This window comes from Mycoplasma sp. 1578d (genome assembly GCF_024582695.1).
In the GTDB taxonomy this organism is placed as follows: domain Bacteria; phylum Bacillota_I; class Bacilli_A; order Mycoplasmatales; family Metamycoplasmataceae; genus Mycoplasmopsis.
Genome location: NZ_CP102081.1, coordinates 576,714 through 807,399 on the forward strand (window position 1 = coordinate 576,714; position 230,686 = coordinate 807,399).

Annotated in this window: 170 protein-coding genes, 5 tRNA genes, 2 rRNA genes and 1 other RNA gene (1 of these 178 running past the window's edge); 41 read left to right on the plus strand and 137 right to left on the minus strand. The window is 29.7% G+C overall.

Going from position 1 to position 230,686, the window contains the following annotated elements:
• From dnaE to topA, 6 genes are all read right to left on the minus strand, one after another.
• Positions 1-229, minus strand: the 5' end (the start) of a protein-coding gene (gene dnaE, locus NPA11_RS02295) for a DNA polymerase III subunit alpha (protein WP_257043240.1). The gene continues 2,711 nt to the left of window position 1, outside the view; only the first 229 of its 2,940 coding nucleotides appear in the window; it begins with the start codon at positions 227-229; its stop codon lies beyond the left edge, outside the window.
• Positions 230-315: 86 nt separating this feature from the next.
• On the minus strand, positions 316-1,716 hold the full coding sequence (locus tag NPA11_RS02300; protein ID WP_373457157.1) for an MHO_4530 family protein: 1,401 nt from the start codon (positions 1,714-1,716) through the stop codon (positions 316-318).
• Between the two features lie 217 nt (positions 1,717-1,933).
• Positions 1,934-4,105 (minus strand): ATP-dependent helicase, encoded by a 2,172-nt coding sequence (locus NPA11_RS02305; protein ID WP_257043243.1) that lies wholly within the window; start codon positions 4,103-4,105, stop codon positions 1,934-1,936.
• Positions 4,086-4,748: an RDD family protein gene (locus NPA11_RS02310; RefSeq protein WP_257043245.1), complete on the minus strand. Its 663-nt coding sequence runs from the start codon at positions 4,746-4,748 to the stop codon at positions 4,086-4,088. The genes NPA11_RS02305 and NPA11_RS02310 overlap by 20 nt, the downstream gene beginning before the upstream one ends.
• Before the next feature lies 1 nt (position 4,749).
• Positions 4,750-5,769 carry a glycosyltransferase gene (locus tag NPA11_RS02315; RefSeq protein ID WP_257043247.1) on the minus strand — a complete coding sequence of 340 codons (1,020 nt, stop codon included), beginning with the start codon at positions 5,767-5,769 and terminating at the stop codon, positions 4,750-4,752.
• Positions 5,770-5,850: 81 nt separating this feature from the next.
• Positions 5,851-7,731: a type I DNA topoisomerase gene (gene topA / locus NPA11_RS02320; protein ID WP_257043249.1), complete on the minus strand. Its 1,881-nt coding sequence runs from the start codon at positions 7,729-7,731 to the stop codon at positions 5,851-5,853.
• A gap of 238 nt (positions 7,732-7,969) precedes the next feature.
• On the opposite strand from topA, the gene rpsF reads away from it, so the two are divergent.
• The 6 genes from rpsF to dhaM all read left to right on the plus strand — a co-directional run bounded on the left by rpsF (position 7,970) and on the right by dhaM (position 11,371).
• Positions 7,970-8,392 (plus strand): 30S ribosomal protein S6, encoded by a 423-nt coding sequence (rpsF, locus tag NPA11_RS02325; protein ID WP_257043251.1) that lies wholly within the window; start codon positions 7,970-7,972, stop codon positions 8,390-8,392.
• A gap of 14 nt (positions 8,393-8,406) precedes the next feature.
• Positions 8,407-8,907, plus strand: a complete 501-nt coding sequence (locus NPA11_RS02330) for a single-stranded DNA-binding protein (RefSeq protein ID WP_257043253.1) — start codon at positions 8,407-8,409, stop codon at positions 8,905-8,907.
• 8 nt (positions 8,908-8,915) lie between these two features.
• Positions 8,916-9,182: a 30S ribosomal protein S18 gene (gene rpsR / locus NPA11_RS02335; RefSeq protein ID WP_257043255.1), complete on the plus strand. Its 267-nt coding sequence runs from the start codon at positions 8,916-8,918 to the stop codon at positions 9,180-9,182.
• Positions 9,183-9,525: 343 nt separating this feature from the next.
• Complete coding sequence (gene dhaK, locus NPA11_RS02340; protein ID WP_373457103.1) at positions 9,526-10,365, plus strand: dihydroxyacetone kinase subunit DhaK; 840 nt, start codon at positions 9,526-9,528, stop codon at positions 10,363-10,365.
• 12 nt (positions 10,366-10,377) lie between these two features.
• Positions 10,378-10,983, plus strand: coding sequence for a dihydroxyacetone kinase subunit DhaL (gene dhaL, locus NPA11_RS02345; RefSeq protein WP_257043257.1), 606 nt, complete (start codon positions 10,378-10,380; stop codon positions 10,981-10,983).
• Complete coding sequence (gene dhaM, locus NPA11_RS02350) at positions 10,976-11,371, plus strand: dihydroxyacetone kinase phosphoryl donor subunit DhaM (RefSeq protein WP_257043259.1); 396 nt, start codon at positions 10,976-10,978, stop codon at positions 11,369-11,371. Before dhaL ends, dhaM begins: the two co-directional genes overlap by 8 nt.
• Positions 11,372-11,425: 54 nt before the next feature.
• Here dhaM and NPA11_RS02355 read toward each other — a convergent pair whose 3' ends face one another.
• From NPA11_RS02355 to glpO, 6 genes are all read right to left on the minus strand, one after another.
• Positions 11,426-12,220 (minus strand): MIP/aquaporin family protein, encoded by a 795-nt coding sequence (locus tag NPA11_RS02355; RefSeq protein ID WP_257043261.1) that lies wholly within the window; start codon positions 12,218-12,220, stop codon positions 11,426-11,428.
• Positions 12,220-13,746, minus strand: coding sequence for a glycerol kinase GlpK (gene glpK, locus NPA11_RS02360; RefSeq protein WP_257043263.1), 1,527 nt, complete (start codon positions 13,744-13,746; stop codon positions 12,220-12,222). The genes NPA11_RS02355 and glpK overlap by 1 nt, the downstream gene beginning before the upstream one ends.
• Before the next feature lie 146 nt (positions 13,747-13,892).
• Positions 13,893-14,618 (minus strand): glycerophosphodiester phosphodiesterase family protein, encoded by a 726-nt coding sequence (locus tag NPA11_RS02365; protein WP_257043265.1) that lies wholly within the window; start codon positions 14,616-14,618, stop codon positions 13,893-13,895.
• The gene (locus NPA11_RS02370) at positions 14,611-16,050 is read right to left on the minus strand and encodes an MFS transporter (protein ID WP_257043267.1); all 1,440 of its coding nucleotides are present in this window, start codon (positions 16,048-16,050) and stop codon (positions 14,611-14,613) included. Before NPA11_RS02370 ends, NPA11_RS02365 begins: the two co-directional genes overlap by 8 nt.
• Before the next feature lie 233 nt (positions 16,051-16,283).
• Positions 16,284-17,723, minus strand: a complete 1,440-nt coding sequence (locus NPA11_RS02375; protein WP_257043268.1) for an MFS transporter — start codon at positions 17,721-17,723, stop codon at positions 16,284-16,286.
• Between the two features lie 37 nt (positions 17,724-17,760).
• Complete coding sequence (gene glpO, locus NPA11_RS02380) at positions 17,761-18,909, minus strand: type 2 glycerol-3-phosphate oxidase (RefSeq protein WP_257043269.1); 1,149 nt, start codon at positions 18,907-18,909, stop codon at positions 17,761-17,763.
• 253 nt (positions 18,910-19,162) lie between these two features.
• Between glpO and NPA11_RS02385 the strand changes: the two genes are divergently transcribed.
• Positions 19,163-19,573 carry a hypothetical protein gene (locus NPA11_RS02385; protein WP_257043270.1) on the plus strand — a complete coding sequence of 137 codons (411 nt, stop codon included), beginning with the start codon at positions 19,163-19,165 and terminating at the stop codon, positions 19,571-19,573.
• A gap of 146 nt (positions 19,574-19,719) precedes the next feature.
• Entirely contained in the window at positions 19,720-20,880 is a 1,161-nt protein-coding gene (locus tag NPA11_RS02390) for a hypothetical protein (protein WP_257043271.1), read from the plus strand.
• A 102-nt stretch (positions 20,881-20,982) separates the two neighbouring features.
• Here the strand turns inward: NPA11_RS02390 and rplL are convergent, their stop codons facing one another.
• The 15 genes from rplL to NPA11_RS02465 all read right to left on the minus strand — a co-directional run bounded on the left by rplL (position 20,983) and on the right by NPA11_RS02465 (position 44,524).
• Complete coding sequence (gene rplL / locus NPA11_RS02395; RefSeq protein WP_257043272.1) at positions 20,983-21,354, minus strand: 50S ribosomal protein L7/L12; 372 nt, start codon at positions 21,352-21,354, stop codon at positions 20,983-20,985.
• A 33-nt stretch (positions 21,355-21,387) separates the two neighbouring features.
• On the minus strand, positions 21,388-21,885 hold the full coding sequence (gene rplJ / locus NPA11_RS02400) for a 50S ribosomal protein L10 (RefSeq protein WP_257043273.1): 498 nt from the start codon (positions 21,883-21,885) through the stop codon (positions 21,388-21,390).
• Positions 21,886-22,112: 227 nt separating this feature from the next.
• The gene (locus NPA11_RS02405) at positions 22,113-23,072 is read right to left on the minus strand and encodes a hypothetical protein (protein WP_257043274.1); all 960 of its coding nucleotides are present in this window, start codon (positions 23,070-23,072) and stop codon (positions 22,113-22,115) included.
• A 221-nt stretch (positions 23,073-23,293) separates the two neighbouring features.
• A complete protein-coding gene (glyA, locus tag NPA11_RS02410) occupies positions 23,294-24,565 on the minus strand; it encodes a serine hydroxymethyltransferase (RefSeq protein WP_257043275.1) in 1,272 nt (423 codons plus the stop codon).
• A gap of 5 nt (positions 24,566-24,570) precedes the next feature.
• Positions 24,571-26,727 carry a phenylalanine--tRNA ligase subunit beta gene (locus tag NPA11_RS02415; RefSeq protein WP_257043276.1) on the minus strand — a complete coding sequence of 719 codons (2,157 nt, stop codon included), beginning with the start codon at positions 26,725-26,727 and terminating at the stop codon, positions 24,571-24,573.
• 2 nt (positions 26,728-26,729) lie between these two features.
• Complete coding sequence (locus NPA11_RS02420) at positions 26,730-27,392, minus strand: uracil-DNA glycosylase (RefSeq protein WP_257043277.1); 663 nt, start codon at positions 27,390-27,392, stop codon at positions 26,730-26,732.
• Positions 27,382-28,335: a phenylalanine--tRNA ligase subunit alpha gene (pheS, locus tag NPA11_RS02425; protein WP_257043278.1), complete on the minus strand. Its 954-nt coding sequence runs from the start codon at positions 28,333-28,335 to the stop codon at positions 27,382-27,384. The genes NPA11_RS02420 and pheS overlap by 11 nt, the downstream gene beginning before the upstream one ends.
• A 3-nt stretch (positions 28,336-28,338) precedes the next feature.
• Positions 28,339-29,550, minus strand: coding sequence for a replication-associated recombination protein A (locus NPA11_RS02430; protein WP_257043279.1), 1,212 nt, complete (start codon positions 29,548-29,550; stop codon positions 28,339-28,341).
• A gap of 89 nt (positions 29,551-29,639) precedes the next feature.
• Positions 29,640-30,695, minus strand: a complete 1,056-nt coding sequence (locus tag NPA11_RS02435) for a hypothetical protein (protein ID WP_257043281.1) — start codon at positions 30,693-30,695, stop codon at positions 29,640-29,642.
• A 7-nt stretch (positions 30,696-30,702) separates the two neighbouring features.
• On the minus strand, positions 30,703-31,932 hold the full coding sequence (locus tag NPA11_RS02440) for an ABC transporter ATP-binding protein (protein ID WP_373457104.1): 1,230 nt from the start codon (positions 31,930-31,932) through the stop codon (positions 30,703-30,705).
• A gap of 161 nt (positions 31,933-32,093) precedes the next feature.
• Positions 32,094-33,503, minus strand: a complete 1,410-nt coding sequence (locus NPA11_RS02445; RefSeq protein WP_373457089.1) for an ABC transporter ATP-binding protein — start codon at positions 33,501-33,503, stop codon at positions 32,094-32,096.
• A gap of 7 nt (positions 33,504-33,510) precedes the next feature.
• Entirely contained in the window at positions 33,511-34,551 is a 1,041-nt protein-coding gene (locus NPA11_RS02450) for an ABC transporter permease (protein WP_257043282.1), read from the minus strand.
• Positions 34,551-35,612: an ABC transporter permease gene (locus tag NPA11_RS02455; RefSeq protein ID WP_257043283.1), complete on the minus strand. Its 1,062-nt coding sequence runs from the start codon at positions 35,610-35,612 to the stop codon at positions 34,551-34,553. Before NPA11_RS02455 ends, NPA11_RS02450 begins: the two co-directional genes overlap by 1 nt.
• On the minus strand, positions 35,613-39,101 hold the full coding sequence (locus NPA11_RS02460; RefSeq protein WP_257043284.1) for an ABC transporter substrate-binding protein: 3,489 nt from the start codon (positions 39,099-39,101) through the stop codon (positions 35,613-35,615).
• Between the two features lie 14 nt (positions 39,102-39,115).
• Positions 39,116-44,524 carry a PDxFFG protein gene (locus NPA11_RS02465; RefSeq protein ID WP_257043285.1) on the minus strand — a complete coding sequence of 1,803 codons (5,409 nt, stop codon included), beginning with the start codon at positions 44,522-44,524 and terminating at the stop codon, positions 39,116-39,118.
• 172 nt (positions 44,525-44,696) lie between these two features.
• Here NPA11_RS02465 and NPA11_RS02470 point away from each other — a divergent pair, with 172 nt between their 5' ends.
• Positions 44,697-45,362, plus strand: coding sequence for a hypothetical protein (locus NPA11_RS02470; protein ID WP_257043286.1), 666 nt, complete (start codon positions 44,697-44,699; stop codon positions 45,360-45,362).
• 226 nt (positions 45,363-45,588) lie between these two features.
• Positions 45,589-45,930: a hypothetical protein gene (locus tag NPA11_RS02475; RefSeq protein ID WP_257043288.1), complete on the plus strand. Its 342-nt coding sequence runs from the start codon at positions 45,589-45,591 to the stop codon at positions 45,928-45,930.
• A 90-nt stretch (positions 45,931-46,020) separates the two neighbouring features.
• Here the strand turns inward: NPA11_RS02475 and tsf are convergent, their stop codons facing one another.
• The 6 genes from tsf to secG form a co-directional block, all read right to left on the minus strand.
• Positions 46,021-46,905, minus strand: coding sequence for a translation elongation factor Ts (gene tsf / locus NPA11_RS02480; RefSeq protein ID WP_257043290.1), 885 nt, complete (start codon positions 46,903-46,905; stop codon positions 46,021-46,023).
• Positions 46,906-46,937: 32 nt separating this feature from the next.
• Complete coding sequence (gene rpsB, locus NPA11_RS02485; RefSeq protein ID WP_257043292.1) at positions 46,938-47,768, minus strand: 30S ribosomal protein S2; 831 nt, start codon at positions 47,766-47,768, stop codon at positions 46,938-46,940.
• 228 nt (positions 47,769-47,996) lie between these two features.
• The gene (gene metG / locus NPA11_RS02490; RefSeq protein WP_257043294.1) at positions 47,997-49,541 is read right to left on the minus strand and encodes a methionine--tRNA ligase; all 1,545 of its coding nucleotides are present in this window, start codon (positions 49,539-49,541) and stop codon (positions 47,997-47,999) included.
• A gap of 8 nt (positions 49,542-49,549) precedes the next feature.
• On the minus strand, positions 49,550-50,344 hold the full coding sequence (locus NPA11_RS02495) for a tRNA1(Val) (adenine(37)-N6)-methyltransferase (protein ID WP_257043296.1): 795 nt from the start codon (positions 50,342-50,344) through the stop codon (positions 49,550-49,552).
• Between the two features lie 8 nt (positions 50,345-50,352).
• Complete coding sequence (gene rnr, locus NPA11_RS02500; protein ID WP_257043297.1) at positions 50,353-52,512, minus strand: ribonuclease R; 2,160 nt, start codon at positions 52,510-52,512, stop codon at positions 50,353-50,355.
• On the minus strand, positions 52,512-52,748 hold the full coding sequence (gene secG, locus NPA11_RS02505) for a preprotein translocase subunit SecG (protein ID WP_257043298.1): 237 nt from the start codon (positions 52,746-52,748) through the stop codon (positions 52,512-52,514). Before secG ends, rnr begins: the two co-directional genes overlap by 1 nt.
• A gap of 153 nt (positions 52,749-52,901) precedes the next feature.
• Between secG and NPA11_RS02510 the strand changes: the two genes are divergently transcribed.
• The 5 genes from NPA11_RS02510 to NPA11_RS02530 all read left to right on the plus strand — a co-directional run bounded on the left by NPA11_RS02510 (position 52,902) and on the right by NPA11_RS02530 (position 58,086).
• Positions 52,902-53,171 carry an HPr family phosphocarrier protein gene (locus tag NPA11_RS02510; protein WP_257043300.1) on the plus strand — a complete coding sequence of 90 codons (270 nt, stop codon included), beginning with the start codon at positions 52,902-52,904 and terminating at the stop codon, positions 53,169-53,171.
• Positions 53,172-53,208: 37 nt separating this feature from the next.
• On the plus strand, positions 53,209-54,138 hold the full coding sequence (locus NPA11_RS02515) for an ABC transporter permease (protein WP_257043302.1): 930 nt from the start codon (positions 53,209-53,211) through the stop codon (positions 54,136-54,138).
• Entirely contained in the window at positions 54,131-55,198 is a 1,068-nt protein-coding gene (locus NPA11_RS02520; protein ID WP_257043304.1) for an ABC transporter permease, read from the plus strand. Before NPA11_RS02515 ends, NPA11_RS02520 begins: the two co-directional genes overlap by 8 nt.
• A 6-nt stretch (positions 55,199-55,204) precedes the next feature.
• On the plus strand, positions 55,205-57,223 hold the full coding sequence (locus tag NPA11_RS02525) for an OppA family ABC transporter substrate-binding lipoprotein (RefSeq protein WP_257043306.1): 2,019 nt from the start codon (positions 55,205-55,207) through the stop codon (positions 57,221-57,223).
• A 74-nt stretch (positions 57,224-57,297) separates the two neighbouring features.
• Complete coding sequence (locus NPA11_RS02530; RefSeq protein ID WP_257043308.1) at positions 57,298-58,086, plus strand: MAG0110 family membrane protein; 789 nt, start codon at positions 57,298-57,300, stop codon at positions 58,084-58,086.
• Between the two features lie 34 nt (positions 58,087-58,120).
• Here the strand turns inward: NPA11_RS02530 and NPA11_RS02535 are convergent, their stop codons facing one another.
• Entirely contained in the window at positions 58,121-59,494 is a 1,374-nt protein-coding gene (locus tag NPA11_RS02535; RefSeq protein ID WP_257043310.1) for an MnuA family membrane nuclease, read from the minus strand.
• Between the two features lie 190 nt (positions 59,495-59,684).
• Here NPA11_RS02535 and hisS point away from each other — a divergent pair, with 190 nt between their 5' ends.
• The 7 genes from hisS (at position 59,685) to obgE (ending at position 68,622) form a co-directional block, all read left to right on the plus strand.
• The gene (gene hisS / locus NPA11_RS02540; protein WP_257043311.1) at positions 59,685-61,025 is read left to right on the plus strand and encodes a histidine--tRNA ligase; all 1,341 of its coding nucleotides are present in this window, start codon (positions 59,685-59,687) and stop codon (positions 61,023-61,025) included.
• A 9-nt stretch (positions 61,026-61,034) separates the two neighbouring features.
• Entirely contained in the window at positions 61,035-62,732 is a 1,698-nt protein-coding gene (aspS, locus tag NPA11_RS02545; RefSeq protein ID WP_257043312.1) for an aspartate--tRNA ligase, read from the plus strand.
• An 84-nt stretch (positions 62,733-62,816) separates the two neighbouring features.
• Positions 62,817-63,017, plus strand: coding sequence for a 50S ribosomal protein L32 (rpmF, locus tag NPA11_RS02550; RefSeq protein ID WP_257043314.1), 201 nt, complete (start codon positions 62,817-62,819; stop codon positions 63,015-63,017).
• An 88-nt stretch (positions 63,018-63,105) separates the two neighbouring features.
• Positions 63,106-63,705: a Holliday junction branch migration protein RuvA gene (gene ruvA, locus NPA11_RS02555; RefSeq protein ID WP_257043315.1), complete on the plus strand. Its 600-nt coding sequence runs from the start codon at positions 63,106-63,108 to the stop codon at positions 63,703-63,705.
• Positions 63,644-64,636, plus strand: coding sequence for a Holliday junction branch migration DNA helicase RuvB (ruvB, locus tag NPA11_RS02560; RefSeq protein WP_373457154.1), 993 nt, complete (start codon positions 63,644-63,646; stop codon positions 64,634-64,636). Before ruvA ends, ruvB begins: the two co-directional genes overlap by 62 nt.
• 44 nt (positions 64,637-64,680) lie before the next feature.
• Positions 64,681-67,266, plus strand: a complete 2,586-nt coding sequence (gene secDF / locus NPA11_RS02565) for a protein translocase subunit SecDF (protein WP_257043316.1) — start codon at positions 64,681-64,683, stop codon at positions 67,264-67,266.
• A 90-nt stretch (positions 67,267-67,356) separates the two neighbouring features.
• On the plus strand, positions 67,357-68,622 hold the full coding sequence (obgE, locus tag NPA11_RS02570; protein WP_257043317.1) for a GTPase ObgE: 1,266 nt from the start codon (positions 67,357-67,359) through the stop codon (positions 68,620-68,622).
• 78 nt (positions 68,623-68,700) lie between these two features.
• Here obgE and NPA11_RS02575 read toward each other — a convergent pair.
• The 12 genes from NPA11_RS02575 to mnmA all read right to left on the minus strand — a co-directional run bounded on the left by NPA11_RS02575 (position 68,701) and on the right by mnmA (position 79,631).
• Positions 68,701-68,784: transfer RNA gene (locus tag NPA11_RS02575), tRNA-Leu, on the minus strand.
• 27 nt (positions 68,785-68,811) lie between these two features.
• Entirely contained in the window at positions 68,812-69,309 is a 498-nt protein-coding gene (locus NPA11_RS02580; RefSeq protein WP_257043318.1) for a dUTP diphosphatase, read from the minus strand.
• A 44-nt stretch (positions 69,310-69,353) separates the two neighbouring features.
• Positions 69,354-70,103 (minus strand): class I SAM-dependent methyltransferase, encoded by a 750-nt coding sequence (locus tag NPA11_RS02585; RefSeq protein ID WP_257043320.1) that lies wholly within the window; start codon positions 70,101-70,103, stop codon positions 69,354-69,356.
• Between the two features lie 15 nt (positions 70,104-70,118).
• Positions 70,119-71,873 carry a restriction endonuclease subunit S gene (locus tag NPA11_RS02590; RefSeq protein ID WP_257043322.1) on the minus strand — a complete coding sequence of 585 codons (1,755 nt, stop codon included), beginning with the start codon at positions 71,871-71,873 and terminating at the stop codon, positions 70,119-70,121.
• Between the two features lie 21 nt (positions 71,874-71,894).
• Positions 71,895-72,983, minus strand: coding sequence for a M42 family metallopeptidase (locus NPA11_RS02595; RefSeq protein ID WP_257043323.1), 1,089 nt, complete (start codon positions 72,981-72,983; stop codon positions 71,895-71,897).
• A gap of 32 nt (positions 72,984-73,015) precedes the next feature.
• A complete protein-coding gene (gene hpt / locus NPA11_RS02600) occupies positions 73,016-73,573 on the minus strand; it encodes a hypoxanthine phosphoribosyltransferase (RefSeq protein WP_257043324.1) in 558 nt (185 codons plus the stop codon).
• Positions 73,566-74,240: a deoxynucleoside kinase gene (locus NPA11_RS02605; protein ID WP_257043325.1), complete on the minus strand. Its 675-nt coding sequence runs from the start codon at positions 74,238-74,240 to the stop codon at positions 73,566-73,568. Before NPA11_RS02605 ends, hpt begins: the two co-directional genes overlap by 8 nt.
• A 44-nt stretch (positions 74,241-74,284) precedes the next feature.
• Positions 74,285-74,764: a transcription elongation factor GreA gene (gene greA / locus NPA11_RS02610; protein ID WP_257043327.1), complete on the minus strand. Its 480-nt coding sequence runs from the start codon at positions 74,762-74,764 to the stop codon at positions 74,285-74,287.
• Between the two features lie 41 nt (positions 74,765-74,805).
• Positions 74,806-75,465, minus strand: a complete 660-nt coding sequence (locus NPA11_RS02615; protein ID WP_257043328.1) for a BC85_0335 family putative methyltransferase — start codon at positions 75,463-75,465, stop codon at positions 74,806-74,808.
• Positions 75,458-75,895, minus strand: a complete 438-nt coding sequence (gene ruvX, locus NPA11_RS02620) for a Holliday junction resolvase RuvX (RefSeq protein ID WP_257043329.1) — start codon at positions 75,893-75,895, stop codon at positions 75,458-75,460. Before ruvX ends, NPA11_RS02615 begins: the two co-directional genes overlap by 8 nt.
• Positions 75,883-78,510, minus strand: coding sequence for an alanine--tRNA ligase (gene alaS, locus NPA11_RS02625; RefSeq protein WP_257043330.1), 2,628 nt, complete (start codon positions 78,508-78,510; stop codon positions 75,883-75,885). Before alaS ends, ruvX begins: the two co-directional genes overlap by 13 nt.
• 8 nt (positions 78,511-78,518) lie before the next feature.
• Complete coding sequence (mnmA, locus tag NPA11_RS02630) at positions 78,519-79,631, minus strand: tRNA 2-thiouridine(34) synthase MnmA (protein ID WP_373457091.1); 1,113 nt, start codon at positions 79,629-79,631, stop codon at positions 78,519-78,521.
• A gap of 133 nt (positions 79,632-79,764) precedes the next feature.
• On the opposite strand from mnmA, the gene ftsY reads away from it, so the two are divergent.
• Entirely contained in the window at positions 79,765-80,784 is a 1,020-nt protein-coding gene (ftsY, locus tag NPA11_RS02635; RefSeq protein ID WP_257043332.1) for a signal recognition particle-docking protein FtsY, read from the plus strand.
• Positions 80,777-81,013, plus strand: coding sequence for a sigma factor-like helix-turn-helix DNA-binding protein (locus NPA11_RS02640; protein WP_257043333.1), 237 nt, complete (start codon positions 80,777-80,779; stop codon positions 81,011-81,013). Before ftsY ends, NPA11_RS02640 begins: the two co-directional genes overlap by 8 nt.
• A 49-nt stretch (positions 81,014-81,062) precedes the next feature.
• Here the strand turns inward: NPA11_RS02640 and NPA11_RS02645 are convergent, their stop codons facing one another.
• The 27 genes from NPA11_RS02645 to mip all read right to left on the minus strand — a co-directional run bounded on the left by NPA11_RS02645 (position 81,063) and on the right by mip (position 114,149).
• A complete protein-coding gene (locus NPA11_RS02645; RefSeq protein ID WP_257043335.1) occupies positions 81,063-82,628 on the minus strand; it encodes a hypothetical protein in 1,566 nt (521 codons plus the stop codon).
• Between the two features lie 174 nt (positions 82,629-82,802).
• Positions 82,803-82,879, minus strand: a tRNA-Ile gene (locus NPA11_RS02650).
• Between the two features lie 57 nt (positions 82,880-82,936).
• Positions 82,937-83,335 carry a 30S ribosomal protein S9 gene (gene rpsI / locus NPA11_RS02655; RefSeq protein WP_257043956.1) on the minus strand — a complete coding sequence of 133 codons (399 nt, stop codon included), beginning with the start codon at positions 83,333-83,335 and terminating at the stop codon, positions 82,937-82,939.
• A gap of 2 nt (positions 83,336-83,337) precedes the next feature.
• On the minus strand, positions 83,338-83,772 hold the full coding sequence (gene rplM, locus NPA11_RS02660) for a 50S ribosomal protein L13 (RefSeq protein ID WP_257043337.1): 435 nt from the start codon (positions 83,770-83,772) through the stop codon (positions 83,338-83,340).
• A 179-nt stretch (positions 83,773-83,951) separates the two neighbouring features.
• A complete protein-coding gene (locus tag NPA11_RS02665; RefSeq protein WP_257043339.1) occupies positions 83,952-88,349 on the minus strand; it encodes a DNA-directed RNA polymerase subunit beta' in 4,398 nt (1,465 codons plus the stop codon).
• On the minus strand, positions 88,342-91,944 hold the full coding sequence (locus NPA11_RS02670; protein ID WP_257043341.1) for a DNA-directed RNA polymerase subunit beta: 3,603 nt from the start codon (positions 91,942-91,944) through the stop codon (positions 88,342-88,344). The genes NPA11_RS02665 and NPA11_RS02670 overlap by 8 nt, the downstream gene beginning before the upstream one ends.
• A gap of 140 nt (positions 91,945-92,084) precedes the next feature.
• Complete coding sequence (locus NPA11_RS02675) at positions 92,085-93,086, minus strand: NAD(P)H-dependent glycerol-3-phosphate dehydrogenase (RefSeq protein ID WP_257043342.1); 1,002 nt, start codon at positions 93,084-93,086, stop codon at positions 92,085-92,087.
• A gap of 50 nt (positions 93,087-93,136) precedes the next feature.
• Positions 93,137-93,211, minus strand: a tRNA-Trp gene (locus NPA11_RS02680).
• Between the two features lie 23 nt (positions 93,212-93,234).
• Positions 93,235-93,462 carry an acyl carrier protein gene (locus NPA11_RS02685; protein WP_257043343.1) on the minus strand — a complete coding sequence of 76 codons (228 nt, stop codon included), beginning with the start codon at positions 93,460-93,462 and terminating at the stop codon, positions 93,235-93,237.
• Positions 93,463-93,485: 23 nt separating this feature from the next.
• Positions 93,486-93,893, minus strand: a complete 408-nt coding sequence (locus NPA11_RS02690; protein WP_257043345.1) for an MHO_1590 family protein — start codon at positions 93,891-93,893, stop codon at positions 93,486-93,488.
• Positions 93,886-94,992 carry an MHO_1580 family protein gene (locus tag NPA11_RS02695; protein WP_257043347.1) on the minus strand — a complete coding sequence of 369 codons (1,107 nt, stop codon included), beginning with the start codon at positions 94,990-94,992 and terminating at the stop codon, positions 93,886-93,888. Before NPA11_RS02695 ends, NPA11_RS02690 begins: the two co-directional genes overlap by 8 nt.
• Positions 94,976-95,299: an MG284/MPN403 family protein gene (locus NPA11_RS02700; RefSeq protein WP_257043348.1), complete on the minus strand. Its 324-nt coding sequence runs from the start codon at positions 95,297-95,299 to the stop codon at positions 94,976-94,978. Before NPA11_RS02700 ends, NPA11_RS02695 begins: the two co-directional genes overlap by 17 nt.
• Positions 95,300-95,368: 69 nt before the next feature.
• A complete protein-coding gene (gene proS / locus NPA11_RS02705; protein WP_257043350.1) occupies positions 95,369-96,805 on the minus strand; it encodes a proline--tRNA ligase in 1,437 nt (478 codons plus the stop codon).
• A gap of 72 nt (positions 96,806-96,877) precedes the next feature.
• A tRNA-Gln gene (locus NPA11_RS02710) sits at positions 96,878-96,952 on the minus strand.
• Positions 96,953-96,956: 4 nt separating this feature from the next.
• A tRNA-Tyr gene (locus NPA11_RS02715) sits at positions 96,957-97,040 on the minus strand.
• A gap of 104 nt (positions 97,041-97,144) precedes the next feature.
• Positions 97,145-99,868, minus strand: a complete 2,724-nt coding sequence (locus NPA11_RS02720; RefSeq protein ID WP_257043351.1) for a cation-translocating P-type ATPase — start codon at positions 99,866-99,868, stop codon at positions 97,145-97,147.
• Positions 99,869-100,001: 133 nt separating this feature from the next.
• A complete protein-coding gene (gene eno, locus NPA11_RS02725) occupies positions 100,002-101,363 on the minus strand; it encodes a phosphopyruvate hydratase (RefSeq protein ID WP_257043352.1) in 1,362 nt (453 codons plus the stop codon).
• Positions 101,364-101,498: 135 nt separating this feature from the next.
• Positions 101,499-102,866, minus strand: a complete 1,368-nt coding sequence (locus tag NPA11_RS02730; RefSeq protein ID WP_257043353.1) for an MSC_0618 family F1-like ATPase beta subunit — start codon at positions 102,864-102,866, stop codon at positions 101,499-101,501.
• Positions 102,866-104,398, minus strand: coding sequence for an MSC_0619 family F1-like ATPase alpha subunit (locus NPA11_RS02735; protein ID WP_257043355.1), 1,533 nt, complete (start codon positions 104,396-104,398; stop codon positions 102,866-102,868). The genes NPA11_RS02730 and NPA11_RS02735 overlap by 1 nt, the downstream gene beginning before the upstream one ends.
• Positions 104,388-106,415, minus strand: coding sequence for an MSC_0620 family F1-like ATPase-associated subunit (locus NPA11_RS02740; RefSeq protein ID WP_257043358.1), 2,028 nt, complete (start codon positions 106,413-106,415; stop codon positions 104,388-104,390). The genes NPA11_RS02735 and NPA11_RS02740 overlap by 11 nt, the downstream gene beginning before the upstream one ends.
• Positions 106,406-106,864, minus strand: a complete 459-nt coding sequence (locus NPA11_RS02745; RefSeq protein WP_257043360.1) for an MSC_0621 family F1-like ATPase epsilon subunit — start codon at positions 106,862-106,864, stop codon at positions 106,406-106,408. Before NPA11_RS02745 ends, NPA11_RS02740 begins: the two co-directional genes overlap by 10 nt.
• Positions 106,857-107,552 (minus strand): MSC_0622 family F1-like ATPase gamma subunit, encoded by a 696-nt coding sequence (locus NPA11_RS02750; protein ID WP_373457158.1) that lies wholly within the window; start codon positions 107,550-107,552, stop codon positions 106,857-106,859. The genes NPA11_RS02745 and NPA11_RS02750 overlap by 8 nt, the downstream gene beginning before the upstream one ends.
• A complete protein-coding gene (locus tag NPA11_RS02755; protein ID WP_257043364.1) occupies positions 107,549-107,746 on the minus strand; it encodes a hypothetical protein in 198 nt (65 codons plus the stop codon). The genes NPA11_RS02750 and NPA11_RS02755 overlap by 4 nt, the downstream gene beginning before the upstream one ends.
• Positions 107,727-108,236: a DUF2714 domain-containing protein gene (locus NPA11_RS02760; RefSeq protein WP_257043365.1), complete on the minus strand. Its 510-nt coding sequence runs from the start codon at positions 108,234-108,236 to the stop codon at positions 107,727-107,729. Before NPA11_RS02760 ends, NPA11_RS02755 begins: the two co-directional genes overlap by 20 nt.
• Before the next feature lie 2 nt (positions 108,237-108,238).
• Positions 108,239-109,675 carry an MSC_0624 family F1-like ATPase-associated membrane protein gene (locus NPA11_RS02765; protein ID WP_257043367.1) on the minus strand — a complete coding sequence of 479 codons (1,437 nt, stop codon included), beginning with the start codon at positions 109,673-109,675 and terminating at the stop codon, positions 108,239-108,241.
• Positions 109,656-111,767 (minus strand): putative immunoglobulin-blocking virulence protein, encoded by a 2,112-nt coding sequence (locus NPA11_RS02770; protein ID WP_257043369.1) that lies wholly within the window; start codon positions 111,765-111,767, stop codon positions 109,656-109,658. Before NPA11_RS02770 ends, NPA11_RS02765 begins: the two co-directional genes overlap by 20 nt.
• A 12-nt stretch (positions 111,768-111,779) precedes the next feature.
• Positions 111,780-114,149: an Ig-specific serine endopeptidase MIP gene (mip, locus tag NPA11_RS02775; RefSeq protein ID WP_257043370.1), complete on the minus strand. Its 2,370-nt coding sequence runs from the start codon at positions 114,147-114,149 to the stop codon at positions 111,780-111,782.
• A gap of 144 nt (positions 114,150-114,293) precedes the next feature.
• Between mip and prfA the strand changes: the two genes are divergently transcribed.
• A complete protein-coding gene (prfA, locus tag NPA11_RS02780; protein ID WP_257043371.1) occupies positions 114,294-115,370 on the plus strand; it encodes a peptide chain release factor 1 in 1,077 nt (358 codons plus the stop codon).
• Positions 115,371-115,372: 2 nt separating this feature from the next.
• Positions 115,373-116,098, plus strand: a complete 726-nt coding sequence (gene prmC / locus NPA11_RS02785) for a peptide chain release factor N(5)-glutamine methyltransferase (protein WP_257043372.1) — start codon at positions 115,373-115,375, stop codon at positions 116,096-116,098.
• A gap of 22 nt (positions 116,099-116,120) precedes the next feature.
• Here the strand turns inward: prmC and NPA11_RS02790 are convergent, their stop codons facing one another.
• The 3 genes from NPA11_RS02790 to NPA11_RS02800 all read right to left on the minus strand — a co-directional run bounded on the left by NPA11_RS02790 (position 116,121) and on the right by NPA11_RS02800 (position 118,303).
• Positions 116,121-117,482, minus strand: a complete 1,362-nt coding sequence (locus tag NPA11_RS02790) for a hypothetical protein (protein ID WP_257043374.1) — start codon at positions 117,480-117,482, stop codon at positions 116,121-116,123.
• Positions 117,483-117,627: 145 nt separating this feature from the next.
• Positions 117,628-117,909, minus strand: coding sequence for a hypothetical protein (locus tag NPA11_RS02795; RefSeq protein ID WP_257043376.1), 282 nt, complete (start codon positions 117,907-117,909; stop codon positions 117,628-117,630).
• 229 nt (positions 117,910-118,138) lie between these two features.
• Entirely contained in the window at positions 118,139-118,303 is a 165-nt protein-coding gene (locus NPA11_RS02800) for a hypothetical protein (protein WP_257043377.1), read from the minus strand.
• 478 nt (positions 118,304-118,781) lie between these two features.
• Between NPA11_RS02800 and NPA11_RS02805 the strand changes: the two genes are divergently transcribed.
• Positions 118,782-118,940, plus strand: coding sequence for a hypothetical protein (locus NPA11_RS02805; protein WP_257043378.1), 159 nt, complete (start codon positions 118,782-118,784; stop codon positions 118,938-118,940).
• 92 nt (positions 118,941-119,032) lie between these two features.
• On the opposite strand, the gene NPA11_RS02810 is transcribed toward NPA11_RS02805, so the two are convergent.
• The 4 genes from NPA11_RS02810 to NPA11_RS02825 all read right to left on the minus strand — a co-directional run bounded on the left by NPA11_RS02810 (position 119,033) and on the right by NPA11_RS02825 (position 135,038).
• Complete coding sequence (locus tag NPA11_RS02810) at positions 119,033-120,439, minus strand: hypothetical protein (RefSeq protein WP_257043379.1); 1,407 nt, start codon at positions 120,437-120,439, stop codon at positions 119,033-119,035.
• Between the two features lie 168 nt (positions 120,440-120,607).
• Positions 120,608-121,162 (minus strand): hypothetical protein, encoded by a 555-nt coding sequence (locus tag NPA11_RS02815; protein ID WP_257043380.1) that lies wholly within the window; start codon positions 121,160-121,162, stop codon positions 120,608-120,610.
• A gap of 229 nt (positions 121,163-121,391) precedes the next feature.
• Complete coding sequence (locus NPA11_RS02820; protein ID WP_257043381.1) at positions 121,392-122,696, minus strand: hypothetical protein; 1,305 nt, start codon at positions 122,694-122,696, stop codon at positions 121,392-121,394.
• Positions 122,697-122,804: 108 nt separating this feature from the next.
• The gene (locus NPA11_RS02825) at positions 122,805-135,038 is read right to left on the minus strand and encodes an SGNH/GDSL hydrolase family protein (protein WP_257043382.1); all 12,234 of its coding nucleotides are present in this window, start codon (positions 135,036-135,038) and stop codon (positions 122,805-122,807) included.
• A 267-nt stretch (positions 135,039-135,305) separates the two neighbouring features.
• On the opposite strand from NPA11_RS02825, the gene trpS reads away from it, so the two are divergent.
• From trpS to NPA11_RS02860, 7 genes are all read left to right on the plus strand, one after another.
• Positions 135,306-136,316, plus strand: coding sequence for a tryptophan--tRNA ligase (gene trpS / locus NPA11_RS02830; protein ID WP_257043383.1), 1,011 nt, complete (start codon positions 135,306-135,308; stop codon positions 136,314-136,316).
• Positions 136,303-138,045 (plus strand): threonine--tRNA ligase, encoded by a 1,743-nt coding sequence (gene thrS / locus NPA11_RS02835; protein WP_257043384.1) that lies wholly within the window; start codon positions 136,303-136,305, stop codon positions 138,043-138,045. Before trpS ends, thrS begins: the two co-directional genes overlap by 14 nt.
• Complete coding sequence (locus NPA11_RS02840) at positions 138,038-138,463, plus strand: hypothetical protein (RefSeq protein ID WP_257043385.1); 426 nt, start codon at positions 138,038-138,040, stop codon at positions 138,461-138,463. Before thrS ends, NPA11_RS02840 begins: the two co-directional genes overlap by 8 nt.
• Positions 138,464-138,505: 42 nt before the next feature.
• Positions 138,506-138,979 carry a Bsp6I family type II restriction endonuclease gene (locus NPA11_RS02845; protein ID WP_257043386.1) on the plus strand — a complete coding sequence of 158 codons (474 nt, stop codon included), beginning with the start codon at positions 138,506-138,508 and terminating at the stop codon, positions 138,977-138,979.
• Positions 138,980-139,002: 23 nt separating this feature from the next.
• Positions 139,003-139,953, plus strand: a complete 951-nt coding sequence (locus tag NPA11_RS02850; protein ID WP_257043388.1) for a DNA cytosine methyltransferase — start codon at positions 139,003-139,005, stop codon at positions 139,951-139,953.
• A 156-nt stretch (positions 139,954-140,109) separates the two neighbouring features.
• Positions 140,110-148,551 (plus strand): hypothetical protein, encoded by an 8,442-nt coding sequence (locus tag NPA11_RS02855; protein ID WP_257043391.1) that lies wholly within the window; start codon positions 140,110-140,112, stop codon positions 148,549-148,551.
• 21 nt (positions 148,552-148,572) lie between these two features.
• Positions 148,573-157,119 carry a hypothetical protein gene (locus NPA11_RS02860; RefSeq protein ID WP_257043393.1) on the plus strand — a complete coding sequence of 2,849 codons (8,547 nt, stop codon included), beginning with the start codon at positions 148,573-148,575 and terminating at the stop codon, positions 157,117-157,119.
• Positions 157,120-157,209: 90 nt separating this feature from the next.
• On the opposite strand, the gene NPA11_RS02865 is transcribed toward NPA11_RS02860, so the two are convergent.
• The 10 genes from NPA11_RS02865 to truB form a co-directional block, all read right to left on the minus strand.
• Complete coding sequence (locus NPA11_RS02865) at positions 157,210-157,794, minus strand: hypothetical protein (RefSeq protein ID WP_257043395.1); 585 nt, start codon at positions 157,792-157,794, stop codon at positions 157,210-157,212.
• 69 nt (positions 157,795-157,863) lie between these two features.
• Positions 157,864-158,961, minus strand: a complete 1,098-nt coding sequence (locus NPA11_RS02870) for a site-specific DNA-methyltransferase (RefSeq protein WP_257043397.1) — start codon at positions 158,959-158,961, stop codon at positions 157,864-157,866.
• A gap of 13 nt (positions 158,962-158,974) precedes the next feature.
• Positions 158,975-159,805 carry an HpyAIV family type II restriction enzyme gene (locus NPA11_RS02875; RefSeq protein ID WP_257043399.1) on the minus strand — a complete coding sequence of 277 codons (831 nt, stop codon included), beginning with the start codon at positions 159,803-159,805 and terminating at the stop codon, positions 158,975-158,977.
• Between the two features lie 207 nt (positions 159,806-160,012).
• Positions 160,013-160,378, minus strand: a transfer-messenger RNA (tmRNA) gene (gene ssrA / locus NPA11_RS02880).
• 2 nt (positions 160,379-160,380) lie between these two features.
• Positions 160,381-160,818: an SsrA-binding protein gene (gene smpB, locus NPA11_RS02885; RefSeq protein ID WP_257043401.1), complete on the minus strand. Its 438-nt coding sequence runs from the start codon at positions 160,816-160,818 to the stop codon at positions 160,381-160,383.
• Positions 160,819-160,875: 57 nt separating this feature from the next.
• Complete coding sequence (gene recA, locus NPA11_RS02890) at positions 160,876-161,841, minus strand: recombinase RecA (protein ID WP_257043403.1); 966 nt, start codon at positions 161,839-161,841, stop codon at positions 160,876-160,878.
• A gap of 119 nt (positions 161,842-161,960) precedes the next feature.
• Positions 161,961-162,227: a 30S ribosomal protein S15 gene (gene rpsO / locus NPA11_RS02895; RefSeq protein WP_257043406.1), complete on the minus strand. Its 267-nt coding sequence runs from the start codon at positions 162,225-162,227 to the stop codon at positions 161,961-161,963.
• Positions 162,228-162,313: 86 nt separating this feature from the next.
• Positions 162,314-163,150 (minus strand): FAD synthase, encoded by an 837-nt coding sequence (locus NPA11_RS02900; protein ID WP_257043408.1) that lies wholly within the window; start codon positions 163,148-163,150, stop codon positions 162,314-162,316.
• Between the two features lie 3 nt (positions 163,151-163,153).
• Entirely contained in the window at positions 163,154-163,966 is an 813-nt protein-coding gene (locus tag NPA11_RS02905) for a YcsE-related riboflavin metabolism phosphatase (protein WP_257043410.1), read from the minus strand.
• On the minus strand, positions 163,967-164,800 hold the full coding sequence (gene truB, locus NPA11_RS02910) for a tRNA pseudouridine(55) synthase TruB (RefSeq protein ID WP_257043412.1): 834 nt from the start codon (positions 164,798-164,800) through the stop codon (positions 163,967-163,969). It lies immediately after the preceding gene.
• Positions 164,801-164,902: 102 nt separating this feature from the next.
• Here truB and gmk point away from each other — a divergent pair, with 102 nt between their 5' ends.
• The 5 genes from gmk to NPA11_RS02935 are packed head-to-tail and all read left to right on the plus strand — an operon-like array spanning position 164,903 to position 168,750.
• Entirely contained in the window at positions 164,903-165,511 is a 609-nt protein-coding gene (gene gmk, locus NPA11_RS02915; protein ID WP_257043414.1) for a guanylate kinase, read from the plus strand.
• The gene (locus tag NPA11_RS02920; RefSeq protein WP_257043416.1) at positions 165,495-166,253 is read left to right on the plus strand and encodes a PP2C family serine/threonine-protein phosphatase; all 759 of its coding nucleotides are present in this window, start codon (positions 165,495-165,497) and stop codon (positions 166,251-166,253) included. Before gmk ends, NPA11_RS02920 begins: the two co-directional genes overlap by 17 nt.
• Complete coding sequence (locus NPA11_RS02925; protein WP_257043417.1) at positions 166,243-167,223, plus strand: serine/threonine-protein kinase; 981 nt, start codon at positions 166,243-166,245, stop codon at positions 167,221-167,223. Before NPA11_RS02920 ends, NPA11_RS02925 begins: the two co-directional genes overlap by 11 nt.
• Before the next feature lie 7 nt (positions 167,224-167,230).
• Positions 167,231-168,073: a ribosome small subunit-dependent GTPase A gene (gene rsgA, locus NPA11_RS02930; protein WP_257043418.1), complete on the plus strand. Its 843-nt coding sequence runs from the start codon at positions 167,231-167,233 to the stop codon at positions 168,071-168,073.
• Positions 168,073-168,750 carry a ribulose-phosphate 3-epimerase gene (locus NPA11_RS02935; protein ID WP_257043419.1) on the plus strand — a complete coding sequence of 226 codons (678 nt, stop codon included), beginning with the start codon at positions 168,073-168,075 and terminating at the stop codon, positions 168,748-168,750. The genes rsgA and NPA11_RS02935 overlap by 1 nt, the downstream gene beginning before the upstream one ends.
• Here the strand turns inward: NPA11_RS02935 and NPA11_RS02940 are convergent.
• The 12 genes from NPA11_RS02940 to NPA11_RS02995 form a co-directional block, all read right to left on the minus strand.
• Positions 168,747-169,556, minus strand: a complete 810-nt coding sequence (locus tag NPA11_RS02940; RefSeq protein WP_257043421.1) for a hypothetical protein — start codon at positions 169,554-169,556, stop codon at positions 168,747-168,749. The genes NPA11_RS02935 and NPA11_RS02940 overlap by 4 nt on opposite strands.
• A 9-nt stretch (positions 169,557-169,565) precedes the next feature.
• Positions 169,566-170,246 (minus strand): CDP-diacylglycerol--glycerol-3-phosphate 3-phosphatidyltransferase, encoded by a 681-nt coding sequence (gene pgsA, locus NPA11_RS02945; protein WP_257043425.1) that lies wholly within the window; start codon positions 170,244-170,246, stop codon positions 169,566-169,568.
• A gap of 3 nt (positions 170,247-170,249) precedes the next feature.
• Complete coding sequence (locus NPA11_RS02950) at positions 170,250-170,783, minus strand: MHJ_0274 family protein (protein WP_257043426.1); 534 nt, start codon at positions 170,781-170,783, stop codon at positions 170,250-170,252.
• A 7-nt stretch (positions 170,784-170,790) separates the two neighbouring features.
• Complete coding sequence (locus NPA11_RS02955; protein ID WP_257043427.1) at positions 170,791-171,111, minus strand: hypothetical protein; 321 nt, start codon at positions 171,109-171,111, stop codon at positions 170,791-170,793.
• Positions 171,112-171,161: 50 nt separating this feature from the next.
• Positions 171,162-172,655 (minus strand): magnesium transporter, encoded by a 1,494-nt coding sequence (gene mgtE, locus NPA11_RS02960; RefSeq protein ID WP_257043428.1) that lies wholly within the window; start codon positions 172,653-172,655, stop codon positions 171,162-171,164.
• Between the two features lie 23 nt (positions 172,656-172,678).
• Positions 172,679-173,263, minus strand: coding sequence for a diadenylate cyclase (locus NPA11_RS02965; protein WP_373457092.1), 585 nt, complete (start codon positions 173,261-173,263; stop codon positions 172,679-172,681).
• Position 173,264: 1 nt separating this feature from the next.
• Positions 173,265-173,558, minus strand: coding sequence for a hypothetical protein (locus NPA11_RS02970; protein ID WP_257043430.1), 294 nt, complete (start codon positions 173,556-173,558; stop codon positions 173,265-173,267).
• Positions 173,559-173,664: 106 nt separating this feature from the next.
• The gene (locus NPA11_RS02975; protein ID WP_257043431.1) at positions 173,665-174,900 is read right to left on the minus strand and encodes a CNNM domain-containing protein; all 1,236 of its coding nucleotides are present in this window, start codon (positions 174,898-174,900) and stop codon (positions 173,665-173,667) included.
• Positions 174,901-174,960: 60 nt separating this feature from the next.
• The gene (locus tag NPA11_RS02980; protein ID WP_257043432.1) at positions 174,961-176,433 is read right to left on the minus strand and encodes a DnaB-like helicase C-terminal domain-containing protein; all 1,473 of its coding nucleotides are present in this window, start codon (positions 176,431-176,433) and stop codon (positions 174,961-174,963) included.
• Positions 176,420-176,878 carry a 50S ribosomal protein L9 gene (gene rplI / locus NPA11_RS02985; RefSeq protein WP_257043433.1) on the minus strand — a complete coding sequence of 153 codons (459 nt, stop codon included), beginning with the start codon at positions 176,876-176,878 and terminating at the stop codon, positions 176,420-176,422. Before rplI ends, NPA11_RS02980 begins: the two co-directional genes overlap by 14 nt.
• A complete protein-coding gene (locus NPA11_RS02990) occupies positions 176,859-178,862 on the minus strand; it encodes a DHH family phosphoesterase (RefSeq protein WP_373457155.1) in 2,004 nt (667 codons plus the stop codon). The genes rplI and NPA11_RS02990 overlap by 20 nt, the downstream gene beginning before the upstream one ends.
• Before the next feature lie 173 nt (positions 178,863-179,035).
• Positions 179,036-183,631, minus strand: coding sequence for a hypothetical protein (locus NPA11_RS02995; protein ID WP_257043436.1), 4,596 nt, complete (start codon positions 183,629-183,631; stop codon positions 179,036-179,038).
• Positions 183,632-184,779: 1,148 nt separating this feature from the next.
• On the opposite strand from NPA11_RS02995, the gene NPA11_RS03000 reads away from it, so the two are divergent.
• Positions 184,780-185,274, plus strand: coding sequence for a redoxin domain-containing protein (locus tag NPA11_RS03000; protein WP_257043437.1), 495 nt, complete (start codon positions 184,780-184,782; stop codon positions 185,272-185,274).
• Between the two features lie 52 nt (positions 185,275-185,326).
• Here the strand turns inward: NPA11_RS03000 and rsmI are convergent, their stop codons facing one another.
• The 32 genes from rsmI to NPA11_RS03160 form a co-directional block, all read right to left on the minus strand.
• Positions 185,327-186,046 (minus strand): 16S rRNA (cytidine(1402)-2'-O)-methyltransferase, encoded by a 720-nt coding sequence (gene rsmI, locus NPA11_RS03005; RefSeq protein ID WP_257043438.1) that lies wholly within the window; start codon positions 186,044-186,046, stop codon positions 185,327-185,329.
• The gene (locus tag NPA11_RS03010; protein WP_257043439.1) at positions 186,039-186,956 is read right to left on the minus strand and encodes a hypothetical protein; all 918 of its coding nucleotides are present in this window, start codon (positions 186,954-186,956) and stop codon (positions 186,039-186,041) included. The genes rsmI and NPA11_RS03010 overlap by 8 nt, the downstream gene beginning before the upstream one ends.
• The gene (tmk, locus tag NPA11_RS03015; protein ID WP_257043440.1) at positions 186,946-187,599 is read right to left on the minus strand and encodes a dTMP kinase; all 654 of its coding nucleotides are present in this window, start codon (positions 187,597-187,599) and stop codon (positions 186,946-186,948) included. Before tmk ends, NPA11_RS03010 begins: the two co-directional genes overlap by 11 nt.
• An 11-nt stretch (positions 187,600-187,610) precedes the next feature.
• A complete protein-coding gene (locus NPA11_RS03020) occupies positions 187,611-188,195 on the minus strand; it encodes a toprim domain-containing protein (RefSeq protein WP_257043441.1) in 585 nt (194 codons plus the stop codon).
• The gene (locus tag NPA11_RS03025; RefSeq protein ID WP_257043442.1) at positions 188,195-188,482 is read right to left on the minus strand and encodes a YbaB/EbfC family nucleoid-associated protein; all 288 of its coding nucleotides are present in this window, start codon (positions 188,480-188,482) and stop codon (positions 188,195-188,197) included. The genes NPA11_RS03020 and NPA11_RS03025 overlap by 1 nt, the downstream gene beginning before the upstream one ends.
• Positions 188,475-190,430, minus strand: coding sequence for a DNA polymerase III subunit gamma/tau (dnaX, locus tag NPA11_RS03030; protein ID WP_257043443.1), 1,956 nt, complete (start codon positions 190,428-190,430; stop codon positions 188,475-188,477). The genes NPA11_RS03025 and dnaX overlap by 8 nt, the downstream gene beginning before the upstream one ends.
• A gap of 104 nt (positions 190,431-190,534) precedes the next feature.
• A complete protein-coding gene (gene dnaK / locus NPA11_RS03035; protein WP_257043444.1) occupies positions 190,535-192,325 on the minus strand; it encodes a molecular chaperone DnaK in 1,791 nt (596 codons plus the stop codon).
• 102 nt (positions 192,326-192,427) lie between these two features.
• On the minus strand, positions 192,428-193,258 hold the full coding sequence (locus NPA11_RS03040; protein WP_257043445.1) for a nucleotide exchange factor GrpE: 831 nt from the start codon (positions 193,256-193,258) through the stop codon (positions 192,428-192,430).
• Positions 193,251-194,240, minus strand: coding sequence for a heat-inducible transcriptional repressor HrcA (locus NPA11_RS03045; protein WP_257043446.1), 990 nt, complete (start codon positions 194,238-194,240; stop codon positions 193,251-193,253). Before NPA11_RS03045 ends, NPA11_RS03040 begins: the two co-directional genes overlap by 8 nt.
• Positions 194,241-194,433: 193 nt before the next feature.
• Complete coding sequence (locus tag NPA11_RS03050; RefSeq protein WP_257043447.1) at positions 194,434-195,267, minus strand: deoxyribonuclease IV; 834 nt, start codon at positions 195,265-195,267, stop codon at positions 194,434-194,436.
• On the minus strand, positions 195,260-196,234 hold the full coding sequence (locus tag NPA11_RS03055; protein ID WP_257043448.1) for a potassium channel family protein: 975 nt from the start codon (positions 196,232-196,234) through the stop codon (positions 195,260-195,262). Before NPA11_RS03055 ends, NPA11_RS03050 begins: the two co-directional genes overlap by 8 nt.
• A gap of 56 nt (positions 196,235-196,290) precedes the next feature.
• Positions 196,291-196,794, minus strand: a complete 504-nt coding sequence (locus NPA11_RS03060; protein ID WP_257043449.1) for a potassium channel family protein — start codon at positions 196,792-196,794, stop codon at positions 196,291-196,293.
• A gap of 574 nt (positions 196,795-197,368) precedes the next feature.
• The gene (gene rplQ / locus NPA11_RS03065; protein ID WP_257043957.1) at positions 197,369-197,731 is read right to left on the minus strand and encodes a 50S ribosomal protein L17; all 363 of its coding nucleotides are present in this window, start codon (positions 197,729-197,731) and stop codon (positions 197,369-197,371) included.
• A 1-nt stretch (position 197,732) separates the two neighbouring features.
• A complete protein-coding gene (locus NPA11_RS03070; RefSeq protein WP_257043450.1) occupies positions 197,733-198,731 on the minus strand; it encodes a DNA-directed RNA polymerase subunit alpha in 999 nt (332 codons plus the stop codon).
• A gap of 18 nt (positions 198,732-198,749) precedes the next feature.
• Complete coding sequence (gene rpsK / locus NPA11_RS03075; protein ID WP_257043451.1) at positions 198,750-199,139, minus strand: 30S ribosomal protein S11; 390 nt, start codon at positions 199,137-199,139, stop codon at positions 198,750-198,752.
• Between the two features lie 3 nt (positions 199,140-199,142).
• The gene (rpsM, locus tag NPA11_RS03080; RefSeq protein WP_257043452.1) at positions 199,143-199,511 is read right to left on the minus strand and encodes a 30S ribosomal protein S13; all 369 of its coding nucleotides are present in this window, start codon (positions 199,509-199,511) and stop codon (positions 199,143-199,145) included.
• An 18-nt stretch (positions 199,512-199,529) separates the two neighbouring features.
• Positions 199,530-199,643: a 50S ribosomal protein L36 gene (gene rpmJ / locus NPA11_RS03085; protein ID WP_257043453.1), complete on the minus strand. Its 114-nt coding sequence runs from the start codon at positions 199,641-199,643 to the stop codon at positions 199,530-199,532.
• Positions 199,644-199,654: 11 nt separating this feature from the next.
• The gene (gene infA, locus NPA11_RS03090) at positions 199,655-199,849 is read right to left on the minus strand and encodes a translation initiation factor IF-1 (RefSeq protein ID WP_373457106.1); all 195 of its coding nucleotides are present in this window, start codon (positions 199,847-199,849) and stop codon (positions 199,655-199,657) included.
• Between the two features lie 22 nt (positions 199,850-199,871).
• Positions 199,872-200,624 (minus strand): type I methionyl aminopeptidase, encoded by a 753-nt coding sequence (map, locus tag NPA11_RS03095; RefSeq protein ID WP_257043456.1) that lies wholly within the window; start codon positions 200,622-200,624, stop codon positions 199,872-199,874.
• Positions 200,625-200,666: 42 nt separating this feature from the next.
• Positions 200,667-201,308 (minus strand): nucleoside monophosphate kinase, encoded by a 642-nt coding sequence (locus NPA11_RS03100; protein WP_257043457.1) that lies wholly within the window; start codon positions 201,306-201,308, stop codon positions 200,667-200,669.
• Entirely contained in the window at positions 201,302-202,723 is a 1,422-nt protein-coding gene (gene secY / locus NPA11_RS03105; protein ID WP_257043458.1) for a preprotein translocase subunit SecY, read from the minus strand. Before secY ends, NPA11_RS03100 begins: the two co-directional genes overlap by 7 nt.
• Before the next feature lie 472 nt (positions 202,724-203,195).
• Positions 203,196-205,913 carry a hypothetical protein gene (locus tag NPA11_RS03110; protein WP_257043459.1) on the minus strand — a complete coding sequence of 906 codons (2,718 nt, stop codon included), beginning with the start codon at positions 205,911-205,913 and terminating at the stop codon, positions 203,196-203,198.
• Positions 205,914-206,222: 309 nt separating this feature from the next.
• A 23S ribosomal RNA gene (locus tag NPA11_RS03115) occupies positions 206,223-209,110 on the minus strand.
• A gap of 286 nt (positions 209,111-209,396) precedes the next feature.
• Positions 209,397-210,902: ribosomal RNA gene (locus tag NPA11_RS03120) — 16S ribosomal RNA — on the minus strand.
• The 16S and 23S rRNA genes sit together here, the layout of an rRNA operon.
• Positions 210,903-211,053: 151 nt before the next feature.
• On the minus strand, positions 211,054-211,728 hold the full coding sequence (gene recO, locus NPA11_RS03125; RefSeq protein WP_257043460.1) for a DNA repair protein RecO: 675 nt from the start codon (positions 211,726-211,728) through the stop codon (positions 211,054-211,056).
• 32 nt (positions 211,729-211,760) lie between these two features.
• Positions 211,761-212,909, minus strand: coding sequence for a YitT family protein (locus tag NPA11_RS03130; protein WP_257043461.1), 1,149 nt, complete (start codon positions 212,907-212,909; stop codon positions 211,761-211,763).
• A gap of 53 nt (positions 212,910-212,962) precedes the next feature.
• Positions 212,963-213,640, minus strand: coding sequence for a beta-phosphoglucomutase (gene pgmB / locus NPA11_RS03135; RefSeq protein WP_257043464.1), 678 nt, complete (start codon positions 213,638-213,640; stop codon positions 212,963-212,965).
• A gap of 5 nt (positions 213,641-213,645) precedes the next feature.
• Positions 213,646-216,030 (minus strand): glycosyl hydrolase family 65 protein, encoded by a 2,385-nt coding sequence (locus NPA11_RS03140; protein ID WP_257043465.1) that lies wholly within the window; start codon positions 216,028-216,030, stop codon positions 213,646-213,648.
• Positions 216,031-216,056: 26 nt separating this feature from the next.
• Positions 216,057-217,691, minus strand: coding sequence for an alpha-amylase family glycosyl hydrolase (locus NPA11_RS03145; protein ID WP_257043466.1), 1,635 nt, complete (start codon positions 217,689-217,691; stop codon positions 216,057-216,059).
• Positions 217,692-217,924: 233 nt separating this feature from the next.
• Positions 217,925-219,328 (minus strand): transglutaminase-like domain-containing protein, encoded by a 1,404-nt coding sequence (locus NPA11_RS03150; protein WP_257043468.1) that lies wholly within the window; start codon positions 219,326-219,328, stop codon positions 217,925-217,927.
• A complete protein-coding gene (locus NPA11_RS03155) occupies positions 219,250-220,026 on the minus strand; it encodes a hypothetical protein (RefSeq protein ID WP_257043469.1) in 777 nt (258 codons plus the stop codon). The genes NPA11_RS03150 and NPA11_RS03155 overlap by 79 nt, the downstream gene beginning before the upstream one ends.
• Positions 220,019-223,114 carry a hypothetical protein gene (locus tag NPA11_RS03160; RefSeq protein ID WP_257043470.1) on the minus strand — a complete coding sequence of 1,032 codons (3,096 nt, stop codon included), beginning with the start codon at positions 223,112-223,114 and terminating at the stop codon, positions 220,019-220,021. Before NPA11_RS03160 ends, NPA11_RS03155 begins: the two co-directional genes overlap by 8 nt.
• A 647-nt stretch (positions 223,115-223,761) precedes the next feature.
• Here NPA11_RS03160 and NPA11_RS03165 point away from each other — a divergent pair.
• Complete coding sequence (locus tag NPA11_RS03165) at positions 223,762-225,762, plus strand: alpha-amylase family glycosyl hydrolase (protein WP_257043471.1); 2,001 nt, start codon at positions 223,762-223,764, stop codon at positions 225,760-225,762.
• Between the two features lie 44 nt (positions 225,763-225,806).
• On the opposite strand, the gene NPA11_RS03170 is transcribed toward NPA11_RS03165, so the two are convergent.
• From NPA11_RS03170 to NPA11_RS03180, 3 genes are all read right to left on the minus strand, one after another.
• Complete coding sequence (locus tag NPA11_RS03170) at positions 225,807-227,354, minus strand: amidohydrolase (protein WP_257043472.1); 1,548 nt, start codon at positions 227,352-227,354, stop codon at positions 225,807-225,809.
• Positions 227,355-227,513: 159 nt separating this feature from the next.
• Entirely contained in the window at positions 227,514-228,647 is a 1,134-nt protein-coding gene (locus NPA11_RS03175) for a restriction endonuclease subunit S (RefSeq protein ID WP_257043473.1), read from the minus strand.
• Between the two features lie 17 nt (positions 228,648-228,664).
• Complete coding sequence (locus NPA11_RS03180; RefSeq protein WP_257043474.1) at positions 228,665-230,587, minus strand: class I SAM-dependent DNA methyltransferase; 1,923 nt, start codon at positions 230,585-230,587, stop codon at positions 228,665-228,667.
• Positions 230,588-230,686: the final 99 nt, after the last annotated feature.

The following is a 230,686-nucleotide window of genomic DNA, read 5'->3' on the forward strand; positions in this document are numbered from 1 at the left end:
AAATGTTCTTATCATTTTCTAAAGTTAATTCAATTCCTGCAATGAGTTTGAGATTGTGTTTTTGAGCAAAATCTAAAAACATGGGTAATGCAAAGAAATTTTCTTTATCAGTCAGGGTTAAGTATGGACTTTTGTTTTGTAAAATAAGCTCAAAAAGTTCATTAATCTTAATAGTTGATGATAAAAAAGAATATTCAGTATTAGTGTGCAAAATAATTGGATGTTTCATAATTGATATTTTACAAGTTTCTTAATATTTAATGTTGATAAAGCGTGATTAATTGTAAAAATAATAAACTCAAAACAGTGAGTTTATTATTTGTAATATGCTTTAATTTGAGCTTTATCCACAATTAATGGATCTAAATTTAATTGTGGGCTTTCATAAACTATTTTAATTCCGTTTTTTTGAGCCAAATAAACAACATTAATGCAATCATAAAAAATATCAGTTTCATTTAATCGAGATGAAATTTCTTCACTAATGACAATCACTTTAAGTTTAGTGTAATTAATAACATTAAATAAAGGTTTATCAATACGATTAACATATAAAGCTGTCGGAATGTTGAATTGATAGTTTGATTTGATTTTTTTTCTTAATTTTTCATAGTCAAATAAATTTTTATATGCATACACTAAGTATGTTGGTGAAGTGGCCGAATCCACAATTGGTGATTTTAGAAAAACTTCTTGCGAAATTTTAACCATATTAGAGCTAATTGCAATTCTAGGATTACTTTCGTTTAGTGTGTTTTTAATATTTTGATATCACGAATTTTCAAACATATAGTTTAAATAAGGAACTTTTCGAAAAATTTGTAAATATTTATTATTAAAATCATCAAAATCAACTTCTTTCACTGATAAAATTGAATCACGTTGACTTTTGTATACCTTAATTTTGTATTCTTTGATTTTAAACTCTTCGTTAGTATTAAGTTTAATATACTCATTATAATGAAAAATAAAATCCTTAAATTCATCGGTTAAAAAGACTGAAGGATTTAAATCAACATAATTTGAAGCATTTTCGTGATCATTAAGAATGTTAAAAAGCGAATAACGAATTTTATTTAATAAATCAATATTACTACTTTGAGGATTGTAAGCTTGTTCGATAATAAATAAGGTTGCACCAAGAAAATATTTAGTGGCTAAAAAGTTTTTGTTTAACTGCTTTACACTCTTTAAAAGTGATAAATATGATGAATGGCTCTTTTTGTTAAAGACAAAGTAAATAAATCCATCTTGAATATTAATATAAGATTTTTTGTAAGGAATTCCAAAATGCTTATAAATAGAAATAATTTCAAGTGGCTGGATTTCGTTAATATAAAAATATGGTTTTAAAGCAAAAGCTAAAATTATTTTCTTTTGTATAATGTTATTAATCTTTTTTTGATTATTAATTAATTGAGTAGCATTTTTTCGTTTATAAACACGATTCCGGTTTCAGATAATTGAGCAACGAAAAAATCCGTCATTTTTAGCAGTAATTTTAAGTGAATAAACTGTTTTATAGTTAAAAAATTTATCTAAACGCAGAACTAATTTTTCAAATAAAGTTAAATCAAGAGCATTAATCATTTCTTGATTTTGATCAAATTGAATAATTAAATCGTTTTGAAATTCAGGACTTAAATTTAAATAAGTTTGCAATTCATTAGCAGCTTTTTTGTTTAAAAAATCTAAAAAGTTTGAATTGAAATATATTTAAAAGTGGTGAATTCACTTTTTTTTGCATCAAAAATTGTCGAGATAAATAAATATTTTTCTGAAAAACGTAATACTCTTTTGTTAATGTTATCAATACGAAAAAGAATTACTCCAGAAAATGATCTAAAGTAATATAGGATTAAAATGAAGAATGAAAGCAATCCTAGAATAAAAAAGATTAAAAATGAAAAAACTAGAATTAAAATAAGTCCCATTATGATGAAATAACTTGAATTGCAGGGTGATCTTTATTGAGTGTTTTTTGTTTTTTATCTTTAATAAAACGCACTACAATTTCAGAGCCCTTAACTTCAAGCACTTCTCCCTCCCCGAAAGTAACATGTGAAATAATATCTCCGACAATGACTTTATTTTGCTTTTTCTTGTCTGATTCAGAATTCAAATAATTAATATCAAAATTCTTGTGCAAAATAATTTCATCTAAATTAATTCCCATTTCTTTAATGAAACGAGAAGGAGACTTGGGGGTATCGCTCCCGACTAAATGTCCACGTGAATCACTAATAAACAAGTTTTTTCTAGCTCGGGTGATGGCAACATAAGCTAAACGTCTTTCTTCTTCAATTGGTGAATCCTCACTGTTAAGATAGCTAATAGCTTTTTCTTGATTATTAATTACCTTAATACTTGGGAAAATTCCTTCAGTAAGTCCAACCACAAAAACATTGTCAAACTCAAGACCTTTGGCTGAGTGAATAGTCATCAAAGAAACATAATTATTGCTATTATCTCCTTCATCAGCAGCTGATAAAAGCGAAACCATGTTTAAATAATCTCCTAATGTGCCTTGCGGATTGTTTTGTTCTCAGTTTTTAATTGACTCGATTAGTTCATTAACATTATCTAGCGCTGATCCGCGAATGTTTTTATTGTTTTCAATATGTTCATAGTATTTAATTTCACTTAAAAATCAATTAATTGTTTCACTAATTTTTCTGAGATTTATTTTCTTTTGTGCTGTTAAAATGAGCTTAAAGAATGGAAAGAGTTTATTTTTAATAATTTTCCCCGGAATTGGAAGATGTTTGATATCTTTAACAATAATGTTAAACATTGACTCGCCTCGTTCAAGAGCATATTCCTTAATTTTGCTCAATGTAGTATCGCCAATGCCACGAACCGGAACATTAATAATTCTCTCAAGAGCTATATCTGAACCATCAAAAATAACTCTTAAAAAGGCTATAACATCTTTAATTTCACTTCGTTGGAAGAATTTGACTCCATTAAAAATTTTGTGATTAATATTTTCTTGAATTAATGCTTCTTCAAATGGTCTTGAATAATAATTAGCACGATATAAAATAGCTATATTTTTAAGTTGATTCTTTTGTTTTTTAAGCTCATTAATTTTTTGTACTACTCAGCGAGCTTCGGCTTCAACACTAAATCCATGATAAAACTCAATATCATCTCCATCGGTATTTTGTGTAATTAAGTTTTTATTGTACCGAATTTGGTTGTGTTGAATCAGTTTATTGGCTGCGTCAAGAATTTTTTTAGTTGAACGATAATTAAGATCTAAAACAACGGTTTTGCTATTTGGATATTCTTTTTCAAAGTCTAAAATTAAATTAACTTCAGCGCCACGTCAGTTATAAATAGTTTGATCGGGATCACCAACAATTGTTAAATGAGTTCCGTCTCCAACAATTTTTTTAATAATGTCATATTGCATTTTTGAAGTATCTTGAAACTCATCAATTAGAATATATGAAAATTGTTTTTTATAAAATTGAGCTACATCTGAATGATTAGTTAGCAATTTGTGGGCTTGAATAATTAAATCATCAAAATCTAAGGCTCCCTTAAGGGCTAATTCATCTAAATATCCTTGATAAACCTTAACAATAGGGTCATCAAGTTTTAAATTTAAAATTTCAGCAAATTGATAAATATCATAATTTTTGTTTTTAGCCCACGAAATGTATTGAATCATATTTTTATAACTCACTACTTGAGTAGTAATTTCAAACCGTTTATATAAAGAGACTAAAATTTGATTTTTATCAACTTCATCAAGAATTAAAAAGTTGTTGTTATAACCGAGTAAGTGGATAAATTTACGCAAAATATTGCTACATAATGAATGAAAAGTGTAAATTTTTAAATCTGAATCATTATAAAGATACTTACTAATTCTTTCTTTCATTTCATTGCAAGCTTTATTGGTAAAGGTCACAGCTAAAATATTGCTTGACGAAATTCCAAGATCATTAATTAGATAAGTTACTTTACGAGTTAAAACCTTAGTTTTACCACTTCCGGCACCAGCAATAATTCTTAAGTTTGTATCAAAATACTCAACGGCTTCACGTTGAAAATCATTTAAATCGGCTAATACATTATTTCTCTTTAAATTCATGTTCTTCCCTTTCATGATCGTTAAAGTATTCAAAATGTGGTAACTCTGAATAATAAGGAATTAATTTGAGTTCTTCATTTTTGATAATATTTTTATATTTATTAATTACTACTCGCGTGTGGGTAATTTTATCAATAATGCTTAGACGACTTTTATTTAAAATTATCGAAATATTGGCAATAAATTGGAGTAAAAATCAATAGCTAATTAAAATTGCAATAAGGTTTTTTTTAATGTCATTTCAAAATCCTGATTTTAAATTAGTTAAATCTTGATTGTTAAAATCAGATAGCTTAATTAAGCTAATAAAAAGCACTAAAATAACAATTCAAAAGGCACCATTAAATAAATTTTTAATAATAAAAGTTTTAAAATTAATCTTTTTGCCTGATTGATCGAGCGTTTTCAGATTAAATAATTTTTGAAATAAAGTTTGCTTATTAAAGATTATGGGAACAAGTATAAAATAAATCATTATCCACAAAATACAGAGAGAAAAGCTTCCGTAATAATAAGTGTTATTGTAAAAATTTTCTTTTGTAGGAATTAAAAAATAAAAAATAACAAAAATAACTACTGCTGAAATTAAAAAATCAAACAAGTTACAAATAAATCTTCTTCAAAAACCAGAGTTTTCATACATTTTATTCTAGCTCACTCAATATTTTAGTTTTAATTTGTTTTAACTTGCGTATTGAAGTTTTAAGCATTTGTGTTTCAATTGAAGATTTAAGCATGTAGGTGTTTTCTTTTTCAAATTCTTTAAATTCAGTGCTATTTTCTAATTTAGTTAGTTCTTGTTCGTGTTTTTGAACAATTAATGAACTTCGAGTTTGTTGAATTTGTTCTTTGGACTTAAAGTTACGATATGCAAAAGTAGTTGCATTTAAAAGTCCATACATAATAATTTTTAAATAATAAAATTGAGCATAAATTAATTCAAGTTCAAGATTAAGTTGTTTTTCTTGAGCAAAAGAACGAATTTGTTTAAAACTTTTGATCTCATTTTTTGTGCTTAATAAAATATTCGCACCATAATATTCTTTTAAAATCCGCTGATCAATGTAAATATAAGTGCTTGCACTTAACATCAAAATATAGTTAATTTCTACACACAATTTGGAATCACTTTTGCTAATTGATTGATAATTGAGAATTTTTTGAACTAAAGTTCTTTTAAAGATCTTATTAAAAATAAAAGGGAACGAATAAGTAAGAGCATATTTATTGCTTGTAATATGAACAATTTCATCAGTCTTAAATCTAGCTTGTGGTTTTCATAAAACAGAACCAATAATTCGAGGTTTAAGTTCAATTACGTCTGCGTTGTGGAGTTCAATTTGTTCTATTAAACGATCAATATAATGACGTTTCAATGGTCCATCAGAGTTAATAACACACGCGTAATCTCCACTTAAAACCCCAAATGCTTTAAGTAGGTTAAACTGATACGATTTAGTTTTGCTGTTAAAAAGGACAATAATACGATTTTTAAAAAAATTTTGGTATTTCTGAATGACATCAAAAATTTGTTTGCTTTTTGATTTTTTATTAATACACAAAATTACTTCAAAATCCTGTTTTTCTTGCAGAGTTAATGCACGTAAAAACGAATCAACATCTTTTGGTGTTTCGCTCACAAGCGAGATAATTGATAATCTCATTGCACCCCTTTTATTTGTTAAATACTTACACTAAATTTTACCATATTATCAAGGCTACTTGATAAAGCAAACAAAAAGCAACTATTCAGTTGCTTCTTTTTTAGTGCTAAACTTTCCCCTACGAGAGAATTTGAATGTTTTTTGACTGGGTATACTTCGAGTGTAGCGACATTGAGGGAAGTTTTTACATCCAATGAACTTTTGACCTTGCTTATTTCTTCGTTCAATTAAAATTCCTTGATCATCAGGACAAGGTTCATCAAGTTCAACTTGTTCAATTTTTGAAGTTTGCATACTTTGTTGAGCTTGTTCAAGTTCTTCGGTAAATCGATCTCAAAAATCTTGCATGACATTATTTTTTTCAAGCTTATCTTCAGCAATTTGATCAAGTTGTTCCTCAACGCTAGCAGTATATGATTCGTTAATGATTTTAGGGAATGAACTGATTAATTTATCAAGGACAATTATTCCGAATTCAGTTGGTTTTAGTGTGTTTTCAAACACTTCCACATATTCACGGTCCTTAATGACTTTTACTGTTGAAGCAAAGGTGGAAGGTCTTCCAACCTTAATATTATCAAGCTTTTCAATTAAAGAACCTTCATTATAACGTGGAGCTGGATTAGTTTGATGATCTTCGAACATGAATTCTCGAATCGAAATAATTTGATCTTTGACATACTCAGGATCTATATCACTTTGAGGGGGTTCTTGATCGATAATGTAATATCCATCAAAAACAACTTTGGAAAAGTAGTTTTTGAAAACATATTCACCATTTAAATAAGTATAAGAAGTAATTTTTCGTACTGGTGGTGTCATCAAACTACGTAAAGTAATTTCATAAATGAGTTGGTAAATTTTTAGTTCTTGTTCACTCATTTGAGGATAAAGAGTTTGTGCTTGAGCTGGAGTGATTCTAACATCAGTTGGGCGAATCGCTTCATGGGCATCTTGATCTCCACTAAATCCTTTAATTTCGGTAGCGACATATTCTTGACCATATTTAGAATTAATATACGATTGAGCAACATTAACAAAGGTAGCACTTAAACGGGTTGAATCGGTTCTTGGATAACTAATAAGTCCACCTTCTCCGTATCCTTCGTATAATTTTTGACATACAGCTTGGGTTACTTGAGCAGAATAAGGGCTCTTTTTATATAAAACTGATTGTTTTAATGGTTCGACTTTAGTAAGCTTGCGTTGGCTTTGTTTAACTTCGGAAACAATTAAAGTTTTGGGTGCACTTTCAAAGTATTTTTTAATATTTTCAAGCTCTTCTTTGAAAATTCATTCACGTTTTTCGGCAGGATTTTTTAAATTAACATAATTAGCTTCATTAACATTATCAGCAAAAAAGGCACGTAATTTGCTGTAATATTCAGGAATAAAACTTTCGATTTCGCGTTCACGGTCGACAACTAATTTAAGTGCGATTGATTGTACTCTTCCTGCACTTGGATTAGTTGGTGAGTTAAAAATTTTATTTTTCATCAATGAACTAAGACGAAAACCAATGATCCGATCCATCATTCGACGAGCTTTTTGAGCTTGAACTAAAGGTTGATTAAGTTTTTCAGGATGCTCAAAAGCTTTTAAAATTGCATCTCGTGTAATCTCATTATATTTAACTCGATAATAGTTATCTTGTAATTTAAAATAATTGACAAGATGTTCGCCGATAGCTTCTCCTTCTCGATCTGGGTCAGTTGCAATATAAACTGTATTAGATTTCTTGATTGATTCTTTGAGTTTTTTAGCAACTTCACGTTTAGTTGAATCCAGAGAATATTCAGGTTCTCAACTTTGTAAATCAATCCCAAGTGAATATGGCCCAGATGTTTTTAACTTTAAAATATGTCCCACACTAGCAACTACTTCATAATTATCTCCAAGATATTTTTTAATAGTGTTAACTTTGTTTGGTGACTCGACAATAACTAAATTATTTTTTTCCATTGATAAAATATTACATTAATTTTTTAACTTATTCAAAAATAAAAAACCACATTTTGTGAGAACAAACGGAAATATGACTTAATAAGTGTGATTAGTTTTGATCAAAAATAGCTTAATTGTAAAGGAAATGCAAAAGCTTGTTAAAAGGCTTTTTTTCTAGAATAAAAATGATAAAATAAATAAGAGTATTTATATATACTCCTTGGCTGTTTAGCCCAGAAGACCATAAGGAGATAACATGACAAAATATGAAATTATGATGATTGTTGATCCCAAAGCTAATTTAGAAATTGCTCAAAAACTTCTTGTAGATGTTTTTGAAAAAAAAGTAACTAAAGTGGAAAAACTTGAACGTACTGAATTAGCATATAAAATCAACAACGCTCAAAATGCTCAATACTTACTTGCTCAGATTGAATGTGAATCTACATTAGTTTCTGAATTTACCCGTAAGGCTAACATTGTCAAAGAAATTTGAAGATACTTAGTTTTAAACCTTGATACCGAAAGAGGTTTTAACAAAGAATTTAAAAATGTTGGTAAGAAAAAAGTAGATCCTCGTGTTAAAAGAGAAAGAACTGATCGTAGCGAAAATTCTTCAAACGAAGAAAACAAAAAACGCACTCCAAGACCAGTTCGTGCACCAAAACCTCAAGAATAATTAAAGGATTTAATATGTATAACAAAGTTATTTTAATTGGAAGAATTGCCAATATTAAGGAATTAAAACAAGCACAAAGCGGAAGCAACTTTGTTTCATTCAGTGTGGCAGTGAATAAAAACACTAAAAGTACACCAAATGATAAAGCTAACTTTATTCCTTGTGTTGCTTTTAAAGGAAATGCTGATTTTATCAACAAGTATCTTACTAAAGGTTCGCTTGTAATGATTGATGGTTCAATTAGTATGAGTGATTATCAAGATCGAAACGGAAATCGTAACACAAGTTTTGATGTAATTGTTAACTTAATCACTCCACTTGAATCTAAATCGCGTCGTGAAGAATTGTCTCAAAAAAATATCAATAATACTCAATTTTCAAGTAGAAACGAAATTCCAGTTCAAACACCTGAACAATATCTCCAATTAAATAAAAATAACGATTATGTATTAGACCAAATATCAGATCAGCCAGCTTCTTCAGTAATGTTTGACAATGAAGAAGATTGAGAATAGGAGAGAAAATGGCATTTATTAACAAACGTAAAAAAGGATTTACACCAAGAAGAAAATTCTGTGAATTTTGTTCAGAAAAAATGGCATATTTAGATTATAAAAATGTTGAATTATTATCTAGATATATTTCAGCAAACGGGCAAATTAAATCAAAAGCTAATACCGGTGCTTGTGCTAAACACCAACGTAAATTAGCTACTGCAATTAAAAGAGCAAGATTTATGGCTTTAATGCCTTACAGCATTGTCAGAGTAAGAATGCAAAAGACTGCTTAATAAATTCGAACAATGTTGAATTTTATTTACATAACTTACCTTAGGGTAAGTATTTTTATTTTATGACAAAACATTCATAATTAAATTGAGCAGATTGATTTTTCTTTTTTTAAAAGACAATTTTTGCGGAAATTTTTCCATAAATAACATTTTTACGATATTAAAAAATATAATTGTATTAATAAATAAATTCAAGGAGATCTAGTGAAAAAAGTTTTAAATAATCCTAATGATGTTGTATCAGAAATGATTCAAGGAATCACATATGCAAACTCAAATGTTTATAAGGTAAAAAAATTACAATGTTATTGCACGAAAATCAAACACATCAAAAGTTGTATTAATCTCAGGCGGGGGAAGCGGTCATGAACCTGCACACGCAGGATTTGTAGGGTTTGGTATGCTTGATGGTGCTGTTTTAGGAGAGGTTTTTACTTCTCCATCAGTTGACCAAGTTTACGGAGCTATTAAAGCAATCGATCAAGGACAAGGAGTGTTGTTAATTATCAAAAACTACACAGGTGATGTACTAAATTTTGAAATGGCAGCTGAAATGTCCAGATCAGAAGGAATAAACGTTAAGACAGTAATTGTTAATGATGACATTGCTGTAGAAAATAGCTTATACACTGCTGGAAGGAGAGGGGTTGCTGGAACAGTATTTGTTCATAAAATTGCTGGTAGTGCAGCTGAAAATCATAACGATTTAGAATCAGTATATAAGTTGGCTCAAAAAGTAGTGGCAAACACCAAAACCTTAGGAATGAGTCTTGGTGGAGCCACCATTCCTGCAAGCGGTAAGAAAAGTTTTGAACTTGCTGATGATGAAATTGAAATGGGGCTTGGAATTCACGGAGAACCCGGAACACATAAAGAAAAACTCTCAAGTGCTCATGAGCATGTGAAAAAAATGCTTGATTCTTTACTTAACGAAATTAATATTAAAAATGAACATGTTGCTGTGCTGGTTAATGGGCTAGGATCAACCACGCTAATGGAACTTTATATTATTAACAAAGAAGTTAACGAACAATTGCAAAGTAAAGGAATTAAAGTACATAAATCACTAGTTGGAAATTATATGACTTCGCTTGAAATGCCTGGGTTTTCAATTAGTTTAATTAAATTAGATGAACAAATGAAAAAATACTTAGACTTTGAAATTAAAAGTAATTTATTTTAGGTTAAATCAAACATGAATACTCAATTAATTATTAAAATTATTAAACAAATCGCACAAATGATTGAACAAAAAGCCGATATACTGACTGAATTAGATCGTTTAATTGGTGATGGTGATCACGGAATTAATCTCAAAAGAGGGTTTGATGCAGTCATGGTTAACATAAACGAATTTAAGCAAAAATCAAGTAAAGAGCTCTTAAATTATGTAGCCATGACTCTTATGAGTAAAGTTGGCGGATCAAGCGGACCGTTTCTTGGGACAATCTTTTTAAAACTTGCTCAAAGTGATAATTTTGCACAAGGAATTTTACAAGCAGCTGATGCTGTTCAAATGCGTGGAAAAGCAAATGTTGGCGATAAAACAATGGTGGATATTTTAACTCCTTTTGCAAGTACTTATAATCAATTATTAACTCAAGGAGTAAATCAAAACCAAGCTCTTGATCGAGCCATAGAAAAAGCAAAAGAACATTTAGACGAATCGAAAAATCTAATAGCTAGAAAAGGAAGAGCTTCATATTTAGGAGAAAGAAGTTTAGGTGTCACTGATCCAGGAAGTCAAAGCACTTACTATATGCTCGAAATTGTTGTCAAGGAATTAAAACAGAATGATTAATTTTGTGGTCGTGTCACATAGTCGAGCTTTAGCTGATGAAGCTATAAAATTAGCTAGTATGATGAAGCACGCTGATTTTCAAATTATTAACGCCGCTGGAATTCCTCAAAGTGATGAATTTGGGACAGATGTATCTTATATTATTGATGCAATTAATCAAGCTAATCAAGATGATGGAGTGATTGTATTTTGTGAAATTGGTTCTTCGTTAATGAGTTCACAAATGGCAATTGAAATGATAGCTCATCCTAATGTGATCTTGGCTGATGCTCCTTTTATTGAAGGTCTTTGTCTAGCTGTTTCATTCAATTTTAAACAAGCAACACTTGCTCAGATCAAAGAACAATTAGAACAAGTGAAAAATTTTTCCAAACAAATCACTCAGTAAAATGTACAAAAAAGTAGCAATAATGCTACTTTTTTATGTTTGTGAATTTATATTTTAGAACGCTGATGCTATAGCTCCAACAAAAATGGCACCAAGAATTGGTGAAAGGACTGGAACTAATAAACCATATTTAAAGTCAGGTGAAACGATTTCTCCGCTCATTTTTTTGGCTAGTAATTTAGTAGTTACATAATAAACAAACCGAGGAGCTAAATCACGAGCTGGGTTTATGGCGTATCCAGTTACACTACCAAGTGAAAGCCCAATTCCCATTACAGCAAGCGATACAATTCAACCACCTTCCATTTTGGCAAGTGATCCAGCACCAAATACAACCGATAAAAGCACCACGGTACCAACAATTTCATATGACATGCTATGTAATCATGATTCACGGTGAGTTGACCCTGTACAGCTCGAATCTTTGAGTAATCCTGAAGGATTTTCGATAATGTGTTTATAGTTAATAAAATTAAGAATAGTTTGTCCAAGAGCTGCACCAAGAAGTTGAGCAATAATATACACAATTGCCAACCCAAAGTGAGACCCAGTAATTTGTGAACCACTTTTCAAGAAAACAGCAATAGTAACTGCAGGATTTAAATGTGCAGCACCAAGTAAAGGATTGATATTTTCAGGTGTCATTGCTTTAAAGAGAGCTGATGAAACAACAACACCAACTAGAACAGCAAGTCCTCAACCCATGATAATGGCTACTCAATTCCCACCGACATTTTTAGCATACATTTTGGGATAATTAAGTGAAGCACAAACTCCATTACCAAGTAAAATTAAGAACATAGTCCCGATTAATTCACTAACAAAACCTGCTCCGAACTGAACATCCATTATTGTACCTCGGTTTCTTTAACTCAATTGAATGTTCTTTTAATAGCAACATCTCATCCATGAGTCAGTTTTTTAACTTCTTGCTCTGATAATTGTGGAGTAAATTCCTTATCTACTTCAAGTGATTGTTCAATTTCGATGAGAGATTTTCAATATCCAGTAGCTAGTCCGGCTAAAAAGGTTGCTCCAAGAGCTGTGGTTTCTACATTTTTAGGACGGATAACTTTAACTCCTGAAATTGATGATTGGAATTGCATTAAATAATTGGAATTACTTGCGCCACCATCAACTTTGAGCACTTCGATTTTTTTGTTCACATCATTTGACATAGCTTTAATTAAATCATTGCTTTGAAAGGCAATTGATTCAAGAGTTGCTTTAATAATGTGTTCTTTTTTAGTTCCACGTTCAAGTCCAAAAATAGCTCCCCGTGAATATGAATCTCAATAAGGGGCTCCAAGACCTGTAAATGAAGGAACAAGATAAATTTGGTGAGTGTTATCTTTGCTTGCTAAATTAGCATAAAAATCTGATTCAGCAGCATTATAAATTAATCTAAGTCCATCTCTGATTCATTGAATTGCAGCTCCAGCAATAAACACAGATCCTTCAAGAGCATAAATTGGTTTTTCGTTTCCAAGTTGTCATGCAACTGTGGTAAGTAGTTTATTTTTAGATAAAATTGGATTTTCACCAATGTTCATTAAGGTAAAGCAACCTGTTCCGTAGGTATTTTTAACCATTCCAACTTTAGTACATAATTGACCGAATAAAGCTGATTGTTGGTCTCCGACTACTCCAGCAATTGGAACTTGTCCGACCGCTTTAAGTGATCAGTGGTGCGGATTGATTGTTCCATAAATTTCTGAAGATGATTTCACTTGAGGAAGGATTGAACTTGGGATTTCAAATAAATCAAGTAATTCTTGATCTCAAGACATTGTGTTAATATTGAACAATAAAGTTCTTGAAGCATTTGAAACATCAGTAGCGTGTACTTGTCCATTGGTTAATTTTCAAATTAATCAAGTGTCAATAGTTCCAGCTAAAAGGTTTCCTTCCTGGAATACTTTTTGAGCTAAAGGTACATTTTTTAGTATCCAGCGAATTTTAGTTCCTGAAAAATATGGGTTAATAATTAGACCGGTTTTCTCGCGTACTTTTTCAACGTGCTCACTAAGTGTTTCGCAGTATTCGCTTGTGCGACGATCTTGCCACACAATTGCGTTATAAACTGGAAGACCAGTTGACTTATCTCATAAAACCACTGTTTCACGTTGGTTGGTAATTCCAACTGCTTGGACATCAGTAGATTTAATTCCAGCTTTATGTTTAGCAGTTTGCATAGTTGAAAGTTGGGTATTCCAAATCTCAAGGGCATCATGCTCTACTCAACCAGATTGTGGATAATATTGAGTAAATTCAGATTGAGAGGTAGCAACAATTCTTGCTTTATGGTCAAAAACAATAGTACGGCAAGATGTTGTTCCTTCATCTAATGTGATAATATATTTATTTGAGTTCATTTTTTCTTTCTTTAACTAATGTTAGAATGGATAAATTTAATATTTATAGTTGTATTTGGTATTTCTAAATTTAGTTTAAAAATATTAGTTTATTACACCTTAAAAGTTATAAGATAAATAACTTTTAAGGTGTAATAACAAAGAACTTATTTTTTGTATTTTAAATTACTAATTTGTGCAGCAACTTGATCGTCTTGTAAGTATTCTTTATATTTTTTGTCTGTTTTTAAGGTTCAAAGCATGAATGGTAAACCTAGTTTCTTATATTCATCTTTATATTTGTCATATAAATTAGTTCAAGGGTTTAAATACTGACAAACTCGCTTAATTCTTTGAGATGAAATTTTCTTAAATTCAGTTTTTTTTCACCACAAGAAAGCTAGCTTGTACCTTGAATCTAATTCGTACATTCTTTCAAGTGTTTGGAAATTAAACGATGAATAAACCACTTTATCAAAAATTTGTGGATAAACGTTTTTTAACTCATCAAGTTTTTCTTCAATTCCAGGGTAAATTTTTACATCAGTTTTAATTTCAACGTTAATCACTTTAAACTTGTCTAAAAATTCTTCGAAAAACTCTTCAAGAGTCAAAATGGTTTGTTTAGGAACATCAAAATGGAAAAAGCTTGCATGATTATGTTTTTTCAATTGCTCTAAAGTTGATTTTTCAATATCTTTTTTTACTAAAGCTGTTCTTTCGGTAGTTTCGTCATGAATAATAACTAAACGTTTATCTTTAGTCATGTGAACATCAAGTTCAACTCCATCAAAACCATATTCATAAGCTAGTGTAAAAGCCATGCGAGTGTTTTCAGGGGCAATTCCTGAATAACCACGATGAGCTAAAAGTAATTGTTTTTTTCTAGTCATTATGTAAGTCCCTTCAACGATAATCGGTTTTTCCGAGTCTTTTTAGTTCGGCTCTATTTGATAAAAATACTATTAATCCAGCAATTAATCCGACAAAAGCAAAACCAATGGTTATTAAAATAATTATTTGATATCCAGTTACTGAAGTGTTGGTTGCTCTTTCTGGAGTGTAAATTGATCCAATGTAACCAGAAAGTTCATAGAATCATGCATCTGGCGAAAAAGCAATAAAGCTAATTAAACCAATTGAAGAAGCATAGGCTTTTTTCTCAATATGAACTTCAGAAATTTGGGTAAATCTAAGTGTTACAATGGTTCATGTAACAATACCACCCAATACAAAACAAAGTGATAGGATAATTAAGAAAATGACTTTTAATGCCGATGTTTCTTTAAAGTCTCCTCCAAACGAAGGTAAAATTGTAAAAACAATTAAGGTTCCCATTCCAACTGCTAATGCAAATATTAAAAGCAGAACATAAGATTTAAACTTATCAGCAAAACGACCAACAAATCCTGAAACTAACATTCTTAAACCATATGTTCTAAGACCAGCCAAAATAGATACTAAAATAACAGGAGCTATAAAGACATTTTCCATCATATTAATAATATAGTACGCAAGAACTGATTGGAAAATATATGATCCCATGACAAAAATCGACATAGCTCAAAGTTTTCAATTTCCCATAGCTTTAAAAATGCTAATTACATTAGTTTTTAACTTTTGCTCAAGGTTAGCAAAAGTAATCTTTTCAGTACTTTTTTCATACTTTTCTTTAACAAAGAACAATACCATAAAGCTAACTGCAACTAAAAATGCAGAAAGTAAGAACGAATATACAGCAAATGGTGTTTTATCATTTTTAGAAACAGCTGGGATTCATACATATGTCACAATTACACCAATTACATAAACAAAAAATAGACCGATAAATCCATTGGCAGTACCTTGGATTCCATAAGCAAAGGCTTGGTTTTCTTTTTTTCCTTGTTGAGAAACAAGTTTTCAAAGTGGAGTTCAGAAAATGAGAGTTGAGCTAATTCCTCAAAGACCTCAAATTGCTTTGTAAGTATTAACTAAAGCATCCCTTTCAAAACTTTGTTGTTCTAAGACAGTAATTCCAAATCAAAAGCCAATTAATCCTGTTGATAATACAGCGATAAAAAGCAATCACCGCGAAGGAAATTTGTTTGCTAAAAACCCTCCTGGAAGTTGTGTTGCTAATGTTACTCAACCAATAACTGCTGTTATTTTAGCAACATCATCCTCACGTACACCTAGATATAAGTGTAAATTCGGAACAATGTTCTTGATGTAATATGGTGCAGCAATAACAAAAACATCAGCTGCAGCTAAAATAATTAAGGCAAAAATTTGGTTAGTAGTAAAACCTTTGGATGTTATTTTAGCGGTGAGCTTTTTAAACATACATCTCCTTTCCAAATGTCTTATTTAAACTAAAATAAGCTAAATAAATTAATTAAGTTTAGGATTGTAATCTTTGGAACTCAAATTTAATTAAAGGAGTATTTTTGTTTGTTCAAGCATTTTATTTTAAATGACTTAATAATAGAATTTAGAAGTTATTCTCTATTATTAACTAAGTTTAAAAGTGAATTAACTTGTTTTTTATTTAAAAATGAACGTATTTTTTAATATTTTTAATCGTTTTGTAACTCTCTTCAACGATAATCAGTTTTTCCTAGTCTTTTTAGTTCGGCTCTGTTTGATAAAAATACTATTAATCCAGCGATTAACCCAACAAAAGCAAAAGCAATTGCGATTAAAATAATGATTTGATACCCCAAAACAGAAGTGTTAGATGCTCCATTTTCTGTATAAGCTTTTCCTATCGAACCACCAACTTCAAAAAATCAAGCATCTGGCGAAAAGGCAATAAAGCTAATAATTCCAACTGAAGAAGCGTATGCTTTTTTCTCGATATGAACTTCAGAAATTTGAGTAAATCTCACTGTCACTATTGTTCAAATTGCAATTCCACCTAAAATAAAACAAATAGAAAGAATAATTAAGAAAATAACTTTTAAGACTGAATTATGTGAAAAATCAATTCCGAATATTGGGAAGATAATAAATAAAACCAAACAACCCATTCCGATCATTAATGCAAAAATGAGTAATAAGACATAAGATTTAAATTTATCAGCAAAACGACCAACGTATCCTGAAACCAGCATTCTTAAGCCATATGTTTTAAATCCAGCTAAAATCGAAACTAAAAGAACCGGAGCAAAAAAGACATTTTCCATCATATTAACAATGTAAAATGAAAGAACACTTTGGAAAATATATGTTCCCATGACAAAAATAGCTAAAGCTCAAAGTTTTCAGTTTTGCATAGCTTTTAAAATGCTAATTACATTAGTTTTAAGTTTTTGCTCTAAATTAGCAAAGGTGATTTTTTCATTACTTTTTTCGTGTTTTTCTTTGACAAAGAAAAGTACCATAAAACTTACTATAACTAAGAAAGATGAGAGTAAAAAAGCATAAACAGCAAAAGGTGTTTTATCACTTTCAGCGACCGAAGGAATTCATACATAAGTAACAATTACCCCGATTAAATAAACAAAAAATAACCCCATAAATCCATTAGCTGCTCCTTCAATACCATATGCAAGAGCTTGGTTTTCTTTTTTTCCTTGTTGAGAAACAAGTTTTCAAAGTGGAGTTCAGAAAATGAGAGTTGAGCTAATTCCTCAAAGACCTCAAATTGCTTTGTAAGTATTAACTAAAGCATCTCTTTCAAAACTTTGTTGTTCTAAGACAGTGATTCCAAATCAAAAGCCAATTAATCCTGTTGATAATACAGCGATAAAAAGCAATCACCGCGAAGGAAATTTGTTTGCTAAAAATCCCCCTGGAAGTTGAGTTGCTAATGAAACTCAACCAATAAGAGCAGTTATTTTAGAAACGTCATCCTCACGTACACCTAGATATAAGTGTAAATTCGGAACAATGTTTTTAATGTAATATGGTGCTGCAATGACAAAAACATCAGCTGCACCTAAAATTATTAAGGCAATAATTTGACTAGCAGTAAAACCTTTAGACGTTAACTTAGAGGTTAGTTTTTTAATCATACATACTTCTTTCTAAAAATTTCTATCAATTAAAAAGTTAAAACACATCAATTGAGTATTTTGGGTTAAAGTTTTTTCTCGGTTTTAAATCCAATTCAAGTAATTTAACAATTTCTTCAGCAATTGCTGGCGCTGAAGAAAGAGCTGGTGATTGCATCCCACCAGCTATGATAAAATGCTTATTATTTTTTGATTGACGAACTACAAAATCATTAGTTTCAATGTCAATTGGTCTTGATCCTGAAATAGTCATCATAGTTCGTTCAAGTTTTAAACTTGGAATAATTTGCTTTCCAATTTCTCCGATATAATCATATTTTTCTCTAGTTACTAAACGTGTATCTTCTTTAGCAACATCTTCTTGCGCAGTTGGTCCAACTAAATATTTACCATCTAAAGTTGGAGCAATAATCACTCCTTTCCCGTGAATTGTGGGAACTTTGAATAAGACTGATGAAATTAAATGAGGATCATAATTGTCAATAATCCGATATTCGCCACGACGGGTTTTTTGTTTAAAATCATCAAACCCATTTTCATTTGCAAGTACATCAGCATAATGTCCGGCAGCATCAACTACTTTAGATGCATAAATCTTCTCTGAATCATTGACCAAAATTTCAAATAAATTATCTTTGTATTGAATTTTAGATACCTTGGAATTAACTCTTAGTGTTGTTCCGTTTTGTTTTGATGCTCCAATTAAAGCTCTTGTTGCTTCAACAGGATGAATTGCTGAAGACGAAGTACATAATAATGCTCCGCAAACACTTGGATTAACGTTTGGTTCACGTTGTAAAACTTCCTCTCTAGTTAAAATTTTTAAATCCTTAGGATCAAGTTTATTTTCAATTCCGCGTTGATAAAGCATTTTGACATGATCTATTTCAGTTTCGTTATCAAACGCTAAAATCATTGAATCGATTTTAACTCTTGGAAAAATTAGATCCTTAAACCACTTGTTATGTCATTTTCGGTTACCTAAAAGATTTAACTTAGCTTCAAGTTTATGTGGTTCAGGATCAAATCCGCCGTGGACTATTCCTGAATTCCCAAGTGAAGTTTCATTAGCTACTTTTGGATTGCGTTCTAAAATGATCACATCCAAGTCGTATTGCGCTAATTCATACGCTATTGAAGCCCCGATAATTCCGGCTCCAATTATTGCGACATCATACTTTTTCATTACTCCTCCAAAGATTACTATCCTACTCTAAATATAAGGGAAATAAGTCTATAAATAGATAAATATGAAAACAAAAAAGCGTTAACAAAAAAGCGTTAACAAAAAAGCTCAAAATTTTTTATTGCTAAAAATGTGGATATTCATCAAAATATTTTTCTGTAAATATTTCCTGTTTTATAATGCTAAATAAAAAAATAAAAATTTTTTACATTTGAAGAGAAAAAAATTATTACTCAAATGTGGAGGAAAAAATATGGAAAATAAAACATTTAATATCTTCAAAATAAACAAGGAGCACACTAAAAAAATCAAGTTTCTCTTGACCTTATTTGAAATTGATAATCGAATCTTTTTTATTGAATTGGTTGATGATCTAAGTAAGCTTGCCGATAAAAATTATGAAGATGCCATTCCAATCTATACTAAAGATAAACAAAACGATTTTTATTGCAATTTAGAAGCAATTTATATGTGCTCAATTAAAGAATTTGAGCAGTTTGCTGATAATGTAACTACTCAATTTATCAATGGGCGTATTGATGATTTCTTTAGATTAAGAGTTTTAAATTTAATTAATGAAAATATTACGCAAAATAATGAAAGAATTAATTTGATTTATTTAAACGATAATACAAATAATCAAAATAGTAATATTACTAATTAATAAATGATATAATTATAATTATTAAATTACAGCAGAATTTAAACCTTAATAAACGGGGAAATGAACATTCATTTTTCTCAAAAAAGACTTTTTTATCAAGTGTTGCAAGTGGTGTAGCATTATTTATTAGTTTAATTAGTTTAATTATGTACATTCAATTAAGTCAAATAGACTTGCAAACACGAGTAATATTTTTAATCATTTCAATGGTTGCTTTATTATCGTCCTTCCTTGTTCTTTGGAAAGATGCATACTTTTATGCCCGAAATATAGCATTAAAAAATATTTATTTGCGTGAAAAAACTAAATATGTTTATTATTGATTATTCTTGAGCGGATTGTTTTCGCCACTTTATTATTTCTTTGTCCATAAAAACATCATAGTTAATTTAGAACTAGGAAATGCTTATTATCTTAAAGAAAAAGATCAATTTATTAATTTAACTGGAGTTTCAAAATACAGAGTTAAAAAAATTTCAAGTTTTAAAGAGTTTTTTAAACTCGATATTATTGATATAGCAATTAGTGGATTATTACTAGGACTTTATCTAATCGTTAACACAACTATTGGAAGAGCTGGATTAACATTTGAGTTTCTATTTTATATTGTGGTTTCATATTTTTTGAGATATTTTAAAGCAGCATTAGTTGGTGTATTAGCTGATGTTTTGGGATTGTTAATTTCAGGAAATATTGCACAATGACATTGAGCTTATGGAGTGGTGCCAATTATTTCAACCTTTATCATGTCAATGTTTTTTGATTTATTTGAGAAAAACAAAAAAATAGCTGTGATATTATCTAATGTTTTTTTATGGATGGTTTTAGCCTCAATGTTTTTTGTTTTTTGATGACAAATCAGTGCTCAAAAAATTGATTCAATTAAAATTTCACCAACATTTGGGTTTAAACAAATTTCAATTACAACTTTTGTTGTTATGGCGATTTTTTCAACAATCATCGCTGGAATAATGAGTTATTTGAGTTTTAAATATTTATTTACTAAAAAAGAAACGCTTGCTAAAAATAACCTTTTAATTGTGCTTATGTCATTTGCATCAGTGGTTATTATTATTGTTATTTTTAGATGAATTTGAGGTCCATTTGCATATATTCGCTGAAGAACTTGACTAAGCCCAAAATCTAAATTGACCTTACAAAAAAGTTATGTCATTATAATGCTTCCAATTTTATTTAGATCAGTAATTAGCATTCCAATTTATACTTTAGTATTGGCTTCGTTAATGATTCCGCTACTTCATTTAAGAAAGAAATATATCGAAAAGAAAATTATTGGTAAATATTAAAAAGCACAAATCTAATTTGTGCTTTTTGTTTATGGAAAAAGTGGATAAAGTGCAAAAATAAAAGTGTCTAAAATAGACACTTTAAATTATTATAAAGTGAAATTATTCAACTGAAACTTCAGCACCTGCTTCAACAAGAGTAGCTTTAATTTGTTCTGCTTCTTCAGGTTTGATGTTTTCTTTAATAACAGCAGGAAGATTGTCAACGATTTTTTTCGCTTCCATAAGTGAGTTTCCAAGTAAATCTTTAACAGCTTTAATGATTTGAACTTTTTTACCATTGTCAGCTTTAATAATAACTTTAACGCTTGATTTAGCTTCTTCTCCACCTTCGGCAGGAGCTGCAGCTACTGCAACAGCAGCACTTGGATCAATTCCAAACTCTTCTTTCATTGCGTCAACAAGTTCCATAACTTCTTTAATTGACATTTCTTTAAGTGATTCGATAAATGTTTCTTTTGTTAATTTAGCCATGTTATGCCTTTCTATGTAATGTATAAAATTTAATTATTCTGATTTTTGTTCACTTACTAATTTAAGTGATAATGAAATTTGTTGTAATGGTGCCATAAGTGAACGTGCAAGAATTCCAAGTGCTTCTTCGTGTGTTGGAAGTGATGCAACTTGTTTAACACCACTTGCATCGATAACTTGTCCTTCGTATGTTCCGGCTTTAATAACCATTAGTTTGTGAGTTTTAGCAAATTTAACCAGTAATTTTGCCGCAGACATATCATCTTGTTTTGAAAATGCAAAAATGTTTGGTCCTACTAAATGCTCAGCAAGGTTTTCAAATCCTGTTTTTGCTGCTGCTAATTTAAAAAGTCTATTTTTATAAACTTTAATTTCAACTCCAAATTGTTTTGCTTGGATTCTTAATTCTTTAAGATCAGCAACTGAAAGACCACGATATTCAGCAAAAGCAATGGCTTTTGATTCTTGAACTTTTTGAACAATTTCATTAACTGTGTTTCTTTTTGCTATTTTGAAATTTGATTCAGACACTGTTATGCCTCCTTTCAAAAATAATGCAATACAAACTAACTTCAGAGAGATACACTCGGCAACATAATTAAGCTTAACGCCGTTGCTGTCTTTATGTATTGCTTTTTTTATTTTACCAAATAAAGATAATTTTGCAAATAAAAAAGACCAAATGATCTTAATTTTTATCTTGTTTGAAAATTATGTTTTATTGTGAAATATAACCTAGAAAAATTAAAGATATCTTACTAAAAATTAAATAATAATTTAGTATAAATATTAAAATTCATCGATGTAAAAGTTCCAGAATTATTATCTGATGGCAAAGTAATAAAATCTGGATGATATTGAGAGTAATACTTAATTAAGTGATAAGAGAAATATAAGTTATGAAATCTCTCTGTTGCAGAATTACTTCAATCTTCGCTCGGAGTGTGTATTCAAAATTGAAGAATATTGTTAAACTCTTTATTATTACTTAATTTTTGAGACAACTTTGAAAATTCAAAAATATTTTTGGTATTAAATACTTCTTCTATTTCAGATCTAGATTGATAATTGTTGTTATAGGTGTTATTTGGATATTCTGCATTGGGAATAATAGGAGTACGAGAGGGATTATTGGGGGTTTTTTCTTCTGAAACTTCTTGATGTAAGTAAATAAAATAGTCTCAAATATTTTGGAATAGGTGATATCCTAAATCGTTTGATTTAAAATTTCAAAATTCTGAAGGACTTCGACTAATTTCGTAAGATCCATATTGTCCATTACTCATTTTTGATTTGATAAAAAGTTTATTAAAAGCGATATGAAGTGCATTGGCATTACTTTTTTCTAATTCATCGGTATCAGAAAAATCTTTAAAGGGTGATTTTTTAAGAATTTCCTCTCAATTGATAATATCATTATTTTCTTTTTGTGTTTCATTAAGAATGGTGCCTAAATCATTAAGTAAACCTTTATATTGACTCATTTTTTTAACTTTATCTAAATATGTGGTTTTAGTAATTCCAAAAATGTCTTTAAGTGTTTTACTAAGATTATCAATAAAAATGGACCAAACATTTCGATGTTGTAAAAACTGTATTCGTTTGTCAAAATTGTTAAATACTTTATTTTCTTCTTGAGTAGATGAGCACGAAACCAAAGCTAATGATAGTGTGCTAGTTGATACTAAGGTAGTGGTAAGCCATTTTCATTTTTTCATATATTATTCCTTTCTTAAAATAAAGTTATCATTATTAGTATAAGTTAAAAAAAGAGTTTGTTAATAAAAAATGAAAATATTTTCTGTTTTATCTTAATAATGCTTATGTTTTAAAATTTTGACAATAACCTTTTATGGGTACAATTTAATTTTGTGGTTTGAAATAATTATTGATAGTAAAAAACATCTCCTATAGTTAAGACAGCTAAGGAGATATTTTGTTAATCTAAATATGATTTTTTAATTGGGAATTCTTTGGTTCAAGTTTTGATTTGAGATAAAATTTGAGATTTTGCTTGTTTTGTTTCTTGGGTATTTGATTTGTAAAATTCGTAATTTCGCAAAACTTGATCAATTAAACGAGCTAATTCTTTTCACTTAGTAAATCCGCGACTAGTCATAGCGGCTGTTCCAAGTCTAATTCCGCTGGTAACCATTGGTGAAAGAATATCAAATGGAATTGAATTTTTATTAATAGTAATATTAAATTGCTCTAATAAAGTTTCAGCTTGTTTCCCAGTGATTTTATATGTATCATGGACATTAACCATAAATAAATGATTGTCAGTTCCGCCTGAAATAATATTAGCCCCTAACTTTTTAAATTCATTGGCAAATTCTTGTGCGTTTTTAACAATATTTTTAGCATATTGCTTAAACTGCGGTTGAAGTACTTCATAAAAAGCAACTGCTTTTCCAGCAATAGCGTGAAATAATGGTCCACCTTGATAACCCGGAAAAACTCAGCGATCAACTTTTTTTGCAATTTGTTCATCATTGGTCATAATTACTCCACCACGACCTCCACGAAGTGTTTTGTGAGTAGTCGAAGTGATAATATCTGCATACCCTACTGGTGAAGGGTGTACACCTCCAGCGATTAATCCAGCAATATGAGCAATATCAGCCAGCAATTTAGCTCCACATTTATCAGCAATTTCACGAAAACGTTTAAAATCGATAATACGAGGATACGCTGAATATCCACAAATTATCAGGTCAGGTTTTTCTCTCATTGCAATTTGTTCGATTTGATCATAATCCAAATATCCATCTGGACCAACATCATAAGTAATTGAATTGTAAAAAATTCCACTAAAAGAAATTTTATATCCGTGAGTTAAATGCCCCCCTGAAGAAAGACTAAGCCCCATTACTTTTCCTTTTTCAGGAACTACCGAAGCAATGGCAGCAGCATTAGCTACAGACCCTGAATACGATTGTACGTTTGCATATTTAACCTTAAATATTTCTTTTAAACGTTCAATCGCTGCACTTTCAACTACATCAACATTTTCACAACTTCCGTAATATCTTTTTCCAGGGTATCCTTCACCATATTTGTTAGTTAAAACACTTCCTTGTGCTTTGAGTACTTGTTCTGAAACATAATTTTCTGATGCAATTAATTCAATGTGATCTTTTTGACGTTGCAATTCTTTATTAATTGCTTGCTGAACAATTTTATCTTGTAAAGTTATTTTTTTGTACATGTGACCTACTTATTAAAATGATTATCAATGATTTGAATTTGTTCTGAATCTCCAATAATTCTTAAAGTTACAAAATGAGTATTAGTTTCTTTTTTATAAAAATCATCAATTTGCTTAATCTCAAACACTTCAGATAGTTGATGAATTTGCTCAATTTTCGAACCAATATGTTCATTAAGTTTAAGTTCAAAAGTTAAATCTAAACTTTTATATGGTTCAAATGAAATTGAAGTAAATTTTGCTCGTGAACTAAATGTGTTATCTAAAAATTCAGCATATAAAGCATTTGTGCTATCAAATTTAGGATGTAATTTTCCAATTCATCCAATCATTTTTCCTTCATGCATAATTTTAGCGCTTGTATTGTAGTGAATTTGTTCATTATCGCTAAAAGGAACTAATTGAGCTGGGTGGTTAATAATATCTAGTACATCGCTAGAAAATTGCTCAAACATTTTAGTTGTACTTGCCATTCCAATTACCGAAATGTTCTCATTAATCATCCCTTGCTCAAAAATATTAAGATGATTTAATTTTCTTTTTTGATTATATTCAACTACTTCACTAAGCGAACTAATAATTGAATTTCGAATCACTTCTCTTTCCTTGGAAACAAAAGTCATTAATGAAATATTTTGCTCAAAATTAAAAGGATTAAATGAAGCTTTTTCTTGTGAAACTAGTGTGAATGTTCTTGCTTCATCATACCCTTTAAAGGCAAGAATATTTTTTATATTATCTCTTGCTTGAGTTTTAATTGGCACGTTTTTAAACTTAGTTTCTTTAAAATTATCATATGAATAAAAACGGAATAATTCTTCAATAATATCAGCAAAAATAGTGACATCATAACGATAATTTGGAACTTTAATTATTTCATTACTAAATTCAAATCCTAATAAAATTAATTGTTTTTTTGCTGGTTCAAAAATAGATAAATCACTCATTCCACTGTAAAGTTGAAGCATTTTGTCATCATTTACAATTTGTAATTTTTCAAGCTTATTAATTTCGTTAACAATATTTGAATAACTTAAACCTTTGCATTTTCTTTGTAAATATTGCATTCCTCTTAATGCAATTTCTTTGCTAATTTTCCGTGATCCTTGGTTAGCTGAATTAGATAAAATCTTTACTTCTTTTGCGCCATGACGGATTAATTGAGGATTAAAAACTCCTATTTCAAAAACAAACTGTTCATCCTCTTGGTTTACTTTGTAATTTTCTAATCCCATTACACTAGCAAAAGAAATTGGTTGATGATCATCAAAAATAGTTAGAACATTTTCAACATTAATTTCTTTATTCCCTAAGATTACTTGTTTCCCAGTGTATAAACTTGCTTTCAAGTTTCCTTTGAGCTTATTACGTGGATATACGTGTGCAGGAACTCCTGTTTCAAGTAAGCAAAGATTGGTTAAATTTATAGCTCAATTGAATTTAGAATCCATTCCGTGTTTAGCAAGTAGTAGTTTTTCTTGTAAGCTGGTTTGCTTTTTACCTAAAACTTCCAAAAACATCAACTCATCAGCTTGGTCTTTATTTACTATTAATTTTGAGCTAAATGATGGATTTATTTGTTCATCAGGTAAACTTAATTTTGTTCGATAAAAGGCGGCTAATTCACTGGCAATTGTAAAGTATGAGTTAGCATCATTGCGATTTGCTGTTGGACTAATTTCAATTAAATAATCATTTAAATTTAATTTTTCTTCGACATTATCATCAAGTGAAGCAAAATCACTCGGAAGAGTTAAAACTTGATCTTTATCAGTTAACAATGAATAATCATATCCAATTTCACTCCAAGAAGCAAACATACCTTGTGAAATAATTCCGCTTAATTCAATTGGAGCAAATGTATGTTTTCCTTTAATTGAACCTGCAATAAAACAAATAGTTAAATCACCAGGTTTTAAGATTTTATTATTAGTTTGAATGATTAGTTTTTGGTCAGATAATTTAATCTCTACAACATCAAGTTTAGAGTTATTTGGATTTGATTGTACATTAACAACTTTTGCAAACCTTAATCCCTTAACGTCAGAAAAAGGTTTAAATGATTCAACCTCAAAACCAAGTTCATTTAAATGCTTTTCGACTTGATTTGTCAATTTATATTCTGGCAAATACTTGTTTAAATGTTTTAACGATAGAATCATAATTATTTAACCTCTTTTAATTCTCAATTAATCGGACTGATGTTATTTTGTTTTAAAAGTTCATTGGCTTTAATAAAAATTCGCGATCCTAAGAATCCTTTGTTTGCAGAAAACGGACTTGGATGAGATGTTTTAAGCACATATTGTGGAACTGGATGTAATTTTGTGATAAATTCTTGTGCATGTCTTCCTAGAGCTAGAAACACCACATTTGGATTTGCTTGTACAATTTTCTCACAGACAACTTGAGCAAATTGCTCTCATCCTAAATGTTGATGTTCAAGTGGCTTATTAATTACAGTAGTTAAATAGACATTGAGCAATAATACTCCTTGTTTAGCTCATGGAGTTAAATCATTACTATTTAAGCTAATATTTGGAAATTCATCACTTAATTCTTTGAAAATATTTTGTAAACTAGGAGGAGTTTTCTTTGAACGAGTTGAAAAGGCTAAACCATCAGCAACATTTTTACTATGATAAGGATCTTGACCAAGAATAATCACCTTAGTTTCGTGAACTTGAAAAAATTCAAAAGCTCTAAACATATCCATTTGATGCGGAACTATGTCAAAAGTGATGTAATTTCTTAGTCCATTAATAATGTTTTCAAAATATGGTTTTTTACCTTCACTTTGGAGAATTTGTAAGAAACTATCTTTCATATTTAAATTGCTCCATAATTCTTAAATCATTTTTATATAAGTCCCTAATATCAGTAAATCCATATTTAATCATAGTGATTCGTTCCACTCCAATTCCAGCTGCAAATCCAGTAAAATCTGAATTAAATCCAGCCATTTTTAAAACATTAGGATGAAGCATTCCAGCACCTAAAATTTCAATTCATTTATTTTTATAAAACACATCCACTTCAACACTTGGTTCAGTAAACGGAAAGTATGATGGACGCAAACGAATTTGTACTTGTTCTTCGAGCACATACGAAAGCATATCTTTGAGAGTTCAAATTAAATTAGGAAATGACACTTGACCTACTGAAACAAAATCAATTTGAGTAAATTGATGTGAGTGAGTGGCATCATCTTCATCGTTACGATACACTTTGCCAATTGCAAAAGTAGATACTTCTTTATTAGCGTTTTGTTCTAAAACGCTTGCAGTAACTCCGGTATTGTGAGTTCTTAATAATGTAGTTGCATTAATATAAAGCGAATCGTGCATAGCACGAGCTGGATGATCTTGGGGGATATTTAAACGTTCAAAGTTATATAAATCTGAAACAATTTCTCCAGCTTTTTGCTCATAATATCCGTGTCCATAAAATCAGTCTTTAAGTCTATTTTCAATGATTGTAATTGGGTTTAATGATCCTTTAGATTTAAGCGGAATAGTCACATCAACAAATTCATTTTCCAGTCTTTGCTGAATTTGTAAATCTTGAATTTTGCTTTCGGCTTGAGCAAAAAAAGTTTCATATTCTTTTTTCAGAGCATTAATTTCTTGTCCGATAAACTTTTTTTGTTCTGCTGGAGCATTTTTAAGTTTTTGTTGCAATTGAAAAATTTCGCCTTGTGAACCATAAACTTGATTTTTGGATTTTTTAAGATCTTCAAGAGTTTTAATCTGATCTAGTGTTCATTTCATTGTTTACTCCTTATTTTTGAGCTCTGTTCAATATTTGCTGATTGCTTGTTCTCTCTGATTTAGGCCTGGTGTGTAAAAATGTTGATTGATTAACTCATTTGGTAAGTATTGTTGTTTAACTCAATTATTACGAAAATCGTGTGGATATGCATATCCAATTCCATCACCTAGTTTACTAGCTGAAGCATAATGAGCATCTCTTAAATGCTTGGGAATAGTATAAATATGTCCTGAATTAATCAAATTTAAAGCCATATCCCGAGCTTGAACAACCGAATTAGATTTAGGTGCTAGTGCTAATTCAATTAATGCATAAGTAATCGGTAAAAGACCTTCAGGTACTCCTAAACGTTCATAAGCATTAATAGCATTATGTACTTTAAATTGAATACTTGAAGAAGCCAACCCAATATCTTCATAGGTCACAGCAAGCATGCGACGAAATAATCCATCAAAATCTCCGCTAGTGGCAATTAGCATTCCATAATAAATTGAAGCGTCAACATCACTTCCACGAAGTGATTTATGTAATGCTGATAAATTGTTATAATGGGCACTTCCCTTAGCATCTGAATAAAATTGAATATTAGGAATAATCAATTTTAAATCTGCTTCACTGACTGGTGTGGAATTACTTTTTAAAATTCCGAGCATTTGAAGATTGTTCAAAGCAATTCGATAGTCTCCGCTGGACATAAACGCTAACTTAGCTAAAAGTTCATTTGAAATATTTAATTCAGGAAAGTGTTGATTAATAATATTTCTTAATCCTTGAATAATTTGCTCATTACTTAGTTTATAAAATTGTAAAATTTGCATTCTACTTCTTAAGGCCGGATTGACCTTAAAGTAAGGATTTTCGGTAGTAGTAGCATAAATAATGATTTTATCAAATTCTAAATACGGAAGTAGAATGTCTTGCTTGTCCTTGTTGAGTCGATGAATTTCATCAACAATAAGAATTTGGCAAGTGTCAAGTAATTGGCTGAGTTGTTTTTTTGAATCTACAGCTGCGTTAAAATATCCATATTTTTTATTTAATTCTTTAGCTAATGCAATAGCTGATGATGATTTCCCAACCCCACTTTCGCCAAATAGCAAAAAACTGGTTGTTAAATTATTTTTAACAACTTGGCGAAAAAGTGACTTAATATGTTCTTGTCCAACGATCTCATTAATTGTGTTGGGACGTAATTGATTAGCTAAATTTTTCATGGCTATAAATAATATTTTAATTATACTTTTTTTATTGATAAACGCTTTTAAGTTTTAAAAAACATAGTCAAATTGACTATGTTTTGAGTTTAACTTCTTCTCGCAAGATCTAAAATATTGGTTGCTTTGCGTTTTAAATATAAGAATGAAAACGCAAATGCATAAGGAGAAATGGCTTCATCACTTGGAAGTAAATTAAATTGTTTATCAAAAAATTTGTTGGTTAATGGTTCGCTTGGTTTTCCGGTTTTATCTAAAAGTAATTTACCTTGCAAAATTGAATTAATGTATAAATCAAAGACATTATGATTGAGTAAATAATCAATAGTAAAGATTAAAGAAGAAACATCAAGTTGAAACGCAATATTTTCTCTTTCTTGCAGTCCAGTTATAAAGTTATAGTGTTGTGGAACATTTCCAACTGCACGAATAATTGAAAAGAAACTTTTAATAATTGTAGCCCTTAAATCTAAAAGTTGATCTTTTGCTTTTTTCTGAGTTGGCGATAATTTGGATTCGTCAAGTGGTTGATCAAATTCAAAATTATATGGAACTCAAATTGAAATTGGTGTACTAGGTTCTTCTTTACCGCCAGTTGGGGTGTATTTAGTCATTGTTTTGAGTACTACTGGGGGGTTTGTCTCGACAGGAACATAACTATTGTAATTAGATCTAATAAAGAATTTTCTTAAAAGTTGAATTGATTTAACACTATGGATTCTTTGTTCATAATCTAAAGATACATTTTTAAGTTCTTTGATAAAATCAGAAATTTTAGTTCCTTTGTTCCAACCTATGCGTTCTAATTTTAGAGTACCGCGCACAACTCCATCTTTTTCAACGTTCTTAGTGACAAAAGGTTCTTGAGTAATGATTGATGAATTAGTTAACTCTAGATCTGAATCTGGATTGGTTATATCTGATTCAGTATTTTGGCTAGGATTAGCAATATTTACATCAGGATTGTTATTTATTGGTTGATTTTCGTTAGTCTTTCCAGGGGCTCCAGGAGTGGCTATAGGTGCATTAGTCCCGTCTTCTTTGTGTTCTGAAGAACTTTGTGCACTTTGACATGAAAGAGCAACAAAGGCCGGTGTTGCTATACTCGCTAATAATAAAGCCCATTTATTAAGTTTGTTTTTCATAATTAGTTTAATACTTTCCTTTTTGTCAGTTTTGAACTTCTTCAGGAGTTCCTAGCACATAGTGATCATCATTAATTTTAATTCATTGGGGTTGCACTACATCATTATAATTATGAATAGCTGGGTCATAGACATAACCAATTAAACTTCCTTTTTCTGAATCAATTGAAGGAACAGCATCAAGAAGTGATTTTGTATATGGATGAAGTGAATTATTAATGATTTCTTGAGTTTTTCCAATTTCAAGTAAAGTCCCTTTATTCATAACCGCAATCCGATCAGAAATATATTCGACCATTCTTAAATCGTGGGCAATGAATAAAATAGTCAGATTAAATTTTTCTTTTAATTCTTTAAAAATGTTGACAACTTGAGCTTGAATTGACACGTCCAGAGCCGAAATTGGTTCATCAGCAATTAAAAGTTGTGGACGTAATACCACGGCCCTTGAAATTCCGATCCGTTGTTGTTGTCCTCCTGAAAATTCAAGCGGAAAACGTCCAAGCACTGATTCATCAAGTCCAACACTTTTCAAAATTTCACGAACAAGGATTTTTTTACAATCTTTTTCTGAAAGTTTCATCTCACTTTCGCGAGTTGCTTTAGTACTTAATAAATACTCATAAGCTTGTGGTTCGTCAGTAAGCATACTTGCAAGCTGAACATATAAAGCTTGATAACCTTGTTCTTCATTAATTGCTACTTGCTGATTTAATTTATCAAATAAGTGATCATTAAAGATCGTTTGCTTTCCTGCATGAGAAATTTTAGCAAAGGTTTCTTTAAGAACTTCTTGATCAATGTTATATATGTAAATTTCTTTGGCGTTTTTAGTATTTTCAAGTCCTTCAGAAACTACTGCTTCCACGTTAATGTGTGGATTAAGCGAGTTGGCTGGATCTTGGAAAATCATTTGCACTTTATTAGTTAAAAAATTGTCAATAGCTTTGTATTCTTCCAATGCTTTCCCGAATTTAAAACCTCTTTTAAGAACTTTTGGTAAGGTTTTATCAAGCAATTGGATTTGACCGTGTGAATAAGGAACTAATCCCACTAATGCTTTTCCAGTGGTTGATTTTCCTGATCCTGATTCCCCAACAAGTCCTAAAACTTCACCTTTGTAAATGTTTAATGATAAATCTTTAATTGCTCGAAAGGATTTAAGTCCACTTCCATAAGTAATATCAACATTTCTCATTTTAACAAGGATTTCTTCACCATGCTTAGGAGAAAGCATTTCTTCAGTTCCTTCTAAAATAGGACGATATGTATGTTTTTTAAAAAATCCAAATCTAGTATAAGAATCAACAATCACTCTTTGAGGATTTAACGGGGTTCCGTAGACAGAATTTTCTGAATCTAAAGTTATAGTATTATAAGATGTTTTGTTTTTCATATCTAATTTTTACTTTCAGCAAATTCCTTTCATAATTTTTGAATTAAGAGTGGTGGTTGATATTCTGGGGCCCGTTCATCAAGTAGAGCTGATTTAACGCGATGAGTTTCTGAAACTCAGTAGAATTGAGCTTCTTGAACAAAGTCTATATCAAGAGCATAGTCATTTCTAACAGCAAAAGCTTCACCAACAATGTTATTTAATGAAGAAGGTACGCTTCCACGAATAGTAGCAAGACGTTCACCTTTATTTACATCAGGCATAGAGGCGATTAACCCTCAAGTATAAGGATGTTGTGGGTTTTTAAGAATTTCTTTAGCAGTTCCTTCTTCAATAATTTGTCCTGCGTACATAATTGAAATGTAATCGCTAATTGAAGCAACAACTCCTAAATCGTGGGTGATAAACACAATTGAAAGTTTTAAATCGTGTTGAAGTTCTTTAATAACATCAAGCACAAGAGCTTGTACAGTAGGGTCAAGTGCAGTGGTTGGTTCGTCCATTACAAGGATTTTAGCTTCTAAAGCTACAATAGTAGCAATAACAACCCTTTGAATCATTCCACCTGACATTTCGTGAGGATAAAGCTTCATGACCGCTTCTGGGTCGTTAATTTTAGTACGTCTTAAAAAATCAACAGCACGTTCATAAGCTTCTTTTTTGGTTTTAACAATTTTATTAACCAACATTCCTTCCATGATTTGTTTTCCAACTTTCATGGTTGGGTTTAAAGTTGACATAGGGTTTTGAAAGACAGCTGAAACAGCTCTTCCACGGTATCCTGAACGCTCTCAATCTTTAAAACTGAATTTTTCAACATTATTATTGTAAAGTTTAACTTCACCTGAGTCAATAACCGCATTATCTCCAGTTAATCCGTATAAAAGTGAAGTTAGTACACTTTTTCCTGAACCTGATTCCCCAATAATTGCGTGAACTTTTCCTTCATAAATTTGAATTGAAGGACCACGAAGGACAAGGTTCTTTTCTCCTGGACGAGCAGGATTGGTGAAACTTAAATAAAGATCTTTAATTTCAGCAGCAATGGGTAATTTAGTTCCATCGCTAAAGGTTTTGTATTGAACGTCTTTGTAAAATTTATCTCAATCAAAAGTTAAAAGTTCTTTTCTTTTGCTTGAGAATTTTTTCATAAACTTATGGAAAAGACATGCTTTTTTTGGTTTTGGTTGAATTAATTCATTGGCTGGTTGACTCATTAATTCTGGCTCAATCTTCATTTGAGCGTGTTCATTGGTTTTGAGAGGTTGGGTTGGTTCAGCTATATTATGAGCTGATTGAACTACATTGAACTTAAGTTCTTCTTGCACTTTTGTTTCTTGATTTTTAAACATAGAGTGCATGTCTTGTTTTTTTAAAGTAATAAATTTCATTCTTTTTGATCTTTTTGACATATCACTCCTATCTTTGTCTTCTTAGCGAATCTTGCACGCTAGCTCCTATAAGCTGAATGCTAGTAGTAATAAGTACAAGCACTGTTGCAGGAACAAAGACATATCTTAAGTATAACGGGAAGTTCTTTTGCCCATCTGAAATCAAGTTTCCAAGTGTAGCGGTATTTTCGATGTTTAAACCAATAAATGCAAGTGATGTTTCAGCTAGAATAACTCCAGGAATTGAGAACACAAGTTGAGTAATTAAAATTGGCAAAATTACAGGGACGTAATTTTTAAGCACCTTTCAAGTTGGAGTTCCTAATACCCTTGAAGCTGAAACTCATTCAAAGTTTCTTGCTCTTTTAACTTGAGCACGAATTTGGTTTGCCATTCCAGTTCATGAAGTAAACGATAATGAAAAGGCAATAACTCAAAAGCTTGGACTAACGACAATGGTCATTAAAATCAAGATGATAATAGTTGGCACAACTGAAAGAATTTTAATAATAAAGGTCATAATTCGATCAAAACGATCAAATTGCCCCATCATAATTCCAAGTGTCACTCCAATGATAACTTCAAAAAAGACGGTTACAATCGAAAGAGCAACTGAATAACGTAATCCTCATCATAATCTAGCTCATAAATCGCGACCTGAATCATCAGTACCAAAGAAATGGTAAATTCCTAAATTATCAGTTTGAGCAAAAGTTAAATTTCTAGCATTAACATTCGGTAAAATTGGGTCTAAAGTGAAGAAAGGAACAAATAAAGCTAAAATAATGAGAATTGCTAAAATTCAAAATCCAAAAACTCCACCAGTATTTTGTGAGAATCTGTGAATAAATTCTTTAAATGGTTTAGTTTCATTTCCTAAAGTTAGGGTTTCAGAATACTCAAAAGCATCCCCGATTAATTTTCATTTTTTATAGTTGAATGGCTGAAGCAATGCATTTGGAGCAAGGTCTAATGTTTCTCTATTAGTTTGTGATAAAGTTTGATTCTCTTTTAATTTATCAATTTTTCTACTTACTTTATCTTTAAAATGATTTCAAAACTTAGCCATTATGCTCCTCTCCGTCTTACTCTTGGGTCAATTGCTTCATAAAGTAAATCACGACAAGCATATGATAACACTGTTAAAACAACAAAAAAGATAATTAAGAATAAGATAACATTATAATCTTTTGATTGAATAGCTTGAAGTAAGGTTGCTCCTGAGCCAGGTATAAAGAAGATTTGTTCAATAAAAATACTTCCAATAAACGATCCAAAGATAACCCCTGGGAAAAAAGTTGCGATTGGGAAAAGTGAGGGTTTAAGTGCGTGTTTTCACACAAAACGACTTTTTGATACTCCTTTAAGATAAGCAAATTTAGCATGAACTGAATTAAGCTCACGGTTTAATTCAGTTCGGATATATTTAATATAAACAATAATGCTTCCGAGTGAAAGAGCTAGACCTGGAAGAATGTATGTTGCTAAATTAGTAACATTAAAGACATATGGAATTCCACTTGAACGCCCAATGAACACTAACATAAGAGCAAAGACAATTGAAGGTACTGATGAAAAGAGCGAAACAATCACAGTTGATGCATTATCAATGAATTTTCCTGGATTTTTTCCAACTCAAATTCCCATTGGAATTCCGATTAATACTGTTAATAAAACACTAAAAATTCCAACGTAAAATGATTTTAAAAGTCTAGGACCAATTCAATCAGTAATTGGTTGTTCAGGGAAAAGCGAAAGCGAAATTCCAAAATCTAATTTAGTCAATCCAATTAAGTAATTTACATAACGTGAAAAAATTGGTAAATCGAGTCCGTATTTAGCTTCAATGGCTTTTCTTTGGGCTTGATCTAACCCAGCAGTTAATGGATTTGAACCAGGGACAGCATTAATTAAAAAGAAAGTAATGGTAATTGCAATAAACGAAATAATAAAGAATTCGGCAATAATTTTGAAAATTTTTCAAATGGTTTGAGCCGCAGGATGTTCTGAAAAAGAAAAAATATCTTTAAATGAAAAATCAATTTCACGTTTATTATTAAAGTAAACTTTATTCGAACTTTCTCGACACAAAAGTTTAGTTTGGTTTATTTGGTTTAACTGTTCATTCATCTATTTGTCTCTCTTTCTAGGCAATCCTGGTCTTGGTGGGTTAGTTACATCATAAGCATATTGAAGTGAGAATGTGAATAGAGATTGGATCCCTCCAATTTTTGTAATTTCTCAGTTAGTATCAACTTCCATAAGCGGAATTACTGGAGCTCCATCACGAACCACTTTTTCTAATAATGCAATTAATCTAAATGTTTCTACGTTTGAATTTCATCCTTGTTCTGATTCAAAAGGAGTAAAGTTCCCGCTAAAGAACCTGTTAATTCTTCCTTGATATGTAAGTCCGCTTTCTAATGTTCCGGTATATTGACCTTTATTGTCCTTTTGATCAACATTAACAAGAGCTAATTCAATAAATTTAGATCAGTGTCTTAATTCTTTTAATTGGTAATCAAAAAGTAATCCAATTGCGGTTTGCTCATCCTTGTTAGTATTTAATGCATCAATAAAAATATCTTTCATTTGATCAACATCAGTTTGATCAGCTAATAATAAATTGTATTCTTGTTTTTGTTGATTTGTAAGGTTTTTTAAATTATTAATAGCTTTTTTAAAGTACTCAATACGTTCATCAAAATCGGTAAAAGGAACGATCAATCCTTCTAATCTTTGTACAGTATCAAAGGTAGCAAGAGCGTATTTTTCTGACAATGAAAGATTATATGTTTTTCCAGTTTTAGGATCAATTGGTAATGAATTTGAATCTAAAGTAACTTGTTTATCTTTAGTTTTTCCTTTAAAATCAATTTTAAACCCTTTCACTGTGTCTAAAGAATTAGTGTCAATAAGGTAGTAAAAGTATGCTTCAAATAATTTTTCTAATTTTGATGCTTTAATATTCGGATTTTCAACCACTATATATTCAAGCATGGTCTTTGAAATATAGTTATTATTAAACATACTTTGGTAAAGTAAATTATTACCAACTAAAGCAAGAGCTTTTTGTTTAAATGAATCTAAGATTTTATTAATACGAGCAGGAATGTCGCTATTACTGCTTGCTTTTGCTATTTCGTCTTTAATATTTTTATTTTCATTATAAACTTTTAAGGCTACATCAATTAAAGGTTTAAGTTGGTTAACTTTTTCCTGTTCAAGATTTTCAATTAAATTATTATTTAAAATTCTTTGTAATAAAAGTTCTGATAAATATGTTTCATAGGTTCATGATCCAACTGGGTTATATTTAAGTCCAATTCCTTTTTGTGATAATGAATCAATTTCGTCAGTTTTAAAGAATGAAGAAACATAATCTTGAGCAGTATTCCCACCAATGTAGTCATAATTACGGTAAATAATATCGTATTGACCAGTTTCGATAAATGAAGCATAAGTATTTTCAGGAAGAGCTTTGGTTTCAATATTAATAAAGCCATTTGAATTTCTACGTAAACGTTCTTGTAAATCATTTCCAGCTCTACGTTGCTCTTCTGATGAATTATTTAAGTATCTCAGAGTTACACTTTTAAGATCAGGGTGTTTTTTCTTAAATCTCTCTAAATAAAACTCAGCAGTTTTTGGTGAATAAGTAATATCTGAACGATTAGTTTTTTCTAATTCGTACGATTTTCCTAGGTGAACTAAGAAATCATAGTTTTGAAGTGGAAATTCTTTGTCATTTTTAGCTTTTGATTCTTGTGAGTCAAAGAACATTTCTAATGAACGTCCATCAGCAAGTTTATATTGACCAAAAGCTGTTCAAGTATTAACTGGGAATGAAAAATCTCAGTTAACAGTTTTTAATAAATCTCCACGATTTATCGAATAATAAATATAATTTCTTAAATCTTGATCATTAATATAACTATTTGCATTAGTTTCAGCATCAAGGTTAAATCCAAACGCAATAGTTCCAAAACCTTGGTTTTTATTTAAGTATTTTTTATATTCTGGATCTGATCAGTACGAAACAATTCTTTGAGCCTGAATATATGTTTGTGAGATGTATCCATCTTCAAAGAAGGTTGAGTTTGTGGTTCGATCAGTTGAGAAGAAGATTTTAATTTTGTTTGAAATAGTGTTTGATGCATCAAAATAATCTTGGTTTTTGGTAAGGATTATAAATCCTTGTGGTCCAAGAACAATGTCATCAGGACTAGCAATTTTAAATGGACCAGATGTAAGGAATTTAGAAACATTAGCTCCATATTTATCAATTCCACCAACTTCTGTTTCCACATATTTACGATTAATCGGGTATAATGATCCAAAAACTTGTGAAAATAAGTACCCTAAACCAGCAGTTTTATTTTCGTCGAAAATAAGAGTAAAGGCATATTCATTGCTTGAGAGAGTTCCAATTTTTGGAAGTCTTTTTTCAAAATCAAACTCTTGATATGGATTAACATATTGGTTTTTAACTAGTCTGATTTTATGTCCAGTTTCATCATCTTCTGTAAGACGGATTTTAAAATCTTGAACTTCTTTATTTGGGTCAAAATCTGGATTTAAGTCTAAACTATTGAAAACTTGTTCGTTTCCATAATCCAAAAATAATTGTCCAGTGTAAAATCCAAAATTAAGAGCTGCTTTACGGATGTTATCAACTTCTTGTTTATCTAAAAATTCACCAGTTTTAGGATCTTTTTCAAGATATTGTCATCCTTGATATTTCTCTGCAACTTCTGCTTCTTCTTTATCTTTATATATATCGGTAACTTTATCTAAGTCTTTGTATCTGTTTTTTTCTTTATCACCTGGTTGTGGAACGTATTGAATGTATTGCTTTAATTCACTATCTCAAACATATTTTCTACGTCCTCAAGGGTTTGGGTATGCTTTGTTAAATTTAGCAATGTAATCTTTTTGAGCGTTAATAAATTGTTCAGATCCTCTGATCCCAAGTTTGATAATACGATCTAATTTTTGCGATCCAGTATTTAAATCCAAAATGTATTCAAGGAAATCACGCATATCTTGAGCAGTGATTACATCTCCGTTTGATCAAAGGTTATTTCCTTCGTTAAGTAATCCGGTCACTGCTACATAGTTAGTTGAATTGTTTGGGTTTGAATATGCATAAATTGAAGATTGTCTTTGAACATTGTTACCTGAAGGTTTCCCTAGTCCACCTAAAACTCCAAGGTCGACTAAATTGTAATAACGTCCTGGGACTGCTCCATATCCATTTTCTTTAAGTAATTCTTCTTTATTAGCCTTAAAAAGCTTATTAAAATCTGATGTTCTTTCAGCCGTTGCATCTACACGAGAAAAAATAAAGTTAGGAATTGAAATAATCGATCTAAGCGATTCGGTTGGACCTTGTTTAGTGAATGATTCCACTAGTGATGGTAATACCCGATCAACCGAACTATATCTAACATAATTTAAATTATTAAGCGGTTCAGTTGCCAGTCCAAAGTCATAATCTTTTTTGAAACTTTCTTGGTTTGGAATAGCTGAGCAAGATATTGCTGTAGCTGTTAACATTCCAGAAAGAAGGGTTCCAGATAAAAGAAATGCCTTTTTTAGTTTTAATTTTCTTTTCATATTGCCCTCCTATATTAGTTAATAACGTTAAATTGTAAATCTACATAAATAGTAGCTTTATCAATTTCCTTATTATTTTTGTCTAGACCTTTAGCAGTAATTTTAATCGGTGCATTATCTTGGTCTTTTCCATTTTCCGAAAGACTAAGTCCACTTCCTAATGTAAATAGCGATTTTCCATTTGCATCAGTAAGAACGTTTTTGTCTTTGTCAACAAAATCGATTGTGTAAGCATTTCCTGGGAATAATAATGCATCACGATATTTTCCCATAAGTGCATAATCTGAAATTCATGTGCTGTACCCTTCATCGGCCAGGGTTACCTTGTTTTCTGGTGAAGTATCACCTTGTTTTTTAAGGTAGAAAATATTATTAGTTTTAGCAATATTAACATCAAGATATTTAGATTCTCCAGTGTTAATATTAGTGAATTTAAGTTGTTTAATTTTTAAAGCGTCTTCATTTTTAACATATCCATAAAGTGAAACAGCATCAAATTTTTTATTTCTGTACACTCCTGAAACAGTTCGATCTCCAACTCCATAGTTATATAGTTGAGATAAGAAGAACGCTCTTGGACGTGATGTAATTTTTTGTCCGTTTAAATCAAGTAAACGAATTGTATCATCGTGAATTGCTTCTCCGGTAGTTGGATCATATAAGTTAATTCCAATGGTTTCTTTTTCTCATCTGTCTTTAAAGTATCCATTGTTTTTTGCTTCTAATTTACCAAAGTATGAAGAGTCAATCGAACTTTGAAGAACTAAAGATCCTTGATTAATATCATAGCTGTAACGTTTTTCTAAAGCTGATAATTCTTTGTTTTTCTCAATATCAAAGGCATTTTTTTCAGTTTGTAGATTGTTTAATTTCAAGGTATATTCGTCTTTTTGATCTTGGGTAGCGCTTTCTCATTCGGGTTTAGTTTTTATGTGTTCTTGAATTTTATCTTCAATTTCTTGTGATAAATCTTGGAATTTTTGCTGGATTTTTGCTCTTTCAGCAAAGTATTTTTCCGGATTAATTGATTTTTCTAAACTAAATAACAATGCGGTAACAACATCTTGTTTCTTGTGTGTACGTTTTTTTCAAACTTCTAAAGCACTTACATCATTAATAAAATCAAGTCCAGTGTTTCTTTCATTTACATTTGATAGATATGATGGTAAATTACCAAAATCTTGGTTTGAAGGAATAAAAGTGGTTTGAACATAATCTCTGGTAAGAGTTTCAGGCATTGTGTACACATAATCAGTGAATTTATCAGCTAATTGTGGTTCAGTTTTAGTTGCAAAATAGACTTGAGCATCTCGTGTAGGGTTTCCATCAGTCATTTCGGCGATTAAATATTTAGACAATAAGTATTCATCGTTTGATGATTCAATGAAAATTGTACTTCCTAATAGTACGAATAAATCGTTAAGCGAAATGTTGTTGAAAGCTTTTTGAACCGAATTTGCTGGATATTTGCCTGGTTCAAGTATTTCAAAGTAACTCGCAAGAAGAGTAGGAAGAAGTTCAACAAATCTTTTGGCGTTAAATTTTAATCCTTTTAATGGAGTGGTAGTTTTAACGTAATTTTTATTGAAAGCGCTTGAGAAAAAGTCCATTCCATAATCGGTACTAAAGATTGCTTTATATTTATCAAGATCTTTAAGCTTAAATTCTTTAATTGACATGAATAAAGATGAATGAATGAATCTTTTCATAGCTTCATTGGCTAGTGTTTGTTCACTAGCGAGAATATCATCTCTACTGAAGGTTTTAGGTTCGGTTTCAATTTGAGCTCTTAATTTATCAAGGTTAAATTTAGTTTTAACATAATCAATATCTCAATTATATGCTTCGGTTTTATCATCGCCTGAATAGGTTGCTTTTGAATAGTCTACCGAACCAAACTCCATTAATTGTTCAAAATTATCAAACATTGGTAAGGATTTTCCATTAACTTGAACTTGAGTTACTGAATCAGCAATTGCTTTATCAAGTTTAGTTTGTGGTAAATTTTGATATTCAATCGAAAAGTAGTTATAACCAATTTTGGTAATATTATGTGGTTTTGAATAATCTACTACGAGTTTATTTGAAGCATCAAGTCCTACAAAGTTAGTTCATGAATGAGCTAAATCAATTTTAGCACTTGTATCTCCTCCATCAATTCCAAATCCGTTTGAAACTAATGACGGAATTGTGTCTTGTAATCCGCTGTTGTGAATATCTCTTCTGTAAACTCGTTGGAAATATCTTGTAAAAGTAGTTGCACTTAATGCATGTTTAGAAATTCCATATGTTCAACCTGGTGGGAAAACATAATTATGTTTTTCGTTTTTGGCTTTATCAACGATTGAAAAAACTTTGGTTGAATAAAAGATTCTTGATGAAAAGCCTGAAAAGTTTTTCCCTTTTCTTTCTTTTGCATTAATTCCTTGCATTAAAAGCATCTCGTTAATTACATCATAATTGCTTGTTTTGCTATCAATTGCGTAATAAAGATTGGATTTTCTGTCTTTATTAATGTGTTTTAATGGATCACCTGGAGTTCATGGAATTCCGTTTAAATTAGGATCAAATTCTTTTTCTTCATCATCTGAACGGTAAAGAATACTTTCAAAGAATGATTTTGGTTTGATTGGATCTTGGAATAAATTGTTTCAAAATAGTGAAGGTTTTCCACTCACTGATGATGTTGGGCTATTTCATCCTGAATCAAAATCATTTAAATTGTATAAACTCAAAATATTTTTGGTAATTGCTTCAGTTTTAGTATTAAGGTATTCAAGATCTTGATCGTTTAATGGCTTGTTTAAGGGAACTTTAATTACTGGAGACCCATCTTTGTTGAATACTTTAAACTTAGTAATAATTGTTTTACCATTTTGATCAGTTTTTTGATCAAAAAACTTAATTTTAATATCATTTGGATTTGTTCCAGTGAATTCAAGTGAATTTCCTAAACCATCTTTAAATTGCGAAAGCATTTCAGTTAGAGAAACGGTTCTAAATATTGGTTTTTCATTCTCAGTAACAATTGCTTTCCCAGTCCCGAAAATTAATGGGTTTAAGGTTGCTGAATTTGAATCAAGTGAGTTAGCAAGGAATAAATCTCCAAGTCTAATGCTTCTTTTTTGAGCACTTTGTTTAAGTCCATCAAACGTTTGAATAAATCTACGGTCAGGATTCTTAATAGTGTCTAGAATATCCTTGCTTTTTGAACCTCAAACGTCTTCATAAGTTTCTCATCTAGTGTGAGTTCCATCGTTTTTAATGTATGCAAATTGGGTAAAAGTTCCCTTTTCATTTGGGTGTCCGAGTGCATCAACTCTACGTACTAAAAGGTTAGTTCTTGCTTTAATGTAATTTTCAAGAGCTTTATATGAGTAATATGAACTTTCATTTGCTCCAGCTCTTACGTTAATTCCACCAACTAAAACAGCACTATCTTTTTCATCAATAGCTGTTGACTTTTCTAGTGTATAGTGGTGCCCATATTCGTGAGCTCCAACGTATTTAAGGAAATCGGTTGAAATTCCTTGAAAGTTTTTGATACCATTAGCTAAAATAAGCGGGATCCCAATATTACTATCAATTGAAAAAGCTGAATAATCGCCATCTTTAATTTCATAGTTATAAATACCATTCTCATCAATAGTTTTTACTAAGTGAGGTCCACTTTGTTTTTTCATTAAGAATGGGAATTTTTTACCTAATTGATCTAAAAGTCCATTATATGCATCAGTATAAATTTGAAATTTTCTTGAGTCAAGTCCGCTTAAAGGTTTGCCTTCTTTATCTTTTTCGTTAAGGTTTTCTGGAGTTGAGGTTAAAACTCTTGGAACAAGAGCTCCCGAATAACCAATTGCATATTTAAACGAATCAAATAATTCAAAGTTTTTATCTGTTTCAGTTGCATCAAATTTTTCAACTACTTGGGCTGAATTTTGGTCTTGGAAAGTAATTGAAAGCACTTTATTTGCAACTTCAAAACCAGCAACAGTTAATTGACTAAGTTTTGATTCATCAAAATTACTTACATCATTTCTAGCTTGGATTGAACTTGAATAAAAGGTTTTAATATTAGCTTGTGGATCTTGATATAAGTAAACTGTTTTACCAAGATATTGATCCATGTCATAAAAATCAAGGAAGTTTTTAAATGATGAAGAAACCATTTGTCCAAAAACTTGTTCAGCATAATACTGAGCAGGAGATGAAACCGAATCAAAGAATGGTATTGAAAGTTCTTGATCATCATTTTTAACATTTAAAGATAAATAAGTTGCTTTTTCTGAATCATTATCTTCAGCCCCTTGCTCAGTTCCGGTACGAGCTTGGGTAATTGTATATTCAACTAAATCTGAATATGAATAATCTTTGTATTTATCTCCAAATTCTTTAAGTTTATCGTTAAATTCTTGTTCAGTCACATTAACTGGAAAGACAAGGGTTTCGAATTGTGGGGTTTCTGGTTTTGGTAAATTACCAGCTCTTTTTTTGCTTTTATCGTATTCTTTAAGTCTTTTGTCATATTTTTTAAATGCTTCAATATTGCCTTTATTGATAAGAAGTTTTATTTTTTGCCCTTTAAGTTTCCCAACAAAGAAAACATTTTTAAAACTTCTTAAATTTTCATTTGCATAAAGAGCATCTCCTTTAGAATCTAAAAGAGTTTTGGCATTTTTAATTATTGAGATATTTACTAAATTTTTTAATACTCCATCAGCTTGATATTTTTGTACTGGCCCAGAAAACAATTCTTCAGTAAGTGAATCTTTAGAATTTCCTTCTCCGCTAATGTTTGAAAAGATCGGAGCAACTCCAAAGAATGCATCAGGGAAAAATTTAATTTCACTTGATTCTTTATGGATAGTTGAGTGGTTTCCTAAAACAATTGAGTTACCGTGTCTTTCAACTCCTGGAACAATTCTAAAACTATCAAGAGTTAATAGGTCAGGTCCTCAAGCTACATTGTTAATAAATCACTTAGTGAATTCTAAGAATTTTTCTGGTTTAACCGCAAGTACATATTCATTATAAAAATTAAATGAACCATATGTAACTTGTTGAGTAAAGCTTTCTTGGTATTTTGAATAATATGCATTAAAAAATTCAGTAAAGTTCATTTTTTGATCTGGATTGCTTAAAAATCAATATTGTGAACCATCTTCTGACATTCCCCCAACTGATTTTTGTTTCAAAGGGTCAACAATGGAAATTTTCGCTTCCAAAAGTCCTTTGTTATCTCTGATCAGACTATAGTCATTTTTGAAAAGACTTTTATCAATTGCTGAAAAAGATCCTTTAACTTCGTCAGAATTTTTTGCATATTCAAGCATACTACCAATTGTAATACCTGTAGCAACAAAAATTGTAGAAGTAGCCAGAAGCGTTTTATGCAATAATGTTAATTTAAATTTTCTTTTCATAGTCGCCTTTCTTTGTTTTATATATTTTTACAATATATAGATGTATTTTACCACAAAATTCGCATATTTCTATTGCTTAAATCTTGAGATATAAGAGCTTCAAATTTTCGTGAAGATTAAAATATTTTAATATTTTTTTTAATTTTGAACGTTTTTTTATTACTTAAGTAATATGAAAAAAATTATTTTGAAATATTGGAAAATTCCTGTTTTTTTAGTTAGTTTAGCTTGTATTATAGGTGGTGGGGTTTATTTTGTTCTAAATCAAAAAGTCAAAACTAATAATTCTGAAAATAGTGGTTCTAATGATGCAGAACAACAAGAACAAGAAGGTAAAAAAGTTGATAGTGGAGGTTTTCCAGTTGAAATAGAACAAATAGATCAAAAGCCTAAAAGAGAAGTTAATAATCAAATTGTAGAAGAGTTTGATAAATTCAAAAAATCAAGTTTAGAAAACGTATTTGATTTTGATGAAATTATTAATCAATATAAGACAATGAAATCAGATTTGTTGTTAGATGGTTTTTATAATAATCAAGATATTTGAAATTTTATTTACGATAATAAAACTATTACTCAATACCTAATGAACACAATTTTAGATTATGAAAGTGTTTTGAATAATTTTGATTCTGATGATGATAAAACTATTACAAAAATTAAAATTATGGGTATTTTAGAGCTAATTAACTATTTTGTTAAATTATTTCAAAAACAAAATCAAATACTAATTAACTCGATTCATCTTAATTATTTTGATTTAATTAATAATTATTTTGAAAACTTTTTAAATCAATTTAATCAACAGATTAATTCCCTCCTGAAGATGATTGATTAAAGCAAGAAAATTTAGAAATACTTAATAAAAGTTTTGCGATTTTAATTATTCAATTAATTAAGATGAAAGGTTTGCTTTACCAAGTGGAAGATGCTTTCCTAAAAATATTAGAAATTGAGCAAAAAAGGATTTTTTAACTCGTAATTTCATTAAGGAAACATCAGGTTTTATATATGAAGGTATTGATCTTGTTTCTGATAAGGAAATAACTGATGCTACTAATAAAATGAATTTATTAAAAAATCTAAAAAATAAGGTTGAAGAACTTAAAAAAGATCAAATTGAATTATTATCAAACAAAAGTTCGCTTTTAGGAGAAATTTCTTTTACCAACTTTCTCAAAAATGAATTAGAAATTCAAACTATCAGCAAAATCTTAAATTTAACTAATGAGCAAACAGATACGATTAAATTATTATTAAATCAATTTATTGAGAATAAGACATCCTTTACAACTCTTGAGAGTAAAAAATTTGATTATTTAGAGCAAAAAATTAAAAATACGATTAGTCAAATTGATTCTCTTTTTTTACAAATCGAGAATAAAAACGATATTCAAATAAGTTAATAAAGAACGGTTAAGTTAAAAATAAAAAAGATGACTAAACAAACTCTTGTCTTAAGAATTTATTTAGTCATCAAATAAAATATAAAAATTTTATTTTAAATTTGCAGCGGCTGCTACTTCTTCAGCAAAGTTAGATTGAACTTTTTCAATTCCTTCTCCAACTTCAAATCTAATTGATTTTACTAAAGAACTTGAACTGTTAGCTAAATATTTAGCAACAGTTACCCCATCATCCATAACAAAAGGCTGTTTTTCTAACACAAACTCTGATAATTGTTTGTTTAATTGCCCTTGTAAAATTGTTTCTTGGACTTTTAATGGTTTTTGATCAAAACCTGCTGGTTTTTCTAGACCATTTTTAATTTCTTCTATTCTTTCAGTTGGTACTTCTGAAACAAGAGTAAATTCAGGGTTCATCGCAGAAACGTGCATTGCAACATTTCTGGCAGCTTCAGCATTTACACCTTTTACAACTACAACAGCTGCAACTTGGTTATTTGCATGAACATAAATTCCTAAAACTTGATCTGTAGATGCCTTAATTCGCATAATCCGTCTAAGAGAAATTTTTTCTCCAATAACAGCAGTAGCGTCAATTAAGGCTTCATTTACTGTTTGATTATCAGACAATTTAACTGATAATGCTTCTTCAAGTGTAGATGCTCCAGCCATAAAAATAGCAGGAGTAATTTCGTTAACTAACTTGATAAATTTTTCGTTTTTAACAACAAAGTCAGTTTCTGAATTAATTTCCACAAGAATCGCACTATTCCGGTCTCCAAAAGCACTTACTACACCTTCAGCAGCAATGCGTCCTGCTTTTTTAGCAGCTTTAACAATTCCGTTTTCTTTTAACCAGGCAATTGCAGCGTCCATATTATAGTCTGTCACTTCAAGTGCTTTGCGCACGTCAACAAGAGCAGAATTAGTTCTTGCTCTAAGTTCTTTAATTTTTTCTAATTTTGAATCGGCCATGATTACTCCTTGTGCTATTTTTATATATTAAATTAATTAGTTGATGTAACTAGTTCTTCAACTTTTTTAGGTTGAAATTCTGGTAAAACAACTTTTTCATCTGGTTGATATGCGTAAAGTTGTTCTTTATTTTGAGCTTTAGCAATTGCATCAGCTAAAATTGTGATAATAAGTGTGATTGATTTTGCTGAATCATCATTTGCAGGAATTCCAAAATCAACTGAATCTGGGTTGGCATTCGAGTCAAGAAGTGAAATAACTTTAATTTTCTTTCTCTTTGCTTCTTTAACAGCGATAGCATCTTCAATAGGGTCAGCCACAATCATAATTTGTGGTAATGACTTCATATTTTTGATACCATCAAGGTTTTTGTGAAGTTTTTCTAATTTTTTATCAAACTCAAGAGCTTCTTTTTTAGTGTAACCTTTGTATCCTTGTGCTTTTTTGGCTTCAAGTTCATCCATTGTTTTTACGCTTGACATAATTGTACGATTATTAGTCAATGTACCACCAAGCCATCTTTCTGAAACATAGTGTGCACCAACTCTTTGAGCGGCTTCTTGGATTGCTTTTTTGGCTTGTTTTTTAGTACCAACAAAAATAAATGAAGCGTTTTTTGAAGCTAATTTATTTACTAATGAATAAGCAAATTCTAAGTATTTTTGAGTTTTAGTTAAATCAATAATGTGAGAACCTTTGTTTCTTTTATTAGGAACTAGGTATTCCTTCATTTTTGGATTTCAATCTTTAACTTTGTGCCCAAAGTAAGCTCCTGCTTCTAAAAGTTTGTCTTTTGAAACGATCGGAGTTTGCGGTTTAACTGGCTTTTCAGCAACAGTTTTTTTACTTTCTTTATTTTCCATCTTATCCTTTTTAGTTTGTTATTGATTAATAATTGTTTCTAACGCCTAGCACTCAAATTATTCGAGCACACCCAAGCGAATCCACAATTACATTTATTAGTATTTTAGTTTAAGTGTGTTTTACTTTTTAATGTAATAAAACTCTTTTATATTTTAGCACATAATTTGTGAATTTAATGTAAAAAATCATTTTTAAGGATTTTATAAAACTTATTTTTAAGAAAGAGATTATTTAATTCGATTGAATAAAATAATTGGTTTGCCAGTTTGAACTTTATCAAACTTACTAAAATCATTAATTAATTCTAATCTGATTTCTTGTAGTTTTAAAGCTTGTGATACTTCTTGTGATTTTTCTTGAAGAACAACGCTTAAATAACAATTTACTGCATAAATGCCGTTTAAAAGTCTAACTAAAATTTGTTCTAATCTTGGTAAATCTTCTTTTAAAGTTCAAGGTTGAGTAAGATCAATATATTTGTTTAGTTCACTTGATAAATTTATTGCTACTTTTAAAGCTTTATCGGTTTGAAGATTATCGAAATACTCTTGATAAGAATTTAAAGAACTTAATATTTGTGTTTCAATTTGTTGATCATGTTTATTTTCTGTTGTTTGATAAATTAAAGGTTGATTAAAACTATTGGTAATCATTTTTAAAGTTCGTGAAACTAAATTACCAAAATTATTAACTAAATCAGCATTAATTGTGTCAATAAATCTTTTCTCATCAAAAATACCATCTTCTCCAAGGCTAATTTGACTGACAAAAAAGTATTTAATCATTTCTCTGTGATATTTACTTAATAATTCATAAGGATCAACTACATTGTTTTTAGATTTAGACATTTTTCCAGTAGGAGTAATAATTCAACCGTGTGATTGAATTTTACTTGGTTGTTTAAGGTTTAGAGCTTTGAGAAAAATAGGTCAATAAATCACATGAAAGCGAGCAATCTCTTTTCCGATTATGTGTACAATTTGTGCATTTTCACTTGCTCAATATTGCATAAAGTTTTGACTTTGTTTTGATACAAACGGCTCATAACCAAGAGCAGTAATGTAATTGCATAATGCATCTAATCACACGTATAATGTGTGCTTTGGATCTTTATCAATTTTAATTCCTCATTGAACATTTGTCCGTGAAAGTGATAAATCTTCAAGTCCTTTGAGTAAAAAATTATTCTTAATCTCGTTTTTAATTTTGTCTGGAGCAACAAAATCTTCATTTGAATCAATGTATTCTAAAAGCCATTGTCCAAACATACTCATTTTGAAAAAATAACTTTCTTCAGAAACTCACTCTAATTCATGATCACTAGTGGGATGATAATATTTGCCATTTCGCTCAATTGCTTGGGTTGGAGTTAAAAACTCTTCATCACTAACTGAATATAAACCTTGATATGAACCTTTATAAACAAACCCTTTTTCTAAAAAATAGTTAAAAATCTTTTGTACTATTGCTTTATGAGTTAGATTAGTTGTTCGTGAATAAAAATCATATTCAATCCCAAAATCACTTCACATTTTTTGGTATTGTACAGTTAATTCATCCACATATTGTTGCGGCGTCTTATTAACTTGAATAGCTTTTTGTTCAATTTTTAAACCGTGTTCATCGCTTCCGGTTAAAAATTTCACATCATATCCTTGCATTTTTTTATAATTAGCAATTACTCATGCAAGAGTAGTAGTATATAAGTGACCAATATGCAAATTGCCACTGGCATAATAAATTGGAGTAGTGATAAAAAAAGTTTTTGTCATAAAGACTCCTATATTTTAATTGGTTTATATAATTCTTTAATTTCAGGTAAATATTCATGATCGATTTTATTGTTTGAATCGTGCAGATACAAATTTGGTAAAAAATGTGATCCTCAACCAGCTTGATAGCGAGCTTCTAAGAGCACAAATTTCGCTTTATCTTGAATTCTTGTGTATATAAATTGAATTCTCTTTGGTTCAAATTTATATTTTCTTAATAATTCAAACAAATCAACTAAACGCTCAATTGGCATAACCAAGGTTAAAAAACCTTTTTGCTCAATAATTTTCGAACACCCTTGAATAAGTTGCTCTAGTGTCATTTTAATTTCATGAGTGGCAATGAGTTTTTCGCTAGAAGCCTTTTTTGAAACTTTAGTTTTATCAAAGTGATAAAAAGGTGGGTTGCAGAAAATGCTTTGATATTTACGGGTAGCTGTTTTAGTTAAATCTTTATAAAAATCATTAAAATCAGCATTAATGATTTTAATTTGTTTATCTAATTGATTTATTTTCACGTTAAATTGTGCCAATCGGCTTGCACTGTCTTGAATTTCAAGAGCATCAATTTTTAATTTCTCGCTCCGCGAAGCTACAAATATTGATAAGGCGGCATTATTGGTACCTATTTCTAAAGCTCGAGTAATTTTTTTATTTAAATAAATAAAATTACCAAGCAAAATAGTATCAACCGAATAATTGAACATATCTTTATCTTGATAAACTCACAAATTAGAATTAAAGCCTAATGAATTTTTGATTAATTTCCGGTGTTTGAGCTCTTCTGGCAAGTCTTTTATCACGTTCTTGATTATCCTTTTTTTACTTTATTTAAATATTGTTCATATTGTGAGGTGAGAACGCAATCAACTTTTCCTTCAACTAAATCAACATTAATAACAGTAACTTCAACAATATCACCAATGGTATATGTTTTTGTTTTGCTAAATAATTTAGTTGAATTTTCGTTTAATTCAAAATCACCGTCAAATAAATTACTTTTATGCACTAATCCACTAGCTTTAAAATCAAATTCAACAAAGAAACCAAAATTTAAAACACTAAAAATTTGAGCCTTATAACTTTGTCCAATTTTGCTTTTTAAATATTCGGCGAACTTTAAATCGTTCACCTTTCTTTCAACTTGAACGGCTTTTTGTTCACTAGCGGTATTAAGATTTGCAAAATGTTCTAGTTTAGCTGTAAGCTTGTCAAGATCAAGGGGTTTTTTATCAATAATATAATCCCTAATAATCCGATGGATTACTAAATCTGGATAGCGACGAATTGGAGAGGTAAAATGACAGTAAAAATCACTAGCCAGACCAAAGTGTTTAATGTTTTTGTGTGAATAAACTGCTTTTTGCATGGTTCTTAAAAATAATAATTTCACAAAATCATCATCACGATTGGTTTTAACTTTTTCAACAAAATCAGCAAATAATTTAGGAGTAATTTGATAATGCTTAAACTCAGGAGTTGGTAAATTAACCACTTCTAGTGAATTAGTAAGCGTAGTGAGTTTTTCTTCGTTTGGAATTTCGTGCACCCGATATAAAAGGGGTAATTTAGCATCAAACAAGGTTTGAGCAACTATTTCATTAGCCCGTACCATAAAGTCTTCAATTAGTACTTCACTAAATCCACGTTTATTAACGATAATATCTTTTACAAAACCATGTTCATCAAGTTTAATTTTGGGTTCATCAATTTCAAAATCAATGTATCCTTGCTGAGTTTTTCAAGCATGAATAATTAAACTTAACTCCTTAGCGTGCTCAAGCATATTAGACAATTCCTCACTTAATTCAGGGTGAAATGGAGTATCTATTAAACCTGTTTTATAAAAGTTATTAACTTGTTTGTAAGTTAATCTAAATTTACTATTAATTATGGCTGGAAAAATTTTGCTTGAAACATTTTTCCCGTTTGAATCAATCTCCATTTCACAAGCAAGTACAAAACGATCTTGGTTCGGATTAAGCGAACAAATTCCATTTGATAATTTTTCAGGAAGCATAGGAATGACACGATCAACTAAATAAGTACTAGTTCCGCGTGAAAGAGCTTCTTGATCAAGTAAGGTGTCTTCTCTAACATAATAAGAAACATCAGCAATATAAACGCCTAATTTTCAGTTTCCATTTACAAGCTTTTTCACATTTATAGCATCATCAAAGTCTTTAGTATCTTCACCATCAATTGTGACAATAAGCTTATTTCTTAAATCAACTCGTTGCGATAAATCTTCATTATAAATATCATCAGGAATATCATGAATTTCACTTGCAAGTGAACTTGGAAATCCATCTGGTGATTTAATAGATTCTAAATAAGCTTTAACAAAAACCATTGGGTCAGCTTCATTTGTAATCACTTTTTCTACACTAATAAAGACAATTTTGCCATCATATTTAAGAATTTTAGCAATCACTAAATCATTTAATTTATATTTAATTTCTGAAGGCATTAATGCTCAGGTGCAATTTTTAAATCTTAAATCAGTCGGTAAAAAGTACAATGTGTGATTTTTATTTTTAATAAAACCAATAATTGTGTCGTTTTTCCGTTCTAAAATGTGAGTAATCACTCCATAAGTAAGCTTGTTGGGGTCATGCGGATTTACATAAATATTAACCTGCACGATATCATTGGTAATAGCACCATTAAAATTAAAAGGTTTAATAAAAACACTTTGTTTAGTTTTATTTTCATTGTCAATATCATAATCAACAAACCCATAATTTCCTTTAGATGAAGCATAAAAAACTCCTGAAGTAGTAGAAATTAATTCAGGAGCATAATATTCATCTTTTTCGTTTCGAAAAACCTTGCATTCTTTTTGTAAGACCCCTAAAATTTTATTTAGCTCATGATTATCCTTGGGTCTAATTTTGAAAAAACGGGCAATTTCAAGGAAACTTTTGCTTTTTGAATTTTTTATAAACTTGTATATATCTTCAATTTTCATTATTTAACAAAATAAATTCTAAGAACAATTGAACCAATAAGCACTAATGCACCTAAGATCATCATTGAATATTTTAGAATTTTCTTAACTCCTCTTTCTTTTGATACTTTAAATAATTCCAAGTCTCCAGATCCAACCAAAGCACCTGAAAAACCGTTAGAATCTGGTGACATTAATAGTGAAATTACAATAATAAAGAAGGAAATTATAATTAATAAAATTGTTAAAATACCCATAAATTAGCTCCTTGAAACATTTTAAGTATATAATACCATTTTTTGAATGAATTCAACCTTTCTTTTGTATATTCAATAAAATTAGCAAAATATTGCATAAATTTGCTATAATTTTTAAATTCAAAATAAACATTTTTTAAAGTAAGGATACTTATGAAAGAATTAACAGTTATAATTACCGATCCTATTGGTTTACACGCACGTCCAGCTTCAAACTTAGTGACTACTGCAACTAAATTCTCATCAAATATTAAACTTGTTCACGGAACAAAAGAAGCCAATTTAAAATCAATTATGAATGTGATGGCTTTAGGTGTAAAAAGTGGAGCTGAAGTCACATTTAAAGTTGATGGAGTTGACGAAGAAGCTGCTTTAAAAGCAATTGAAGCAGTAATTGAAAAAGAAAACATTGCCCAAAAATAAAGATCGCCTCAAAGCGGTTTTTTTGTAGAAAGATCAAATGAAAACATTAAACATAGTACTAAAAAAAGGATTATGAGGACTTGTTTCTTTATTTTTAATGCTAAGTCTTTCTTTTTTTATTTTGTCTTTTATTATTTCACCGTTTGGTAATATATTAAGCAATTATTTTGCTTATTTAGTTTCAATTATCACTTTTAAATTTGGCTGAATTCTCAATACAAATAATGCTAATTCATTTGATAGCGTATCTTATTTTTATAACTTTTATTTTGCCAAGAGTTTATTACTAATCATCCCTTCATTTGTGGTTTCTTTTTTATTTGGAATTGTTTTTGGGAGCGCTAGTGCTTATATTAAAAATAAATATTTAGATAATTTTATTGTGGCATTTTTGCATTTATTTTCGTCATTACCAATTTTTATTTTAGCTCCTATTTTAATTATTTATTCAGAACAAATCAATTGACCTTCGCTCATAATCGAACCAGGTGAATATGCGTTAGGATCTGTGATTCAAAGCTTATTTTTTCCTAATTTACTCATTTTTGTGGTTTGTGTATCCTTTTTTGCTCTCAAAGTCAAAGAATCTACTAGTCAAGTTCTTAATCAAACATACATAAAATTTGCTCGAGCAAAAGGGGTAAGTGAAATAAAAATTTTCTTTAATCATGTCCTTAAAAATAGCTTTGTCAATTTTGCTTCTTCGATTACTGTATTATATGCTTTTGTACTTTCGTACTCAATAATTGTGGAAAGAGTATTTCAACTTCAGGGACAAAGTATTATTTTAATTAATGCTTTTGATCAAGGCGAAATGTATTTAATTTTATATTTTATTTTTTCGACAGTAATTTCAATCATTGTATTTCAACTCTTTATAGAATTGATCTTAGTATGAGCAAATCCAGTTTATAAAGATAATGTTTATCAAGCTATTTTTAATTTCAAAAGGAGACAAAATGCATAAAAAGTTTTCGTTTGTTTCTTTTGATAATTCAAATATTGATCAACTCGGACAAATGCAACAAACCAACCATTCATTGATTAAAAAGTTTTTTAAAAATAAACTTAATTTAAGTCTAATTATTCTACTCGCTGGATTGCTTTTAATTATCTGAATTACAAATTTATCATATCAAAGTTCTAGCTATACACCAATGCATGATAGTTTTTTAACTTACAATCTTCCTTCTTCACTATCACCAATAACAACAAGAACCTTTGACAAAGGTTCGTTCACAGATTATTTATTTAAACTTCAAGCTCAAGGCACTATTACTTTAGATAGAATTAAAAATTTTCAATCAACTTATACTCTAACTTATAATCCATATCAACTTATTCAAGCAATTACTAATCAAAAACTTTTTTATTTACTTGGAACAAATCAAAACGGAGTTGATAATCTAGCTATTCTACTTAATTCTTTTTCACTAACCTTTTTAATATTGATCATATCCACACTAATTCAGGGAGTTTTAGGAATTTATATCGGTACTACTTTAGGATATTTTTACCAAGGTAAAACATCTAAAGTATCATTTTGAGCGATTAGTGTTTTTATGATTATTCCATTTTTATTCTTGAACATTATTATTTTTAATTTAACTGGATATTCATTTACTAAAGCAATTTTAATTTTAGGTCTAATTGGATTTTTCTCTATTTTCTACTTTGCATATAACAATGCTGTTCTTGTGGTACAAAAGCAATATATCCTTGCTTATCGGGTTTTAGGATTGAGTTCGTGAAAAATTATTTATCGAATTGTTAAGGTGAACTTTTTTACTTGCTTACCACTTTTAGCTGAGCAGCTTTCTCTCGGATTGATTGCCCTTGCTTCGTTATCTTTTTTTAATATAAAAGATATTTATCAATATTCAAATATTGGGAATTTATACAAACAAATTATTGATAACCCTTCAAATATTAGTTTATTTGTTTGTACTTTTATCATTTCCATTTTATTTATTATTTTATTAAAGTTAATAGCAAGTAAAATTGCTCATAACTTTTGAAATAGATAGGAAACAATGAAATATAAAAAACTTTTTTGGCTATTTTCTCCAATTTTATTGACTCCTTTTTTAGTTGCATGTACATCCCCTTCGCAAATTAAAAAGAAGCAAAATTACTTGCGTAATTATAATTATCCAAATCAATATGCTAACGGAATCCTACCAATTTTTGAGAATAAAAAAGTTCAAAATGATATTGAAAAAGCTCTTTTTGCGCCTCTTCTAAAATACAATTCTTTTGATAATTTAATTGTTGATAAAGTTAATAACGTGATTGCTCAATCATCAAAAAGTCATTTATCTTTTTATTTGGCTAAATCAATTGAACTAAATTTTGATAATAAAACATCATTAACCTATACAAATGACAATTTTATTAATAATACTAATCGTTCAAATCAATATATAACTAATCTTTCATCTAATGACATCACTTCAATTAATCACCCTGATCTTTGAACCAATATGAAAAAAGCAACAAGTATTGTCTTTGAGATTAAGGATAATGTTTATTACTCAAAATACAATGGACAACAAACTCAAATTAAATTAAGTGCTCAAGATTTAATTTCAAACTTAACTCCACAAATTAAGCAAATATTTGAAAATAATTATGGTGTTACATTAAGTGGCAAAGGCAATTTACTTACCATTATTTCGACTAAAAAATTAGCCGATAATTTTATTAAACATGAATTAATGCAAAATATGATTTTCAACCCTTTTCCTTCTTTAAATCAGGGCAAAGGCAATTTTCAAGATTGATTATATGTTTCTAAATATTTACCTTATATTAATCGAATTGACTCTCTAAAATTAATTAAAAACAAATTTTCTGCTGACGATAAATTTAATCAAGCATTAAACACAATTGAAGAGATTTCATTAAAATTTAATCCAACTCCATTAGATATTGAAACATTTAGAATTCAACAATTACGTTCATTTCGACAAAATTTAATTTCTGAAGCTCCATTCGAAATATTTAACAATATTCAAAAGGAAGATATTTTAAGTCGTTCACGACAATATGGTTTGAGAGAGTTTTTTAAAAATAATAACTTACAAATTAATCAGCACTTTTTCTTTGCTAATTCTTTCGATCCACAAAAATCAGATAAATTCAACACTGATTTTAAAAACTTTTATTTTCAAAACAATCAAAATGCTTATTTATTTCGCTATTATTTAAGTCGAATTTATTCATTATTTGCTCGAGCAATTTATTTGGATAATGAATATTACTGAAATTCACTTGCATTACCATTAACTCAACTAAATAACAATGCAAATGAGCAAAGCAATATCAAAACTTTAAGTGATGCATATACTCAAATCAATCAACAAGATATTTATTTTTATTCAAAAAACACAGAAAAAAAAGTTAATTATTTTGATTTGAGAAATTATTATTTTGACCAAAATCATATTTTAGATTTTAATAAGGCATTACCAAATATTGAATTTGATCAAATTAAGAACGAACTTAATTTGATCATTAATCAATATTTGGCTGGATCTAATCAAGAATTTATTTTTTCAGTCCCAATTTTAGATACTAATTCAGAGCGAGAAAATACTTTATATCAATACTATGTAGATTTAGTAAATACCATTTCTCCACATTTAAAATCTAAATTAGAACAAGTTTCTCAGCAATACCTTGAGAAAAATAATTATTTTATTAGCTATCAAATTTTTGAATATCAGGATAATTCACTTGAAAGTTTTATTAAATTTATTTGAGAAAATCCATTAACAAATGTTTATTTAAATCCTCAGAATTCCTTTAATAATTATCCAATTCTCAGTTCAATTAACTTTGATTTACAAAAAGCTCTGCAAATTGTTAAAACTAAAGATCTGAAAAGTCAAATTAATTTAATTAATGAATTGAACAATTTAATTCCACTTCCTTTTGATCCCAAGAACGTTGATAATTCAAAAAGTCTTTCAAAAATCATTGTGCAAAATTATTATCAGTTCCCACTATCCAGTGATGGAATAATTAATTTTGAAGATATTACAATCTAACATGAATTCATTTATTTTACTCAGCTAAAAAATTGATTTTTTGTTGGTTAAAAAATATATAATATTAAATTATGATGAATAATCCTTTCTCAAAACAAAATTTTACTAATATTGAAATTGTTAATGTATCGCAATCGCATAAAAAATATTTTGCTTTTACTTTTTTAACTTTCGCTATTAGTATTGTATTGTTCACACTATTAATAATTGCTGATTTTTTCATTTTAGGTTGGGTTTATACTAACTATTCGGAAAAAATGTTTTTTGTTTATTTGGCGATGATGGTTTCAACTTTAGTGTATTTTGTCGTGTCCATTTCCTATAGTTTTTCAAGGGAACGTGGTCTGATAATTACCTTTTTATATTGATTGGCAGTTCAAATTACTTTACCTTTACTGATTTCGTTTGGTCTTTTATATTTATGAATAATTGGAGATTTAAATTATCAAGTTATTATCACAATCCTTGTAGTCCCAGCTCTAATTATTCTAATTACTGGTGTGTTATCGTATTTTGATTTAGTTGATTTAACAAAAATTTGAAAAGTTATTGTATTTTTATTTTCAATTATTGTAATTACAATTCTAATTTCAATTGTTTTATACTTTACTTTATCAAGACAAGAAAAACAAACCTCAACTTGATATAGATCAATTGATTTTATCTTGCCAGTGCTTTATACAGTCTTTTTAACATTTAGTACATTCTTCACCTGAAGACAAGTATTGCTAAGATCTCAGTATCTTGACATAACTGATAATTCAAAAATTTTCAAATCAGCTTTAGCAAGTGGAATTGATCTTTTTGTTAATTTTGCATTACTGGTTTATTTTATACTATCGATTTTTATAAGAAGAAGATAAGAAATAAAAAAATACTTTTTAAAAAAGTATTTTTTTATTTCTTGAATTTAACCGATAATCACACTGGTAAATGATCTGATACTTTGTTTCTAAGAATAAATCAAATGTTGTTTGAACTCTTATCCACTTTAGAGCCTGCGTTAAGTTTTGATCTGTAAATTCGCTCGTATTCCCTATTGACATAATCTTTAAACTCGCTATTTTCAAAGTATTTTTTGAAAATGTCATATTTAAATAAATCATGATTTTTTGGTTCCTGAACTAAAGACTTAGAATCATAAAACATACGATCATATGGTTCTGAATATGCTCCATCATAATCTCCATCCTTAACAAATTTTCTAATATTTGCTGGTGATTTTAATGATGTAGACGCTGAAGCATCATCGTTTCAACCGCTTAAATAACCAGAAGTAATTAAATTAGCAAATATATCAGATGAGTTTTTAGGAATATTAGTATCCCCACCAAAAATAATGTTTTGAGCGCCGTTTTGCTCAAAAAAATCAAATACTTTGTCTAGATTATATGCCTCAGCACCCTCTTGTGAACCAATTGATCTGCTTAATCGAGCTCCTACTGGAAGTTCATAATCTAAATCAACAAAGCTAACTTCGTCTCCTTTTTTACCTGGAGAATCAAAGTGATCAAAAATAGTGGTGAAACTTCTTTGAGTTCCTTTTATCTGAAACATAGCTCCAAACGGTGGACGCACGTAGCTAGTTATTTGTTCATCACTAGTTGGATAATCTATTTCGTCTTGGAAAGATTTTTCAACGCTTCCATCGCTAAATTCTAATGAATTGAGTTTGTTAGTATCATATAAAATTACCACCGATTCTTGAACACTGCCAGATGAGTTAGGATTATACTGGTTTTGTGGTTGAGAAACCATAGCGTATTTACGATTTGAAAGAGAATTAAGTTTTTGAACTATTAAATTCACTGATTCATATTGACCATTATTAATTTCAGTTAATCCGATAACATCAGCATTAATTTCTGAAAGAACTTTACTAATAATTGAAACTTTAAATTGATTATCATAATTTTGTCTATTTGGATAATTTAAAATATTTCAATGAACAATTTTGACTCCTTCAGCGTCTTGGATTCTTGGCGAAGAACCTCTTGCTCGTCTCGAAGTGGATGCATACGAGTAATTTTTCTGATGATTTGGTTCGTACTCAACAATTTTATCAGATGGATTAGCAATTTTATTTTGTTTGAGATATTGCGAAATATTATCATCAATTTCTTTAATCGAATCAGCAATAGACTGATAAACAAGATCATTATTTTTCTTATTTGGGCGATCTTGCTCTGTGTTGCAAGATGCTAAAAACAACACTGGAATTACACTACTTGTAACAATACTTAATAACTTAAACACTAGTAACTTTTTCATACATAACTTATTATATTTTTGATTTTTTAATAACCAACAAAAAATATTTTTTTCTTTGCTAATTTATGGAAATGTACCCATATCCAAACAGTAATATATTAGGTCTTGCCCTTACTTGGTAAAACTCTGTTTTTTATTAGAGTTAAATAATGTAAAATTAAAATAGTTTAACTAATTGAAAAGGGGTTATATGATTAATAAAGTTAAAGGAACTATTGATTATTCGATTGATCATTTTAATAAAAAAAGAGAGATTCTTTCTGCATTTGAAACCTTAGTTGAATACTTTGGATTTTCGTTGGTTGAAACTCCAATTATTGAATATGCTGAACTATTTCAAAGAAGCAATCAAAATAGTGATATGGTCCAAAAAGAAATGTTCACTTTTAAGGATAAAAGTGGACGCGAAATTGTTCTAAGACCTGAAGGAACTGCTTCATTTGTCCGTGCTTTTATCGCTAATAAATGATATGCACAAACTGAAATTGATAAATTCGCTTATCATGGCCCAATGTTCCGTTATGAAAGACCACAAAGTGGACGCTATAGACAATTTTATCAAGCCGGAGTTGAGTTTGTCGGTCCTAAAACTCCATTACGAGATGTTCATGTGATTTGTACAGCTCAATTTTTAATCGATCTTATAGCTTTTAAAAAAGGAACTGAGATTAAGCTACACATCAATTCAATTGGTGATGAACAAACTCGAACTAAATTTCAAGAAGCATTAAGAGAATTTTTAATCCCATATAAAGATCAGCTTAGTGAAATTTCACAAGAAAGACTAGAATCAAAAAACGTATTAAGAATTTTAGATGATAAAGTTGATTCTAAATTACCTTTCATGGAAAAAGCTCCTAAAATTTCTGATTTTTACTCAGAAGAATCAGAAAAATATTTTGAGTCTGTCCTTTCGTTGCTAGATTCTTATGAAATTGATTATGAAGTGGATCATAATTTAGTACGTGGATTAGATTATTATGACGAAATTGTTTTTGAATTTATCTATAAAACTAAAGATATTGAAGCAACTTTAATTGGTGGTGGGAGATATTCAAATTTAATCGCTGAATTAAACGGTCCAGAAATATCAAGCGTTGGATTTGGGTTTGGAGTTGATCGCTTCATTGAACTTTTAAGTCCAGAATTAGAAGAGCCTGAAGATATTCAAAGAACTCATATTGTGCCTAATATCGGAAGAGTTCCAAATCCGCTAGTTTTAATGGGTGCTTCAGAAAAAATGAGCACGCTTGAAAAGCTTTATAAATTGTATTTATATTTTAACCTTGAAGGTGGAAGTGTTAAAATTAATTTTATTCCTGAATTAACTAAGAGCAAAAAATTATTTGAATTAGCTCAAAAGCAAAAAGTACAATTTATGATTTATGAAGATCCAAAAATTTCAGATCCTGAAGTAGTTGTGTTTAAAAACATGCGTACAAACAAGAAAAAGAAAATTGATCTTTCTGAAGGCGTTTCAGGACACGATGAATTTTTAGAACTTTTAATGTCATATGATGATGAATTTTAAAAGGTAATTATGAATAAGGTAATTAAAAATAATCAATTAAGACTTTCTGATCAAGGTAAGGAAGTGACTTTATATGGTTGGGTAGCAAACAAAAGACGCTTTGGTGAGCTCAATTTTGTTGATTTAAGAGATAAATATGGAATAACACAATTAGTTTTTAATCACCCAATTTCATTTTCAAAAGAAAGTGTCCTTGAAGTAACAGGAATTGTTGTAAAAAGAAAAGATCCTAATCCTACACTTGAAACTGGTGAAATTGAAATTAATGTTCAATCGTATAAAGTGCTCTCTGCTTCAGCTGAATTACCTTTTGCTATTAAAGACGATCTTGAAACTAAAGAAGATTTGCGTTTAAAATATCGTTTCTTAGATCTTCGCCGTCCAATTATGCAAAAAACTATTAAACTTAAAAATGATTTGTTTTTTGCCATTCGTGAATTCATGCACTCAAATGAGTTCACTGAAATTGAAACTCCCGTGCTAGCTAAAGCAACCCCAGAAGGAGCAAGAGATTTTTTAGTACCAACACGAAATCAAGGTGAGTTTTTTGCATTACCACAATCTCCGCAACTATTCAAACAATTATTAATGATTTCGGGATTTGAAAAATACTATCAATTTGCTCGTTGTTTTAGAGATGAAGATTCACGAAAAGATCGTCAACCTGAATTTACTCAACTTGATATTGAAACAAGTTTTTTAAGTGTTGAATTATTTATGAGTATTATTGAAAAACTATTTCAACATTTTATGAAAAAAGTTATGAATGTTGAAATTACTATTCCATTTCAAAAACTCAAATTTAATGATTGCATTCGTGATTATGGAACTGATAAACCTGACTTAAGATTTGATAATAAAATTGTAAATATTAACAATTTTTGCAATGATTCAGATTTTGATATTATTAAAAACGCTCCTTCGAAACGTCTTTTGGTAATTGATGAAATTATTAATAAAAAACAATTTAAATCACTAGAAGAAATTGCAAAGAAAAATAAAGCAAACATTTTATTTTATTTCACTATAGAAAATGGTGAGCTTAAGGACACAAATTTTGCAAAAAAAGTACCGCAAAGTGTTGAAAAATTAATCACTCAAATTAACAAACAAACTGGAACATATTTTATCGTTGCTAATGAATACGAAAACGCTTCTCAAGCACTTGGAGCATTAAGAGTTGAGTTAAATGAGCAATACAATTGAGCAAGAGATGAATACAATTTTGCTTGAATCATTGATTGACCAATGTTTGAATATGATAAAGAAACTAATACCTGAGAGGCAGCACATCATCCATTTACCCAGTTTGATAACACTCTTGAAGAAATTGATCAACTTCCTAAAAATCAACTTAAAGCTAAAAGTTATGATTTAGTTTTAAACGGTTTTGAACTTGGTTCAGGATCGGCACGTATTTACGATCGTCAAATGCAGGAAAAAATGTTTGAACTTATCGGAATGGATAAACAAGCACAAGAACATAAATTCGGTTTTTTCCTTAAAGCACTTGATTTTGGGGTTCCGCCACACTGTGGAATTGGGCTAGGGATTGATCGTTTAACTATGATTTTAACCCAGCACAAAACAATTAGAGATGTTATTGCTTTTCCTAAAAACGCTAAAAGTCAAGACGTATTCACAAATGCTCCTTCAGGAGTAGAGCAGGATCAATTAGACGAATTATTTCTTAAAATAAAGAAATAAATTATCTAAAATTTTACTTATCAAATTACTTTTTTAAGTTATAATTAAAAAGCATTTATAAAAACCACAATAAGGAGGGACCAAATGGCTATAGTACCAAAAAGAAAAACATCTAAACAACGTAAACACAAAAGAAACAGTCACTCTGCTTTAGAAATGCCAAACCTTGTTTCATGTAAAAATTGTACACAAATGATCGAACAGCATGTTGTATGTAAATTTTGTGGTTTTTACAAAGGTAAAAAGGTTCAAGGATACGTTGCACTTAACGATCGAATTCAATAATTAATTTTATAATAGAAAATAACTGGAAAAATCTTTTTTCTAGTTATTTTTTTTATTCTCTTTATTAACTAAACGAAAAGAGGTTAAAATGTTACTTTATAAATTAGGTGAAATTGTATATAAAAAGAATAATAATTTGATTCTTGAATCTAAGTCTGAAGGGCACATTGTGGTTGTCTCGAATGAATCAAGATATCAAGTTCACGATAAAATTAAAATGTATTTTTATGAATATAATACTGAATACAATAAAACGACATACGGATTCAAAGATTTTAAAGAGCGATTATTATTTATTGATTTAATTTCAATTGATAAAATTGGTCCTAAAATCGCAATGAACATTCTCGATAAAGGTTGGGAATATGTTGCTGAACTAATTTCACAAGAAAACTGACAAGAAATTGCAAAATTTCCGTTTATTAGTGAAAAAACTGCTCGTTTTCTCTGTGTAGAATTAGCGAATAAATGAACCAAAATAATGAACAAACAAATTAAAGATAATAGTGCAACTCAATCACAATTAAAACAACTTAGTGAAACATTAAATACTTTAGGTTTCAAGAAAAAACAAATTGATTTTGCAGTTACTAAAGTTGATACATCAAAAACACTAGAAGAAATGATTGAGCAAAGTATTGAAATCATCGCAACAAACCAAAATGAAATCAATATTGCGTCCGCATAATTTTAAATCATTCATTGGCCAACGTAAATTAATTAAAACAATCCAAGCGATGATTGACAGTTCGCAAAAACAAAATAAAATTTTAGATCATATTTTACTCCACGGATTACCGGGTTTAGGTAAGACTACTCTAGCCACAATTATTGCAAACGAAAATAATAAGAATATTCATTATATTCAAGGTGCAAACATTGAGAAAAAGTCAGATATTATTTCAGTCCTTTCGTTGGTAAAAGAAGGAGATATTGTCTTTATTGATGAAATTCACAGCATTAATAAAATCGTGGTCGAATTTCTTTATAATGCCATGGAAGATTTTGTTTTTGATCTGATTATTGGCGTCGATTCAAACGCCAAAGCTATTCGCATGAAAATTAAGCCATTTACTTTAATTGGAGCTACAACTAAAATAAATGAAATATCTCAACCATTGAAAGATCGCTTTGGTTTTATCGGAAGATTTGTCAATTATGATATCAATGATTTAATGACCATAATTAAAAATTCAGCTCATGCATTAGAAATTGAGATTCCTGAAAATCAGGTAAAAATCATTGCATCATATTCGCGATCAACACCCAGAATTGCTAATCATTTATTAAGTCGGATTAAGGATTTTGCTATTTCCTTAAATAATGGAATTATTGATAATAAGATTATTAAAAAGACATTCAATTTTCTCGAGTTGTATCCGTTAGGTCTTTCTAAAGATCATATTGAATATTTGCAAGTACTCCGTGAAGGATTTGATGAAAAAGCCGTTTCTCTTGATGTTATTACTGGACTTATCTCCACAAGTAAAGACAACATTTTGAATGATATTGAACCTATTTTGCTATATTTTAAGTTAATCGAAAAAAATTCAAGAGGTCGTAAAATCACCTCAAAAGGAGTTGATTATTTAATCAAAGAAAAGCTTTCAATAAACTAAAAGAAACGTCTTAAAAATGAATGTTTTTGGTAAAATATAGTAATATGAAACGCATTAAAGAATTTTTCAAGTTAAAAAATTGAAAAAGAATTTTAATCAGTGTTTTAACTCTTACATCTGCAGCAGTAACAATTGGCTTTGGAAGTAAATATTATATTTCTCAAAATGTTAATAAATCAATTGAATATGGTGGGGGGGTTGAAGTTGTTGTCCAAGTGTCATCAAATGGACAAAATGCTGATAAAACCTTAACTGAAAATGTTAATAAATTTCTTTTCGATCGTTTAACAGGTGGTACTGGTTTAAACGGAGTCTCTGTAAGTAGTGAAGGTGATGGAAAAATCCGAATCACTAAAAGTGGTCAAATAAACGATTCTCAAAAAGATCAATTCTTAAAAGAAATCACTAGCAAACCAACTTTAACTTTTACCGATTCAGATCTTAAACCATTATTTTATGATGGAGTTTTTGATGAAAACGGATCATTAAATAAAGGAGCTCCAGTTAATTGAATACCTCCTTTTGCTCCAAATGAAGCTAGAAGTTTAATTCAACAAGACGGAAAAAATATTGTTGAACTGAAATTGCTCAACCAAGAAGCTGTTAAACAATGAACAAGTGCTACTGAAAACATTTCCAAAAGACAAAATAAATCAATCTTAATGTGATTAAATATTTTAGAGTTAATCAATATTGCTAAAACTCAATATCCAAAAGATTGAGCTGAAGCAAGAGAAAACTTATGAAATTTTGTGCACGTGGGAAATAAACCTTTTGAAGTTATCACTGATCCAACTACACAACGTCCAATCGTTAGACAAAATCCATTCAAGAAAAATATAATTGATATCCAAGGTCGTTACCTAATTAGTGTTGCTTCTGTAGCAGCTCCATTAAACTCAGAAAAAATTATTATTAGTGGTAGCTTTACAAATAATGAAGCAAGGGATTTAGCTAATAGAATTAATTTTGGACTTAGTAATTATGATTTAACAATTGTTTCAAGTCATTATTTAGATTCAACTTTACAAAATAAAGCATTCTATTATGCAATGATTGCAGGATTATTAGTATTTATTGCTATTGCTGTATTTATGATCATTAATTATGGTTTACTTGGAATAATAAGCGCCTTTTCAATTTCTCTTTATATGTTCCTTGTATTACTTATTTTTACCGCGATCAAAGGCGAATATAGCCCTTCGACACTTGCTGCTTTAATTATCGGGATTGGAATTAGTGTTGATGCTAACGTTATTACGTTTGAGAGACTTAAATCTGAAGTATATTCAGGAGATTCGCTCGATAAATCGTTTAAAACGTCCAATCGACTTTCGCTTTCGTCAATTATTGATGCAAATATAACAACTATTATTATTGGATTTATTTTATTCTATTTAGGAACTAAAGAGGTTAAAGGGTTTGGAATTACACTCATTCTTTCAATTTTCTTTACCCTTGTTGTGATGCTTATCTTCACCCGTTTCCTTTCGACAATGATCGTAGGAACTGGTTTCTTTGATAAAAGATTATGAATGCTTGGAATTAGAAAAAACAGAATTAAGAACCCAGGGAAAATGACAATCAAAATTTCACAATTTGATTATTTAAAAAAGGCAAAATGATTTACTCTTGGTTCATTCATATTTATCATTATTTCTTTAGTTGTATTTGGTTCGATTGCTGGAACAAATAAATCGTTTTGAACCGGAATAAACAGATCGCTTGAATTTAGTGGAGGAATTAATATTTCAATTCCAGGTCAAAATGATTTTTTAACAAAAACGCAAGCCGAATCAATACGTAATGCAATTATTCAAAATTCTTCAAATATTAATTTAAAAGATCCGGCTGAAATAATTTCAATCAATAAAACAAGTTTATCAACCGAAAATTATGTAATCAACATTAAAACATCGCAAATTCTTTCCCAAGTACAAATTGCTCAAATTCGAGAATTAGCAAAAAACATAGTCGGAAGAGATATTTCAGCACAAGAATTGCAAATTCTACCTTCAGAAGCTTCAAAAATTGTTTTAAACGCTTTAATTGCTGTTGCTGTTGCATTTATTGGTATTATTGCGTATACATTAATTAGAATGAATTGAACCTTTGCTATAGCTGCTGTGTTAGGTCTTATGCACGACTTTATCATAGTTGTTGCTTTTGTAATTATTACTAGATTACAAATCTCAACCATTATTGTAGCTGCTATGCTTTCAATTATTGGTTTATCAATTAATGACACTATTGTTACCTTTGATCGAATTAGAGAAAAAATCAATAATGAATATCCAAATCAAATCTTGACCAAAGAAGAAATTAAGTCCATTGTGAATCAAGCGATTTCTGATACTTTAAAAAGAAGTCTATACACTTCTTTCTCTACAATTTTCGCAGTATTTATCTTATTAACTTTCGGAAGTGCAACTAATTTTGCATTTAATATTGTTATGTTATTTGGTATTTCGATTGGAGTTTATTCATCAATTTTCATTTGTTCATGAATTTGATCAAAACTTGAATTATTCAAACAAAAACAAATTCAAAGAAGAATTAATACTAGATACTGAGATATTTCACACCCAGATGAACAAACATTTGCTGGAATTAATGATTTTGAATATTAAACAACTTTTTAAAAGTTGTTTTTTTCTTGCACGTTAATTGAGAATTAAAAATATGGTATTATTTAGAAACTACTAATAAGGAGAAATTAAATGGCACGTTTTATTGATGAAATCACAATTCAAGTTCAAGCTGGCAAAGGTGGAAACGGTATGGTATCGTTCCGTAGAGAGGCCCACGTTGATAAAGGCGGGCCTGATGGTGGAGATGGTGGAAACGGTGGTGATATTTATTTTATTGCCGATCCAGGAAAAAACACTCTCCTTAGCTTTTATAAAAATAAAATCATTATTGCAAATGATGGAGTTAAGGGCGGGCCTAAAAATCTTTATGGAGCTAATGCTGAACACAAATATGTTAAAGTACCAATCGGAACTTTGGTGTACAATGGCAAAAAACTAGTAGCTGATATCATCGAACCCAACAAACCTTATCTTATAGCTAAAGGCGGAAAAGGTGGACGTGGAAATACTAAATTTAAAACATCTAAAAATACAGCTCCACGAATTTCAGAAAATGGAATGCCGGGCGAAAAATACGAAGCTAAAATTGTACTTAAAATTCTATCTGATGTTGGTATTGTTGGTAAACCAAGTGCAGGAAAAAGCACCTTACTTTCAGCTATTTCAAACGCAAAAGCAAAGATTGCTGATTATGATTTCACCACACTTGTTCCCCAATTAGGAATGGTGGAATTCCACGAAAAATCCTTTACAGTTGCTGATTTACCTGGTTTAATTAAAGGCGCTTCGTTAGGCAAAGGGTTAGGAATTCAATTTTTAAAACACATTGAGCGTTGCAGGGTTATAGCTCAAGTAATTGATTTTGGGAGTGAAGATAAAGATCCTATTTCTGATTACCAAACCATTAATAATGAACTTAAATCATACAACTATAAACTAGAAGAAAAACCTCAACTAATTATTGCTAATAAAAGCGATCTTCCTTCATTTCAAGAGAATTTAAGTAAATTCAAATCTCAATTTCCTAATTTAGAAGTTGTGGTGATTTCAGCAATTTTAAGAGAAAATTTGGAAAAAGTTAAACAAAAATTATGAGAAATAATTCAGGAAGTTTCTTTAAAACCGATTCAAGAAGAAGAACAAGAAGTAAAAGAAATTACTTTTGAACCTGATTATATTATTCATTCTCCTTATCGTGGACATTTTGATATCACGGGCAAAAAAGTGGAAGAGTTTTATCACAAAATTCCACTTAATTCTTATGATAATTTAGTTAGATTTAACAATATGATGAAGAAAATTGGAGTTTGAGACGAATTGCTTCGAAAAGGGATTAAACGTGGTGATACTGTTTCGATTTACGGGCACCAAATGGAATGAGAAGATGAAGAATAAGCTACCGTAAAGGTAGCTTATTTATATAAAAAACAGGATAATCAAATCCTGCTTTGGAATATTATAAAAAATATGTTTTGGTGCCCAAGACAGGACTTGAACCTGCACGGATTGCTCCAGCGGATTTTGAGTCCGCAGCGTCTACCATTCCACCACTTGGGCAGTAATGAAATTATACTATGATTTAGTCTAATAATTGTTTAAAATTCTTTGATAGTTAGTTTGGTTTTTAACAATATATCACGAACACAATTGTTCATATGTAAATCCAAGCATTTCAAAGGTTCCAATTGCAATCCGAAACGCATTATGTACAGTTTCTTTACAAGGATTTTGCATTATTTTAGTTAAAGCGATAAATAAATTTTGTAACTGAAGATTTAAATTGGATGAGCAAACAATGGGTTCAATTTGATGTGGAACATTATAACGATTAGAAAACGAAACTAAAAAGTGAACTAAATCAGCAAATTCTTCTAAAACTTTTTTGTTATCTATGTTTTTGTTCTTTTTTCAATATTTAAATGATTGAATTTCGTTAGCAAATTCTGAAGCTTCAACAATTAAGGCAATTGTTCCATTCATAATGATTTGATCTTCAGATAAATTGGGATCTGTATCAACTGATTTCTCTTTGATTTTTTCATCTAAATCTTTTTGCATCTCGAATATTCTCGATAAATTCATAAATATTATTATAAAGAATTTATCCGAAAAAACAACAAATAAGATTATTTTTTGAGTACATAATAATATGCATTATCTGAAAATTTTTTAGTTTGTTCGCTCTCTTGAGCGATTTGATCTCTTTTGGCAATAAAAATCGGTGTAGGTAAGTTAGCTTGTTTAATCATTAATAAAACATCACTTTTATTATAAAAACACAAAACTCCAGCCTTATCGTCGATATGATAAATTACATCTTCAGCTCTTCAGTTAGTATTATTAATTGAATCTCTTTGCTCTTGAATGTATTTTTGTTTAGCATCATCATTATCAACTTCATCAGCTGTAAAAATTAAAATTCCACCTTTTAATAGGGAATTTCAAGCACTTTGCAAAGCTTTTATTTTATTTTCGTGTCTAGGAATACACATTAATGAATTAAAAGTAAAAAAAGCTAGATGATAATAATCTTGTTTTAGAAAATGTGGCTGAGTTAGATCATCTTGATAAAAGTTGACTACTGCTTTAGGATTTGAAGATAAATACTTTTGTTTTAAAGATTTAGCCAGCTTAATTGATAAACGACTAATATCATAACCATCAATATTTAAATATCCTAATAATAGTGTATTAAAAGTAAATCTCCCTGGTCCACAACCTAAATCAGCTATTTTAATATTAAATTGATCTTTAAAGTATTTATTTAATAATGTTTCTTCGGCTTTAAGTAATCCAACATTAAAAATCGCTTCAGAATAATATTGAAGCGATTTTTGGGTCTCATAACTTCTTGTATATTTAAGTGTGTCTTTCATAATTAAAAGTGAAAATTATTTAAAAAAACTTAGTTCAGTTAAAAGTAAATTTCGATAATATTGGTATTGTTTGTTGACAAGCTCAATTTCGGCAGGTAAACCTTGATTTAAACTACTTGTTAATTGTTCAAAAGTATCAAGTATGTCTACTATTTTTTGTTGAGTTTGGATGTTTGGTAGAGTAATTTTTAAGTTTAAAATAGTTTCTCTTGCTAACATAGGGATTCCGGCACTATAAGATTTTTCTCTAATGATATATTCTTGATTTTTTAAAAAATAATAGAGATATTTATTTAAAAGTAATGATTCATCTTTAGTTTTTACTATGTAGCAATTTGGATTAGCTCAAAAATTAGTTTTTCGAAATCCTACATACCCTAACGAAGAACCAACCTGTGAAATTGTAATTGTATTTTTTTGCTCGTTATATCTTTCTGAAAAACCCATTGGTATGATTCCACTATTAAATACAGGGTATTGTCCTTTAATTAATATAAAGTCTTTATCTAGTTTTTTACCATTAGTTAAATTAATATATTTTTCTAATTCAACATAATTAATAAATTCTAAATTATTTGAAATTGTGTCAAAAAAGACAAAATTAATTAGTTTAATTAAATCAATTGTTCAGGTTTCTGTATCTAGGTTTCTGTCAACTGAAGACACTTCAAATATGTTGCTTACAAATGTTAATAATTTATTTCTATAATATTGATATTCTTTTTCTCTAATTTCAATTTCTGCAGGTAAACCAATATTGAGTTTTTCGCAAATTTGTTCAAAATTATCTAATACATCAACAATTTTTTGCTGAATTTTGAAACTTGGAATAATAATTTCTATATCAAAAATATAAGAGGAATAAATATTGGGTATTCCACCTGTTGATTTTAAAGAATGAATATATTCTTGTTTATTTTTTAAGAAATGAAATAAGTATTTTTGAAGAACAATTTCTTCATTAGCGTGTATAGTGAAACAATTTGAAGCATAAATTGGTGTATCTCAAAAAGCAACAAAACCAGCTCCTGCCCCAGATGAAGCTACTGTTATTGAATTTTTGTCTCTGTTTGGAATATCTGTATATTTTTTAACTTGTGTGCCACTTGATACTACAGGGTATTTAGTCCCTTCTGGAATGTCAATTTTTCATTGTCCTCTTTCAAATGAAACAACGTCTTTTAATTTTCGTCTTTTAATATCAGTTAAATAATTAGTGTTTAAAAGTTGGTTTCTATAGTATGAATATTGCTTTTTTCTTGCTGTTAGCTCGGCTGTTAGCTCGGCTGTTAGCTCGGCTGTTAGCTCTTGGGAATAATCAGTTAATAAATCAAGAATTTCAACTATTTTCTCTTGAGTTTTAATGTCAGGCAATGTAATTTTTAAATTTAAAATAGAATCCTCAGACAATGAAAGTAGAGTTACTCCAGACGCTTGGTTTTTAATAAAATTTTCTTGGTTTTTAAGAAAGTAATATAAATATTTATTTAAAAGAACTTCTTCGTTCTTTGGTCTTAAAATGTAACAATGAGCGCTTGCTCAAAATTTGGTTCTTTGAAAATCAACAAATCCTGCTGAACCACCTTGAGAAACAGTAATTGTATTTTCCGGTTCATTATATTCATCAAAATAACCAATAGGTGTAACACCTCCATTGATAACTGGATATTTTCCATTAGATATCATCTCATCTTTATTAAGTTGTTTACCTTTAGTTATTGTGATGTAATTTTCTAATTTAACATATTCTCTTTTTTCTAAATTATTCATAGTTATGTAAGTCTTTTTTAATTATTTACAAGATAATTCCTGATGTTTTTCTGGATTGTAGTTTTTAATAAATTCAACCATTAAATCAATAGTTGCTTGAATATCAACTAGTGAAGCAACTCCAATTGGACTGTGTAGATATCTTTGTGGAATTGAAATAGAAACTGTTTTAGTTCCGCCTTTGCCGTATTGAAGAACACTAGCATCAGTTCCGCCACCCATTGCAATATATTTATATGTCGGAATATTGTGGGTTTTAGCTAAATGCATTAACATTTCTAATATTTTGGGATCTGATAAAGTTTCTCCATCTTTAACAAGTAAATTTACTCCTTTACCTAGTGACGGAGTTCCTTTAATACATCCAGTTGTGTCGTGTGAAGCACCTGTATCTATTGCAAAAGCTACATCAGGATTAATTAAACTAACTGAAGTTTTTGCTCCTCTAAGCCCAACTTCTTCTTGAACAGTACCAACAATGTATAAATCTACATCTAAGTCTAAATCGGACACAGCATTAGCAATAAATTCAATTGCTGTTACTCCAGCACGATTGTCCATGGCTTTTCCACCAACTAGATTATTAGCTAAAATTACTGTTTCTCCTGAAAGATAGATTCGATCTCCAATATCAATACCTTCATCAAGTACTTCTTGTTTCTTCATAAAACCTAAATCAACAAAAAGTTCTTTTTCTTTTAGTGCTTGTTTTGCTTTTTCTTGTTCTAAAATGTGGATAGAAGTATGTCCAAATACTCCAGTATATTTTTTATTGGTTGCATTTGAAACTACAGTAACTTTAGTTCCAATGACTACACTTGGTCATACTCCGCCAATGCTTGAAACTAATAAATTTCCATTTTCTTCAATGCTCCGAACAATATAACCAACTTCATCCATATGTGCGGCTAACATTACTTTAGGTGCATTTGGATTTTTTGATTTTTTATAAAAAATCACTGAACCAAATCCATCTCTGCTTGCCTTGTAAGCATTACCTTTAATTGAGTTTTTAAGTTCATCAACTACTGGTTCTTCATAACGAGACATTGCTTCAATGTTCATATACACATTCAATCTGTTGAATAATTCTGTATATTTTTTATCCATATTTTTCCTTTAATTCTGGGCTTTAGTTTAATTTATTCATCCTTATCTTCAATATATTGTGGGTCAAAAACACCAATATAAGGTAAGTTTCTTAATTTTTCTTTATAATCAAGTCCAAATCCAACTAAAAATTCATCCGGAACAATAAATCCATAAAAATCAGCGTCTAATTTGGTTTTGCGATTGTGAGGTTTGTTCATCAGGGTAAGTATTTTGAGACTTTTTGGATTACGAGATAGTAACATTCCTTTGATTTTTGCAAGTGTAATTCCGCTATCAATAATATCTTCTATAATTAAAACGTCTTTGCCTTCGATATCAATGCTTAAATCCATAATAATTTTAACACTTCCACTTGATGCATGTGAACCACTATAACTTGAAGCGATTAAAAAATCAATTTGATGATCGACATTAACACTTTTTATTAATTGAGCTAAGAAAGGTACTGAACCTTTTAGCAATCCGACTAGGATTAAATCTGAGCTATTTTTATAAATCTCATTAACCCAATCTGCACATTTTTTGATATGTTCATTGATAAATTCTTGGTTAAATAAAACTTTTAATACTCTTGGATCTTTATTCATTTTGTGCTCCTGTTGTTTTTGTTTGTTTATAGTGATCGATTGCTTTGACTGCTTCTTCAAAAACTTCTTTTTCACTCTTGTCATTAGTATCGATAATGACATAATTTATTTTGTATTTTTTAACAATATAAAGAAAGACATTTTTATAAACTTTATAAAGTTCATTAAAATATCCTTCGTTTTGCTCATAGGTATTAATTTCAACTTCTCTTCCCCGTTTAAATAACCGTTTTTTAAAGTTTTCAAAACTAATATCTAGGAAAATTGTGAATTCTGGTAATTCCTCATTGCTAACAAGCTCGTTAAAGAGTGCTTTGTAAGCATTGAATGATTTTCTTGGATATCCTTTTAAATTAACTGAAGCAAAAACATAATGCTCAGCACTAAAACGATCCAGAAAAATAATGTGCTCGTCTTTATTTAGTTTTTTCTCTTCAAATTCTTGAAGAATTTTTCTTACACTAGCGGTGTGATTTTCAACAACATAAACTTGAAAACTCACATCAATGTTTGCTTTCTTTTCGTAAAATCACTTTAAAAAAGTATTGAATACAACATCATCTTCTTCGTATTCATTTAATAAAAGTGATTTTTTGTAATGCTTATGAAGTTTTTTTGAAAGTGTACTTTTTCCACTACTAATCATTCCAGAAATACCAATTAACATACCTTACCCCTTAAATAAAAAAACAAAAACCAAAGAATAAATCTTTAGTCTTCTTGTGTTACGTTCATAATTTCAACATTAAATTTTTGTTGAGCATCTACTTCAACTGCGTCACCAGCTTTTCTACCTAAAATAGCTACTGCTAAAGGACTTTTGTTTGAAATTTTATCTTCAAATGGATTAGCATCATGAGTCCCCATGATGGTAATTTTTTTAATTTCGCCAGTTTCCAGGAATTTCAGAGTTACAGTTGCCCCGATTCCGATTGAGGCACTGTGAGCATTTTCAATGATTTCAGCACGATCAAGAATTGATTCAAGTTCGTTAATTCTTCCTTCGACAAGTCCTTGACGATCTCTAGCTGCATCATATTCAGCATTTTCTGAAAGGTCGCCTTGAGCACGAGCTTCTTTAAGTGCATTTTGAACCGCAGGACGTTCAACATTAACTAGTTGTTCATACTCTTTTTTATATTTTTCTAAAGTTTCTTTTGCTAGATAAATTTTTTCGCTTTGTGTTGACATAATGCTCCTTTTTTATTTAAAAAATTATAGCAATTTTAACCCTATCTCTTAACAATATATAAAAATTTACTTTCTACATACGAAATCTCGTAAGTTAGATTGCTTTGCTTGATTAATTTAATAAATTTAATTAATTCTTTTTTGTGATAATTGCTAGTTAAAATCATCATCATTGATTCAGGTTGCAGAGCTGGAAAGAATTGATTAAATAAGTCTTCAAGTTTATAAGTATTGTTGAATACGGCAATAAAATTCAAGTTTTGTCCATCGTATTCGATTAGATTGCTTTGGTCTAATTCATTTGGATATTTTTCGATCAGTTCGAGGTATTTTGAATAAAAGTTATATTCTTTTAAATAATAAATTTTCCGTTTAGTTTTTGATGAAACAACTGATTGTAAAAATACATCTTTATTATCAATGATTAGAGTTGAATCAAAATCATTGACAAAGATAGTGTTAATTACTGCTTCAATATCATAAGGCTTATAATTATTTTTTAATTCATCTTTAAGATTAAAAGGTAATTCCCCTAAATCATTACGAAGTTTTTGTAACATTAAATAAGTTTGTTCTCGATCTTGAGCTAAATATTTTTCTTTAATCTTTTTTATTCTTCGTTTAAGTAAAAATGATGAAACTGCAGCTAAAATAATTACAACAATCATTGAACTAAAAAGAATTCATTGTGTGTTAGTCATGTTTTTCTCACTTGTTTTTGTAATATTGCAAATAATCATCCAAAATAATTTGAGCAGCTAATTTATCTTTATGATTTTTGCGTTTTTGACGAGTAAGTCCAGCTGCAATCATAATTTCTTGAGCTTTTTTGGTGCTATATTGTTCATTAATAAGAATAATTGGAATATCAAAATGTTGCTTTAACAATTGAACAAAATCTTCTACCATTAAAGTTCGTTCACTTTTTTGTCCACTTATTTTAAGGGGATAGCCTAAAATAAAACCATCAATAGAATACTCAAGTAAATATTGTTTGATTCTATTAATAACTGCATCAAAATCTCCCTCAGGCATTAAAAAGTTTTCTAATGAACTTGCAATAATTTCGTTTTCATCAGTAATGGCAAACCCACAACTTTTAATTCCTAAATCCATTCCTAGTTTTCTCATGATATTTTGGTTAATTGTTCGAGAATTATTTCTTTAGAAACTGTTAAGATACATTTACCCATTGCAAGTAAATTATTTCCTCCACCTTTTCCTTGAAAAAACTTGAAGAGTTGTTGAGCTATTTGATTTGCATTAAGTGTTTTTGAACCAACACAAAGCATATTACTTTGGTCATATCCAATGACTAAAGCTTGTGTGTGAGCTTCTCTAATAGTTGAAACAGAAGTTTTTAATGAACTGGTGGGTAATTCTAAAACATATACTTCTTTACCGTTAACTTGTGTACTTTGGAGATTTTCTAAATTAAGTGAATTAGAATTTTGTGCTTGTTTTTTTGATAATGTCTTATTATCTTCTTTAGCTTGTTCAATTGCTTGTTCTAGACATTGAATTTGTTTTTCTAAATCATTTTCAACACAACTTTTTGCTTGATAATTTGGGTCTAAGGCTTCATTTTTAACAATAATTTTGTCAAATTGTTCAGTTAATAATTCAACTTGTTCATTGAGATATTCATTAACAATTTTAAACGATGAGATAGCACGAATCCGGAAAATTCCAGCTGCTTTTTTCTCTACTGACACAATTTTAAAAGTTTCAAGCATTCCTGAATGCTCTAAGTGTGTTCCTCCACATAAATCGGCAGTTATTCCTTCAAATTCAACAATTCGAATATTTTTTGGATCCATATATTCAGCTTCTTCAAGAGTCATAATTGCACCCATTTGTTTAGCTTTTTCGGTAGTGGTTTGTAAATAATTACGTTTGGCATCGCGTTTAATGTAATCTTTAACTAAATTTTCAATCTGTGCAATGGTTTCTTTACTTGGTTTTTGATCGGCAGGAAAGTCAAATGTTAATCTTAATTCATTATTATCACTACTTAATTGCTCAATATGTGGACCTAAAATAGTTCTTAAAGCACAAAATAATAAGTGTGTTCCTGAGTGGTTTCTTTTTAACCCTAAACGAATTTGTTTGTCAACAAAACATTGAACAGGATCTTTGAGATTTACTTTTCCTTGTACTTTATGAATATGATTATTGAATTTATCTTTAAAGACATTTAAAATTTCAAGTCTATTCTTCCCTTGAATAATGTATCCTCGATCGTGTTTTTGTCCACCACTAGTTGCATAAAAAGGTGTTTGTTCTAAAATTAAGTAACTAATTCCTTCATTTTCTGATAATTCATGTTCGCTGGTAAGAATTTTAAGAACTTTGGTACTTCCTTCTTCAAAATCATAACCAATGAATTTATCAAGTTTTTGATCAATGAGAGAAAGTGAATTAATTACTTTATCCATTCCAGCAATTTTTGACCCTTTCGAGACTTCTGAATGTTGTTCTTTAGCTCGGTTATATCCATTCATATCTACTTGAATATTTTGCTCAGCCAAAATTTCAGTGGTTAGTTCAATTGGAAAACCATATGTCTCAAACAATCTAAAAGCAATTTCTCCCGAAAATAAGCTTTGATCGTGATTAATATATTGTTCAAGTAATTCTCTTCCGCTTTCAATAGTTTTTGAAAATAAGATCTCTTCTTCTAGAATGACCTTTTCAATATGCGGAATATTATATTCATATGGCAGAGTGCTTGCAATCACAGCAACTAATTTATATAAAAAGATGTTTTGTTCAACTTTAAGTTGCATTGCTTTGTGCACTGAACGACGAATTAAACGTCTTAAAATATATCCACGTCCGACATTTGAAGGTTTAGCTCCATCATTAATGGCATTAACTACAGTTCGCATATGGTCTGCAATTACTTTAAAATAAGTATTAATAGTGCTTTGTTGTGAGTCATTGATAAAGTAATTATCAACTTGATATTTATATGGAGTATATTTTTCAATTTCGTGAATAATTGGTAAAAATAAATCAGTATCAAAATTAGTTGGTGTATCTTGTAAAATCGAAGCAATCCGCTCAAGTCCAGCACCAGTATCAATATTTTTTTGATTTAATTCAGTGTAATTGCCTTCACCATCAGAGTTATAAGTTGAAAAAACAATGTTTCAAATTTCAATATAACGGTCATTCTCGATATCTTTTTGAAGTAATTCAATTCCGCGCGAATCATATTTTTCACCACGATCATAGAAAATTTCTGTGTTTGGACCACAAGGACCTGAACCTACTTCTCAAAAGTTAGTTGATTTATCTCCTGGAATTAAACGATCTTCACTAAATCCATGTGACATTCACTCGTTTTTAGTTTCTAAATCCTCATAATAGTAAGTAAAATAAAGTTTGTCTCGATCTAATTTAAGATCATTAACTAAAAATTCAACTGCAAAAGCAATGGCTTCTTTTTTAAAGTAATCTCCAATTGAAAAATTTCCTAACATCTCAAAAAAGGTATGATGACGGGCGGTGATTCCAACATTTTCAATATCATTTGTACGGATCGCTTTTTGCGAGTTAGTTAATCTTTTTGAAGGGGGAATTTTTTTACCTGAAAAATAATCCTTTAAAGTGGCTACTCCACTATTTATCCAAAGCAATGATGGGTCTTTTTCGGGAACTAAGCTTTTTGAAGGAACAATAAAGTGCCCTTTTGATTCAAAAAACTTTAATCATCTATCTCTAATTTCGCTTGTTTTCATGTTTACCTCTAAATGAATGTGAGTTTTTGCTCGTCCATATAAATTTCTTCAATTATCGCTCCACCAATACATTTATCCCCATCATATAAAACCACTTGTTGCCCTGGGGTGATTGCTTGTGCTTTTTGCGGATAAAAAACTCGAATATTGGTGCCATTTATTTGAATATGTGCTTTAATATCAGCTTGACGATATCTAAATTTAACAGTTATATTATTAGGATCATAATCTAAATTGTTTAAATTGAGATTACTTGCAATTAAATTATTTGATTCAAGTCATTGAGGTTGGGATGCTGGGGCCACATATAAAATGTTTTTTTGCACATTGTGGCCACAGACATAATAAGGTTCACTCATGCCGCCTAAATTCAATCCTTTGCGTTGTCCAATAGTGTAATAAAAACAACCCACGTGTCTTCCGATTTTTTTATTAGTAGTAATATCAACAATATCACCATCTTGAGCTGGGATGTAATTTTGTAAAAATTGAGTAAAATTACGCTCGCCAATAAAACAAATTCCAGTCGAATCTTTCTTTTTGGCTGTAATTAAGTCTAATTTAGCTGCTATTTCTCGAATTTGTTCTTTTTCTAAATCAGCTAAAGGCATAATTACTTTACTCAGTTGTTCAGTGCTTAATTGAGCTAAAAAATAAGTTTGATCTTTGTTTTGGTCCTTGGCTCGATATAAGTGGCCATTTTTAACTTTAGCATAATGGCCCATGGCAATATAATCAGCTTTTAGTTGATTGAAAGCATAATTGGCAAAAGAATCGAACTTAATATGTTTATTGCATAAAATATCCGGATTGGGAGTTCGTGCTTTTTTGTATTCATCAATGAAGTTTTCGAACACTTTATTTCAGTATTCTTGAACAAAATCAACCCGATGCAATTTTATACCAAGAGCTTTAGCAACTGCTAGAGCGTCATTATAATCTTGTTCTTGAGGACAAATATCTTGTGAAATTTTTTCATTACCGAGCACGTCATTGTTTAAAATGCTATCTCAATTACGCATAAATAAACCTTCAACTTGATACCCTTGTTGTAAAAGTAAGTATGCTGCAACTGAAGAATCAACTCCTCCGCTCATTCCGATAATTACTCTTTTTTTCACAATTTCTCCTTTAAATAGTTATATTCTTTTATTATATTATTTTTGTTCTTTTTTTAAAAGAATAATGCGATAAATCGCAATTATTCATCATTCATAAAACCAAATAAAGCAATTAAAATGGTAAAATACAAACATGGGATTTTTTAAAAATTTAATCAATAAAGTATTTTCAAAAAATAGCGATTCCAAAAACTTAAAAAACCTTGAAGCAATTAATTCTTCTAAATTAGAAAAATACAAAACTGGGCTTTCAAATGCAAGTAATTTTGGAAAACAATTATTAGAATTACAAAATCGCTACAATCACATTGATCAAGAGTTTTTTGATGAACTTGAAGAGCTATTAATTATGTCAGATATTAATGCTTCATTAGTGTATTTAATCATTGAAAAAATTAAGAACGAAGTTAAAACCAATAATATTGACGATCCAAAACTAATCGGCGAAATTGTTGCTGATCAAATGTTTGTAGTTTACACAAATAACAGTATCACTAATACAACTTTAAATTATCAACAGGGGCGCTTAAATGTTTTTGTTTTTGTTGGTGTAAATGGTAGCGGAAAAACTACATCAATTGCAAAGATAGCTCATCGATTTGTTAGTCAAGGTAAAAAAGTACTCATTGCAGCTGGCGACACTTTTCGAGCTGGAGCAGTCAATCAACTTGCTATTTGAGCCGATCGAATTAATGTGGATATTGTCAAACCTGATAAAGAGGGTGCTGATCCTGCTTCAGTTGTATATCAAGCTATGCAAAAAGCTAAAGAACAAAATTATGATTTATTAATTATTGATACAGCAGGTCGTTTACAAAATAAAATTAATTTAATGAACGAATTAAACAAAATGATTGGCATTATTCAACGTTTTGAACCAAGTGCTCCTCATGAATCGCTTCTAGTTCTAGATGCAACTAATGGTCAAAATGGTTTAGCACAAGCTCGAGAATTTAAAGAGGTAGCTAATTTAACTGGAATTATTTTAACTAAAATGGATGGAACTTCTAAAGGTGGTATTGTCTTGTCCATTAAAGATGAATATCAACTTAACGTAAAATTTTTAGGTCTAGGTGAAAAACTTGATGATCTTCAAGAATTTGATTTAGAGTTGTTTATTTATCAAATGACTAAGGATTTAATCAATGTCTAAACAACACAAAAAATCATTAGATAATATCGCTAAATACACACTATTATACGAGAAATATGGTTTTTTACTAACTAAAGTACAACGTCAAGCTTTTGAATTATATTTTTATAAGGATTTGTCCTATGCTGAAGTAGCTTTGATTTTAGCTACTACTCGTTCAAGTGTTTATGATGCAGTAGATAAAGCGTTTAAGAAACTTAATAAAATTGAAAGTCAAAAAGAGAATTAAAAAAGTGCTAGGCACTTTTTTTATATTTTATTAAATGGTTTTTTCTAAATTATTCCTCTGGTTGTTGGTCTTTTTTATTTCTTTTAAAGAAAATAATTAATAATCCAACTAATACTAATAAGGTTGAAACTGCCCCAAGAATAATGTATTCATAATATGTAGGTTTAGGGTCTTCTTGATTTAATTTGGTGAATTGATAATCACGCTGGCTAATTTCGAGTGCTCTTGAGTATTCTCTAGGTACATTTGAAGAAACACTTTGAATTTCTTTAGCATCAGTGCTTAATTTGGTTAATTGATCTTTTGCAAGTTTAAGAACTGAATTAATAGAATCTTTATTTTCTTGTGGTAAGCTACTTGAATTTAAAAGTTCTTTTAATTTAGGTTCATATTCTTTAAGGTTTTTTTGTAAAGTTAGCATTTCATCATTAACAGGCTTGATCATTCCTTCGAAAACTTTAACATCACTAGGATCTTGAGATTGATCAGCTTTAGTTTTAGCTAATTTAGCGAATTCTTGTTTTTGTTGATCGTTTAATCCTTTTGCATCACTTATAACTTCATTATAACCTTGGGTTTTGTCGTTTTCGGTTTTAAGTTCAGTGTATACACTTGAAAGTGTTTCAATATCCTTCTTAAGTGAGTTTGGATCTTTAAAGTATTTTTCTCCAACGTTCACATCTTCTTTTGAATCAAGAGCTACAACTAATTTGTCATAGTCTTGTTTCAACATGTCTTGTTTATCTTTAGGAAGAAGAGTGTTATCAAGAATTTTATTAACGTTTGATTTAAGGTCTTGGTTTTGGTCTACGAATTTTTGCACTTCAGCACTTGCTGTAACTAATTCAGCCACATTTGAATCAGCCATTAAGATTAATTCAACGTGTTCAGATTTGAGTTTTGGAGTTGAACTAGCTAAATCAGCTTTTGAATCTGTTAAAAGTTTATTTAAATATGAAGTAATAACTGAGTTAACAGCAAAGTGGTTTTTCTTGTCTAAAATATATTCAAGAATCGAAACAACTCCTTTTGTATATACATCAACAAATTTTCTAATAAGAGGTTGTACAGCTTCTTTAGTTTCGAATGTTGTGTTTGTTTTAGTTGTTTCTTTAAATGCTTTATCAGCTTCAGTTTTTGATTCCATTAATGTAGTTTTGTATGATTTAGCATTTTGTTCATCTGATACTTTAGTTTCAAGGTGTGTTGATGATTTTAATTTATCATATAGGTCGCTTGAAGCATTTTGGAATAATGTTAACATTGCACTAGCTAAACTATTAGCTTGAGCAAGGAATTGATCAATTTGTTCGCTTGTAACACCTGCTGTATCGGCTTTTGTCTTATAAATTGAAATTTGAGCAGGAGATAAAAATGGTGTAACTTTATCTGTTTTTGCAAGTTTATCAATCATTGATTTATATTCAGTTTTTTTGGTTTGCAACGCTTGATCTACAGTGGGGTTTGTTCCACTTTGGTTAGTATTTGGAGTAGGTGCTGCTTGTTGGTTGGTATTGTTGTTTACATTTGAAACTTGTGCAGATACACCTAAAATTGGAGCTGAAACAAGTGCCATTGAAGATAAAATCAATAATTTATTTTTTAACTTTTTCATAGATATCCTTTATATAAATAAGTAACTGTATATTCTAAATAATATAATGATGTTAAGTTTACTTTTAATATATTATAGAATATTTTTTGAAAAATATAAGCAAAAGTAGTGATAAAAAGATAATAAAAAGCAGAAAAAAATCTGCTTTTTATTAGGTCAAATAAATGATTGAAATGGTGCGAACGAATGGACTTGAACCATCGACCTCACGATTATCAGTCGTGTGCTCTAACCAGCTGAGCTACGCTCGCAAGTGTATTCCAATTATACCGTATTTTTGCGATATAAAAGGAAAATATTATATAAAATTAACGTTTTGAGAATTGTCTTGCACGACGTGCTTTTCTAAGACCAGGTTTTTTACGTTCTTTAGCTCTAGCGTCTCTAGTAAGCATTCCGGCTTTTTTAAGAACTGAACGATAATCAGCGCTCGCTTCAAGCAATGCCCGTGCAATTCCAAGTCTAATTGCTCCAGCTTGACCACTAAGACCTCCACCGGCTACATTAACAGAAACATCAAATTGTCCCATAGTTTCTGTTAAAACGAATGGTTGATTTGCGTCTTTGAGATAAATATCAGAAGTTAAATATTCTTTTGCTTCACGTTTATTGATTATAAATTTACCAGCTCCAGGTTTGATAATTACACGAGCAACTGAAGATTTTCTTCTTCCTAATCCACGGTATTGTAATTGATCTTTTTTCATCATTATCTAACCTCTAATTTTTCTGGATTTTGGGCAACATGTTTATGTTCTGGACCTGCGTAAATAAATACATTACGACGTTGTTTGTTCCCTAATTTTGTATGTGGAAGCATTCCGAAAATAGCTTTTTGAACTATTGCGGTAGGTTTTTTAACTCTCAGTTTAGCGGCATTAACGCTTTTAAGACCACCTGGATAACCAGAGTGTGAATAATAAATTTTATCTTCTTCTTTTTTAGCTGTTAAAATAGCTTTTTCAGCATTAACAATGATGACATTATCTCCCATGTCGGCATGCGGTGTGAATGATGGTTTTGTTTTTCCTCGAAGCACTGAAGCAACAAAAGCAGCTAAACGACCTACAACTTGACCTTCTGCATCAACAACGTATCATTTTTTGTCGGCTTGTTGGGTATTAACAATTGTTGTTTGTCTCATTTGATCCTCCTACGTTAATTTTTGGAATTTATTTCGGTTGTATAAATTGCTTTTTAATTATAACATAAACACAAAAAACACAAGGACTTTTTAATTACTATTATTGGATTTTTGTTTATTTAAATAATTAAATATTTTGTGTCCAAAAAACACCATTTGGTGTTTTTTGAGTTTAAACATTATTCTTCAATACCATAGTCATAATCTATTGTATCAATATTTGAATCATCTTCAAAAAGTTCAATTTCTTCTAAGTCTTGTGAATAGAACATATTATCAACATCGTAGATAATTTCTTCACTCATTTGTTGATCAGCATCGTTCTTATTAGTAAAGTAACTTTTTGGATCACGAATATCATATTTAGATTTAGGTTCATAATTTGAATTAGTTCCAGCTGGAATTTTGTATCCTAAAATAATATTTTCTTTAAGACCTTTAAGGTAATCAACTTTATTTGAAATTGATGAATTAACCAGAATTTTCGCAGTTTCTTGATATGAAGCTGCTGCCAAGAACGAATCGCTAAGAAGTGGTGTTTGTTTTGCCCCTTTGATTTTAACTTCACCAAAGGCTGGACGTTTACCAGCGGCAATTAAACGACCATTTTCTTTCTGGTACACAAAGCGATCAACTAAACTTCCAGTGAAGAAATCTGAATCTCCTGGATCAGTAATAATAATTTTTGAAAGCATTTGGCGAATAATAATTTCAATATATTTATCGGCAATAGCAATCCCTTGAAGGCGGTAAAGTCTTTGAACTTCTTTTAACAGATAGTTTTGCACAGCACGTGTATCGGCCTTTTCAAGAAGATCATTAATAATAATTGGTCCTTCAACAATTTTTTGTCCAGGAATAACCTCATCACCAACTTTAACTCTAAGTTTTTGTGACACTTTAACTGCATGTGGATGTATTTCTAAGAGACCATCTTTATTTTTACTTTCAATTTCCACAAGTAAGGTATCTGAATCTTTTCCTGAACTATCTTTAGCTGGTTTGATTGATTTAACCACTCCAAATACACGTGAAATAACGGCGGGACGACCTCAAGGGAGATCATAAGCATCAATGAGCTCAATTAAACGACCGAATCCACCAGTAATATCGGCCACCCCAGCAACCCCTCCAGTGTGGAATGTACGCATAGTAAGTTGAGTCCCAGGTTCTCCGATTGATTGGGCAGTAACCACACCAACAGCTTCACCAATGTGTACAATTCTATTAGTTGCTAAATCTTTACCATAACAACGTTTACATACCCCATTACGAGTATGACATGAAAGTACTGAACGAATTTCAACTTCAGTTTTACCGTGTTTATTAACAATATTATTGGCAATTTCAGGAGTAATTAGTGAGTTGGCACCAATGATAATATCGCCGTTTAAATCATAAATTGGACGGTTGGTAAATCTACCTTCAATTCTTTCGATTAATGACTCAATAACTGTATCGGTTTTAGTGTCTTTAATATCTTTAACTACAAATCCAAAATCACTTCCACAATCTTCTTCGCGTACCACAATTCCTTGTGCCACGTCAACAAGTCTTCGAGTTAAATATCCAGATTTAGCAGTGTTAAGAGCTGTATCAGTAAGTCCTTTACGGGCCCCGTGAGTTGATGAATAAAACTCATATGCAGTAAGTCCATCTAGGAATGATGATTTAACTGGGATTTCCACAGTTGAACGAACAACCCGATCATTTTCAGCATCAGCCTTAAGCACTTTGGCATTATTGTTCATTAATCCACGCATTCCAGCAAGCTGAGTAAAGTTTGATGCATTTCCACGAGCTCCAGAAGTAAACATCATAAAGAGTGGATTTTCTAAGTCTGATTTAGTAACTTCTTTTAAATCCTTTTCAATTGATTCTTTGACTTGAGTTCATTTTTGAATGGTGAGGTTATAACGCTCATCATCAGTTAAATATCCACTAGCAAAGTATTTTTTCAATTGTTCAACGTACTCTTCACCTTCTTTAATTTTATCTTGAGTTGTTGGTAGAGTAGTGATGTCATTCATGGAAATAGTAGTTCCTGAAATAGTTGAATATTTAAATCCTAAATCTTTAATATTATCTAGAATTGAAGCTACATAGTTTGAGTATCTGAATCAGACATTTTCAAGTAATTCAGTGTAATGTGATAAATTGAGATCAGAATCACGAATTTGTAATTTAGCAAAATATTTGAATTTAATTTTTTCAAATTCTTCTTGAATAAATTTATTAATTAATGAAGCATGTGAAGTCGAAATATCTTCGTTTTTATAATCTTTTAAGCTTGCACATTCTTCAAATTTATTTTTGTAATTATTTTCTTTAACAGTATCCAAAACACTAGCTATATCTTCAATAGTAACCACCGCTACATATTTTTCGTACACTCAACGAATAATTTTAGCAATATCTTTTTTAACTAGTGAATGGTTAGCTGGAATTAATTTAATTGCATCTCTAAAGTTAGTTCCGTATTCAAAAGTATATTCGTGTAAAACGTTTTCAGAAGTATGAATTGATTCCGTTTCCTTAGTTTTTACTTCTCCATTAACATTTTGTGAAGTAACTGTAACACGTTTACCGAAAATAAATTCAAAATCGCTTGGAAAAGCTTTGTTTAAAATGAATTTTCCAACAGTTGAGACAATATATGGGCGATTAGTTGAATTGAGAACTGAAATTTTGTCAATTGCTTCAATTGGAAGTACTACTCTAGTGTGTAAAGTAATAAACCCATTTTCATAGGCATTAACCATATCATTATATGTGGCATAAAAATTACCTTCACCCTTTGCTCCGGCTTTTTCAACAGTTAGGTAGTAAAGCCCTAAAATCATATCTTGCGAAGGGTTAATAATTGGTTCACCATCTCTTGGTCCTAGAATGTTTTTTGAAGCAAGCATTAACTCTTTAACTTCACGAACAGCTTGTTCAGAAATTGGCACGTGGACAGCCATTTGGTCCCCATCAAAGTCAGCGTTAAAAGCTGTGGTAACTAATGGGTGTAGTTTAATTGCTTTTCCACGAATAAGTACTGGTTGGAATCCTTGAATTGAAAGACGGTGCAAGGTTGGAGCACGATTGAGTAATACCGGACGTCCTTCAATGGCTTTTTCTACATAAGGTCAAATAGTTGGGTTTAAACTTTCAACCAGTTTTTTTGCTGATTTAACGTTTTTAACGCTTTCTTCAGATTTAATAATTTCTTTAATAATTCATGGCTCAAATAATTTAGCGGCCATATCACGTGGAATTCCAACTTGGTACATTTTCAATGTTGGACCAACAACAATAACACTACGTCCTGAGTAATCAACACGTTTTCCGAGTAAGTTTTGACGGAAACGTCCTTTTTTTCCAGTGAGTGCATCAGAAATGGATTTAAGTGGATGACCATCTTTTGATGAAACTGGTGAAGGTTTTTTTCTTGAATTATCAATTAAAGCATCAACAGCTTCTTGAATCATCCGATACTCATTTTGTTTAATTAACATTGGAGCATCTGATTCATCTCATTTAGCTAAACGATTGTTTCTAATAATGATCCGACGATAAAGTTCATTCACATCACTAGTTGAGTGTCTTCCTCCATCAAGCTGAACCAAAGGACGTAAGTCAGCAGGAATTACTGGAAGATTATAAATTAACATATTAGTTGGTTTTTGGCCTGATTTAATGAACGAATTAATAATAGTTAATCTTTTATAAAGTTTTGAACGATCTTGTAAACTAGTGGTTGAAAAGTTAGGTGAAGCGTTAATTTCGTCAATTTTACTTTGGACTAATTTAGCCTCAGCTTCTAGATTAATATTTTTAAGTAAGTATTCAATTGCTTGAGAACCAGTTCCAATTTTAGCATCAGAAAATTCATGAATAATATCATTATATTCATAAAAATCAATTCCATAATCTTTACCCATTTTTGAAGAAGCATATTCTCTCAATTCTTCTAAAGCAGTATAAATATCTTGATATTCATCGCTATCTTTATCTCATTGACCAAGCATTTCCATTAAAGCGGCTTCATAAATAGTGGCTGCTTCATTAATGTTAATAATGGTATTTTTCTTAAGTGATTTTAAACTTCCGCTCTCAAGGACAATATGTGATTTATAGTAAATTAAGTTTTCTAAATCAGTTTTAGAAACCGGTGTATTTGAATCAGCGACTCTAAGCCCTAAAAGTTTAGCAATAATTGAGTGATCGATTTTAAAAAATCAAAAATGAACTACGGGATTATGCAATTTAATGTGCCCCATACGAGTTCTACGAGTGATTTTAGGGAGAATTTTTGGTTTGTATTTTTCACAAGCTGGGGTTTTGGTACAGTTGGTATTTTCGTCGCTTTTTTTGTATTTAGTTGAACATACTGGACATTTATAATCAGTGGTTGGACCAAAAATTAACTCATCAAAAAGACCGTCTTTTTCTGGTTTGTATGATTTATAGTTAATTGTTTCAGGTTTAGTTACTTCACCATGTGATCAGCTTAACACATCTTCGTTGGTAGCCAGCGAAAGAGTGATTTTATTTAGTAAATTGTCAGTTCTTTTGTCTGTAAAATTACTCATAACTTTCTCCTGCAACTTCTAAGTATTGATCGATTTTTTCTTCTTCGTTTTTGTCTTGCTGTGATAATTCAAGCTTCATTCCTAACCCTTTAAGCTCATTACTTAAAACGTTAAATGATTCAGGAATTCCTGGACTCGGAATATCTTTATTATCTGAAACAAGTGCACTATATAAAGCATTTCTTCCTGAAATATCATCTGATTTGTAGGTTAAAATTTCTTGAAGCACATTAGTTGCTCCGTATGATTCAATGGCTCATGTTTCCATTTCCCCAAATCTTTGCCCCCCGTTTTGGCTTTTTCCTCCAAGTGGTTGTTGAGTAATTAATGAATATGGTCCAACGCTACGGGCGTGCATTTTATCATCAACCATGTGGTTAAGTTTGAGCATATACATGACTCCAACTGAAATTGGTTTATCAAATTTACGACCAGTAATTGGATCAATAAGAATTTGTTTCCCTGTTTTTTCTAAACCAGCTTCAACAAGAGCATCTTCAATATCTTTCTTTTTAACTCCGTCGAATGAAGGAGTAACGAATTTTTCTCCTAATTTACGAGCTGCCATTCCAAGGTGAAGTTCAAGAACTTGACCTATGTTCATCCGTGAAGGAACCCCCTGAGGGTTAAGCATAATATCAAGTGGTGTTCCATCCTCAAGATATGGCATATCTTCTTCGGGAAGTACGATTGAAATAACCCCTTTGTTTCCATGGCGACCAGCCATTTTATCACCGACTTTTATTTTACGTTTTTGGGCTACTGAAACTTTAACAATTTTGTCAATTCCATCTTCGAGTGCATCACCTTTTTCACGTGAAAGTACTTCGACGTGAATTACAGTTCCATTATGTCCGTTTTTAACTTTAAGTGATGTATCCTTCACATTTTGTGGACGTTGTTGTAAAATTGCCATTAACAATTTTTCTTCTTGAGTTGGATTGTCTTCACCTTTTGGAGAGACTCTACCAACTAAAACATCTCCGGCAACAACTTCAGATCCAACACGAACAATTCCTTGTTCATCTAAATTACGAATTGAATATTTAGATACATTAGGAATATCATCACGAGTTAGTTGATCTTCTCCAGCACGCGAAGATCTAAATTGAATAGTTTGTTCTTCAATATGAATTGAAGTATACACATCATCTTTAACAAGTCTTTCGTTGATAATAATAGCATCTTCAAAGTTATATCCGTTTCAAGTGGTAAATCCAACAAGGACGTTTTTACCAAGAGCCATCTCTCCGTCTTTAAAGCTTGATCCATCTACTAATAAGTCACCTTTTTCAACTTTTTGTCCAACTTGAACAATTGGTTTTTGTTGAATAATTGTCCCTTGATTTGAACGTTCAAAGTTTCTAAGGAAGTATTTGTCAGTCACTCCTTTTTCTTGTTTAACATGAATTCTTGATCCATCAACTAAGGTAACTTCTCCAGCGTTTTTAGCTGTTAAGTTGTATGAAGAATATTTTGCAATATCTGCCTCAATTCCAGTTGCTACATAAGGAGCTTCAGCCTCTAGAAGTGGTACAGCTTGACGTTGCATGTTCGAACCCATCAGTGCACGGTTAGCATCATCATTTTCAAGGAAAGGAATTGCTGTAGCAGCTAATGAAACAATTTGTTTTGATGAAACCTCAATAAAATCAACATCAAGAGGTGTACCAATAATATAGTTGTAGTCTTTTCTAATAGTTAAAGTTGGCGAAACAATTCGATTATCATCGTCAACTTTAACAGAAGATTGTGCAAATGCGTACCCAATTTCTTCAGCAGCAGTTAAATAAACAGGCTCACTGTAATCAACAATACCTTCTTTAACTCTAAAGTAAGGAGTTTGTAAAAAACCTAATTCATTAACTTTAGCAAAAGTAGCATAGTTAAGAATCAGACCAATGTTTGGCCCTTCAGGTGTTTCGATAGGACAAATTCTTCCATAGTGAGTTGAGTGAACGTCCCGAACTTCAAATTGAGCAGTATCACGGTTAAGACCTCCAGGACCTAGCGAAGTCACTCTCCGTTTATTTGATACTTCCGAAAGAGGATTGATTTGATCCATGAATTGTGAAAGTTTTGAAAGGTTGAAGAAAGTTTTCATCTGATTGGTAACTAGTTTATTATTGGTAACATTTTTACCAGTTACTTTTTCAGGTGATTTAGCCCCCATTCTTTCACGAGTGGTTTTTTCTAATTTAGCAAAAGCTACTGAAAGTTGCCCTTCAAGTAATTCTCCAACACTAACAATTCTCTTATTAGTAAGTGCATCAGGATCATCATCTTGCCCAATTCCTTCAATTAAGTTAAAGTAGTAATTAACTACAGCAACAATATCTGAAATTAATAAGTGTGGTTCAGTTGATTTAGGATCATTTCCAATAACTAGAACAGGATCGTTTGGTTTTTCCTGCATTCATCTTTTATTTGGATACACTTTAATTTTGGCGATTTTGTTTCTTTTTGAAAGGGTTTTGCTATTTTTAAGTAATTTGTGGTAAACGTGTTCCACATCAATTCCAGGAATAGTATCTAAAGATAAAATACCTTCTTTAAATGCTTCTGCAATTTGTTTAGCTATGTTAATTGTAATTAAAGTGTTTTTTGGATAAAGAATTTCACCAGCTTTAGTTTTAACATCTTGAGCTAAATAAGTATTGGTAATACGATCAACAACAGAAAGTTTATTGTTGAGCATATATCTACCAGTTACTGAAAGATTGTACCGTTTTTTGTCAAATAAAATTCCAGGTAAAAGGCTCTTTTTAGATTCTTCAGAAATCCGATCTCCTTTTCTGAGTCCTCTGAAAAGCTCTTCTTGACATAAGTCAATAAGTTCTTCTTTTGAAATTTCGTTATTTGAAACTAATTTATTTTTTCTAATAGTTTCTTGTAAAAGGTCACTATTTCCAAAAAGTTTTACAATTTCTTCTTGACCCAAACCAAACGAACCTAAAAATGTTCCCAAGTTAACATTTTTGTTTTTGTCAATTTTAACTTTAACTGTATCAAGTGTGTTTGAAGTGGTTTTGTGCGAAATTTCAATTCATGAACCAATTCTTGGTAGCACTTCAACTTTATTAAAAAGGTCATCAGATTGTTTATTTCTAACATTAAGTCCAAAGTATGCTCCAGGTGAACGGATAAGCTGTGAAACGATCACTTTTTCGCTTCCATTGATAATAAAACTTCCACCAGAAGTCATATATGGAATTTCACCAATTAAAACTTCATCGGTATTAACCTCTCCAGTTCCAGTTATTTCACGTTTTAGTGTGACATAAACTTTTGCTGAAAAGTTAATTCCTTTTGATTTACATTTTTTGATCTCTTCACTTTCTGAAGTAGATTTTTTAAAAGGTAGCTCAACACGCAAGCTCCCTTTCAAATAATCAAGTGAAACTTGCTTGTTTGCAGCTTCAATTGGATAAATTTCCAATAATTGTTCGTTGATTTTTTTGGTCATGAACAAATGAAAACTCTCTTTACTGGTCGAGAGAATATCTTCAACAGGGAGAGAATGTTTAGTGATAGAATAATCTCTTCTTAATGTTTTAGGTCCAAACTTACGAATTTTGTAATTTTTTTGACTCATAACTTCCCTTCATTTCTTTTTTAAAGATGTACGCAATTAGTATATAAATTTTACCATAAAAGAAATTTATTTGTCCGGTTTTTTAAATATTTTGAATATTGTCAAAAATTGAATAAAAAAATCAGATTTAAACCTGATTTTTAGTATTCATTTATCAAAAAGTCAGTCAGTAAAATCGGTTCTTTGGATCCGTTCAAAACTGCGATAATGCTTTCTAATAATGGGATGTTTTTAATGTTATTAGCTTGAATTATTTTGCTCAGTGCTTTAGCACTTGAAAACCCTTCTACAGTAACCCTTTGCATTTTAAGTGCTTCTTTAAGACCGTTTTCAGCAACTGCATATCCAAAAGTAAAATTACGGCTCTGAGTTGATGAACAGGTTAAAAAAATATCACCAATTCCCACCAATTCAAAACCAATATTAGGATTTGAATTTGGTTTAATTTGTTTAATCACACTTAAAATTTCTTTAGTTCCAACCGAAATTAGTGCAGAATGGGGATTTTTACCTAGATGAGTGAAAGCTGAAATTCCAATCCCAATTGCTAGCACATTTTTTAGTGCCGCAAAAATTTCTCCAGCATATTCGTCTTGACAAGGAACTAATTTAAAATAATTATTATTAAATTTTGAAATTAATTCGTGTTCAAATTCTTGATCTGAAGCAAATACATTAATGAGCGTTAAATGTTCATTAAACACTTCAGTAGCATATGAAGGTCCAGCGAAAGTTGCAAAATATTTGATATTTCGCTTGAGTTTGGTTTTAATTAAATCAGATAAAAAATCACCAGTTTGATCATCAAACCCTTTTGAAACATTGATAATATTCACTTTACGTTTTTTGAGCAAAGCTGAAATTTGTTTTAACGCACTTCTTATGGCAACAGACGGAATTGCAATGACAAGAGTTTGACAATCTTTTAAAACAAATGATAAATCATTAGAAGCTTGAATTAAATCTTTATTTGCAAATGATCTTGAGCCAAAAAATTTACGGTTATATCCTTGATTAATTTCATTGATTTCTTCATTGTTAATTCCGTACATTTTAACTGAATGACCATTTTGGGCTAATAAATTGGCTAGTGCACTTGCTCAAGCACCAGTTCCAATAAAGGAAATATATTTTTTGCTCATATTTTAAATTATATTATTTTGTACATCTTAAGTTCAGAGAAATAAAAAAATGGCAGGAGTAGCAGGATTCGAACCCACAACACACGGGGTTGAAGCCCGTTGTTCTACCGTTGAACTATACTCCTAAGCCTAAGCTATATTATTATAGCTATTTTTTTAAATTTTCAATCAACAAAATAATATCGCTAATTTTTTTGATATTTTTAAGTTCTTGATCTGGAATTTGAATATCAAACTTTTCCTCAGCGTCAACAACAATTTCAACTAAATCAAGTGAATCGATTTGCAATTCTTCTAATAAAGTTTCATGATTAAAAGATTTCTTAGTATATTTTTTTAATTCTTCAAAAACAATTTCTTTTACTGATTTGCTCATAATTAAATTATATTATTAATAAATTAATCATAATCTAATTTAAATTTATAAGATTTAGTATATTCTTTGTCCTTTGAAATAATTTTAATATGAATGTCAATTTCATATTCACTGATAATATTTCAGTGAAAATTAATATCGCCTTCAGGGATATTAATTCGCTTTGCTAGATCGTTAATTAACTCATAAACAATATCTTCATTTAAAATTTTCTCCCCATCTTTTGTGGATAAAAATTCTTCAAAATAGTTTGGTTCTAATTTAGGGAAGATATTATATTCTTCTTTGACTGGTTCTTCAGTTTGTTTTTGTATTTCAGTTTTGCTTGGTTTTTGAAAATACTTATAAGCATAATATCCGCCAATACTCATTCCAATTGAAATGATTAGAATTAAAAAATATTTAATCTTATTATTAAATGAATTATTCATCTTTGCGTTTTGAGTAAATTAACAATGAAGTAATGTCAGTAATCTTTTGTTTTAAATTAAAATCAATTACTTTATCAATTGCAATTTGAAATGAATTCTGAGTATCTTCAAAGTATTTAATTTCAATTATTTTTAAAAATCGCTTTGATTTTTGTGAAAATTGAGAATTTTTATTCAAAACAATATTACGAACGAAGTTTAATTTAAATTCTTTAAATTTAATTGAAATTTCACTACTAAAATTACCTGAAAAATATTTTGGAAGAATTATTCCGCGTTGTGAATTGCTAAAATTACTAATCGAAACATTGTTATCTGTATTAAAAGTGTTGTAATGGAACGGCAATTCATAAGTATTTCAAATGTCTTTTTTAGAATCTCAATTACTTGAATTAAGATTTAGATTTTTGTAAGCTATATTAAGTTTTCCTGAAATGAATTTGTCAAATGCAACGGTTACCCCTTCAATTTGTGGTGCTGATTTGTCTTTCCGTTTTTTTGTGAAAATTCGGTTAAATTGAGGATTATAAAATATTTTTAAATTACCTAAATTATTAATTCTTTTTTGATTAGATAAATCATTAATTTGAAAATTAACATTTAGGTAATTTCTGTAGATTTTATAATTATCTTTTGAAAGAACAAAATTGTATTCGCTCACAATTTTAGCATTGGAATAAATATTTTTCATAACAATATTTTGCTCAATATTATCAAAATCTGAAAAATCAATGTAAAATACACCGATGTCTTTTTGGTTCTTTTTAAAAACTATTACAATGTTTTTTATTTTAGAATAAGTAAGGTTAATATCTTCAAAACCTAAATTAAAGTTTTTTAAATTGTAGTTAAAATGATCAACAATTACCTTGTTGTTAATCAAAATTGATACAGAATATTGATTTTTATCATCATTTTCTAAATTTGAAGCAAAATTAAGATCAAAAAACCCATTGCTCATAATTTTATCAATGTTAAAATAAGCAATAAAATCTGCTGGTAAATCTGTTGAAATTCATTTACATTGAACTCTTTGATTGTCTAAAATATACGTACTCTCATCACTCAACTTGTGCTCGTAATTAATCGGATAATCCATAGATTAATAAGCAATTCAAAAAATTATTAACGGCTATTTTGCGTTTTTTGTAATATGTCGAGCGTGAAAAATAGCTTATATATCATTTCTCGTCTCCACGATTTTGTGGAGTAAGTAAAATTTTGTGATCGATTTTATCTAATTTATTAATACAAGAGTTAATTTTTGAATATACAATTGAATCTACCGATTTTTCTTTTTTAAAATCTGTAAATTCATTATTAAACGTATTTCAAAAGAAAAGTATTTGTTCAGCTAAATTAGATTTGATTTTTTCTCGTTTATTTAATGATTTTTTATTTTTCATAATACCTCTTTTACTTAGTAATAAGAAAAATTGAAAAAATCAAGAAAAAAACTGTAATTTTTTACAGTTTTAATATGCTTTTGCAAAAAGAACGTATCGATTCGCACTTGCTTGACACTTAGTGAAGATGCATTTATTTTCCTTGTCTGGTTTGTTAAAATCTTTTGGCACACATCTTGCAGTAGCTCCGGTTTCTTCTTTAATTTGAATTTCAGCATAATCCGAGCAACAAAATGGTGCGATAACAAATTTTTGTTCTGCAATAGCTTGTTTGAAATCATTATAATTATCAACAAAAACAGTGTTTGCTTCAAGACGGGCTTTAGCTTGTTCATATAAATTATCGTGAATTTTATCTAATATTTGACCAATAATTTTCTTAACTTGGTCAACTGGAACCAATTCTTTTTCAAGGGTGTCTCTTCGAATTAATGTAACCATATTATTTTCTAAATCTCTTGGTCCAACTTCGATTCGTAGTGGAACACCTTGAATTTCGCTATTTGAAGCTTTGTATCCTGGGGTTTTATCACTTCGATCAACTCTGACACGATATTTTCTTGATAAGACTGTATTTAATTGGTCAACTACTTGCTTAACTTGTGGGTTTTTGTCTCCAAAGAGTTCTAAAATATCAACTTGAATTGGAGCAACTCATGGTGGAATAATAATTCCGCGATTATCTCCATGTGTCATAATAATAGCTCCGATTAAACGGGTGGTAATTCCTCAAGAAGTCCCGTAAACAAACTCTTTTTGGTTATTTTTATTTTTAAATTCAATTTGGTATGGTTTAGAAAAGTTTTGAGCTAAATAATGACTAGTTCCAGCCTGTAGAGCCTTTCCATCTTTCATCATTGCTTCAATAGTATAAGTTGAGCATGCTCCGGCAAATTTTTCATGTGGAGTTTTTTTACCCACAACTACTGGGATAGCTAAATAATTTTTTAAAAACTTAGCATAAGTCCCTATCATAGAACGAGTAAACTTTCTTGCTTCCATTGGGTCAGCATGGCATGTGTGCCCTTCTTGTCATAAAAATTCACGGCTTCTTAAAAAAGGGTTGGTAGTTTTTTCTCAACGCAACACATTAGCTCATTGATTATAAATGATCGGAAGATCATTGTATGAATCAATTGATTGCTTGAACAATTCGGCAAAGAGTACTTCTGAAGTTGGGCGAATATATAATTTTTCACTTAGTTCTTTAGATCCAGCATGAGTTACAGTTGCTAGTTCGGGGTTAAACCCATCTAAGTGTTCTTTTTCAATTTTAAAAAGTGATTCGGGAATTAAAAGGGGTAAATAAACATTTTGCACCCCTTTTTCTTTTAAAATCTTATTAAAATGAGTTTGAATTAATTCTCAAATCCCATATGAATTAGGAAGATAAATGACACTCCCTTTCGTTGAACCATATTTAATTAAATTACCATTCTTAACAACGTCAGTATATCATTTTGCAAAGTCTTGCTCTAAAGGAGTGATTTTATCTAGTTTTTTCATATTATTACATTATATAGAAATTAAGCTGTTTTAAGTGCAAAACCGTATAAAAAAATCACCATAATGGTGATATGGCTGCCCCAGTTAGATTCGAACTAACGCATGGTGGAACCAAAACCCACTGCCTTACCGCTTGGCTATGGGGCAAAAATGGTGGGGGGAGAGGGATTCGAACCCCCGAATCCTAAGAAAGTGGGTTACAGCCACCCGCATTTGGCCGCTTTGCTATCCCCCCATTTTTGAGTTGTTGCTTTATTATTATATAACAAAAATTTTAAAAGCAAACTTTTTTCAAATCTATTTTGCGATAAAAATAAGGGGATGTCCTCCCCTTATTAATTAAACTAATACTTCCCTTTTAAAAACATAGGTATTTAAAGCTTTTGCAATTTCATTATAAGCAATTAAACCAAATCCAAAGAAAAGTGGAATTATTCAAAATAAGCTTGATTTAGCATATGTTTGAATTGATGAGTTTTTAAATACTTCGGCAAAACCCGGAATATAAGCAGAAGTAAGTACGCAAATAAGAGAAAATGAACACGCTACATAAACAAGATAAAATTCTTTAATTGAACATTTAAAAATACTTTTTGAACTCATTAAATTAATTGAGTTAAGTGAAGCTCCAATTCCAAGAGTGACAAAACAAGCTGTGGCGGTAATTTTTACAAATTCTTCACCCTTAATTCCTTGTTTACTTGCAATTACTCCAACAATTAAATAAGCTAAGAGTGCAAAAAACGAAAGAATAAATGATTGTGTAAGTAATTTTTTACCCATTCCTGAAGCAAACACACTATCTCTTTTATTGATTGGTTTTTCTTTCATAACGTCAATTCCACTCGGTGTCATTCCTAGTGCAATAGCTGGCAATCCGTGAGTAAGTAAATTTACTCAAAGTAGTTGCGAAGCTGAGAGTACAAAAAAGCTGATTTTTTCTCCATCTTGACCATTTTCACCAATAGTATCTTTAAAAATAAATCTAAATAAGAATAATCCAAATAGCATTACAATGATTTCAGTTACTGAAGAAATAAGTAAGTTTAAAATTACTGTTTTAACTTTTTTATATGTTTCACGGCCCGATTTAACAGCATTAACAATGGTATTGAAATTATCATCAGTTAATATCACATCAGCTGCTTGCTTAGAAACTTCAGTTCCAGTAATTCCCATAGCACAACCAACTTCAGCTGCTTTAAGAGCTGGAGCATCATTGACTCCATCTCCAGTCATAGCGACCACTTTATCGTGATATTGTCATGCTTTAACAATTCTGAGTTTATCAGAAGGATTTACCCGAGCATAAACTGAAATTAAGTGTACATTGTTTCTTAATTCTTCATCACTCATTAAAGCGAGTTCTTCGCCTTTTATTGTCTTATTACCTTCTTGATAAATATTTAATTCTTTCGCTATTGCTACTGCTGTTGTCAGATGATCTCCAGTGATCATTACAGTTTTAATTCCGGCTTGGCGAGCTTGTTCAATACTTTCTTTGACACTTTCACGTGGCGGATCAACTAGTGCGATTAATCCAAGAAAATTAAGTTGATTTTCATCATCATGTGAAATAGTTTCTTGCGAATCAGGAATTAATTTATAAGCTATCGCAATTACCCGATAAGCTTTCCTTGATCATTCTTCATTAAGAATTTTTGCTTGTTCTGGTAAATTATTGCATTTACTAAAAATCACATCTGGTGCACCTTTAGTAATCAACGATTTTCCATTTGAACCCTGAATAAGAACTGACATACTTTTACGATCACTATCAAAAGGAAGCGAGAAAAGTTTTGGATATTTTGCTAACACTTCTTGAGCGTTTTGATTATGTTTAATTCCATAACGCAAAATAGCTGTTTCTGTTGGATCCCCTGCTTCACTATATGTTCCATTACTTTCTAAATGAACTTGAGCATCACAACAGGCTATAAATGAAAATAATGCTTTTGATTTTGTAGGTTCATTATCTGGATATTCATAATCTCAAAAATCTACTACCTGCATTTTGTTTTCAGTTAATGTCCCGGTTTTATCAGTACAAATAACTTGAGTTGAACCTAATGATTCAATTGAAGGGAGTGATTTAATAATTGCTTTTTGTTTGGTCATATTTGCTACACCAATAGCTAAAAGCACAGTAGTAAAAGTAATTAATCCTTCTGGAATGGCGGCTACAGCAAGGGAAATTCCAATTACCAAACCATCTGAATAAGTTGATGCTTCACTTCAAGCACCAAAAAATCCATTTAATAAAATTTGAATTAAGGTCGTCAATAAAAATAAGACTACTCCAGAGATTCCGAAAATTCGACTAAGATTATTAAGTTTTATTTGCAATGGAGAAAGAGCAATTTCTTGCTGATTAATTAATTTATTAATTTTTCCGAGTTCAGTTTTATTCCCAGTGTACTCAATTAACGCAATCCCGCGCCCATTAGTGACATAAGTTCCTGAAAAAACACGATTTAATTGATCCCCTAATGAACTGCTTTTAATATCATTTTGCATGACCATTTTGGCTACTGGCAATGATTCCCCAGTTAGAGCTGATTCGACAATATTGAGACTAAAAGCTTCGATTAATTTACCATCAGCTGGTACATAATCACCAGCTTCTAAAACAACTAAATCACCTGGGACAATTTCGTTGGCTGGAATAATAATCATTTTCCCATTACGAATTACCTTAGAGTTAAGTTGATTATTTTTTTCAAGCGTTCTAACTGCTTGATCGCTCTTGTACTCTTGATAAGTACCTAACATACTATTTAAAATAACCACTATTAAAATAATAGTTGGCTCAATATAACCAATAATAATTTCTATTCCTTTACTAGATCCGCTAGCATGATGATAAATAGCAACCGCAAACGAGACAGTAGCTGCAATTAAAAGCAAAATAATCATAAAATCTTTAAATTGAGCTAGAAAAGAATTGATAAAACTAAATTTTTTATGGATTTTAATTTCATTAAAACCATATTTGGCTTGCTGATCTAGTACTTGTAAATCAGTTAAACCATTTGTTAAATCTGTTTTCACTTGATTATCCATCTCTCTCCTTTTTTTTAAAACTGGTCTATAAAATTGTAAAAGCGATTAAGAAATCGCTTTTATTTTATTAATTAACTACATAATAAAAATTTTATTGATCAATAATTGTGTTAAAAAGTTAATTTATAAACAATTATAATTTAATGTTGTAAAACGCTTTTTCGCCATCAAATTTTGAACTTGAACCAAGTTCTTCTTCAATAGCAAGTAAACGATTGTATTTAGCAATACGGTCAGTTCTTGACATTGATCCAGTTTTGATTTGACCAGCATTCATTGCTACAGCAATGTCAGCAATAGTCGAGTCTTCAGTTTCTCCTGAACGATGTGATACTACAGCAGTCATATTTGCTTTTTGAGCCATTTGAATTGCTTCAAAAGTTTCAGTTAATGTTCCAATTTGGTTAATTTTAATTAAAATTGAGTTCATTGATTTTTCTTTAATGGCACGTTTTAAAATTGAGGTATTAGTTACAGTAAGGTCATCACCTACAATTTGAAGTTTGTGTCCATATTTAGCTGTAAATTGTGCAAATCCTTCTCAATCGGCTTCAGCTAATCCATCTTCAATTGATACAATTGGATATTTATCTACTAATTTTCCTAAATAATCAATCATTTCACTAGTTGTATAAGTAAGTTTAACCTCTTCAAGGTGCTCAAATCCAGGTTTTTTCTCTTCAATAGCTTGTTTAAGTTTTTTGAAAGTATAAACTCCGTCTTTGTAAAGTTCGCTTGAAGCACAATCCATTGCAATCGCAACAGCTTTATCTCCGCTTTTTGCTGGTACATAACCTGAAACTTTAATTGCTTCAACTAAAAAATCAAGAGCTTCTTCATGTGATTTAAAGTTTGGAGCAAATCCTCCTTCATCACCAACTTGAACTCCATGTCCAGCTTTTTTAAGTAATTTAGCAAGATTGTGGAAAACAAAGTTAGCCATTTGCATTGATTCTCTAAAGGTTTTAGCTCCTACAGGCATAATCATAAACTCTTGAAAGTCAATAGTGTTTGAAGCGTGTTCTCCACCGTTAATTACATTTAACATTGGAACTGGTAATAAATGTCCATTAAATCCACCAAGGTATTTGTAAAGTGGTAATTGTAATTCATTAGCAGCTGCACGAGCTACAGCAAGTGAAACTCCTAAAATGGCATTTGCTCCCATTTTTTCTTTATTAGCAGTTCCGTCGAGAGCAATCATTTTTAAATCAATTCCCCTTTGATCAGTAACTTCCGTCCCTAATAATTCAGGTGTTAAGTCATTGTTAACATGGTCAACAGCTAACATAACTCCTTTACCACCAAATCAATTACTTTCATATTTTGATCCTTTATCTCTAAGTTCAAGTGCTTCTCTAGAACCAGTTGAAGCTCCTGAAGGAACCATTGCTGAACCATATCCTTCATATTCAGTCCATACTTCAACTTGCACAGTTGGATTACCACGTGAATCAAGAACCTCACGAGCGTGAATTTTTTTAATTGCTGACATATTTCTTCTCCTTAAAATTATTAATATTTTGAGTTATATAAAACGTTGTTTTAATTATATTCTTTTTTTGAATTTGCTTCAAAAGGATTTAAATTTAGTTGTTTTATGTTAAAAAATGAGCTTGAAGCTCATTTGTTATTTTTTCAGTTTATCTAGTGATTCGGTTGAACCAATGTATGAAAAGTGCTCTGGCGATAAATGAAGATAATCTCCACGAAGAATTTTAATAACTGATTGGACGGTTTTTTGTAGTGGTACAAACACTCCAGGAGTATTTCTAAAGTGTTCAGTCATAAAGAATGATTGTGAGAAAAAGTTTTGTAATTGGAGTGCTTTTTTAACTATAGTTTGCGATTCTTCGTCTAATTCATCAAATCCAAGAATAATCATTACATCTTCAAGCTCTTTGTATTTTTGAAGCACAAATTTAGCTTCTAAAATAGCATTATAATGTTCAAGTCCGATAATATCTGGATTCACATTAGTTGATGAAGAAGCTAGTGGATCAAAGGCAGGAAAAATATTTTTAGCTGTGATTTCACGTGATAAAAACATTGATGCATTTAAGTGATTAAACACAGCTACAGCTGAAGGATCATATAAATCATCCATTGGTAAGAACACAGTTTGAAATGAGGTAATTGAACCATTTTGATTACTATAAATTCTTTGTTCTATCTGTGAAATTTCTGTGTTTAAGGTTGATTGATACCCTCCAACTGAAAGTTTTTTATCAAGCGAAGAAGAAGTTTCATTCCCTGCTTGAATAAAACGGAAAATGTTATCAATGAATAAGAGCACATTCTCTTTTTGCTCATCTCTTAAATACTCAGCAGCAGTAATTCCGACCGGAACAATACTCATTCTAGCTCCAGGGTTTTCATTCATTTTGGAAATAAACATAATCGAAGAATCCATTAAATTGGAATCTCTTAAATCATCATATAACTCAATTGCTTCACGTGAACGTTCTCCTGAACCCACAAAAATAGCTGAGGTATTATTTTGTTGTTTAGAAAGGTTGAAAATGATTTCTTTCATTAACACGGTTTTCCCAACTCCAGCACCACCGAAAATACCAATTTTTGATCCATCTAAAATTGGAATGAAGAAATCAATAGCTTTAATTCCTGTTTCAAGAATTTTATATTTATTTTCATAATTAACATTTGGCTTGTTGGTTGAATTCATTTCCACATATTTAAGTTTTTTGGTTGGTGTTTTATTAAGTGGTTGGCCGAGAATATCGAAAATTAATCCTTTCGAACTTTCGCCAACTGGCACCATAAAACCGTGGTTAAGAGCTTTGATTTTTCCATTGATTGAAAAATCGCCTTTTTGTTTCACGATTATAGCTAAGATCGCTTCTTGTGAAACAACTTTTTTTACCAATAACACTGAATCATTTTCATCAACTAGCAGAGTTTCTAATAAAGGTAAATTATTTTTCTCAAAAGTAATTTCAAGAACATCACTTCATACTTTAGTTATTTTTCCTTGCATTATTTTGCTCCTTTAAATGATGAATGAATTTTACTAATTAGTGCTGAATTTAAGTTTAAATATTCTTTTGGTGCGACAATATTTCAGTTTAAATTGTGCATATCTGAATAAGTTTTAAGCAAGAAACTAAAATAATCTTTTGGTGCAGTTTTATCTGAAATTTTGCCTTGAATAATATTATTAATTAATTCGGTTGACACTTTGTCTTCTTTGACAAATTTAATAATAAATTCAATTGCCCGTTGCATTTGATTTTCTTTTAAATTATTTAAAATGTTAAATTGAATAATTTGCGAAGTCAGAAACAAATCATATTCATCATAGGAAGTAATTCCTTTTTGGTTGAATAATTTTTCAATCTGAATTCCGGAAATAATTAAATTATTAACTTCTTCATTAAGATCGTATTTAAGAGCAGCTAATTTAGTTTGACGTTTAAAAGCACGGTAAATTGTATTGATTGTTTTAGTCGTTTGTGAAATAATCGGTTTTTGTAATCTAGTTCCAATCCGAGACACTGATAAATCAATGTTAATGGCAGGATATTTATTTAAAGCAAATAACTCGCTGCTAGTAACAATTTGCCCATCAGTAATTGAAATTACATTTGAGGCAATTAGTGAGGTAATATCATTGTCAATAGTTTGCAAAATTGGAAGAGCACTAATACTTTTACGTCCAACAAATCTTCCGCTTCGCTCAAGTAAACGTGCATGAGCGTAAAACATATCACCTGGATAAGCTTCTTTCCCAATTGGTTTTTTAGTTAATAAAGCAATTTCACGGTACACATTAGCATGTTTAGTTAAATCGTCAAAAACAATTAAAACATCGTCAAAATATGAAAGGTTTTCAGCATGGGCCATTCCAATATATGGAGCTAGATATTGCTCAAATGGATTTTCAGGCGAAGCATTAACAATAATAGTGTAATCTAGAGCATTATGTTCTTTTAGAGTTTGATAAACCCAAGAAACTTGGTTTTGAGTTTGGCCTATAGCCACATAAATACATTTAACGTTTTTGTCTTTTTGGTTAATAATAGTGTTGAGTGCAATAAAACTTTTTCCAGTTTGACGATCTCCGATAATAAGTTCTCTTTGACCTTTTCCAAGTGGAATTAGTAAATCAACAATAGCATATCCTGTGTTTAATTGCTCAGTAAGAGTTTGGTATACCATTAAATCATTTTCAGCTTGAATGGTTTTTGATTGTACGTCTAAAAATTGACTTGCTCTTACACCAATTGGGAAAATAATGTTTCCGTGAATATCAATTATTTTCCCAAAATATTCAAGCGAAGTTTTTACTAATTTATTTTCTTGAGCTGGAAGTACTTCTGAACCGACTAAAAACTTTTCTTTATTAGTGGTACATAAACAAAAAGCTGTATTTAAACTAGCACTTATTACCATGAACTTAACATTCGGATTATTCTTAAGAACTAAAAAATCCCCTTGAGTAAAACTATGGTTCCCTGAAATTTGAACAATATATTCATTAATTGAAGTAATTTGTATTTTATTTGTCATTTTGTTCCTTACTTAATTTGCGTTTAGCTAATATTTTTTTAAACATTCACATTAAAAACATCCCAAGTGCTCCAAGCACACTAATACCAACAAATGTTCATAATAAAATATCATTTAAAGAGGTCTTATCTTGATAATTAACATTTAAATCTTGATATGAATTAGTAAATGGCTTAGCTTGAGGATCTTGTTTATCTTTTAATTCTTGGGTTTTAGTGAGTGCTGATATATTGTTAATTTGTTTATGAATATCAGTTAAAACTTGAGTATATTCTTGATAATCCTTTGCTGAAAAATTAGACTTAATTGCAATAATTTTAAAAGTTTTTAGCATTGAATTTAAGCTTTTAAAAGATGAAATTAAATGATTTACATCTAAATCCAAGTTTTTGAAATTTTCCTCAATTTGTTTAATATTTTTTTGAGCTTGAAAATTAAGATTTTGATAAAGTCGCTCATAAGCATTAGCTAGATAATTAAAAAACTTATATTCATTAATTTCTTGTACAGCAAGAGAATTAACTAAAAGTTCTCTGGCTTTTTGGGTTAATGCTTGATTAGTGATTGAACCATCTAGTGCAGAAAATGTGGTTTTTGATTGATATTTAGCAACTAATTGATCTACTTTTTCTCGAAATGGAGCTGTGTTAATTAATTTAACACTTGAAAAAACTTGATTAAAAACAGTTTGAGCTAAGAGATTGCTTCCTAATGATTTATAATCGTGTTTTTCATCTAGATTGAGTGCTTTTAGAAATTCTCCAAACACTTCAGAAAATTCCTGGTAAACTTTTTGATAGCTTGCACTTTGTTGTGCACTAGCATATCTTTGAACTTGAACAGTATATTGTGTCGCATTACTTGGATTGGTTTTTTCAAGTAATGAAACAGTAGCAATGAGTTTGTTATCTTTTTCTTCTAAACCAGTAACCTGATATGCAAATGAATTTAAAATTGAATTTTTAAATCACACGTACTTACTATTAAACACTTCGCTGTTAGCTTGAAACAATGCAACTAAATCCTTATTTGAAGCATTGGCTTTCTCAAAACCTAGAACCGGTGCCAGTCTAGGTACATTTTCTACACTGGGTTCAGGTGTTGGTGGAATTCCTTGATCAGGATCATTATCAATTAATGGTGGAACTGTGTTTGGAAGTGGGGGTTGTTGTGGTTGTGGTTTGGGTTGATTTTGTTGATTAAATAAAACATTTTGTTCTAAGTCATAACTTAAAAATTGTTTATTTATTTTTTGTTGAATATATTCATTTCAACTTTTAAATCCTTCAGGGAGCTTGAGATCGTATTGCGAATTTTCTTGAAGTACAAAATCAGTTGTGTCTGGGAACTTTGGTAAATCATCTGCGTTAATAAAAATTTTCTCAGTTTGTGCACTAATACCTGAAAAATAAGAATTAGTAGTTTTTAAAACTTCATCTTCTTGGGCAGTATTAATGGTAAGTTTGTTATCCTTATCTTCGATTTTAACTGAGTTTTTAGGATCAAGCTTGACGACCACATCATAATTAGTTGGATTGCTTTCTCCTATAATTGTTGGAGCATATTCTTTGTTGTTATATTTAACCGTTCCAAAATGGTATTGTTTGGCAACTAATAGTTTTGGGAAAATAGTATTAAATCCAAATTTTTCTGGATTTTTAACAATTTCTTTAGTATTTTCTTTAATAAAATTGGCAACTTTTTTATAGTAAGCTATTTTGACTAATAATTCATTAGAAAGTGGTTTTTCAGCTAAATCCTCAATCCTTTTAATCGCGTTAATTATATTTCCTTCAACCCGATCCAGTGCACTTAAAAATTCTTTTTCAATAACCTTTTCCTGTTTAGGTTTGATTTGATCATAATTAGGAGGTGTTTTAGGAGTTTCATTTTTATCTTTTTTGTCATTTTCTTTTGGGGGCTGAGTATTATTGATTGGATCTGCCGAAACACTAAATACAGTTGGAATTGTTATTAATGGTGAAGCTAATGAAAATAAAATTCTTTTTAATTTCATGGGAGCTCCTTTTTGATTAATGAATAATAAATTTGGGTTTTTAAATAAAATTCATCCCTTTTTAGTAATTCATACTTAGTTTCATCCACATTAGTTCAATTAAACATTTTCGCTGTTTTGTTTGAAAGAATTTCTTTTTTAATAGCAGCGTATTTTTCTTTAATTTGTGCTAAATATTTTTTATCCTTTTTTTGAATAAAACTATTTAAATAAACATCATAATGAATAGTTGCTTGATCTTGATCATATTTTAAAAACAAATTATCAACTAATAAATAGTAATTTTGTTCATCGCTTAAAGTTAGTTTGAGCAAAATATTTTTATAGCTTACAATTGAATTGGGTTTGATTTTTATCCACTTATCATTAAGTGTTTTACTTACATTAATGTCCTTAACCATGATTCAATTAAGGTTGTTTTTTGTTGAAACAAAGTTTAATCTAACCATGATTTACCTCATTTTGCGTGTGAATCAAATCTTTATCAGGACTCAAAATTGAAATTTCTTCAATTTCTAGATCTTTTTTAGTACGAAGATATAAAATCTTATGTTTACGGATTCTTTCCTCAAGATCATTAAGCGATTTATTTTGGGCCACAAGATTATATTTTTCTTTAACTAGTGCCGATTCCATTAATAGAGACATTGTTGAAAAAGTTAAATAATGTTCAAATAAAGATTCAACAAATAAGTTAGGTTCAGGGTGAATTTTATATTTACTCAAATCAAAAGTATTTGAAATTCCTTTTTGGGAATAATAAGTTAATTCAAAATTATTTCTTTCAAGCGGAAACAAGGTAATGTATTTTTGTTTAAGCTTTGACGAATTAATTAGAAAATTAAGTTCAGAAATTTTATATTGCTTAAAAATATTAATTATTAATTTAGGTAAAATTTCAATTAATTTTGCTACATGATTACTTTCATGTTTAAATAAAATTTGTTCTTTCTTTGCTATAGGAAGTGTTTGGGCTTTTTCTCCAATTAGAATAAATAAATCCTTTTCCATATTAGCAAATTGAGTCAAAGTTTTATAGTGTTTTTGATATGAATTGGTACCATATTTTTCTTCTTCAGTAATATAAACTCAAATTTTTTGTCCTTTATTAATATGAGCAATTCCGCTTTTACTTAAAAAGAATTGTCGATAAGAAAATTGTCATTAAGTAAAGTAATTAAATCTTTAGAAAAATTGGATCTTTGTAAATAAAACAAAATTTCTTTTGATAATTTTAGGATATTAACCAGAGTAATATTTTTTTTAGATTCAACAATTTTGTAAATTTTATCTAAGTTGTTTTTCTTTTCTTTAATTTTCTTCAGATTCATTGCCTAAAAACTCCTGACTAAATAAAATTTTATGAGCATTGGAAGATCTATCTTTAAAAACAACAATATCTTTGATAATTTCAAGTTTATATCCATTATTAATCAATCCATCAATAAAAACATTAAACTGTTCTAAAATAGTATTTTGCTCTGGGTTTGAAGCATTTTTAAAATTAATGTCTAATGCATTAGTGTCTGGATTTGCAATCGTTGGAACTAATTTAGTAAAGCTAAATTTAGGGTTACGATTTCAACGAATTGAAAAACTTTTGAATAAAGCATTTTTTTGTGTCTGTTTGAAATTATTCAATTGATCCACAATTTTAAATCACATTTGATTTTTAGTACTTAAATTATGATTAATTTCAAAAGTATTGAGTAATTTCGAAAAATTAACAAACTCCCTTTGACCAATAAGCTTTTGATAAGCTTGGTAAATCGATTCTTGATATTGAGTTTGTTCTGGATTTTTTGTTTTTTTCTTAAACATATTTACTCCTTGTGTCCTTTAATTAATTTCAAATTAAGTAATGTGAATATTAATAAAAATACTTTTTTAGATGATTTACGTATTATTTCAACAAATAATAGTGCTGATGCAGCTATGGAAATTCGAGCCGAATAAATAAAATCTGAGCTTGAATATATTAATGAATTGTTTTGAAAATTAATCGAAGTGTATTCAAAACAATTCAGCACTGAAGCAATTGTTAATAAAGATAAAACAATTGAATAAGCAATTAATGTTGTTTTTTCAAGGTAATATTTCTTCTGTACAATAAAGATAATACTAATTAAAATTGTGGTTAGAATAATTAAATTACTAAATTGTTGGGTATAAAAATTCACTTTTAGTAAATTCAATATGCTCATTAGCGATAAAATCACCAAAGTAGAATTAATTGCTAAAATAATAGAATTTTTCTTTGAAATTTTAAATATTTTTTCAAAATAAAGTTTAATCAAGATTATTAAAGTTAATATTCCAATAAATAGAATTCCCAGAATAATTAGATAAATATAATCAAGTTGTTGAATAAAGGTGATTGAAGCTTTAGAAGAGTTTTTACTGGTGATAGTTAAATAAATAGCTAAGATAAAAATTCCAATTAGAATAGCAAAAGCAAATGCTAGAATACTTGTGATTTTATTTTTTCAAGCAATTAAGCTTTCTTTTTGAGCTTGAATATTTAAAAATTTGAGCATAATAATCGAAATAATAAAGAGTGTGATTAAGAAAATGAATACAAAATAAAGTCCTGGGGTTTTTGACTTAATCCCATCTAAATAATTAATTACATCATTATTAAAATATAATGCATCATTAGTTGGGGTTTTTGACACAAATAAATAAAGTACAAAGATAAAGGTTCCGGCTAAAATAAGTTTAAAAACATATTCCAATGTGCTTAAAACAATGTGCTTAGAAATGTTGATTAAATGCTTAGACCTAAAGACTAAAACATGAATTTGATACCCAATTGAAATCAATAAATATCAAAAAATTACCAGTGATTTATAAAACAAGTCAATAGGTTTAGATGTCACTTGGTGCGGCATAAATCCATAAATCCCTGCACACACAATTGCTAAAGTTAAGTAATTAACATATCAAGCAATATAATGTTTAAATTTAAGATTATTGTTACTTAAAACCATAAATGATTTAAATAAACTAGCCAGAGCAATAATGGTTAAGATAACAAAAGTGCCAAGGGCTAAGAAATTATATGACTTATTAGTAATTGTTTCGCTATTAAAAATATTAGATCAATGTAAAACAAAGCGTGGACTACTTAATTGAATCGAAAAAGACAAAACAAAAAAAGAAAACAACACAAAAGTTGCAATAAAAGAGCTTAACTTTAGGATGTTTTCTTTGCTAAAATCAAACCAAAGGTGAACCTTCTTAGTCAAAACTAATTTCACTATTTCCTCCTTCAGGATTGAAATTATTTGGTTTCACAACGGCACGTTTACCAAATGTTGTAAACGCTTGTGAACGGTTTAAAGTATTGGCCACTTCTTGTGTGTCCACATAAATTGTTTGGAAATTATCTTTTCCTGCTTCAATTAATCCGTACAGATCCCTACCAAAATTATTTGAAATAGTTGTTCCTTTTAAATACAAAGTAGTAACTGGTGTAGGAGATTTAAAATACAATTTAGCTCTCTCAAGACCCTTAACAATTAGGGCTTGTCATTGTTGTTGTGATAAAGTGGTTAGATCTGCCGTGAAAATATTTGAAGAGTTATATAAAGTTAACTCTTTAAATACTTTCCCATAAAGATTCATTCCTTTTAAACTTCTAATTGAAGGAACATTAGAAAAATCTAATTTAAGTGGTCAAGATCCTGGGCCAAATGACCCTTGAAAGACTCTTTCGTCTTTTCTAGTATCAAAAACCATTTTGAGACCTTGGTTAATTGTGTTTAAATTATCTTCCACATCAAATTTGAGTCTATCAAAAATAATTGACCCATTATGTTTATTACTTGGATCATAATCACGACTTATATATTTAACTCCTTGAAGTGAATTTGGATTGATTGATCAATCATTATCAAGAGCTCCAGCTGGAGTATATAATTCTAATTCATCTATATGTTTATTCTTAAGAGCTTTAAGCGCAGTTGTATCATGGGCAGCGAAAAATAGAGTTAATTTTTTTACTGAATCTGGAATTTGACTTAAAATGTGTTCAAATTTTTGTGTTTTATCAATTTTACCCATATTTTTAATCACAATTGCATCAATTCGTTGAGAAGGATCTTTTTCAACAGCTTTAATGAAATCAAGAAATTTCGAATATCCTGCTTGATTAGTCGCGTCTAATTGAACTAAAATTTTAGGTTTACCATCATAACCTTGTTTAGCAAAATCAGATTCAGGTTCAAATTTTAGAACCTTAATTCCTTCATTTTCGGTAATTCCATATTTAGTAAATGCTGGTGTATCATAACTTTTCTTTCATCCAGCATAGTTATTATTTTCGATGTCATCTGGTGTTCTTTGTCATTCAGAATCGTATTTAAAGAATCTTCTTTTGTTATCAGCAATTTGTTTGTTTCTAACAGGGTTTTTTGATTTATCTGCATATCCTCAAACAATCCCGCCAATTTCTGTAGGATTTAAAGAAATCACTGGAATCATTCCTTTATCAAGTTCTGATGCAAGATCTTTTTTAATTGATTCGAATTGATATTTAAATCAATAGCTGGTGTTAATATTATCTGTACGTCAAAAACCTAAAATATCTCCAATACCATTTTCTTTAGATTCTTTAAGTTTTTGTTCAAGATCTTTACCGTCATTTTGAATTAAATAAAAGTATTGATCATATCATTCTTCAGAAAAATTTGCAGGTTTTCCTGTAGTTGCTAATTGATATTGGTTTATTGCATCTTTGAATTCTTTTTTAGTTTTTGCGTCAAATTGACTAGGTAAATTTTGACCGATTTTATATAAAGTATTAACTGCATTTGTAATTAATGCTTTTTGACTTGCATCAATATTACCATTTACGCTTGGTTTAATATTTTTAAAATCTATATCTGGTGCCGCATTAGGATCAACAGCCGCACCTTCGTCTACATTAAGAACTTTTATTGGCTTTGGTTGCGGTATTGGCTTTGGTTGCGGTATTGGCTTTGGTTGCGGTATTGGCTTTGGTTGCGGTATTGGCTTTGGTTGCGGTATTGGCTTTGTCTCTGTAATTTTGACTGGCTCTGGTTGTGGTTGAATTTCAGGTTTTATAACCTTTTCTGGTTCTGGAACCTTTTCTTTAACTTTTTCGAGTTTTTTGAGATTATTATCTTTATTTGAAGCTTGTGCTAAATTTGTTTGAGCAGCATTGTCAATTAAAGTTGAGTCAATATTTCTACTTGTTATATAAATATCACTTGAACTATTTTTATTAATAGCTGAATAAATTCCGCCTGCTGCAACTATACTAAGAATTCCGATTGCAGTAAAAGGAGATATATTTAAGAGAATTTTCGTTTTTTTAGCTTTAATCACGGCTACCTCCTATTAATTGTTGAATTTATATTCGCTAGGAATATGAGCTTCATCTGTTCCATTAGGGAATAAATATGTTTTAGCGTCTTTGTTATAATCGTGTAATGCCTGACGATATGAAGTACGTTGGTTTTTGCCTCCGCCATAAATTAAATCATATTGTTCTAATTTATATGAACCGTAAAATCCTGAATAATCAATTCCTTCGCTTCTAAATGCTTGAACTAGTGAAGTTAATGAGTTTCCTAATTCATCACCTGTAGCAAAATTAATTCCAACGATTTGATTATCCATTGTTCTAACGCTAGAACCTGAAGCTCCGGTAAGTGGTTGTCAGGAAGCTAATGTATATCCAAGACCATAGTTAATGTATGATTTTCCTTGATATTTAGATTTTGTATCTTTAAAGTATGGCATTGAGAATGGTTCATTTTTAGCAGCAGTAATTATTGGAGCAGTGATGGTATAGTCACTAATTCCTGGTTTTGATAAAAAGTTTCTTAACCCAAAGGCTTTTGAAAATCCTGAACCATAATCTTTTGTTGTAACTTTACCTGCCACAGCAAATTCAGATCGAGTATAAATTGGCTTATTAACTCAAATACTTTGTGTTCATTTAAGAGCATCAACAAATTCTTTTGGTTTATAAGCTGTGTCAATTTGATTATCAGTTGCAGAGTTAGGGAAACCTAAAGCTAGTAAATTAACCGAACTTTTTGGTATTTTTACTTTTTTATTTTCCTGGGTAGTTACTTCTACTTGTTCACTGTTATTTTTATCCCAATCCTTATATAAAGAATTTGTAGCGAATTTGAATTTACGTGAAGCATCTCAATTTGCAAAATCTGAAGTTGCTTTTTTGGCTAATTCTGAGGCCGAATTAACAGTAATCTCTTTGTTTTCTTTTCTCGATCAGTATTTATAAGGACTATTGTCACGAGAAGTAAAATCAACTTCTAAAACAGCAAAATCAGCTAATTCTTCAGTATCTTTGTATGGTGAATCGCTTGGAAGATAATCTTTTGGACTAGAATTTAGAAAATCATTTGCTCCATAAACAATTTTTACTTGCTCAGGTTTTAAATAAAATACATCAACAGTAAACGCTTTATCATTAGTTAATAAATCCTGATCAATTGGTGTTTCTTCATTGAAGTGTTCAAGAGCAATGTTTTTAGTAGTACCTTTAAATTTACCTTTAAGCTTATCGCTTAATTGGTTGTATTCAATTCCATATTTATTATCAAATTCTTGAGCAACTTTGGCGTTTTCTTCCTTGAAAATTGGTACTTTAAGATCTTGTTGTTTTGCGATAAGATCATTATACTTTTTAACATCTGAAGATCTACCGTCTGTGTCGGCCTTGTTTTTTTCTATTTTTAAGCGATCAATTTCTTTATCAATTGTCGCAAGCTTTTCTCTAAATGGTTTGACAATTTCAGTGTATATTTTTTCTAATTCAGTTTTGCGTTTGATAGTATCGTCATATTCTTTTTTTTCCTCTGCTAAATTAGTAATATTTGAATAATTACTATCAACTGTTTGTTTTAACAATTGAGAAGCTACGTGTAAATTAGTTGCTAGATATCATTTGGTTGGATATCCACTTGAATCAAGCTGATAATCTAAAATTCAAGCAGTTCCTTTTTCAGAAAATCCATCATTTTGACTAATGAGATCATTCCCATCGTTAAATTTAATTGCATATGATTGCAAAGCGATATCTTTGTATTTTTGATTTGGTAAATATCTTGATAAACCACGATTATTTATAGCCGAATCTCAATATGCAGCTGAAAGTTTCTTAGAAATTGGATTTAAAAATAATTTATTGTCTTTGACGATTGAAAAGTTTCTTAATAATGCACTTTCATATTCAGGTTGATCTGCTTTAAGAGCTTTATCATCATATGCTTTCACTTGTGCTTGATCTTTAATTGGAGATTGTTGTGAAGTATACGAAAGATCACCAAGAGCGCCTTTAAGAGCTTTAGTGTATGCTTGTAAATCTACTTGATTTTTCTTTTCAGTAGAAAGTTTTTGATACTCATTGACAGAAATATCTGGTCTTCCTGGAATGGCTCCTTGAGGTCCGCGTGGAATTTCATTTGGCGAAGCGCCTCCTCCTCCTCCTCCTCCGATTTCAATTCCACCTAATTCACCTTCTTGAGCTTTACTTGGTGAAACTGGGTTTGTATTTGAAGGGGGGGTTAAATTATCTGAAGAACTTCCTCCGTTAGGATCTTTGGGGGTTTTATTTTTACCACCGTTGTCAATTCCTTCGTCAGTGCTAATTTTTGATTGAGCACAAGAAGAAACCAAAAGAACACTTGGATAAGTTAATACCAATAAAAAGGTATTTTTTCAAAATGTTTTTTTCATGTTAACCTGCTTTTAATACTGATTAATAATATTATATTCTTTTGAAAAAAAAAAAAAAAAAAGGAGTTAATTTTACCAACTGATAAAATGAGCATAAAATTAACTCAAAAGGATATTTTAAAGATTTGATAAAATAGAAATATTATGGAAAATACAATGTATAAATCACTGGTTCAAATTAAACAAAAACACAATGAATTAGAAGTCCAATTAACTAATCCGCAAATTGTAAGTAATATTAAAATGTATACACAAATTTCAAAGGAAATCAACTCAATTAAAGATATTGTCCAAGCCTTTGAGCAATATCTTCAAGCTGAAAATAATTTCAAAACAGCTAAAGAAATGTTAAATGAAAAAGATCCTGATTTGGTTAGTTTAGCTAAAGTTGAAATCAGCGAAGCTGAAAGTAAAATGTTTAAGCTTGAGCAAGAATTAAAAATTTTAATTCTTCCAAAAGATGAAAATGATAATCGGGATGTCATTGTTGAAATTCGTGGAGCTGCTGGTGGAGATGAAGCTAATATTTTTGCTGGTGATTTATTTAGAATGTATTCAAAATACTGTGCTTCAAACGATATGAAAGTAACTGTACTTGAAACTAATCCTTCAGATTCGGGTGGTTTTTCATTAATCACTTTTGCAGTAAGAGGGGATAAACCATATTCAAAGTTAAAATTTGAATCTGGTGCTCATAGAGTCCAAAGGGTTCCAACTACTGAAGCTAAAGGACGAATTCATACATCAACAGCAACAGTAACTGTCATGCCTGAAATTGATGATGATATTGAAATTGAAATTAAAAATGATGATTTAAGAATTGATGTGTTTCGTTCATCTGGTAATGGTGGTCAGTCAGTCAATACTACTGATTCAGCTGTACGTATTACCCATATTCCGACAAATATTGTTGTGTCTTGTCAAGATGGAAAGAGTCAAATTCTCAACAAAGAAACTGCCATGCGGATTTTAAAATCAAAACTTTATGATCTTGAACTCAAGAAAAAACAAGAAGAAGAATCAGCATATCGTAAACTAGCTGGTTCAGGTGCGCGAAGCGAAAAAGTTCGTACTTATAATTATCCTCAAGATCGCGTGACTGATCATCGAATTTCTTATTCTACATCACTAGGGCCAGTAATGGAAGGTAAATTAAATTCAATTATTGACGCTTTATTAACTGAAGAGCATAACGAAAAAATCAAAGAAGCTGGATTATAGTTATGCCAAGCAAAGCTGATTTATTGTTAGAAAAAAGAAGGTATGGTTTGTCTTTGGAAATAAGTGATCAAGAGCAAAAAATGCTCAATGCAGGTTTTCCAGTGCAAAAAATTATTGGTTATGTTGATTTAGCTAATGTACGAATTAATGTATCCAAAAATGTGCTCATTCCCCGTTATGAAACTGAAGAATTAGTTTTTCATGCATTAGATTTAATTAAAAAACACAATTTTCAAAATGTCTTGGATTTATGTGCTGGGAGCGGTTTTATTGGAATTGCTCTAAAGAAAAACAATGCTAATTTATCGGTAACTTGTGCAGATATTGATCCACAAGCAATTGAATCAACACAGGAAAATTGTGAATTAAACCAAGTTAATGTAAAAATTATTACTTCTGATTTATTCGAAAATATTAACTCGAAATTTGATTTAATTGTTTCTAATCCGCCATATTTATCAAGAAGCGAACTCATTAGCGATAGTGTATTAAAATTTGAACCACATCAGGCTTTATTTGCTAATGAAAATGGTTTATTTTTTTATAAAAAAATATTAAAGCAAGCTTTTGAATATTTAAACGATAAGGGAATGATTATCTTTGAAATCAATCCACTACATATAGATTTTTGAACACAAATCAAGCATGAATTTGATATTGAAATTTTAAAAGATCTTAGTGGTAAAAATCGTTTTGTAATTGTCAAGCAAAAAATCAGCTCTTTTTAAAGCTGATTTTTATTATCTTTTACTACTTATTAGATCCCATTGAAAAAGTTGCATAAATTAAAAGAATATCTTGCACTTTAAGAGTTAAATTTTTAGCTTTTGGAATGCTTATTCCTAATAATTTAAGCTGTGGGTCACTTTCGAGTGTACTAAAATCAATAATTACTTCATCTTTTAACGCAGGATCTTCATATCTTTTTAAAAGACCGCTGATAGTTTTAACTAATTTTGTTTCTTTAGTTGTATCAGTTTTTAATTTATCAATATTTTCTTTTAGCTTAGCAATTTTATTCTTAATTTCCTCTGGTTTAAGTGATTTTATTTTGACAACTAAATTAACAATATCATTTGAAAATGCACTGAATAATTGAACCGCTATTTTTTGAGTTTCAAAGTAAAAATTAGTTAATGATTCGTTTGTTATTTCTTTATTAGTTAACTTTTTGAAAAAATCAGATGATAATTCAGTAAATTTCTTGACGAATTGATCCAAAGAATCAATACTTTTTGCAAATGTTTCTCTTAAAGATTGTGGTAATAAATTTTTAAATAAATTTTCTGTATTACCAAATTGCTTAAGAATACTTAAATAAAATTGAACTTGAAAGCTATTTTTTTGTGCATAATTTGCCAATGAATCAACAACACTTTTTGAAATTGATTTATCTTTATTATTCAAGCTAATTATTTGAGCATAATCTGTTTGAGTTTTTGAACCTTCTTTTTGAATTTTATATTCAAGTACAAAATTATTATCTTTATCTAATTTAATAGGTAAAAATTGATCTTGTTTGCTCAAATCTAATTTAACCCAATTTTCTGCTTTATCTTGCACAAAGATTTGATCTTTATCTGTCCCTTTAATCAATTCGCCAATTTTAATTTTAAATAAATTGTTTAAAAAATTCAATTCTGAAATTCTTCTTAAATTTTCATTTTTTAAAAATGTGTTTAAAAACTCATTGTTTTTAAGAATATTAATGCTTTCATCATACTTATTAATTTTTAATTCTAGATCAATTGAATTTGATGTAGAATTTGGAACTAAAGATAATTTAGTTAAGGATTTATTTTTATATAAATCCTTAACAATCGCTAAAGGAATATCGCTTAACTGGAATAATCCTTTTGATAAATCAATGTAATTATCTTGAGTTTTTTGTGGAGTAGGTTTTCCAGATTGCTCAGTTACAGGTGTTGATACTTTGGTTTCTTCGTTATTTTTAACAAGTGTTTTTGGCTGTTCTTGTTTTGTATTATTTTCTACTGGTTTTGGTTCTTGTTTATGAACTACATTTTGATTGTTTGAGCAAGAAGCCGAAATTAAACTAAAAGCCCCAATAAATAAACCGCTATATAAAATTTTATTAATCTTTTTCTTCATTTATGCTCCTCAATTATTGCTTAATTATAGCAAAAAATATATTTAAAAACAAAGCCTTTTAATGATCAAATATTTATGAAATGAAATCAAATTACATTAATTGAACCAAGAAAATGTTAGTTATGAGTTTAAAGAATATTCATTTTTATTCTAACTCAAATTTTTTTAATTCATTTTGAATTTTTTCTTCAATATAAAGATGATAAAGTGGTGGAATGTAAAATAAAAGCATGTCTTTTGGAGTTATATTTATTGAATCGATATTTTTAGTTTTTAACTCAAATCATTTTTTGAACAAAGGAGAAAAAAAGTTATCTGATTTTAATTCATCAAGTATTTGATCTTTTGTTTGAGGATTATTATATTTTGATAAATAAGTTTCTACAAATGATAAAAATTGATCTGCTTTTTGTGAATTACCAAACATTTTTATTTTTTCAAAATATTCTCTTACTCATTCTATTTTGGATCTTATTTCTTCTTCTGTACTAAACTTTTTATTTACACTAATTATTTCAAAAATATCATCAATTCATGCATTAATTAAATTAGAAAAGTAATCTTTTATTTTAAAGTAAATTTTTGTTACATCAGAATTAGTTAATTTACCTTTTGATGAAAGATTTGCAAAATTAACTAAATAAGATATTAAATTATTAGTGTTTTTTTAAAAAGTTAAGAGTATATTTATAAAATTTCATTCATTTTTCTAAAAGAATATTGATTTTCTTTAAATCGGATAATTTATTAACAATTTGTTGAATTTGTATTAATCAATCATTGATTTCATGTTTATTTTGATTAATAAATTTTTTAATCAAATCAACAAATTGTGTCTTTAATTGTTCAGAATCCCTACCTGTTTAAATAGTTCTAATTTGACTTATTAATTTTTTAGAATTTTCATCTTGAATTCGATATTCTATAACTAAATTATTGTCCTTGTCTAATTTTACTGGTAGATATTGATCTTGTTTGCTCAAATCTAATTTAACCCATTGTCCTGATTTATCAAGGATAAATATTTTGTCTTTTTCTCTTAATTGGGCAATTTGTCCAATTTTAATATCATTTAAAATACTATAAGTACTAAATTTTGAAATTTGATTTGAAATTTTATTCTTAAAAAGTCAATTTAAAAATCTATTATTATCAAGATTTTTCTTTAATTGTTCTAAAAAATTAATTTTAATTTTTTAGAACAATTAAATTTGATGTCGTATTCGGTATTAAAACTAAATTATTTAAAAATCCAGTATCAAATAAGTCTTTAGCAATTTCTGATGGGAGTTGAATATTTTGAGCAATATTTTTGTCGAATTAATATACTCATTTGAAATTTGATTTTGAGATAAATTTGAAGTTGCTGAGCAAGAAACTGAAATTAAACTAAAAGGAATCATGAATAATCCATTGAGAAAAATTATTTTAAATATTTTCTTCATTTTTGCTCCTTAATAGACATTTAAAATCAAATAATGATACACAGATCGAAAGTTAGAGAGAAGTATATTTTTATCTCTGAATATAAATTAGCCTGAACAGAATTATTATTGAGCAGGCTTTTTATCTAATTCTTTTTGAGCATCGTCAATTTCTTTAGCTACTTTAACAAATGCTTCAATTATTTTTGAAAGATATAAAAGTTCATCTTGTGGTTTGATTTTCAATGCAATGACTTTTTCTTGGTTTACACCGAGTCATTTGCTTAATGAATCATTAACAGGTTTGTATAGTATGGATTCGCTAATTGCTTGATCTTTAATTTTAGAGTCATCATATTTTGTGATAAAGAATTCTACTGTGGTTAAAAATGATTGCACTTGTTTTAAAACTGAAGATTTTTTTAACTTATTAATATTATCTTTTAATTGAGCTATTTTGTCTTTTATTCCTTGCTCACCTATTGCTCTATTGTTTGTAACAATTTGAAAAACATCATTAATAGTTGCATCAATGATTTTAGTAAGGTAATTTTTAAACTCAAAATATAACTTTGATAATAAAGCATTGGTTAATTCTTTGCTTATAGCTTTGTTTTTAAATTCGGTTACTGTTGAAGTAAAATTAATTGTATCTTTTTGAAACACTTCAAGCAATTTGCTAAATGGACCCATTGTAGCAGTAAAGATAGGTTGAGCATTTAATGATTTTGCTAAGTACTCAAGATATTCTTTGATGGTTTTTAACTGTGCATTAATTAATGTTTGGTATTTATCAATATATTCACTGATTAAATTAGTCATTTCTTGAGTTAATTTATCAGATTCAGGTCCGGTTTTAATAGATTTAGTGTGGTTAATTGGATTGCTTGAATCGTTTGATTTAATTTGATATTCAATTACTAAATTATCATTTTTATCTAGTTTGACTGGTAAATATTGGTTTTGTTTTTTAAGGTCTAAAGGAACAAATTTTCCAGCTTTGTCTTGTACTAAGATTTGTTCTTTTTCAGTCCCTTGAACGAGTTCGCCTAATTTAATGGTTTTTAAATCTTTTAAAAAGTTTAATTTATCAATTTGACTTGTAAGATAATTGATAAAATTAGACTTTAGATTTTTATCACTTTGAATGTAGGTTTTAATTTGGTTAAAAAGCGAGCTCTCAACCATAATATCGATTGAATTTGAGCTAGAATTTGGAACTAAAGTTAATTTATTCAAAAAACCAGTGTCAAAGAAATCCTTAACAATCGCTGAAGGAACATTGCTCATTTGGATCATACTTTTTGATAAATCAATGTGATTATCTTTGGTTTTTTCTGGCTGAACTTGTGGTTGTGCGGGTTGCTCTGATTTTGGATTTGACGGTTTAGTTTCTTCATTATTTTTAACAGGTGTTTTTGGTTGTTCTTGTTTTTGAGATCCACTTTGATTGTTTGAACAAGCAAGCGAGATTGAACTAAAAATCCCTATTAATAATGTACTGTATAAAATTTTATTAATTTTTCTTTTCATGTAAAAATTCCTTAATTATTTTTTCTAAAAATTTTAAAAAGTGGTTATGAATATAACCTTTTGTATTTTCTCTTTTAATTATTTATAAATTTCTTAAGTAATTATTTTAAACCAAAATTGTTTATATTATCTTATTTTGGAATAAAAAGGTGTTTGAATGGGCAAGTTCTAAAATATAGGCATATCTCGGACTGTTATGTTTAATAAATTAAAATTTTGATTTATTAAACCAAGTCATTTTTGTAGCCAAGTAGAAAAATATCTTTTCTTGTGAATATTTTTGATGTTAATGATTTTTTGCTTTGAATTTTCGTTTTTAAGTCAACATTCAAAAGCTAAATTATTATCTTTATTTAATCAAACTGATAAATATTGGCCTTGTTTTTTAAGTTTTAATTTGTTCCATTGCTCTGATTTATCATGAACAAAGATATTATCTCTGTTGCTTAGTTGAATAAATTCACCAATTTTTTCACCATTTAAATCATTGACAAAATTTAATTTTTTAATTTGATTCAAAATTGAATCTAGCAGATTTAAAAAACCCGCTTGATATAAATTCTTGGTAATATTTGAAAAAATTTGAATAGTTTTAAGCAAACTTTTTGATAGATCAATGTGTTTTTTTAAAACATTTTGATCGTTTGCATAAAGACCTGAAATTAAATTAAAAGCACCAATGAATAATCTATTGTATAAAAATTTGTTGATTTTGATTTTCATTTGGGCTCCTTTTTATTTTTTAATTATTATAGCAAAAAAGCAGCTTAAAAGGAAATGATCCTAATTTAAAAATATATAAAAACAGCGTTTTGAGAACGCTGTTTATTTAATTAATGAAAGTAATGATCCAAAAGAGTAATTTCAAAATTCACTTTTGGATTCTATAGAGCTACAAATTGATTAAATAGCTTTTAATATTATTTTTTAATAAAACTCTTTGATATTTGAATTATGAGTTTATTGCCTTAGAGGTACTTTTAATTTTAAAAACCTCAAAAAATAATGACAAGAATGAGACAAGATCTTTGTTGGTTAATTTTAATGCATTAATTTTTTCTAAATCTAAACCAATTCAAGTTGCAAACGTTTTAAGTAAAACATCGTCATTTTTAATTTCGAAAAGAATTTGATCTTTAGTTTTTGGATCTTCATATTTACTTATAGATGATTCTATAAAATCACTAAGCAAGGTTAAAAATGGCAATGCTGTTAAAAAACCTTTTAAAAATGTGAGATTACTTTTCATTCGATCTACATCAGCTTTTACTTCTTCATCTGATTTCATTCTATTTTTCTTAACTAATTCAATAGTATCATCAACAAATGTATTAATGAATTTTGAGATTAATTTCTTTATGTCGAAATAAAGTTGTGAAATTGAACTATTGGTTAATTCTTTTTTAAGAACTTGATCAAATAATTCTTTAATTTTTTTAACTAATGGTTTGGCTTCTTTAATTGTTTCAATAGTATTTTTATATCCATCTTTTAACGATTGATCAACAAGTTGCGAAGTTAGTAAAAAGTTTGAAGCTGAATCTATGCCCATTTCGGCTTGATCTAAGAATTTTTTAACTTTATTTTCATTTTGTTTAGCATCTTTTTCTAATAAATCAGCAATTTCTTGTTTTAATTTTTCAGAATCTGAACTGGTTCTAATAGTTTTAGTATATTCAGTTGGTTTATCTGAACCTTCTTTTTGAATCTTATATTCAATAACAAAATTATTATCTTTATCTATAGTAACTGGTAAATATTGATTTTCTTTTGAAAAGTCTAATTTAACTCATTGGTTTGAACTATCTTTAACAAAGAAAATGTCTTTTTCATAAAATTCAAGGGCTTTATCTTTTTCTTTGCTTGAACGGATTTGACCTAATTTAACTTGATTGTTTTTCACTAATGTTAAAGCAATATTTAACCCAGGAGTTTTACTAAGTAATGGTTGTTTTGAAAGAGAATCTATCACCGATGATCCATAATCAAAAGGTCTAATATCAATTGAATTTGTACTTGAATTTGGAACTAATAATAATTTATTCAAAACACCAGTTGATGATAAGTCTTTGATAATCGAAGAAGGTATTTGGTTTAAATATAAAAGACTGTCTGATAAATCAATGTTATTCCCTTCAATTGGTCCTTGTGGAATTTGTTGTTGAGTAACTTTTCCAGTTTCGCATCCAACAGCAATTGAACCAAATGCTCCAATGAATAATCCACTGTATAAAATTTTGCTTAATCTTTTCTTCATTTTTCTCCTTAAATTATTTATCTGGATATTATAGCAAAAAATTAGATAAATTAAATTTACTTGAAAAGAATAATTTAAAAAACAAGAACTTGCGTTCTTGTTTTGGGATTATTTGCTTTTATCAATTCTGGTTGGATTTCCAATGTATCCGTTTTGAAGCGATTCAAGAAGCACTCTGGTTTTTGTTTTGCTCTTATTATGTCTGTCTTGAGGGTTTTTGGTTCTGTAATAGATATAAGCCAAGATTTGATTATTAGCGTAATTGCTATTATTAATTCTGCTTCAATCACTTCCCATGGTGTAATATCTATTAAATCATCTTCTTCCTCAACTAGTGTGATTGCTTCCAAGTGATTCGAGAACTTTTCCATTATTAGAAATACGTGATTTGAATGAATTGAAGACATCATTTCAACCTTTTTGTTGTCCAAGTGAAACATAAGCTTCAACATTATCTCAAGTTCCATTTCAAAATAGCGGAACATTATTATCATGTAATAATCAAAGAAGGAAAACGTGTATACGATAAAGTGCTTTATATCCATCATTAACTTTAGGGCTGTTGATATTTCATTTATTTGTAGTGTAATCAGTGAAAATTTTAACAAAAATTTGTTTAAAGAATGGTTTAATAAATTCACTTACTCTTGATTTAAGCGTGAAAATATTGTATGAATTAAATTTAACGCTTGGTTCAAATGGTTTGTTTCAATAGTAATCGATAATATGTGGAACTTTTGTTCTTGAATTGATTTTAACACTTCGATAACTTGGGACAAGATTTAAATTGAGCAATCCGTTTAAGAATTTATAAACTCCGGTTACTTGATCAAGCGATGAACTATCAAATAATCGATTAATAAATTTAACATAAGTTTCTGCTCCGATGTTTTCTGTGATTTTACTTAAAAATCCACCTAAATCCAATATTTTTGATGTCAGAATTTTTTCGTTAGTACTATCTAATAGCGGCGAGAACGCAGAAATCATAAATACTTTTGCAATTGTAAATGTCGGATCATATACTTTGGTAAAATCAATTGATTTAATGTTAGAAAGAAGTTTATTGATAATGGTATTAGTCATTGATCTATCATTTGCAAGAGTTTTGAGCATTCCGTTTGCAACCTGCTTCATCATATTTAAATCATCATTATTATTTAAGTTGTATCCATATGCTTTAAGTTTACTGTGTAATATTGCTCCTACACCTTGAGCTAAATAAGAATTATTATTTCGTGCAACACTTTGGAATCAATTAGTTAAGTTGTTTTTAATTGATTGATCATTAGTATGTCTAATAAAATAGTTAAATGCTTCTGGTCAACTGTTTAATTTTTTATATTCTAAATTGTTTGTAACCAAGTTATCAAGAATTGTTTTAAGCACATTAACAATATTGCTATTTCTAATAATGTTAATAAACATATTGTTTATAGTTTGTGAATCATATGAAACAACCGCTCCACCAACTCCAAGTGTTTGCATAATTGCTTCTAATTTTCCAGGACGATTGACAAACGAATCAACGATTTTATGAAATGCACTTTTAATAAGATTTTTATTATTAGTAATTAATTCATCACCAATTAGTTTTTTGAATAGTCCATATTCAGTCGGTTGAATTGAATTAATAAGACTTTGTACAAATGCTTTTAATGAAGCTAAACTAAATTCATTTTGAGTTCTAATAAAGTTAACTGCTCCATCAACAAAACGATCGAATAAACCAATTCTTTGTAAAAGTGGAATAAATCCATTGGCTACTAAATCAATAATTTTGTTAATTTCTGGATTAGTGTTAATTTCGATAAATGTAAAGAACTTAGTTAGCGCTGATTTAATGGCATTTACTGATTGTGGAAGTGCAAAGGTTTCAGTAACTACTTGTGTAAATCTTTGTTGTACATAAGTTACATTAGTTGAAGTGCTAAAGTATTGTTTAAAAATATCATTTAAATAGGTTGCACTAGTCACATGTTCAGGGTGATCAACAATAAAGAAAATGATATCTTTAATAATTCCTTGAAGTGTGCTTGATTTTGCTCCATGGTTAATAATTTGAACTAACATTTGTGGATCAAATAAGTTTTTATTAATTCAATCACGGGAATCTTGTGGGATTAAACCTAAAACTAATGTTCCAAAATCAGTTTTTTGAATAAAGTAAGTAAATATATTATTCAATAGTTCTTTAAGGTCTTCGCTACTCTGAGTAAACGCATCTGAGCGAGCAAATCCTTTTAATAATTTTAAAAGATTTGCTTGAGCATTCCCGCCAGTAATTAATGTTTTGAATTTTTCTACTAGAAGATCTAATACTGGTGAAAAATCCCCTCGGAATCCTTGAGTTTGTAAAATCTCAATTCCTTTATCGATCACATTTGAGAAGAGATCACTTTCTTCATTAAGCACTAACACACTATCAAGTAACGAAGTAATAAGTTGGTTTGGCTGAGCAACATTATCAAACAATCAAGTTAAATTGTGATCTTTAATTACTTGAACAACAACTTTTGCTAAAGTATTTTTGATTGTTTCGTTTCCTAATAGTATAGGAAGTCCGTTTTTAATATTCTGTTTAACTAGATTCGTTGAATTATTTTCAGCAAAAATAGTTTTAACCCATTCATTATACGAGCTTCCATTAGCAATGTTTGAAGCATTATCTAACACTTTATTACTAATCACATTTAAAGCGTTTTGAATTGGAGTAATGCCTAAAAATTCTGAAATAGCTTGGGCAAGCTCATTGTTGGTTAAATTATAATGAGCTAAAAAACCATTTAAATTAAGTTTATCTAATAAAGCTTCAAGTTCATTTGAATGCGTTGATGCTCAGTAAATTAGAGAATTAATTAAATTTCTATATTGTTCTTTTTGACTTTGTAAGTATTGTGAGCTTAAAATTGCTTTGGTTAGCTCAAAATGTGAGCCAGCGATGATATTTACTATTTCAGGGATAGCTTGTGAAATAAAATCTTCAAAGTTATTTGAATTATTTAAAACATCAAATAATTTATCGTAAATTTTATCGTATAGGTTAGCTGATTTAAGAATTGAGACTGCATTTTCTAAAGTAGCTTTGGTAAATGCTTGTTTGTCAAAATTGCTAATTGAAATATTATGTTGGTCTAAAAAGCTGTTTAAAGCACCTGCAACTACTTTTTGAACGATTGGTTCTTTAAGTAATGATTCAAGAATTGTTTTTCCTTGTTCTTTGAATTTGCTGAAAATACTTTGGTTTTTAATTATGCTAAAAACAATTCCCAATATATCATTGCTGGTTGATAATGAGATAGCACCACTAGTGATTTGAGGAACTACTGCATTAACAATTTCAGTAACTGATGGATATTTAAGTGCTGAATCAATTAATGCATTTAAATCCTCTTTTGAAATGTATCTAAAAATTGGTTTATTAATATCTAAAGCATTGATTTTTGGTTTGATTCAATTAGAAATGACACCGTGTTTAATTAATCCGCCGGTTAATTGTGATATTGTTTTGTCAAGACCTGTTTTTAAACCGCCAAGAATTCCCGAACCTCACGAACTTCATCCAGAGAGTTTATCTCAAATTCCTCTTGGACTGAAGAAAAAGCTTTGACGAATTGATGGAATAATTCTAGCAACTTCATCTGATGGTTTTTCTTTAAATCGTTTTGATTTGAGAATTTCAAAAACTCTATTTAAGATTGGGTTTGTTATATTAAGCGAATCAATTATCACATCAAAATGATAAGCAAATTGAGTTAAGAACTCATTAACATCTTGCTCATCAATTCTTACATCATATGTTTTTAAAGTTGTTTTTAAAAACTGTAGAACAATATCTTTAATTTCTTTAGTTGATAATATATCTTTAACTAAACTTCTTAATCCGCTTTCCAATTCAGCAACATCAATAATTTCAAAGGTCTTGTCAATAATATCAGCATACGATTTAACATTTGAATATTCATTAAATTTCTCAATTGATTTTCTAATCACAGTGGTTAAAACTGATTTAAAGTGACTATTAGAATGGATAAACTTAATTAATTCTTTAAATGAATTTAATGGAATAAATTTAATTAATTGAGCTTTGAGTTGTTCTCCAAGAGAACCTTCAATCATATTGGCAAACTCTTGTGAGTCAAGTGTTTTGAAGACATTATCAAAAATGGTTAATAAATCGTTTTTATTTTCATTTAATAGTTTTGAACTTGATAAGGTACGAATTAATCCTGTGACTTTGTTTTCTGTATCTTGTGCAAATACGTTTTTTACTCCATTAACTATTGATGAAGCAATACTGATAATATTTCCAAAATCTAATCCATTAACTTTAAGGAAATCTATTACTGATTCAAAAGCAATTGAACTAATTCCTAGTTGTTGATCAAAAATATCAAACACTGATAAAAGATTATTTACTATTCTGCTTTTATCATCAATTCCATTTAATATTTTATTAGCTTGTTGATCATTTAAAGCATTGGTAAGAAGTTTAGAAAGAACTTTTCTAAATTCTTGATCTTTAACTGCAATATTTAATAAATCAACAAAGTGCTGTTTAATAGAACTAGTAAATTCTTTTTGAGCAAATGCAATTTTAATGAGTTCATTATATGAGCTTGCATTAGCAAAAATGTCAACACGATCCACAACAAAGTCAATGATTTTGTTTACCATTTGTTTAACATTATCATTGCTTAAAATGTTTGTGAAGGTTGTTTTAAGGTGTTCTTTAGTATCACCAATTTTTTGAGCAATTAAATCAAGTGGAATTAGAGCAACAATTTTCTCAATATTAGCTGTGGTGTAGTGTTTGTTAAAGAAGAATTTTAAAATTTCTTTAACGCTTTGTTTGTTATTTCCTTGTAATAAACTTGAATTAATCAATGCTTTAACAATGTTAAAGTTTTGTAATTTAAGAGTTTGTGGTAGAGTTGGAATAAATTCGTCAATAACTTGATCAATTGAATTTGATGATTGGACTTTTTGCTCTAAATTGTTAAGTAATTTGTTAACAAATGTGCTTTGAGCATCTTTGTTATTAAATTCTTGAATAAAGTTTCTAATTCCAGAAGCAAGATCTAAATTAATAGTTTGACTATAACCTTGACTAGTTAGTAGTTTATTAGCAACTTTTAAAATAATTTTATCTAGATTGCTTGAATCTAAAGTTTTAGTAATAAGGCTTTCTATTTGTGATTTTTGTGAATTAAGAACTTGTGAATCTTTAAGTATCTTGAATACAAGTTCTTGGATAGTATCTAATGAATTAGTTCATTCTGTATGATCAATTAAGTAATTGATCATAAATGAAACAAGTTGTTCAAGATTTTCAACTTTTACTAGTTCTGTAACAAGAGCTTTGAGTGCATCTTTGTCAAGATAATTGTCAAGATTTCCTTGAAGTGACTCAATTTCTTCATTAATAAATGCTGTAATAGTTCCTTGTTGAATCAGTTTTTTAGCCACAAACATCAAAATAGCTTTAATTGCTTGTTTATTATTAGTAAAAATTTTCGAACTAATAACTTGGTTAAGGAAGTGTTGAGGATTTTCGCTAAATTTGTTAGTAATAATAGTTGTTAAATGAACAAATAATTGGCCATTAAAATCTGGGTTTTTAGCACTAATCACTGTTGAAAGTCTGCTAAATAATCCATCTACTAATGTGTTATAAATTCCAAGATTATTTAATAAGTCAACAAGATTTTGACTAACATCATCAGAAAATTGTTCAAGTTCACTTGAATTTAAGTTATCAATTCCCACAGCACTTGAAAGTGCTTTAGTAAGTGCAAATTTAGCAATTTCTTTGAGCTTAGTATCTGCTTTATATTTGGTTACAAGTTCTTTAAATGCTTCTTTAGCTTTGTTAGTAATATCTAATTTGCTAAGTAATAATTTTAATAATTCGTTAAATGAGTTTGCTTGTTTAATTGCGTTTTTATCTTGGAGTGTGCTTGAAATTCCTGTTAAAACAAACTCTTTGAATTTATCTGAACTAAATAATTTTTGAATAGTATATTTTAAATTCTCATCAGAAATATATACTTGAATTTGGGTTTTGAGATCGCTAGGAATAAGTGAAATTAAACTATTAACAAATTGTGCATCATCTTTTATTTTAATAAAGATATTTTCAGCAATTTTATTGAATTTATCTTTGTTTGTAGGAAGTAAACGATCAGCGATTAGATGAACAAGTTTAATAATGTTGGTTTCTAAATTGTTTGAATTTAATAAAACACTAAACTGATTAATTAATTTATTAACAAGGTCTTGTATTGAATTTGCATGCGAATCTTGTGCAAATTCATTTAAAGCTTGGAAACTTTTATCGATAATTCCAAATTCTGTTTCAAAATCATTAAACAATGCTAATAGTGCACTAAATAATTCTTGTGGACTTTGAACTTGATTTAAAACTCAATTGTATGGTGAATTTTGAATTTTTGAATGAAGAATGCTTGCTAGTACGCTTTGAACATTAGTATTTTGGAATGTTTTTCTTAATAAAGCACTTATATGAGCTTTGGCAGCTTGAAGAAAATCTACATTTTTAAGTGCTTGAAGTGCTAATTCAACATGATCATTTGCACTTGCATATTCACCTGCATGATCAATAAACGAAGGAATAAGGGCTTTGATTAATTGAATAAATTCATTATCTTTAAGAATTTCTCGAACAAAATGGTTAAGATTGGTGATTTGGTCTGAGCTTAAACTCAAACTTGAAACTGTTGAACTAATATCGATTTGATCAACTAAATTAGTGTATGTGTCTTTTGTGCTAATTTGATCAACAAAACTCATTGAGAGTAGTTTTAAACTATCTGTTTCTTTTTTAAATAAATTACTCGACAATAAATGTTGAATTAATCCAAAGCTTGAAAAATCAAATGAAGAAGTAATTGTGTGAGTGAGATTGCTTAAAATTTTATCAACATCTTTTTCTTGTTCAATTAAAGCAAAAATATTGTTAATAAGTTTTTCAAGTGTACCAGTTGATTCAAGGTATGGAATGATTGAAGTAAGGACATTTTGAGCAACAGTACTTAATTGATCAATGTTAAAGTTAATCCCATAACTACTTGCAACTTTATTTAAAAGTTTTGAGACTGTAACATTTAATTTGTTGTTTTGTAACAATTCTTTTAAAAGAGGGGTGATATGCTGTTTAACATTATTAATCAATGAAGGAATTTTTAAAATTGAATTAACTAATTCTTTTGGAGAATTTAAATGATTAATTCAATCATTGTTGTTAATGACCGAATCAATAATAGTGAAGATAAAATCTTTTAAACTATCAGTTCGAATGATTCTTAATAATAAATCCCCAATTTCAGTAGCATCTACATAGTCTTTTGCCGGAGACTTAAGTAATGTAGGAATAAGGGTGTTAAGAATTAAATTATCAAAAACTTGATTTTCTAAAGCGATTCCATAAACAGCTTTTAATAAATCAGCAAGTGCTTGTTTATTGCTGCTGAAAATTGATAAATCAAATATTTTTTGAATAAAATCTTTGGGTTTGTTAGTAACTTTTTGTGCAAAAATTTCTCCAATTGCTTGTGGAATAGTGTTAAGCACACTAATTGGATTAGAGCTATTTTTTGCTGAACTAATTTTTTCAAATAATTTATCAATCAATGGATCAAGGATGTCAAAACTATCAATAATGGTTTTAAAGTTTCTTGCAAATCCTTCGATAAATTGTGAGTTATGTGATGAATTAGGATCTAATTTTAAATAACTGTATAGCTCAGTTAAAATGGTTTTGAAAAGTGGTTGAAACTCACTTTTACCAATTAATGAAGCTAAAAGGTTTTTTGCACTAGTTTTAATCTTTTCAAAATTAACAGTTTTAATAACTTTTGAAACTAAATCTTCAAGTGAAATCGCGTTTTGTATGGTTTGATATGAATCTAAAACTCCATTAATCACTTCTTTAAGAATAGTTTTAGTATCATCAAGTGAGAAGATTAAATTAATTAGCGAATTAAATTTCTCATCAGTAATTGAGTTGCTAATAAATGTTTGAGTTGGACCTGGAAGTAGCCCAGTAAAAACAGATCCTACGTTAAGTTGTGATAAGTGTTCAACAATATTATTAAGTAGAGTTTTGAAATAATCTTTGTGATTTTGTAAAAGTTGTGAACTAGTAATATCATTTATTAACTCAATTACTTTATTAAGGTTGGATTGCTGTGATAAATTGAATGTTTTTTCAGCGGCTGAATTAAGTGATCTTGAAATGATGTCTGGAAGTTGTGATCAACCAGCGTGATATGAGTTGTCAATTAAATCATTAATTAAATTACTAATAAATGAGGTAACAAGAGAGTTGTTCTTAACAAATGAAATTAATTCACCTATTGCATTATGAGTTCCTTGTTCATCTAAGTTATTATCTAAGTGCTGTTTAACTAAAAATTTGTAGAAGGTGCTTGAAATAGTTTTCTTAACTAAATTATTTTCAAGGTTTTGTTTCACTAAATCAATTAATGGCTGTTTAAATTCTAAAATTAAATCTTGTTTATAGCTTAAACCATCTAAAAATTCAATAAATGAATTTGATTTAGCCAATTCTTTTGCATTATCAAGAATATGATTAAATAATTTTTTAACCAGTAAAATAAATTGATTATCAGCAAATAACAATTGAGCTAGATTATCAATTTCATTCTGAGTGGTAATATTTTGAGCAATTAAACTGCTTAAACCTAAATCAGAAAGGAATTTGCCTTTTTGATTTGAAGTCCTCATTTTTTGAAGAAATTCATCAAAAATTTCTTTGATAGTTTCTTTTTGTGAACTGACTAATGGCGAATCTAAAATAGCACTAAGAAGTAGTGGGTTGCTATCAAAATCTAGAGCAGTCACTAAAGTGTTTTGAAGTTGTGCTTGAATTTGATCAAAGTTTTGTGAATTTGCTAAATGATCAAAAAGAGCATCAATTAGTGGATCTTTTAAATTGCCTTTATTTATAACATCTTTGATAAATGTGCCAATTCCAGAACCAAGAGTTTGAAGTTTGATTTCATCAAGTGAAATTGAGTATTTTTCTAATAATACGTTAATTGTTTTAGCAAAAGTTTTATTAAGCGAAACTACACTTAAAGTGTCATCGACAAGATGACCAAGCGAATCTTTAAATGCTCCTTTTAACTCAGGTTCTTTTAGTAAGGCGATAAATACTTCATTAAAACTTTTAACATCAGTGTTTCAAACTGGATTTTTGATAATGTAGCTTACTGAATCTAAAATCACATCTTTAAATCCATTTGTTTTTACCATTTTATGGATAAAATCGATTGCTTCATCTTTATCAAGATATTTAGCATAACTTGGTTGATCTAATTGTGGTGTTAACAAGCTAATTAATGATTTAGATATAAAGTTAGCTGGATTAACTTTGTTTCAAAGTTTATCAACCACTTGCACAAATACTTGTTTAAAGTTTTGTGAATTTACCAATGGCAATTTCATTAACCCTTTAACAAATTCAAAAGTATCTTGAGTTACTTTTTGTGAGATTAATTGGCTGATTTCTTGTGGAATAGTTCCAAGAATTTCAATTGGAGTTAAGCTACTTTGAGCTTTTTTGAAGTTTTCAAATACTTTTTGAATAATTTGATCAGTTAAACCTAAATAATCAAGAAGTGATTTAATTGATCCAGAAACATTATTAGCAAATTCAAACACTGCTAAATCACTAGTGTTTAATCCGATTTGTCCAAGTGCATTTAATAATAGATTGCTGGTAATTTTAGTAAATTGCGAAGATGATAAAAGTTCATTAATAATAGCTTTTAAATTAGTTTGAATTGAGTCTAAATTAATAGTTTTCAGTATTTTTTGTACTAATTGATCAAAGCTACTAAAGTTAGCAAATTGTTGTGTATTATCGACTAAACTTGCAACAATATCATTAACAATTGTTTTAGATTTTTCTAAACTAAAAATGTGTTTGATTAATAAAGCAAGATTTTTTTCTCCACCATATTTATAAAGTTGCTCAGCAAATGAACTTGGTAGAGCTTTCATCACTAGTGATGGTAATCATTCTTGACTTGAATTAAGAACATTTTTTATTAGTTGTTTAATTAAGTTTTTATTTTGATTGATTAAATTTGAATTAAATAGACCATGTAATAAGTTCATTAATTTTGGATTATTATTACTAAAATCGAATAAGGTTCCAAGCACATTGTTAAATGCAGATTTTATTACACTTGAAAAATCAGTATTTGGATTGACGCTTAGATCATCTAAAATTCCTTTAATGATTTCTTTTAATAAGTTGTCTTTAAGTAATGAAGTGCTTGCAAAGTTTAAAAAGTCTTTGGTAAATTTAGAAGTTTGGGTGCTGCTTATGTTCTGGCTTAGATGATTATCAACTAAATATTGATGGAAAATATCGGCGAAAAGATCCTGCATTTCAGGGTTTTCAAAGATATATCCAGCAATTTTTGAAATCGAATCTGAAAGCGATTCAAAGTCTTGATCGTTTTTCAAGAATGCTAAAAGAACATCTTTATAGCTTTGAACTTGTTCAAAATTTACTGAATGATTAATAAAAATATTGGCAATATTTTTTAAGAGTGTAACAAAGTTTTTATCAGAAACAATTTTTCTCAAGACTGATTTAACTGAGGATTCTTTGAGTTTATCTTTAGTTACTTGTTCAATTTTTGTGGTTAAAAATTGAACAATTTCTTCTGAATAAGTACTTAATCCATTGGAGAGAAGCGATTCAAGTAATCGATTAATACGTTCTTTATTTTCTTTAATTAAATCACTTTTAGCCACTACTGAAATTAATTTAACAATATTAGCTTCATTTAAGAAATTAGAAAGTAGTAATTTTGGAATCGCGTCTAAAGTAAGTGTTTTTGAAGCCTTAAGTTCACGTAATTGAACTTGAAGATTGTAAAAACTATCTTTAATTCCTTTTGAACTTAATAATTCACCAAAGATTGAAACTAAATCTGAAACTCTTTCTCCAAAGTATTTTTCGTTTCTAAGTGGATTGATTTGGATTTCAAAAGTAGATTGATTTTCTAAATAAGATTGGCTTGAATCACCAATAGCTTGAATTGGATTTTGATTTGGTTCAATTTGCGCTTGAAGTGTATCTGAATCAGTTAGCAAGAACTCTTTGTTAAAGTCATAACCTTGATAGTTTTTAACTCCTAACTTATTAGTAGTGAGTTTCAAATAAAGATCCATGGCCATTTTTTTGTAACCAAGAGTATTCGGATGAATATCAAGTAGAACAGTTGATAACTCATCGGCGTTTTTAGTTCAGTATTTTGAATTATATAAATCAACATAATTAATTGAACTAAATCTTGCTGCTGATTTAAGTGTTGAATTAAGTACTCCTACTAAATAGTCTAAAGGAGAAATATTGATTGGGAGATTTCCGAAAATATGTTTAAGATAACTATCAAAAATCTCTTTAAGTCCTAATAATGGAGCTGGATAACTAACAATATTAATATTTGCTTGAGGTGCTAAAGCTTTAATATTGGCGATTAAAGTGTTAATTCTTTGATTAATTTCCGATAGAGCATTCCCTAAAACACTATTGACAAATTTAATTAATTCTCCGTATGAAGGTTCTTTTGAAATAAGTGTTTTAAAAATGTCGATTAGATTATAGTTTTGAATGTTCTTAGCAATTAATTCAAAAAAATCATTTGCTCCAAGAGTAAAAGTAACTAAATTTGCCCGTGCTAATCTAGTTTTAAAATCAGCTAATTCACTTGAAAATTGTGAATTATAAACATTTTTAAAAAATTCTGATTTGTTATCGGTTTGATAATCAACTCCTAAAAACTTAATTCAGTCTAAAATAGTTGTTCCTGAATAGGCAAAATTTTTAAATTCATTAACACGATTTTCATGATTTAACAAGCGAGCTAAAAAAGCTGGATACGAAAGTCCATCAATTGCTCCAGATTGTGTTTTTTCTCCTTGATAATCTCTTGGTAATGTACCGTCAAAACCGGCGGTAATTGAATCTCCAAAAGCGACATAATTAATTTTGTTTTCTTTCTTGATATAATGTTCAGATACTAATTTATCAGAATTAGAATCAACTCTGTCAGTAAATATTTTTGGTAAAAAAGACTCATCATTGTTTGCTTGTTGAGTTGCACTTTTAATTTTGGGTGCATTTTGCTCAAGTTCTTGGTTATCAGTTGTAAGATTAATTTTGGGATCTTCAGCTTGAATTGGTAAAGAAGAACCGGGTGCGTTACATGAAGCAACAAAAGCTGACGATACCGAAAGTAATGATAACCCAATAATAAGATTTCTTTTTTTAGACATAAACTCTCCTTAGTGTAAAGCTTCAGTAATAAAAATTTAATTCGTTGTTTAAGTATTTATATTATACTAAAACTTATTTAAATCTGGCCTTGATAAATATTTAAAAAAGCAAAAATAAAAATTTTATTTCAACATTTATTAAGTAAATATAAGTAAATTTACTTAAATTTACATCTATGTAGAATCTTTTTCATAAAATAGCTCATTTAGATGATTATTTTTGCTTTATAATTTAAATAACTTCGCTTGCACAATTAAAGGAGAAATATGAAAAGATTAGTTAGCGGAATCAAGCCTACTGGAGAACTTACCTTAGGAAATTATATTGGGGCAATTGCCAATTTTATTAAGCTCCAAGATGAATATGAATCATATTTTTTTGTTGCTGATATGCACGCTTTAACAACCGGAACTGTTGATCCAATCGAACTTGAACAAGCTCGTAAAAGCACGGTGGCACTCTATTTAGCTTGTGGTTTAGACCCACAAAAAACCATTATTTTTTATCAATCTTCAATTTTAGAACACACACAAATGATGTGATTGTGCAATTCTGAAACCACAGTTGGAGAGCTTGAAAGAATGACTCAATTTAAAGACAAAGCTCAAAAACTTGTCCAAGGAAATGGAACTATGAAAATTCCGAGCAACTTGCTTATGTATCCAGTGCTTATGGCATCTGATATTCTACTTTATAATCCAGAAATTGTGCCTGTTGGTGAAGATCAAGTTCAACACATTGAACTTACTCGCAACATTGCAGAAAGATTAAATCGTAAATATAATTTAGATTTAAATATTCCAGAAGGATTTATTCCTCAAGTTGGTGCTAGAGTCAAATCGCTCACCGATCCAACATCTAAAATGTCTAAGAGTGATAAAAGTTCCAAAGGAACTATTTACTTACTTGAAGATCCTGAGAAAGCGTACAAAAAAATCCTTAAAGCTGTTACTGATTCAGAGGGGAAAGTTTATATTTCAGAAAATAAACCAGGAGTACTAAACTTACTCACTATTTATGCTTCATTAAAAGATATGACAATTCAGCAAGCTGAAGCACACTTTAAAGATGTAGATTATAAAGAATTTAAAGAACAAGTGGCTAGCGTAGTTAAAGAATTACTTATCAATATTCAAGAAAAATATCACAAAGCACTAAAAAATGTGGATCAAATTGCTCATCAAGGAAGAATCAAAGCTCAAAAAATAGCTAAAGAAACTGTCAATAAAGTTCAAAAACACATGGGACTTTACAGGGAAATTAATGAAAGCAAATAAAGAATTAAATCACACTACCAGCCACCTTCTTGGTGCTGCCGTGGAAAAATTATATCCTAACGTTAGACTGGGGTTTGGACCAGCAACAAGTGAAGGATTTTATTATGATTTTGAATTCGAAACATCAATTAGCGATACCGAATTAAATAAAATCGAAAAAATGATGAAAAAACTTGCTTCACGCAATTTGGTAACGCAAGAAGTGTCAATTGATGAATATTCATTTGAAAATAAACCATATAAACAAGAGCTTTATAACGAACTTAAGGCTGATGGTAAAAATATCACATTTTACGCACTGATTGATCCACTTAACAATGAAAAGGTTTTTGTTGATCTATGTGCTGGCGGACACATTGAAAACACTAAAAATATCAAAAACTTTAAACTCACTTCACTTGCAGGTGCGTATTGGAGAGGCGATTCAAATAACATCCAATTAACCAGAATTTACGGAACAAGTTGACAAACCAAAGAAGAACTTGATCAATATTTAGCAATCCTGAAAGATCGAAAAGAACGAGATCACCGTAAAATTGGAAAAGAACTCAATCTTTTCACCTTTCACCCATATGCAGGTCAAGGATTGCCAATTTGGCTCGAAGATGGAATGTACATTCATAATGAAATTAAAAACTTAATTTTAAAAATGGATCGTAAATACGGAATGAGAGAGGTGCTCACTCCACACTTTGGTGAAGAGACTTTATATCAAACTTCGGGACACTTGGCTCATTATAAAGATGATATGTTCAAACCTATTATTGCCGATACTCAAAAACTCTATCCTCGTCCAATGACTTGTCCGCACCATGTTCTTTGTTATAATCATCAAAAAAGATCGTATCGTGACCTTCCCCTACGTTTTTCCGAACAATCACAACTTTATCGCTATGAAAAATCAGGAGCACTCACTGGACTAGAACGTGTCCGTGGAATGTTGTTAACCGAAGGACACTTGTTTGTGCGTAAGGATCAAATTGCCCAAGAATTCAAATACATGTATCAGTTAATCAAGGAAACTCTTGATATTTTCAAGATTAAAATTGACTATATTTCACTTTCACTCAGGGATAAAGACAATAAAGAAAAATATTATGATAATGATGCCATGTGAGATCAAGCCGAAGATCAATTACGTGCCGTTTTAAACGAATTAGGGGTTAATTACGAAGAAAAATTGGGGGAGGCGGCCTTTTACGGTCCGAAAATGGACATTCAAATCTTCACTGCTTTAGGACACGAAATTACCGTTTCAACTTTACAATTAGACTTTTTACTCCCTGAGCGTTTTGGTATTACTTTTACAAACGATCAAGGAAAAGAAGAAATGCCAATTCTAATTCACCGTGGATTAATCGGAACTTATGAACGTTTTGTGGCCATTTTACTGGAACAAAGTAAAGGTGTATTGCCTTTTTGACTTGCTCCAAAACAAATTACTGTCATTCCGGTAAATATGGAACATGACTTTGAATACGCTCAACAAGTTAACGAAAAATTTTATGCACTTGGTTTTAGAAGCAAAATTGATTCACGTGATGAGCGTATGAATAAAAAAATCCGTGAAGCTCAAATGTCTAAATCTAAATTCCAAGTTATTTTAGGACAAAAAGAAAAAGAAAATAACACTGTTTCATTCCGTAAGTATGGGGAAAATACCACCCAGACAATGGGTTTTGAACATTTTGTGCAAATGCTTAATGAGTTAAAAAATAATTATGAATAATTCCAAAAGTGCAATCTTAATTAAATGGACTTTATGAGCACTTCTTATTATAAATTTAGCAATTTTAATTCTAATTAGTCGTTCAATTAGTGGAATAAACATTAATTATCCCCCTTATTTGAAATTAATTGTGACTTTAATTACAATGCTAAATTGAACAATTATTAGCGTTGTGATGATTGTTTATAAAATCTCTAAAATCAGAATTCACTATATGATTATGTTTGTAATAGGAATTGCTCTAGCATTAAGTTGAATTCCGCTTTATAATAGTCAAAACAAATCATTTCAATGAATTTATTTCTCAGGAGATATTTTCGTAATTTCTACAATTTTAGCAATAAATTATTTTTTAAACATTGTTTTTGTTAGACCAAACTTAATTTTAACTTTAAGAAGATATCTAAAAGTAAAATAGATATCTTTTTATTAATTTATAATTATAAATATTAAAAACAAAATGGATGATCATCTACTTTTTGAGCTATATAAACTTTGAAAAAGATTGGACAAGAAAACTAAAGAAGATTTTACAAGAGGAATAAATATCCCTGAATACATAACTGAAAAACTTTATTGTATTATTAACAACTATAAGCATAAAACCAAAAAAGATGATAGTACAGATGCTGTAGACAAAAATGGCAAAAGGGTACAAATAAAAGCTACAAACAACTTTCATAATGATTTAACTAGTTTTGGTCCTCAATCCCAATTTGAAATTTTAGAATTTGTTAGATTAGATTATGAAAATGATATATTTTATTTCTACAGAATTGATATATCGATACTTGAGCATATTAAAGTCAATAAATTCGAAACATTTAACAATCAGCGTTCTCAAAAAAGAAGACCAAGATTTTCAATCATTAATAAAATATTAATTCCCTATAAAATTCAACACTATGCTAATGTAAATATGAGAACAAGGTAAATATCTAAAATTAAGTAGTAATTATGAAAAAATTAATTTGTGCTAGTTTTTTCTCTGGTGTTGGTGGTATTGATTTGGGTTTCCGTGAATTTTGTTCCACCATGTACGCTAATGAATATAATCCAAAACCTGCACAAACTTTTGAAATTAATTTTAATTTAAAAGTAGATGTTCGTGATATAAGAGATATTTCTAGTGATCAAATTCCTGATTTTGATATTTTATTAGCTGGTTTTCCTTGTCAAGCTTTTTCTATAGCTGGTTACAGACAAGGTTTTAATGATGAAAAAGGAAGAGGGAATTTATTCTTTGAAATTGAGCTGATTATTCTAGATAAAAAACCTTCGGTTGTCTTCTTAGAAAATGTTAAAAATCTTGTGTCTCACGATAAAGGAAATACCTTTAAAGTCATTTTATCTAAATTAGAACAAGCGGGTTATTATGTAAAATACAAGGTTTTAAATACCATGGAATACGGGAATACACCGCAAAATCGTGAAAGAATTTATATAGTTGGTTTTAAAAATCAAGAACACTATAATAAATTTGAATTTCCTTCTAAAATACCTCTAACCACATTTATTAGAGATATTGTTGATTTCAAGAACAAATTGGACTCAAAATATTACTATACAAAAGATAATTTCAAACACTTTGAGCTTTTGTCTCAAGAAGTAATCAGCAAAAAAAGCATTTATCAATGACGTAGAAAATATGTAAGAGAAAATAAGTCTAATGTATGTACTACATTAACAGCCAGTTGTGGAACTGGAGGACATAATGTTCCAATCGTATATATAAAGTTTGGAATTAGAAAATTAACTTCACGAGAATGTTTTAAATTTCAAGGTTTTGGCGATGTTTTTAAGCTTCCTAATCAAGCGAATTCACACCTATATAAGCAGGCTGGAAACAGTGTCTCGGTAAATGTGATCAAAAGAATTGCAAAGCAAATTTATAAGGTGATGAGTTAAAGCGAGCTTTTGCTTGCTTTTTTGTTTGTTTTTGATCCATAAAAGATCTGGAAATTTTCGGAAAATCCTTGCTATATATATATATATATAATTAAAGATATCTTTTGTACTCATTTTATGAGCAAAAAATTAATAATTCTACCCTTGGAGTATATTATGAAAAACTCGAAAAAAGTACTAATTTCTTTAAGTAGTACTGCAGGGATTGCTGGTGCTGCATCCCTTGTATCTATTGGTGTATTGTTATCTTTACATAAGTCCTATAAAATTCCACGTAAACAAACTTACTATTTTACAGAACTTAAAAATCAAGTTGCCAAAACCCAAGATGCACTAAAATCGCTTACCAAAGAACAACAAAACAATGATGCTATAAAACTTCTTATGCAAGAAGTTGATTATGCTAATCAACTTTTGGTTAACGAAAACTCAAGTATTGCTTTAATGCTTGAACAAAGAAACAAACTCAAACAAGACACTCCTAAAACACTACTAAGTGTAGTAAGTGATCTTGAGCAAACAAAAAACCTTGTTGAAGAATATAGTTCATTAATTAAAGATGTTGACTTTCAAAGTGCCATTAAAATTTCTAAAGATAAAGTGCTTGAGCAATTGTCTTCTCCACAAAATAAAAACTCAGCTTTGAAAGCATTTTACTCATTTGTTGATCCATTAATTTCAAAAGAAAATGAATTTGTAATCGGATTAGAAACTAAAATTTGAACTAATCATACTCAATTAATCAAAAATGCCTCAAACAAATTTAGCTTACAAGAAAAAAGTGCTTTATTATCAGCCATTAATCAAGTTTTAAACTTAATTAATCAACCAAAATATTCTCGTGATGCTCTAGTTGAATATGAGAAAGTTTATGATTCAATGGTTGATAAACTTTCTTTTGTAAAAGAACAAGAGAATAAATCTCTCAAAATTTTTCTCGAAAATGTTATTAGAGTTAGCACTCAAATAAACGATTTAGAAATTGATCCAAAAATCAAAGATATTTTTTTAGAACGTATTGACAGCTATAAAAAGATCGCTTTAAATCCAGCTCCAACTTTAGCAATTGATAAAAGTATGGAAATAGCTTATTTAAATACTATAGTCGATAATCAACTAGAAACTTTAATTAAAGAATCTCCTGATACTAATAAGTTGCTTGAAACACTATCACAAAACCTACGAGCTCTTAAATTAGTTTCTTCTGATGACAAAATTCAAAAATTAGTTGATCTTCAAACTCAAAAGATTATTGAAAATCCAAGAAAAACTCATATTGAGATTTTAAACAGTATTTCACAAGCAAATAATTTAGCAAGCACTGTAAAAAATATTGAAAATTTAATTAGCACTATTAAGAGTAAAATCAGAGACTATTCAAATAATAAAAGTCTTAGTCAGGGTGATGCTCAAGCTTTTACTACACAATTAAACCAGATAATCGGATCAAATTTAAATGACATTAATGAATATTTAATTAAATTTAATCAGCTTAACAATGATATTTATGACAATGTTCTTTTGGGATCATTATTTAAAAATTCGCTCAGAAAACTTAAGGATCAAATTCTTGAATCAATTGATAAAGGATTTAATGTTAATAAAAAAGTTTTGACACAAATGTTACTTGAAGTAGATAAAGTGCTCGATTTAAATCCTTCGATTAAAGATTTGAACAGTACTTTAAGAATTAAAATCAATCAACTTAGACTGATTAATCGAGCAGAGCTGAAAAATTGATACGATTCAGCTGTTTTAATTCTTGATGATAATGACATTAATGAGAAAATTAAAGACAAGCTTAAATTCTTAAATTCTCGAGCAATTAAACTTATTCCGCAAGATTCTACCGCCATTCGTGAAGAATTACAAATTCTAATTCGTCAATATCGCGAAGAAATTGCTAAATCTCACATTAGTGATGGATTGCAAAGAACTTTACTTAATTATTCTCACACTAAAAAAAGGATCTTGGATGTGTTTACCGATAAAGACGGCAATATTAAATCAGATTTTGGGCAAAAAATATTTGAACAAGCACAAGAACTTAGAAAACAAGCTAAAATCATTACTGCTAATCCGGCTTTAACACCTAATGAAAAAGAAACAAAATTTAAACAATTTCAAACTCAATTAGAAAATATAAATAAAAATGCTCAAAACTTTAAAGAACTTGAAGAACTTATTTTACAAAGCGAACAAACAATCGAATCTTCAAAAGGTAAAAAAGCTGAGCAAGCTTATTTAGAAAAACAAGCTCTCAAAATTGAACAAATTAAAGATACAATTCTCCAAGCACTCAATCAAGCTTCAAGTGCAAATAATCTTGATGATTTAAAAGAGCAACTTACTCAAGCAATTCAAGATTATAAAGATAAACAAGCTGAATACCAAAGTGGCCAATCACTTGTGGATAATTTCAAAGAGATTAATGAAATTTTTGCTCCGTATTCACTTGGTGGTGTTCCAACTCCAATGCAACAAAAACTGCTTAATAAACTTGGTTCATATCAAGCTGAACTTTCTAAAAATACTCTCACTAATGAACAAAGAAATGAAATTAATCAAAAGATTGCTACATTAATGGATGTAGTTAATTCTGCTAAAGATTTAGAAGTTAAGAACAACAATTTAAAAACTTTAGTCAGTGATACTGAAAATAATAATTACGCAACCTTTAAACCTAACGAATATTTTAATCGTTCCAAAACTTTAAATAATGATGTGGATTCATTCTTGGTAAGTTTGTTTAAACCAGATTTTGATAAAGCTCAAATTGAGGCTAAATCTCAAGAGTTACAAATTCAAACTAATCAATTATCACTTGCAATTTCAGTTGCTTTGTTAAGAAAAACCAATCAAGAAATTCTTGCATATAAGATCACTGTTCCAAGTTCAGGAAACACAAATGTATATCAACGAATCAATTCTTCAATTGAAAATATTAATACTCAAACTCAAAACTTAATTGACAATCCACAAAAAACTCAAGCACAAGTTGATGAACTTGAAAGCATCATTAAAAACTATGAAAAATTAGCTAAAGCACTTAATAATAGTGCTAAAAAACTAGAGACAATTTCTCAAAGTGATAATCCGATTACTTACAAAGAATTGTCAGATTCAATTATCAATAAACCAAATAATAATACTCCAAATGAACCTATTAATAGCTTAATAGTTTTTGGCGATTCAATTTCAACGATTGATTTTAAAACTCGAATTTTAACAGATGAATTACTAAAAGTTCCGGCTCGCATGCAAGCTGAACACAATTTAACATTATTAAGATCAATTTATGGAACCGATGAGCGAAATCGTTCTATTTTTGACCATGCAATTAGTGCTTTTGATCACAAAGTGAGTGATTATCAAGATCAAATTTCACAATTTTACACCAGTAGCTCTAACTTGTTATCACTTCGTGATGAAATTGATTTTTACTTGAATCGTGAAACGGCAAATAAAAATGCTATTAACAAAGCCTGAGATGATGCAATTAAATTAAAAGATCGCTTAAAAAATGAATATCAAGCCTTAAAAAATGCTGATGGAATTACTACCACAACTCACACTGATACAGTCTTTACTCAATTTGATACTTTAAAAGATATCAGGGATGCAAGTGGTAAAAAAACTACACTCACTGAACAATTGCACACTAAACTTAATGAACTAGCTCTTGCTTATGCTAAAGATTCATTTATCCATACTTCAAATCAACTTGATACTAAATTAAGTCCATTTAATAATTATTCAAACGAGATTAAAACTAATTATAGCGATAGCTGGAAAACTCTTATCACTCAGTGAAATCAAGCTCTCAGAGATACTGTTAATAATTACAATATAGATGGGGATTTAGTTAAAATTAAACGAGATTATCAAAAGATCTCGTCTTTAAGCTCACTAATTTCTCAGCTAAAAACTATTTTTGATTATTTTGACGCTAATTCAAAATCCCAAACAGGACAAAAGAATATCCAAGTCTTAACAAGTCAACGTCTTAACAATACTTTGTTTGCTCGTCTTAATGATAAAACTACTTACACAGGTCTTAATACAAGTCAATTCTATAACCAAAGCTCTGAAAGCATTATTGCTTTAAGAAATGAATTTAGAGATGTATATTTTGATAATGTTTCGATTGAAGATGCTAAAGCTAGTCAAAAGACTAAAATTAACGAATACAAAACTAATGTAGATACTAAACTTGATGCCTTAGCTAATAATATTGATACAGCGTTAAAAACTCAAATAGATGCTAAATTGCAAGATCTTTTAACCGCAACAAATGCAGTCCAAAGAAAAAATGAGCTAATTGATGTTGATAATGAGCTTAGTCAAATTCAATTTAAAGAAGAAAATCTTAAAAATCTTGCATTAATTACTAAAAAAGCACAAAATTTAGTTGCTGCTAATAATTCTATCCCGAATAACGAAACTGGAAAACGATCAATTATTTCAGAAATCACTAATCAATATAATGCATTTAATTCTTATTATTTAAATTTAGATTCATCTAATTTAATCGCTAGAGAAAAAGATCTCGAAGATCAAATGAGTTTATTTAAGAAATTTATTCAAGTTTATGATTTGGTTAATAGTGAAAAACGTAAAGTTCCAATGAATTATGCGACAGGAACTGGGAATCAGGGAACTCCACAAGAAGCTAAAACCAAAATGCAAGCGTATTATGATCATCTAATCTCTGAAATTAATACTGAACCAATCACACAAGCTAAATTATTTAAAGTTGAAAATATTCTTGATTCGCTAGCTAAATTAATTAAATTACAAATCGAAAAATTAAATACTCAAAATCAAGTGTTAACAGATACTTCATACAATAATTTTGCTTATAAAAATGCTACAAGTGCAAATTATGGATTTAATACTGATGCCCAAAAAATTGCTGATTTGATTTTAAAAAGTATTCCAACCACGACTCAAACTTCCACTGATATTGACACTGCTTTATACACTAGTTTAGTGAACGATTTTGAGACTGCTTATCATTTATATACAGCTCGTAAAAATGCACTGAATCAAATTTATAGAGATAGCAGCACTCTAGGTGATACAGGAATCAAAACTAAAGAAATAGAACAAATTACTAAAGCTGGAACTGTAGAAGCTAAATATCAAGTGTTAAAAGAAAAAGCAGATGATTTCTTCAACACTCAAGCTCAAACAATTGCAAATGCAACCACAAGTGCTCATTTGTCTAATGCAACACTTAATAGTATTGAAATTGATGTGTTCTTTGAAAAATACAAACGCATTGCTGAGCTTGTTGCAATTGCTAAGGATACAAAAAATAATGTCGCACAAAATCTTAATAGTGATCCAAACGTGCAAACTTCAATGACTATGCTCCAAAACCAAATCACTATGGGAGAAAGTTATTATTACAATGAGAAAAATAATGTAAATCTTGATAATAATATTAAACTTTTAGATGTATATAATGCTCGTTTAAAACTAGCGATAATTGTGGCTCAAAAGCGTGATGAATTAACTAAATTTAGCACTACTCCTAGTGCTAATGGATTTTTAAGTGCTCAAGCTAAAGCTCCGCTTGCAAATATTTTAGATAAAGTATTTAGCGAAATTAATGCTAATTCAAATCTTGAGACTAAAGATAATTATGACCGTTTACTAGAAAAATATGTTGAAGGATCCTCGAATAATTCTTTTGCTATTGCTTTTATTAACTCAAAAATTCTTCAAGCTGATATTTACAAAGCTGAACAATATTTAAATAAATATAACACTCATATTAATGCTGATCCTAATTATGAACCAAACGCAATTAAAACCTTATACACCAATTTACAATCTAAAATCACTACAGCTACTAATGCATTAAATGAAACTAATCACAATGAACAAGAAAAATTAAATCTCTCAGATCAAATTTTTAACTCAAATACTGGTGCACTTGATTTAATTTTAAAAGCTCAAATTGATAAAGCTAAAAATGCTTATCAACAACATTTACAATTAAGCAAATATCTTACTAATAACTTTACTAATATTAACGTTTCTCCAAAAATTTCTGATTATGATGCAATAGCATTAGATCCGATTAAAAGTATTGATATTTCCACTGCTGATAAATTAGAAGCATTTAATAATGATTTAGTTGCTGCACGCAATAAATACGAACAACAACGAGTTGATCTGTTTAAATGAGAAGCTCATCGTTATAATTCATACAAAGAAAAATTCAACCAATTTTATACCTTTTTAACTGCTACAACCACAAATGGAGCAACGCAAGCTTTCATTTTGGAAACAACTGGAATTTCACTTGCAGATTTAAACACATTTGCTAATGCTATTAACCCACCTGCATCAGATACAGTTCATAATAATGCACAAACTTATGTTCAAAAAGCAACCGAAAGCGATAACAACATTAAAACATGATTGCAAACATTTAATAAAAATGAGCCAATTGAAACTTTAGCTAATGTTGCTGATGAATTTTTAAATGATTATTCAAACCTTATTTCAATTAAATCAATTCCTTCAATTCTAATTAAAATTAGCAACTTAACAAGAATTAAGAACGAGCTCACTGATAGCAATACAATTGAAAATGCCCGCAAGGCAATTAAATCGACTCAATCTGAAACACAAGGATTATTAACTAAAATTAATCAGTTCTTTACTGAGATGAACACAATTACCAATGCAAATCAAAACACTGTTAAAACTGAAACTAATGAGGAAAATATTTCCTTTGCAAATGGAACACCAACCAATCTTGCTACTGAAAGACAAAATTACTTTAATACATATAAAGATGTCGTGGTAGCTTTAGCAAAAGCCAAAGACAAGCTACTTAATTTGGTTTTTGGAACTTCAGCAAGCGATCAAGATACATTACAAAAAGTATTAACTAATTTTATTGATGGAAAAACTGGATTTGAAGGACGAGCAGACATTCATAACCTGCTCAAAAACATTGCTTCAAATGATCAAGCAAATCCAAATATTGCTCCTGATGCAGATAAATTTTTAGCAGTTAAAAATGAGTACAATAAACTAGCCGAACCTTCAGAAACTAGTGTTCACGAATTAAATGATTTAGCAAAATCTGCTAGTGATGTTGACATTTACAGCATAATTACGAAGGGATTTGATTTAGCTTTGAAATTATTTAAATGAACTGCTGATTCAAATAACACTAACTTATTCTTTGATTTTCTCACTCAAACTCAAGGCGGAAAAGCCAACTTTGAAGATATCGTGGCCAAAGGTACTACTACAGTAGAAAATTTCAAAAACACCCTTGAAGGAACGACTATTCCAGAAGAAACCGTCACAATTGACGGAGTTCAGTATAAAGCTAAAAAAATTAATGATCAAATTGACGCTTCTGGTAATGGAACTATTGGTAATTTATTTACAAAATTCAATATTCTCAAAGGCACAAACAACTTCTTTGACACAAATAATGTCCAAGTATTTGCTTATAAATCGTCAACTGATCCAAACGCTGAATATGTTAATGCACGTTTAACAGCTAATCCAGAAATTAGAAAAGGATTTATCAAGCTTTATTTTAGATATGTCAAACCAAATGCGACAACTCAAAATAACAGTGCCTTTGGTACTGTAGAAAGTTTTGGAATTAAATTTGAAAACGTAGGTATTTCGTTCAATACTTTAGATACTTTTGTTATTCATAAAGAAAATATTCAAGATGAAGCACACTTAAGTCAAAAATTATTTACTGCTGAAGAAGCCGGATGAAATAATCTTCAGGCTCCTTCCCGTTTATTGAGTGCATTTAATAAATATTCAGTTGCTAAACAAGTTGAATACGGTCTTGAATTTTTCACTGAAGATATAACTGAACCAATTGATGGACCTCGAACAGCTAAGACCACTTCTTCACCTGATTTTAGAGTTAAAGTTCAACTTACCGCACCTTATAAAGGGTACACTCAATTTGGAACTAAAATTTACTGAAAAACACTTAACCCTAACTTTGTTTCTGATACTGGAATTCAATACCAAAACAATGCGTCCTATTCAAACGGATTTGTCGGCCCAAAAGATAATACCAAATATCAATGAACAAGTAACTATCAATACCAATATGATGCAACTAAAGATCAAGGAAAAAATTTATTATTCTTACCATTTATCATCGGTATTCCAGTTACTAATTCAACTCCAAGTGATGGCAAAATCATGATGATTGTTTCGTGACAAATTCTAAATCGCTTTGATAAAAATCCTACTTCAACGCCACAAGATATTTCACTTGGTAGTGCAAATATAATTAGACGTGTTTTCTTCTTTAAACGAAGCAATAGAGGAAAAACTAATAATTCAACAAGAAATGATGATGCATTTTTTGCTTATGTAATGAGACAAATGAAATATAGAGATCTTGAAGGGTTGGCCTTTAAGGCTTTAAACGGTTCAAGATCTAAAGGTGGTTCGCGTTTATGAGCAGCCGATTCAAATATTACAACAATTGATGCAGATTCAGGTCAGGGCGGAGTTGGGCATGCTGATTTTTATACAGCAATTGGGACAAATGGTAAATTTGATATTAAGTTTAAAGTTCACTAATTAAACATTTAAGGAAAAATCATGATTAAAATTAAAAATAACAAACTCAAAAAAGTATTAATTGTCTCTTGTGCACTAACAGTTCCTGTTGCTGTTGGTTTAGGGGCGACATTATTTGCTATTCACTCAAATGAGCAAGTCGATAACTCAACAGTGTACGGAAATTTCCTTGAAGGTGAAAATTTATTTAAACTTTATGTTCCATATATCAATGCTCCGCAAAACCAAAAAGACCAAGTTGCTAATGCTTATACTCAAGCTAAAGCAACCTGAAAATCAAAAGATAAAGGTTTAATTGAAAAACTTAACCAACTTGACAAAGCTCAAGAAATTGCCTTTAATTTTTACATTCATAATATTAATCAGCTTGAGACTCAAGATAAAGAACCATCTACTTTTTGGACTAAAATTGTTTCAAACCAAGAAGCTCGAATTCGTGAACTTGACTTTAAAGAACAACTTACACAACATAAAAAAGATCAAAGCTTAAAATTCTTTGATGTTTTTTACACAGCTAATAATCAACAAAAACAAGAATATTTAAAAAATCTTTCAGAAGAAATTAGTAAATTGGTCGCTTCACAAAACAATGATTTAAATAAATACATTAAACTTTTAGAAAAAACCTCTAATAAACTCGATTCTGTTCCTTTTGATGGTCTGAAAAAAGATGTTAATTCATCGCTTGTTCCTTTATACTCTCGTATTATCAGTGCTAATGTTCGTTTAAACGAAATCCAAATTGCATCACAGGATACTGAAAAACAAGTGAATAAACTTGAGCAAATGCTTTTGGATTCGCAAAGCGATATTAATGAAATTAATGAGTATTTAAAACAAATACAACCTTTTGTTAATAACACTGCTTATAATCAAAAAGAAAAAGATAATGTCAAAAAATTTCTCGATTCCACCAAAATTAACTTAGACATTGCACTCACTAAAGCTGACATTAATCAAATTCGTAACAGTGTGGTGACTTTTTATCAACAAATTTCAGACACGCAAAAAACCACATCTGAAATTCAACAAGTCATTCGTGAACTTAGTTCATACGTTGATAAATTCAATCCTTTATTGAATTTTAATAAAAATGCAATTAATGCACTAATTTTTCAAGTAGCTTCAATTAGCAATAAAAAAGAGCTTATCTCAGCAAAAAGCGATTTGTTCAGCCAATTTTATGCTCTTAAATTTGCCGATCAATTAATTGATGAACTAAACCAAAAAACTAATTTAGCATTAACTAATAAAATTATTAATAAAAGTAAAGCCAATTTAATTAGCTCACAAATTGAAACTATTGTAAATAAAGATTTGCCAACTAAAGATCTTTCAACACAATTGTTTGCTTTCTATAATGTACAAATTAAAGAACTTGAAGAGTTAACTTATTTAAATAATGAATTAAAACTCCTTCAATTGCAAATATCACAAATTAAAGAATTTGAATTTACAAACGAAGATATTAAAAGTCAACTCAATGAATTGAATAATCAGGTTGTTAATACTTATTCAAGCAAAGTTACTGTACCTTATTTAAGTACTATTAAAAATAAACTAAATGAGGAATTAAGAAATATCTTAAAAACCAATTTAAAACAACTTATTCACTCATTAAATAAACAAATTGGGTTAGTTAAAAATTTAAACAATCCAGTCAATGCAAATTTAATTGAACAAGCAAGAAAACTCAACGAATCTTCAGAAGCAATGGTTCAAGACTTTAATCCAATTCCTTCAGTTGAATTAATTCAACAAATTAAACTATACAACATTAAACTTCAAAACTTAATTAATGCTAATAAACAAACACAAGCCGAATCATATTCTAGTTTCACAAACGATTACCTTAGAGAGGTTTTTTCAAACAATGACGATTCTTATGTTCCGACACAAAAAGAACAAAAAAGAATTGATCTATACAATAATTATAAAAAACGTCTTGACGATCTTCGTACACAAATTAACGGTGGGAACGGAAATCCAGAACTAGAAGTTGAAATTGGATCTCTTGCTCAAAAACTACAAAACTTAATTAATACAGCCAATGATTTTCGTGATTTATCACTACTTGACAAACATGCTCAAAAAACTCTTCAAGAACAAGAAAACAATCCAAATGCTTCACTATTTAAACCATATATTGACGCAGTGATTAGCACTCGTAAACAACTTGGATCACTATTTACAGATCCAAACGTTTCTGTTCAACAAATTATTAATGATAGAAATAAATTAGATAAAGCCCTTAACGATTTAGAACAAGTTGATGTCAAAATTCTGCTTGAACAAAAAATTAATCAATTTAAAACCGCAATTGACACAAACTACCAAGGAGATTTATCAACTTCAGGATCAAAAGCATTATTTAAACAATATCAACAATTACTTTTAAACTCACAAGATGTGTCTAAAAAAGATAAAATTCATAGTTCGTTAATTAGAGTGGTCCAGCTCACTGATATTACTTCACTTTTATATCAAGCTGAGATTAATAAAAAGCGTTTGCTTAATATTATTGCTGATAAAAATTCTGCTCCATATACAGGAGATAAAACAAATCAAGCTATTGCAAATGGAAGACAAGAAATTGCTAATACAGATCAATTAATTGAACGTTTAAACAATCCGGATAATATTCCAAATTTAGAATCAATAGAAAACGTCAAAAATCAACTATTTAAGCGTGGTGATGAAATTTTACTTGCTTATGACCAAGAAAAAATTGAAAAAATTAATCAACATATTCAAACCACAGTTAAAACAAAAAACAATCAAGCAAGCAATGCTTATAAAGATAGTTTAGATAAAGTAAATAATTATGCAACAGTACAAAAATCGCAACTTGAATTAGAAAAAGCAACTCAAGCAGCAAATAAAATGGAGTTGTTACAAACTCTATCTGACCTATCTTCACAATTACTTGATTCTTATAATTTATATAGTATCAATGATTCAACCAAAACATTGTCTGATTATATTTTCGTGTTATTAAAAAATAATGAACTATCAGTTGGTGATGATAATAACAAAATCACTTCTAAAACTAATATTTTAAGAAAAGTAAATGAAATTATTAAAGCTAAAAGAGAATTTTTAGAAGTTGTTGCACGATTAAATGCAGTGCTTGATCAAAATAGAGAATGAAAAATTTATCAAGTTCTCAAAAAAGATATTAACGTTATTACACAAGAAATTCAATCACTTATTTATAATAATGATTTAACTGTTGAACAAATTAAACAGAAAACTGTTGAATTTGAAGGAAAAATTAAGTTTTTCACAAACAAAAAACGTGATCTTTTAAATCAATTGGACCAAGCTATTCAAGCAATTGATACTAAAGTTGTGGATTTGGATGCTAACACAACCAAACTTACAAAAACAAACACTTCTTATCAATTTAACACTTATTATACTTTAATAAAAAATGAATATGAAAATGATAAAAGTTTAAACCGTAGAAATAATGTAGATTCCAATGATATTAAAGCTTATGAAATCAAGTTACAAATTGGATATAAAAAAGATTTGGTTTTAAATAAATTAAAAGATCTACAAACAATTGCAACAACAATTAATTCAAGTTCTTCTGATTTACACAATAAAATAAAAGTAAATCAAACTACTTTTGATTCTTCAATAAAAAACACTCTTACATCAACGAGTTTATCACTTGCTGAGGTTGAAGAAATTAATCAAAAAATTGGATATTTTGAGCAATTATTTAACTTACAAAAACGAATTGCTGATTATATTCAAAAACCACAAACCACATCAATCGAGTTGCTTAAAGCCGCTGCTGAAACTTCTCTAGTAGTTCCATCAGATAATTTAGCTCAAGTTCAAGCTAAATTCCAAGAATTAAACAAAACCTATGTCAAAGAAGTCCAAATTCAAGAACTAAGAGAAAATATTCTCAATACTTTAGAAAATAAAGATTTAGCCAATGGACCATACGGAATTGTCAAAGACCTTGAAATTTCTCTCGGAGCTAAATCTGATCCAGATGTAATCACTAAACTTAACAATTATGTTGGAATAGTTAAAACATCAGCCACAACTACTGTTAAGCGTGATACATTAGTTAATCTTTTAAATCAAGTTAATCGGATTAAACAAGAAGTCCCAGCAATTGCTCAATTAGCCATAAATGTAGCAAATGGTGAAAATGCTGTTGATAATTTAACTAATAATAATTCTCATTTAATCAACACATATGTACAACAATTAAGTTCATTTTTAGCTCAAGCTAAAAATAGTTACTTTACTCAAACGGTTATTGGTCAAGATCAAAACAATATTAACTTTTATAATAATTTTAGTAATCAAATCGAATTTACAACCAAAAAATTAGTTGCTTCAGATGCTCTAGCCACAAAAATCAATCAGATTCAAAATATTATTAATGGCCAAGACTTTAATTTAAGAAGTCTTAATAGAAAAGTTAGTTTAAGTAAATTAAAAGATATTAATGATTATTTAAATGCTTTTAAAGTTGCTGCAACTAATAACGATTACAATCAAGAGGCAGTAGAAAAAATCAATATTTTAAACGCAAAAGCAACTGCATTCAAAAACATTATTGACACCAATGCACAAACTCTTGCTTTTGGTAATGAATTGGCAACAAGTAATTTTGCTGGTTCAGTTAATGATTTAAATGATATTCTCAAACTTGTTTGAGATAGTATTCCACGTGCAAGCGCTTACACTAATTCAGTACTTGGTCAAGAAGCAGGCAATACTTATCTAGTTAATGATTTATTTGACTTAACCTCAAATAATTCTAAAAATGTAAATGAATATAATAATTTAAGCGAAAAAATCATTCAAGAAATTCAATTAAAAACAGGACAAATTCGCACACGAAACGAATACCGAAGAGACACCAATACCAAAATTCAATCTCTCAAACAAACTATGTTTTCTCCGCTTGTGCATAATGATTTAAAAAACTCTTTATTAGCCTTTTTAGATCAATTAGAAAATGATAACAACACTCAAAATACCTTCACCATTGATCCAGATCATTCTGGTCAATTAAATATGGTGCGTTCTAAAATTGAAACTATCCAAGAAAAACTTGATCTTTTAAAAACTTTAGGACAAAAAGTTTATGATCTCGATAATTTTATTGACACAATTATTAGTGTTGATCCTTTAGTAAATAGTGCTAAAACTATAGCACAAAACTTAATCACAAAGGCAAAAGGTTATTACAATGATGCCGATAAAATGAAACTAGACGGCAATGAATCAATCGAAAATATTACCACTGATATTGAAAATGCACACTTTAGATTGAACTTAATAACTAAATACGAACTAGTGAAAAATCAATATGATAGTGATATTATTTTAGATCAAAACGAGAAAGAAGTAATTAAAGAAAAATTAGACGCTTTTACTACTGCTTATAATGGTACTAATCCAGATTTACATGTTTTATTTAATACCTACTTTAGAAATCCAGCTGACGTGGCAACATCTGAAGGGGCCAGAGCTAAAAACTCACTGATTAAATATGCTTTTGATAATGCCGTTAATTTAAAAAGGGAATATACTCAAGCCTTAAACTTAATCGCCCTAAAAGATGCTTCGCTTGATAGTACATCAGTTGAAACTAAGTTTAATCAGCTTACTCAATTAATCAATGGAGCAAGTGGAGTAACTGCTACATTAACCAATCATGATAATGATGAAGATGCTAAACTTCTACTTTTCAACACTATTATTAATAATATTAAGCAATTAATTAGTACTAAAAAAGATCAGCTCACTGAACAATTAAATGCTGATAATGAGTTAAAAAATTACTTTGATAGCACAAGTACCAACCTTAATACAAACCATGCACGTGGTACTTATGTTGATAATTTCATTCAAAGAGGAATTGACGATCTCAATGATGCTATTGCTAATAAAGACAATTTATCATACTCGCAAGTTAACGTTTATTTAAATAATTCTCAATCAGTGGCTCAATTGCAAATTTTTGACTTATATACCAAAGCGGTTAACGTAGTTGAAAATATTAAAACCACCTTGCTTGACTATATTAATGATTTTGCCCCAAGTAAAAATATTGTTCGTAAAGGTGCTGATTTTGATCCCAATGATTACACTCCTCTTTTAACTCTTCAAGACACAATTAATGCAGCTTTAGGATCAGACTTTACTAATATTGCAGATTATTCAAACAAAATTAATGCATTAGTTAGTGTAATCACTGGAAATTATCAAGCCATCATTGATCAGTTTGTGGATGCTGTTAAAGCCAAATTTGCACAAAAATTTGCTCCGACAGGTACAACTGGTGGTGCTGGATTTTATGTAAACTTAACTAATACTCTTGATGCACTGAAAAATAATATCTCTGGTCAACAATACAACTTGTATACATATAACCAAGCTGAAGATCTTGAAAACCAATATGATACCTTTAAAAATGAATTCGACAGTGCAAATCGTATTTATACTTCAATTGGAAGTAAAAAAGATTCAGGACAATTGGCTACTTTTGCAACTTTAGTCAATAAACTAAACCATGAGTTTTTGGTTTTAGAAAGAGCGATTAAAGACTCAATTACTAAATCCTTAGCTCAAAATCCACTTGAAGCTGTTTTTGCTGATCTTTACCAAACCATTAAATATGCAACTGTTTCAAATAATACACAAAAAATCAAAGATAAGTTTGTTCAGTTTAAACAATCGATCAGAGACTTGTCAAATAGTGTTGATTCAAGTGATACTTTCGATTTTACCACCTTAAATTCAACCAGTCAATTACCAACTAAATTATCTAGTTTAATTAATAAATTAACTGAATATAAAGATTGAATTAAAGATCAAGAAAACAAAAAATTACTCCTTGATCAACTTGATGATGATCCAAATAAAGCCAATCCTCTTCAGCCGGTAGAACAAAACATTGATCGAGATTTTGACAAAAAATATAAAGTCATTATTGCTAATGATCAATTCACTAGAAAGAAATTTAGAACTACATTTGATAGCATTGTAGCTAAAGACCCAAATGCAACAACCACTGAATTAGTGGAAATTGATGATAATGATACCTTCCTAGAAATGTTTGATCAGTTTGCTTATACTGATAAAGATGTTAAAGATGCAAATGATTTAAAATCAATCTTCTCACCTTTAAAACTCAAAGTTTATATTAAAAAATATGATCAAAACGGTTGGTTTGATTTGATTCCTCAAACTGAAAGTGAAGTTGCACGCCAATCCCTTAGAGCCAAAGTTGTTTATTCATACGAATCAAACAATGTCAATATTGGTGGATTAAGAATTGAAAAAGATGTAGTAATCACTTTTAAAACCCTTGATACAATTGCTCTTCCTAATGACACTTCAAGTATTTTTATCAATGGTAATAATGTCGGAACTGCAGCTAAAGTTGAAGCCATTGATGTTGATGAAGCTGGTTGAAATATTCCGCAAGTGGCTAGTCAAAATGATGCAAATGCTACAAGTGTAAAAAATGAAGTTATCACTAAAGTGTATAACAAAATGAAAGCTGCAATCTTTGATCTAAATAGCACTAATTCAACTATGGATAACGGTATTGTTCAGCCAAATAATAATTATTTGACAAGCTTAACTACTACCGCTGATCCAAATTTACAAAACATCAGATATAACTCAAGCGGAAGTAGTTCAAGACTGAGTGCTTATTTAGATAAGGATAATCGAAATACCCCAACTAAATATAGATTTGATTTTGAAAATCAACTATCAATTCCAATTACTTATAACGTTTCATTAACTTCGACTAAGGATTTTGAAACTTTAAACATCTACCCAATTGATAATGAAAAAGGTTTTGCATTTTTACAATTGAACGGTGGATCTGTCACCGGATTTCCTGGATATGGTAGAAATAACGGAACCGGAAAACCCGAAACTTATGACAACATCTTTCGTGGACATGGGCAGGGTTTTGCTGACATTTATAATAACTATGGTTTTTGATGAACAACTGCTATTAATAAACTTCCTACTGGAATTAACTTAAACTTATATACTTTTAATATTGATTATGATCCAGTAGCAAGAAAAGTGTATTTCTACAATTCATGAACAGAAAATACATTATTTGTTATCAATAAAACTCCACTTAGAGATAATCTCAACACACATAAAAACGATACATGATTAAGACAAAGTGAAAAAGACTTTTTGGCTGGTGTAGCAACTAGATTTGGTTCAAAACCAGCCAATTATCGTCCAACACCTGAAGAATTATCAAAAATATATTCAATTTTTTCTTCACTTAATGATAGCATTTTTAATAATTTTAACAAAAATAATTGATTAGTAACCTCGGCAAGAGATGCACTTGGCGGAAACCCTGTTTACCCAATTGCCGGTGGTCAAAGTACTGTTTATCGAAAAAATAAAAATGATCCTAAAACTGCAACTTTAAGACCACTTCCTAGTGCAGATTTTAAAAATAAGGGAGATCAATTAATTAAAGGATCAGCACGTGAATCATTGTATTCTGCTTTAATTAATAAATTCTGATTTAAAATTCGATAATTATTTTATAAAGAAGATAAATCAATTTATTCGTGATTTATAATATAAACGACAAAATTAAAAAGATTGGAAATTAATTTCCAATCTTTTTTAATTTACATCACCACTTGAAACAAGATATTTATCTCATCCTTCTACATATTCAATGTGTAATTTATTACACATTTTTTGAACAATTGCATCTCAATTTTTAAAATCACAAGTCACATGAAGCATGCCATTATTTGGTTTAGCTAATTGTGCCATAACAATTAAATAATGTAATAAACAATGTTCTTGATAAGTTACGATTATACTTGGTCCATAATTGTATAGGTTGGAACTGATTAAATCATTTTTAGTCAAAAAGATCTCATCAACATGATGTCTGTGATACTTGTAAACTGAATCGCCATTGGTATTATAAAAATTAGGTATTTTTGGATTTTTTGTTTTAATGTATTCTTGTATGTTTAATTCAGAATAAGGAATAAAATGATCCATTTTAAAATTTTCATGCGAGCTAAGAAATTCATTGAGTATTTGAAAGTAAATTGTTATTCATTTTTTAATATCTTTACGTTGCTTTTCGTATTGATCAATAATTTTTTGTTTTTCAATCTCAATTAATTCAGCTCTTTTTTTACGCTCTTTTTCAATTCCGAATTTTCAAAAAATAAGTTCTGAAATTCCCATAATATAATCATACTAAAAAATGTTTATAAAAGAATCGTATCGCTTACTAATTAATTAAATACAAATTTGTTAAAACTTATTAAACATAAACTTTATTTTATCATTTCGATATTCTTGTCTAATTTGGTTAATAGAAACTTTTATTCCATTTCTAATGACAAATAAATAATCAAAAGCATTAACTCTTCGTTTTCGCTCCATCATCTGAGCACTGATTTCATGCATTGATAAAATAGATTCTTCGTATTCTAATCTACCGTTTTCATCGTATAAAATTGCACTTTTTCCATTTTTATGATAGAAAGTTTCTTTAAGGTTGAAATATTTTTCTCTAACCATTTCTTTAAAAGTGACTTTTAAAGGTTTTTGATCAAAAATCGCTTTTTCAACATCTCCAATTTGAGGGATTGCTTCATCAATTCTTTTTTGTCCTAATTTAATATACTTAGGATCTCTTTCGATCATAATAAAGTTTCTGCCCATCTTTTTGGCCACTGCTCCAGTAGTCATTGAACCGCCAAATGGATCTAAAATTAAGTCATTTTGTTTGGTAAACAGAGCAATTGCTCGATAAAGTAGTGCTTCAGGCTTTTGGGTAGTATGGAATTTATTTCCGTTTTCATCTTTTAAACGCTCATTTCCTGAACAAACCGGAAACTCTCAAATTGAACCCATTTGCTTGCCATTGTTTAAAAATTTACCAGTTTTATAATTAAATGTAAATTTACTTTTTTTGCTTTTTGAAGCTCAGATTAAAGTTTCATGACTATTATTTAATCTTGTTCCAGCAAAATTTGGAGTTGGGTTGGTTTTCTTTCAAATGATATCGTTAATTACTCAAAAACCAAGTTCTCTTAGAATTGAGCCAATTTCATAAATGGATTGCATCCCCGAGATTAAACAAATAGCCCCATCATCTTTAAGCACTCTTTTTACTTGTGATAATCAATTGTAAGTAAATTTTTTATACTCTTCCATTGAAGGAAATTTATCTCAATCATCATCACATCCATCAAATTCAGTTCCTTCAACTCGATAAAGCTTTTTACCGCGTTCAATTTGCATAAAATAGGGGGGGTCCGCAAAGCAAAAATCAAAAGTTTTGTCGGGTATATGTTGCATAATTTCAAGATTATCACCGAGTAAAATTTTATTTTTTAATTCCATATTTCCTCCTTGATTACTTTTCATTATCCACAAATAAGCGCTTTTGTTTTGCTAATTCTATGTTATTTCCTGATGAAAAAAGTTCATCTCTTAGTAAAACATATTCTTCTTTTTCTGAATTTAACTTTGTTCATTCCTTTTCTGGTAATTTGACTAATGCGTTTAAAATTTCTGTGCTAGTTCCAAAATCTGGAACTGTGAATTCAATTGTTCGCTTTTGTTTTTTGTAATAGGTTAAATGTTTTTTAAGTTCCTCTCATATATGATTGCTGTTTAAAGAATTAAAGAATTCAGCACCATAATACAATTTCAATTCTATATTGTCAAATCTATTTATTTTCATTTGTTCAAGATAATAATTCTTATTTTTTGTAAGCTTATCATCAACAAACCACATAGATGCTTTAATTGGGATATTTTTATGTATAGATTTAATTAGATCTAATTTCTGAATAAAATTTTCGTATTGCCCTCTTTTTTTAGTACTATCGTGATCATCCCGAACTTTCATTTCGACAACATAGATTGAATTTTTATCTCTAAAATATTGATCTACGCTTAAATATAAATTCTTTTTATTGTTAATTAATTGCTTATCAAAAATTGTATATCCCAGTTTTTGAATATATTTAGTTGTAATTTCTTCTAAAATATCTCCAAATTTAATTTCATTACTTTGGGTAATGTTCTGAAGTAATTTTTGCCTAGCGTTCGATAATCTAAACAAACCGGAAAATCTTGTAGGATTATTAATAATCTTAATTAATAACAAATAATAAAAGTCATCTCCTTCTTTAAGATGTTTACTAACTATTTCGTTAAATTCTTCTTGTGAAATGAACATAATGTATTAACTTTTTTGAAAAGAACAATATTTTTAAAAAATAACCTGTACTACTATTATAAATATTTAAATAAATTCGCGGACTGAAAAATTTAAATTTAATTAAAAATAATGGAATTTTTTTATATTTTAGGCAATTAAAATCTAATAATATTAAACAAAAAAATAAAAAAAGTCTAATACATTCGTATCAGACCATTTATTCAATGGTGGAGATGACGGGAGTCGAACCCGTGTCCACATGTAAATGCTAATATGCTTCTACAGTTTAGTTAATTTTAATTAGTTATTAAATCTCGAAATTAACAAAATTTGATTTACAACTTTGACTGATTTTCGTGAATAAATCGTCAATTTAACCACTATCCTTTAAGACCCATTTATCTAATAAAGGAGTTTTAGATAAATGACTTTGACGCTAATTAAAATGCGTAAGCAAAGGTTTGATTTTGTACCATCATTGATGGTGAAACTTTTTCAGATTTTCCGTTTATTGGAACCTAGAAGTTTTTAAGGTGAACCACACCACTGCAACATACAAGAACCTACACCTGTCGAAACCATTACATCCCCATTTAAAGGTAGTTTTTAATTACCTTTTGAAGCCTTTTTTGAGTTTCTTCTTTAGCGATTTTTTCTCTTTTATCATACTTTTTAAGACCCTTAGCGAGTCCTATTTCGACCTTAATTTTACCTGCTTTAAAATACAATTTTAAAGGAATTAAAGTGAGCGGTTGTATCTCTAAAGAGAATTTAATCTTTCTAATTTCGTTTTTGTGAAGTAATAATTTTCTATCACGAAGTTCATCAACTTTTAAAAGCATATATTTATTAAAATGGGCTTCTTTTAAAAAGATTTCATTTTTATAAATTGAGCAAAAAGCATTTGATAAATCAACTTGATTGGCTCGACAAGATTTTACTTCTCAACCAAGCAGTGAAATTCCTGCTTCATATTTATCTAAAATCTCATAATCTCGAAAAGCTTTTTTATTGTTAGAAATAATCTTCATAATAGCTTATTAATTTTAACATTTTACAGATAAATTAGGTCTATTTCTTGCATTGGTTTACAAACTAGAATTTAATTTATTTTTAATATCAGGATTATCGGTTAGATAATCCTTCATTGCTTTTTTACCTTGAGCCACATTCTTGCCTTCATAAGAATATCAAGCTCCTTTTTTAACTAAATTACCATTTTCAACACTTAAATCAATGATTTCTCCTAAAGTATCAATCCCACGAGAGAATAAAATTTCACTTACACCAACTTTATATGGAGCTGAAAGTTTATTTTTGACTACCTTAAATTTAACTTCATTCCCAATTGAATCTTTACCATCCCCTAGCACTGAGCCTTTTCTAACTTCGACACGAATTGAAGAATAAAATTTCAGAGCACGTCCACCAGTGGTGGTTTCTGGATTTCCAAAAATAACTCCAACTTTCTCTCTAATTTGATTAATGAAAATAACAGTAGTTTTATTTTTATTTAAACTCGCGGTGATTTTTCTTAATGCTTTAGACATTAATCTTGCTTGCAGACCAATTTGTTGATCTTTCATTTCTCCGTTTAATTCAGCTTCAGGGACTAATGCGGCTACTGAATCCACAACAATTAAATCTACATGCCCACTTTTAGCTAATAAATCAACAATTTCTAGTGCTTGTTCTCCTGAATCAGGTTGTGATAAAAGAAGTGTATCAACGTTTACTCCGATATTTTGTGCATAAACAGGATCAATTGAATGCTCAGCATCAATAAAAGCAGCTATTCCACCATTTTTTTGTACTTCAGCAATTGCATGAAGTGATAAAGTTGTTTTACCACAAGATTCAGGACCATAAATCTCAATTACCCTACCTTTGGGAAATCCATTTATTCCAAGTAATTTATTAAGTACATAACTACCACTTGAAAAAACTTCAGTTTCTCCATAAGGAACATCTCCTAAAATCATAATTGATTCAGTACCGAAACGTTTTTCGATTTCTTTTAGTGTTTCTTTAATTAATTTTTGTTTATCATCCATACTAACTCCATTCAGTTAGTTAATATTATTTTAGTTAAAAAATTATAAAATAAAACTTTTGCTGGATTCTTCCACTTTTTTAACTCTAAATCGCAAACAAAAAGTGCCTTAAGCACTTATTATTTACGAAGATTAAGTTCTTCAAGACATCTTAAGTATTCAGCTGGATTAGATTTTTTAAGGTGTTGTAATAACACTTTACGCTTTGCGATTTTTGCTAAAAATCCTCTTTTTGAGTGATTATCTTTTGGATTATTTTTAAAGTGTGGTTTTAAAAGTTCAATATCTTCTGTTAAAATCGCAATTTGAACAAATGAATTTCCAGTGTCTTTAGGATTTTTACCATATTTAGCAACTAGTTCAGCTTTTTTTTCTTTTGTAACCATAATTATCTCCTTAATTATGTTTTAAACATAGCCAAAATTTGTATTTTAACCAAGTTTAAAATTTATGTTTTAATTTCTACACTACATTATATCATATTTTTATTTTCAATAAAATATGACTTTGCGTCACAAAGATCTTGTTCAGTCACTAGATCTTGAGGTTTAGATGTAATAATTTTTAATTTTGCAATTACCTCAACTAAAAGTTGCTGTTTTTGTGGAAATTTGATTTCTGAATCAATTAAATGAAGATATTTATTTTGATCTAAGCTTTGATGGAGAACCCCATAATACACCACAATTGGACTTTTAATTAAAACAATATAAATTCCAGGATGAATTGGAGCAATTTTTTCGTGTGTTTGAACAATGTTTGAACCAGTAAAAAATCCCGAAAAAGAATAATTTTTTGGTAAAAGTAAATTAAGCTTATCAATATCTCCAAATTCTAAAAGATCTTTGAGATCTTTAGTGCTGATTTTAACATTTTGAACTTTATATAAGTCAAGAACATTGACCTTAGCGTTTGGCAAAATATGTTCAATATCTTGAGCAGTATATTTAGCTCCACGACCAAATCTGAAATCTTTTCCTACAGTAATGTTTACTTGATGATTTGAAAAAATTTTATTGAGAAAATCTTTTCCGTCCATAAGTGAAATTTTGGAAAAATTTAATTCAATTACAGCATTAATCCCAAGCGAAGCTAAAGTTGTATATTTAGCAAAATTATCAGTGAAAAAGACTTTTCCGAATTTAGGCATAAATTCTTCATTGTTAAAACAAATGACAATTTTGCGCCCTGAATTGCTCGAGATATTTTTTAAAAGTTGAAAATGACCCATATGAAACGATTCAAATGAACCGATAATGAAGTTGTCATTTGGTTGAATTGTAAAATTATCAATGTTATAAATAATCATATGCTATATAATTTTAAGCTCTTTAAGTTTTAAATATACTCCATCATATTCACAATCAATAGCAATGTCTTTAGCTACTTGCTTGAGACTTTCTGAACCTCGTTCCATAGCAACCCCATACCCTGAATCACGAATCATTTCATAATCATTTGCTCCATCACCAAAGGCAATTAAATCTTGGACATTAATCCCTAATTTTTGACACAATAAATTTAAGGTATAAAATTTATTAATATTTTTAGGCAGAATAAAAAGTCCCCGAGTTCAAATTGAATTTACTTCCATTGATAAATTGTGCTCTTGAATATAATCATTAATTCTCTGAATCAAATCATGTGGATTATCTTTGTTAATAGTGATTAAAAATAAATTATCAGTGCTTAGTAATTCTTCGTCAAAGTCGACATAATTATGTGCATTTGGACCAACAAATCAATGATCAAGTTTTAATTGTGGAGATTTGAACACCTTATCAAAATCTGAAATGGAAATCCCTTTAAGCTCATCTTTGAAATGATGATAAACTTGAATCACTTCTTCTTTAATTAAGGTTTTCTTAAAAATAAATTCTTTCTTAGCCACATCCCAAATAAATGAACCGTTTGATCCAATAAAATAATCTGGTTGTAATTGCTCTAAAAAATCTCCAATAGTAGCAAATTCTCTCGCTGTGGCAATTACAGTAATAATCTTTTTAGCTCTAAGTTGTCCAAACATTTCTTTTGTGTGTTGACTGAATTTAATATGAGCATTAGGCAGTAATGTTCCATCAACATCAAAAGCTGCTATTTTAATTTTTCCTTCTAGTGTCTTCATCTAAAACCTTTCATTAAATACTCTTTTAGGATAGTATTTATTATTTTTAACTTCTCCAATTGAAATGATTTGTGAATTTTTAACAATTAAATATTTTCCATTATCTTTTTTAATATCAAACTCATTTCCGTGTTTGAGCTTAGATTCTGCATGATTATCAATCTCAAAATACGGAAGATTGATGAGTTTTTCAAAGCTAATTTCCTTATATTGATTTTGAGTCAAATCATCTAAACTAATATTACCAATTTTGGTGCGTACTAGATTAGTCATTACACAAGTAGTACCTAATGCACTAGCAATATCCCTTAAAATTGAACGAACATATCCTCCTTGAGAAATTTTCATTTCAAAACGGGCCTTATAACTATCCTGATCAAAGGTAAGCAATTTTAAATAATGAATTTTAATTGGTTGGGGTTTAAGTTGAAATTGCTCATTTTTTCGAAGTAATTCATGGGCTCGTTTTCCATTGATTTTTTTAGCACTTAGTTGGGGTGGAATTTGTTCTTTTTGTTGAGAAACTTGTTCAATAACCGATTGTAATTGTTTAAGACTAAATTCCACTTTCCCAGTAAATTGTGGATTACAATTATAATTATCGAGTGATATGCTGGTATAAAAAAATTCGCACTCAGCAATGTATGTTTTTTCTTTATGGGTGATGTATTGTAAAAGTTTAGTATCTTCATGGCTAGCTAATAACATAAGCCCACTAGCCAGTGGATCTAATGTACCAGTATGCCCTATTTTTTTGGTTGATAATTCCCTTCCGATTTGACGAATTGCCTTATTCGAAAAAACGTTACAAGGTTTATGAAAAACAAAAAACATCACACCACCTTATTTGCTTTATTATTTTACTAAAATTTTATCTTTTTATTAATTTAAAAGCTGTTTTTTTATCTTCAAAAAATAGTATAATAAAAAATAATTATGGCACGAAAAGGTAAACCAATTATCATTTTTACTGGCCCAAGTGGAGTTGGAAAGGGAACTGTAGAAAGATTATTATTTGACTTTGAAGAACTAAATTTATATCTTTCTTGTTCTGCAACTACAAGAAAACCAAGAGAAGGTGAAATCAACGGAATTCACTATCATTTTATCAGCACTGAAGAATTTAGAGATAAAATCAAATCACGAAAATTCCTTGAATTTTCTTACCATTTCAATAATTACTACGGAACTTTATACTCAGAGTTAGATAAAATCCATGCAAAAAACCGTGTTCCAATGTTAGAAATTGAAACCAGAGGTGCTAAACAAGTTATTGAAAAACTTCTTGAATCTAATGAGCATAATTATAACCTCATTACTATTTTTCTTGCACCACCTTCAGTGGATGAACTTAAGAATCGAATTATTAATCGTGGTACTGAAACAGAAGAAGTGATTAAAGCACGTCTTGATAAAGCAACTGAAGAGATTAATGAATCAAGTATTTTTAAATATACAATTATTAATGATGTCCCTGAACGTGCCGCTGATGAGATCCGAACCATTTTACATAAAGAATTAGGAATTAATGAAAGTAGCAAGTAAATCAATCAAAGGAAATTATCGTTCAAAGAATGATGATCGTGTTGGTGTGTTTCAAAATGAATGAGCTACTTTAGCTATTCTTTGCGATGGAATTGGTGGTTATTCAGGTGGTGATATTGCTGCTAATATTGTTGTGTCTGAGTTTGGGATAAGCTTTCAAAAAAATTTTAAATTCACTGAATTTGCACAAATTGAGCACTGGGTTGATCAAACTGTGCTTGAATGTCGCAAGTTAATTAAAAAAGCTGCTCAACAAAATAAAATTACTCAAAATATGGGTACTACTTTAACTGGAGCAATTATTTTACCTCAGCAAGAAAAGATTTTGCTCTTTAATTCAGGCGATTCAAGAGTATATATTGTGACTCATACTAAAAACTTAATTCAAGCAACTAAAGATAATAATGTTGAAAACAAACTTATTCAAGAAGGTTATAAAGTTGAATTAGCTAAAGCTAATCCGCTCGCTTCGTATTTAACTTCAGCTGTTGGATTAAATATTAAAACCACAATTCATTTTGAAGAAATTGAAAGTGACATTTATCGTAAAATTGATAAACTACTTATTACTAGTGATGGAGTTCATTCGTTCTTATATAAAATAGAAATGGAACAAATTTTGAATACACAATTAGAACCAAAAGAGCAAATTAACCAATTAATCGAACGTGCTACTATTGCAGAATCCACTGATAATATGAGTGGAATTATCATCCATCTTGAAAGGCTCAATGCAGAATAAATACATATTAGAAAGCTCAAGGGTGTATCAAAAATACCAAATTGAAAAACTGATTGGTTCAGGTGGGGCCGGGTCAGTATTTTTAGTTTATTTAAAGGCTAATCCACAGATTAAATTTGCGTTGAAGTATTACAAAAACGCAATGGACACTAGTAATGCCATACGTTTTAAATATGAAGCTGATTTGCTTAAGAAAATCAAAAGCAAGGCAATTCCTAAGTTCGAAGAATTTTATCAAGATCAAGCCGAAATGTTTTATGTGATGGAATATATTCAAGGAGAAACCTTAAGTAATCTTTTAGCTAAAAAAGGGCGTTTAGATACCAGAAGAGCTATTAATTACATGAAACAAATTAACGAAGGAATTGGTGAATTGCATGCTTTTAATATCATCCATAGGGATATTAAAAGTCAAAATATTATCGTTACTGAACATCAAGAAATCAAGATTGTGGATCTAGGAATTTCACTTTCGCCTGATTCACAAAGAATCACTAAAACCAGCACAATTGTATGTTCTCCATATTATGCTGCTCCAGAAATTAATCATAAAATCACCAAGGCTGTTGATATTTATGCACTGGGAATTGTCTTTTTTGAAATGTTGACTGGTCAATATCCTTTTAAAGGAAAAGATGAGTATGAAACCATTAAAATGCATAAAGAAAAGAATTTTCCTAATATTCGTGAATTTATTGATGTCCCATGGTCAATTTACAATATTTTAGCTCGGGCTGTGGCTAAAGATCCTAAAAAACGCTATGAAAGCGTTTGAGATTTTAATAAAGACCTAACCAAGGCACTAACACCTGAAGGTAAAGCCCAAAGTCCAATTAATATGAAAACACTTCAAGTGCAAAAAACAAAGGATTTATTTTTTGCTTCAAATAAATTTTTAGTTTTTGGAATTGTAATTATTCTTTTAATCATTATTGTGTTATTAATTGTGATCTTTTTTAACATTAAATAAGGAATCAATGAAAGGAAAAATTTTCAGTATTATTGGTGGCATTTACACTGTTAAATTACAAGATCAAAGCTTTATTAAAATTAGCGGTGCTGGTAAATTGAGATATTTAAACCTTACTCCATTAGTAGGGGATGATGTTATAGTAGAAAATAATCAAGTCAGTCAAATTTTAGAACGGAAAAATGAATTTATTCGTCCAAAAGTGGCTAATATTGATCAAATGATTTTGCTAATGTCTTTTAAAGAGCCACAATTTAGTAGTTTCTTGTTCGATAAGTATTTATCAATTGTGGAAAATAAAAAAATCACTCCAATTTTATTCTTTACTAAAGCTGATTTAAGTCAAGATTATATGATTGTTGAACAATACAGAAAAATGAATTATCAATGTTATTTAATTAACAACAACAATCCAACATACGTAAATGATGTTAAAAGAATCTTTAAAAATAAATACTCAGTATTTATGGGGCAAACAGGAGTCGGAAAAACAACAACAATTAACAAATTAAGTAATAATAATTATCAAACGCAAGCTATTTCTAAAGCACTAGGAAGAGGAAAGCATACCACTCGGGCAATTCATATTACTGAATTTAATCATGGTTATTTGATTGATACCCCTGGATTTTCGTCACTGGATTTAGATATGAATAAGTATGAACTAGCACGTAGTTTTGAACAATTTGACAAGCTTGCCCAACAATGTAAATTTCGTTCATGCTTGCATTTAAACGAAACAATTAATGTCTGTGCGATTAAGCAGGCTGTTGAAAATGGTTCAATTCCACAATTTAGATATGATAATTATTTAAAATTACAAAACCAACTTACAGAAAAGGAAAAATAATGAAAAAATACGTTACACCTAGTTTATTAAATGCTGATCCTAAACAACGCCCCAAAATGGCTGAGCATTTAATTGAACAGGGGATCAAATGAATTCACTATGATATTATGGATGGAGAATTTGTTCAAAATACTGCCATTGAAGTGGGCGAAATTATTAATATTGATAAAAATGTCACTAAACATTTTAAAGATGCACACTTAATGGTACAAGACCCTTATTTATACGCTAATTTACTGAGTGAACACGTTGAATTAATAACTTTTCACTATGAAGCAATCGTTGATGATACTGAAGAATTTTTAAACTATTTAATTGATAATAAAGATCAATTAAAAATAGGTTTAGCAATTAAACCACATACACCTGTAGAAAGTATTAAAGAATTTTTGCCACATTTATCACTAGTATTAGTTATGTCAGTAGAACCGGGTAAGGGTGGGCAAAAATTTATGCCTATTGCTCTAGATAAAATTAAAGAACTTAAGAATCTTCGTGCGGTGCATTCATATCAATACTTAATTCAGGTTGATGGTGGAATTAATGATCAAACTGGTCCGCTTTGTTTTAAAGCTGGAGCTGACGCTTGTGTGGCAGGTACTTATTTAGTTTCTGAACCAACTAAAGATCGAATTAACACAATTTTAGGTAATAAATATAAAAACAAAGCGAATTAATTCGCTTTGTTTTCTCTTATGTAGTTATTTAGTTTAAAGTCATAATTATAAGCAAATTTGTATTCTTTCATATATTCGAGTTCATTATCAGTAATTGCTTTATTGTGGTCGATTTTATCGATTAACTCAAAATATTTTTCTTTTTTCTTGTGTATTTCTTCTATTAATTGTTCATATTCTCGGTCAGTAAAAACTTGGCTTAGTTTTTTTGTTTCAAAAAAACTTTTTGCAACATCATCAAAAAATTTTTTTGTTCAAAATTCGTACCAAAATACTTGGTTGTTGACTTTGTCGTATTTGGATTCTGTTTTTCTTGAAATATAATATTTTTTCAGTTCTTCTTGAGCAGATGTAAGTCCAATAAAATTAGATTTGCCCTGAGTATCCAAAATAATATATGCTTGCATTACACCAAGTGAATCGTATTCAATTGTATTTTCTAAAATTCTTTTTAAGAGAATTTTACCTATGCTTAATTGTGATTGAATTTGAGCGGCTAATTGCTGCTGTTGTTGCTCTGGAACAACATTTGCTGCAATTGAACTGTTAAGATTAATTTGTTCTAGAATTTTTTGATACACTTCAAGTGAAGAATGAAGCGGAACGAGCATATATTGTAATTTTTTGTTATTTTCTGGCGATTGTGCAGCAGTATTTTCAACTTTTTTAACAAAGTTCTCAAACTCAATTGCACTATTTTTAAATGTCTTTGGTAAAAACGGATTCTCACATGAAACAAGCAAAAAAGAACTTAAACTCACTATTGTATAAGGAAACAATCACAATAATTTTTTAATTTTTTTCATATGTAATAACTATTTTTTATTTTTAAGTTTCAGTGCTTTATCTAAATATTGATAACCTGAGGCATAACTTATTCCAACTGCTCCAATTAGTCCTAATAGTACTAAAATTGAAAATGCTCTCTTAGCTGCTGAAACTACTTCGTTTAAACTTCCTAAAATACCTGAATCATAATTTGCACTATTAAAAATCGCGTTGATTAATAAAGTAACAATAATTAAAATTGAAATATAAAAAGTTTTAATTCTAGCTAGTTGATTAGCTTTAATATCAACTTGTTGACGTGCCATTTGAATTCTTAATCCATCAACAATTAGATCACGAATAATAATTAATACAACAAGGCCGACATTAAATCAACCCGATAAAATTAAATAAATAAGGCCGACAATTGTAATGATTTTGTCAGCTAAAGGATCTCAAAGCTTTCCAAAATCTGAAACAGTTTTTCATTTGCGAGCTAAGTATCCATCAACAAAATCAGTTGAAATAGCAATTGTAAAAAAGACAAACATTAACCATGATAACCAAGGTTGATAATCAATGATTCTAGCAAATCCTACTTGAAAGACCTTATAACCATGAAAAATTAAAAAAGCAGTGAGAAAAAATGCCATTCAGATGCGAATCATGGTTAGAATATTAGGAATGTTGTTTTTATTAAGTTTTAAATTGAGTTTAAATTTGGACATAAATTACCTTCTTTCAATTAATTTTCTTTTTTCAAAGGCATAATGTTGATTTAGATAATCAACTTCTTTTTGAACATCTTGTTCTGAAATAAGCTCTTTGGCTTTTTTGGCTTGCTCTTTAAAAAAATAAATTTCTTTTGAACACTTTTTCATTCATGAGTTTGGTTTAATGTCTTTTAAATGATTTAAATTTTTCACAAAATCTTGCATTTCTGGATTTGGCAAGACAAATCGTTTAAATCGATCTAAAGTCATAACGTGATTTAAATATTCAATTGGAATTGCGTTAATATCTTTCATTTTCATGTCACCAATACTAACTTTAAAGTTTTCTAATTCTTCTTCGTTTAATTCAATTAAACGATTAATGCTAATAATTAGTGTTTGCGAATATTCTTTAGCTTCGGCTTTAAATTGTTCTAATAATTTCTTTTCTTTTCGAGCATCAATTTTATCTTTTATAGTTTTGAAAAGGAAAAATCCAGCCACTAAGGAAACTAATGCTCCAAAGACAATTCATATAAAAATATCGCCCATATGTCTCCTATTTTGTGATTTTTAACCTTCATTTATCAGGTTTTTGTTCGGTAAATTGTTGCATAATGCTTTCTAGTTCCTTTTCACTTAAAGTTGAACGTTGAATTTCACTGTGTAAATAAGCACTATATTGACGATAGTTAAAACTTGGTTTAGGAGTGATTTTTTTATACACTACTCGTGAACCAGTTGATAATGGTTCATCAATTTCTACTTGAGTGTTTGCGACAAGATCTTTCATTTCTTTTTTGATAATTTTAAGCTCTTGTGCTAGTTTTTCATGTTCTTCAGCAAGTAATTTTAATTTTTCAATATTAGCAATTTCCATTATTTCCTTATCAACAATTTATTTATTACTTTTATTATATCTTTTTTGAGCTAATTAACAATCGGGTTGGTTGGTATTATTCCCAGTGCCACCCCAAGTGTGAGCATTCCGATATTAATTCCAAAGAAAATAAGAGTAGAAATAGCATCAGAGAGTGTAGCTAAAATTGGAGCTGACATGACAGCTGGATCTTTTTTAAATTTCACAGCAATAATTGGAATAACGGTTCCAAGCATCTTAGCAATAATCACGACTGCAAAAAGTGAAAATGAGCTTCCTAAAATTACAAAAGCTAGTGCACTTCATGGCACTCCAGCTGTACGAAAAATTACAAAGTATAAAAAGAGTCTAAGAATGTTAAAGATAAACATTAACACACCAACAATAATCGCAACTCTAACTTCTTTTAAAATTGCCTTCCCTGCATCTCTAAATTCAAGCTCTCCTAAAGCTGTAGCCCTAGTAATTGTGGTTGAGCTTTGTGAACCAGCATTCCCTGCTGAACCAGAAATAACTGGAATTAAAGCCACAATAATAGCTGCAGGAATGGTGATGTGAAGCGTTTCTGTAAGAAAACTTTCACTAATATTGGTGAATTTTTCAATAACTAACTGACTAATGGTGGCTGAAAGCATTAAAATAAGCAATCATAAAATCCGTGATTTCACAATAGTCCAAACAGTTGTTTTTAAATAACTCTCTTCAGCAGCATCTGGGTTAATCCCACTCATTTTATAAATATCTTCAGTAGCTGCTTCTTGGATAACATCAATAACATCATCAGATGTAATCATCCCGATGAGATAATTTTCACGATTAATAACTGGGAGAGCTGATTGATCTTGATCGGCAAAAATTAAGGATGCTTCTTCTTTAGAATCGTATGTATGTACTGAACGTACTGGTGAGTAAATTTCATCGATAATTTCTTCTTCATCCGAAAAAACAATCTCTTCGAGCATAACTGAACCAAGCAAAACTCCTCTTTGATCCACAACATATAAGTGATGACTTAATTCAACTTTATTTTTATAATCGCGACGAATCTTAGCTAAAGCTTTTTTACAAGTCAAAGTATTAGTCACAGTTGAAATATCCACTGACATAATACTTCCGACTTGATTATCGTTGTATGATAAAATTGAGTTAATTTTTTCCCGTTTTTGGGGATCAGTATTATTGAGAATTTTTCGAGTTAAATTAGCTGGTAAATCTTCTAAAATATCAGCAAGCTCATCAGTTTGAAGTTCTTGCAAAAGTTTCATTCCTCATTCTTCAGTTAAATTATTAACTAATTTAAATTGAATGTTTTCATCTAAATATGAAAATAATTCAGCTGCATCAACTGTTTTGAGAGAGCGTAGTAAAAATAATTGCGAACTAGGATCTAAACTTTCAGTAGCATATGCAATATCAGCTAAAGTATATTGATCTAAGAAATCGCGAATTTTTTTAATACTTTTACTTTGAATTAATTCGGTTAATTCAAGGAGGATTTGATTTTCAAAATCATTTAATAAATCGTATTTCTTGTTTTCTGACATGCAAACCTCCTTTCTGATAGCGGTTAATCTTTAATATATTTAAGAAGTGTTTCTTTAAATTCGCTAATTGGCACTTTGGTCATTAAGCCACCTTTTAAAATGCTAATTACCCCGGTTTCTTCTGATACAACAATAGTAGTAGCATCAGATTGTTCTGAAATTCCCAGTGCAGCTCGATGACGTGAACCAAAGCTATTATCAAGACTTTTTTTAGTGATTTTATAAAAAGTAGAAGCATAGTAAATTTTATTATCTCTAATAATAACTGCTCCATCGTGAATTGGGCTTTCTTTACTAAAAATAGCAATTAACAATGAACTTGATAAATTAGCGTTTAAAATAATTCCGTCTGTACGTAAATTATCTAAACTTTCATTGTTCTCTAGAGTAATTAAAGCTCCGATTCGTTTTTTAGATAAATATTCGACTGTGTCTTTGAGCTCATAAATCAAACGTTCTTGTGAAGAAGTCCCTAAGCTTAGATATTTGTTTTTGACAATTTTCTTGGAAATAAAATTACTAATTCTTGGTCACAGTAAAACCGATAAGATTCCTAGACAAATTCAAAAAGTAGCCAGCACAAAGATTAAAATAATAATTAAAATCATATTAACCTGCAAAGATACTAATTGCGTAAGCTCCTAAAAATAACAATGTAATTACTAGCACAATAATGCTAATGTAAATCAAATTCATGACTAAAGCTCTTTTGCGAGCTTTAGCTTGAGCAAGAAGTTCTTCTGGCGATTTTTCTGGTAATAGGTTTCCACTTGAATCGTATGTTTGAGCAATAATACGAGCAATTTCTGCTTTTCTCAAGTTTATTAAATGTTCTGGATCAAGTTTAGAATCAGATTTTTGGGCTGGTTTTTCCTTGTTTTTTAAAAAAATTTTAATATCCATAATACCTTCTTAAAATATTTATATTTAAATTTTACTTTATCAGACTAAAAATATAAATTTTTTGTTAATAAAATAAAAATTGTCCAGAGACAATTTTTGCAAGGATTTACAATTTATTAATCTCAATAATGCTATAACTTTTCTTATCTTTAGCAATTGAAATGACTTTGAATTGATATTTGTCTTCTAAAGTAAAAGAAGTTTTCTTATAAAGTTTCTTATCTCCACTTTTTTTGAGCAAATACTGCTCTAATGTTAGTTCTTCTTCATCAGGTTCAAGAAGAGAGACTTGAATATCTAATTGTTTAAAAACATCATAAACAAATAGTCCAGATTGCACTTGTGATTTTTCCAGCGATAATTCATAAATTTCTTCATCATTGTCATGCTCATCGTAAATTTCACCGACAATTTCTTCGAGAATATCCTCAATTGTGATTATTCCTTTAACTTTAGTCGAATTATTATTTTCTACTACTAGTCCCATCTGAGCACGATCTTTTCTTAGTTTATCTAGAGCTGATGAAAGAAGTGAATTTGCTGAAATGTACGGAAGAGTCTGCATATAAGTAATTATTTTTCCTTTTTTAAGGTGAAAAATATCTTTGAGCATAACCATACCGATTAATTGATCATTTTTCATAATTGGAAGTCGAGAATAATTAGTTTTTTTGAACATTTCCTTAGCTGTAGCAATATTATCTTTGTAATCTAAATATGATACATCCTTTAAACGAATATAGTGTTGCTGTACTTTAGTTGAGTCTAAGTCTAAAGCATTTTTCACTAAAATGCTTTCTCCAGTTTGCAATACTCCTTCATTTTGAGCTAAATTAATCATGGTTTTAAGATCATCTTCAGTATGAGTTATTAACACTTCTTTCCCGATTTTACTGATTGGAAGTGTAAGTACTCATAAAATTCAGTACATAATTTCAATAAAGGGCGAAAAGATTTGTAAGTATCTAACACAATGATGTTTAGCGATTAGTTTAGGACCAATTTCACCAAAAATTAAAAGCACTGGGGTGACAATTGCAATTGAAATAACAGTTGGTCAAACATTATCATTGCCAAATATTTGCGAAAGTAGTAGCGATGTGAGTACAGAAGACCCAACATTGACAATGTTGTTTCCAATTAAAATAGTTCCTAAAATTTGGTTAAATTTATTCTTTTGTTTTTGAATTAAGGTTGCATTGCGGGCTTTTTCTTCAACTAAAGCATTAATTTTAGCCGCTGAAATAATGCTATATGCTGTTTCACTTCCACTAAAAATGCTACTGAGTAAAAATAAAATAAATAAAACAATTAATAGAATAATTATCAAGTGCGTTGGCATTAGCAATCTCCTTTAGACTTGATAATTAAATGATGGGATATAGGTTCCATGAAAAACTCCTTATTTGTTTGAATCCTTGATAAATTCGGTAAAACTAACAATTTCTCCATTATATTGTAAACCAGCTAATCCAAGCTGTCCGTTCCGATTTTTAGCTACTGAAAGTAGAGTATTATAACTCATATCTTCTCTTTTGTCTTCAGCATTTCGACTTAAAAAGATCACAATATCAGCATCTTGTTCAATTGACCCTGATTCTCTAAGATCGTGCAATTGAGGTCGTTTATCTTCACGTGTTTCAACAGTACGTGAAAGTTGCGACAGTGCCATAATAGGAATTTTCATTTCTAAAGCTAAGGTTTTAAGGTTCCGTGAAATAGTTGAAACTTCCTGTTGACGATTCCCGCGTCCTCCTTGTGGTCCAGAAATAAGTTGGAGATAATCAATGATAATTAAGTCAAGTTGATAGTTTAAATTTTTGTTTAATAGTCTTAATTTTCAAGTAATATCGTCTATACTGCTAGTTGGCACGTCATCAAAATATACATTCATTTTATCAAATGATAAAGCAAACGAATCTAATTTTGATTTTTCATATGAATTAAGTCTTTTAGGATCTTGAATTTTGTTGAGTGGAATTTCTGAATGGGTAGATAAAAAACGTGAAGTCAATTCACTTGCTGGCATTTCAAGGGAAATAAAGGCTACATGCCGAATTTTAGTGTCTTGATCATTAATTGAATTAATAATTTGATCATTGCTTGCTCGCAAATTTTCTAAAGTAATATTGCGGGCAATATTAAGAGCAAAAGCAGTTTTCCCAATTCCGGGACGAGCAGCTAGAATGATAAATTGACCTGGTTTGAAGCCATTGACAAATTTATCTACCGCTTCAAATTCAGTTTTAATAACAAAATCTTCACTTACTCCAGTTAAGCGTTCATTAATTGAATTGAGCAATTCTTGCGAAGTATCATAAATGTGTTTAAATGAACTGCTTTGAATTGAATTTTGTGAATTATCTGAAAGGAATTGCTGAATATTTGAATATGCTTCCTTCCAGTCCATTTGACCAGTACCGTTTTTAATTTTGTTAATTTCATATTCATAATAAGCTTCAACATTTCGCATTTTAGTTAGATCAATTAGTTTTTCCACATTGGTTAAAAAGTGGGTTTCGTTCACTATCTTTGAGGCAATAAGTGAAATTAATAGTGGAGTTACTTCAGTAAAGGCATTATTATTTTTAATTTGGTCTAAATTCTGGACTAAATTAGCAAAATCAAAGAACGGGAATGCACTTCCCATTTTGTTTTTGAGAAATAAAATATAGCGAAATAACTGTTTATTTTCTGGAACAAAAAAGTTATCTTCTTTAAGATATTGAGCTCCCCGTTGTTGCATTTCTTCGTCTAAGATCATTGAGGCGAGAATGCTTTTTTCAATTTCGTCATCTTGAAATAATGTTTGGGGATTTAAAAAATTATTAATCAGCGTTAAGTAGTTTGTTTCCGGTTTACTATTTTGCGACATTTATGCTAATTTCCAATCTCACAATTGCGTGAATATCTTTATATAAATTGACATTCACTTCATGAGTACCTTCTGACACAAAGTGAATTTTTTCTAAAGCGTGTTTGGGTAAATTATAACCAAGTTTTTTGAGTTCATCGTGTACTTCTTTAGTTGAAACGCTTTTATGAACGTGCAAATTAAAATTCTTATCCACAGCAGCTTTAAGAACAAATTTAAGGGTGAGTGTTTCAAGTTCTTCTTTAATTTTTAAAAAATTACTTCTTTTAGCGTGTTCATCAGCTGAGAGTTGTTGTAATTTACGTTCAAGACTTTTAGCTGTTTTTTCATTATAAGGCAAGGCAAATCCGTTTTTGACTAAAAAGTTGCTTCCATATCCATTCGACACTTCAACAATAGTGTTTGCTTTTCCTTCTTTACAATCTTTAATTAAAATTACTTTCATGTTTTTTTGCTCCTGACATGACAATTGCATGTTTAATATTATCAACAAAAATATTTAAATCTTCATTTGAAACAGCCGCTGCTGAACTAAAGTGCCCACCACCGCCAACTGATTCACAAATAATTTGGACATTAGTATTGATTCCACGAGCACTAAGTTTATACTTAGTTTTATCTTTAGAATCTTTGAGTTTTGCCACTACAAACGAAGCTACACGACCTTTGATTTTTAAAATCTCATCAGCGGCAATGGAAATAGTATCATTGGAAGCTTCAATATTTGAATATGCAAGAAAAAATCCTTCTTTGACTTCAGTAAGGTTTTTTAAAATTAAATCAATAGTTTTACGTGTTTCATTATCGATTTTTAAAATTTCAACCGCAATTGAAGCTTTAGCTCCTTTAGTTTCAAGGTAACTAGCAGCTGAAAAAGCTCTTTGCGATACTGATTTGGCAAATTGATTAGTATCTAAGTAAATACCATTGAGTAATAATTGAGCTGTGGTTTGATCAATGCTTACTTTATTTTCAACAAAGGAAATAATCTCAGTGACAATTTCACAAGTTGATGAAGCAGTGGTATCAATATAAATATTAGTTACTGGACAATAATCAATGCTTTCGCCTGGTCGATGATGATCAAGGACAAAGACATTATTACGATCAGTATTTTTAAGAGCTTCAATATTATCAGTGCGTAGCACATCTGAATTATCGACTAAAACTACTAAAGTGTTTTCATTAGTTATTCTAGTTAAGTGTTCCATGTTGGAAGTTAAACAATCTCGTTCAAAAACACTTTTCATACTTGAAATCATTTGTTTAGTGGTGTGATCAAAAGTAAAATTACCAATATAGGCTTTTTTATTAAAACCTTTAGCCATTTGATAAATTCCATAAGCAGACCCAATAGCATCTAAATCAGCCATTTTATGTCCATAAATAATCACCTTATCAATTTTATTGCTAATTAATTTTTTTCTTAATTCTAAGGCAGTATTTTTAATCTTAATCCGGCTATTATCAGAAACAATTTCTGATTTAGATCCAAAATAAATTGGGTTGCGGGTATTTGAAAAAATAGCAACTTGATCTCCTCCACGATTTTGGGCTTGTAAAAGGGCTTTTTTGGCTTGTTCAATTTGTTTTTGGAATGAACTCCATCCACTAGCAAACCCAATTGATAGAGAAATTTTGTATGAATTGTCAATTTCTTTTTGATTGATTTTCATAAATAAATCAAATTGATTTTCAATTAATTCAGAAATGGTTTTTTCATTGGTAAAAACAATAAATTTCCCGTTTGTATATTGACGATAAATCATGTTATATTTTTTAACATATTCTTCAATAGTATCAATTACGGCTTTATTTAGTTTGAAAAATTGTTCTTCTGAAAGAATTGATTGATAAAGTTGAAAGTTATCAATTTCAATTTCGCCAATGACAGGCTTTTGCTCTGCAGTTATTGTTTTAAATAGATTTTCGGTTGAAATATCTCGAATTACCACAGTGTTAGAAATTGGTCAAAATTGAGCTTCATAAATATGATCATTTTCTGAAAATTCGATTTTATTTTCATTTAAATCAACTTTCTTTTTATTTCCATAAAATTTTTGAAAAAAATCATCTAAACTTCATCCAATAAAATTGTTTTTAAATTTTGATTTTAAAAACGAGCTACTTCAAATAATTTCTTGTCCTGAATCATAAATAATAATTCCAATATTATTATTGGTCATAATATTCTCAACAAATGAATTAAATGATTTTTTAATCAATTCACGCGACTTGATAAAGCGTGATAAGATAAAATACAAGACTACAGCCTCAAAAGCTAGAGTAGCAAGAACTCCTAATGATAATCAAGCTAAAATATAAGTATTATCAGCATTAATGATAATAAAAGTTAAAAGTGTTACAAAAGAGATAAGGAAAATCGCGAAAATAACATATACGAGAATCACTCTTTTTTTCTTTTTCAATGTCACCTCTCTTGTTTAATTTAAATAAAATATTTATTTAAATTATACAAAATTTGGCTTTTTTATTGACATTATAAATCAAGACCTTTAGTAATATTAAAAAAATAATCAAATTTTAATTGCTTTAAATAAAAAATAGGTTTTGATAAAAACCTATTTTAAAATTATTATTTCTAGTTTGTTGGTTTGTTTGTGTTTGAATCAATATTAGCTTTAGTTTGAGAAATGTTAAAGATAAATAGTTTAAGTTGTTTGTTAATTGCGTTTGTAATATTTGAAGCGTTTGCTCCTGGGGTAGTTTCTGATTTTGCATCAGATCCAAGAACTGTTTTTGCTTTGCTTTCTTTATCTGTTTGAGTTATAGCTGTATCAGCTGAGTTGTCTTCTTTTAGAGCAAATAATGTTAGAAGGTCTTTTTGAGTAGCAATAGCTGTTGTATATAATGTTCTTGCATTTTTATTATTATCTTGAACATTGTCATCAAATTTATTAACTGCGGTAATTTCTTTAATTTCTATAGCTTTTAGTTTGTAAAGGTCTACTTTGTTATTGTAGATTCTTTCAAGTGCTAATTTATAAGCTGCTTTAGCTAAATTGTATCCAGCATTGTAAAGTTCTAGTGTTTTTCTAAATAATCTTGATGAATTTTGAGATCTTGTTCCTTCAATTAAGGCTTTTAATTTAGCAGCTTCTTTGTAAAAGCTTACGACAAGATTAACATCTTTAACTAAATCAGCTTCTGAATATGAGTGTTTATCAAGATGTTTTGTAGTATCAGCTTCGTGATCAGGGTGTAAGAATTCTTTATTAATAGCTAATAACTCAGCACCTGCTTTATCAGCATCAGTAACAAGATAATTGTTATCGTTTAATTCTTTTTCTTTCGCGTTTAGATCATCTTTTTGGCTTGGACCTAATGTTTGTGATGTAAATTCATTTACATGGAATTTAAATGAGCTAAAGTAAAGAATAAATTTAGATAATTCTTCCACTCTAATATAGTTTTTGTTATCTATGCTATTTGTAGGTAAAGAAATAAAGTAATCTTTTTGTAATTTTGTAAATTTTTCAGCACTATTGGTGTCTTCTTTAATTTCTTCTAATAATGTTTTTAAAGGATCTAATACTGCAATATCAGCTTTAAATACATCATTTGTTTTAATATCAGGGTGTTTTTTAAGTAATTCATCGTATTCTTTTGTATATTTCTCAATAAGTGATTTAACTTGAGTGGTTTGGTTAGTGGTTTGGAAGTTTGGATCAATATTTTCTTTTTCAAGGAATGATTCAACTACGTATGAATTAATTGTAGTCATTGCTTTAACAAATTTAGCTTCTAAATCTGCGTATTTAGCAATATGATAATCTGCATATTGTTTTAAGGTATATGCGTCAAAAGCCTTATCTTTTTGGCTCTGAATCTTGTGTGTAGAGTGAACTAATTTAGGATCTAAAGCTTTTGATGTTTCTAAATAATCTAAGAAATTAGCAACATCTCTTAAATCACCTTGATATTTATCTCCCATTTCTGGATTAAAATTCTCTCCAAGAAATTTATCTACACTGTAGCCAGCTTTTTTTCCTTCTGAACGCGAAAGAAGTGTGTAAACTTTATTTTTAATATCATTAAGGAATCTTTCTTTATCAGCAGGTTTAAATCCTTTAAGATAAAGTTTAAGATTTTCAATTTGATCATTTTGAGCATTTGATACAGCGGTTTTGCTGTAAGCTTCTTCAAGTAAATCTAATCTAGCTTTTAATGCTGTTAATTTGCGGTATTGTAAATATCTGTCTCTAAGCGAAGCATCTGCATCAGCAAAAGTATAATTTTCTTCGTCAAGAATTGCGGTTTTATTATCTGATTTTTCCATTCCTAAATCATTGTAATCTTTAAATGATTTTTTAACAAAATCAAAGTTAGCATCATAATTATCTCTAGCTGGATTTTCAGTTGGCTTAGCAGATGATTTTGAAGCATTGTCTTGTGTCATGTCAACAAAGAATAAATCGTAAGCTTTTTCTTTATTTTCATTGTAAAGTTTTTCAAGTGCTTCAGGAGTAATTAGATTTGCGTGAGCGATTAGAATGTCCTTACCATTTGCGTCTTTTTTAATAACCGATGGATTGTCTTGGTCTTGAGGTTTTGATGGATCTTTTAGAACTCTTTCAGGTCTTACAGTTGCGATTCAATTGTACGCAGCAAGTCCTCTAAGTCTACCAAATACTTCTTTAAATTTGGTTGATCTTAATTTAAATAAGTCAATATTTGCTTTATAGTATGTTTTCTGATCGCTTATCGAACTAATATCTTCATTGCCATCTAAGGCTTTGGTTTCAAAGCCAGAAACAGGATTTTTATCTTGTAAAAATTCCATGAATTTAGTATAGTATGCTAAATCTGAATTGAATAATTCTTCACCTTGTTTGTCTTTGTAAAGTGGATCTTTGCTTTTATCTAAACCTTGTCAGTATTCTTTTTCTAATTTATTTGCTTTGGCAAAGTAATTTTTAACGTCTTGTTCATGTTTTTTAAGTGATTCTTTATATTCTTTATCTACATCACCACCTGGTGTGCTTGGTTTTTCAGGTTTGGTTGGCACAGGAGGTTTGGTTAAGTTTCTTAAAGCAGGAATATATACTTGAGCATATCTAATTCATTTTTGCATGTCTTTTGCATCTTGTGTTTGTTCAGTAGTAAGATTTTCGTCTTCAAACTCATCAATTAACTCATCAACGTGAGCAAAGGCCTGACCAAGTTGGTCAATATAAGTAGCTGCAACATATTCAACAGCATTGGTTACATGGCTTGAATTGATTCTAAAGTCTTTAACTATTTTGTCTTTATCAGCTTGATTTTGCTCATTAACACCATTATTAAGCCCTGGTATGATCAATTTAAGCAATGTAGCAAGTTTTGAATCTCATTCCTTCAAGGTTCCTTTTTTATTCAATCCAAAAGTACCTAATTCTTCATCTCATAAACCTTCAGCAAAATCTTTAATTTTGGCATGATCATCACCAAAAGCTTTTAAAATTAATTTTGGCAATCCTCTGAATTCTGGTTTTTGACGTAACTCGTCAAGTTTTTTTAGAATATCAGTTTGTTTAGATTTAAGATTTTGAACTTGATAATATCCTGAAAGATCACGTCCAGTAAGGTTTTTATCTACATTTGTAGACATTGTTGATAATCTGGTGATTGCTTGAGTATATTCTGGTTCAAGTTCAAGGAATTTATCTAAATTGTATTTTTTAACATCGTATAAATTGTTGATATTAAAATCTCAGTGTTTTGTAGCAGGAGAATCTTTTTCTGTAACTTTTTGTTCTTGTAAGAAAGTTAACATTTTTTCAAGTGTTACTAAATCTTTGTTAAATTGATCTTCTGAGTATCAACTATTAGTATTTGTTTTTAATTTGAAATTTGTTTCAAAAGAATCTTTAATTCTTTGGTTTGCATCAGCAAAGTTTTTAGGTGCTTCATAATCTGGATCATCAGGATTATCCCATCCACTAATTGCAGATAAGAAAGCAAATTCATCTTCAGATTTTAAAGGTTCTAATTCAGTAAGTGCTTTAGTAATTTGGTCTTGAGATGCTAAAATCAATCCTTTGAATCTGTCAGATTGGTCTTTTTGTTCTTGTGTAGCAGGAATTTTTTGATCAGCTTCACGAAGTTTGTCAAGTTCACCTTGAATGGTTTGTAATAATTTTGAAGCCCCATCTTTTGGATTGAGAATTTGAAGAACAGCATATTTAATTTGATCTTCAGGTGAAAGATCGCTTTGACCAAATTGTTCTAAAATTTTTTGTAATTTTTCTTTTTGTGCTGGATCTTTGCTTAATAAAGTATTAATCTCATCTAAAATTGCTTCAAGGTCAGAATTGTATTTGTTAGGTAATTCAGGATTTCTTGATCAGTATGGATTGTTTTTAATATCTTCAACTTTCTTTTTAAAGTCTTCTACATAAGTATTAAATTCTTTATCAGAAAGTCCATTTTGAGAATTGTCGTTTAAGAATGCAATTGCTTTAAGAGATAATAAACGGTTAAGTGCTTCTTTGTATTGTGGATATAATGAATCAAATGAATCAACTTTATGATCTAAATATTTCCCAATAGAATTAACTTCAAAATCTGTGGAATAATTTTCTTGTGCAAATCTATCTTGTAAGAATTTAAGATATTCCTCTAATTTTTTGAGATCTTGATTGAATTGATCACTTGTATATCCTGAGAAATTTGGGATGTATTTTTCAAGTGCAGCAAACATTTTTACTTGAGCATCAATATCAGTGTTTGCTTCTAATCTCATTTCTGATTTAAATAAATCAGCATTTGCTTCTTGAGTAGACGAAAGAGGAAGGGTGTATTCTGGGTTAAGTTTGAATCCTTTAATGGTGTAAGTTTTCTCTTCACTTATAGTTGATGTTTTGATATCTTTAAGTTTGAACTTAACAACTGTGTATCCATTAAAGTTTTGATATGAAGTATCAACCACTTGATATTTTTTAGGATTAAAACCATGGAAAATAACGTCTCTATCACTCTTAACATATGTTGAATACACATTGTAAATGTTAGTTTTTACTTTTGCATTATCCTTACCTGATTCTTTATCGTATACAGAAACTTGAACTAAAGATGCTGCTGCATCAACAATGGCCTTATTCTCAGAAGCTGATCGTTCATTTGAACATGACATAGTTGCTAATGGAATCAATGATGTAGCTGAAGCACCGATTATTAATTTATTTTTAAGACTCATTTTTCTCCTATTTAGTTTGCGACAAAATGTTGCTCAACAGATTTTGTCTTTTCAATATTTTGGTTTATAAATTTAGTATAAAAAAATTATATATGTTTTTTAAAAAAGAAATAGCACCTTAATAGATATTTTCAAATTTTTTATCTATAAATTTTGTGCTTATAAGTTCAATGCTATTGTCTTTTTTAATGGTTGAATAAAATATCACTCAAGCAGTGACACAACTCATAGATAAGCATACCAAATTTTTATTTTAAGATCTTGAATATTTAATAAAAATAAGTGCGTACAATTCCTCAAAATCCTCGCGCGTATACGCATATGCTCTAAAGCAGGATAAGGGGCATACAAACATCTTAACACTTACGTTCTTGTAATTTTATAAATACATAGTATTTATACTTTTTATAAAATGTTATGCACAGTGTGACGCACAAAATTGATGGTGACACAGAAAGTGACGTAAAATGGTTTTTTAGAAAATTTATAAATATTCTGTATTTATATTCTTTGAGATTTTGTGACTCACAAAATGGCCACTTTTTTGATTTAGGGGTATAAAAAATTTAAAAATCACAATTTACAGTTTTTGAGCTTTTTCTCGGCTAAAAATTAAGCAAATTTATCTAAAATTTAAATGATAAATGTTGAATTTTCTTATTAATTTTTTTCGATTTTTGTCAAATTAATATGATAATTTTTTCAGTTTTTGAAGAATTTTGAAGTGTCTATTTTTATGTTTTTCAGCAATATAAACTAAATTTTATCCACTTTACTAAGTTAAAAAATACTAAATTTGATATTAAAAACATTCAAAATTTGTTGATTTTGTACCTAAAAATAAGAGAAAAATAACTCAAATAAATATGAAAAACTTTTCAATTTTATTCTAAAAATTACTTGAATTTTCGATGAATTTAGCTGCATGTATCGAGAAACATGACTTAAATTATCTTAATTTTTTTTCTTAATTTTCGTACTTAAACTAACCTAGAATTAATATGAATTAATGTTTTTGGAAAGGAAAAAATAATCAGTATCCACAATCAAGAAAGCATTATTCTTGTTGACTTTTTGTTTGATTATACGTCTTATAATGTTAAAATTTTAACAGATTTAAAAATACAAAATCTGCAGGAGAATCGAACATGAATAAAGTTAATTTTTTAAATGATGAATATACACTTCTTGGAACAGAAGCAAAATTAGGTGATAAAGTAATGTTAAAAGGAGTTTTAGCTGGAACTTTTAACACTAAAGATTATGAAAATAATGGTAAATATACAGTTGTAGTTGTTTTCCCTTCAATTGATACTAGAGTTTGCGATATGCAAGTAGCACTAGCTAACTCATTTGCACAAGAGTTTGAAAATGTAAATTTTGTTTCATTTTCACAAGATTTACCAACTGCATTAGCTTCATATATTGATCAACACAAGATCACTAAAATTCAAATGTTTAGTGATTACAAACATAGAGAAATGGCTCTTTCACTAGGTTTATTAATTGATCAATTATTCCTTAATGCTCGTGCAATGCTTGTTTTAGATAAGGACAATAATCTTGTCTACAAACAAGTAAATAAAAACGTACACGAACAAGTTGATTTTGATTCATTAAGAGAATTTTTAAGCAAAATATAATAAAAAATGCCACTTTATGATTAAACACCTAAAGTAACTTTTGGGTGTTTTTTTATGGCATTTTATTACGGTTTGGGTACTTATTCACTTTAACATTTTTGCTTTTAGTTAAATTAAGTACTAAAGTAAATTCACCTTTAATAGTGTTATTTAATTTTAGTTCATGTAAAATTTGACTTGCATTTCCATAATATCAAGTTTCGTGAATTTTAGTTAATTCTTTGACTAAACAGACTCGCTCATTACCTTGAAAAACTTGGTTTATATCTTCAAGTGATGCTTCTAATTTATGTGGAGAAACGTAAAAAATATAAGTTCCTAGAGTTAGTGAATTTAATTGAATAATTCTTTGCGAACTTTTATCTTTTAAAAAACCTAGGAATGAAAAGGTATTAGAAAAATTTGAACCAACAAAAGCTGTAATAGCTGCATTTACTCCTGGAATAATTTCAAAGTCAATATTCTGCTCACGACATAATTTGATAACTTCAAAGCCTGGATCTGATACTACTGGCATCCCTGCATCGCTTACAAGTGACACTATTTTTTGGCTTTTGAGTAATTCGATAATCCCTTTGGCACTATTTTTCTCAGTAAAGTTATTATAAGTGATTAGTTTTTTTTCTTTAATATCAAAATATTCTAATAATTTAGCAGTTACTCTAGTATCTTCACAAGCAATAACATCACTATTTTTCAGGGTTTGGATGGCTCGTAAAGTCATATCTTGCAAATTACCAATTGGAGTTCCGACAATATATAGTTTACTCATATAGTTCCATTAATTTAATTAATAATTTCTCTTTGGCTAGATTAAAATTCATTGGTGAATTAAGGTCTTGAGCAAAAGCGTCTAAATGATCAATCGCTTTAATAAGTTGTGGTTTGTTTTTTTGGAGTTCTTTTGATAAGGTTAAAACATTTAAGCCAAGGTTGAATTCAAAATCAATATTGTGATAAATTGCAGTAATAATAAAAATAATTGTTTTGATTAAAACTTTGTTAAGTGAATGCTTTTCTTCCTGAAAAAATGTGGCTAAATGTGCATATAATAAATATTTGTTTCTCAGTGATTTTTCGAAAATATTTATTAAATTGGCAATTTGATCAAAATTATCTGGCTCTAAAAAATCAATAATTAATTGATAATCATTAAACAAATAAGCTAATAATTCACTTTGTTCATTATATAAATTTGCACTTTGGAGTTTAATAATTAATTCAGCTGGTCTTCGTTGCTTAAGTGAAATTAAATAACTTCGAGATACAATAGTATCTAAGACTGCATGTATTTTGGTAGTAGTTAAAATAATAGTGATATTTGATGTGGGTTCTTCGATAGTTTTAAGAATTGAATTAAGTCCTTGAATAGATGCATTTTCAATATTTTTAATAATCACAAAAATTCTTTTTTGTGGAAAATTAAGTAATTGAGCTTTAATAAAAACTTCTTCTAATTGTTCTTTTTTGATTTTTTGATCTAAATTATCAATTAATAAGACATTAGGAAAATCTGTATAAGACTCAAAACTTGAAGAAGAAACATCATTAAAAATGCAAAAAATATCACGCAAATCTTCATTAATTATATTTGCGTTTGCATTAAAAAGTAAGTACAAATGTGAAAGTTTATTGCTAACTTTGATATTATGGAAAAAGGTAATTTGTTCATTAGTGAGCATGTTTGTTCAAATATTCCTTAAATTGAGCGTGTTGCATGAGTTTTTCTACTACTTCATTAAACACTTGTTCTTCACTTTGTGAAGCATCAATAATTAAAAATCTCTTTGGATCTTGTTTAATTAAAGTTCAATAACCATCATAAACGCTTTGATGAAACGATTCTTTTTCTTTTTCCATACGGTCTTCCACTAATCTAGTACTATTACGACGAATTTTTGCTTGTTGTGGGGTTAAATTAAAAAAGATTGTAATGTCAGGGAGAGCATTATCAATTACTAATTCAGTAAGTTTTTTCACATATTCAAATCCAAGATTACGAGCAAAACCTTGATAAACATAAAAGCTATCAATATAACGATCACAAAGAACTAATTTTTCACTTTGTAAGGCTGGCCAAATAATTTTTTCAAGATGAATTCTCCGACTAGTTGAATAAAGCATTGCCTCAGCAACTGCTGAGAGATCCGAAGAAGAGTCTAAAATAATTTCGCGAATTTTTTCAGCCTCTCTGAGTCCTTGACCTCCTGGTTCACGGGTTAAAACAATATTAGATAAATTAAATTTACTTTGTAAGTATTGCATTAATTTGTTAATAATTGTGGTTTTTCCGCTTCCGTCTAAACCTTCAAAAGTGATAAACATAATTCCCCCTATTATTTTTGTCTGTGGATTAGTGAAAATTTTAATGTCATTTCGTCAATATAATCCATTGAAGCCCCAATTGGTACTCCAATGGCTAATTGTGAGACATTAATTCCAATTTTTGATAATTCTTTTTTGATTAAAACGTTTGTCATTTCTCCGTGCAATGTGGGCGAAATTCCTAAAATTACTTCATCAAAACTTTGAGCATACTCTTTTAATGAATTAATTTCAAACATAGTTTTATCTACATCTGATTCTTTTTTAAGAATATTTTTAAAAGTATAATACTTTCCTTTGTAAAAACCAGCGTTTTCAATTTTGTCAATAATAGTGAAATTTTCAACTAATAAAAGTTTATTTTCTCTTTGGGCATTATCGCAATATTTACAATATTCAATTTCACTTGGTGATTGACAAAAGTTGCAAAAATGAACTTTTTCTTTCAATCTTTTGAAGGAATTAGCCACACGTAAAACATCTGAATCTGGGCTTTGTAGCACTCATAAAACAATTTTTTCAGCTTGTTTTTTCGAGATATTTGGTAATTTTCTAATTTCTTCAATAAATTTGCTAATCGAATCTGAAAAAAACATTAAAACGGCATTCCACCAGGCATTTGTGGGGTAATTTTTTCAGTTTCTTCTTTGATTAAATCAATCAATTCATTCATTGCAACTATAATTAAATCTTCAAGAATTTCTTTATCTTCAGGATCAATTAGAATTGAGTCAACATTAACTGATACTAAAGTAAAATCACCTTTCATTTCTAAAACAATCCCTTGCTTTTCAACTTTAAAAACTTTTGCATCAAGTTCTTTTTGTTTTTGTTCCATTTGAGATTGCATTTTTTTAAGTTGTTTTAACATTTCGTTATTCATTTTTTCCTCTTTTCATTAAGTTAACAGCACTGCCAAAAATGGATTTAATTTGGTTCTCAGTACTTTGATCTTTAAAGCGATTCTCTAATTGGGTTAGGGGTTCAATTGGTTTAAGATCGCTTGGGATGATACCTCTGATAAATTGATCTCTATACAAATTAAGAGCTCTCTTTCGTTGGTCTTTAGATGTTACGTAAATGTGCTTGTAACCTGAAAATATGGTATTAATATACTTTTGAAAATCTTCAGTATTACGAATTTGATGAATTTGATTTAACACATTTTCATTGTCTGAAGTAATTAGTATATATGTGTCACTTGAAGCAAGAATTTTTGTTTGTTCAAGGAGTTTCATTTTTTCATATTTTAATGGTTCTGAAGCTAAAATCATTTTTTCAGACATTTTTTTAAATGAAGTAAAACTATCTTTAGTATTTTTTTGCATTCCTTGTTGAAGAATGTGTAATAAATTGGCTATTTCTTGATCATTTCACTTTTCTTCGTATTTATTAATAATGTTTATTTTTTGACCTTCATTATCACTTAGGTCAATAACTTTGGTTTCAGAATCGCTTGAAAATTGTTCATATTCAACTTGGTTTTCTTTCGGTGAATTCTGATAAATATTTTGATTTTTCGTTTGAACTAAATCATTATTTAAATTGATATTTTGTTCTTTTTGTTCATAATTTAAGCTAGATTTAGGTAAATTAATCTCTTCGGTTTGTTTATGTATTAAATCGCCTCAATCATGAACTTCATCAGGAAGTTCTGGCTCTTGAATTGGAACATTTGCTCTTGTATTTTGATAAACGTGAGTTGAACCAAGAGGTTGCTCAATGATTGGTTTAATAACTTGAGCTGGTTCAGGCACTTGAACATTGACATGATGTGCACACATTTTTAAAATTAAAACTTCTAATAATTCAAAAGGATATTCTGAGCGTGCCATTTTAATTAACACTTCATTTAATTCATCCAAAAAACTAAGGGCAAATTTTTGGTTTATTTGTAATGAATTAATTTGTTCAATTTCGGTTCATTCTAATAAATCGCTTGAATGGGTTAAATTATAAATCATTCATTCTTTAATAATATTTAACAAACTAATCACTAATTGATTTGGATCACTTCCTGATTCCTTTAAAAAGTAAAATAATTTTAGGGTCTTTTTAGTTTTGGAAGTGTAAATTAAATTAATTAATTGGATAATTAAATCATTTGATACTATTCCAAAATTTGTGGTTAAATTTTCCACTGTAATTTTGCCTTCACCAAATGAAGCACTTTGATCAGCAATGGATAAGGCATCACGCATGGCTCCTGATGATAAACGTGCAATTAATTTGATTGCTTCATTGCTATAAGCAATACGCTCTTGATTGAGCACTTTAATTAAATGTTGATAAATTTGCTCATTAGTAAGTTTAGTAAAATTAAATCTTTGCAAACGAGAAATAATGGTGAGCGGAATTTTTTGATGATCAGTGGTAGCAAAAATAAAAATAGCATGAGCAGGAGGTTCTTCGAGCGTTTTAAGCAGTGCATTGAAAGCACTTTTAGTGAGCATATGAACCTCATCGATAATATAAATTTTAAAACGAGAATGGATTGGTGATTGTTCAATCTTTTCCTTTAAATCTCGAATTTCATCAACTCCATTATTTGAAGCAGCATCCATTTCGATAATATCTAAAGATTTTCCAATTTGCCCTTTACATGTGTCACAAGCAACAGTTAAGTCCTCACCGTGCATGCAGTTTAAAACATTAGCAAAAATATTTGCTAACGATGTTTTTCCAGAGCCTTTGGGTCCGCTAAACAAGTATGCGTGCCCAATTTTTCTGGTTAAAATAATATTTTTAAGTGTATTAATAATATGCTCTTGTCCTACAACTTGTTCAAAAGATGTTGGTCGATATCTTCTATATAATGCCTTATAACTCACTTAATCCCCTCTTGCTTATTAAATTATATTTTAATATGCCTTTTTGGTTTGTTTAAATTTAAAAAATTTGAAACAAAAACCCCTTGCTAAGAGGTTTTTGTTTCTTACTCAACAATAGTAGCTTCGTCCTCGCTTGCTGAGCTGTCTTTTTCTTGGGTCGCTTGTTGTTGAGCTGAGTAATTAGCAAAGTTTTTCATAACATTTTCCACCTCATCGAGTTTGGTTTTAAGAGCTGGAATATCTTTTTTATCCATTAATTCTTTCAATTCTTTAACTAATTTATCCGATTCTTCTTTAGCTTTATCATCAAGCTTATCACCTTGTTCTTTAGTTGCTTTTTCTACTTGTGAAATCAATGTTTCCGCACGCACAATTGTTTCTGCTTCTTCTTTCCGTTTAGTATCAGCTTCTTTATTTTCTTCAGCTTCACGAATCATTCTTTGAATTTCTTCTTCGCTTAATTTTGAAGAGTTTTCAATAGTAATGGTATTAGCTTTGTTAGTTTTTAAATCTTTAGCAGTAACAGTGGTAATTCCGTTAACATCAATAGTAAAGCTAACTTCAATTTGTGGCACTCCACGTGGAGCTGGTTCAATTCCTCCGAGGTTAAATTGGCCAAGTGATTTGTTGTCATTAGCCATTTCTCTTTCTCCTTGAACTACCCGAATAGTTACTTCACTTTGATTATCAGTGGCAGTTGAGAAAATTTGTGATTTAGTTACTGGAATAGTGGTATTACGTGCAATTAAAGGGGTTGAAATTCCACCCATTGTTTCGATTCCAAGAGTAAGCGGAGTAACATCTAATAATAACACATCATCAATATCTCCCGCAAGCACTCCTCCTTGAATTGCAGCTCCAATTGAAACCACTTCATCTGGGTTAATTGATCTGTTTGGTTCTTTACCTAAAGTGCGTTTTACTAATTCTTGTACTGCTGGCATACGGGTACTTCCACCTACAAGCAATACTTCGTGTAAATCAGCAGCAGTTACTTTAGCCTCTCTTAAAGCATCTTCAATTGGTTTTCTGGTACGGTCAAGTAAGTGTGAAGTCATTGATTCAAACTCACTACGCTTAAGTTCTAATTCAACATTAACTGGTCCATTTGCTGTCACAGCAAGAAAAGGTAAGTTAATTGGAGCTACTGATTGAGCTGAAAGGTCAATTTTAGCTTTTTCAGCAGTTTCTTTTAATCTAGCCATTGCCATTTTATCTGATTTAGCATCAAAATTATATTTAGCTTTAATTTCTTTTACCATTCATTCAACAATAGCATGGTCTCAATCATCTCCTCCAAGGTGGTTGTCTCCACTAGTTGAAAGCACTTCGAAAGTTCCGTTTTCAAGTTCAAGTACTGAAACGTCAAAGGTCCCACCACCAAGGTCATAAACTAACACTTTCATTGATTTATCAGTTTTTTCTAATCCAAAAGCCAGAGCAGCAGCGGTTGGTTCGTTAATAATTCTTAATACATCCAATCCAGCAATTTTTCCTGCGATTTTTGTAGCTTCACGTTGTGCATTGTCAAAGTAAGCTGGAACGGTAATAACTGCTTTAGAAACTTTTTTTCCTAATTTAGTTTCAGCATATTCTTTCATGTAAGAAAGAATCATAGCTGAAATTTCTTCAGGTTTATAATCTTTATTGTTTGCATGTACAGTTTTATTGGTTCCCATTAATCTTTTAATTGAGACAATAGTGTTTGGGTTGGTTTCAACTTGTCTTTTAGCAGCATCTCCAACGATAATTTCTCCGTTTTTAAACGCAACTACTGAAGGTGTGGTTCTTTTTCCGTTTGGATTTTCTAACACAACTGATTGTTTATTTTCAATGATTGAAACAACTGAGTTTGTTGTTCCTAAGTCAATTCCTAATACTATTTCTTTTGCCATAATTTACATCCTATCCTTTTTTATAATTTGAATTTTGTAATATCTATCTCTAAATTAATTATAACATACTTTTTAGCAATCAAAGAATTTGTTTGCTAAATTTTATAAATTTTTGTTAATTTTTACTTGGGCTGGCACCACAGTACGTTTTTCTAATTTAAATCCTAAACGAACTACTTTAATTATTTGTTCGTGTTGTTTATCATTATCATGTTCAAAATCAATCACTTCTTGTTCATGAGCATTAAACATATCACCAACATTTGGTTCAATTACTTTGATTCCACTTGAATCTAAAGCTTGTTCAAGTTGTTTTAAGACTAATGAAAATCCATAACAATAATTTTTAACTTGATCATTAGTTGAATTTTCTCCGCTTTTAACTGCGGCAATTAAATTATTATAGGGGATTGAAAATTCTTCAATAAACTTTTGTAAAGCATATTTTTTAATTTCCTCTTTTTCTTTAGTAAATTTATCTTGAATCTCAGTGGTTTTTTCTTGAATTGCCTCATTTGCTTTTTGTGAAGCTTGCATGATTTTATCTTTAAAAAGATATTCATTAGCTTTCATTGTCACATTAAGTGCTGCAATTTGTGCTTTGAGCTCTTCGTTTTCTTTTTTTAGTTCATCTAATTGGGGTTTTTGGTTTGATTCAACAACAACTGGCTGAGTGATATTAGCATCAGAAATTTTAACAAGCACTTTTTGATTCACTAATTCTTTATCAACGTTTTCTGAATCCATTGTCACTTGAAATTCAAAATGACGTTTATATTTTTTACCAATTAAAAAATGATCTAAATCACAATTAAAATCGTTTTCTCCAATTACAATACTTCTAAATCCGCTTAATTGTTTAATTAAAGTTCCATCTAAAAATGTAAATTCAAATTTCCCGTTTAATAAATCACCTTTTTTAATCTTATTCATTATTTTCTCCTTTAATTAAAAGCTTTTCAAAGACACTTAGTGCCGTCTTCATTTCGTTAAAATCACTATCTTGCGGTCCAACGATTGAAATTTCAGTTGTTCCTATTTCTGTATTAATTCTTTTGGTTAAAAAAGCACTTACTTCATTGACAGCAATTTTTAAGTTTTCTTGCTCGTCTAGTTTGTTTTCAATTTTCTCTCAAATTGAATAATTTTCTACTAGATCAATAATTTGATTGACCTGCTCACGGGTAAAATTACGGCTTAAAATTAACTCTTTACGTCCATAAACATTATTTTTGGTTTTAATATTGAAAATATTATTGACAAACTCTGCAATTACAGCAAGATAATTAGAAACCTCTTTTTTGAGAACTTCTTTAAGAGCATATGTTTTTTCAACTAAATCTTCTAAAGCAACTCCGATTAATTCTTCTTTAAAAACGCGTACAGCAATTTTTAATTCATTCATTTGAACTTTATCATCCTCTAATGAAATCATTTTGGAATGGACTTCCCCATTTGACACTACCATTACAGCTGTAGCCATAAACGAACTAATTGGAACTAAATCAATACTTTTTAAAATTAATGATTTATCAAATTTGGTAGTAATTAATGTTAATCCAGTAATATCTGCAATTGTTTCAGCTGCTTGAGCAATCGTAAAGTTAGCTTTTTCCTTTTTGGAATCGAATGATTTTTTGAGTTTTTTTTCTAACAATTTCTCATTTGCTTGAGCAATATGCTTGGCATAATAACTTAATCCAACTGGGGTTGGGATTCGACCACTTGATGAATGAGCTTTTTTTAAATAGTCTAAATCTTCAAGTTCTTTCATTAAATAACGAATTTTAGCACTAGAAAATTTAATTTCTTTTTCTTCAATTAAGTGTGCACTACTAATTGGTTGTTTTAAATGGGTGTATAGTTCAATGGTTGCACTAAGGATTTGTTCTAACTTAGGATTAATTCTGCTCATAGTTTTATTGTATCATAATTTAGCAATTAAAAAGCTTTTTTGCTAAATTATCAAAAAAATTATTCAAGAGTGCTTAAATTTAAGTAATGAAATTATAAGATTACCTAGATTTATTAGCTTAAGTTAAAATAAAAAACCTCAAATTTTTGAGGTTAGTTTCATGATATTTAAAATATTTTAAAACTTGTTAAGTTTATTTATCTTTTTCCAATAATCAGGCAATTTCTTCTTTATAAATTGGTCCTTGATCAGTTCAAGGTGTTTCGAGTATGATTGGAATATTATCAAATTCAGGATCATGGACAAAACGTTTAAGTGTCTCATACCCAATAAATCCTTTTCCAATATTTTCGTGCCGATCCTTATGTGAAGAAAGAACATTTTTTGAATCGTTTAAGTGAATTACTTTTATGTGTTTGAATAAGTCTCATTTTTTTAATTCTTCCTTAAATTGTTCATATTGCTGAATATCATAACCTGCATCTCAAACATGACATGTATCTAAACACACCGCAACACGATCTGAGTTGACTCAATCTAAAATGTAACGAATTTGTTCAAAGGTAATTCCAATTTCACTGCCTTTGCCAGACATTGTTTCAACGCAAATGACTACATCTTTGGTATTTTTAATAATAGTTTTTAAACTATCAACAAGCGTGTCTAAAGCTTCTTGAGGTGAATATTTAGTGTAAGCTCCAGGGTGTAATACTAAATATTTAGCTCCAATGTAATTCATGCGTTCAATTTCTTTGGTTAAAAATTCAATTGAAAAACTACTTTTTTCAGGATTGGCTGGATTAACAATGTAAGGGGCATGAACAATGATATCCTCTTTAGGAATAGCTTGTTCAAACATGAGCTCATATTTTTCAAGTTGATAATTTTCTACACTAGTACGCAATGTTGTCTGTGGAGCTCCAAGATAAATCATCATGGTATTAGCTCCATTTGAGAGTGATTCGGCTCCTGCTTCAGCTAAATAACCAGGTTTTTTAAATGATATGTGTGAACCAAGTTTAATCATTATTTTCCTCTCTTTTATTGTTTTTATTAATTTTGTTTTGTACTTGCTGTAAAAAGCTTGCTGCAATCACCCCTGAAGGAATTGCAATCACAGCAACTCCAATAAGTGAGATTATCACTACAATTGCTTTTGCTGTTGGAGATTGTGGAGAAAAGTCTCCATAACCAATGGTGGTAAGTGTAATGGTAGTAAAATAAATTGCATCTCAAAAGTTAGATACAATATTTGAACCTACACTTGGATAATTAGAGTCCTTTAATACTTGTATCTCGGCCTGATCTTTTGTTAAATTGTGATCATTAGCATATTTTTGAATGAATTGACTTACTTGTGCATTATAATAACTTGTTTCAGCATTTCAAATCACTAATGCAAATAATAAGATTAACACAATTACTAAAATGAAGATATTAATCAAGAGTTTTGATTGTTGAGTAATGGCCTTAAAAATAGTGTTAAACGGGCTAAAGATTTTTAAAACAATCAGTAAACGTAAAACTCTCACAATTCCTAATGCGTTAAAAAAATCAAAGATTTTTGAATTAAAAGTATTAGGTCCAGTAAAGACTCCAATTAGGTTAATTGAAGCTAGAATACAAAAAATAGCTACAAAACTATAATAAGAAGTTGAGAATTTAAAATAAAGTTTTAGCAAATTCTTCTCATTATTTTGATAATGATAAGTTATTAAATGAATTACAAAATCAAAGACAAAGATGAAAAAGACTGGAACTTGAGCAATGGTAATAAATACTTTTGCATATGTTGATGTATCTTGCCCTAAAGGCACAAATAAATTAACAAACGAAAATAAACATGCGAAAATAATCAATAATCCATATAAAAGTTGCAATCTGGCAAGTTTATCTTTGAAAAGTTTGTTATCTTGTTTAATTTCTTTAATTCAAACAATGTCACTAATTGTTCTCAAGATTTGTTGATGTTTTTTCTTAATTGAATTAAGCATAAAAAAATTATAACTGAAAACGAATATATCTGGACACACAAATTGAAGGCATACTTTTAATTGGTTTTTGATTCATTTTCTTCTTTATTAAGATTAATATTATCTTTGTTTTTTAAATGTTTTTCAATACTTTTACCAATTACAGCAGAAACTATAGCAATAATTAATATGCTAATAATTAAAAGTGCCCCAACTAAAATTTTTGCTACATCTGATTTTGGAGAAAAGCTTTTATAGCCAAATGATAATAGTGTAAAAAATGTATAATAAAGGGCATCAAAAAAATTAGATACAGTATTTGATTCTATCTTAGGTAATTTTGAAGGATCACTTGATATTTTAATGCTTGCTTCAAAAAAAGAGACTTTATGGTCATTGGCATATTTTTGAATCTGATTATTCAACTCTGCATTATAATGAATTTTTTCAGCACTTAAAATTCCTAAAGCAAATAACAAAATTATGTTAATAGCTAAGGCAGAAATTATTCATAACATTTTTTGTTGTTCCTTAAGAACTTTAAAAATGATATTAAAGAACGAGAATAATTTTAAAAACATAAGTAATCTCAATAATATTACAATAGACATTTCGCTGAAAAAATTAAATAGTTTTGAATCAAAGTTTTCATAATTATTAAAATATATTTGCGTAAATAAAACCGATGAAAATGAAATACTAAGAATTGTAATTATGTTATAGTAAGAGAAGAAAAATTTAATATAGCGTTTAAAACGATTTTCTTCCGTGTTTTGATAATGATAAGTAATCAAATGAAGGATTAAATCAATTATAAACATAACAAGTACAAAGATTTGAACACCAGCTATTGTTGGATTATTAAAATAAATTGGTAGTTTAAATAATAGATGTGAAAATGAACCTAAACATGCAGAAAATATAAGAGAATGATAAAGAACAATAAAAGCAAATAAATCGTTATCCCAAAATCTATTATCTTCAATTCAAACGATTCTGCCGATTTTTTGTGTAATTTTTGTTATCTTTTCCTTAGTTGTATTAGACATATTTTTATTATAATACCAAGACAATTTTAAATTGTGTATTTTAATAAAAAACGTAGCTAAGGCTACGTTATAAATGCTAATTGTAATTAAAGGAAGGGAAGGTTAATTAAACAAGTTCAATAATTGCCATACGAGTGGCATCACCAAGGCGTTTTGGTAATTTTATAATGCGTGTATATCCACCATTACGTTCAGCGTATTTTGGTGCTACTTCATCAAATAAAACTTTAAGTGCGTTTTGATTGCTTTTGTTTTTAATGTCACGGACATAAGCAGCAACTGCTCTGCGATTTGCTAAAGTTGGATTTTTTGCTTTTGTAATCATTCTTTCAGCGTGTCTTCTCAATTCTTTTGCTCTAGTTAAAGTAGTTGTTAATCTCCCATGGATTATAAGTTCACTAACAAGTGAACGCATCACACCGTTTCTTCATTTAGTATCACGTGAATAAATTTGTGTCGGATTTGCCATCTTACTCATCCCCCTCTTTTAGTTTAAAACCGTATTCGTGCAATTTTTCAATGATTTCATTTAATGATTTAGATCCAAGATTTTTAACTTGTTCAAGCTCTTCATAGGTCATTTTAGCAATTTCGCTGAGTTTAGTCTTTTTAATTCTTCTAAGAGCATTTAATGAACGAACTGATAAATTAACTTGGTTAATTTCAATTTCTGGTGACTCAGTTCCTTTTTCAATAATTTCTTCTTTGAAAATATCAACTTTCATAGTTTCAACTTCACCAATTCGTGCAAAGTGACCAATTAGAATTTCTGAAGCTTGTTTGAGTGCTTGTTTTGGTGCAATTGTTCCATCAGTTTTAAGATTTAATTCAAGTTCTTCTTCAATTTGTGGTGAAGCAGAGTTGAGTTCTTTTACGCTGTAATGAACATTTTCTACTGGTGAAAAGTTTGAATCTACAGCAATTAATTTTCCTTTTTTAATGTTTGATTGAATTTTATCTTCTAATTTGGCAATAAGAATTTTGTTTTCTTCAAACGACATAAATCCTCTACCTTGACGTAGGAACATTTCTACTTTAAGAGCCTTTTCTGATTGAATAGTAGCAATTTCAACATTTGGATCGACTACTTCAATTTTGGGATGTGAAGTGATTTCTAAAGCACGAGCTTTAATTTTACCGGTTGAATTAATTACTAATTCAGCTTTAACAATTTCATCCATTCCTAAAAGTTCAGGATTATAATTAAAACGTACTTTTCTTAAATTCATTAAAAGACTTGGAACATCTTCAACCACATCTTTAATGGTTTGGAATTCGTGTTCAACACCTTCAATTTTCACTGCAAAAGGTGCAAGTGATGTGATATTTGAAAGTAACACTCTTCTTAAAGCAACACCAAGGGTGTTTCCAAATCCACGTTCAAGCGGTTTAAGTTGCATAGTTAAATTGAAATCATTATTATTGTTTTCAGTTTTTTGTAGGTAATCTAGTTTTGTCATTTTTTCCATAATTAACCTCTTGTAAAACTATTTTTTCGCACGTTCACGTTTAAGAACACGTTTTGGTGGTCTGGTTCCATTGTGTGGTGTAGGAGTAACATCTTTAATTTCTGTAACGGTAATTCCAGAAACTTCAATTTGTTTTCTTGCAGCATCTTTTCCTGCTCCAAGTCCTTTAAGTTCTACTTTAACTGATTTAAATCCGTGTGATTTAGCTGCTTCAGAAGCTGCTGCTGCAGCTAGTCCAGCTGCATAAGGAGTTTTTTTCTTAGTTCCTTTGTATCCAATTGCTCCAGCACTGCTTCAAGCAATAACATTACCTTGTTCATCAGTAAAGGTAACGATAGTGTTATTGTTAGTTGAGTGAATGTGTGCAATTCCAGTAGTAACAACTTTTTTCTTCGATTTACGAGCCATTATCTATTTACCTTTCTTTCCAGCAACGGTTTTTCTAGGACCTTTACGTGTACGAGCATTTTTCTGAGTTGATTGTCCACGAACTGGAAGATCTTTTCTATGTCTAATTCCACGATAACATTTAATTTCCATTAAACGTTTAATATTAAGGTTAACTTCTCTTCTTAGATCACCTTCAGTGGTATATCCTTTAGCAGCTTCACGAATACGTGAAAGTTCATCTTCTGAAAGATTTTTTACCCGAGCATCTTCGCTAACATTAGCTTTGTGACAAATTTCTTTAGCAATTGTTTTTCCAATTCCATAAATATAGGTTAATGAAACAACAACACGTTTGTCATTTGGAATTTCAACGTTTAAAATTCTAGCCATTTACTTATTCCTTTCTGATTATCCTTGTCTTTGTTTATGTTTTGGGTTTAAACAAATAACGCGAATAATTCCTCTACGCTTAATAATTTTGCAATCTTTGCACATTGTTTTAACACTTGCTCTAACTTTCATGCGTTTCTCCTTTATTTGTGACGATAGGTAATGCGCCCTTGAGTTAAATCGTAAGGACTCATTTCTACATCAACAGTATCTCCAGGTAAAATACGAATGTGATTTACTCTCATTTTTCCTGAAATATGAGCTTTAATTACAATTCCGTTTTCAAGTTCTACTGAGTATAAATCAGTTGAGTAAGCTTCCTTGACTACGGCTTTCATTTTGATAGCATCTTTTGACAAATTAAATTCCTTTCGTTAAGACTATTCCCTTACCATTTTTAATTAAAACAGTGTGTTCATAGTGTGATGTGTTGCTTTTATCTTTTGACACAATAGTTCAACCATCACTTAACGTTCTAATATGTGGAGTCTGGGTAATCATGGGTTCAATGCATATGACCATTCCGTCTTTAAGTAGCATTCCGGTCCCTTTAATCCCATCATTGGGAACATGGGGCTCTTCATGGAGTGCTAGACCGATTCCATGTCCACAAAATTCATTCGGAGTATAATAACCGGCTTTTTTGATATATGAGCCAATAGCATGTGATATATCGCCGATTCGTGCTCCTCTTTTAATCGCTTTCAATCCGGCGTTAAAAGCTCCAACAGCAACATCAATTAACTTTTGATTTGCTGGTGAAATGGTTCCAACACCAACTGTGAAAGCACTATCTGAGTAGTATCCTTCTCATTTACATCCTAGATCTACACTGAGTAAATCCCCATCTCGAAGAATGTAATCGGTTGGAATACCGTGGATCAATTGTTCATTGACAGATATGCAAGCTGTCGCAGGAAAGCCATATTGACCGAGAAAGGCAGGTTGTGCGTTCCGTTTTATTATTTCATTAAAAGCCAATTGATCGATCTCTTTTAATGAAATTCCTGGTCTTACAAAGTCATAAATAACTTGTTTGACTTCTGCCAAGATTGAACAACTTTTGGTGATTTTAGCAATTTCTTGCGGAGTTTTAATTAATCTTTTGTTCATAATAAAAATATACTATTTTAAAGTATGTTTAATTTTAGCATTTTATTGTATTTTTTCAAGAATTTTTTTAGCAATGGTTTTAGGATCTTCACTTGAATCAATTTTCAAGAGCATATTTTGTGAATCGTAAAAGTCAATTAATGGTTTAGTTTTTTGGTTATAAATTTCTAAACGCCCTTTAACTGCATCAGGTTGATCGTCCTTACGCATAGTTAAAGGCGATTGGCACGCATCACAAATTCCCTCAATTTTAGGAGGATGAAATTTAATATGGTATCCTTTTTTACATTTTGGACAAGTTCTTCGTCCACTTAAACGTTCTAATATAATGTGCTCGTCAGTATAAAGCTCAATTGCGATAAAATCCAAGTTTTCGATTGAATTTAAAAATTGTGCTTGTTCAATAGTTCTGGGGTATCCATCTAAAATAAATTTTTGATTTTGAGCTTGATGTTTTTTAATGACCTTTTCAACAATTGAATTAGTAATTGAATCAGGTACATAACCGCCTGTGGTCACAATTTTTTCCACTTCAATTCCAAGGGTGGTTCGATTAGCTATTTCATCGCGAAAAATGTTTCCGGTTGAAATATGTTTAATATCACTCATTTTAGTGAGAAAACTAGCTACGGTTCCTTTCCCAACTCCAGGTTGGCCCATAAACACTAAGTTTTTTTTTATCATAATAGTCCTCTATTATCTATTTTGTTTTTTTGTTCGCTGATTAAATATTGTCTTGATTGACGTCTTAGTCTTGATAATCTTGCTGATTTAAGTCTTGCGCTTAATTGTAATACTGTTTCTAGTGCTACAGACACTAAAATCATTAGTCCAGTCCCTCCAAAGGAAATAGATGCTGGTAGTCCAAGTAAAATCTCGACAAATTGCATTGAAGCAATGATGATAAGATAAAATGCTGAAACTAAGCTTAATCTAAAGACTACTCCAATTAGATAATCTTGAGTTTCTTCACCTGGACGTACTCCAGGAATAAAGGTCGAGTTTTTTGCAAAATCTTCGGCAATTTTGTCAGCTCGTGATTGTTGTAATCCCAGCACAATTGAAAAGACAAAGGTGATTAAAATTAATAAACTAAGTCCTAACGGTCTAGTAAATTGTAGCTCTTCGTTAATAAATTGTTTTGATGCACTGGTATTAGGAAGCAAATTAGCAATCATTGAAGGAAATGATAATACCATCATTGCAAAAATAATTGGCATAATTCCGCCAGGGTTAAGTTTAATTGGTAATTTACCCATTTCTTTGAGTGATTTGCTCCGTCCAGCACCAATTTGCTGAATTGGAATTCAACGTTCGGCATTGTATACAATGGCTAAAATTGAGACACATAAAAAGTAAATTACTAAATAAGTTAAAAAGCTAATAATTCCTACTAAAGTTCCATTTGAGTTAGAAATATCACCAACAAAATATTGGAATGAAGCTTTGAATTGTTGTGGTAATCTTCCGGCAACTCCAGTAAAAATAATTAAGCTGGTTCCATTCCCAATTCCTTTGTTGGTAATTTGTTCAGAAATAAACAGAGCAAAAAGTGAAGTTGCTGTTAAAATCATTGGAACAATAAATCATTCAACCACGGCAGGAGCAAATACATTAGTTTGAACTAGCCTAATAAATGGATTGTTCCCAGCCGAAAGTGACTTCATTAAGAAAACAGCTTGTGGATACGCGATAATTAAAGTCACAATTCTTGTGATAATATTGATTTTCCGTCTTCCATGTGGTCCAGATTGTGATAGTTTATAAATGGGTGGACAAATGGGAGTTTGTAAAATCATCATAATTAACGAAGCGTTAATAAAAGGACTAATTCCTAACGCAAAAATCGAAAATTGTTTTAGTCCTCCACCACCAACTAAATTAAGAGTATCAATAAATGAATTGTTTGATTGAGATAAGTCTGATCCTGTTGTAATTTTAATAAAAGGTGCAGTGATTGTTGTCCCAACTACAAATACTGCTAAAAGTACAAAGGTATAAATGATTTTTTTAAATATATCTTTGGAACTTCAAAATTCTTTCCAGTTGTTTTTTGATTTATAAACCAATCTAGAAAGGATAAAAAATAAATTTTTCATGAAAATTTGTGCCTTTCTAAAAATACTTTTTAATTATAGCAAATAAAAAAGTTTTTAATATCAATATCTTGCATTTATATCCACAATTAAAGACAAGAAAAAAGTAGAAACTTCTTTATTAAGATTTCTACTTTTTGCTTAATTTAATTTTAATTAACTACTTTTGGGAGTTAAATTAATAGTTAATGTTTCTTGTCCATTGTCTTTTTGGTTATGTGTAAAGTTAATGTTCCATTATCTAAATTATAACTTGCTGAAATAAATTTACGATCTCCAGCTTTTCCTTTATAAGTTGTAGCTTCTAATTGTATCTGATTAAAATAATCATCAGTTAAGAATAATATTTTGTTTTTTGGATCATGATTATATCCAGCAAATCCAAACCCTTTTTTGTGAGTTGCTTTAACATCGAAATTTTGGTAATGCTGAATTCTTTGAATTGGTCATGGTTGGGATTTTGGTTTGTGGGTTTCTAAAAAATTTTTAGTTCTGCAATAGGTGTTTTGTTAGCTACTTCATATCTGCTATCTGCAGTGAGTTGAACTCCGTTATCATTGGTTTTTCCACCACCAGCATTTGCTGAATGATTTTGTGAATCTCCACTACTTACAGTTGAATTAGAACTGGTTGGAACTGTTCCTGAACCATTTAAATCTACCGATGAACTATGAGTTTCATTAGTTTCTTTCGGAGCATTATCTTGTGAACCTGAAGTGTTCGAAACAATTGGTTGTGATTGAGCACCCGAACCATTTTGAGGTGATGATGTTGAACCACTTGCTGGTGCAGTTGGAGTACCACTATCTGCAACTGGGGCATTTTTTTGTGAACCTGAAACACCTGGTTGACCAGAAGATTGACTTACAGGTTGTGAAACTTCATTGGTAGTCCCTTGAGCACCTAAGTCCCTTGAAGGTGATCCTTTAGATGTACTGTCTAGGTTTGTATTGTCACCTGCACTAGCTGAATCATGTGTTTGATTTCCTTGAACTTGTTTTTCATTTAATGAATCTGTTGATTCTGTAGGCGTTCCACTCCCCGAACTAGGTAAAACAAGAGTATCATTTTGTGTTCCTGAAGAAGCTGATTGCCCAGTCCCGCCTGGAACACTAGAAGATTGTGAGCCACTGTTCTTTGAATCTTGACCTACTGAAGAAATACCTGCTTGATTAGAAAGTTGATTTGAAGGTTGTGAATCTGTGGTATTCCCAGATGCATTTGGTTGAGATAAAGGTTGAGATTGCTTTCCGCTTCCTGAATCTGTTTTTTCGGGTGAGGTACCACTACCTGAACTAGGTGCATCGTTTTGAGTACTTGAAACACCAGTTTGAGAATTTTCTTTCGGTTTATTAGAAGATTGTGCACCTGATTGTGCACCTGATTGTGCACCTGATTGTGCACCTGATTGTGCACCACTGTTACTTGAATCTTGGCTTCCTGTTTGTTCAGAAGGTTGGCTTGCAGGTTGTGATTCTGCATTCGAAACACCGCGAGCTCCTGAACCTCTCGAAGATGATGAACTAGAAACACTGTTTACATTTGTATTACCACCTGCAACACCTGATTCACGTGCTTGAGTTCCAGAACCAGAAGTTTCTGAGTTATTTTGAGGAGTTGATGTTGAATCACTTTTTGGTGTAGTTTGTGAAGCTACTGAATGATCCTTACTTGATTCATTATTTGTAGAAGTGGTTTGAGTTGGTGTACTTGAACTATTTTGTGGTGTTGATTGATCAGCACCTTGTTGTAAATTTTCTTGATCTTTAATTTGATTGGTTGAATCCTCGCTAGAAACTGTTGATGTTGGAGCTAGGTTGATTGTTAATGTTTCTTTGGTTTTATCTTTTTTGGTTATATGTAAAATTAATGTTCCATTATCTAAATCATAACTTGCTGAAATATATTTATTGTCTTCTAATTTCAGATGATTAAAATAATCATCAGTTAAGAATAATATTTTGTTTTTTGGATCATGATTATATCCAGAAAATCCAAACCCTTTTTTGTGAGTTGCTTTAACATCGAAATTTTGGTAATGCTGAATTCTTTGAATTGGTCATGGTTGGGATTTTGGTTTGTGGGTTTCTAAAAAATTTTTTAGTTCTGCAATAGGTGTTTTGTTAGCTACTTCATATCTGCTATCTGCAGTGAGTTGAACTCCCTGATTTTGAGTACTTCCTCCTTGGGTTGAATCTACAGGTTGTGAGTTTGATTCACCTTGAGTTTGTTTTTCGTTTCCTGAATCTGTTGTTCCTGATAGAGTATCGCTAGGTGCATCGTTTTGAATACTTGAAGCAATTGGAGCATCAGAAGATTGTGCACCACTGTTACTTGAACCTTGACTTCCTGAAGAAGAACCACCTGCTTGTTGATTTTGTGAAGCTTGTTCATTATCTTTGGGTTGTTTTGAAGGTTCTGTATTTTGAGGGGTTAAATCTTTTTCTTGTTCTTCACCCGAAACAGTTGCAGTCCCTTCTTGAGAAGCACTTTCTTTTGGAGTTAGGTTGATTATTAATGTTTCGTGACTACCGTCTTTTTTGTTTATATTTAAAGTTAAAATTCCCTTATCTAAATCATAACTTGCTGAAATGTATTTTGGCTCGCTAATTTTACCTTTATAAGTTGTAGTTTCTAATTCTATTTGATTAAAGTATTTTTCAGAAATCAATAATATTTTATTTTTATCTGGTTTATTTTTCTTTCAAAAACCAGCAAATCCAAAACCTTTTTTATGATTTACTTTATCATCGTATGATGTATAATGTTGGATTTTTTCAATTGGTCATGGTTGAGAACTTGGTTTGTTGCTTTCTAAATAACTTTTTAGTTCCGCAATAGGTGTTGTATTAACTACTTCATATTTATTATCTGTAACTACTTGAGAATCATTAGATGGTTTGTTTTCCTGGGTTACAGATTCACCTGGGGTTGTTGTATTTAAACCTGTTTGTTTTGTTTTGTTTTGTTTTGGTTTGGTTTGTGGTTCTGTTGGACTACTTTGTGAACCACCGGTTGTATTAACAGGATTCGAACTTTCACCGGTGTTATTTTCTCCTGTATTTGGTTTTTGATCTTTTGGATTGGGATTAGTGTTATTAATTGATGCTTCACAAGATGCTGATGTTGCTACTAGTGTAATTGGCCCTGTGAAGAGTAAAAAATGTCTTAAAAATCTCTTTTTCTTGCTCATATTGAATTTCATTATAGGATATAAAATCTAATTATGGTCGCTTTTTGGATTTTGAAAATAAGTAATTTAAATAAAAATAAGTAGATAAAAAATACAAAAAGATCTAAAAATTCGAGCTAGATTGTGCTTGGCTTTTTAATTTTTTTGTATTTTGTCTTTTGAATTTATAAAATATTTTTTAAATGCTAAAATATTTTATTTTTTTCAATAAAAAGCATAAAAAAATGCGTCCTATGACGCGTATGCACTTTGAAAACTGAATAGTAATTTGGCATAATAACTTATTAAAATGACTTTGAATTCATCTTAACTTTTAAACCGATCAATTTATTAGTAATGGTCAGCTGAATGTATTACTACACTTACACTTCCATCCTATCAACCTCATAGTCTATAAGGAATTTCAAGGGAATACTTATCTTTGAGGAGGCTTCCCACTTAGATGCTTTCAGCGGTTATCCTTTCCGTACTTAGCTACCCAGCTATGCTTTTGGCAAAACAACTGGAACACCAGCGGTACGTCCACTCCGGTCCTCTCGTACTAAGAGCAGCTCTCATCAATATTCCAACGCCCACATCAGATAGGGACCGAACTGTCTCACGACGTTCTGAACCCAGCTCGCGTACCGCTTTAATTGGCGAACAGCCAAACCCTTGGAACCGACTCCAGCTCCAGGATGCGATGAGCCGACATCGAGGTGCCAAACCTTGCCGTCGATGTGATCTCTTGGGCAAGATAAGCCTGTTATCCCCAGGGTAACTTTTATCCGTTGAGCGACTGCCGTTCCATGACGTACAGCCGGATCACTAAGTCCTGCTTTCGCACCTGCTCGACTTGTAGGTCTCGCAGTCAAGCACACTTTTACCTTTGCGCTCTACATATGGTTTCTGACCATATTGAGTGTACCTTTGAACGCCTCCGTTACCTTTTAGGAGGCGACCGCCCCAGTCAAACTACCCACCACGCACTGTCCCCTACTGGATTACAGTAGCAGGTTAGAAACTCAACATACCAAGGGTGGTATTTCAAGGATGACTCCATTAAAACTAGCGTTTTAATCTCACTGTCTCCCACCTATCCTACACATGTTAGGCCAAGTTTCAATACGAAGTTGTAGTAAAGCTCCATGGGGTCTTTTCGTCTTGATGCGGGTATCCAGCGTTTTCACTGGAACCATAATTTCACCGAGTCTAGTGTTGAGACAGTTGAGAGATCATTGCGCCTTTCGTGCAGGTCAGTATTTAGCCGACAAGGAATTTCGCTACCTTAGGACCGTTATAGTTACGGCCGCCGTTCACCCGAGCTTCACTTCAACGCTTTGCATTAAGCTAACGCATCCGCTTAACCTTCGGGCACTGGGCAGGCTTCACCCCTATACTTCACCTTGCGGTTTAGCAGAGAGCTGTGTTTTTGATAAACAGTTGCCCCTCACAATTTACTGTGGCCTATTAAATAGGCACCCCTTCTCGCGAACTTACGGGGTTATTTTGCAGAGTTCCTTAACACTAGTTTTCTCGCTCGCCTTAGAATACTCATCTTGGGAACGTGTGTCCGTTCTCGGTACAGGTATCTGCAACTTTATAACGCTTAGAAGCTTTTCTAGGAAGCATGAAATCACACAATTAAACTCTTTTACGAGTCCATGCATTACTCCTTTTGGTTATAGAACACGCATTTAACTATGTTCACCAATTAAAGCTTACTCCCAAATCCATTAATGGGTAGTGCTATCCTTCTCCGTCACTCCATCACTTGTTGCAGAAAGTACAGGAATATTAACCTGTTGTCCATCAGATACGCTTTTCAGCCTCTCCTTAGGTCCTGACTAACCCTGGGTGGACGAACCTTGCCCGGAAACCTCTCCCAATAGGCGTCGTAGATTCTCACTACGAATCGTTACTCATACCGGCATTCTCACTTCTAAACGCTCCACCAGTGCTCACGCTCTGACTTCACTGCGTTTAGAACGCTCCTCTAACGTACATAAATGTACCCGTGGCTTCGGTATTGTGTTTACTCCCGTTACATTATTGGCGCAGGGTCTCTTGACTAGTGAGCTATTACGCACTCTTTAAAGGATGGCTGCTTCTAAGCCAACCTCCTAGTTGTTTATGAAACCCCACAACCTTTCTGACTTAACACAATTTTGGGACCTTAGCCGACGATCTGGGTTGTTGCCCTCGCGAGCCGGGACGTTAGCACCTCGGTTCCGACTGCATGATAATACACAATGGTATTCGGAGTTTGATTATAGTCAGTACCGCTAGGCGCGGCCATTCCATATTCAGTGCTCTACCACCAAAGTTTAACATCACACGCTAGCCCTAAAGCTATTTCGAGGAGAACCAGCTATCTCCAAGTTCGATTGGAATTTCTCCGCTATTCACAAGTCATCCGGGCACTTTTCAGCGTACTACGGTTCGACCCTCCACTTGGGATTAGCCAAGCTTCAGTCTGCTCATGAATAGATCACCTGGTTTCGGGTATATGTCATCATACTAATGCGCCCTATTCAGACTCGATTTCTCTACGGCTCCGCTTTTGTCCACTTAACCTCGCATGATAACATAACTCGCCGGTCCATACTGCAAGATGTACGCCATCACCCATTAACGGGCTCTGACTAATTGTAAGTAAGTGGTTTCAGAATCTCTTTCACTCCCTCCCGGGGTTCTTTTCACCTTTCCCTCACGGTACTAGTTCGCTATCGGTGTCTGGTTAGTATTTAGCCTTACCGGATGGTCCCGGCTGATTCAGACAGGGTTTCACGTGCCCCGCCCTACTCAGGATGCTATCAGAAGATTTTGCCATTTCGCATACGGGAGTTTCACCCTCTATGCTTTAGTTTCCCAACTAATTTTGCTATGACAAAATTTTGTAACTTCATGTAGATAGTCCTACAACCCCAACATATGTTGGTTTGGGCTCTTCCATTTTCGCTCGCCGCTACTAGTGGAATCATTGTTTATTTTCTTTTCCTGTTGCTACTAAGATGTTTCAGTTCACAACGTCTCTCGTCAAAAGCAACTATATATTCATTGCTTAGCAATTAGACTTTACTCTAATTAGGTTTCCCCATTCGGACATCCCCGTATCGTAGCTTATATCCAGCTCCACGAGGCTTTTCGCAGGTAATCACGTCCTTCATCGACTTCCAGACCCAAGGCATCCACCACAAACTCTTACTTATTTAAAAGTTATGTATTTTCCTATTGTTGATGTATTCAAAGACATTTTAATAAATTATTATTGCTAATAATTCTCAACTCGGTATCACAAAACAAATTGACTAAAAAATGTTTTTTGATGTCGTTGTTATATTAATTAATATCTTTACTATTCAGTTTTCAAAGAACATATGAGAGTAAGCTCTCTCAAAACTAGATATATCATTGGACTATTGACAATGTACATAACGGTATTTAAAAATAGTCTTATTCAGGTAAATAATTCGTTGAACGAATTATCTTTGTACTCCGTAGAAAGGAGGTGATCCATCCCCACGTTCTCGTAGGGATACCTTGTTACGACTTAACCCCAGTCACCAGTCCTGCCTTAGGCGGTTGTCTCCGTAGTTAACAAAACCGACTTCGGGCATTACCAGCTCCCGTGGTTTGACGGGCGGTGTGTACAAGACCCGAGAACGTATTCACCGTAGCGTAGCTGATCTACGATTACTAGCGATTCCGACTTCATGAAGTCGAGTTGCAGACTTCAATCCGAACTGAGAATAGTTTTTTGAGATTTGCTCCATGTTGCCATCTTGCTTCTCTTTGTACTATCCATTGTAGCACGTGTGTTGCCCCACTCGTAAGAGGCATGATGATTTGACGTCATCCCCACCTTCCTCCCAGTTACCTGGCAGTCTCCTTAGATCATGTAACTAAGAATAAGGGTTGCGCTCGTTGCAGGACTTAACCGAACATCTCACGACACGAGCTGACGACAACCATGCACCATCTGTCATTTTGTTAACCTCAACTATATCTCTATAGCGTTGCAAAAGATGTCAAGAGTGGGTAAGGTTCTACGCGTATCTTCAAATTAAACCACATGCTCCACCGCTTGTGCGGATCCCCGTCAATTCCTTTAAGTTTCACTCTTGCGAGCATACTACTCAGGCGGATGATTTAATGCGTTAGCTGCGCTAATGGTATCCATCAGCTAATCATCATCGTTTACGGCGTGGACTACCAGGGTATCTAATCCTGTTTGCTCCCCACGCTTTCGTCTCTCAGTGTCAGTATATTCCCAGTTAATTGCCTTCGCCATATTGGTGTTCTTCCTTATATCTACGCATTCCACCGCTTCACAAGGAATTCCATTAACCTCTAAATAACTCTAGTCTATCAGTATCCAACGCGATTTGGGGTTGAGCCCCAAGTTTTGACGCCAGACTTAATAAACAACCTACAGACGCTTTACGCCCAATAATTCCGGATAACGCTTGCAACCTATGTATTACCGCGGCTGCTGGCACATAGTTAGCCGTTGCTTTCTGACAAGGTACCGTCAAGATAATAGCATTTCCTCTATTATTTTTTCTTCCCTTATAACAGCAGTTTACAACCCGAAGGCCTTCATCCTGCACGCTGTGTCGCTCCATCAAGCTTTCGCTCATTGTGGAAAATTCCCTACTGCTGCCTCCCGTAGGAGTCTGGGCCGTATCTCAGTCCCAGTGTGGCGGTTCAGTCTCTCAACCCCGCTAAACATCATCGCCTTGGTAAGCTTTTACCTTACCAACTAGCTAATGTTCCGCACCCCGATCCTTTAGTGAAGCATTCGCTCCTTTGATATTACTAACATGCGTTAATAATAAGTATCCGGCATTAGCGCTAATTTCTCAGCGTTATTCCAATCTAAAGGGCACGTTAAGTACGTGTTACTCACCCATTCGCCGCTAAGTTTATAAATAAACTCCGCTCGACATGCATGTATTAGGCACACAGCCAGCGTTCATCCTGAGCCAGGATCAAACTCTCGAAAAAATTGACTGTCATGTATTGTTATATATCTAGTTTTCAAAGAACTTTTTTGTTGTTATAGCTTTTTAATTATACATATAAAAAATTTTTACAAAAACATTTTTATCATTTTTTTGATGGTTTTTCATATATCCAATTAAGAGCTGTTTTTAAATTATAAATTAAGAATTTTATTTTCAAAACAAAATTGTGTCATTAAATAATAAATAATTTTATCTTGATCATTTTCCGGTGCACTTATATATATAGTAACATGATTAAATAAATAATAAATTTGCTCAAGCAATTGAGCAGAATATTGTTTTGATGAATGAGTAGCACATAAAAAACCGCCTTGAGCTAGTTCAAAATCAACAATGTGCTCATTCGAGCACATTGCACACTGATTTAAAGTTAACTTAATTGCGTGATATTTAATTAAAGCAAGTAAAAAGATGTTCAGGATTTTGAAAAAGTGAGTTTCTTGCTGGTGTTGATTAACAATTTGATAATAATCAATAAATTCATTTTGCAAATACACTTCTTGTGCTCAGGTGCTAATTCGTTTTAATAATAAAAAAGTCTTTTCATTGCTAAATTGATATGACCCAATTAAGCTAACTTTTTTCATGCGACCAATTTTGTTAGCATAACGAGCTTGAAAATATTCAATTTCACACAAAGCTCCTTGAATTAAGTTGCTCGCGTTTTTGGATAATAGTTTGTTCAAACCTAATGCAAACAAAGTAATTTGGCCACTTTGAGTTAAAAAAGTGACCAAAAATTCATTAGCTGATAATTGCTTTTGGTATAGGAAAATTGCCTTTTGAATGGTTGTTTGTTCTGGCATTATTTATTAATTATAAATAAATATCTGTAGCATTATTTTTGTTTTTTAAACAAACTCTTATATTGAATGTTAGTGATATATAAATATCCGTCCACTTTTTTCAAATTAGCAATGCTAATAAAAGCGTTTTGGTCAATTTGACGAGCTACTTCAATGAATTTGGCTGCATCAATAAACAAACAGGTAGTCACAATAATGTTTTGAGTTTCTTTAGTGTATCCACCTTTAACTTCATTAACGCTAGTAGCAAAACGGTATTCTTTAAGCTGATTGACTGCATTAATAATAGCTCATGGTTTTTGTGAAATAATTTCAACTTTAACCATTTGAAACTTAGGAAAAAGAATGTTTAAAAACCATCCGTTAAACAAGACCATAAGCAGGCCAGCCACAAATGCTGGACTAAAAAAGTTTTGTAATTTCCAATTTCCAGTTTCTAATCCATTGGTAATATAGCTGCCAACAAAGTAAGATAATAAAAACGAAAATAAGTGCAACAGCATTAATAAAGGACCAACGTTTTTGAATTTTTTATGTGATAAATACACACTTAAAATATCAAATCCCCCTGATGAACTATCAATGATTAATAAAATGGCAGTACATACAGCTTGAATTGCTCCTCATAGTAAGGCATAAAAAATAATTGAAAAGTCTGAAAATTTTCCATTTTCTCAGGTTATCAGTTCATGTTCGTTTAAGTGTCCAAAAATATATAAATGATCATTATTAGTAATTAAGTTACTAATAATTAACCCTACAATAGACACTGTTCCTATAAAAATAAAGTTTAATAAAGTAAAACGTTTGCCAATAAACTTTCATGAGAGAATAAATAATGGAATATTGGCAAATAAGTTTAATAATCAGAAAATACTATTGTAAATGATAAAATTATTTTCACCTTGAGGTATTAATTGAAAACTTAACCGAGCAATTGATTGAGAAATAGCCGCTATTCCCATTTCATATAATCCAGTAATTTGTACAATGATATATTGAAAGAACGCAAACAAAATTGCAATAATTAAAGTAAAAATAATCTGCCATTTGAGTGATTTAACACGATAAAAGAGGCCGAAAGTAAGCAATGATTGCTTGATTTTGGCGCGTTTAAATTCAACAATTTTGTTTTCTTCTACTTGCAAAATATTTTTTGGTTGTGACCTATTATTTTTCATCTTTTATATTATAAGAGCTTTTTGAAAAAACTCACCTTGATTGGTGAGTTGAATTATTGAATTTTTGACAAAATATTAGCTAATTTTAATTCTTGAGTTGAATGAAAAACAAGATCACAAGATAAAAATAAATGTTCATTGCCTTGAGGAATAATTGCAATTGAATGCATTTGAGCATTAATAATTGCTTGAACGCCTGAAGGAGCATCTTCAATTCCAATACATTCTTGAGGGAACAATTTAAGTCCTTGAGCTGCTTGAAGAAAAATATCTGGTGCTGGTTTTCCTTTTTGCACATTTTTCGGATTAACTATAAAATCAAAATAGCTTATTAAGCCAATTTTTTCTAAAATTAAGGGGGCATTATGTGAGGAAGAAGCTAAAGCAATTTTATAATTATGCATTTTTAACTCTTTTAAAAACGATTCTATCCCTGGTAAAATAGCACTTGAGTCTAAATTAGTTTGTAACAATCTTTTATATTCTTCATTTTTATTAAAACACATTTGTTCAATTTGAGTGTTCGAGAATTGTTCAAGCACATTTTTAGCTTGCAAAATAGCAATTAGTGTGTCATTTCTTGGTAATCCTTTAAGTGGTTCATTTTCTTGCTCACTATATTCAAGATGATATTTAGCTAATTCACTTTTTCAAGCTAAATAGTGTAAATGAGCTGTATCAGTAATTACTCCATCTAAGTCAAAAACAAAACCTTGAATTTGTTTTTTCATACATTTTATCCTTGAATTAGGAATTTTTGAACCTCAAGGAGTTTAAACATGAATTCATTATTATTGATGATAAGAGGCTTATTAGCTTGTTTCAAGCAGATAATTTCAAAATCTTCTTTAGATACTGATACTAAAAATTCACCACTAGCATAGCTAAAATTATATTTTAAATTATTCCATTCTTTAGGTAAATTGGGATGAATGTGTAATTGATCATTATGTCAATCGAGACCACCAAACCCAAAAACAATCATTTGTCAAATGGCCGCTAAACTTCCGGCATGAATTCCTTGGTTTGAAGATTCCATATTGTTTCCTAAGTCAATGTTAATTCCATATTTAAACAATTGATAGGCTTTCTCATTTTTACCTAAACGGGCTGCTTCGATAGCGTAAGTAGCCGGTGAAAGTGATGAATCGTGCGTAGTGATACTTTCGTAATAATCAAAATTAGCATTTCTGATTTCTTTAGAATATAAATGTGGAAACAAGGAAGTTAAAAGGACTACATCGGCTTGTTTCACTAGTTGTGAAGATAAAAGATTATGTCCTTGAGTCGTATTGAATAATTTTTTTCCTGCATCCCCAAGCATTTGAAATTGTGAAACATCATTTTTAGGGAGTTTTAAAAATTGATCATTTTCTGCAATAATGAGATCTTGATTAGGTAATTGTTGTTTTAATTTAGCAACAACTATTTTCATTTTGTCCACATTTATTGGATAAGGAATTTTTTGATAAATTTTTTGCAATAATGCCAATCCTTGAGGAGTTGAAGATAATTTTTCAATTGCTTTTAATGCTAATTGAATATTAAATTGAGCTAATTTATTAATATAAGCATTATTATCAATGTTTCCTTTATATTCATTTGGACCCATGACGTCTTTAATATGATATTCTCCATTAGCTTGTTTTTCTGCACGATTAGTATAAAAATAAGCAGTATCAATAATCATCTCATAACCCATTAATTCCATAAATTCTTCATCGCCTGTTACTTGATAATATTGGTTAATTGCATATGCTACATCAGCCGATACGTGAATTTCTTGTCTCCGTGAAGCAATGGGAACTTGCTCACCAGTGATAATATCAGCTTGACCTCAATATGGACAAACTTCCCCTTCGCTTGGCCAAGCCATTTCTCATGGGAATTGAGCTCCTTCAAGATTACTTTCTTCAGGTCTTATCTTAATTTCTTTTGCTTTATTCCGAGCTCCTTGAAGACCTAAATAACGATAAGTGAGTAAATTACGGACAATTTTTGGATTAGTAAATAAATAATTAGGATTAATAAAAAATTCTGTATCTCAATAAGTATGTCCTTGATACCCTTCGCCACTTAACCCTTTTGCTCCAACGTTTTTGAAAATTGAATCTTTGGGCACAAACGAATTTAAGTGAAAAATTCCAAATTCTAGAGCCAAAGTATCATATTTAGATTCAAAAGAATCTCCTTCAATTTGAACAAAAAATTGATTTCAAACCTTAGTATTCATTGCCTGAATTGACGCTTGTTTTAATACTTGATAATCAGCCTTTAATAATTGGTTGTGTTTTTTATTTGCATGTTCAATAACTAAATCATCAGGCAAAATTTCTTTTTCTAAACCTACCCCAGTGTGAACAGACATGAGTTTAATCAACTCAAATTGATCATTTTCTTTTAAGGTGACATTAATTTTAAAAGCTACTTTTCTCCGAGAAATTGTGATTAAATAATCATCATTTCCTCCGTAAATTCTTTGTTGATTTAAACTAGCTTGTGTAATTAAATTATGAACTACTATTTTTTTAGAAAAAGTGGTCCATTGCTTCATTTGTAATGATTCTTTGGTTGGGCGAGATTTAAGCCCTTCAGCAAAGTGCTGTGAACCAGTATTAGTGACTTGACCATTAATAGCAGGAATAATTGTTAGTTTAATATTTGGATAATTTTTGTTTAAATCTAAAACTTTTATATTTATTTTTTGTGCATAAACGTTTTTTTGTTCTTGTGACACAAATCGTTCAAAATTAAGTTCAAAAGTTCCTTGTTCTCTTTTAATAATAACTCTACGTTGTAAAAATCCTTCTTTTATAAAAAGAGTTTTTAAGTACTCATCATCTTCTTGGAGTTGAATTTGTTTTCCATTCAACAAAATAGGGGTGGTCATTAAATCAGCTAAATTAGCTAATTCAGAAACATCTTCTTGGGAAGATTTATTAAAAATTCCATTAACAAAAAAATCTTCTTTGTTATAAATAGCAGGTTCTTCATCAGCACTTCTAATTCCTAAATATCCGTTCCCAAGTGCAAAAATACTTTCAGTTTTAGCTGTTTTTGTGCTGTCAAATTTAATTTGTGAAATAGTTTTCTTATCTAAATCATATTTTAAAAATTCCATTTTTTTCTCTCTCTTATAAAAATTATTTATTCTTTAACAAGCACTGATTCATATGGTCTTAATAATTTGCTTGGTATTTTATAATCTGATCATGAAGATAGAATTAGTTCTTTGATTTGTCCATCAAAATGCATTTCTTTTGATGTTAGGTTAAGATATGCAATGAGTTTTTCGCTCTCATTTCAACGAGTAATTTTGATAATTCCACTGTCTAAAATTTCAATGTTTGCTTTCCCGTAAATCAAAACATCATGGTAGGTAGTTTTTCTTAAGTGAATAATTTGTTTGTAAAAATTCAAAATACTATGTGGATTCTTACTTTCTTTTTCAACATTGATTTGGTCGCTAAATCTTCCTAATTTAATTCATGGGGTTGCTCCAGTGTTAAATCCACTATTTATACTTGAGTTCCATTGCATAGTCACTCTTCCTGAGTCCCGAGAATTAATATTTGAATAAAGCAACATTTCTTCTTCAGTATAAATTTTATCCCGATCAACCATATTTTTGAATGAATTGTGTGTATCGACATCTTTAAATTGATCTCGATTATCGAAATGAATGTTTAAAAGTCCAATTTCTTCACCATAGTATATGCTTGGCACTCCTTTAAGAGTAAAAAGCATAATGGCGTGAGATTTAGCTGATTGATTTCTGAAAATAGTTTCACATCCTCAACGTGATACACTACGTGAAGTGTCGTGATTAGATAAAAAGTTCGTGATCATTGATGGATGAACTTGTTCATCAACTTGAAATTCTTTTTGTCTCAGTGCAAATTGTTTGTAATCTCAAAGTGAATCATACCCGTTTCTTCCGGTTTGTCTTCCTCAACCAATTCATCATCATGAAAAGTTGTAATAATTATCAGCAACTTTATCTGTGATTGCATACTGAATTAATTGATCATGAGTAATCCCGCTAGCTTCTCCTAAAGTAAAAATGTCTGGTTTATTTGCAAAAGCTAATTGATTAAACTCTTTTAAATAATTTGTTGTCCCTTTACATCATGCAAAACCTGGATTATACTTAAATTCAGCAAAGTTTTTTGAAACATGTTTAATAGCATCAAGTCTAAATCCACGCACTCCTAAAGCATACCAAAAATCAATCACCTCAACCATAGCTTTAAGTGTATCAGGGTGCTCTCAGTTTAAATCAACTTGTTCTTTAGCAAATAAGTGAAAATAGTATTTGTTAATGCTTGGAACATATTCTCATGCACTTCCGCCAAAAATTGATTTAGCTTGCTTTTCTTCATCAGTCAATTGATCTCTTCAAATAAAGTAATTGTGCTCAACATTTTTAGTTGATTCAATTGCTTTTTTAAACCATTCATGTTCATTAGATACGTGATTAAGGACAATGTCCATAATAATATCTATTCCCCGTTTTTGTGCTTGTTGGGCAAGTTCTTTAAAATCTTCCAGTGTACCAAATTGCTCTCACACATTTTTATAATCTAGTACATCATACCCTGCATCAACAAAATTAGTTGCATAAATTGGACAAAGTCAAATGACATTAATCCCAAGTTCTTCTAAATAATCGAGTTTGCTGGTAATTCCTTTTAAATCACCGTTTCCATCATTATTTGAATCCATAAATGATCGAGGAAAAATTTGGTAAATAATTCGATCTTCTAGTTTAATTGTTTTCATGATTATTCCTATTCTTTCGGTTTTTTAATTTAATTTTTAAATTAAAGGTATGTAAATTATAGAAAATAAACGCTCCAAGAACATTTAAATTCTTGATAAGTCAAATTAATTTTTTATTTTTTCCACAAAATTAAGAATTTACGGAATGTATTGAAAATGGGTTGATTAAATTTAATATTCAATATAAAAACCAATACATTTAAATTGTATTGGTTGTAAATTTTGTTAGAATTCTAAAGACTATCCGGTAAATCTTGGTATTCATATTCTTTAGGATTTTGATAAAACATTATGGTGGTTTCATAGGAACTTAATTTAAGTCTAAATTGATTCATTCACTCCGAATTGCGTTCTAAAAATAAATCTGTATCATCCTTTAGTTCGAATGTATTATTAATTTCATAGCTATCTCAATTAGTTAAATCAATTGCTTTTCATCTCCCATCAACTTTAACTTCGTTTCAAGCATGTCCTGAATTAGATATTGTTGCTAAGTCTTCTCCTAAATATTCTCCAGTCATAATTCGTACAGGAATATTTAAAATTGTAAGTGCAGCCGCTAAGTTCATACTATATCCTACACATTGAATTTCTGGATCATTAGTAAATATTTGAGCAGGATTGTAAAATCCATATCCATTGTAGTTAAAATTTTTATCAACAGGAGCTAAATAAGTTGTGTTTGTAGCGATATAATAAGCGATCGCTTTGATTTTGGTTTTATCGTCTCAATTCTTATTGATAATATTTGGTAAAACTTCTTTTCATTTACTAAATCATTTTTTGTACTCTGGAATTGGGTTAATTCAAGGATCTTTACCAAGCTTTTGAGCTTCTTGTTCGGTTAATTTAGAAGAATAATCTACTATGAAATCTTCATCTTCTTTTCTGACATGCTTTGGGTTAATTAATTCAGTTGTTTCACTTTTGTAGTTTCCGTCGGAAAATAAGTTAGGTTCTTTAAAAAGTAAATTATTGTAAATATTATAGTTTGCCAAAGAAATGGGACTTCGCGGAATTTCTATATATTTTTGATATTTATAGTATTTTACATAGTTCATACTTGGAATTGAAACATCAGCAAAAAAAGTGTATTTTTTATCACCTATTTTAAAAGTTTTATTTTCTAGTATTTTAGTTTTTTGAAAAATGTATTCCGTTTTTTTAAGCTTATTAATTTCATTAATGATTTTTTCTTGTTGGTCATTGAATTTTTTGTAACTTTCAGAATGATAAAATTTATCGAGACTGTTGTGAGCTTCATTATATTGTTTATAATCTACTTTTTCCGGATTTATTAGATTGATTTGTAAAAATTCATTATATTTATCTGGCTGAAAATTGATTTGTCTTTTGATATATTCGCTTATAATTGGATTGTTTTTATATTCTTGCTCAATTTGTAAAGCTTGAATATCCTTATCTTCAATTTTAGAAATTTTATCATTATCTTTAACAAAGACTCAATTTCAACGTTGGTAATATTTAAGTCACTTGACAATATATTCATCATTGATTAAAGCATAACTATAGTTTCCACTATAGTACTTGCTTGGCTCTAAAGAAAACTTATTGTTTTTATCAATTCCTCATTGAAAAATACCTCTTTTTTGATTATTTTGATAAAAAAATAACATTTTTTTAATCGTTCAAGAGGTTGTAAATAATATGGATGTTCTTCATATAAATTAATTTGTTGTTTTAATTTATAAATATAAAAATCTTTTAATATATTTGCAATATCCTTGGAATATAATCCTTCAAAAATTGAAGCCTTTTCTTTAATGAGCATTGATTTTTTTGAAAATATTTTAGCTCATTCTTGTTTATCTTGAGAGCTAGAAATTAATTCATTAGAATTCAAGAATTCTTTTTTTCAGGTTTTGTAGTTACTCACTATTCCGTCTGGGTTTATTTGGAAATAAATCTCATGAAAATCACTATTGCTTTTTGTATTATTTACTAAAGAAATTAGCTTATTTAAAAACTCTAAAAATTCTTTTGATAAGGGAAGGTTTTGACTATCTAAAATTATTTTATTCAATTCTATTTTTCATTGATTTAAGGATACTTCATTTGCTTTTCATTCATTTAAAATATCTTCTTCTGTCAGTGTAATCGGAGTTATTTTTTTAGGTTCTTTTAATGAATTAACAGGAATAATATTTTTTTCTTTTAGAGCTTTTGAGTTATCTGCACAAGATAATAATGCCGAAAAAATGAATGGTGTTGTAAACACTAAACTAGAAATTAAAAATAGTAATGATTTTGCTTTTTTATACTTAAAAAACATATTAATTACCAATTCAATTATTTTTCTTTTAGTATTATTCATCCAGTACTTGAACAGAAATCATTAGTTTAGGCGTTTTTGAACGAATTATAGGGTGGCGTGTTTCAGGATCATAATTGTCTGGGTTATAGTCATAATAAGCATCATTAACTCCTCAACTTTCGATAGTAGCAACAATGTTTGTAAATTCATATTTGTTATCACCAATATTTTTGACAACAATAATTTCTCTTAACTGAGCACCATTTTCACTTTCTCAATTAGATAATTCAATTACTTGTGCGTTCCCGTTAGTTGTCTCATTGGGTTTGATTGTCACGTTTTTATATTGAATACTATCAGATATTTTTGGATCAATATAAGCAATCTTAACTTTAAATGTATCAAAAGAATTTTTTAGAGATTTAAAAACTTTAATTTGATTAATAACATTAAATGTGTCTGGAGTTAGAAATCTTTTTAATGACTTGAAATATTTACCATATTTTTTTCAGTCATCAGAAGTTGTGTATCCTGTTGCAGGGTTTTCTACATGATAAGTATTACTTTCAATCTTTTCTACTATCTTATATACATTTGAATTTAGAATTAAGTTTTTAAATTCTAGGTACTTAGATGTCATCTCTTTTAATTTCAATTTAGAATTATCTAATTGATTTGCTAGTTTTTTGTTTTGTTCTTCTTTTTGATTTTTTTCAACTTTTATATTGTTAAATTGATCTTTTAAGGTTTTTATATTTTGATTTAATGATAAAATCGTATTTAAATTATCTTCATTTATTAGTTTTTCGTTATCATATTTATTTTTATATTCATCACGTTTTTCAATCATTTTAGATAGTTGTTCTTTGGTCTTATCAATAATTTTACCTTGGATTTTTGATATTTCACTAGATAAATTATTAATTCTATCTGTATATTCTTTAATAATTTGTATTTGTTGATCCAATTTATTAGATGATGCTAAATCTTGTAAAGCAAGTAATCCTTCTAAATTACTAGTGTTAATTTGTCATTGTCTAGCTTGGTTTCTAATTCTTTGTGCTCTAAATATTTGACTTTGATATTCTCTAAAGACTGAATCTTTGATACTGATTAATGTATTTAAAAAAGTATTTAACTTTTGATTTAAGTTATTTATATCGATTTGTAGGACTTTATTCCCATTATTAAGAGAATTAAGAGTGGTATTTAATTGTTCTGATTTTTTATTAAAACTATCTTGATAAGCATTGTTAAACACATTACTTAATTGAGTTGACATATCAATTAAAGCTTTAACGCTTGCTTGCATTTGATCAAGTGTTGAGTTTTCGTCAAATTCAGGCAATGCTTGACTTAATTGTGTATTTAATTGTGAAGTATCAGTATTTGAATCTGCTTGAGCAACAAAAGTGGTTGCTTTGGATTTGATATTATTGTATATTTCTTTCGCAAAATCATAAGTTGACTTAGCTTTTTCTTTGCTATTTAACACTTGAGTATTCAAATCACTTATTTTTGTTTGAACTGTTTGTAAAGATTCTTGAGTCTTTTCTAATGTAGTTCTGGTTTGAGATAACTCATTTTCAGTTTGAACTAACAAGTTTTGAGTACTTAAAAGTTCTTGGTTTTTTGATGTAAGTTCAACTTGGGTTCTTTGTAATTGTTCTTGAGTGGTTTTTAGATCATTTAAAGTTATTTGATATTCTTCTTTAAATGAATTAAGAACACTTTGTTTATATTGATCAATAACTTTTTGAGCTGAGTTTAAGGCTTGATTCACTGATTGGGTATAGGTTTGTGTATAGTCATCAGGATTGTGTTTGTTTTTAAGTTCTAATAAAATATCAATTTGTTCTTGCAAACTATTTGCTAAGTTAGTTGCATTTTCAATTTGTGAATCTTGAATTGTAGTTTTGATTTGAGTTAAAGCACTAATTTGATTGTCCAATATTAAAACTAAAGTACTTATTAAGTTTTGGTTATTTTTAGCAAAACTTTCTTCTAATGCTGTTTTTTGATTATTTAAATCATTGATTCGAGTTTGAAGATTTTGGCTTTCAAATTCTAATTCTTTAATATGTTGAGCTTGATTTAAAATTTGTGTACTTTTTTCTTGATCTTTTTTAGTTAATAAAGAAATGATTGAAACTCTAACTAATTCGTATTCTTTAACAATTCTTTCAAATCCCTTGTTTACACTGTATAAATCATAACTTTTAACATTCGAGTAATCATTGACTTCTTGGGCTTTATCTAATGAGTCAATCATTGCATCTAAATAATCACTAAAAGTATCTTCTTTTGAATTCAAAAGTTTTAATACTGTTTTGACTTTATTTTTAATTTTCTTGTTTTCAACTTGATCAATTTCTTCAAGATGAAAGTCGTCATAACTATTTAGTGTCTTTTTAAATTGAGTAATTAATCTTATATTAAATCTTAGATTTTTAATTAATTTTTGAGCAAATTCTTTAATTTTATTATCACGCTGTGAAATTTGTTTTTTAAGATCATTAATTTCTTGGCTATATTGATTAATTTGGTTAAACAATAAGGTGATGATGTTACTGAATTGGTTTAAATAAGTATTTTGAGCTTTTTTGATAGCTTTCAGAGCTTTAATCATACTTTCATTATCATTAAATTTGGTTTTATTTAATGAATCTACTATTGTTTTCCCTTTATTTAGTGAATTAGTAATTCCTTGTTGAGTTTCTTGACTTAAATTCTGATCGTTTTTATCTAAAAGGGTTTTTAGCGTTTGATTAAAAGCTGTTGCTTTTTTCACTAAATTTCTTTTTAAAGCTAAAACTTGCTCTTCGAAAGCTTTATATCCATTCTTAGAGATATTTTGTTCATTTATTTCAATGTCATTTAAATTTTTATTTGATAAATTAAGTTCTTGTAATTCTTGAACAAGAAACTGTAAATGATTGGTTCCGTTTGTTAGATCTTTGACTCTTAAATTATCTGCCTTATTTTGTGATTTATACTCTTGATTTTGCAGATAAGATTGATTGGGTGAATTTTCAGATAAACTAATTTGATTTTGATAAATGGTTTTTGCTGTTTGAAATGCAATTCCAAAGGTAGTACCTAATAGTAAAAAGGCACCAAGAGAAAATAATATTCTTTTTCTTTTCATTTTTATCCTTACGATCTTTTAATATTAAAAATTATTAATTTATTTTGAGTTAAATAAACACAAAATTTTCTTGGTAATTAAACCTAGAAATATTAATAAAAATTATCAATACCAGTACAATTTGAGTATTTTTACTAATATTAGTTAAAAAACTATTTTTGACTTTTTTAAAAATTTATCTAATTAAGATATTTAAACTGATTGAATTGTAGTTTAATAATTAAATTAACTTTAATGACCAAAACTTAAAGTTAAGGTATGGGTCTATTTTCTCCACATTTTATGGTGGTAAAAGTTTATGATAATTTATAAATATTTGTTTTGTTAAGATATTTTGCTCATTAATATGTATATTTTTAGAACAAAGTTTAATGAATATTTTGCCAAAATCTCCTTTAATTTTGATGCTATAAATAAGTACTAAAGAATAAGAAACTACTCCTACTTTTCTCATATTGAATTCATTATATTTGACAATTCAAAATAAATGTCAAAATGGAAAAATTTTCCACAAAAAAAGTATGGAAACGTAATCATAAAAATTATCATTTTTTGATATTTTTGTAATTGCCTATATTTTTGCTTTTGCTTGTATATTCAAGAATTCATCTTAATTGAATAAGTAAAAGAATACAATTTATATTGCTATGAATTTTAAAACATTATCTGATGGTCAAATTAAACAATTTGATCAACAATTCGCTTATCAACACAATGATTTAGGTGTGGTCTTTTTAAATGAACAAATTCAAATCAAGTTATGGCAACCACTAGCTAAAAATGTTAATATCTTAATTTTTAAAGATATTAATTCAAATGAATGTGTTGAATTATCAATGAATAAACAAGAATCAATTTGGATAATCTTACTTGATTCAAGTTTTCAATACACTTATTATCAATTTAAAATCACTCATCAGGATAATACTCAAACTTTTGCCCTTGATCCATATGCTAAATCAATGGCACCGTTTAATCATTCTAAGGAAAAAGTTGGAAAAGGTTTTATTTTTGATCCCAACAAAGAAATTGCCAAACCTGTTCAATTAAAAAACAAAATCATTCACAATAATCAAGCAATTATTTATGAATTACACATTCGTGATTATACTAGTTTGCTTGAGCAAAATTTTTCAACTTCTAAAGGAACTTTTCAGGCAGCTCTGCAAGCTAATATTTTTCAAAATCTCAATGAGCTTAATTTCACTCACGTGCAATTACTTCCAATTCAAAGTACTTATATGGTTAATGAATTTGATCAAAGCATTATTCAACATGGTCAAGGACAAGGATGAAATACTAATTATAACTGAGGGTATGATCCACATAATTATTTCACTATAAACGGAATTTATTCATCCAATCCAAGAGATTCATTAGCAAGAATTAAAGAATTTAGTGAATTTGTTAATCAAGCTCATAAAAATGGAATTGGGATTATTTTAGATGTTGTTTTCAACCATTTATTTCATAACGATATTTTAAACAACATTCTTCCTGGTTATTATTTCCGAGAAAATGCTAAGGTTCATCCTGTAGATCAACCACCTCTGGCAACTCAAAGAACTATGACTCGTAAGTTAATGATTGATGTTTTAAAATACTTTGTCCAATATTTTGATGTTGATGGTTTTCGCTTTGATTTATCAAGTTTTTTTGATAAGGAAACGCACGAAGTAATTGCTCAAGAATTGAGAAAAATCAAGCCAAACATCATTTTACATGGTGAAGCTTGGCCTTATTCAGATTTAGAATTTAAGAGCACTTATATCAAAGGTTATAATTCAAATAATTTTGAATTTGGATATTTTAATGATTCATTAAGAAATTCAATTACATGCTATGAAGGAGAAAAAGAGAAAAAAGGTTTAATTTTTCAAAATACCTATCAAGCATTTCAAGTATATGTCTCGTCAATCCCTGGCAATATTAAAAATTATAATTGAGGAGATATTGAGCATTCAACTTATTTTTATGATCTCTTTAATAAAGATACAACCACAAATTTAGCATATGTGGCCTGCCATGATGGTTTGACACTTTGAGATAAAATTGCTGTACATGCACAAACTAATGATTTTGTTAGCTTGCTTGAAATGTATCGAAAAGCTTTAATTATGCTTTATACAACCCAAGGAAGAAAACTAATTTTAGCTGGAACCGAACTACTTCATAGCAAACCATGTGATATCACTGGTGATGATCCACATAAATGTCACCCCATGAACATTGATGATTTTTTAAACTTAAAACCCGATCAAAATTCTGTGCATGAAAATTCATATAAAACCTCTGATTATGTTAATGGTTTAAAATGAAATAATTTAAATAATAAACAAATAAAACAACATATTTATCAATTTATGAGCAATTTAAATGCTTTTAAATTGCAATATGATCACTTTAATTTAATTACTCCTGAACAAATAAATGAAAAATTATCATTTATTAAAGTAGATTATGGAGAAAAACTCATAATCTATAAAGTAGTCCATAATAATGTTGAAATTGTCGTTATGCACAATTTTAGCGATAATTCGTATCAATTCAACCAATATAAGGAATGCCAAACATTATTTAGCTCGCTGATAAATTCTAGCAAAGCCAACCTACTTGCACCACATGAATCTAAGATTTTAAAAAGATAAATGAAAATATAGCAGGGTTAACCCTGCTATATTTTAAAAACTTCTTATTTTTGGTTTGATCAAACAACTTTTCCTCTAAATCATGTTTGAAATGGTTTAATGGTTTTGAGTTGTTCTATGCGATTTACATCAAAAATATCTTGTTCATAAATCACAAAATTAGCTAGATAATCTGTTTTAATTTGACCCATGATTTTTTCAGCATTCATAAAATATGCCGATCCTTTTGTGTATGCATCAATAGCTTGATAAATACTTACTCTCTCTTGTTTATTGGGGTGATTAACCGCTCAATAAACATTATTAAGTGGTTCTAAGGGAAACACTAAATGGTCAGTTGACATTCCTACATTGACTTGATTATCAAGACATGTTTTAAATGGTAAAAAACTTTCATCTAATTCTCTGACAAAGTTATTTTTAAGTGAGCACATTTCAAAACCAACAGGAATATTGCTGTGTGCTAGTTGCTTAATTAAGTCTTTATTTAAATAACAAGCATGTATAATTGCATTTCTGGCTTGATTGGTTTTATCAACCTTTTGATAATTTTCAATGACCGAAGCAATAGCCCGATCGCCAATTGCATGCGTAGTGACAGCGAACCCCAGTTGATTAAGTTCTCTTACATATTGCTCAAAATCACGTTCTTCAGTGTAAGGCTTTAAGCTTTGTTTATTGAATTTAGTTGCTAGTTCTTGACTCAATGATGATGTGTTTGAATAATTTGTTCCATCGGCAAAAAACTTAATTGCGGCAAGTTTATGATTATCAGGGAGAATAATTTGATCTTTTTTGCTAAGAAAATCTTTTAATCATTCTGTTTCAGTTAGTCAAAGTTGGTGATAAACTTCTAAAGTTAAATCATTCTCAAGCATTTGAATTTGCTCGAGACTACTTTGTCAATTCGCATTTCTTAAATCACAAGTATAAATTCCGGTTAATCCTATTTCATTTGCATATTGGACATATTTTTTAAGATAAGCAGCTTCTTTTTCAATATCTGATTTAGAAATAAGCTTTTCAATTCTTCATGTGATCATCTCACGAACAAAACCAGTAGGCCATCCTTGTTCGTCTAGTTCAATAATTGAACCAGGACTTACGGCATTTTGTTTAAATAGGTCAAATCTTTTTAAAGCTTGTGTATTGCAAACTCCTGAGTGATAATCGCCTCTCCATAAAAATAAAGGCACATTCTCTAGCATTTGATCTAATTCTTTTCGTTTAGGTATTTTTCCTTCTTGTAAATTTAATTCGTTTAAACCATATCCAATAATAACACTATCGCTCTGGATCTTGTGTTTTTGTTGAAACTGATCAATTAACCTAGCTATATCATCAAAATTTTTAGCAGATCCAATATTAAGATAATGAGCATATTTAGCTGAATAAAAGAAATGCACATGACTGTCGATAAATCCAGGAATTACTGTTTTTCCTTTTAAATCAATAATTTGATCTGGTTGTTCGTTTAAAATTTGATCATTTGAACCTACTGTTAAAAATTTATGTTCTTTAATTAAGAAAGCTTGTGCAAATTTTGCGTTTGAAAGATATACTTTGCCATTTATAAAACCAATTGACTTCATAATAAAAATTATAGTAAATTCTTATTAATTAAGTTTTAATACATTTAAAAATGTATAATGGATAGTTTTGTCTCCTAAGTAATAAAATCAATAAAAACGCACTTAAAAATTATCATTTAATAATTTTTAAGTGCAGTGCTTTTAAATATCTTTTATAAACTATTTTTGCTCTATTGCTTGCTTAGAATATTTGATTTTGAGATCCTTTCAATCTATAACATTTTTTATAATTTGCTTTTCAAGAGCAAAAACTAAATTTTCCATAAACTCAAAATCTATTTCATTATTTTGAACCGGTAGGCAGATTTTATCTTCGATTAATGTTTTTAATGTAGGATAACTTGAATATCCGCCTCTATATCTTTCTAGCATTTTATTGATTGCCGACACAACAAATTGAGTAAGTAGTCTTTTATCACGAGGTTTAAGAATAAAAATATTTTGACTTGAATATCATTCATTTTTTCTAATTTGTGCGACAATATCACCAATTTGAATTATTGATATCACATCCTTTTCATTTGGTTCAGTTTCTTGTTTTTCAATATAACCTTTAACTCCATAATTAACTTTTGTTCTTGCTATAAATTCAAAAGCTTTTAGGCTGTTGTCAACAAATTTAAGCGACCCTTCATCGTATCCTATTGAGCTTTTAATTGAGAATAAATCAGATATTTTAAATTCTTTTCACTCAATTGGTTTAACGTTTTTATTTTCTAACAATCTTTCTATGGAAAGATTTTCTTGTTCAGTTAATAAGTAATCTTTTAAACCTGTAATAGTTAAATAAGATTCTAGTTGGATAATTTTTGCAGTTTCAATTTTTTCTATAAAACTTTCCATAAATTCGAAATCTATTTTGTTGTTTTTTAACGGAAGAAGAATATTTACATTTTTAATATCGTCAAGATCAAAGTTTTTTCCTCATTTAAACTCATCAACAGCTCTTTGAATACATAAGGTAATAAATCTCAGGATATTTTTCTTTGACTGAGAAAATTTGGCAATTAAAACATTAATATTGTTGCCAGTAAAAAACCTTTCATTTTGATAAAAAACTCTAAAAGTGTCTTTCCCAAACGAAATTGAATTTTCAGGGTTACTATATTCTGGACTTTCTTTGATAAATCCCCTTACTCCGTTATTCTTCTCAGTTCTTGTTATGTAAGGTAATGAGTCTTGGATTTGTTTATTGTATATTTTAATAGCGTTCGCGTGGAATATTTTTTTGCTTGACTTAATATGAAATAAATCTTCAAGTTTATATTCACCTCACTGAGCAACTTGTAACATTTGATTCAGTGAGGTATCTACTTTTTTAAGTTTTCATCTCTCAATGCATTACTTTGAAAGATCTTTTGTACTTCCCAAGAAAGAAAATCAGCAATCGTTTTCTTAAAATCACTTAAATTGGGTTTTAATTCTACTTTTTTATGCTGATCAAAATTTCAGTCTTCTCCACTTTGAGTAATAAAATCCTCAACATAAATTTCTTTTATATTAAATAATTCAGGGTCGACTTTTGCTAATAGCCCATTTTTATAAATATCAATCAATGCTCTATATCTTTCTTCGGGTCGATCTATTTCCCTAATTCCTCTATCTGTTCTTTTATAACCATCTTTTCTAAAATCAACAAACTTAACAGTCTTGTTAAAATCATGTGGTATGCCAGCTTGAAATATATAAATACTAGTTGCAACTCCAGCCATTGGTTGGAATAAATCAACTGGCATTTTGATACTTGCAAGTAATGTGTTGTTTTTTAGAATTATTTTGTTAGAAACACGAGCTTTGCCAGTTCCTGCACTATCTTGGATAATAATTGCGGCCAATCCACCTTTTTGCATTCTTTCTAATCCAAATTTCAAAAAGGGCATTCCATTTTCTTCAAACGAAAAAGGAGGATTTAACAACAAACGGTCAGCTTTAAAGTTAATATAAAGCTCTTCTGGAGTGTTAAAAGTATCTCCTTTTTGAATGTTGCTTGAGCCATCACCACGAAGAATCATGTTTGTGGCGGCTAGTGTGTACATTTCAGCATTTAATTCAACACCCAAAAGTCTTTTCTTTTTAATTTCGAGAATTTTGTTTTTAGCTTTAGTTGTTCCTTTACCGTATTTTCGTTCAGCACTATCAATCATCATGTTCATACTACTGATTAAAAATCCCCCCGAACCAGCCGCTAAATCCATTACCTTATTTTCTTCGCTAACATTTATAATTTCAGCCATTAACTGAGTAATGTAAGGGGGTGTAAGAACAATTCCGATTTCTTTTCCGTCTCCATAAGCATATTTTAAAAACTCTGAATACATTTCTCCAACAATATCAATGTTGCGAGAAATATTGTTAATTTGTTTGAAAATGTATTCATAAATAAAAGTAAAAATTTGTTTATTTTTGCTACTTTTAAATGGTAGAAAATTAGAAACTAGTTCGTCACTATCAATGAGCAAATCTCTTTGCTTATCTTTTGAAATTTCCGAAAACGAAGCTAGCATAAGCTCTTTTTTATCACTGTCAATATTTCTTTGATTTAAAAACTCTTTAATATGTCCAACAATCATTTTTCCATCACGTTGATCAGTTTCGGGTGAATGTCCTTTGAGCTTATCAGGAACCAATCCTTCTAATAGAGATGAACCATCATCACGAATAACATCCTGCATTGATAAAAGCATTCCTGAAACATATAAAACTCTTTGTGAGGCTGTAATACTAAGATTGTGCATTAATTTATTTAGCTTAGTTGAATATTCTTTTAATATTTTCTTACTACTGATGATTAATTGGTGTTTTTCTTTTTCACTTAAGATTGCATCTTCATAAAAATTATCAAAGGTTTTGTCGTTTTCAAGAAAACCTAGATTAGTGTATTGAGACATTAATTTTGCGATTTTCATTGATGGACCATGTACATAATACACCTGTATTTGTGCATCTTCATCGCTATTACCTGCTACACCAATAGCAATAACTTCTTTATAAAGATTGCTTTCTATCATTTCTTTGGCATAATACAATGCCCCATTGACAGCAAAGTTTCGAATTGAACTAGCATCTTCGCTAATTCCTTCTTTGTTTTTGTCAATTAATTTTTTAGAATAAAGCTTATTCTCAAAAATAACTGGAATTTTGTATTTCTCTATGTGTAAATCAGGTTCACCGACTCCGGTTTTATTTTCAGTTTTTGAACTTCCGCAAAGTGCATCCCTCATACGCTTAGACATAGAAGAAGAAACATTATAATCAATTAGCTTTCTAATTGATTTTTCACATAATCGTTAACATCATCTTCTAATGTTCATTTTTTAATCATTTGGACTCTT